We start from the raw sequence: 221,989 nt of genomic DNA on the forward strand, positions 1-221,989 counted from the left end.
ACGAACCGTTTCTCAACGTCGCGATTTCTGCCGAGACAGACATGGGCCGATACATCAAGGAACTGCTGCTGGCGCTGTATCTGATTCGGGGGTACGACTATTACGTCGACCGCCTGGCGACGTTGGGCCTGGGTTTGGCGACGATCCTCTTCGGTGCGATGTTCGTGGCGCTGGTGGTCGCGCTGTGGATGACCGCCCACATTCGCCATGCCTTCATCCGGCATCTGTTTGCGCTGGCGATGTTTGCCTCGGCGGTATTCTTCGAGGTCTACACCCGGGTCACCGATAGCTACCTCACCTACGCACAGTTCGTGTCGCTGGTGTATTCCGGTGGCTTTATCCAGGAGGCCGCCTGGCAGTATCGAGAAGTGATCGTCAGGGCGATGGCGGCCGGTTTGTTGCTGTTGTTGGGAATCGGGCTCAAGCCGCGTCGCCGGGTGCCGTTGCCGGGTTATCTGCCCATCGCCGCGCCCATGCTCGGGGTGCTGTTGCTCAGTGCCGTGCTGTTCCTGCGGGCCGGTGAGGGCGCGCGCGGTTTGCCGGTGATGTACACCCCGCTGGCGTACCTGAACCTGTTTGCCTATGAGAGCCTGCACAACACCGTTGGCCCCCGGGAGCCGATCCGCCTGGCGCGGCGAACGTCAGCGATCGGGCATGACCTCGTGCTGATCATCGACGAAAGCATCGCCGGCAACTACCTCGATATCAACACGCCGTACGGGGTGCACAGCGGGCTCAAGGCGCCGGTGCCGGGCGTGGACATATTCAATTATGGTTTCGCCGCCTCTATCGCCAACTGCAGCGCCGATACCAATGTCACGCTGCGCTATGGCGGCACCCGGGCCGATTACATGCGCATCAACAGCACCCAGCCGTCGATCTGGCAGTACGCCAGGGCCGCCGGGTTGCGCACCGTCTACATCGACGCCCAGCGCACCGGAGGCAATCTGCAGAACCTGATGACCGAGCTGGAAAAACAGGACATCGACGAGTTCGTCCAATTCGACCAGACCCGCGTGCGCGACCGGGACATGGCGGTGGCGGACAGGCTCATCGCATTGCTGGGCAACGACCGCGCCGAACTGGTGGTGGTCAACAAGATGGGCGCGCATTTTCCGGTCCATGACAAATACCCCGACGACTTCATGAGCTACCGTCCGGCCCTGCCGCGAGGGCACTTCCAGGAGGTCGCCGATACCGGAAGCCGCGATGGTTTCAACGGCCGACAGGAGGACTGGGTGTTGTACCGCAATGCATACCAGAACACCGTGCTGTGGAACGTCGGCGAATTCTTCCAGCGCCTGTTCCGCCAGGGCGACCTGAGCAACGCTGTGCTGATCTACACCTCCGATCACGGCCAGGACTTGCACGAGCGCGGCAACCCGGGACTCAACACGCATTGTGGTGGCGACCCGGTGGAGGAGGAAGGCCTGGTGCCGCTGGTGCTGATCCAGGGCAGCCAGTTGCAGACCCTCGATTGGCACGGAGCCCTGGCGCAGAACAAGGACCGCTCCAGCCACTACAACATCTTCCCGACGCTGTTGCAGTTGATGGGCTACGATCCGGCCGGTGTCGAGTCGGCTTATGGAAAATCCCTGAACCAACCGACCGAGGACGCGTTCACCTTCAACTATCGCTTCAACGCCCGCCTCGGCGCAAAACCGGCCTGGAAGCACATTGACCTGGACAGCATCGTGACACCTCCACCGGCACAGACTGAAATGGCGGCGGGGCATTGACGGCGACCGCGTCGGGCATCAACCTCGCATGGGGGTGGTCGCGGTATAGGGCGGTTCGTGGGTGCGATGGTCCACCTTGCGCTCAGTCCGCTATCCTGACGCTCACGATTATCCAGTGAGCCTCTTCATGCTCGAAGTCCGCGATGTCTTCAAAAGCTACGCCACGCCCCAGGGCCCCTTGCCGGTGCTGCAGGGTGTCGACCTGACGCTGCGTCCTGGCAGCAGCATGGCGTTGATGGGGGAGTCCGGAAGTGGCAAAAGTACCTTGCTGCACCTGGTCGCCGGGTTGGACAAGGTCGATGGCGGGAGCATTCGCAGCGGCGAATACCGGCTCGATGGCATGAGCGAAAGCCAGCTCGCCCATTGGCGACGCACGGAGATCGGCCTGGTGTTCCAGCAGTTCAACCTCATCAGCAGCTTGTCGGTGGAAGACAACCTGGCGTTCCAGGCGCGCCTGTGCGGTCGCCATGACCCGAGCTGGCACGCGCACCTGGTGCGGCGACTGGGGCTGGGGGAATTGTTGCAGCGCTATCCCGAACAGCTTTCCGGCGGGCAGCAGCAGCGGGTGGCGTTGGGGCGGGCGCTGGCTTCTCGGCCCCCCCTGTTGCTGGCCGACGAACCCACCGGCAGCCTCGACGAGGCGACCAGCGACGAGGTGTTGCGACTGTTGCTGGAACTGCTCGATGACAGTCCCACCAGCCTGCTGATGGTGACCCACAGTCCGCGGGTGGCGGCTCGCCTGGCCCACCGTGTGGTGCTGCAACGCGGGCGGCTGGCGCCGATGCGAGCGCAGTGATGATTTTGCGCCAGACCCTCAAGGCCTTGCTCAGCCACTGGCGCCAGCATCCGGTGCAGTTCTTCAGCGTGCTCACCGGCCTGTGGCTTGCCACCAGCCTGCTCACCGGTGTCCAGGCACTGAACAGCCAGGCTCGGGACAGCTACGCACGTGCCAGCCAGCTCATCGGCGGCGAACCCCAGGCCAGCCTTGATGCGCCCGGCGGTGGCACCTTTGCCCAACAATGGTTCATCGACCTGCGCCGCCAGGGGTGGCCGGTTTCGCCGGTGCTGCAGGCCAGGGTGACCCTGGAAGGGCACGAGGGCCAGCGCCTGCAATTGATGGGCATCGACCCGGTGTCGCTTCCGCCCGGTGGCGCATTGGCAGGGCAGGCGCGGGAGATGAGCGAGGTGGTGGCGTTCTTCACCGAGCCCGGTCGTACCTGGATTGCCCCGCCAACCCTGCAGGCCCTCGGGCTGCGAGAGGGCGACCGGCCCCGGACTGTCGAGGGGCAGACGCTGCCCCCCCTGCATACCCAGCCGGACATGGCGCCGGGCATCCTGCTGATGGACATCGGGTTCGCCCAACAGGTGTTGCGGTTGCCGGACCAGTTGTCGCGGCTGTCGCTGCCCGCCAGTTTCTCCGCCGCGCTACCGGAGGCCTTCAACGGTCGGCTGCAATTGAAGCACGCCAATGAAGAAAACAACCTGTCGCGCCTGACCGAAAGTTTTCATCTGAACCTGGATGCTCTCGGGTTCCTGTCCTTCGTGGTGGGACTGTTTATCGTCCACGCGGCCATCGGCCTGGCCCTGGAACAACGTCGTGGTCTGCTGCGAACCCTGCGTGCCTGCGGCGTCAGTGCCCGCTTGCTGATCGGCAGCCTGGCCCTGGAATTGGGGGCGCTGGCCCTGCTCGGCGGAGTCGCCGGGGTGCTCAGCGGCTATTGGCTGGCCAGTTTGCTGTTGCCCGATGTCGCGGCCAGTCTGCGAGGGCTTTACGGCGCCGAGGTGGCCGGGCACCTGAGCCTCAGCTCGTGGTGGTGGCTCAGTGGTGTGGGCCTGAGCCTGCTCGGCGCAGTGCTGGCCGGGGCTGACAGCCTGTTGCGCGCCGCGCGCCTGCCGTTGCTGGCCCTGGCCAATCCCCAGGCATGGCATCAGGCCCACGCACGTTGGCTGAAACGCCAGGGCTGGATTGCGGCCCTGGCGGCGCTGGTCGCGGTTTCAGCGCTGATGTGGGGCGATAGCCTGGCCAGCGGGTTTGTCCTGATGACGACGTTGCTGCTGGGGGCGGCCCTGGCCTTGCCGGTGTTGCTCAATAGCGCCTTGAACCTGCTGCGTCACCGCACCCACGCCGTGCTCGGCCAGTGGTTTCTCGCCGATTGCCGGCAGCAGTTGCCGACATTGAGCCTGGCGCTGATGGCCCTGCTGCTGGCGCTGGCGGCGAATATCGGGGCCGGCAGCATGACCTCCGGCTTCCGCCAGACGTTCAATGACTGGCTCGAACAACGGCTCTCCGCTGAGTTGTACGTCAGCCCGCAGAGCCCGGCCCAGGCCGGCGAGCTGCAGGCCTGGCTGAAGCAGCAACCGGCGGTCACCGCCATCTTGCCCAACTGGCAGGTGTCGATTCCGTTGCAGGGATGGCCGACGGATATCTTCGGCATCGTCGACCATCCCGGCTATCGCCAGCACTGGCCGTTGCTGGAAGCCGCCGGCGATAACCCGTGGGAGCAACTGGCTGGCGCCGACACGCTGATGCTCAGCGAGCAACTGGCCCGGCGCCTCAGGCTCGGCATCGGCGACCGGCTGAGCGTGCCGACGCCGCAGGGGCCGTGGGTTGCGCGCATCGTTGGCATCTATGCCGACTACGGCAACCCCAAGGGGCATGTACTGGTCAATGCCGAGCATTTGCTCAGGCATTGGCCAACGTTGACGCCGTATCGCTTCAACCTGCACATTGAAGCGTCGGCGATTGCCGCATTGGTGACGGACCTGCAAGCGCGATTTGCCCTGGATGACAGTCGTATCGTCGATCAGGCCCGGCTCAAGGGGTGGTCGACCCAGGTCTTCGAGCGCACCTTTGCCGCCACCGCTGCGCTCAACGGCCTGACCCTGGCCGTGGCCGGGGTGGCGCTGTTCATCAGTCTGCTGACCCAGAGCCAGAGTCGTCTTGGCCAGTTGGCGCCGCTGTGGGCGTTGGGGGTGACGCGCCGGCAGCTGATGTTGCTCAACCTGGGGCAGACCTGGCTGTTGGCGCTGTTGACGTTGGTGCTGGCCTTGCCGCTGGGGATCGCCCTGGCCTGGTGCCTGGATGCGGTGATCAACGTGCAGGCCTTTGGCTGGCGGCTGCCGCTACGGGTATTTCCACTGCAACTGGCGCAACTGCTGGCCCTGGCGATGTTCGCCACGCTATTGGCGTCGGCCTGGCCGCTGTACGCGTTGTATCGCACGCAGCCGGCCGATCTGCTGAGGCGCTTTTCCCAGGAAGACAGCCCATGAAGTTTCGAATTGGCTTGATGTTGCTGGCGCTGTGGCTGGGCGGCTGTGATGACGCCTCGTCACCCAAGGGCTTTGCCGGTCTTGGTGGCGAAGCCGTTGCGTTCACGCCGGTGGTGCCGGGGCGGGTGTTCGGTTTTCCCCGGGATCACGGAGCCCATGAGGGGTTTCGCATCGAATGGTGGTACGTCACCGCCAATCTCAAGGATGCCCAGGGCCGCGATTTCGGCGTGCAATGGACGCTGTTCCGCAGCGCCCTGAGCGCCGCCCCACAGGCCGAGGGCTGGCGCAACCAGACAATCTGGCTCGGCCACGCTGCCGTCACGTCCGCCACCGTCCACCACGCCGCCGAACGCTACGCCCGGGGCGGGATAGGGCAGGCCGGGGTCCAGGCGAGCCCTTTCGATGCCTGGATCGATGACTGGCGGTTCGCTACCCAGGCCTCGGGAAACGATCCCTTGGCAGACATGCAGTTGAAGGCTCACGACCCGCGTTTCAGCTATGAGCTGCGGCTCGTTTCAAGCCGGCCGCTGGTGTTGCAGGGAGAAGCCGGTTTCAGCCAGAAATCCGAACAGGGCCAGGCGTCGTATTACTACAGCCAGCCTTTTTTCCAGGCCAGCGGTCACCTCGATATCGACGGCCAGCGCTATCAGGTCAGTGGTCCGGCCTGGCTCGATCGCGAATGGAGCAGCCAGCCGCTGACCGCCAACCAGACCGGATGGGACTGGTTTTCCCTGCACCTGGACAGCGGTGAGCACGTGATGCTCTATCGCATGCGACACAGCAATGGCGAGCCCTACCTCACGGGCACCTGGATCGATGCCCGGGGCCAGGCGCAGACCCTGCATGCCGGGGAAATCAGCCTGGAGCCACTGGACAGGGCCAAGGTCGCCGGGCGAGCGATGCCGGTGCGCTGGTCCATCAAGATCCCCGGCAAGCAGCTGGACATCACCACCGTCGCCCTGAATCCCGACGCCTGGATGGACCTGCGCATTCCTTATTGGGAAGGGCCGGTGAAAATGAGTGGCAGCCATGGCGGCACCGGTTACCTGGAAATGACCGGCTATTGAGAATCCCGGAACTCCCCGCCGACGCCAGCCCTCATAGCTTATGAAGCACCTCATCAGGAGCCCGTCATGAGCGATGACCTCAAACCTCCGTCAGTGGCCGATTGGCAGCGGCTGTTCGACGACAAGGCCTACTGGCAGCAATCGCCCGATGCGCATTTCGCCGAATTGATGCGGGTGGCCAATGATCTGTTCGGCCAGGGGGCCGTCGATCTGGCGCAATGGCAGGACCTCAAGACCCGGGCCGAGCAGCTTCACCAGCGCTCGCCGGACGCCAACGTTGCCGAAGAAGTCGCCGACCCCGAAGCCTGAGCATCCCAGGAGATACCATGAAACCTACCACCCAGAACCCCGATGAGCCGGCGATGCCCGGCGAAGTGGAGCGCGATAACGACGCCCTGCGTCCCAATGATCCGGCCAAGCGCAAACAACAGCAGGGCGAGCCAGGCGCCGAAGACACCGATGCACAGAAAACCGGACGGCACCCTTCAGGTCATCGCCCGGTGTAGATCGGTCCCGGTAGTGACACTTGCAACTTGCCAGCCGGGGAGTGATAAGTTGTATTTGTACTACCCCGGCTTATTTGTATAACTGTTTGTATAACTCACTGGGATATCTGGAGAAATTGGCATCCAGATTAAATAATTATTTAACTGGGCGGCCGGACATCCTCCTGGAGTTGCTCTATTATTGCTTTCGTTCGCCCAGTGTCTGGCTCTTTACCAGTGCATGGAATGCCGAGGCCGTTGCACTGGGCGAACACCGTTCGAACTTCTCGCCCGTTCTTGTCGGGCCCGCCCATCCCGGCGCAGACAAACCCTAAACCTGAATGCTCAATGCCTCCCTGCATTGATCGATGGAGCGCTGTTGCGTCTCGGCATACAACCGCAGTTCATCGATCGTCGCCCGTCCCAGTGCCTCTTCGAAGGCCTGGCGGTTGGACTGCCCGGCATAATGGCTCTGGGCGTCGTCGCCGAGGTTCGACTGGAAGATCCCCGCGGCACTGACCGGCAGGAAATCCTCGTACACCAGAGGCTCGGCGCGCAGGTAACCCTGTTCCACCAGACGTTCCAGCTCAGTTGATTGCTCCAGTGTGCCCTTGGCGGCCAGGCCTTTTGGCGTGACGAAATAGCGGAAGTACGCCAGTGCCTGTCGACGCAATTCATCCTGGTCGTCAGGGAACTGCAGGAAGTGCTCGGCCATCAGTGTGTTGTAGCGCTGGGCATTGGCCTCGTTGGGAAATTCCCCGAGGGCGTCCCGGGCTGCGTTCAGCAACTGATCGTAGAGCGCGCGCCCCTTGGGCGTGAGGGCGGCGCCTCGTTGTTCGATTTCACCAAAGCGGGCGCTATGGCTGCCCTGGGTGCCGGCCGGGTCGGTGAACGCGACCGGTTCGTCCAGGGCTTTGAAACTGGTCTGGCGCAACAGGATCGGACACCGGCGGCGAGGTGGGCCTTCGACCACCGCTTTGGGTGTGATGCCGTGGACGGGCATCTGGGCCTGGACGATGTCGATGTCCAGGGTGCGTGGCGTCAGGTGGTTGATGTGCGGGCCCTTGAAGGCCACCACGTCAGCGATCAAGCGATGCTGGGCGCTGAGTTGACGGTACTGCTCGGCCGTGACGGTGGCGTGGCTGTGCCAGCGAAACGTCTCCAGGGCCTGCAGGACGAAGTCTTCGGCTTGTGGTTCGCTCAGGCCACCCTGGCGCTCGGCAAGGTCGATGAGCTGAAGGGCCAGGGGCGTGAAAATCTGCCGTTTATCCAGCACCGATTGGGCAAAGGCCCGAAGCTCGCTGTTCTCGATCAGTTCCAGGCGCAGCAACGAGGTGAATACCCGGAACGGACTGACCTGCAGTGCGCTTTCATGCACGGCGCGAAACGCGGTGGAGTGCACCGGCACCCCGGCCGGCGTCAGGTCGTAGTAACCCACCGGTTGCATGCCCATGACCGCGAACAGCCGGGCCAGGGTGGCCAGTTCCGTCGCGGTGCCGACGCGGATCGCCCCATGGCGCTCCATGTCCAGGCGTTGACGTTCGCCAGTGCTGTCCAGGTGCTCGGCCAATTGTGGATCGTTGAGCAACACCTGGGCATTGGTGTGCTCCACCAGGTTCATCAGTGCGCCGTACAACGGCACCTCGTCACGGTACATCTCGGACATCGCCTTGGAGAAGCGTTGGCGGATCAGGTCGGGACTGACGAAGCTCATGGCGGGGATTCCTGGTTCGGGCAATGGAAATCGGCGGGCAAGTACAACGAAAGATCGCAGCCTTCGTCAGCGGCGACAAACGAAGAATCTTCACGACTTCATTCTGTGAGGGACTGATCCACCAGTTCGATCCAGTGTCGCACGGGGGTGCGCCCGGCGCCGTCCAGGTGGTTCTGGCAACCGACGTTGGCGGTGACGATCAGTTCCGGATGGCCGCTTTCCAGGGCATTGAGGCGGTTGTCCCGCAGCTGTCGCGCCAGGGTCGGCTGGGTCAGGGAATAGGTGCCGGCCGAGCCGCAGCACAGATGGCCGTCGGGAACCGGGGTGAGGTTGAAGCCCAGCCGTGCCAGCAAGGCCTCGACGCTGCCGCCGAGTTTCTGTGCGTGCTGCAGGGTGCAAGGGCAGTGGACCGCGATGCGACGGTCTTTCGCTGCGCAGATCTGTTCCAGGGGTTCGCTGCCGAGCACTTGCACCAGGTCCAGGGCGCGCGCGCTCACCTGTTTCGCCTTGGCGGCATAGTCGGGATCGTGCGCCAGCAGATGGCCGTAGTCCTTGATGAAGGCACCACAACCGCTGGCGGTCTGGACAATGGCTTCGGCGCCATTGGCCAGGTGCGGCCACCAGGCATCGATGTTGCGTCGGGCGCGGTCCAGCCCGGTGGCCTGAGCGTCGAGGTGATAGTCCAGCGCACCGCAGCAGCCCGCTTCTTCACAGGCGACGACGCTGATGCCCAGGCGGTCCAGCACGCGTGCAGCCGCCGCATTGGTGTTGGGAGACAGGCCCGGTTGCACGCAACCTTCGAGCATCAGCACGGTGCGCGTATGGCGCGCCACCGGGCGCTCGGAGAGGCGCGCGTGCGTACGGGGCAGCTTGGCGCTCAACGTCGCAGGCAACAGCGGACGGAACACGCTGCCCAAAAGCAGCAGGGCCTTGAACCGCTCGGGGCTGGGGGCCAGGCCCCGCAAACCCAGGCGCAGCGCACGTTGGCCGGCGGGGCGCGGTACCGCGGCATCGACCACCGCCCGACCGATGTCCAGCAGGTTGTGGTAATCCACGCCCGACGGGCAGGTGGTCTCGCAGTTGCGACACGACAGGCAGCGGTCCAGATGCAGTTGAGTGCTGGTGGTGGCCGGTTGGCCTTCGAGCACTTGCTTGATCAGGTAGATGCGGCCTCGCGGACCGTCCAGTTCGTCCCCCAGCAATTGATAAGTCGGGCAGGTGGCGTTGCAGAAGCCGCAATGCACGCAGCTACGCAGGATCCGTTCGGCTTCTTCGGCGCGGGGCAGTTGTCGGGCTTCGTCGCTGAAACGGGTTTGCATCGCAAGGGACCTCCAGGCTCTGTCTGAAATATATCCGTACACGGCCATACCGCGTTGAAACCGGCCTCGCGCACACAGTCCGATCAGAATGCCCATGTGCTCCAGTACACTGCGTTTACTCGCCGTTTTTTGCCTTGCCTGACCGTCATCTCAAGGCTTTTCAAACAGAGCCTAGAACTGCGGATACATCCGTCCCGGGTTGAACAAACCCAGGGGATCGAGCTGGGCCTTGAGGCTGCGGTGGTAGCGCAGCAGCGCCGGGGCCAACGGTTGAAACGGCGTGTCGGTGGCGCCATGACTGTAGCAGGTGGCATGGCCGCCCACTTCCCGGGCCAGGGCCTGCACCGTATCGGCGTCGGTTTTCAGCCAGCGTTGCGCGCCGGCCCAATCGAGCAGCTGCGGGCCTGGCAGGTCCAGCGGGCCGACGTGGTTGGGCACTGACAGGCGCCACAGGGGAAGTCCTTCATCGAAGAAAACCAGGCGATGTTCATTCAGGTCCGACCAGTACCGGCTGTCGATCACTTCGCCGCCGAACCGCTGGTGAGCCGCGCTGACCGAGCCTTCGCCACCTTCCAGGCGCAGGTGCAGGCAGTCGCCGTCATGGCTGGCGGCACTGATGGGCAAGGGCTGCCGGCCCCATTCGGCGAGGTTCTCCAGCGCTTCGGCGCTGCCCATTTCCAGGCGGATGCTCAGGCTGTGGCGGGGCTTGGGCAGGACCTTCAAGGACACTTCGATGATCACCCCAAGGCAACCCAGGCTGCCTGCCAGCAGGCGTGACAGGTCATAACCGGCAACGTTCTTCATGACCTCGCCGCCAAAGCGCAGCAACGTGCCGTGGCCGCTGATCAGGCGGGTCCCCAGGACGAAGTCGCGTACCGATCCGGCCCAAGGGCGGCGTGGCCCCGACAGCCCGGTGGCGACCATGCCACCCACGGTGGCGTGCTCGCCGAACGCCGGTGGTTCGCACGGCAATTGCTGGCCGGCGTTGTCCAGGGCCGCGAGCAGTTCGCGCAGCGGGGTGCCGGCGCGGACGGTAACGACCAGCTCGGTGGGGTCGTAGTGGACGATGCCCCGATGGACCCGGGTGTCCAGCACCTCGCCGGCCACCTCCCGTCCCAGGAAGGCCTTGCTGTTCGAACCCTGGATGCGCAACGGCGTCGTGTTGGCCCGGGCACGGTTGACCTGTTCGAGCAACAGGTCGCTGGCGTCGCGGTCGACTTCGCCGCTCATCAGAAACGCTCCAGTTCGGGGAAAGGCAGTTGCCCGCCATGGATATGCATCGCTCCGAATTCGGCGCAGCGGTGCAGGGTAGGGATGTTCTTGCCGGGATTGAGCAGGCCGGCAGGATCGAACGCCGCTTTTACGGCATGGAACAGGTTCAGTTCGTCGCTGTTGAACTGGGTGCACATCTGGTTGATCTTTTCCCGTCCCACGCCATGTTCACCCGTGATGCTGCCGCCCACCTGGACACAGAGCTCGAGGATCTTGCCGCCCAGGGTTTCGGCGCGCTCCAGTTCGCCGGGCTGATTGGCATCGAACAGGATCAGCGGATGCATGTTGCCGTCGCCGGCATGAAACACGTTGGCGACCCGCAGCCCGTGTTCGGCGCCGAGGCTGGCGATGCGCTGCAATACTTCGGGCAGGGCGCGCCGGGGAATGGTGCCGTCCATGCAGTAGTAGTCCGGCGCCAGTCGGCCCACCGCCGGGAAGGCGTTCTTGCGTCCGGCCCAGAACCGCAGGCGCTCAGCCTCGTCCCTGGCCTGGCGCACCTCGGTGGCGCCGGCCTGGTGCAATACCTGGCGGACCCGTTCGCAGTCGTCATGGACATCGGCCTCGACCCCGTCCAGTTCGCACAGCAGGATGGCTTCGGCATCCACCGGATAACCGGCGTGGATGAAATCCTCGGCGGCGCGGATCGCCAGGTTGTCCATCATTTCCAGGCCGCCAGGAATGATGCCGGCGGCGATGATATCGGCCACCGCCCGGCCGGCCTTGTCCACCGAGTCGAAACTGGCCAGCAGCACCCTGGCGACCTGGGGACGTGGCAACAGTTTGACCGTGACTTCGGTGATCACTCCCAGCAAGCCTTCTGAGCCGGTGAACAGTGCCAGCAGGTCCAGGCCGGGGGAGTCCAGGGCCTCGCTGCCCAGGGTCAGGTGTTCGCCTTCGATGGTGAGCATTTCCAGCTTCAACAGGTTGTGCACCGTCAGCCCGTACTTCAGGCAATGCACGCCCCCGGCATTTTCAGCGACGTTGCCGCCGATGGAGCAAGCGATCTGGGAGGAGGGGTCCGGTGCGTAATACAGCCCGAAAGGCGCCGCCGCCTGGGAGATCGCCAGGTTGCGCACGCCGGGTTGCAGGCGTGCGGTGCGAGCGTCGGGGTCGATGTGCAGAATCTGGTTGAAGCGGGCCATGACCAGCAGCACGCCGCTTGCCAGGGGCAGGGCGCCGCCGGACAAGCCGGTCCCCGCGCCCCGGGCTACCACCGGAACGTTGCGCTCATGGCACAGCTTGAGTAACGCCTGGACCTGTTCGACTCGCCGCGGCAACACCACCAGCAGGGGGGTAGTGCGATAGGCCGAGAGGCCGTCGCATTCGTAGGGCTTGAGGTCTTCCTGGCGATGCAGGACTTCCAGGTCCGGAACCTGGGTCTGCAAGGCCTGAAGAAGGGCCTGTCTGTCCACCTTTGGCAGAGTGCCGTCGAGGTGTTCGTCATAGAGAATGTTCATCGCGCGTGTTCCCGTTCAGCGACCGGCCCCGGCATTGGATGACTGTCGTGGCGGGCCAGGCAGTCGGGGAGAAGTCCTCCTGCCAGAGCAAGTCGCAAGAGCCTTGAACCATCGTAGGTCATTGCCTTAGTCCCTTGAGAAAATCCCGATACAACGCCGCAGTCCTTGCTGGTTTTTCCATGGGCGGCAAGTGGCCGAGGCCGTCCCAGATTTCCACTCGCAAATCCGCGATGCCCTTGCTCCATACAGGGACGCAGCTGACGTCGATCATCCGGTCTTGCCGACCCCAGACAAGCAACGACGGCGCACGGATATCACCCAGGCGCGGTTCCATCGGCGGGCTGGCGGTAAAGTCCGCGTAGATCTCCGCCAACTCTTCCCGGCGCTGGACATACTGCTCGGCCACCGCCGCCAGTACCACTTTCGGCACCCAGGGCGGCGAGGCCATGGTCAAGGCGTAGAACGGTGGGAAATCATCCCGCGAACCCATGAGGGACGGGTTTCGGCCGGCGGCCACCAGGCGATCCATGTCGCTGGGTTGCGGGGACGTGACGCCGGCTGGATTGAGCAGCGCCAGGGTCAGTACGCGCTCCGGCGAAGTGGCTGCCAGCCATGCGGCGAGATAGCCGCCCATGGAGTTGCCGATCACGTGGACCTTGTCCAGGCCACAAGCGTCGAGCAGTTCGATCACCCGCCTGGCCTGGGTCGGGATGTCGTAGCCACCACCAGCCTTGAAGCCGGTTTCGCCATGGCCGGCCAGGTCGGGAATCACCACCCGGTAGTCATTGACAAAGGACCTGGCCATGCGCAGCCAGAGGTTCTTGTCGGCACTGTAGCCGTGCAGCATCAGTATGCTGGCGGACGCTTCGTAAGGTCCGCCTTGCAGCGTCGATACCGTCATCTCGCTGATCGGCACCGTGATCTTGCGCAACCGGGAGAGGCGCGTTTCCAGTGCCATGCTCAAGTCGAACAGTACCTGGCCAATACCCGGATAGGTCAGCCAGCACCAGGCGACAAACACGGCGAGGAGTACCCACAACACCAGCATGTATGACCTCCATGAGTCACGACAGAATTCGATTGCCCAGCCTTGGGCTACCTGTATAGCAGTAGTAAGTGAAGCTCAAAGGCGGGCACACCGCGACGGCAGGGTTGCTTTTGCTTGGGTGGAAGTTGTGAAAGCCATGGCATTCCTGATGGTGCGTTGCTTCTTGTTGTGAGTCATCTGGCGTGGCGCGGCTTCTGGTAGCTGTCGAGCGGGACGTGAGGAGGCGAGAGCAAGGGATGTCCCCGGCTTGTACCGGGGGTATGTCGCTTCTTTAATTGGAGGAGTGGTCACCAGTGACAGTGATGGATCAAGGCATATCTGAGGTCAAATCTAGTTTGATTCCTTTCAATTCTCCGTTTGTTTTGTAATATGCGGTGTTTCTGTATTTGTAGATCGTATCCAGGGTCGTAAGTTTTACTCTTCCTGGCAGAACTGTTCGGACAGCATTGGGGCTTTTGGTTACAAGAAATGGATGGGATGATTTTTATCAAGTGCCTCAACGGGGTCGTTAATTTTTTCCATAAGGAAATATCGATAGATGAAAGGGACGGTCGCTCCGCCTGAATTGTAAAGTACTTCGTAAATAGCGCCTGTTGAGTCAACAGGGGTTACTGAAATTATTTCTGACGGTTCCGGTGTAGCGGGGGACTCCATGTAAATGTATATCGCCTGCATAATGCAGACTGCTGACAGAATCAGGCAGGTTCGTTTAGATGTCCTTGCTTTGAGCATACCTTACCCCTGCTTTTATCCAGATTTGGTCCACTTCGTCATCGCCGTAAGGCGATTCTGCCCACCACTTTCCAAACTATTCCTCTGACGTCCCTGCTATGGATTGAGCCGCTCCTGCCGCTCTTAGTAGGATCTGTTCTGAAATTCCTGCTACTGTGCCGGTAGCGCCATAATTGAAATTTCCAAATTCCTCATATTCCCTGCCGCGCTGTTCGGCCTGGACTCTTTTCTCCAGGCTGGCCTTGTCCAGTTGATATCGATTGATAATGGCATTTATTTCCTGGTTGTATCGGTTGGTCCAAACGGCTATATGTTGTTTCTCTTAGCTCCTGTGGTTGCGATGGTTGAGGCGAGTTGCTTGGATTTTTCCGAAAGAATTTTTATTTTTGCGGCAAACATCCTGGCCGTGTACGTAGCGGTGATGGAGGTAAGCCATCTGTTGTAGGTTGTTAGTGAAGGCTCTCTGCTTGTGTGAAAAATATTTACAAAGTCAACGGCGTTTTGTTTGAAGTCTTTATCGAAAGGGCTTCTTCCATAAAAAGTCTTCGCTGTCGCAGTGATTTTTTGCAGTTCGCTGTTCTTGATCTTAAGAAGTTCATCGACGATAGATTTTTCATGTTTGTATTGCTTTAGTGCACTTGGTTACCAGGGGCTGGTTTTTTGGCAATTTCCTCGTCAAGCTCGGACCTGAAAAACGGAGCGTGTGAATTATAGGTTTTTTCTATTCTGTTTAGTTGAGTGGCAATGGTAGCGAAGATGATTGTCGATTGATCGGGATGCTTGATGTTTTTCTTGCTGAAGAGCGTGTTTATTTCAGGTTGTTCAACAACTATTCCGCTCCAAGGGAGCGGTTTGGCGGTGTACCCAGGGGGATTTTCGGCGAACTGAGCAGTGGCGACGGTTGTGGTGGCTCGGGCGTAACAACTATGGGTGGCAGATTTATTGTTTTAGGTGGTCTGTTTGATTTTTCAAAATGCCTCCCTGGCAATGAGTTTGTAGAGCGTTCGCTAATAACTACGCTAAACGTCCGCCTTCCGAGCGGCAACCTGAAAGGTGCGTCGGAAAGTTCTGGGGAGTTTGTCGTATCGCCCTGCATTTCTTTATTTTGCTTCCCTCGTTCCTACGACTGTTGTCGGTAGAGGACTCGTCCGCGAGGGCTTGTTGATTGTACGGCTAGAGCCTTGCGTCATTGTCGGGTAGGGTGCCAAGGCACTCACTCGATACGGAACAAGGATGAAACCATGACGATTACCTCGCTTCGCTCCCGTCTGGCCGTCAGTCTCGGCTTGAGCCTGGCCCTCGGTGCCTTCGCCCCCGTTGCCTTCGCGCAGCCTCATCAACCGGTATTGACTCAAGCTGAACAGTACAAGGGCGAGGCCCTGAAATTGCTCGAACGGTTGGTGAACATCGATTCCGGTTCCGGCTATGTACCGGGGTTGACTCAGGTCGGTGAGATCGCCATCGATGAGCTGAAGAAGCTCGGCTTCAGCTTCGAAAAGGTGCCGAATTCGGATGGCACTCAGCATGTCCTGGCAACCCTCAAGGGCACCGGCAAGGCGAAGATCCTGCTGATGGCTCACATGGACACGGTGTTCAAGGAAGGCTCGGCCGCCGAGCGGCCTTTTCACATCAAGGACGGGCGCGCCTATGGGCCGGGGGTGATGGATGACAAGGGCGGCATCGTCGCCGGGATTTATGCGCTGAAAGTGCTGAAGAATCTCGACTTCAAGAACTACGCGCAGATCACTTTCCTGCTTGATGCCAGCGAAGAGACCGGCTCGGACGCCGCCACCGACCTGATCAAGAAAACCGCCAAGGCCCACGACGTGACGCTGAACCTTGAACCGGGGCGCCCGGCCGATGGCCTGGTGGTATGGCGCAAGGGCAGTGCCACGGCGCTGGTGGAGGTCAAGGGCAAGGCCTCCCATGCCGGTGTCGCGCCGGAACTGGGTCGCAATGCGGCGATGGAAGCGGCACACCAGATCCTGCAACTGGGCAAGCTCGGCGATGCGGAGAAGAAAACCACCATCAACTTCACGGTGCTCAACGCGGGTGACCGGACCAACGTGATTCCCGACCAGGCCAGCGCCAAGGCCGATGTGCGGGCGGCGGTGCCGGAAGAGTTCGACCGCATCGAAAAGGACCTGGCCCGTGTGTCGAAAGACAAGCTGATCCCCGACACCGAGGTCACCACCAGCCTCAAGCGTGGCTTGCCACCCATGCCGCAGACGGCCGAGTCGGATCGCCTGATGGCCATGGCCCAGGGCATCTATGGCGAGCTGGGGCGCAAACTGACCGAAGAAGGCAGCGGCGGGGCGGCGGATGCCAGCCTGTCCGCCGGCGTCGGTACGCCGACGCTGGATGGTTTCGGCATCGTCGGCGGCAACATTCATACGCCGCAAGAGTACGCGGAAGTTGAGAGCGTGGTACCGCGGATTTACCTGTTGTCGCGGATGATCATGGAGTTGGCTGATCGATAGCCGTCAGCCTGCACAACCTGCCTGCGACAACCCCCTGTGGCGAGGGGATTTATCCCCGTTGGGCTGCGCAGCAGCCCCACACCGGACGCCACGGAGAACAGATGAACCGCGTCGGCTGGTTGACGACTGCTGCGCAGCCGAGCGGGGATAAATCCCCTCGCCACAAAGCTGGTTTCCAGCGATGATAAATCCCTCGCCACAAGAGTGGCGTCTGTCTTGATATCGCTAGTAGACCCAAACCTCCACTCGTCGATTCCTGATCCTTCCTTCATCTTCGTTGTTGGCCGCCACCGGCATCAGCGCGCCGAAGCCGCGGACTTCCCGCAGTGTCACGCCGTACTTGACCAGTTCACGCCGCACCGCCATGGCCCGCAACCTGGACAGCAGGTCTGCCCGCGCCGGGTCGTCCTTGGCGTCGCCGAAACCCACCAGCGTCACTCGGCGCTCGGTCTTGCCGTGCCTCTGGATATAGTCGAGCACCCGGCCCAGGTCCTGATGAGCCTTGCTGTCCAGGCTGGCGCTGCCTTCCTCGAAGCGGAAATTCACGCTCAGGCGCTGGGCGTGGCGGCTCAGGGCCTGGTAGCCCTCGGGCATCAGTGCATTGGGGGTAACGGCCATGGCCTGGACTGTCTGGGCAATGAACCCGTTGGCCGCGACGATGGCCTGGCCCTGGTCGCTCTGGGCGAACTCCACCAGCGCCTCGGCCCAGGGGTTGTTCGGCGATGCAGGCAGATAGAAGAACAGGCGCCGGGACAAAGGATAGTCTTCGGTGGCAATCAGGCTGTTGAGTGGCAGCATGGGCTGGGAGTCGCCATCGACGATCGCCACTGCCTTGGCCTGGCGGACATAGGGCAGGCCGATGAACCCGATTCCTTGCGGATCCTGGCTGACGGCGTCAGAGAGCTGTTCGCTGGATTCGTAACGTCGGGCTGTAGGATCCAGCCGTTTACCTTGCCGGCTCAGGACCAGTTCCTTGAAGGTATCGTAGGTGCCGGACTGTTCGTCCCTGGCATACAGATGTATGGCGCCGCCAACGCCGCCCAAGGCTTCCCAGGTTTTTGCCTCGCCGCTGAATATTCGGGCGAGCTGCAAGGTATCAAGCTGACGCAACGGGTTTTGGGGATGAAGAATGATCGCCAGGCCATCGATGGCGATGACTTGCTCGGCGCCGGGACTTTTCAAGTCGCCGAGGGACTTCAGTTCCTGCAGCTCGCTGTCCTTGATCGGTCGGGAAGAGGCCGCCAGATCGGCGCTGGCCTGCTTCAGGGCGGCGAAGCCGGTGCTGGATCCGTGGGCCGCAATGTCGATTTCCACGCGCCGGCCTGCGGCGGTCTGGCCGACGATTCGTTGTTCGTTTTCACGTCCGGTGATTTCGCTGCTGACTTCGAGCAGTCCGCGCTCGATCATCAGGCCCCTGACCAGGGCCGGTCCCAGCGCCGCGCCAATGGTATTCGAACCCTGGATGCGCAGCGCCGGCCCGTGCTCGGGGATTGGCAATGCGCTGGCGCAGGCCGCAAGGGGCAGCCAGAGGCCCACGAGAAAACCAATCCACAGCCGCATGCCGGTACCTTCGGAACCTGGGAAGTGATGGAAGATTAAGTCAATCAGGTTGCTGAAATATGACGGGCGTGCGACGCGGCGCGAATGACAGAGGCGATCCAGTGGGAGCGAGCAGGTTCGCTCCCACTGGACGGGGTGCGGCCGGTGTCAGCTCAATTCCAGCCAGATCGGCGCGTGGTCCGAAGGTTTCTCCATGCCCCGCAGTTCATAATCCACACCGGCATCCTTGACTCGCGGCAACAGGCCGTGGGAGGCGAGGATCAGGTCGATGCGCAGGCCGCGCTTGGGCTCGTCCTCGAAGCCGCGGCTGCGGTAGTCGAACCAGCTGAAGCGGTCGGCGACGTCCGGGTTCAAATGGCGAAAACTGTCCACCAGGCCCCAGTTCTTCAAGCGGGCCATCCATTCGCGTTCTTCCGGCAGGAAGCTGCATTTGCCGGTCTTCAACCAGCGTTTCATGTTGTCCGGGCCGATGCCGATGTCGCAGTCTTCCGGGGAAATGTTCACGTCGCCCATGACCACCAGCGGCTGTTCGTTGCTGAAGCGGCTTTCCAGCAATTGCTGCAGGTCGCTGTAGAAACGCTCCTTGGCCGGGAATTTGGTCGGGTGATCGCGGCTTTCACCTTGTGGGAAGTAACCGTTCATGATGGTCACCGGCACGCCGTTGGCATCGGCGAAGGTGCCCCAGATAAAGCGCCGCTGGGCGTCTTCATCGTCGCCTTCGAAGCCTTTGTACAGGCTCAATGGCGCCTGGCGGGAGAGCAGGGCGACACCGTAGTGGCCTTTTTGCCCGTGGTAGTGAACGTGGTAGCCCAGCGCTTGCACTTCGGCCACTGGAAACTGCTCGTCGTGGACCTTGGTTTCCTGCAGGCCGATCACGTCCGGCTGGTGCTTCTCGATCAGCGCCGCCAGCTGATGGGGGCGGGCGCGTAGCCCATTGATGTTGAAGGAGACGATCTTCATGGTCGGCTGTCCTGGCAAAACTGCGATGCTAGCTGACATGTCGGAACGGGGATAGTGGCCTGTGAGGCGAGCCACCGCGTGGCAGTGGGACAAATGCGCTGCTAATGTCCTTGGCGTGTAGGAACGATCGTAACCTTATCGGGTTCGTACTCAATAAGAGCAGGGCCTCACCGAGCCCCGCCCAGGAGATCCAACGCCATGCCTGAGACCGCCACCGCAGATGTCCATATGCTCGACAGCGGCTACTCCCGCGAAGCACGTTCCCTGCTGTACCAGGCCTACCGCCATGAGCCGACCTTCAGCTACCTGTTCGAATCCGAGCGCCCCGGTTATGAGCAGCGGGTACGGGCGACGGTGCGGGAACTGGTCAAGCAGCATTTTCTCCAGGAACTGCCGGCCATCGGCCTGCTGGTCAACGACAGGCTGGTGGGCATTGCCCTGATCGCCCCGCCGCAGCGGCGCCTGGGCATCACCGAAAGCTGGGCCTGGCGCTTGCGCATGGTCCTGAGCACCGGGTTCCGCTGCACCCGGCGCTATCTGGACTATCATGCGGCGGTGCTGGCGTGCCTGCCCTCGGATGCCGTCCATGTACTGCCGTTGCTGGGCGTTCACCCACAGTTCCAGGGCAAGCATCTGGGCGAGCAGTTGCTGGAGGCCGTGCACAATTGGTGCGCGGTGGACCCGAATTCCCAGGGAGTGGTGCTGGATACAGGCAACCCGCGTTACCTGGAGTTCTATAAACGTCAGGGCTACGAGGAAATTGGCGAAATTGCTGTAGGACCGATCCGCGAGCATGTGTTTTTCCACGCCAGTCCTCAGGTCGTGCAAAGCGCCACGGGTTGAGTCGGCGAACTTTTGAGACATGTCCGGCTCTATCAGGCTCCCAACCCCGTGATAGCATCCGCGCCATGAAACTCCCAGGAAGAATGACCAGCGGCGCGCTCCTGCTGTCCCTCAGCTGCGCGGCGCTGGCACAAAGTGAATTGGATGTACGGATCAAACCCTCCAATGACGCGCTCAAGGCCAACGTAGAAGGTTATATCGGTGGGTTGGGCGATCGTGACGAGGAGGCATTGCTGCGCTTCAGTCGCGGTGCCGAGGAACAGGCCCGCAAGGCCGCCCAGGCGCTGGGTTACTACCAGCCGCAAATCGACAGTGAGGTCAAGGGCGGCGAGCGCCCGCGCCTGATCCTGACCATCGACCCCGGCGAGCCGGTGCACCTGCGCAATGTCACGGTGCGCATCAATGGGCCAGCGGCTTCCCTCAAGGCTTTCCGTGTACCGGACAACGATGCCCTCAAGCCCGGCGCGGTGCTCGATCATGGGCGCTATGAAGACGCCAAGCGCATGATTCAGAACCAGGCGTCGCGCTATGGTTTCTTCAGCGGGCATTTCGCCAGCCAGCGATTGCTGGTGGACCCCCAGGCCGGCGTCGCCGATATCGAGTTGATCTACGACAGCGGTCCGCGCTATGCCCTGGGGCCGGTGAGTTTCGAAGGCGACACACCGTTCGACGAAGACCTGTTGCGACGCATGGTACCGTTCAAGGCGGGCACGCCCTACGACTCAGAGTTGATCGCCGAGTTGAACCAGGCATTGCAATCGAGCGGCTATTTCGAGGGGGTTCGTGTGGACGCGGCTCCCGCCGCAGCCACCGACAATGTGATCCCGGTGGCGGTCCGCCTCGACACCCGCAAGCCACGCACCATGGGCCTCGGCCTGGGGTTCTCCACCGATGTCGGGCCACGGGCCAAGGCTAACTGGACGCGCCATTGGGTCAACCCCCAGGGCCACAGTTACGGCTGGGAGGCGGAAGTGTCGGCGCCCCGGCAGAACGTCGGCCTGTGGTATGACGTGCCGCTGGATCCGCCGTTGACCGACAAGCTGCGCTACGCCGGGGGGTACCAGTACGAAGAGCTGGCCGGCACCGACAGCCTCAGCAAGCTGCTGACCGTGGGACCTGAGTGGCACAGCAAGTTGCCCAGCGGCTGGCAGCGGGTGGTGTCGCTCAAATGGCAGCGCGAGGAATATCGCCTCGGCGACGATGCGGGCCTGAGTACCTTGCTGATGCCCGGCGTCAGTTATTCCTACCTGCGCAGCGACAACCGCATCGACCCGCGCAACGGCTACAGCTTGCAGTTCGACACCAAGGTCGCCAAGGAAGGGTTGGGATCGGACAACAACCTGTTATACGGCACCGCGATGGTCAAGGGCCTGACCACCGTGTTCGACAAGCATCGCCTGCTGGCCCGGGCCCAGATCGGCGGCAGCGCCACCAATGGCTACAAATCCATACCGCCGTCCTTGCGCTTTTTTGCCGGCGGCGACCAGAGCGTGCGTGGCTACGACTACCAGAGCCTGTCGCCGGAAAACTCCGAGGGCGATCGCATCGGTGGCCGCTACATGGTGGCCGGCAGCCTCGAGTATCAATATTCCATCGCCGAAAAATGGCGGGTGGCGACGTTCGTCGACCAAGGCAATTCCTTCAACAGCCTTGAGCTGCCGAGCCTCAAGACCGGGGTCGGGGTCGGCGTGCGCTGGGTATCGCCGGTAGGCCCGATCCGCCTCGACCTGGCCCATGCCATGGACGACGATGGTGGCATTCGATTGCATTTTTCCATGGGGCCCGAGCTGTGAATCGTGGTTTGAAAATAACGCTGCTGGCGCTCGCTGCGTTGCTGGCGGTGTTGACGCTGGCGCTGGGTGTCATCCTCGGTACGCAATCGGGTAGCCGCTGGGCGCTGGCGCGGGTGCCGGGGCTGGCGACGGAAAATTTCCAGGGGCGCCTGGGCGGCCAATGGAGCGCCGATCATGTGTCGTGGCAACAGGACGGCAGCCGGCTCGAAGTCGATGGAGTGCTGTTGGCCTGGTCGCCCCTGTGCCTGATGCGCATGACCCTGTGTATCGAACGACTCAAGGCCGACAGGATCAGCCTGCAATTGCCGGCCTCCACCGATGCGCCAGAAAGCGGCCCGATCACCTTGCCCGACCTGGGCCTGCCGGTGGCCATCGAGCTGGGCGATGTGCAGGTCGGCAGCCTGCTGTTCAACGGCAGCGAACAGCTCAAGGGGTTGCAACTGACCGCCCATTGGACCGCCCAGGGTATGCGGATCGAGTCGCTGCGGTTGCAGCGCGACGAACTGAGCCTGCAACTGTCCGGCCTGCTGCAACCGGGGGGCGACTGGCCCCTTCAGGCCCAGGGCCGATTGATCCTGCCGGCGCCGGGCACTACGCCCTGGGCGCTGGATTTGCACGTCGACGGCGACCTGCTCAAGACCCTGCGACTCAACGCCGACAGCAGTGGCTACCTGCAAGGCCGACTGACTGGCGAGCTACAACCGCTGGCGGACAATCTGCCGGCCAAGGTGCGCATGACCGCCGACGGTTTCAGGGCCAGCGCCGATCTGCCGGACACGCTGTTGCTCAACCAGGTGGAGCTGACCGGCGAGGGAGATCTGGAGCATGGTTATCAATTGCTGGGCAGCGCCAAGTTGCCTGCCGAGCAGGGGCCCGTGGCGCTGCGGCTGCAAGGCAAGGTGGACGCCGACGGCGCGCAGATCGCCGGCCTGGACCTGAACGCCAGCGACCAGCAGCACCTGAAGCTGACCGGACAGGTGGATTGGCGCGAAGGCCTGAGCGCCGAAGCGAAGATCGCCTGGCTGGATTTCCCCTGGCATCGCCTCTACCCGTTGGTCGAAGAGCCGCAGGTGGCATTGCGCAGCTTCAATGGCGAAATCTCCTACACAGATGGCCAATACCTGGGCAACTTCCAGGCTGCGCTGGACGGACCCGCCGGGGCTTTCAGCCTGGACAGCCCGTTCAGCGGCAACCTGACACAAATCCACTTGCCGCAGCTCAAGCTCGTCGCGGGGCAGGGCAAGGCCGAAGGGCACCTGAACCTGCAATTCGCCGACGGCATCGCCTGGGATACCGCACTGCAATTGTCGGCCATCGACCCGGCTTACTGGCTTGCCGAGCTGCCCGGCACCCTGGCCGGGTCGTTGCACAGTCAAGGGGCGATGAAAAACGACAGCCTCGACCTCGACGCGAAGCTCGACCTCAAGGGCAGATTGCGTGGCCAGCCTGCGTTGCTCCAGGCCACGGCCCGCGGTGCCGGCGAGCATTGGGATCTCGGTGCACTGGACATGCGACTGGGGGATAACCGCATCAACGGCAGCGCCAGTCTGCAACAGCAGCTCACCGGGCGGATCGACGTCAAGCTTTCCCGCCTGGCCCAGCTCTGGCCGCAGCTGCGCGGCCAGGTCACGGGCCGAGTCGATGTCAACGGGACGCTCAAGGCGCCCCAAGGCAAGCTTGGCCTGCAGGGCACACAGCTGGCGTTTGAGGGCAATCACCTGCAAAGCCTGAACCTGGATGCGACCCTCGACAACGCGCAACGGGGCAAGATCGACCTCAAGGCCAGCGGCATCCGGGCAGGAGAGACTTCGCTGGGCGTCCTGACGGTGAGTGGGCAGGGGGATGTCAGACAGCAGAAACTGAACCTGGATTTGCAAGGCCCTCAGCTGGACACGACCCTGGCATTCGATGGCGCGCTCGACCAGGGCAACTGGCGCGGGCGCCTGGCCAGCGGCGTTGTCCAGGCCGGCGGCCAGGGCTGGCGCCTGCAGGCGCCGGCGAAGCTGGAACGCCTGGCCAACGGCACGCTCAATGTCGGCGCCCATTGCTGGCGTTCCGGGCAGGCCAGCCTGTGCGGCGAAGACCAGCGCCTGATGCCGGAGCCCAAGCTGCGTTATCACCTCAAGCAGTTCCCCATCGAAAGCCTGGCCCAGTGGATGCCCAAGGATTTCGCCTGGCAGGGCCGGCTCAATGCCGACCTGCAACTGGACCTGCCGGCCAGCGGCCCGAACGGTCGCATCCAGGTGGATGCCAGCGCAGGCACCCTGCGTATTCGCGACAAGGCCCGCGATACGGCGCCATGGCTGGACTTCCCCTATCAGACCTTGACCCTCGACAGTCGCCTGACGCCCAAGCGCATCGACACCCAGCTGAATTTCGTCGGTACAAGGCTGGGTGAGCTGATGCTCCAGGCCCAGATCAATCCCTTGCCCGCCAGCAAGCCCCTCAGCGGCTCGTTCCGCCTGACCGGCCTGGACCTGTCGGTCGCCCGGCCGTTCGTGCCGATGGTGGAAACCCTCACCGGGCACCTGAACGGCAGCGGCACGTTGGCAGGTAGCCTGTTGGCGCCCCAGGTCAACGGCAGCCTCGTGCTCAGCGACGGCCAGGTATCGGGCCCGGAGTTGCCGGTCAGCCTCGAAGCCTTGCAGATGCGGGCCATGATCGCAGGCGATACGGTGCGCCTGGACGGCGACTGGAAGAGCGGCAAGAACGGTCGGGGCAGCCTGGTGGGAAGCCTCGGCTGGGGCGAGGCCCTGAGCATGAACCTGGCCCTCAAGGGCTCGCAGTTGCCGGTGACCGTCGAGCCTTATGCACAACTGGACGTGGCTCCGGACCTGGACATCACCCTGCAGGGGGAGCGCCTGTCCATCGCCGGCAAGGTCCTGGTGCCCAAGGGCGACATCACCATCCGCGAATTGCCACCTTCCACCGTCAAGGTGTCGGATGACACGGTGATCGTCGGCCACCAGACCGAAGAGGGCAAGGTGCCCATCGCCATGGCGATGGACATCGATGTCATCGTCGGTCAGGAAAAACTGGCGTTCTCCGGGTTTGGGTTGACCGCCAACGTGCAGGGCCAGGTCCACATCGGCGACAACATGGATACCCGTGGCGAGCTCTGGCTCAACGATGGCCGCTACCGGGCCTATGGGCAGCGGCTGACGGTGCGTCGGGCGCGGTTGCTGTTCGCCGGGCCCATCGACCAGCCTTACCTGGACATCGAAGCAATCCGCCAGACCGATGACGTGATCGCCGGTATCCGCCTGAGCGGCAGCGCCGAGCAGCCGACCACGCAAATCTTTTCCGAGCCGGCCATGAGCCAGGAGCAGGCACTGTCCTACCTGGTGCTGGGGCGACCGCTCAGCACCACCGGCGAGGACAACAACATGCTCGCCCAGGCGGCATTGGGCCTGGGCCTGATGGGCAGTTCGGGGGTGACCACCAGCCTGGCCAATAACCTGGGCATCGACGACTTCCAGCTCGACACCCAGGGCAGCGGCAATACCACCAGCGTGGTGGCCAGCGGCAACCTGTCGGAAAAACTCAGCCTGCGCTACGGCGTCGGTGTGTTCGAGCCGGCCAACACCATCGCCCTGCGCTACAAGCTCAGCAAGAAGGTCTACCTCGAAGCCGCCAGCGGCGTCGCCAGTTCCCTGGACATCTTCTACAAGCGCGATTTCTAGCCTTTCTCCCAAACCCGTGTAGAGCCAATCCCTGTGGGAGCGAGCAAGCTCGCCCCCACAGGGATGTCTGCGTTTCGTCTGCTAGTTATTAGCTAGCTATCTATTTGTTTGACATTTGCTGCCTAAGCAGTAATATCTCGACATACATTCACTGCCTAGGCAGCAAACGGTGCCCAGATGAAGCATTTCACTCCAGATGAATTCCACAATTGCCACCTCGGCATGCTGCTCGGACGTGCCGCGCTGCTCAAGGATCGGATCATCGACACCCACATGGAACCCGTCGGCATCACCGCCGCACAGTTCAAGGTGCTGATCATCATGGCCCAGCATGGCATCGACACGCCGGCCGAGCTGTGCCGATACCTGTCCCTGGACAGCGGCTCGATGACACGCATGCTCGATCGCCTGGAACAGAAGGGGTTCCTGGTTCGCCATCGTTCGGCGCAGGACCGCCGCCAGGTGCAGCTGGTCCTGACCGACGCGGGCCAGGCCCTCGCCGATCGCTTGCCGTACATCGGCGCCGACGCCATGAACCAGCTGGCCGGTGCCATCAGCCGCGAGGAGCTGCAAACCCTCGAACAGATCCTCAAGAAAATTCTGCTCGCCGCCGGTGATCCCATCACGGTGCTGCGATTGGGGGACAAATGAAGCGTAGAACCTTGCGTACCCGTTTGAGCCTGGTGCTGCTGGCCATGAGCCTGGCCGGTTGCGCCAGTTACAGCGGCCTTGAAACCCAAGGCGTCAGCCTTGAAGCCCAGAGCCTGAAGGCAGGGCAATCCTTGAATGGCGTCACGCTGTCGCCGGCCTCATGGCCCAAGCGCGACTGGTGGAGCAGCCTCGGCGATCCGCAGCTCGATGGCCTGATCCGTGAAGCCTTGCGCGACAGTCCGGACATGCAGGTCGCCAGTGCCCGCGTCCATCAGGCCAGCGCCGCGGCGTATGCCGCCAATGCGGCGCGCATGCCCACCCTCGATGCCAGTGGCAGCGTCAGCCGTTCTCGGCTGGCCCGGGACCAGGACCCGGCGGGGCAGGGCGGGGCGTACAGCACGCTGCGTTCGCTGAGCGTCGACTTCAATTACAACTTCGACCTCTGGGGCGGCCAGCGTGCCGCCTGGGAAGCTGCTCTGGGCCAGGCCCGCGCGGCCGAGATCGACCGCCAGGCCGCACAGTTGACCCTGGCCGCCGACGTGGCCCGGGCCTATAGCGACCTGGGTCAGGCCCACATCATTTATGACCTGGCTGACGAAGACCTCAAGCGCACCCGACAGATGCTTGACCTGAGCAAGCGCCGCCTCAGCGCCGGGATTGACAGCGAGTACCAGTTCCAGCAGACCGAAAGCCTGGAAGCCAGTGCCGATGCCTCTCGCATCGACGCGGAAAAACGCCTGCAAAGTGCCCGGATCGCCCTGGCGGTGCTGTTGGGCAAGGGCCCGGACCGTGGCAATGAAATCGCTCGGCCCAACGTGCTGAAAGCCAGCGCGGTCGCCTTGCCATCGAACCTGCCGGCTGAGCTGCTGGGCCGTCGTCCGGACCTGGTGGCGGCGCGCTGGCGGGTCGAGGCGGCGGGCAAGAACATCGAGGCCGGCAAGACCAACTTCTATCCCAACCTCAACCTGAGCGCGGCGGCGGGAGTGCAGTCGCTGTTGGGTGATGCGATGTTCGGCTCGCCCAGCCGCTTCTTCAACGTTGCGCCCACCGTATCGCTGCCGATTTTCGACGGCGGGCGGCTGCGGGCGGACCTGGATGCCCGCGACGCCGATTACGACCTGGCGGTGGCGCAATACAACCAGAGCCTGGTCAGGGCCCTTGGGGATGTCAGCGACACCATCAACCAACTGCGCGACATCGCACGGCAGATCGGTGCCCAACAGCATGCGACCGATATCGCGCAGAGCTCCTACGACACCGTGGTCCAGCGTTACGGCTCCGGTATCGGGAATTACCTGGACGTGCTGAGCGTCGAGCAGCAACTGCTCCAGGCCCAGCGCCAACTGGCGACCCTCAATGCCGAGCAGATCGATTTGTCGATCCAACTGATGCAGGCCCTGGGCGGTGGTTTCGAGACCGACACACTGGCCTCGGCCACGCCGGTCTCCACCACGCCGAATAACTGATTCGAGGTATATGTCATGGCGACTGCCGAAACGACCCAATCCGAAAATGTCCAGGACAACAATCCTCGCAAGCGCAAGGTGATGTTGCTGGCCCTGGCGCTGGTGGTGATCCTGGGCGGCCTGGGTGTCTGGGCCTGGCACGAATTGTACGGGCGCTGGAACGAAAGCACCGACGATGCTTATGTGAACGGCAACGTGGTGGAAATCACACCGCAGGTCAGCGGCACCGTAGTGAGCATTGGCGCCGATGATGGCGACCTGGTTCGCGAGGGCCAGGTGCTGGTGCAATTCGACCCGAACGACGCCGAAGTGGGGCTGCAAAGTGCCCAGGCCAACCTGGCGCGTACAGTGCGCCAGGTGCGGGGGCTGTACAGCAACGTCGACGGCATGCGAGCGCAGGTCAATGCGCAGGAAGCCGAAGTGCAGAAGGCCCAGGAAAACTACAACCGCCGCAAGAACCTGGCGGCGGGCGGCGCGATCTCCCAGGAAGAGCTGTCCCATGCCCGGGACGACCTGACCTCGGCCCAGAACGCCCTCGCCAATGCCCGGCAACAACTCAAGACCACCAGCGCCCTGGTGGACGATACGGTGGTGTCGTCCCATCCCGACGTGCAGTCCGCCGCTGCGCAACTGCGCCAGGCTTACCTGGCCAATGCCCGCAGCACCCTGATCGCGCCGGTCACAGGTTACGTCGCCAAGCGCACCGTGCAACTGGGGCAGCGGGTGCAGCCGGGCACCGCACTGATGGCGGTGATTCCCCTGGACCAGTTGTGGATCGACGCCAACTTCAAGGAAACCCAGTTGCGTGACATGCGCATCGGCCAGCCGGTGGAGATCGAAACCGACCTCTATGGCAGCGATGTGAAGTACAGCGGCACGGTCGACAGCCTCGGTGCGGGAACCGGCAGCGCGTTCGCCCTGCTGCCGGCACAGAACGCCACCGGCAACTGGATCAAGATCGTCCAGCGGGTGCCGGTGCGGATCCATGTCAACGCCGAGGAACTGGCCAGGCATCCGTTGCGGGTCGGCCTGTCCACCGAAGTCAACGTCAACCTGAGGGACCAGAGCGGCCCTGTGCTGGCCCAGCAGCCCCCGCAGAAGGCCACGTTCAGCACCCAGGTCTACGAACGGCAACTGGCTGACGCCGACGCGATGATCACCCGCCTGATCCATGACAACAGTGCGGCTGCCAGCAAGACGGTGCAACGCTGACGAATCTGTGGCGAGGGATTTATCCCCTATGGGCTGCGAAGCAGTCCCATCTGATTGAAGCGTTGACCCTGACACTCCGAGCCGCAGGTTCAGGGGCGGCTTCGCAGCCCAGCGGGGATAAATCCCCTCGCCACAGAGGTTGACCATGTTCCTGGGTCCAAACAGGGCTGAGTCCGGCCCACTTTGCCCGCGATTTCGCCACCTTCGCTTCATAGGATTTCGTAATGAGCAATAACGCGTCCTTCACGCCGCCCAGCCTGTTGCTCAGCACCATCGGGCTGTCGCTGGCGACGTTCATGCAGGTGCTCGATACCACCATCGCCAACGTCGCCCTGCCGACGATATCCGGCAACCTGGGGGTAAGCTCCGAGCAGGGCACCTGGGTCATCACTTCGTTCGCCGTGAGCAATGCCATCGCCTTGCCGTTGACCGGCTGGCTCAGTCGTCGGTTTGGCGAGGTCAAGCTGTTCTTGTGGGCGACGATGCTGTTCGTGCTCGCTTCATTCTTGTGTGGCGTTTCCACTTCGATGCCGGAGCTGATCGGCTTCCGTGTGCTTCAAGGGCTGGTGGCAGGGCCGTTGTACCCGATGACCCAGACCTTGCTGATCGCGGTGTATCCGCCCGCCAGGCGGGGGATGGCCCTGGCATTGCTGGCGATGGTCACCGTGGTGGCGCCGATTGCCGGGCCGATCCTGGGGGGCTGGATCACCGACAGCTACAGCTGGCCGTGGATCTTCTTCATCAACGTGCCCATCGGGATTTTCGCGGTGATGGTGGTGCGCCAGCAGCTCAAGGCGCGACCGGTGGTCACCAGTCGCCAACCGATGGATTACGTCGGGTTGATCACGTTGGTCATCGGTGTCGGCGCGCTCCAGGTGATTCTCGACAAGGGCAACGACCTGGACTGGTTCGAATCGAATTTCATCATCATCGGCGCCCTGGTCTCGGTGATCGCCCTGGCGGTGTTCGTGATCTGGGAAATGACTGACCGGCATCCGGTGGTCAATCTGCGGTTGTTCGCCTATCGCAACTTTCGCATCGGCACCATCGTGCTGGTGGGCGGTTATGCCGGTTTCTTCGGCATCAACCTGATCCTGCCGCAATGGCTGCAGACGCAGATGGGCTATACCGCCACCTGGGCCGGGCTGGCCGTGGCGCCCATTGGTATCCTGCCGGTGCTGATGTCGCCCTTCGTCGGCAAATACGCTCACAAGTTCGACCTGCGCCTGTTGGCCGGGCTGGCGTTCCTGGCCATCGGCCTGAGCTGCTTCATGCGCGCCGGGTTCACCAATGAGGTGGATTTCCAGCACATCGCCCTGGTGCAGTTGTTCATGGGCATCGGCGTGGCGCTGTTCTTCATGCCGACGCTGAGCATCCTGATGTCCGACCTGCCGCCCCAGCAGATCGCCGACGGCGCGGGCCTGGCGACATTCCTGCGGACCCTGGGCGGCAGCTTCGCCGCGTCCCTGACCACCTGGATCTGGATCCGTCGGGCCGACCAGCACCATGCCTACCTGAGCGAAAGTATCAGCACGTTCGACCCCGCCACCCGCGAGGCACTCAACCAGCTCGGCGGCGCCAGCACACCGGCCTATGCCCAGCTCGACCAGATTCTCAACAGCCAGGCGTACATGCTCTCCACCGTGGATTACTTCACGCTGCTGGGCTGGGCATTCATGGGGTTGATCATGCTGGTATGGCTGGCCAGGCCGCCGTTCGCGGCGAAGGCGGGGCCGGCGTCGGCGGGGCATTGATCCAACGATTCAATAATCCAGTGTGGGAGCGAGCTTGCTCGCGATGGCGGCATGACAGTCAACTTTTATGCTGACTGAAAACACCGCTATCGCGAGCAAGCCCGCCCCCACAGGGGAATTCAGGTTTGGCTGGGAGGTGTCTCGGGTGCGGATAGCAGCGGCGGTGGGGCGAACCCAAACGAGGCCAGCGCGAAACCCTGTTCATCCACCTGCAATGCCCAGCCTTGCTTGTCCCAGTCCCCTAGCACGATGCGCCGGGCGGCCTGTTCGCCCAGTTGCAGCTTGTGGATGGCGGGGCGGTGGGTATGGCCGTGGACCAGGGTTTTCACGCCGTATTGCTGCATGACCCGCGGGACTTCCTCGGGCGTGACGTCGATGATGTCGTTGGCTTTCATCCGGGTCTGCGTGCGGCTTTCGCTGCGCAGCTTGCGCGCCAGTTTCCGGCGGCTGCCCAGGGGCAGGTGGCGCAGGATGAACAGCGTGAGCGGATTGCGCAGCCAGCGTCGCAACTTCATATAGCCTTCGTCGCGGGTGCAGAGACTGTCGCCGTGCATCAGCAGCACCGGCTCGCCGTTGAGCTGCACGACAGTCGGGTCCTTGATCAGGGTGCAGCCGGCCGCTTTGCAGAAGGCCTGTCCCAGCATGAAGTCGCGATTGCCGTGCATCAGGAAAATGGCCGTGCCGCTGTCGCTCAAGGTGCGCAGGGCCTGGCAGATGGAGCGCTGGAAGGGTGTCATGGCATCGTCGCCGATCCAGGCTTCGAAGAAGTCCCCCAGAATGTAAAGCGCTTGCGCCGAACGGGCGCGTGTGGCGAGTAAATCCAGAAACGCCCGGGTAATGTCCGGGCGCTCCTCTTCCAGATGCAGATCTGAAATCAGCAGTATCACTCAATGATCTCGGCTTTCTCGATGATCACGTCGTCTGCCGGGACGTCCTGGTGGCCGGCCTTGGACGTGGTGGAGACGCCTTTGATGCTGTCGACCACATCGGTGCCCTCGATCACTTCACCGAACACGGCGTAGCCCCAGCCCTGGACGGTCTTGGCGCTGTGGTTCAGGAAGCTGTTGTCGGCCACGTTGATGAAGAACTGCGCGGAGGCCGAATGCGGCTCCATGGTACGGGCCATGGCGACGCTGTACTTCTTGTTCGGCAGACCGTTGTCGGCTTCGTTCTGGATGCTTGGGCGCTTGTCTTTCTTTTCTTTCATGCCCGGTTCGAAACCGCCGCCCTGGATCATGAAGTTGCCGATGACGCGGTGGAAAATGGTGTTGGTGTAGTGACCGGCCTTCACATACTCGAGGAAGTTGGCGACGGTCACGGGGGCTTTTTCGGCGTTCAGTTGCAGAACGATGTCGCCGTGGTTGGTGGTCAGTTTGACTTTGCTCATGATGACTACTCTTTCATGGAATTCGTGGGTTCTTGGGCGCGAACGCCGGCAACCGATCTGGCTTCAATCGGCCAGGCTGGGCAGTTTAGCGTGCCAGGCACGAATTTCGAGGCTGTTTTTCGTCTGGCAGCCGAATAAATTCAATCGTTTGCCGGGCCTGGCGCTGTCAGCGGCTTGACAGCATCGGCTATGATACGGGTTTTGATTTATCAGGCCGCACCCGGCCGCGCACTTGTCTGTTCAAGGATCCTATGAGCAAGCCCACTGTCGACCCTACCTCGAATTCCAAGACCGGCCCGGCCGTTCCGGTCAATTTCCTGCGCCCGATCATCCAGGCGGACCTGGATTCGGGTAAGCACACGCAGATCGTCACCCGTTTTCCGCCTGAGCCCAACGGCTACCTGCACATCGGCCACGCCAAGTCGATCTGCGTGAACTTCGGCCTGGCCCAGGAGTTCGGTGGCGTCACGCACCTGCGTTTCGACGACACCAACCCGGCCAAGGAAGACCAGGAATACATCGACGCGATCGAAAGCGACGTCAAGTGGCTGGGTTTCGAATGGTCCGGTGAGGTGCGCTATGCCTCGCAATATTTCGACCAATTGCACGACTGGGCGGTGGAACTGATCAAGGCCGGCAAGGCCTATGTGTGCGACCTGACCCCGGAGCAGGCCCGGGAATATCGCGGCAGCCTGACCGAGCCCGGCCGCAACAGCCCGTTCCGCGAGCGCAGCGTCGAGGAGAACCTGGACCTGTTCGCCCGCATGCGCGCCGGTGAGTTCCCGGATGGTGCGCGGGTGCTGCGGGCCAAGATCGACATGGCCTCGCCGAACATGAACCTGCGTGACCCGATCATGTACCGCATCCGTCACGCCCATCACCACCAGACCGGCGACAAATGGTGCATCTACCCCAACTATGACTTCACCCACGGTCAGTCGGACGCCATCGAAGGCATCACCCATTCGATCTGCACCCTGGAGTTCGAAAGCCACCGTCCGTTGTACGAGTGGTTCCTCGAGCACCTGCCCGTGCCGGCCAAGCCGCGCCAGTACGAGTTCAGCCGCCTGAACCTGAACTACACCATCACCAGCAAGCGCAAGCTCAAGCAGTTGGTGGACGAGCAACACGTCAACGGCTGGGACGACCCGCGCATGTCGACGCTGTCGGGCTTTCGTCGGCGTGGCTATACGCCGAAATCGATCCGCAACTTCTGCGAGATGGTCGGCACCAACCGTTCCGACGGCGTGGTGGACTTCGGCATGCTGGAATTCAGCATCCGCGAGGACCTGGACCAGAGCGCCCCGCGTGCCATGTGCGTGCTGCGCCCGCTGAAAGTCGTGATCACCAACTACCCGGAAGGCCAGGTCGAGAACCTCGAGCTGCCTTGCCATCCGAAGGAAGACATGGGCGTGCGCGTCCTGCCGTTCGCCCGGGAAATCTACATCGACCGTGAAGACTTCATGGAAGAGCCGCCCAAGGGCTACAAGCGCCTGGAGCCGGCCGGTGAAGTACGGCTGCGCGGCAGTTATGTGATCCGCGCCGACGAAGCCATCAAGGATGCCGACGGCAACATCATCGAGTTGCGTTGCTCCTACGACCCCGACACCCTCGGCAAGAACCCTGAAGGGCGCAAGGTCAAGGGCGTGATCCACTGGGTGCCGGCGGCCGCCAGCGTCGAGTGCGAAGTGCGCCTGTACGATCGCCTGTTCCGTTCGCCGAACCCGGAGAAGGCCGAAGACAGCGCCAGCTTCCTGGACAACATCAACCCTGACTCCCTGCATGTACTCACTGGTTGTCGTGCCGAACCTTCGCTGGGCAACGCACAGCCGGAGGACCGCTTTCAGTTCGAGCGCGAAGGTTACTTCTGCGCGGATATCAAGGACTCGAAACCCGGTGCCCCGGTGTTCAACCGTACCGTGACCTTGCGCGATTCCTGGGGTCAGTGATCAAGTCTTAAGGGAAACCCTGTGCTTACGATCTACAACACGCTCACCAAGAGCAAAGAAGTCTTCAAGCCGCTGGATGGCAACAAGGTCCGCATGTATGTCTGCGGCATGACCGTGTACGACTACTGCCACCTGGGCCACGGTCGCAGCATGGTTGCCTTCGACCTGGTGACCCGCTGGTTGCGTTTCAGCGGCTATGACCTGACTTACGTGCGCAACATCACCGACATCGACGACAAGATCATCAACCGCGCCAACGAGAGCGGCGAGTCGTTCGAGGCGCTGACCGAACGCATGATCGCGGCGATGCACGAGGACGAGGCACGTCTCAACATCCTCAAGCCGGACATGGAGCCGCGGGCCACCGACCATATTCCCGGCATGCACGCGATGATCCAGACGCTGATCGACAAGGGCTACGCCTACGCACCGGGCAATGGCGACGTGTACTACCGCGTCGGCAAGTTCATGGGCTATGGCAAGCTGTCGCGCAAGAAGATCGAAGACCTGCGCATCGGCGCGCGTATCGAAGTGGGCGAGTCGAAGCAGGACCCGTTGGACTTCGTGCTGTGGAAAGCCGCCAAGCCGGGCGAGCCGAGCTGGGATTCGCCGTGGGGCAAGGGGCGTCCAGGCTGGCACATCGAGTGCTCGGTGATGTCCACCTGCTGCCTGGGCGAGACCTTCGACATCCATGGCGGCGGCAGCGACCTGGAGTTCCCGCACCACGAGAACGAAATCGCCCAGAGCGAAGCGGCCACCGGCAAGACCTACGCCAATGCGTGGATGCATTGCGGCATGATCCGGATCAACGGCGAGAAGATGTCCAAGTCCTTGAACAACTTCTTCACCATCCGCGACGTGCTCGACAAATACCATCCCGAGGTGGTGCGTTATCTGCTGGTGTCGAGCCACTACCGCAGCGCCATCAACTATTCGGAAGACAACCTCAAGGACGCCAAGGGCGCCCTGGAGCGGTTCTACCATGCGTTGAAGGGCTTGCCCGCCGTGCCGGCCGCCGGTGGCGAAGCGTTCGTGGCGCGATTCACCGAGGTCATGAACGATGACTTCGGCACGCCGGAAGCCTGCGCGGTGCTGTTCGAGATGGTGCGTGAGATCAACCGCCTGCGTGAGAGCGACATCAACGCCGCGGCAGGTTTGGCCGCGCGCCTGAAGGAGCTGGCCAGCGTACTGGGGGTGTTGCAGCTCGAGGCTGACGACTTCCTCCAGGCCGGTGCCGAAGGTCGCGTGGACGCCGCCGAGGTCGAAGCGCTGATCCAGGCGCGGCTGACGGCGCGGGCCAACAAGGACTGGGCCGAATCAGACCGTATCCGTGACCAGCTCACCGCCATGGGCGTGGTGCTGGAGGACGGCAAGGGCGGCACGACCTGGCGCCTGGCGGACTAAGATCTTCTAAAGCTCGCCGTACCCCTGTGGGAGCGAGCTTGCTCGCGATAGCGGAATGTCAGGCAACATTGTTGTCGATTGATACACCGCCATCGCGAGCAAGCTCGCCCCCACTTTTTTTGTGTCCGGCCTGGCAATCATTTTCTTATGAGCTAGTACTGTCAGGTCGATTCGACGTTCCCTGACAGGATTTTTCCATGTGGGCTCATTGGTCTCTGGCGGCAATTCATCTTCTGGCCTTCGCCCTCGGGCTCTGGGCAGTGCTCACGCGCGGTACGGCCCTGCGGCGCCTGGCCGGTGGCGTGGATGCGGTACGCAATGTGCTGGTGGCCGATAGCGTGTGGGGAGTGTCGGCACTGGTCCTGCTGGTGACCGGTGGGATGCGTGCTTTCGGCGGATTCGAAAAAGGCTCGGACTATTACCTGCACCAGCCTCTTTTCCATCTGAAGATGACCCTGCTTCTGCTGATCCTGCTGCTTGAACTCGTTCCCATGATCACATTGATCAAATGGCGGATGGCCCTGGGCAAGGGGGGGGGCATCGATGCATCCAGGGCAGGCCGACTGGCCCGGATCAGTCATGCCGAAGCGTTGCTGATGATGCTGATGGTGGTCGCTGCCACAGGCATGGCCCGTGGCGTGAGCTTGAGCTGACCGGCACTGATACCCGCTTCGTCGCCATTAAAACGAAATGTCCGACAGCCACGCCAGGGTCATGGCACTAATATCGGTTTCGAGGGTGTGGCGGAAAATCAGAAGCCGGATGGAGCAGGGATGGCGTGGGTGCGCCTGAATCTTTAGCCAGCCATTGCGGCGATGCAAACGGGCTGGCTGCGGACTGCTGCAGGGCTCAGGGAGTTTGCGGCTTGTCGGGGGCGGTAAGGCCGGCCTGAATGCGCTGATAAATCTCTTCGCGATGCACCGCAACGTTTTTCGGGGCATTGATGCCGATCCGGACCTGCTGGCCGCTAACGCCCAGAATGGTGATCGTGATGTCGTCACCAATGTTTATGCTTTCACCGACTTTGCGGGTGAGTATCAGCATGGTGTTCTCCTTGATTGCTTTATAGGGCACCTGATTCAGACAGTGCAGATGTCGGTACTGCTTATAGATTAGTGCTAAGCGTCACAATGTGGGTGCCTCTTTGTGACGCGCAGACGTAGCATTAATTCCCAGGGTGCGACTATACAGAGACGTCGTGCAGGATTCTCGTGTTTTGAGCATTGTTTGCGGGGTTCTTGGTGGGCGCGGGTGCTAAAATCGCCTCCTCATGTCTTCCAGAGGAAATGTTGTGCGCACATTGGCTTGGGTAATCGCGGTATTGATGCTGGCAGGATGTGGCGAGGGACGTGAGGTGGAAGCACCGAAACCGAAGCCATCCGTGGCTTCCACTCCGGCAGCCGCTGCCGCGCCGCAGTGGGGTGTCGAGGTTCGGGGCGAAACACCTCAAGCGGTCAGTGACCTGACCGGATGGCTCATCGAACACAGCTTCATGTCGACCGTGGTCAAGGAGGACGGCAAGGACCGGGTCCTGGTAGGACCGTTCAACTCCCGGCCCGAAGCCGAAGCCGGGCAGGAGAAAATCAACGCCGCCCTGGTTCGGGCGAAAAAGCGCAACATCGAGACATTGGTGGTGGATTTTCCGGTCACCCGATAACCGGACGCATACCAAAAGGCCCCGGACGCTGGACGTCCGGGGCCTTTTCATTCTCATCAGCCGCAGGCTTTCAGATCCACCGGGCCGACAAACTCGTTCCCGCGACCCATGACACACGCCACGCTCTGGTTTCGTTGGCGCTCCCAGCTTTCCACCGGGTAGGTCTTGTCCCAGGCTTCGTACAGGCGTCGGTCCTGTTTCGAAAGACGCAAGCCGTACTGTTTGCTCATGTAGAAATAGGTCCGGGCGATCATGCCGCGAATGGACGGACGAGGCATGACCTTCTTGGCCTTGAAGTCCACCTGGGTCAGGCAGGAACCATACTGGCCTTTCTGCACCGGCAACCAGCCGAAGCTGAAATTGCTGCGATCACCATTCACTTCCCCGATGCTTGGCACCAGATTGTGAAGGTCGGCTTCGGCCCGCTGGTAGACCGGGTCGTAGCGCGTGCAATTCTTGCGGCCGCCTTGCTGCCAGCACTGACGCTGATGACCGATTTGCCACGCCGGGACGATATGTTCCCACTCGATGCGGGCGGCACGGCTGGCGTTCTTGCGCGGTACGTAGCCGCAAGCCGCCAGGTTCACGCGATTGCCGGTGTACTTGCAACCGCAATAGAACTCGGTGGATTGAGGTGCGTAGAGTTTCCAGGCGATTTTCTTGGCTTCGTTGAAAGTCCGGGGCGCCGCGGCCTGGGCGCCCGTGGCGATGAATACGAGCAATAACGCAAAACAGCGAACGATCATCAGGTTCAATCTTCCTTCGGCACTACCCAGAAAACCTGTACGCCACCGTCATCGCGATAGGCGAGGGTGACGTTGTCGTTCTCATCGATCTCTTCCAGCAGGCGTTCCCATTCCTCCACTGGCTCGTCGGGAAGCCGGAAGATCAGCGCGGCCTTGGCTTTCTGGGCGATGGGAGAGTTGATGATTTTCGAGACCCGCAGGCCGATTCGTGTATAGGCGTCCAAGGGGGTCGCTGCAGTGGAGGGCGTGGCCACAGGATTATCCTTATTTAGGCTGTACGTGCATACAGTATTTAACCGTAGGCATTTACGCAACTGCTTAAAATTCAAGAAAATCGTCTGACAGCGCTTTTTTGGTTTTGATGTAGGAAGTGGGATCTTTTTTTGCCAGTCAGGCAACCAGGCGAGATACTCGATGACCTCGAGCGTTGACAAATGACCGAAGCGTTACCATAGTTCACTTCACGCAAACGTTTGCGCGGCATCCGCACGATGCTTTTGCCCACAATAATCATAAGATCGGAGTGAACCCATGAAGCTGCCATTCGCTGGACGCCTTCTCGCCGTCGCCATGCTCGCGACCGCATCCGCCACGCTGCCTTTCTCCTCGGCATTCGCCCAGACCACTGAAAAACCCAAGGTTGCCCTGGTCATGAAATCCCTGGCCAATGAATTCTTCCTGACCATGGAAGACGGCGCCAAGGCCTATCAGAAGGAACACTCCGCCGATTTCGACCTGATCTCCAACGGGATCAAGGATGAAACCGACACCGCCAACCAGATTCGTATCGTCGAGCAGATGATCGTGTCCAAGGTCGATGCCCTCATCATCGCGCCCGCCGACTCCAAGGCGATGGTGCCGGTAATCAAGAAAGCCGTCGACGCCGGCATCACGGTGGTCAACATCGACAACCAGCTCGACCCGGACGTGGTCAAGAGCAAGAACATCACCGTGCCGTTCGTAGGTCCCGACAACCGCAAGGGCGCGCGCCTGGTGGGCGAGTACCTGGCCAAGCAACTCAAGGCCGGCGACGAGGTGGGGATCATCGAGGGCGTGTCCACCACCACCAATGCCCAGGCACGTACCGCAGGCTTCAAGGATGCAATGGAGGCGGCGCAGATCAAGGTCGTGTCCCTGCAGTCCGGTGACTGGGAAATCAACAAGGGCAACCAGGTCGCGGCGTCGATGCTCAGCGAATACCCGAACATCAAGGCGCTGCTGGCCGGTAACGACAGCATGGCGGTCGGCGCAGTGTCGGCGGTGCGTGCAGCGGGCAAGGCGGGCAAGGTGCAGGTGGTCGGCTACGACAACATCAATGCCATCAAGCCCATGCTCAAGGACGGTCGTGTCCTGGCCACGGCTGATCAATTCGCAGCCCGGCAAGCGGTATTCGGTATCGAGACCGCGCTGAAAATCCTCAAGAAAGAAAAAGTCGAAAGCGGCGCCAACGGCGTTATCGAAACTCCAGTCGAGCTGGTTACCAAGTAGCTGTCCTGGCGACATAACGGCGCTCGCTCATCCGGGCGGGCGCATGGAGAGTCTTTTTATGTCCGTTTGCGATCCGAACGCTGTCCTGACCGTCAGCGGTATCGGCAAGACCTATGCCCAACCGGTGTTGACCGACATCGACCTGGCGTTGATGCGCGGCGAGGTGCTGGCGCTGACCGGCGAGAATGGTGCCGGTAAAAGCACCCTGTCCAAGATCATCGGCGGGCTGGTGACGCCCACTACCGGGCAGATGCAGTTCCAGGGGCAGGCCTATCGTCCCGGCAGTCGTAGCCAGGCTGAGGAACTGGGCGTGCGCATGGTCATGCAGGAACTCAACCTGCTGCCCACCCTTTCGGTGGCGGAAAACCTGTTTCTCGACAATCTGCCCAATAGTGGCGGCTGGATCAGCCGCAAGCAGTTGCGCAAGGCAGCGATCAAGGCGATGGCCCAGGTCGGGCTCGATGCGATTGACCCCGATACCCTCGTGGGCGAGCTGGGTATCGGCCACCAGCAGATGGTCGAGATCGCGCGCAACCTGATCGGCGATTGCCACGTGCTGATTCTCGACGAACCGACCGCGATGCTGACGGCCCGGGAAGTCGAGATGCTTTTCGAACAGATCACCCGCCTGCAGGCCCGGGGCGTGTCGATCATCTACATTTCCCATCGTCTCGAAGAACTGGCGCGGGTGGCCCAGCGCATCGCAGTGCTGCGCGACGGAAACCTGGTCTGCGTCGAACCGATGGCCAACTACAACAGCGAGCAACTGGTGACGCTGATGGTGGGCCGCGAGTTGGGCGAGCACATCGACCTGGGGCCGCGCAAGATCGGCGCGCCAGCCTTGACGGTGACTGGCCTGACCCGCTCCGACAAGGTTCGCGACGTTTCCTTCGAAGTGCGCAGCGGCGAGATATTCGGCATCTCCGGACTGATCGGGGCAGGGCGCACCGAGTTGATGCGCTTGATCTTCGGTGCCGATGCGGCCGACAGCGGTACCGTGGCACTGGGTTCACCGGCCCGGGTCGTCGATATCCGGTCCCCGGCCGATGCGGTGGCCCATGGCATCGCATTGATCACCGAAGATCGCAAGGGCGAAGGGCTGCTGCTGACCCAGTCGATCGCCGCCAACATCGCCCTGGGCAACATGCCGGAAATCTCCAGCGCCGGCATCGTCAATGGCGGCGAGGAACTCTCCTTGGCTCGGCGGCAGATCGACGCCATGCGCATCCGCAGTTCCAGCCCGACACAGTTGGTGTCCGAACTCTCGGGTGGCAATCAACAGAAAGTCGTGATCGGCCGCTGGCTGGAGCGCGACTGCTCGGTGCTGCTGTTCGACGAGCCGACCCGGGGCATCGACGTCGGCGCCAAATTCGATATCTACGCCTTGCTCGGCGAACTGACCCGCCAGGGCAAGGCGCTGGTGGTGGTTTCCAGCGACCTGCGCGAGCTGATGCTGATCTGTGACCGGATCGGTGTGTTGTCCGCCGGGCGCCTGATCGACACCTTCGAGCGCGACAGCTGGACCCAGGATGACTTGCTTGCCGCCGCATTCGCCGGCTATCAGAAACGTGATGCGTTGCTCAACGAAGCAGCGCCTAGGGAAATTTCATGAAAACCGCATCTGCCGTCGGTAAACCGAGTGGTAACTTCTATGGCCTCGGCACCTACCTGGGGCTGGCCGGCGCTCTGTTGGCCATGGTTGCGCTGTTCTCGGTCCTGAGCAGCCATTTCCTGTCCTACGACACCTTCAGCACGCTGGCCAACCAGATCCCGGACCTCATGGTGCTGGCGGTGGGCATGACGTTCATCCTGATCATCGGCGGCATCGACCTGTCGGTAGGGTCGGTGCTGGCGCTGGCGGCATCCACAGTGAGCGTGGCGGTGCTGGGCTGGGGCTGGAGCGTCTGGCCTTCGGCGCTGCTGGGCATGGCCGTGGCTGCGCTGGCGGGGACCGTCACCGGTTCGATCACCGTGGCGTGGCGGATTCCCTCGTTCATCGTGTCCCTGGGTGTGCTGGAGATGGCCCGCGGCCTGGCGTACCAGATGACCGGCTCCCGGACCGCCTATATCGGCGACTCCTTCGCCTGGCTGTCCAATCCCATCGCATTCGGTATCTCGCCGTCATTCATCATTGCCCTGCTGGTGATTTTCATCGCCCAGGCGGTGTTGACCCGTACCGTGTTCGGCCGCTACCTGATCGGCATCGGCACCAATGAAGAGGCGGTGCGCCTGGCCGGTATCAACCCAAAGCCGTACAAGATCCTGGTATTCAGCCTGATGGGGCTGTTGGCCGGTGTCGCGGCGCTGTTCCAGATTTCGCGCCTGGAAGCGGCGGACCCGAACGCCGGTTCGGGCCTCGAATTGCAGGTCATCGCCGCAGTGGTGATCGGCGGCACCAGCCTGATGGGCGGGCGTGGTTCGGTTATCAGCACGTTCTTCGGCGTACTGATCATTTCCGTGTTGGCGGCGGGCCTGGCGCAGATCGGTGCCACCGAACCCACCAAGCGCATCATTACCGGTGCGGTGATCGTGATCGCGGTGGTGCTCGACACCTATCGCAGCCAACGCGCCAATCGGCGGGCCTGAGCCATGGCGACGATCAAGGATGTAGCGGCGCTCGCGGGGATTTCCTATACCACGGTGTCCCATGTGGTGAACAAGACGCGACCGGTCAGCAAGGAAGTACGGCTCAAGGTCGAGGAGGCCATCGCGCGCCTCGACTACGTGCCCAGTGCGGTAGCCCGTTCGCTCAAGGCCAAGACCACGGCCACCATCGGCCTGCTGGTGCCCAACAGCCTGAACCCATACTTCGCTGAACTGGCCCGGGGCATCGAGGATTATTGCGAGCGAAACGGTTACTGCGTGATCCTGTGCAATTCCGACGACAACCCGGACAAACAGCGCAGTTACCTGCGAGTGCTTCTGGAGAAACGCATCGATGGCCTGATCGTCGCTTCCGCTGGCGGCGATGTCGGCCTGGCCGAGGGACTGGCCAGCGTGCGTACGCCCATGGTCATCGTCGACCGTGGCCTGGACGGCCTCGAGGCGGACCTGGTGCGCATCGACCACGAGTATGGCGCTTACCTGGCCACCCGGCACTTGCTGGAGTTGGGCCACCGTGACATCGCCTTCATCGGTGGCCCGGCGGACACCAGCGTGGCTCAGATGCGCCAGGCCGGATACTGCCGGGCCCTGGAGGAGGCGGGGATCGAGCTGGCGACCGGGCGCATGCTCGATAGCGATTTCACCAGCACCGGCGGCTATCGCGCGGCGGCCAGCCTGCTCGAACACCAGCCGCCCAGTGCGATCTTCGCGGCCAACGACATGATCGGCATCGGTGTGCTGCGGGCCGCCGCCGAACGCAATGTGCGGGTGCCCAGCGAACTGTCGGTCATCGGGTTCGATGACATCCAGATGAGCCGGTATGTCTATCCGGCATTGACCACGGTAGGGCAGTCGATCCTGCAGTTGGGCGAGATGGCGGCCGAGGTGCTGCTGCGGCGTATCGCTACGCCCGCGCTCGCCACCGAGCAACGGATCGTCACGCCCAGCATTGTCTTGCGAGAGTCGACCGCGCCGTTGTCCGGTGCGTTCGCCCAATACCGCTGAACCGAATTGATGAGTGATGATGTATGCCAGCAAAAGTAGTGGTGATAGGCAGCCTGAACATGGACCTGGTGACCCGGGCGCCGCGTCTGCCCCGGGGAGGGGAGACGCTGATCGGTGAATCGTTTTCCACCATTGCAGGCGGCAAGGGTGCGAACCAGGCCGTGGCCGCAGCGCGCCTGGGGGCGCAGGTCGCCATGGTCGGTTGCGTGGGCGGCGACGCCTATGGCCAGCAGTTGCGCGGCGCGTTGGTGAACGAAGGCATCGATTGCCAGGCGGTCAGCGTCGTGGAAGGTTCCAGTGGCGTGGCGCTGATCGTGGTCGATGACAACAGCCAGAATGCGATCGTGATCGTCGCCGGAGCCAACGGTGCGCTCACTCCAGCGGTCCTGGGCGGTTTCGACGAGGTGCTGCAAAGCGCCGACGTCATCGTCTGCCAGCTGGAAGTCCCGGATGCCACCGTCGCCCATGCGCTCAAGCGCGGCCGTGAGCTGGGCAAGATCGTCATCCTCAACCCGGCACCGGCCTCCCACGCATTGCCGGCCGACTGGTACGCCTGTGTCGACTACCTGATTCCCAACGAAAGCGAAGCCGCCATGCTGAGCGGTTTGGCGGTGGACTCCCTGGAAACCGCCGAAGCCGCCGCGGCGCAATTGATCGGTGCCGGCGCGGGCAAGGTGATCGTGACGCTGGGCGGCCAAGGGTTGATGTTCGCCAACGGTTCGAGTTTCGAGCACTTCCCGGCGCCGCGGGTCAAGGCCGTGGACACCACGGCGGCGGGGGATACCTTTGTCGGCGGGTTCGCTGCCGCCCTGGCCAATGGGAAAAGCGAGGTGGAGGCCATTCGTCTCGGTCAGGTGGCCGCCGCGCTGTCGGTCACTCGCATCGGGGCACAGCCCTCCATTCCCACGTTGCAGGAAGTACAGGCTTTCGAATCATGAAAAAGACTCCGTTATTGAATGTGGCCCTCTCTCGGTTGATCGCTTCCCTCGGTCATGGCGACAAAGTGGTCATTGGTGATGCCGGCCTGCCCGTACCGCCGCAGGTCGAGTTGATCGACCTGGCCCTGACACCTGGAATTCCCGATTTCATCAGCACGCTGAAGGTGGTGCTCAGCGAAATGCAGGTGCAAAGCCATGTGCTGGCCGAGGAGATCTACGATAAGCAGCCGTCGGCCCTGGCGGCGCTCGAGACGCTTCATGCCCAGAATGCGCTGGGGACGCGGGAATTGGTCAGCCATGAGCAATTCAAAGCCCTTAGCCGACAAGCTCGGGCGATCATTCGCACAGGAGAATGCTCTCCGTACTGCAACATCGTGCTGATCGCCGGAGTAACGTTCTAACTGCCGAGTTCTGTCAAACCCTGCACAAGGAGTGCGCCATGCACCGCTATGCTCAGAAAATGCGCCAACTGTTTCGGAGTCTGCTGCTGTTGTCACTGATCACTGCTACAAGCGCCCAGGCGGCGGAAAAGATCGATCTGATCATCGACACCGATCCCGGTGCCGACGATGTGGTTGCCCTGCTGTTCGCCCTGGCCTCTCCCGAAGAGCTGCATATCCGTGCCCTGACCACCGTTGCGGGCAACGTGCGCCTGGACAAGACCTCCCGCAATGCTCGCCTGGCCCGGGAGTGGGCTGGCCGCGAAGACGTTCCGGTCTATGCCGGCGCGCCCAAGCCGATGATGCGTACCCCCATCTATGCGGAAAACATCCACGGCAAGGAAGGCCTGTCGGGAGTCACCGTGCATGAGCCCAGGAAAGGGCTGGCCAAGGGCAATGCGGTCAACTACCTGATCGATACCCTCAAGGCGGCCAAGCCCCACAGCATCACCATCGCCATGCTCGGGCCGCAGACCAACCTGGCCCTGGCGTTGATCCAGGAGCCAGACATCGTTCAGGGCATCAAGGAAGTCGTGATCATGGGGGGTGCCCATTTCAACGGCGGCAACATCACGCCGGTGGCTGAATTCAACCTGTTCGCCGACCCGCAGGCGGCCGAAGTGGTAGCCAAAAGCGGGGTGAAACTGACCTACCTGCCACTGGACGTTACCCACAAGATCCTCACCAGCGAAGCGCGCCTGAAACAGATCGCCGCAGTGAACAACAATGCCAGCAAACTCGTAGGCGATATTCTCAATGAGTACGTCAAGGGCGACATGGAGCACTACGGCATGAGCGGTGGCCCGGTGCATGACGCCACGGTGATTGCCTACCTGCTCAAGCCTGGGCTGTTTACCGGCCGTGCGGTCCATGTGGTGGTGGACAGTCGCGAAGGCCCGACATTCGGGCAGACCATCGTCGACTGGTACGACGGCCTGAAGGCACCCAAGAACGCATTCTGGGTGGAAAACGGCGATGCCCAGGGTTTCTTTGACCTGTTGACCGAGCGTCTGGCGCGCCTCAAGTAAAGCGTCCTGGCCTACCCGCAGGCTTGTCCCGCGGGAAAGGCCTGCGTCTCAGTCCGTGGCCAGGCTGGCGTCGATGAGAGTCGGGTAGCGTTCGAATGCCTGTTGGATGAAATTTCGCGCGACCTCCGTCCCCAGTTCCCTCACCAGCAGCTCGATGCCGATAATCGCCAGCTCCTCGGGACTGCCCGGGCTGTAGGAACTATGGCCCTCCAACCATTTGGCGTTGATGGTGGCTTCGATGCTGACGATGCTCATGATGGCGGCCCGTGACGTGGGAGGTGTGTAGGCTGAGTTAACCATTTTTGCCCCAGCTTTTGCACTGCGACTTAGGCATCAGGATGGGGCTGTGCGACACTTTTTTTTTGATTGCTCAAGGACCTTTTCCGTGCAGATCGATTTGAACGCACCTGACGGGCTGACCCTCGAGGCGGTTCGTCGGTTGCTGGCGTCGGCCAGCGACGACGAGCACACCCAGTTGCGCGTGACCAAGGCCGGGATTGCCTATCTGTCCTCGGGCGTGGTGGGTGGCACCGACATCGACGGCTTGCTGTTTCGGCTCGAGACGTGGGCGAAAGGCTCGGGATACGTCGGGCGGGTCGCGGCCAGTGATGAGGTCTGGGTCATGCAAATCTACAATGCCCTGAAGGAAAACTGGCCGAGTCCGCCCTTCGACTATATCGATGTCTACTGACGCTATTCATATTCAGTCACGATTCATCCCTGAACAGCGGCCCCGGCTCAGGCAAACTGCCGTTCTCCGATGAAGGCATGCTGATGGCTCCGGTGTGAAACCAAGTTTCGTTTGGGTTGTCGCACGCTCTCTCTAACATCAAGAAAAGGAGGCTTCATGCCTTGGAAGCTCGCGTCATTGAGCACTGTACTGGCTGCCGTCGTGTTGAGCGGTTGCAGCAGCACCGCTGAAACCACCGCTGACCCTGTGGCAGGTGAGGCGGGGAGTGGGCGCTGCGAAGCGAAGGCTGCCGAGTTCGCCATCGGTAAACAGGCTTCGCCGCAGTTGCTGGAGCAGGCCCGCAGCCGTTCCGGCGCGCAGGTAGCCCGGATTCTCAAGCCCAACGACATGATCACGCTCGAGTACCGCTCCGATCGGCTGAATCTCAATACCGATGCCAAGCTGGTAGTCAATCGGGTGAACTGCGGCTGAGCCACAGGTTTCGACCGCCCATAAAAAACCCCGTCACATGGACGGGGTTTTTTAGCGCGCCGAGAAATTACTCTGGGCGAACCTGTGCAGCTTGCATACCCTTTTGGCCTTTCTCAGCCACGAAGGAAACGGTCTGGCCTTCTTTCAGGCTTTTGAAACCGTCAGCTTCGATAGCTTTGAAGTGTACGAACAGGTCGTCACCGCCACCTTGAGGAGTGATGAAGCCGAAGCCTTTTTCATCGTTGAACCATTTAACGGTGCCGGTTTGGCGATTAGACATGGTGTATCTCCAAGAAACATATATTTTCAGTAGTGCTGTGCTGCTCAGGCCAACTGGGCACACCGGAGTATCATAGTCGAAATGTTCGATTTGGGAGCCCCCCGGACGTGCGGTTTGCCAATCAGTCGTGTTTTCCCTATCCCCTTGATTGGCTGGAGGCCCCGGTTTTAAAGGCTTTCAGTGGAATGTAAAGAGGATAAAAAAAGCTGTAAAAACAGCGAAAAAAGTACGGAAAAGCGATTTTTCGACGGGTTTTATCGCTCCCCATTCGCTGAAATAACCCAGCATTCAATTATTTTTTGGTGTTGCTGCCGGCCTTGCAGGAAGCGATCTGGCCCAGTGCCTTTTGCTGCAGGTCTTTGCTGGCCTTGTTGTCCATCAGCGCCTGGATATCCTTGGCCGGGTAGGATTTGATTGCATCGGCGCCACAGGCGCAGTGGGATTTCGCGGCGGCGGCTCCGATCTGTGGCGCGGCGGCTTCAATGCACTGGGCCATGTATTTTTCACGTTCGCCCTTGGGCCATTCGGCGTGGGCGGCCAGCGGGAGCAGCAGGGCGAGGGGGGCGACTACTGTCAATAGGGTATTCAGACGCATGCTGGGATGCTCCTTTTACGGTCAATGTCTTGTTATCTGAGGCGTCATGGGCGTTTCAGTTCAGCACTCTGGCATAAAATCCGGCACGAGGCTGCGAATAACCCTCGCATCAATCGGACGCGGCGATGACCGTTCATCTGTGCTAGCATGCCGGGCTCGGGTATTTTCAGGCGCCGGACTCCGACAGGTCTCGGTGGCGACAAATGTTCGAAACAACCCTGATTTGAATCCCAGTCACTCTGGTTTGGTTTCCCGGTTGGCCGAAAGGCTCCTGCCGCTGTAAGGCAGGCGTTCATCATTGAATGGCCTGGACTGGATCTTGTACTGGCTCATCCCAACCCACGTGACCTTTGGTAGGGGTCACCACTAGGAGAGGAGGCGCCATGCCAACTATTACTCTTCCCGACGGCAGTCAACGCTCATTCGATCATCCGGTCTCCGTTGCCGAGGTCGCCGCATCCATCGGCGCAGGCCTGGCGAAGGCCACCCTGGCCGGCAAGGTCAACGGCAAGCTCGTCGACGCCAGCGATGTCATCGACAGCGACGCCACGCTGCAAATCATCACGCCCAAGGACGAAGAGGGGCTGGAGATCATTCGCCACTCTTGCGCGCACCTGGTCGGTCACGCCGTCAAGCAGCTATACCCGACCGCGAAAATGGTTATCGGGCCGGTCATCGACGAAGGCTTCTATTACGACATCGCCTTCGAGCGTCCTTTCACGCCGGACGACATGGCGGCCATCGAACAGCGCATGCAACAGCTGATCGACAAGGATTACGACGTCATCAAGAAAGTCACCCCGCGTGCCGAAGTCATCGAAGTCTTCAAGTCCCGTGGCGAGGACTACAAGCTGCGTCTGGTGGAAGATATGCCGGACGAGCAGGCCATGGGCCTGTACTACCACGAAGAATATGTCGACATGTGCCGTGGTCCGCACGTGCCCAACACCCGTTTCCTGAAATCCTTCAAACTGACCAAGCTGTCCGGCGCCTACTGGCGTGGCGACGCGAAGAACGAGCAGTTGCAACGCGTCTATGGCACCGCCTGGGCCGACAAGAAGCAACTGGCGGCCTACATCCAGCGCATCGAGGAAGCCGAGAAGCGCGATCACCGCAAGATCGGCAAGCGCCTGGGCCTGTTCCACACCCAGGAAGAGTCGCCGGGCATGGTGTTCTGGCACCCGAACGGTTGGACGATGTACCAGGTGCTCGAGCAGTACATGCGTCAGGTCCAGCGTGAAAACGGCTACCTGGAAATCAAGACGCCGCAAGTAGTGGACCGCAGCCTGTGGGAGAAATCCGGGCACTGGGCCAACTACGCCGACAACATGTTCACCACCCAGTCGGAAAACCGCGACTACGCCATCAAGCCAATGAACTGCCCATGCCATGTGCAGGTGTTCAACCAGGGCTTGAAGAGCTACCGCGAACTGCCGATGCGTCTGGCCGAGTTCGGTGCCTGCCACCGGAACGAGCCGTCGGGTGCGCTGCACGGCATCATGCGGGTGCGTGCGTTCACCCAGGACGACGCGCACATTTTCTGCACCGAAGAGCAGATGCAGGCCGAATCCGCCGCCTTCATCAAGCTGACCATGGATGTCTACCGTGATTTCGGCTTCACCGAAGTCGAGATGAAGCTGTCCACTCGTCCGGAAAAGCGTGTCGGTTCCGATGAGCTGTGGGATCGCGCCGAAGCGGCACTGGCGGCTGCCCTCGACAGCGCGGGCCTGGCGTACGAAGTGCAGCCGGGCGAAGGGGCGTTCTACGGTCCGAAGATCGAATTCTCGCTTAAAGATTGTCTCGGTCGGGTCTGGCAGTGTGGTACCTTGCAGCTCGATTTCAACCTGCCGATCCGTCTGGGCGCCGAATACGTGTCCGAAGACAACAGCCGCAAGCACCCGGTCATGCTTCATCGCGCGATCCTGGGTTCCTTCGAGCGCTTCGTCGGGATTCTGATCGAACACTACGAGGGTGCGTTCCCCGCGTGGCTGGCGCCGACCCAGGCAGTGATCATGAATATCACTGATAAACAGGCAGATTTTGCCGCCGAGGTCGAAAAAACTCTCAACCAAAGCGGATTTCGTGCCAAGTCTGACTTGAGAAATGAAAAGATCGGCTTTAAAATCCGCGAGCATACCTTGCTCAAGGTTCCCTTTCTTCTGGTTATTGGAGATCGGGAAGTCGAGATGCAGACTGTCGCTGTGCGTACTCGCGAAGGTGCTGACCTGGGCTCTATGCCCGTCGCCGAATTCGCCGAGTTCCTCGCGCAAGCGGTTTCCCGGCGTGGTCGCCCAGATTCGGAGTAATTATTATTAAGCGTGAAATGAGACAAGATAAACGAGCTGCACCGAAAGCCCCGATCAACGAGAATATCTCGGCACGCGAGGTTCGGTTAATTGGCGCTGACGGCGAGCAGATTGGCATCGTCTCGATTGATGAAGCGCTTCGTATTGCTGAAGAAGCCAAGCTTGATCTGGTAGAAATTTCCGCCGATGCAGTCCCACCGGTTTGCCGGGTCATGGACTACGGCAAGTCGATCTTCGAGAAGAAGAAGCAGATTGCCGCGGCGAAGAAGAACCAGAAGCAGATTCAGGTAAAAGAAATCAAGTTTCGTCCAGGGACGGAGGAAGGGGATTACCAGGTAAAACTGCGCAACCTGGTACGTTTCCTGAGTGACGGGGACAGGGCCAAGGTATCGTTGCGATTCCGCGGCCGTGAGATGGCCCACCAGGAGCTGGGGATGGAACTCCTCAAGCGGGTCGAACAAGACCTGCTCGAGTACGGTTCGGTCGAACAGCATCCTAAGATGGAAGGACGCCAGCTGATCATGGTCATCGCCCCGAAAAAGAAGAAGTAATCACCAGGGCACGGCAGGCCTTGCGATTATGTTTATCAACTGAATGCGGAGTATCCGAACATGCCAAAGATGAAAACCAAAAGTGGTGCTGCCAAGCGGTTTCTGAAAACTGCTAACGGCATCAAGCACAAGCACGCTTTCAAGAGCCACATCCTGACCAAAATGTCGACCAAGCGTAAGCGTCAACTGCGCGGTAGCAGCTTGCTGCATCCGTCTGACGTGGCAAAAGTCGAGCGCATGCTGCGCCTTCGTTAATTTTTGGATCAAGAATAGAGGAAGTAACTCATGGCTCGTGTAAAGCGTGGCGTCATTGCCCGTAAGCGTCACAAGAAAATTATGAAACTTGCTAAAGGCTACTACGGTGCGCGTTCCCGCGTATTCCGTGTTGCCAAGCAAGCCGTAATCAAGGCAGGCCAATACGCCTACCGTGACCGTCGTCAGAAAAAACGTCAGTTCCGCGCTCTGTGGATCGCTCGTATCAACGCTGGTGCGCGTATCAACGGTCTGTCCTACAGCCGCCTGATCGCTGGCCTGAAAAAAGCGTCGATCGAAATCGACCGCAAGGTTCTGGCTGATCTGGCAGTGAACGAAAAAGCGGCGTTTGCTGCGATTGTCGAGAAAGCTAAAGCCATCCTGGCTTAAGTACCCCCGACAGTCACCGAGGCCCACCTCTGTGGGCCCAGGTGTCAAACGTCTTAAATAGGGGAAGAGCCTTAAAGCTCTTCCCCTATTTTGTATCTGGAGTCTGTACATGGAAAACCTGGATGCGCTGGTCTCTCAAGCACTAGAGGCTGTGCAAAGCGCTGAAGATATCAATGCCCTGGAGCAAATCCGGGTTCACTACCTTGGCAAGAAGGGCGAGTTGACCCAGGTGATGAAGACCCTGGGGAACCTGCCGGCTGAAGAGCGTCCGCAGGTCGGTGCGCTGATCAACGTTGCCAAGGAGCGTGTCACAGAGGTCCTCAATGCGCGCAAGGCGTTGTTCGAGGAGGCGGATCTGGCCGCCAAGCTCGCCGCCGAGTCCATTGACGTGACCCTGCCTGGCCGTGGCCAGACTTCCGGAGGCTTGCATCCGGTGACCCGGACCCTGGAACGCATCGAGCAGTTCTTCACTCGCATCGGCTACGGCATCGCCGAGGGGCCCGAGGTCGAAGACGATTATCACAACTTCGAAGCGCTCAACATCCCGGGCCATCACCCGGCCCGTTCGATGCACGATACCTTCTATTTCAATGCCAACATGCTGTTGCGCACCCATACCTCGCCGGTACAGGTCCGCACCATGGAGTCCAAGCGTCCGCCGATCCGCATCGTCTGCCCGGGGCGTGTGTACCGTAGCGACTCGGATATCACCCATTCGCCGATGTTCCACCAGGTCGAAGGCCTGCTGGTGGATCGCGATATCAATTTCGCCGACCTGAAAGGCACCATCGAAGAGTTTCTGCGGGTGTTCTTCGAAAAAGAGCTGGCCGTGCGTTTCCGCCCTTCGTACTTCCCGTTCACCGAGCCATCCGCTGAAGTCGACATGGAATGCGTGATGTGCAGCGGCAAGGGTTGCCGGGTGTGCAAGCAGACCGGCTGGCTGGAAGTCATGGGCTGCGGCATGGTTCATCCCAATGTGCTGCGCATGTCCGGGATCGATCCGGAAGAGTTCTCGGGCTTTGCCTTCGGTATGGGGGTCGAGCGCCTGGCCATGCTGCGTTACGGTGTGAATGACTTGCGCCTGTTCTTCGACAACGACTTGCGGTTCCTCGCGCAATTTCGCTAGGGCTTGTACGAAAAGTCGCCGAGCGGCGATCAGGCAAGGCGAAAACAGGCGAGGAGGATGAGTTTACTGGTTGTAAATGAGCATCCGAGCCTGTTTTAAACGCAGCATGGTCGTCGCGCAGACACTTTACGTACATCGCCTAGGTCGCGGTAACGAATCTATTAGGAGAACAGGATGAAATTCAGTGAACAATGGCTGCGTGGCTGGGTTAGCCCGCAGGTAAGCCGGGACGAGCTGGTCGCTCGTCTGTCGATGGCCGGCCTTGAGGTCGATAGCGTGACGCCGGCCGCCGGCGAATTCAGCGGTGTGGTGGTGGGTGAGGTGTTGAGCACCGAACAGCACCCGGACGCCGACAAATTGCGGGTTTGCCAGGTCAGCAATGGCGTGGAGACCTTCCAGGTGGTCTGCGGCGCGCCAAACGTGCGTCCAGGTCTGAAGATTCCGTTTGCGATGATCGGTGCCGAGCTGCCGGGCGACTTCAAGATCAAGAAGGCCAAGCTGCGTGGCGTCGAGTCCAACGGTATGTTGTGCTCTCAGGCCGAGCTGCAGATCGGCGAAGGGAATGATGGCCTGATGGAGCTGCCGGCCGATGCGCCGGTGGGCCAGGACATCCGCGAATACCTGGACCTGGACGATGCCAGCATCGAGGTCGACCTGACTCCGAACCGTGGTGACTGCCTGTCCCTGGCCGGCCTGGCCCGCGAGGTCGGTGCCCTGTATGACGCCCCGGTGACCCGTCCCGTGGTCGCCTCGGTCCCGGCCGTGCACGATGAAGTGCGTTCGGTCGAAGTACTGGCGCCAGCGGCCTGCCCACGTTACCTGGGTCGAGTGATCCGTAACGTCGACCTGTCGAAGCCGACGCCACTCTGGATGGTGGAGCGTCTGCGTCGCGCCGACGTGCGCAGCATCGATGCCGCGGTCGATATCACCAACTACGTGATGCTGGAGTTGGGGCAGCCACTGCACGCCTTCGATCTTGCCGAAATCAACGGCGGCATTCGCGTGCGCATGGCCGAAGAGGGTGAGAAGCTGGTCCTGCTGGACGGTCAGGAAGTCACCCTGCGTAGCGATACCCTGGTGATCGCCGATCATACCCGCGCGTTGGCGATTGCCGGCGTGATGGGCGGCGAACACAGCGGCGTTGGCGAATCGACTCGCGATGTGTTCCTTGAAAGTGCCTTCTTCGACCAGATCGCCGTGGCGGGCAAGGCCCGTTCGTACGGCCTGCATACCGATGCGTCGCACCGCTACGAGCGTGGCGTGGACTGGCAACTGGCCCGTGAAGCCATGGAGCGCGCCACTGGCCTGCTGCTGGATATCACGGGTGGCGAAGCCGGCCCGATCATCGAAACCGTCAGCGAACAGCATCTGCCTCGGATTGCGCCGGTCACCCTGCGCGCCCAGCGCATCTCCCAGATGCTCGGCATGGACATGGATTCGGCCGAAGTCGAGCGCCTGCTGGGAGCCCTGGGCCTGAACATCAGCGCCGACGGGGCAGGGCAATGGCGCGTCGAGGTGCCAAGTCATCGCTTCGATATCAGTCTGGAAGTCGACCTGATCGAAGAGCTGGCCCGCCTGTACGGCTACAACCGCCTGCCGGTTCGTTACCCCCAGGCTCGCCTGGCTCCCCAAGCCAAGGCCGAGGCCCGTAGCGACCTGCCGGAGCTGCGTCGCCTGCTGGTGGCGCGCGGTTATCAGGAAGCGATCACCTACAGCTTCATCGATCCGCGCCAGTTCGAACTGTTCAACCCGGGCGTCGAGCCGCTGCTGTTGGCCAATCCGATCTCCAACGACATGGCGGCCATGCGCTCGTCCCTGTGGCCTGGCCTGGTCAAGGTGCTTCAGCATAACCTGAACCGCCAGCAGGATCGCGTGCGTCTGTTCGAAAGCGGCCTGCGCTTCGTCGGTCAGCTGGAAGGCTTGAAGCAGGAGCCGATGCTGGCCGGCGTCGTTTGTGGCAGTCGCCTGCCGGAAGGTTGGGCCCAAGGTCGCGATGGCGTGGACTTCTTCGACGTCAAGGCTGACGTTGAGGCCGTGCTGGGCTTCGCTGGCGCCCTCGACGCCTTTACTTTCGTACCTGGCAAGCATCCGGCGCTGCACCCTGGACAGACCGCGCGCATCGAGCGGGAAGGGCGCGAAGTCGGTCATATCGGTGCCATTCACCCGGAACTGTCGAAAGCGTTGGGGCTGGATCGCCCTGTCTTTGTCTTCGAACTGGTCCTGAGCGAAGTGGCCCTGGGTAAAATGCCTGAATTCCAGGAGTTATCGCGCTTTCCTGAAGTGCGTCGTGACCTTGCCTTGCTGGCTGATCGCGAGGTTGCCGCCAGTGCCGTACTGGACGTAATCCGTGAAAATGCAGGTGAATGGCTGACGGACCTCAGGCTATTTGACGTGTATCAGGGTAAAGGCATTGATCCGCATAGAAAAAGCCTTGCAGTCGGCTTGACCTGGCAGCATCCATCGCGCACTCTTAACGACGATGAGGTGAATACCGCAACGCAGAACATCCTCACCTCGCTCGAACAAAGGTTGAACGCCACGTTAAGGAAGTGACGTATGGGGGCTCTGACGAAAGCTGAGATGGCGGAACGTCTGTATGAGGAGCTGGGCTTGAACAAACGGGAGGCCAAAGAACTGGTCGAACTGTTTTTCGAGGAAATCCGGCACGCTCTCGAAGACAACGAGCAGGTCAAATTGTCCGGTTTCGGCAATTTCGACCTTCGGGACAAACGCCAGCGGCCTGGCCGCAATCCGAAAACGGGTGAAGAAATCCCGATCACCGCTCGCCGTGTGGTCACCTTTCGTCCAGGGCAGAAGTTGAAGGCCCGAGTTGAGGCTTATGCTGGAACCAAGTCATAACGACGAGCTACCCGTCATCCCGGGCAAACGCTACTTCACCATCGGTGAAGTCAGCGAGCTGTGTGCGGTAAAACCGCACGTGCTGCGCTATTGGGAGCAGGAGTTTCCTCAACTCAACCCGGTCAAGCGCCGCGGAAATCGCCGGTATTATCAGCGCCAGGATGTGCTGATGATCCGGCAGATCCGCGCGCTGCTGTATGACCAGGGTTTCACCATCGGCGGCGCACGCCTGCGTCTCTCCGGTGATGAGGCCAAAGACGATACAACCCAGTACAAACAGATGATCCGCCAGATGATCGCTGAGCTCGAAGATGTGCTTGTGGTGCTCAAGAAATAAAATTCTGCTTTAAATACTTCCAGTTTTCAAAAGCTTGCGTTATATTCCTGAGCGTTCCGCTGAGAAGCGAAACAAGATTCACGCCTAGTCGGGGCGTAGCGCAGTCCGGTAGCGCACTAGCATGGGGTGCTAGGGGTCGAGTGTTCGAATCACTCCGTCCCGACCATATTTTTCAATGACTTAGCCCAACTCTAGCCAGTTGGGCTTTTTCATTGGTGGGGAGTTTTTCGGGACTTCATCCTGTTTTCCTCTTCAAGATTGTCAGCACCGGTCCCCTCGAGTCGGTTGCTGATACCATATTCGCAGCTTCGATCAGATGCCCGAGCTCGGCGCCCGAGTAGTGACTGGTGATGCTGCCGTTCTTGTGTCCCAGCAAAGCCTTCCGGTCTTCCTGTGTGACACCTGCCGCCCGAAGGCGACGGCCAAACGTGTGTTTCAAGTCGTGCACCCTGATGGATGCATACCCAGGGTGAGCGGGGCGAAGGTTTTCCTCCTGCCAGAGTTTCGCCGCTCTCACCCGTGCTTTCTTCCAGGCCGAGTCGTTCATGCGGTGCATCGCGGTACCGTTGTAGGGGAAAACCCACTCCTTGCTCAGGCCGCGCTGCTTATCAATGATCGACTTCGCCACGTTGTTGAGCACAACCAACCGCTCGTCGCCATTCTTCACACCTGACCGCTCGTTTCTCCCGCCGAAGTCGGACGGTATCAGGAACACGCTGGTGCCAAGCTCCGGCACCGGTATTTCCCAGTCCCACCTCAACTTGCAAACCTCCTGCTCGCGGCAACCGGTGTTCACCTTGAACAGGGCCATCGTTTGCAGGTGTGCCGGCAACTCCCCGAAAAGGATCGACTGCTCTTCCCATGTCATGGGGTAGGGCTCGCGAACCTTTTTCTTCAGGTCCAACCTGGTCAGCATCGGAACCGAGTCCAGCCAGGGCCTGCGCTCCTCATCCCTCCATTTCCTCACGCAAAGCGAAAGAACCCGTATAACCCGTTCGATTGATATGTTGATCGTCCTGGGCGCTGCCGGCTTCAGTTGCTTGCCACACGGCAGGACCATCCCCTTCAAGCGATCCCTCACGAACGGCTCAAGCGCCTGGTCATCGATGTGCGTCAATGGCAGATCCTTGAGGTAGGGGTGCAATTGCTTCAGGTGATGCGCGGTCAACTTGATCGACGGCTGGTCCTTGTTGTCGATCAGGAACTTCGTTGCCGCCTCATCCCAGGTGCGCATCCGGCGCACGCCATATACCTTTTGCTGCCGAAGCTGCTCCAGGCGGTGAATCAGGTACTGCTCGGCTTCTTGCCGGTCACTAGTGCCAGTGCTTTCTCGAAGTCGCTCACCTCGGAAAACTTTGTCGATTTGCCAGATTCCACCTTTCTGATAGAGGCCGGAGATCGCTTTTCTCGCCATGGTTTACCTCCTGTTGGTTCGCCACGGCGCTCGCTGCGGGGGCGATTGTTGTCCTGATTCGCTGCCTTTTCAATCGACTTGCGCTCGACGTAGGCGTCGGCCCACTCGTCAAGCTCGATCCGGTCGAAGGCCACGCCCTGTTTCCCGATCGGGAACTCACGCACGTTTGGCCGGACCGTTTTGTTGAATTCGTCCCGGCACATGCCGAGATAGCCGGGGGCATCCATGAACCGGATGAACCGCGGTGGGATGCTCGTTGCCTTTGCTGCTGTGGCATTCGCCATGGGTATGCTCCATGCCGCGCGTGGCGGCAGAAGGTGGTTAAAGATTCCGGAGTTCTTTTCGCTGCTCGGGGGATTGAGCGGGGTAGCCGAAGTGAAAGCGCCGCTTGCCCGTGTAGCCACACTCGCTGCATCCGGACGATGGGCCGCAACCGCAACCACCTTCACATCCGCAACTGCACCCGCTACAGGACAGGGTCACAACGCCTTGCTCCTCGACTTCGCCTTCCTCGGTGATCCAGTACTTGCGTCGGCGATCAAGCCGGAATCCTGCAAGCTCTTCCGCTTGCTCGTATGTCGCGGGCTCTATGCGAAAGCCATGTTCCGCACCTGGGTCTGCGACAGACCGCATAACTTTTGGCATACGAATTCCTCGCCCGCCGTTCACCGGCAGGCTGTAGGGGGATTGGGGTTATGGGAGGGCTTTGGCGATTTCTGCGGCGGCGCGTACGATTGCTCGGCGGGTACCAACGTCATCCATAGCTTCGATAATCATCACGCCATGTAGCGAGTGTTCGGCAGCGACTGAGTCGTGATCTTCAATGAACACGATGCAGACGCCGGTCTTTATCGCCAGTCGCAGCGCATCGCCGTCATCATCCAACGGCCTCCAAAGGCGATAGCTGCCTCGATCACCGATCCGAAGGCAATTTCGCGCTGACTCGAAACAGAGAACAGGGCCAATGCCCGCCGCCTTTGCGGCCAATTCAAGAAGTTGCTGGTCAGTCATGGCCTTGGCCCTCGATACACCAGCCAGGCCATGTAGAGCAGAGGGAGGATCATGGCTTTGACTCCTTCATCGCTGCCGCTGCAATCGCTTCGATCTGATCGCAGTAGCCATAGATGTCCTGGATGTTGTTTTGGCCGTTCACGCAGTCGCGGACGGTGGGGCGGATGTTGCCTTCGACTTGGGCGGTGATGGACTGGAGGGCTTGGATCAGCCGCTCGTTCTCGGCAATCAGGGCGCCCAGCGACCCGTAGCAATCGGCAAGCAGGTTGTTGGCGTCGTTCAGATTGGAAGCCCCGCGCTGGCACTTCTTCATGAGTTCGGTGTAGTCGGTCATGGCGCCACCTTCACGCCGGCGGCTTCGATGGCTTCTCGGGCTTCGTCGTGCATATCGTTCCAGCCACCCTCGTAGCAGGCGTATGGCTTGGCATCGACGCGGGACGGCAGCTCCACCACCAGGGCGGCGCGGGAGGCCTGCCAGGCTTCCCATGCAAGCTGACAATCTGTGTCTAGATATTCGTCTGGCTGATGTTGGTCGCGCTCAAAGCTGCGCTCACAGAGCTGGTAATGATCGGCAGCAAATTTTTCAAAATATTCACGCATCTTTTCGCTCATGACATCGCCCTTGCAGCAAAGAGGATTATCGGTACCCACAGGATTGCGCTGAGGGCCAGGGCTTTGGGGATCATGGCGTAACCCTCTTGAACTCGACGACCCAGACCCAGGGGTTGGCGTCCCAAGCATCAGGGCCATTCACTTTGTTCCAGAGGTTGCCGAAGGCGTGCCGCGCTGAGCCCAGGCATTGCTCATGGCTGGTCGTCTTGTCCCACATCCAGCCTTCGCGCTGCTGATGGCCGGCGACCGCCGGGCAATCGCCGACGTCTTTCCATCCGTGCCCACCGTGAAAGCACTGTTTGCCGTAGTCGGTGAAGAAGCAGCCCTCGGCCTGCGCCTGCTCATCGCTGATGTCCTTCAGGCGCTCGACGCGCACGTCGATGATCTCCAGCAGTATGCGGCTGGCCCAGCGCGGCATGTGGATGCTGGGCCTGGATTGGCGAGGATAATCCCAGTGGGCCCAGGTTCCGTTGTATTCCGGGTCCTCGCAGCCCGAGTAAAGCACCGGCGCATGGTCAGCTACGTAACGAGAAAGAATCGCGCATTCGGCTGTGTCCTCGTCCGCCTCCGTGGTTTCCCGCACCCACAGTCGGTCGCCGGGCCGTCCGTAGGGGCACTCTGGATTTCTCTTCGTTACATCAGGGTGGCGGATGAACGGCTGGCCCAGGCCATAGCTGCCGATGTCGGCTTTCGAACGGGGCTGAATCTTTACCGCTCGCCGCGTGACCGTCTTCCGGCCCTCCAGAATGGCGCGCACCATCGGCGCCGAGAACAGGATCGGCCGTTCCTTTATTTGAGTCATGAGTCGTCCTTGCCGCTATAGCGGCTGACTTTGAAGGGGAGGGGTTACAGGTTTTGCGGGGGGAGTACGGATGTACTCCTATCGAGATTTGACCCAGCGCCGAACATACAGCTCGCAGCCGCTCGTCAAGCACACGCCGTTAGCCATGCCGAGATGCGTTTTCGGCGTGCCGCAACCGCAGTGGCATTTCTTTTTCCGGCCGGGGCGCTTCGGGCGCACCTCCCTGTATCGGATCTGTTCGGGTAGGCCGCCGATCTGGCCCCAGGCAGCAGTGCCGCCACGCATTGCAGCAGAGCGGGCCGAAGGGGATAGGCCGTTGAGGTCAATCATGGCCTTTCTTCTCCAGGCTCTGCACCGCCGGGTGCGCGGCGTTCCACTGCTCGAAGGCTTCCTGGGTGGTGGCCGCCGTGATCTTCTCGTCGCAGGTGTAGCAGTGCGCCACGCCGCCAGCGGCACCGATGTCGCGGTGGCCTTGCTTGCAGGGGTTCATTTGCCAGTCGTCATCCTTCGCGGCTGGTGCGGATTGGTGGGCGAGGTAAACCCGCGCCTCACGCATGAGGTTGGACGAAAAGCCGGATGTCTGAGAGCCAGCATTCGCTAGTTTCAGCACCAACTCCCGCACCTTAGTCAGTTCGGCTTGCAGCATAGCCAGCTCCCCTTCATGCTTGGCTGTCTGGCCGTCCTTGTACTGTGAGGCGATGTCCTGGCGACGCAGCTTGTCGTTGGCGGTGCTCAGGCACTCCAGCGCCTTGGTCAGCACGGCTTGCAGGTCAGTCAGTTCATCGGCTTGATGCCGGATCACATCAGCTGCGCACATTGCCGCATAGCCAAGTTCATTGCTTGCTGAAATGGCTTCATCGTAGGCGGAGCCTATTTGCGACAACCGCTCCACCTCAGCCTCTGCTGCACAACGTTTATCCATGTAAGCCGCATACTCGTCACCAAGCTTTATCTCAGCATCTTTGGTCATGAATTCAAGTTGAAGACTCTCAACCTCGGCCTGTAGCCGGGATCGATCAGCAAGCAGCTGATCATTTTTCTTGTCCATCTCATGTAGTTCCGCCTGTAGCCGGGTGACGTGGGCGCGGTCTACCAGTTCAACTACCTTGAAAGCTGGTTCCCATCCATCCAAGACCTTGGACAGCAAAGGGCGGTCAAGGCGTACGTTTCCTGTCGGCGTGGTCCGTGTCACCTGATACCCCAGCACTTCCACCTCCCCGCCAGCAGGCGGCACAGGGTCAGCCAGGGCGGCGCGCAGCTCCAAGAGCAAGACCGCTTCGTTGTTCCGTGGCATCGTTTCGCCCGGGTAGGACGGGTCGAAATTAGCGCGAAGGTCAAGATGCGATTCGATTTTGTCTGTCAGCTCCCGCGACAGGGTTACGGTTTTATTCGTCATGGTCAGCCCTCAATCATCGAGTGTGCCAGGCCGATAAGTCGGCTGTTTTCGGCGCGAATTTTGTCGACCTCTCTACGGATCGAATCGCGCTCTTTCTCGGCCTTGTTCGCACGGTGCCAATAGTGCGCGGCCAGCTGGCGGCATTCTGCGTCGGTCTTTTCCTTGAGAAACGCGGTCTTACTCATGGCTTGCTGCCTCGGCGGTGGGGTTGAGGGCGGCACGAATATCCTTCGCGAGCCGTTTAGTAGGATTGACCGCCGAGAGTGCCTGGCCGAGCAGCTTGCGAAGGTGTTGGCTATCCGCTGACAGTTCCGCAATGCGGGTTTTAAATTGGGCCCGGTCTGCGTCGTAGTTGTAATCGCCCTGAGAAACCATCAGATCAAGTCGCTTAACCTCAGCCGCCAGCTCCTCAACCCGCCGCTCTGCCGCCTGGCACGCCTGCTGCTCTGCATGGCGACGCTGTTCCAGGTCGTGGAGCGCTTCGTCGCGCTGGTTGAGCAGTTCCTGGAGGGCTCCGTTCTCTGCCTGGACGCGGTCGAAGTCTGCGGCGTAGACGTACTCACCAGCGGCGCCTTTGAAGGTGTATCGCTGCGTTTTCTTTTCTGCGGGCATGGCTATGTCCTTTGCCGGGGCAGGCCCGGGCGGTGGAGTGGGAATTGGAAAAAGCCCAAGAGGAAAGGGAGTAAGTCGAACCCGCACAGTAGGAGGAGGCAGCGCAGTGCTGCCACCACACTGGACCTACTTGAGGCGTGTTGCCATGAGAAGAATTTTTGAAGACCTGATGTGCCAGATCCTTGTGGACCTGATTTTTAGGCTGATCAGCTGGATATGTGATTGGCTGCTGGTTATGCCATCGGCGTGAGCTATGCTGCGGCTGCCTGCCGCTCAGCCACGCGCCATGGGTCGTTTGCCCGGGCCAGAGCTGCCATCGGCGGTGGACTGACGCTGTTGCCGCACATGTGGACCTGCTGGGTCTTGGTGAAGGGCTTGCCCTCGGCTCCGTGGCTGATGATGTAGTCGGCCGGGAAGCCCTGGGCCTTGTACAGCTCGGACGGCTTCAGCATTCGCAGGCAGATGTCGACGATCACATACGGCGTGCCCTTAACCATCACGGTGACCATGGCCAGACGGTCCTTGGTAGTGATCGTCGGCGCCGGGGCATCGCAGGCGCTGATGTTCTCGGTGCCGTAGTAGCTGATCAGAAACGCCGCGACTCGCAGGGCACCGGCTTCGTGCTCAGGCGAGAGTGTCAGCGACACCAGAGAGCTTTTCCCGCCACCGCCGGCAGTGATGGTGGGGGCGGGCCCCTCCAGGCCCTGGCCCACGCTGGCGCCGAATGCACGCTCCATGAATGCGCTCACCAACCCGTGGTGCTGGCCGCCGGCGCTGACGGTGTGCAGCGGATCGTTGACGTCCCGTACATCGCAGTTGCCACGCAGGTGCACCAGGTTGGCCGATACAAGTTGCTGCTGGCTGCCGGTATTGGTCACCGTCGTCATCGGTTCGTCGATGCTCTTGGCATCGGTGGTGTTGAAGCCTCCGTTCATCTGAGCCATGAACACCGTGGATATGCCCATTGCGTGAGCGGCCCCGGCCGGGCGCTGATAGTTGCCGCCGCTGGTGATGGTTGGCAGTGGTTCGTCGACCGCTTTGCCGGCGTCATTGAAGCGGAACTTCACCAGGTGCGCCGCTGCAATTGAGTGCCCGCCGCTGGCGGTGACGGTGCCCAATGGGTCAGCAGAGGATTTGCAGCCATCGCCCCAGCGCTGAACGCCTCCAGGCTTCCCTTCGCCATGCGCGGCGGTAACCATCACCGGGCTGATCAGCGTCAACTCACCGCGGTTCGCGCATGTCACCGTGGGTAGCGGCTCCATCGGGTCGTTCACCCGCACGCTGCCCTGATGAGTAGCTGGGGCGACCACCGGGCTTGCCATGGCAAATGATCCGCCGCGGGGCCAACTGGTGATGGTACGCAGCGGCTCATCAGCAGACTGGACGGCTTCACCTGACCAGTTGGCGATCGGCACAATGAAAGGTGATGGATTGTCGATGACGAATTTCTTCATGCCCTTGGCGACCCGGCGAAGCGTGGCCGGGGCCAAGTCCTTCTTGCGGCCGAAGATGCTTTTGCCCAGGTCGCTGAAGTCGATGCAGTCGGCGGCGGTCTTCCATTTCTGTTGGCCTTTAACTGGGTTTTTCGCGTGGGTCGGCTCCGGCCACACGATCGGCTGGCCGTCGCACCGGGCGATCATGAACAGTCGTTCCCGGCTGGTTGGTGCGCCGAAGTCACAGGCCTTGATGACTCGCCATTCCACCGCATAGCCCATACCTTCGAGCAGTTGTACGAAGCGGCGCCAGGTTCTGCCGCGGTGCTTCGGGTCTGGCACCAGGAACTGCTGGCCCACAGGCACCACTTCGCCCGGTGCCGCCACCTCGCCGCCGAGCTTCACGACTCGACCTGTAGCCTTGTCCCGCTTGGCGATCAGGCGCCCCCATTGGAGGATCTGCTTCACGTTCTCCAGGCTGATAACCCGGGGCCGTTTCATGCCTGCCCACTTCAGGCCAATCCACGAAAGGTTGCGGATCTCGCGCTTGCGCGGCTGACCACCAGCGGCCTGGCTATGGTGGGTACAATCCGGCGACATATGGAACCAGCCAACGGGCCGGCCGCCGCACTCGGTATCGGGATCACCCTCGAACACATCGGTAGTGAAGTGCCGGGCGGCGGGGTGGTTGACGGTGTGCATGCTGATAGCAGCGGGGCTGTGGTTCTTCGCCACGGCCACCGCCCGGCCCAAACCCATCTCCAGGCCGGTACCGGCACCGCCGCCACCGCAGAAAAAATCGACCACGATCTCGTCATCCTGAGGGTTGAAGCCGAGTCCGTATTGGGTTTTGAAATCGAAGGGGTGCTTCTTCTTGTGTGCGGACATAGAAGATCCTCGCCGGTTGGCGTGATTCGAGTTTGTGGGCTATTGGTTGATGGCCCGGCATGGGGCCGGGTTAGTGGAGAATTGTTATGCGTGAGTTCGACGATGACGACGGCTACACCGACTTCCTTATCGAGCTGCTGGATGGCGGTTATATCGACGGGGATGCCGCGGGGATAACCCGCCAAGTAATCGACAAGGGCGATGAGTCGCTTTCTGAAAAACAGTTATTTGTATTCAAGCGTGATGTGTTATCGCTTGATCCCGGGGCATGTGTTCGGGGCTGCGACATTCCGTGGAGCGAAAAATACGAAGCGATGCATAACGGCGGCCTTTGCGGTTGGTGCGCGAAGATGAAGGAGAGCGCTGACAGGGACGACTGAGTCTTACCAAGTCAGGCTGCTGGCGCGGAGTCGTGAAACACGTCCATCTGAGCTGCACCGTCCAGCCAGGCCGCCGCGATCCGGCGTTCGGCCATGGACGCATATTCCGGGTTCAGCTCGCATAGGATCGACCTCCGCCCCTCCTGCATAGCGACCACCGCAGTGGTACCGGCACCGCCGAACGGGTCAAGCACTACACCGCCGCGCGGTGCCCCGGCCAGAATGCATGGGCGAATCAGCTCAGGCGGGAAGGTCGCGAAGTGGGCGCCCTTGAATCCCTGTGTCGGCACGGTCCAAACGCTGCGCTTGTTGCGTGTATCCAGAGGATATTCGCTCTCTTGACGGTCGGGCCGATGAGTGCCGGCAGTTTGCCCGGGTATCGCCTGCTCCCGCTTTGAATCCTCCCGCTTGAAGCTGTCTCGCTTGCTTCGTACCGCGTTCATTGGACCATTTGCCTTTCCAGGCACGCGATCGCTACCCAGCTGTTGCTCGAGATCCTGAGCCAGTCGCGTGATCGAGCTAAGGGCTACCGGCTCCCTGATCGCGTCCTGGTCGTAGTAATAGCGAGGAGATTTGCTCAACAGGAACAGGTACTCGTGTGACTTGGTGCAGCGGTCCCTGGTCGACTCGGGCATTGGGTTCGGCTTGTGCCAGATAATGTCCTGACGCAGATACCAGCCATCGTCCTGGAGAGCGAAGGCCAGACGCCACGGGATGCCCATCAGATCCTTCTGTTTAAGGCCAGTCGGCGGAGACCGCCGCTTACCGCGTAACACAGCCCCCCGCGTGGACTGGGAAACCATGTCGTGCTTGCCTGCCGATCCGCCTGGAGCATACCCGCCGGCGATAGAGGCGTACGTGTCGCCCATGTTGACCCAGGCCGTACCGTCATCGCGCAGCACCCGGCGCACCTCCCGGAAAACCATCACCAGGCGAGCTACAAATTCGGCCGGCGTCTCCTCCAGGCCGATCTGTTCGGCCATGCCGTAATCCCGCAACCCGAAGTAGGGCGGGCTGGTTACGCAGCACTGCACTGACTGGTCCGGCAACGTCCGCATCATGTCGATGCAGTCGCCGACCAGTATCTGGTGGGAAGGGGTCATGTTTGATTTCCAGTCAGGCGCCGCCCTCCGTGACCGGTGGTGGCAATTTGGTTTGGGTTGGGGTATTACGGGTGATCGGCATGGTGCCGGATCAGGGAGATGACTATGTTTGATCTGAAGACAGCACTTACAGAACTTTCGCGTTACAAATCTTACATCTCCGACATCATGAGAGAAGTTCAGCTATACGAACAACTGTACTGTTTTTTGGGTTCGGCGGAGATTCTGAATAAAAATATTACTTCGGTATTTAGCATCATTCAGAAGTCCATGTTCATTAGTATACTGACTCGCGTGTCTGCAGTTTTCGATTCGAAGGCGATGGGCTCTAACGAAAACTTGTCTCTCGATTTTTTAGAACACAAGTACCGTGCGTATGCTAGTGACGCGTTGCTTTTAGAATTCAGCGAGCTCAAGAATCGTTACGAGGCGCTGAATATTAAGGCATTCAGAAACAAGCTGATCGCACACAATGATTTAGCCACAGTTCTTGGGGCTGCGTCCGTATCTCACACAATCAAAGATGGCGATATTATGAATCTACTCCAAGATGCTCATAAGTTCTGTGTTCATCTTTGCGAAGGCCTTCCTGGTGGAATCGATGCCGTCTTGCGCGTAGAGCCTTGGCAGTTGAGGGCGGGTGATGATGGGTTCGAGTTGCTTCGTCGCTTAGAGGCTGGAAAGTGATATAGGTCAGGCTTCAACTCCGGTCCGTGCGAATCGTTGGAGCTGCCGCGACTGTTTTTCAGTAATAACGATTTCAGGTCGCGACATGTTGGCGAAACGGGCGGAGTCTTCGATCGGCGCCTCGGCCAGGTTGATCAGGAAAGTCGACACCGTTTCCTGCCATTCCTCGAAGCCGTGGCGTTCGCCCAGAACCAGTAGAGCGTCATCGAGCGCTTTCGAAACAATCAGCGTGCGCTTCTCGGCGCCGATCCGCTTGAGCAACGCCTTCTCCTTGGCGCGTTTGTCCTTCTGTAATTCCGCGTTGCTCTTGGCCATGGCCTACCTCTTCAATTCCGCTGGCCGGCAGTGCCAGCCAGGTCTGTCGTTTGCGTTGTTGGACCCGTGCTATGCGACGCATGAAGTACATCCGCGACGCGCTTTCGGGTAGTCGATTCCGTGCTCTTCCAGGATGCGTTCTAGGGTTTTGTTGGCGATCCCCAGCTTCCCGCATACCTGGCGACGGGCGATGCCCAGTTCGAGGAAAGCCCTGATCCGCTCGGCGAATTTCGCGTCCCGGGCTTCCATGTGCTCTTGCCGGTGCGCATCGTTAGCGCCACCCCGGGCGGGCCGCTTGAACTTCAGGCCGTATTCCTGGGCGATGTTGTAGAGTTTGCGTCGGCTGATGCCCAGCTTCTCGACGACTTCGGACTGAGTGTGCGTCGCTGCCATGGATCGGATTGTTTCGACCTGCCTCATTCTTTCCATGTGCCGGGTGTCCGCCACTGAGACGGGAGCGGGCTCCGGTTTTGGTTTTCGACGCACAAACGGCTTTGGCGCCGGTGGCATCTGATTGCTGTAGGTGATCGGTCTGGGCTTGTACCCGAAGGGCTCGGCTACTTCGATCCGTCCGCCCGCGGCCAGGAACTGGGCGACCTGATCGGAAAGGGCGTCCGCCTGAGGCCGGTTGTGCTCGACCAGGCTTAGGTGGTTGCTGATCATGGTGACCTCACTTGATGCGAATGGAACTGTCGCCGCGCTCGAGGTGCGCCCAAGTCGGCTCCGGCAGAAGTTCATGCTCAGCGTCTTCGCCGGCGGCAATGCGCTTGCGGACTGCCTCGTTGTGCTCGCGGATCTCCTTGAGCTTGGCGGCAATGGCTTTTTTGTCGGGCGAGATGCTCGATTTCACAGACGTCAGTTCGTCTGGCACCGCATCTTCGTTGTCAACGATCACACGCTCGCTACCCATCGCCAGAGTGATGGTGAACAGCGGCCGTTTGATCGACTTGATGTTGGCGGCTTCCATGTTGCGGCGCAGGTAGTCGCTGATCTGCGACACGCTGTTGGACTTGATCCGCTTGAGCTCGGTCAGACGCTCGATTTCGTTGTCGATCGCTGCCACGTCGCTTTCGATGTTTCGACGCAGCATGACGATGTTGTCGGCCTTCTCGTTGAAGTCGCCGGCGATCTCGTCCATGGCGTGCTGTATGGCCTCTTTTAGGCCCTCATCATCGGTGTCGGCCATGGCCTGCAGTTCTGCCAGTTTTCCGGTGAGCGCGTAGAGCTGAGTCATGCTGTTGCTTCCTGGGTGAATTTAGGGGAGAGGTCGCGCAGCTCTTTGGCGATGCGCTTGATGGCGTTCTCGTCGTTGCGGGCGGTCAGTCGGCGCACGGCGTGGTCGTGCAGCTTCTTGAGCTCCTGCAGCGACTGGGCGCCTTGCATGGTTTCGACGACTGACTTGATGTAGTCCAGGCGCTCCTGTTTCTGCCGCTCCTCCTCGGCAACCCTGTCTTCAGCTTTGGAAATGGCGACCTCGTCGCGTACGGCATCGACGTAGGCGGCATCGTCGAACAGCCCCATATGGATGTCTGCCGAGAACCCGAGCGGTTGCAGACACTTGCCGATGGCGTCTGTAAGCGACTTTTTCGAAACCTCCCAGTCGGTGAGGATTTTCCCTTGCTGGAGGTAAATGAACGGTGTGTGTCCGTACTGCTCGACGGTGCATTTCTGCCCATCCTTGCCCAGGTACCACAGCTGAATTTTCAGAGTGTGCAACTTAGCGTTTATGCGTGGAGCATCCGGCCATTCCTTGGTTGGCGCCTGAAGCGGAGCTCCTTCATCAAAGCGTTCTTCAAGTACCGCCCAGCCCCAACCTTCACCGCACGGCCCGAACAGTTCGGTCGCCTTGCGCATCAGGTAGGTTGGTTTGATGGCGGTCCCTTTGAATCCGCCCATGCCAGTGAAGTTTTTCGTTGCGCTTGGATCGGTTACGTCGACCTGGTCCCAAATCCGGGTATTGGACATGGCTGTTCTCCGCGCCACCGGAGAGGGGCGCTGTGAAGTAGGTTATTGGGTGGCTTTGGCGATGGTCGCTTCGAAGCGGGTTGCAAGTCCTGCGTTCACCTCGGCTTTTTCCAGACTCTCCGCGGTGCCCTTTACCCGGTGCAGAGCCTCGTAACGGCGCAGTGTTCCGGCCGCAACAATCAGATCAGCAAGAAGATCCGGGGAGGCGGCAATAAGCTTGGCGTCCGCCGCCTCATAAACGAAGTCCACGACCTGCTCCTGGTCTTCGTTGAAGTCGATTGCCCAACCGCGCTGCCCCGGCCATCCTTGACCAGCAGTCTTGCGAGCGATCCAAGGCCCGGGCGTGTGCTTTTGTTCAGTCATAACGATTCCCTGCCGCGACGCGCGCAGCGCTTGAAGGGTTGGTTTATTGAGTGATGTGACCAGCGTAGGCGCTCGCAAGCATCCAGGCGGTGCACAACAGAAGGACAATGGCTGAGCCGCGCCAGGCGTAAATCCTGCGCAGTTGCTGGCGGGTCATGCCTTCACCTCGTAAGCAACAGTCCATTCACCGCAAAGGCAGGCCCGGCCACACCAGGCATGGACGTTGGGAATGCCGGCGTCATGAGCCAGCGACAGGGCGCCCAGCCACTTTTCGTGGGTGAAGGCCAGGATCATGCGGTCGGCTGGCAGCTCTTCGATCTGCTCGTCGATCAGGGATTTAACCGGTGCAGTGCTCATTACGACTCCTTGCGCCTGGCTACGATCTTGTTGAGGCGCTGGCAGTAGTGGTTGAACTCGTCGATGCTGATCAACTCGCCAGTCATCATGTTGTTGATCATGTTTTGAACGACGGCTTGGGCGCCTGGCTCGCTGTCGGGGTGCTCCAGGCTTTCCAACGCTTGGTCGATGAGGATGTGAGGACTCACAGCACGTCGTCCTCGGCCTGGGCGATCAGGGCGTCGTCGGCCAAGGGCTCAAGCAGGGCCTGTGCGATTTCGCCTCGCTTTCCGAATGGGTGGTCGCTTGGCCCCAGAATCTCTGCGACGGCGTTCTGGTCTGGCCGGCTGTCTATGGTCATCAGCAGCCAGCCGAGCGCCGGGGTGACCACATCGCCGTCGGCAAGCCTGCCATTCGCATACTCATCGATTGCTAGGGCCAGCTCAGCGACCGTGACGCCTTGCGGCTTGCGCATGCGGCGCTGGAACATTACGTCGGTCTTGAACCGGACCAACTGCTCCACCGCGTTGTACAGCCACTCAGCCCGTGCTACCTCTTCCCGCGTCTCACTGACCGGAGGAGGCAACTTCGCGTCGTGCATGGCCTGACAGATATTCAGTGCTGCGTTCATGGTTGCCTCCAAGTGGCGTTATCGGTGGGCGCGCTTGATTTCAGCGTCCCGGTCGATGCTGCTCAGGCGGGCCCAGCGGTCGTGCTGATGGTTGTGATCGTCCAGCGCCGCCTGATTGCCGTTGCAACACTGCTCGCAATATCCTTCGTGCAGCGTTTCTGTAGGGTCGCCGCACTGTGGGCAATGGAACTGTTCATCGCACATGGCGACCTCCAGTGTTTGGGGTTAGGCGGCGTCGGCTTTCGGCTCGTCCTTGTCGTACTTCTCGCCGCAGAACATGCAGTAGCTGCCGAGCATCGACATGTCCTGCTTCTTGCGCTGGAACCCGTCGCCTTTCTTCTTGGGCACTTCGTACTCGATGTGCAGGTTCAGCTTGTTCTTCATGCTCACGGTGCCGCCCAGGAGCCAGGCGAACCCTTGCAGCTCGACGGAGAAGTCGCGGGAGCCTTCTGGCAACTTGGCGCGAATCTTTTCCTTGGCTGCCGCTTCAACTTCGGTAGCGCAATTGCACATGCTGGTTTCCTCAGTGGTTGATCCAACAAAACTCGCAATGCACTCGTCCGCTCCGCTGGTTGCCGTTAGGCGCGGAGGGGAGTGCATTCGGGTGTTGTCGGGGAAGGGGATGCCGGTTACGTCTCCGGCGCGGGCTCTCACCGCCGTATTACCTCGTCGTCTGGATCACGCACCAGATCATCGAAGTGTCCAGGCTTATCCGCAGGGGCGGCACCCAACCACCCGGGTCAACTGGCCGGTGCTGTAACCATGCAATGGAAACCGTAACGCTCCAGATGCTTCCGTTATAAACCCACGGTTTGCTTGGGTGATGCAGGTGGGCGGTTATAGGCCGCAGTTTCGTCCGCATCGGAAGTCACACATAGCCGGGGTCATGCCTTACTCGTGCGGCGGATCACTCTGTGAGCTGATCGCCCCCTTTCTCCCAGGTGCCGGCTAGCGCTTTCGCGGTGCCGTGTGACTTCCGATACGGCCTGGGCATGCCTTCCGGCGCCAGGGGATCGGGCAGTTAACGACAGGCTGTCGTGGCGCTGGTTGTTCAGTAGTGCAAAGTGCCCCGGCCAAAAGGCTTGAAGCAGCATGCGCAGACGGCGATACTTGTCTCCTGCTCAATTTCGATACTACGAGCGGCTCGCCGAGCTGCATCGCCGGAAACACCAGCACGTTCCGCCTCCTCAGCAACTTTCAACCACTGTGCAATTGCCGGGTGTGGCGCTGCCTTTCCGGCCAGGTCAATTTCGATTTGCATCGTCCTACCCTCGGTTGTTTTCCCAATGCCCACCACTCTGGATGGGCATCAGTGAAAAGGTCCGGCTATGAAGTTTTATGAGTCAGTCAGCTCATAACCGGCTCATAGCTACTTCAAGGCTTCCGCGATTCGTTCTTGCAGCCGAGGCTCATAGCAGTCGAGAGCAACGCCGAAGGCCTTGGACATCTGCTCTACACGGCGTATGTCACGATCTCCACCAGTGCCGGACTGAAGATCCTTGGTGAAGTGCATGTCGCCAAACTTGAGGATGATCGCGTCGTAGTTGCGCAGTGCGCTCTGCATGCTCTTGATCTGGATTCCAGTGATTTCCATCGTCTTGCCTCCTCTGATTTCCAATGCCGCCTCATAGAAGCGGCATCAGTAAATCTGTGGGTGTTGCTTCTCCACCACGCGCATCGCCGGAGTCCTCTCGCTGCCCGCTGCCGCATCTGGCGTCACATCGGGTGGCTTGCGTGGTTTCGCGTACTCACATGTGGGAGCACGGCCAGTCCCAGAGCTGGCATGGCATCGACTATTTGTTGCTCGCACTTACCGGATGAAACCCGGGGTAGTCGATGGCGAGGATCCTGAGCTGTTAAAGAGCGGCGGGTCTGTTTAGGCCCTGGCGCCTCGGTGTTCTGTGGCGCTGAGGTGAAATTTAGCCTCAAGCTAAAGTGACGTCAATAGCGTTGAGCTAAATTATTTTCGCCGGGCGATAAACAGCTTGCTGAAGCGCCTTGCCAGTGGCCGCGGCTTTTCGCTTCGTTTAGCACTGAGCTATGATCTCGATAAGGCTGTACGCATATACAGTATTGGAGATAACAAATGGCAGCAGTACTAGAAGACAACTTAATGACCGCGTCCCCCGAATTGACCGGACTGGAGCGCCTGGGCCTGCGCGTATCAGCGATGATCAACTCACCGATAGCGCAGTTGGGGAGGAGGGTGCTGATTCACCGCCTGGACTCCGACAGCGATCAGGATTGGGAGCGGATCATGGAGTTGCTTTCGGAAACCGACGGCCTGGACATGACGTTCTGTGATGACGGGTCGGTGATCCTGCAGTGGGGGGCTGCTACGGATGACGATCGGGTGATTGAGAGGGAGGTGGACCTGGATCTTGTCCGACACGAGAGGGGGTGCCTTTTTAGCTGTGATGGGCCTTTAGCTGACCCACCACCTGAGCCAATCTAAGCTTCCGTCGGTTCGGCTACAGTGCTACGAGTGGTGAGGCCTGCCAATAGCTCATCTTTAGTGACTGATGAAAGGTCAGCTCGCTGAGTTTTCAGATTTTCTAATAAGTAATCATTAGTAAGTTCAAATTCATCAAAAATTCTGGGCCAGGTTTTGATATAGGTCTTGATCTTGGAAGTAGAGGTTACCAAGCCTGGCTCACCATGAACCTTAGAGGTATCTAGGCGATTTTGGATTCCAAACGCTTCACTTGAAATGCTACGGCCAATGAGAAGTAACTCGAACCGAGTTAAATCACTGTTAAAAGCAGGGTATCTACTCAAAATTGAAGCATACGTGTCCAGTTGTTGTAGGTGTTTGTCATTCAAGGCCACGCCGGGGCGCTTGATTTCTACTATGACGCAACGGAAATATTTTCTGCCGCTTGGGTCGATCTGAGGCTGTCTTCGGACAAGCAGCAAGTCTACCTGCTTTTTCGCTCCTTCAATTTCTACCCCCTCAGCGAGGTCGCCCACATCTACCCTCTCAATCTCTTTAATGGTTGCGCGAAGATTTCGAGTGGTTTCCGTAAAGCTCGCCTCTTCAGCCCCTAGGATTTCGTACGAGGCTCCAAATAACCATGTGTTACTTTCGATTACGGCCTGAAGGTCAGGGGTCTCGCGAACTGTGGCATAATGAGTGTTCATGATTTCCTTAATCTGGGAAATCGCCAACTCTCGATTTTGCAGGATTTCAATGGTGTTTATGATGTTGTCGAGCTTTGTTTTTTTGAGCTGGTCGGCAAGTTTTGTCATGGCGGCGGCATCTAAATTTAGAATGCTTTCTAAGATTTCAAATATGCCGCTATTTTCGTTCGAAACGGAAAGTCTGTCTAATAATCTTATGATTAGTCGGCGCTGTTTTTTATTATTTCCTACTAGTAAGCTTGGTTCGCGAATTAATACGGCCTTAACGATGTCTTTTACATGTGACAAGCGCCATTTTGATTCTTGAGGATCCAGATTGGGATATTCTGGGAAGTCGCCGTCCTCTTCAAACTGGGATACGTGCTTTTCAGCTTGTTTGATAAGGAATTCAGCATACATGCGCTTCGCAAATACGCCAATTTCACTCTCTAGGTCCTTGAACTGACTGCTTACAAGGAATGCCCCAATTGGTTCGTGAATAGATTCGCTATCGTCGCTGTATCGGTCGAATAGCGCGGACCTCACATAGATTGATGAGTAATACCCTCGTTTACGATTGAGGCTACTGTGGAATTTATAAAGAATTTTACTATTGGTGTTGATTAGGTGAATAAATGACTTTTCAGAGCCAGGTTTCTCTTTCCAGTGAAGGAGCTTCACCTCAAATAAATCGCCCTTAGAATTCACCTTGACTTCATATAAGTCATGGTCTTGCGGTATTACAATGGCGCCATTCACGCGCAAAGACTTATGTGGCATCAAAGCAAGTTGTGCGCCAAAAATCCGCCTAAATTCAGAAATAATAAAATCTTGATTGGGGAAATTGTTTTTGAAGTCAGAAAGGACGACGCATGTGCCGGAATCGATCCCGTCGAGAAAGGAGTGTTGGTCAGCAGTTGGAATAGTGCGGCCTTCTATATCGCTAAGATTGCTGCTTGAAACTCTAATAATGGCGTTGTCGCCCTCGTACCTTGTAAACCATGTTGCTGTATTGCAAATTTTATGAAATGCAAGTCGGCCGCGCCCATGGGAGCCATGCGTGTCATAAGAGTCTTTTTTTAATGAGTCGTTAAAGCGTCGAAAGTTATCTTGTGGTGATTTAAAATTAATACCTTTGCCGTTGTCTAGGATGGTTAACAGCTCGGTTCCGTCTATGTCATTGCTTTCAATTGAAATATTGACAAATGAAGCGCCTGCGTCGAACCCATTCCATACGAGCTCGGCTAATGCTTGTACTGGTTCTACTGTTTTGAAGTGCTTTAAAATACCGCTGTGTGTAATCGTGTTGGAGCCAGAGAAGTCCTGGGAAATAAAGTTGGCTGACAAAGAAGATCTCCCTATAAAATTTGTCGAGTTAAACCTTTCTAGCATTCCACACGAGCAGTACTTTGGCGTGTATTGCTACGTCATCGAAGCGGGCGGGCTGCCTGTCATAGATCTTGTTATCTGAAATTAACCAGACATGGTCCTCGTCTTTCCGCTGCAGGCGTTTGATCAGTAGATCACCATGCCAGGTGAGCACGTACACCCCCTCACCCTGGTAGTCGTTTACGCCTCGGTCAACGATCACCGGATCTTTGTCGTTGATCGTCCCCTCCATGCTCTGACCCCATCCAGTAATCATCGCCAGGGCCTGGGCAGTGGTATAGGTCACGCCTTTCTCTCTCAGAACTTCTTCGCGAATCACAACATTGCGGATGACTTCGCTGTACTCGGCGGGCACCTGGCCGTGGCCCATGGCAGCTCTTACGTCGTACTGAGGGATAGAAATATCGCCATCAGCTGGGACGGCGATTTGATTGCTGGAAGAGGTGGCAGGCTGAACTTCCTCGGCTGCAGCCAACAACCGCTGCCGCGTCTCCTCTGGGATTCCCTTGCCGCTCTTCGCCAGCATCTGCTTGACCAGGTCGGCTGCTGACGCCGGACCGGGGTCGACCTCTTTCGCATCGTCCGGCAGTGAGTCGAACCAGCCACGCGGCAGGCCCTCTAGCACTTCAATGCGCCGAGCAACGTCATCGCCCAAGTTCTTGGCCGTCTTGTCGGAAAGAATCTGGCTCAAATGCGCAGCCGACATTTCCCAGCGCTCGGCACAGGCCCCTTTTCTCTGGCTGCCAATCAGCTTTACCAGGTTGTGCTTGCGAATCTCATAGATATCCATGCGGCGAAGAATGCCAGTGTTTAGCTGCCTGCTAAATGTGCGCAAAGCTAAATTTTCCTTGCTTGAACATTAGCCATAAGCTAAATTTCGCCATAAGTGTAAGGAGAACCCTCATGAATGATCACCTCCGTGATTGGTTGGGCAGGGCCACGAATGAGCGTCGGCAGCAGGTCGCAGCCGACGCCAAGACCACTGTGGGCCATCTGTGGCAGCTCGCAGGTGGTCACCGGAAGGCCTCTACCGAGCTTGCCGAGCGACTTCAGGACGCCAGTGCCGGTGAGATCACTATCGCCGGTCTGCGTCCCGACCTCATCTCATTCGCCCGCAAGGCGCTGAAAGGCGCCGCGTAACCACCTTCAACAGCCAGGAGCATCGAAGCATGTACATGGACCCCAATCAAAAGCGTGCCATTCCGGTGAAGGTTCGATTTGAACCGGTGCTTGATCGGATTCTGCGTAGAGCCGCCACGAAGACCCGCATGCAGCACGCGACGTACCTGTACGAAATCATCGAATGGGCCGTAGCCAACGGCGTGATCGAGGAACTGATGCAGGACAAACAAGAAGATATCGCGGGCTGAAGCCCCTTTGGAGGGCCGAATGACCGTAGAGCTTGAAAGGCTGCCTCCGCAGACGCGAAAGCGAGTGGAGGAACTGATGCGCGTGAACGGCTGGTGCTTCAGCCGTGCCATCAACGAAATGACAGAAACCGCCATTGCCTGTGGCGCGCTTTCCGAGGTTGGAAGGAGGAAGGCCCATGTCCTTCAGCTGGTGCCCCCAATGAGGGCCTCTGGCAGGGACTCTTCGGGGTAACCCAGAGGGCCTCTGCCAAATTCGAGACGAAAAAAAGCCGGGATTGCGGCCCGGCTCTCTTAAACACGTTGTGGAGCAAATCATGCACCAAACAAACCAAACGATCAATACCCCGGCCAATGTCGCGACACGTTTCGCCGGATCTAAAAACGTGTCGCGGATAAAACCCGTTACGCCATTTGATTTCCATGGCTTCCCCGTTCGCGTAATCGACGAGGGAAACGGCGAGCCATGGTTCATTGCCAAAGACATCGCTGAAGCCCTGGGTTATGCCAACACTTCGAAGGCGATCAACGTCCACTGCAAAGCGGTGAACACCTGCCATACCGAAATGGGAGGTCAGGTACGAGCGGTCCAGATCATTCCGGAGCGCGACCTTTATCGACTGGTGATGAAATCGAAGCTGCCAGCCGCCGAGCAGTTTGAGGAATGGGTGGTTGCCCAGGTCCTGCCGAGCATCCGTAAGACAGGTGGATTTTCTGTTCAGCCAACCAACAACGCCAAGATCGTGGGCGAACTGGCGATCCTTGAGTGCTTCGACCGCCTGTTGAAGCCGGCACCGTCGAGCAAAATGATGATGCTCGCCAAGATCGCCGCCAATAACGGTCTCGATGCCAAGTTTCTCCCTGGCTACGCCGTCGATGGTGCGCCCGATGCCGCCGGCGGATCCTCCATGCCCACCAAATCGGCCACGGCCTTGCTGAAGGACAACGGTATTCGCTGCTCGCCGTCGGGCTTCAATCGCTCCCTGGCTGCTCGTGGCTTTCTCCAGCAGCTCAAACGCAAGAATTCCAAGGGCGAAATGGTCGACTTCTGGTCCGTGACTGAAAAGGGCCTCCAGTACGGCAAGAACCTCACCAGCCCTCAATGCCCATGCGAGACGCAGCCTCACTGGTACGTCGATCGCTTCCTTGAATTGGTCGCTTTGGTCGGGAAGTCTTGAAATGAGCATGGGCCTCATGGTCGCCGCGATGAAAATTCGCGTCGGCAATCCATTGCGCAAGCTGGTGCTGATCAAACTGGCAGACAACGCCAGCGACATGGGCGAATGCTGGCCGTCCTATCAGCACATCGCCGACCAGTGCGAAATCAGCAAGCGTTCCGTCATGAACCACATCAATGCCCTGGAGCAGGCTGGCCTGCTGCGCAAGGAAATCCGCAAGGGCGGCCCCAAGGGTAACTCCTCCAACGTTTACTTCCTGACACTGGATGGTGGTGCACCTCCTGCACCAGGAGTAGCGCAGAAGATTCACCAGGGTAGTGCAGCAGGTTCACCCCCTAGTGAATCTCCTGCACCAGGGGGTAGTGCAGCAGCTGCACCCAGAACCAGTCACTCTTCTGAATCAGTCAATGAACCGGTCATTGAACCAGTTGCAACCCCGGCTCACGCCGAGGTCGCGCCGGCTCAATCTCGCAACCTGGTGCTGGTGGTTGATCGCATTGAGGCGCCCCGGGTCGAGATCCCTGCAGATATGCCTGGCCCCAAGGACCAGACCTGCAAAACCTTCAAGGTCTGGGCGAACTACGCCATGGCCTACCGCAAGCGCTACAGCACCTGGCCGGTTTGGAACGCGAAGGTCGGTGGGCAACTGGGCCAACTGGTGGACCGCCTCGGCGCCGATGTGGCTCACCACGTCGCTGCGCACTTCCTGAAAACCAGCGATGCCGCCGTGCTGCGCAAGTGCCACAGCCTCAACGAACTCCTGGCAAACGCAGAGAGCTACCACACCCAGTGGGTGACCGGGCAGCGCGTCAACGGAACAACTGCCCGCCAGATGGAGCGCACCGAGGCGAACGTCTCCGCGGCGGAGCAGGCCGCCAAATTGGTTCTGGCAAAACGCCAAGCAGGTGACCGCAATGAATACCTTTGAAATGAACGACCAGCAGGTCGCCGGGCTGGCTTCGGCCATCTGCGCGACTGCCGAAGCCATGGGGCAGGAAATGAACCCGGGCACGGCGGCGATGATGGCTGAGGACCTTTGCGTTTACCCGGTGCCTGTCGTCAAGGCTGCGCTGAAGGCCTGCCGCTTCGAGGTGAAGGGCAAGCTGTCCATGGCTGACATCCTCCAGCGCGTTCAGTCATCCGATGGCCGCCCAGGAAAGGACGAGGCCTGGGCCATCGCTATGACCACGAACGACGAGTTCGAAACCGTGGTGCTGACCGACGAAATCCAGCTCGCCCTGGCCGCCGCGAAGCCCGTACTCGATGCCGGGGACAAGATCGGAGCACGGATGGCGTTCATCAGCGCCTACGAGCGCTTCGTGGGCCAGGCCCGGGAAGACGCCAAGCCGGTCAACTGGCACGTTTCCGTGGGGTTCGACGCCAACCGGCGCATCCAAGCTGTCACCAAGGCCATGGAGCTGAAGCGAATCCCTCACGAGCATGGGCAGAAGTACCTGGCTGACCTCAGTGTGACACCGGTCACCGAGGATGGCCGCGCCATCGTTGGGCTGCTTACCGGCACGGTAACTCGCCCAGCTCCAGGACTCCGGGAAAAGCTCGAAGGTGTGAAGAGCTCGATGATGGAAATGCGTCAGGCCAGCGAGAAGAAAAAAACGGAGATGCGGATTGAAGCGGCCACCGAGTTGGCTGATCGCCGGGCGCTGCTGATTCGGCAGGCCCAGAAATTGGAAGTGGAGAGGGCGCCGCAATGACCATGGATAAACAAAAGCTTCAAAAACTGCTGTGGGCCGAGGCCGCCTCATTCCGCGCTGACTGCGCCGACTGGCAGCGCAACACCGAGGCCCTGCATGAGTTCCTGGGCGAGAAGACGCTCGAGGAAGTGGCGCTGGAGCTGCTGGAAGAGAACGAAGCCTTGCGCAAAGAGCGCGACAAGCTGGCCGAGGACAAGCAAGGGCTGCTTGAAGACTTTGCGGGGTGCCTATGACCGACAAGATCAGCGTCAACTGCCAGGCCAAGCTCTCCGAAGCCATCACCAGCCTGACCGCCATGTACAAGGCCAAGAAGTTCGTGGTGGTCTCGCTGCGCCCAGGGAAGGACCGGACACTCGACCAGAACGCCCTGTGGTTCGCGATGTACAAGCGGATCTCCGAAATGACCCAGATCGGCGACCCGGCGGACGCCCGGCGGTACTGCAAGCTCCACTTCGGCGTGCAGATCCTGCTGAACGAGGACGCGGGATTCCAAGCGGCCTGGTACCGGGTAATGCGCCACCTGCCGTACGAGGAAAAGCTTGCCCTGATGGGTGAGCACAAGCTATTCGGCCCGGATGGCTTCCCGGTGACCAGCCTGTTCAATCGTGCCCAGGGCATCCAGTACACCGACCGGATGGCGACGTACTTCACGACCAAGGGCGTGGTATTCGCCGATCTGCTGAATGAGGTTGCGGCATGAGCCTCCTCGCTAAGCAGCCCCGCCCAAAGAAATGCGCCGTCCAGACCTGCAGGGCCTCTTTCGTCCCTCGGGCCAGCTTCCAAACCTGGTGCTCGCCTGACTGTGGCGTCGCTATCGCTCGGGCCAAGGCGGAGAAGAAGCGCAAGGCGCTGGCCCAGGTCGAGCGCCGGGAGATCAAGGTGCGCAAGGAGAAGCTGAAGTCGCGCGGCGACCACATGCGCGAAGCCCAGCAGGCGTTCAACGCATACATCCGCGCCCGGGACCAGGCCGCCGGCCACCTGTGCATTTCCAGTGGCAAGCCATTGGACTGGAGCGGCAACGCCGTAGATGCCGGCCACTACCGCAGCGTCGGTTCCGCGCCGCACCTGCGCTTCGATGAGCGCAACTGCCACGCACAAAGCAAGCAGGACAACCGATTCCTCTCCGGAAATGCCGTGGATTACCGGATTGGCCTGATCGAGCGCATCGGCTTGGAAGCTGTCCAGGCACTGGAGGCTGACCAGAGCGTGCGCAAGTACACCATCGACGACCTGAAAGCCATCAAGGCCGAATACCGGGCTAAGACCAGAGAACTCAAGAGGGCTGCAGCATGATCTATCCAAGCGTTCTGAACGCAGTTGTTTCGGCCCTCGCCGCCGAAGCTATCGACAATACCAGCAAGCAGGCATGGCAGAAGCTCTACAATTCTGCCGATGAGGAAGAGGGCGGTGATATGGCAACTTTGGTACGCTCTCGCGGCGCCGATACCATCGACCGCACTCAGGTGGACTGCTGGGTCTCTGCCCGCCTCCACAGTGCGCTCGAGCAGAGGCATTGGGATGCCCTGGTCGCGAAGTACAGCACCCACAAGGGGCGAAAGGTGCAGGCCATCGCTGCCTTGCAGGCCCTCATCAGCACCCCGGCACCGAAGCTGTTCCTGTTCAAGGCGACAACCGCCTGGGCGATCCCCCAACTGAAGGGGGCTCGGCAAAAGGTCATCACATCTGTGTCGGTTGAGATCCCGCTGGACGCACCGGCATGGCGGCGCGAGTCGATGGTGAAGGCGGCGGTAGCGGCCGGCCAGGCCAAGGCGAAGAAGGATGAGTCTCGTTCTGCCGACATGATCGTTCTGAAGGACAGCTTCTACGACATGAACACATGGGACAATGACGGGACACCAGAGTCAACTCGACGCCGGTGGCGCCAGGACATCGGCAAGGCTGCCGATGGATTGGTGAACGAGGCGCTGGCACATGCCGAAGAGATCCTGGGTGCGGAGGGATTGCTGATTGATCGAGCTGCGTGATCGCCTATTGACATCGGTGAGCGGATGAGCGAAATTATCCCCATCCTGTCATTCCTGCGTGTGTAGGACTGACGAACAAGAACCCGGCCACCGCGCCGGGTTTTTTATTGACTCAAATTCACCTGTAGCCAGGACAGCCTTCGGGAAGGCCTGGACGCCGATAGCCGGTAGTGCGGCGTGCTTAAACAACACCGGCAGCCCGCGCGCCCTGACACCCATCTGACGCAAGGTGGCGCGAGACCTGAGCGGCGAGATCGATGCATAGGGGCGTCGACGCCGTGAAGGTCTTTGGCTGACAGCAGGAAAGACTGCGCACCTATTCAGGCTGCCTTGACCGAAACCGAAAGTCGTTTCCCGAGCGCGGCCAGTGCATTCTCCAGGGCCTCCATCTTCGATGTGTGAAGGAAGTCCACCAGGCGATCGCCTTGGGTCTGAGCAATACCCAGCAGCCGGCACAGGTCGGCCTTGCGCATATCCCGCGCGATGAGTTCGTTCCAAAGAGCGATCTTCGCCACCGTCACTGCGGGTAGGTGAACGACGTGCTCGCCTTTCTGGGGAGCGGATGCGGCTGGAATCGCCCGGCGCTGATCGACATACAGCGACAGAGTGGTCTCGATAGCGTCCATCGCCTCACGAATCGCGTGCTCGATGTCATCGCCGAAGCTGTTCAGCTCTGGCAGATCCCGGCAGAAGACAGCCACACCGGTGGCGTCCTGTTCAAATCGAATTGCAAAGTCGTACATGGTCACTCCTCGGAGGTGATCGTTCAGTTTCCAGAATGGCGAAGGGGGCCCTTAGAGCCCCAGTTGTTTAATGATCGCCTTGCGGGTCGGTTCCGGCATTTCCTTGGATCCGTGGTCCGCGAAGGTTGTTTTGTTGCCGTTTGGGGCGGTGACTTTGAAGTGGCTTCCTTTGCCTGCTTCGAAGGTCACCCCGTGGGCCTTCAACCATCGTCTGAACTCGCTGAACTTCATCACCTCGCCTCGTTGTTTGGGTGAGTCCAGTATACAACAGTTTTGTGGTAATACAACATATTTGTTGTACTTAAGAGGCCCTTTTCAGGGCTTCCGCTATAGGGTTTCAAGTCTTCAGCCCCGCAACACCCTTTGCACAGAGCTGGGATTGCTGCTGGGGAGTACCTATTCGCCGCTGCTCCACAGCGTTTGGCCGCTCACACCGGCCCTTTTCTTCAATCATGCACAGCCGGAGTCGAGCGCATGGAGTACCTACAGCGCCTGCTCGACAAGATCGACAGGTTCGAATTGTTTATTGCGGGCCTCATTGGTGCCGTTGTCGCGAGCTGGTGGCACAAGGACGACTTGTCAGACTGGCGCGCCTGGATGGTCTTCCTCATCACAGGGGTTGCCTGCTCGCTGTACCTGACGAGCATGGTGAGCGCATACCTGAATGTCACCGAGCCAAAGATCGTTGCCGGTATCGGCTTCCTGCTGGGCACCTTCGGCGGTTCACTGTTGGCCGCCATCAACCGAGCAATCAAAGCCGCTGACCTCTGGGCACTTATCCGCCAGCGGTTCGGGGGAGGCAATCCACCATGAATCTTGAACTGATCAACTCCATCGCCTGCGGCCTGATTGCGTTGTGGGCGACCTGGTGTGTCCTCAGTGGTCGGGTGCGAGACGGCATCCTCGGCAAGCTGATCTATTCGGCGGTCGCCATCAGCGGGTTTGTCGTGATGACCCGCAGCCAGAACATTTTCTTCGGCCCTACCACCGCGGGCCTGACACTGCATATGTCCCTGGCCCTGGCCGGCCTGCGCCATATTTTCATGGTGATCTGGTGGGCGAGGGTGAGAGCCTGGCTCTGCCGACACCTGAACTGTGAGCACTGCATGGACTGCGATAAGAAGCGGTAGTCGAGACACGTTTCGCGGATCAGCACATTGCCTCGGTACCTAATGAAGGTTATGAGAGGCGCCGTCCGCCTATTTGAATACTCGACTCAGCGGATGGCGCCAGATGATGGCAAAGCTTCAGCTACCGTCGATTTCGTATTGGTGAAGAAGATTGCTTAGCAGGACTTTGAACTCGTCCGGCGATAGCTTCGTCTTCAATGCTGCCATTGTTTCCGAGGCGCTGCTAACGGCTATTGCTTCATCTCTTCCAGTTCGGATTGCCCACTCTCTAGCTGCACGCAATATGGACTGTTCATCAAGTTTCCCATCCATCGCGGCGTCCTCATCGAGTGTAACCAGCGGCATTCAAATCAGAATTTGAAAACCACGTTCGCACTTACCAGAAGCTGGCCGTTGATAGTGACCTTACAAGCTCGACCTGTTTCAGTTTTGTTATCACGCGCAAAGACTGGGTCGCACTGGAGGAGGACCTTTTTGCCTTTGTAGTCCCGTTGTACTCCTTCTGTCGTTGCGCTGACAGGCTCTCTCATGAATTTCCGGTTCCACGGACCAAAATAGATCTCGGGCTCACCGCCTCCGAAGAAGCCTGATTCAGGTGTCGCACAGATCGTGCCTTCCATCCGCTCTCCATCGATAATATTGGCATCGGTATAGCAGGAAATTAGTCCTTTCCCGGTGACAATTTCTGCCGGTCCTCTATTCAACCAGGTGGGGGCGGTCACGCATCCAACCAGAGAGGCAGAAGCGAGTGTCATGGCTGCGAGGGAAAGGCAACGGGCCTTGTTCATTAGTTAGCATCCTTACTTTATGAATTAGCCGGACACCAATACCGGCAATTTTCAACTCTTTCAAGCTCAAGGTGACTATGGATAGGCCATACCCTCCGGCGTCACTACTTCAGCTATCCGATCTCAGTTGCTCCGGTATACGCCTGACGCCGGCGCCCGAGGTATGGGAATGGCTCCGAGCCGAGATCCTGGCCGACACCGGCAGTATCCACAACGAAGATCATGCTCACCTGATAGACGCCGACGTGCGGGTCATGTGGGCATCGTCAGCATTCGAGAAGCAGGGACGCACCGTCCTGGGCCAGGCCGAGCAGGTAGCGTTCCGCGCCGGTGGCTGGCAGAAGGCTCGGATGGAACAGCAGATGCGTGATTGGTTCGGCGATGTGCCGGCCTACATCATCACCCTGGCTGCTGACTACTGCTCCCAGTGCAGCGACCTGGAGTTCTGTGCCCTGGTCGAGCACGAGCTTTATCACCTGGCCCATGCCACGGATAAGTGCGGTCAACCAGCCTTCACCCAGGATGGCGCCCCGAAGATCAAGCTCCAGGCGCACGACGTCGAAGAGTTCGTCGGGGTGGTCCGCCGCTACGGTGCGAGCCCAGACGTTCAAGCGTTGGTGGATGCTGCAAACAGTCCTGCTGAGGTGGGGAAATTGAACATTGCGAGGGCCTGCGGAACCTGTCTGCTCAAGTCGGCCTGAACTTCTGACAGGTTTTGACGGATGACAACCATATGGCAGCACTACGAAGCGAGGTCAAAGCCTTCATCGTTCAGGCTCTAGCCTGCTTTGATACGCCATCCCAGGTAGTCGAGTCGGTCAAGAAAGAGTTCGGCATCGAGCTCAGTCGGCAGCAGTGCGAATCCCACGACCCAACAAAGTTCGCTGGCCGAGGGCTTGGGGCGAAGTGGGTCGAGTTGTTCCACGCAGCCCGCAAGAGATTCCGCGAAGAGACCACAGACATTCCGATCGCTAACCGTGCGTATCGACTTCGCACCTTGGGACGCATGGCCGAGAAAGCCGAGAACATGAAGAACATGGCGCTGACTGCCCAGTTGTTGGAGCAGGCAGCCAAAGAAGTGGGCGACGTTTACGTGAATCGTCGCCTCGAACCTGAAAAACCTCTGGGCTCCCAAGCGGACCAGCAGCACGCCGTTGCTGAGTACACCCTGGAGCCTGATGAGAATGTCCCCGTTACCCCGTACCTTTGATCAGCCGGTAAAGCTGACGCCCAAGCAGGCGAACATCTACGTCTGGGGTTATCAGCGCAACGCACGCTTCCGAGATGCGGTTTGCGGCCGCCGGTTTGGCAAGACCTTCCTCGGCAAGGCAGAGATGCGCCGCGCGGCTAGGCTGGCTGCTGAGTGGGGCGTTAGCGTTGAGGATGAGATTTGGTACGCCGCTCCGACGCAGAAACAGGCCCGCCGGGTTTTCTGGCGCCGCTTGAAGCAAGCGATCCCCCGCGAGTGGAGAGAGTGCAAGCCGAACGAGTCGGACATGCTGATTACGCTCAAGAGCGGTCACCTGATCCGCTGCGTCGGCTTGGAGAACTACGACGACCTGCGCGGCTCCGGCCTGTTCTTTGTCCTGGTGGACGAATGGGCGGACTGCAAGTGGGCTGCGTGGGAGGAAGTCCTGCGGCCGATGCTGTCAACGTGTGAGTACGTCGTTCCAGGCGTTGGCAATTGCAAGGGCGGCCATGCGTTGCGTATTGGCACCCCAAAGGGCTTCAACCACTGCTTCGACACCTACCGCGATGGGCAGCCGGGCGGCGAACCTGATCACAAGAGTTGGCTCTACACCTCGCTACAGGGTGGCAACGTTCCGGCTGAAGAGCTTGATGCGGCGCGCCGCAAGATGGACCCGCGAACGTTCCGGCAGGAGTATGAGGCCAGCTTCGAGAACTACGCCGGCGTCGTCTACTACACCTTCAGTCGAAGCGAAAGCCGGACCAGCGAACGCATAAAGCCTGGAGAGGCGCTGCATATCGGCATGGACTTCAACGTCATGAAGATGGCCGCGGTTGTCTACGTGGTGCGCGAAGGGCTGCCGCTTGCTCTGGATGAGTTCCATTCAGTGCGCGATACGCCAGAGATGATCGAGAAGATCCAGGCGCGGTTCCCAGGTCATGGCATAGCGGTATATCCCGACGCCAGCGGCCAGAACACCAGCAGCAAGAATGCCAGCGAATCCGATCTGTCCCTGCTGCGTAAGGCTGGGTTCACTGTGATCGTGGACAGCCAGAACCCGGGCGTCAAAGACCGCGTCAACTCGCTCAACGCCATGCTGATGAATGCATATGGCGAGCGCAGGCTGAAGGTGAATATAGACCAATGCCCGCAACTGACTTTGTGCCTGGAGCGGCAGACCTATGACAAACATGGCGATCCCGACAAGGACCCAAAAAAGGGTCATGACCACATGAACGACGCCGCCGGCTACTTCATTGCCAAGCGCTACCCGATCAACGCCGACATGACAGCCACCCAGCCTCTGAGAATGTAACCATGAGCAATAACCCAAGCGACACGCTCCCGGCCGTTGACGCCATGCGCAAGTACTGGGACGTGATTACTCCGCTCATGGGTGGAACGATGGCGATGCGTGCGGCAGGCAAGAGCCTTCTGCCCCAGTATCCCGCCGAGGCTGACGATTCGTACCAGGAGCGCCTGAAGCTGTCCACGCTGTTGCCGGCCTACTCGGAGACGGTCGGCAACATGACCTCCAGGGTGTTTGCTGAGCCTTTGCAGGTCGGTGACGATGTGCCAGAGCAACTCGTAGAGATGACCGCTGACATCGACCACTCCGGCAACGACCTCAACTCATGGGCTGTTGAGTTCTTCCGCGAAGGGTTGAGCCACGGCCTGTGTCATGCGCTCATTGATCACTCTCGCACTGAGGGAGTGCGCACCCAGGCGGAAGAGATTGCCGCCGGAGTGAGGCCCTATGCCGTTCTGGTGAAGCCTGAGCAGGTGCTGGGCTGGAGGGTAAAGGGCGGACAGCTCACGATGTTCCGCTATATCGAGATCGTCGAGGAGGAGGATGGTGAGTTTGGCGCGAAATGCGTCGAGCAGATCCGTGTTCTTGAGCCTGGAGCATGGCGGACGTACCGCAAGGCGGACAAAGGCGGATGGGGATTGCACGACGAGGGAGCCAACAGCCTGGCATACATCCCTCTGGTGACCTTTTACACCGGACGGACCGGCTTCATGACGGCCAAGCCGCCGCTCTTGGAACTGGCCCACCTCAACGTCAAGCACTGGCAGAGCCAGAGCGACCAGGACAACATCCTTCACGTCATCCGTGTGCCGATCCTGGTGCGCATCGGCGTGCAAGCCACATTCGACAATCAGGGCAAGCCAGTCCCGCCAGAATTCAAGGTGGGCACTGGTTCACTGACCGACTTGCCAAAGGATGGCGACCTCAAGTACGTCGAGCACACCGGGGCGGCGGTCAAGGCGGGAAGGGAAGCACTGCAAGACTTGCTCGACGAGATGCGCATGGCTGGGGCGAAGCTGCTCACGCCAGAAAAGAGCGCAACCAAGACCGCAACCCAGGCGGACGAGGAGGCAGCGCAGGAGCTGTCGCCATTGGCGCGGATGGCAAGCCACTTCGCTGACTGTCTGGCACAGCTTCTCCAGTTCATGGCCGATTACCGTGGCCTGGGTGATGGCGGCACGGTTGAGATGCGCGGCAACTTCGATGTCGACTACATGCCCGAAGTGTCGCTGCCGACACTCGTTGCGATGGCGAATGCCGGGATGCTCTCCAAGGAAACCCTTTTCGCCGAGATGCAGCGCCGCGGTGTTATCAGCGATGAATACGAATGGCCCACGGAACTGGCGAAGATCGAAGCCCAAGGCCCCGCACTCGGTACCCTGTGATGAAGACCGCCAACGAGGAGCTACTCGACAAGCTGATCGGGCATGAGGTCGACCTGCAGCACCTGAGCAACGCCCAGGTCGTGGCGATCATCAAGATCCTCAACAGCAAGGACGCAGAGCTGCGTGCTGCGCTGATCGAGGCAATCGACAACCTCGGCCCCAACCTGTCGGCCGCCTCAGTGGATGCTGCTCTGTCCGCCGTCCTGCGCCTGAATCAGTCGACTTTCGTGGATATCCGCCAGGCGCTGGACCAGGCCACCGACGGCTTGATCAGCTATGAGATCGCGTTCCAGCAGGGCGCGCTCCAGGCGGTGATTCCCGCCGTCGTGCAGGAAGCCTTCCCGATTGCGGACGCTAAGTTCAGTCAGGTCAAGGCCATTGCCCAGGCCAGGCCGTTCCAGGGGCGACTGCTCAGGGAGTGGATGAGTGGCATCGAGGCCTCTCGCGCCGCGTCGGTTCGCGATGCTGTGCGCGCTGGCGTGGTCGAGGGGCGAACAACGGCCGAAATCGTCCGCAGCATCATGGGTACCCGGGCGGAGAAGTACGCCGACGGCATCCTGCAGAAGTCACGTAGGGAGATCGAGGCCGTTGTCCGCTCTGCGGTATCGAGCACGGCTGAGGCTGCCAGCGACAAGGCCTACGAGGCGAACAGCGAAATCATCAGCCACGTTGAGTGGATCAGCACGCTGGATACACGAACCTCCACCACCTGCCGCATCAGGGACCGACTGCCCTATACGCTAGGCACCTACTTGCCAATCGGGCACAAGATTCCCTGGCTGGCTGGCCCTGGGCGGATCCACTGGTGCTGCCGCTCGACCAAGCTGCCGATCCTCAAGAGCGCATCGAAGCTTGGCTTCAGCAATGGCGCCACACGGGCCTCCATGGACGGTCAGGTGCCGCAGTCTACGACCTACGCCCGATGGCTGGGCCAGCAGTCAGCGGCACGCCAGGACGAGATCCTGGGCCCCGAGCGCGGTAAGTTGCTGAGGCAAGAGAAGCTCAAGCTCGACGACTTCTACAACGACAAAGGCAAGTTCCTGACACTTGATGAGCTTCGCGACAGGCTGCCCAGGTAGCTACAATGCGACCCCCTTCGCATCGGAAGCAGCCTTATGAAATGGTTTTTCGGGATTTGCATTGTTCTGGCAACCAACATTATGTCGGCATTACTAGGTCTGACCGCCGGGATAAATCAAAATCCTCAATCGACTGTTAAGTTTGTACCTGAGTGGGGCAGTGTGGGCGACTGGGTGTCAGGGGTTGGCGCTCTTGGGGCCGTCGTCGTGAGCTTGTACATGGTTAAGCGGAGTGAGAGGTTCCAGCTGGCGAGGGATAGTGAACAGCTTATGCTGGCTCAGGAGACAGGTTTCGCCTATTTGACGTTAAGAATCGGCTGCAGCGGTCTGAGAACATGCGCAGTCAGAGATGTCAGGATTTGTCACGGACTAAAACGCAGGTCGCTAAAACGCGACCTTTCCGCCGAGAGCGAGGGCGCTTTTCCTTGCAAGCTCGAACCGGGCGAGTCAATTGAATTGGATTGGAGCGGTTTGGAGATCAAGCCGATCTTGAGCAGTATCAAGAACCTCGAGCCCAAAAGCCTTGAAGGGCTCTACTTTGAGGTTGTAACTGGAATAGACGTACACAGATTCGACGTAGAAAGGCAGGTTATTGATCTGCTGAAAGAGGCTGAGGACGCGTTCGAAGTGCATCTTCTGGCAGATGCCAAGCCTCTATTATGAACATTTCCTACCAAACCACCCCGGCATTCGCTGGGGTTTTTTTTTGCCTGCGGTTCGGACGGACGGGGCGACAGGGCCGGATGGCTCACCAACTGGCCGGATGGCCCAGAGAGACGAGATGAAACTGAAGACTGTTGAAGTGGATGGCAAGCAATACGCTGAGATCCAGGATGGCAAGCCTGTGTATGTCGAGGACGACGGCAAAGAAGTCGCCTTTGATGCGGTGGGCACTCGCAGCACCATCACCCGCCTGAACGCTGAGGCCAAATCTCACCGTGAGCGCGCTGATGGATTCGAGAAGGTCGCCAAGGCCTTCGAGGGTATCGACGATGCCGCTGCCGCCAAGAAAGCCCTGGAAACAGTCGCCAACCTCGACGCCAAGAAGCTGGTGGATGCCGGTGAGATCGAGAAGGTGAAGGGCGAGATCAGCAAGGCCTTCCAGGCTCAACTGGATGAAGCCAACGGCAAGGCGCAGACACTCGAACAGCAACTGTACTCCGAGAAGATCGGCGGCAGCTTCGCTCGCTCGCAGTTCATCGCCGAGAAGATGGCTATTCCGGCAGACATGGTTCAGGCAGCGTTCGGCAGCAACTTCAAGATCGAAGAAGGCAAGGTTGTCGCTTACGACGGCCAGGGCCAGAAGGTATTCAGTCGTGCGCGCCCGGGCGAATTGGCCGACTTCAACGAAGCGCTTGAAACCCTCGTTTCGCAGTACCCCCATCGTGACCACATCCTCAAGAGCTCCGGCGCCAATGGCGGTGGCGCTCCCAATGGTGGTGGCCTGAACAAACCCATGAAGGGCAGCTTCGGCGGCTCCAAGGCTGAACGCCTGGAAGCCATCAAAGGCCTGACCGCAAGCGAATAAGGAGGCCCAATGGCCCTTTCGAACATGAAGGTATTCAACGAATACCTCAAGCGCACCACCATCGAGACCCTGGCGCAGGACGTTGAAAAATTCAACGCCGCTTCGGCAGGTTCCATCCGCCTGACCACTCAGGGCATTGACGGCGACTTCTTGCAAGAGTCGTTCTGGGCTGGCCTGCATGGCGCTCAGCGTCGTGTTGATCGGTATGCTGCCAACGGAAACCAGGCCGCAACCCCTCTGGCCCAAAAGCAGTATGACTCCGTGAAAATCGCGGGCGGCTTCGGCCCCATTCTGTGGGAGCCGGCTCAGTTGTCGTGGGTGCAGAAGAACCCGGAGGAAGCGCTGGAAGTAATCAGCCGCAACCTGTCCGAAGCCATCATGTCGGACCAGTTGAACACAGCCATTGCCGCCCTGGTGGCTGCGATTGGTAACCAGCCGTCCGCCACCAACGATGTTTCGGCTTCCGCTGGCGTGAGTTACATCGCCATCAACAACGCACACGCGCTGTTCGGTGATGCATCGCAACGCCTGGTAGCCCAGGTCATGACCGGCGCCATGTACCACAAGCTGCTGGGTCAGAACCTCGCCAACGCCGAAAAGCTGTTCACCTTCAGCGGTGTTCAGGTGGTCGACATCCTGGGCAAGGCCGTGATCATCACTGATGCCGCAGCTCTGTATGAGGCGGGCACGCCGAACAAGCAGAAGGTGCTGAGCCTGGCCGACGGCGCGGCGGTCGTGATGGATGGATCCGACCTGATCACCAACATCGAGACATCCAACGGCAAGGAGCGTATCGAAACCACCATGCAGGCCGACTACACCTTCGGTCTGGGTCTCAAGGGCTACACCTGGGACACCGCCAACGGCGGCAAGTCGCCAACCAGCGCCGAACTTGCTACCGGCACCAACTGGGACCTGGTTGCGAACAGCATCAAGGCATCGGCTGGCGTTCTCACCATCGGCGACGCCGCTCAGTAATCAAACAGCGCCCTTCGGGGCGCATTCCCAGGAGAAGGGTAATGTCCGAGAAAATCGTTTACGAGAAACACCCGGTAACCGCTGAGCGCAAAGCGGAACTGCGCCAGAAGGGCTACAAGATCATCGACGCCAAGTTCGCGCCGGATGACTACAAGCACCCGGAGCCGATGAAGAAGGGGGCTTCGGGAGGTGACAAGCCTTCCAAGGGCCTGCGGATCGAAGAAATCAAGGCGAAGCTGACCGAAAAAGGCATCCCGTTCGACGATACTGCCGAACGCCCAGCCCTCGCCGAACTGCTCGATAAATCGGTTCAGGAGTAAACCCAGTGACCATCTACATCAGTGTCGCGCAGGTGGATGCCTTGCTGGGTGCCAACTGGACCACCGAAGACAAGAAGCCGCGCGCGGTGCTGATGGCGAACACCTGGCTTACTAATCTCGGTCTGCCAGAGTTCGACCCAGTGCCGGACGATGTTGTTCAGGCGGGCGCCGAGGTTGCCATGGAGGCGGCGGCCGGCAGGATCTACGGCTCGAAGGAAACAGGCGTGACGGAGAAGTCCGTGAGTGCCGACGGCGTGTCGAGCAGCAAGTCGTTCTCCGAATCATCCCGGACCATCAGTGCCGGCGAATCGTTCGCCCTGGCGCTGCTGACCCATTACCTTGGCTCGGGCCAGGTCAAAGTCGTGAGGGGCTGATATGGGACTGCGCGAAGATCTACAGCGGGATCTGGCGGAAGCCTTTGATACCGACCTGGCCGATGCTGTGAGCCCTGTTGTTGGCATGCGCAAGGTTCAGGGTGAGTACGACCCGGACTCAGGCACGACGCCGGAAGTCATCACGACCTACGCCGGGCGCGGCGTGCTTGGCAGATACCTCGCCAAAGAGATCGATGGATCACTGATCCAGACCTCTGACGAAAAACTCACTGCCCTACAGAACGAGCTTTTCATCACGCTGCTGGGTGAGCCCACCGAAACCCAGGCCATCCCTGAAATCGGCGACGTCATCGGCGGTAAGCGCGCAATTAACGTCAGCCAGGACCCGGCCAAAGCTACCTGGACAGTTCAATTGAGGAGATAGCCATGCCGCGCGGATCGCACATGACGGGGCGCTACGGCGGCAGGAGTGGAAGTTTCGAGCTGCAACTGGCTGAGTTCGCTGCGCAGGCGAAAGGCGCTATCGACGCGAGTCTGCGAGAAATCATCATTGAGCTTGGCGGGTCACTGATCCGGATGTCACCCGTTGATACGGGGCGATTCCGTGGAAATTGGCAGTTCAGCATCGCACCACCTGCCGGCGGCACGCTTGATGTGATAGACCCCACCGGGGCAGAGGCAACGGCGCGACTTGTTGGCGAATCAATAGAGTTTCGCGCCGGAGCCACGGCTTTCATCGTCAACAACCTTCCGTATGCAATTCCGCTCGAGTACGGTCACTCCGATCAAGCGCCTGGCGGGATGGTGCGCATCACCCAGGCCCGCTTCCAGCAAATCGTGCTGGAGGCCATCAGGAACAACCAGGTATGAGTCACAAGATCATCCGCTCCCTGCTGGAGTCGCGCCTGAAGGCCTGGGCGGCGGCCCGAACGCCTGCGCTGCGCATCGCCTACCAGAATGTGCCATTCACGCCAAACAACGGCGAGACCTACCTTCGAGCGTTCCTGTTGCCGGCCGGCACCGATAGCAACGACTTGGCCGGTGCGCACCGGCTCTACACCGGACTGTTTCAAATCACCATTGTGACGCCGACCGGCAATGGGCCTGCCGGCGCAGAGACGATCGCCGATGAGCTTGCCGCGCTGTACCCACTGAATGATCGTCTGACCCGAAACGGTTTTACTGCTTTGGTGATGACTTCGGTTGAGCCAGGCCCTGAGCAGACCGAAGACACCTCCTTCACCCTGCCGATGTCCTTCCAGTACCGAGCCGACACCACAACCTAATCCGCCCGTTGGGCAAACCCAGAACCCGCTATTGAGCGGGTTTTGTCATTTCTGCAAAGAGGAAAAACACATGGGCTTTCGACTCCCCAACGGCGCGACCCTGCAAATCGCTTCGACCTACGGTACGGCGATCCCGGTCACCGCGCTGAGCAATGCCAACCCAGCGGTAGCCACTGCTGCGGCCCACGGCCTGACTGATGGCGACATTATCGCCGTGACTTCGGGTTGGACTCGCCTGAATGACCGGGCCGCACGCGTCTCCGACAGCGATACCGGAACCTTCGCGTTGGAAAATATCAACACCACCAACCTCCAGCCATACCCAGCTGGCTCGGGCATTGGCTCGGTGCGCGAAGTAACCGGTTTCGTCGAGATCTCGCAGATCACCGATGTGGCCACCAGCGGCGGCGACCAGCAGTTCCTGACCTTCGGCTTCCTGGCTGACGACGATGATCGCCAGATCCCGACCACCAAGAACCCGATCAGCATGTCGGTAACGGTTGCTGATGATCCAGCTCTGCCGTATGTGGCCGTGGTTGAAGCTGCCGATGAGGACAAGGTGGCCCGCGTGCTGCGCCTGAACCTGCCGAACGGCGACAGCATCCTCTACAACGCGTACGTGACCATCACCTCGACTCCGGCGCTGTCCCGGAACAACCTGATGACCCGTGTTATCAGCCTGTCGCTGGCAGGCCGCCCAACCCGTTACTCGGCGGTGGTGTAACCCATGGCGAAGATCAAGATTTCCCAGAACCCGACCTTCAAGGCGAAGGTTGCCATTCCGCGTGTTGGCGGCAAGCCAGAAGACGTGGAGTTCGAATTCAAGTACCTGGACCGCCTGGCCCTGGCCGCGCACTTCGACAAATGGAACGCCGCGCGCGAAGAGCACCAGCGGCATGTCCAGGAGGATGGTCTGTCCTGGCAGGAAGCCACGGTGGCCGAGATCGCGATTCAGGTTGGCCAGCTCAGGGACATCGTCGCGGGCTGGGCCTTTGACGACAAGCTTTCGGACGAGTCGCTGACGGCCCTGGTGACGACTTGCGTCGGCGCACCTCAGGCTGTGCTCGAGGCCTACCAGGCAGCATATCAACCGGCCCGCCTGGGAAACTGACCGGCGCCGCCCGCGTCCTGTATGAGCAGGGGCCGTCCGAATCGGATTTGGCGGCCTTCGGCATGACCCTGGCAGACATCCCGCCTGTTGAGTACGACGTCTGGCCGGACAACTGGTCGGCGTTCCTGATCTTCGAAGCGATGTCGACCCAGTGGCGTACCGGCATGGGAGGGGCCTCGGGCCTGGATTACAGCGCGCTCCCACCGGTCGCCAGTATGCTGGGCATGAAGCGGCGCGAACTTACCCAAGCCTTCCACGACGTCCGCGTCATGGAAGCAGAAGCCATGCTCGTGATGAGCGAATCGAAATAACGGAGCCCGCATGACTTCTATTGCTGAACTCGGCATCAAGGTCGATTCGACCGATGCTGCGCAGGCGAGCTCCGACCTCGACAAGCTCACCGCGGCGGGTGGCCGGGCCGAGAAAGCAGCCGAGGGAGTTTCCCGGAGCGCTGACAAGGCTTCGGTATCGATCAAGAAGCAGAAGGACGAGCTTTCCGACCTGCTCGGCGAGATTGACCCGACCGTCAAGGCCTTGGGTCGCCTGGACGAGCTCGAAAGCAAGCTCGCCAAGCAGAAGAAGCTCGGCGCGCTCGATGCTTCGACCTTCAGCGAATACCAGGCCAAGATCGATCAGTCCAGGACGAACCTTGGCCGCTTCGATGACTCCCTGACCCGTACCGGCAACACCGCCAAGCAGACAGCCAATGCGCTGCGCGGAGTGCCCGCGCAGTTCACTGACATCGCCGTATCGCTGCAGGGCGGCCAGAACCCACTGACTGTTCTGCTTCAGCAGGGCGGCCAGCTCAAGGATATGTTCGGCGGCATCGGGCCGGCGGCCAAAGCCCTGGGCGGCTATGTGCTCGGCCTTGTGAATCCGTTCACCGTGGCCGCAGCAGCCATAGCCGGCCTCACGTACGCCTACTATTCCGGCAGCGAGGAAGCCGTTGGATACCGCGAAGAGCTTATAAAGACCGGTAATGCTGCTGGCACGTCGGCAGACGCTCTGACTCAAATGGCGCGGCAAGTCAGCGCAACCGTGGGCACCACTGGTGCCGCCGCGGAGGTCCTAACGAAGCTGGCTGGGGCTGGGAAGATCGTCAGTGGCAGTTTTGAAGGGATCACGATCGCCGCGCTGGATTGGGAAAAGGCCACTGGGCGAGCGGTCGAGGAAACGATTGCTGAGTTCGTGAAGATCGGCAAGGACCCGGTTGCAGCGGCCAAGGAGCTGAACGACCAGTACAACTTCCTCACGGCCAGCACCTACGCACAGATCGTCGCGCTGAAATCCCAGGGCGACACGATCGGCGCGGCCAAGCTGCTGACCGACACCTACGTCGACACCATCAAGAATCGCAGCAGCGAGGTGATGGAAAACCTCTCGGTGTGGGAGCGGGGATGGAAGAGCCTGAAGGGCGAGATCTCTGCCACCGCGGACGCGGTGAAGGATATCGGGCGGGAGCAGGCCCTGGCGAGTCGAATTACTGAAGCCCAGCAACGCGTGGCCGCCGCCCAGAGCATGGTGAACGGCGACCCAAGCGATACCGATGCTCAGGAAAAACTGAAGAATTCCAGGCTCGAACTTGAATTCCTGACTCAGCAGAAGAACACCCAGGACGCCATAGCCAAGGCTCAGGGCCTGAACGCACAGATCCAGCGCGACGGCATCGACGCGAGCATGCGCCTGAAGGCGATCAGCGACTCCAACCTCACCAACGAAGAGAAGCGCAACAAGCTGATCAAAGAGTACAAGCGGGATGTTGAGGCGCTGCGCAAGGCCAACGCCAACGATCCACTGGTACAGCCGGACGTCGTCGAGAAGACGATCCAGAACATCCACGAGAAGAACAAGGACCCGAAGGCACCGACATCGGCCCTCAACCTGTCCGGGTTCAACGACTCGAAGAATCAACTGTCGGCGATCCTTGGCGAGTACAAAAACGCCCAGAAGGAACTGGAAGCGGCGCAGAAGGCCGGACTGGTCACCCAGGAAGACTACCTGCTCAAGCGCCAGGCGCTGATCGGCAACGAGCGCGACGAGGTCACGGCTGCCTATGAGGCCGAGATTGCAGCGCTTGAGGCATCCAAGGGCAAGGCCAGCACATCGGCGGCCCAGCGCATTCAACTGGACCAGAAAATCGCCGACGCCCGAGCCAACATGGTCAAGGCGCAGAAGGAGGCGGACAGCGAACTCGAAGTCATCGCCACCAACGAGCAGGGACGGCTCGCCAAGCAGGCCCTGGCAATCAAGACCTACACCGATGCCCTCGACCAGCAGAACGTCGCCCTGCGGCGTGCTGGGAGCCGTGCGGCGGATGGTGTCGGCCGGGGTGACCGTGAGAACGCCATCAACGGCGAACTTAACGAAATTGCTGACCGAGCCAACCAGCAACGCCTGGACCTGGCCCGCGACAAGGCCGACCAGGCGCGCAACATGAGTGCCGAGGAATACCAGGCCAAGCTGGACGCCATCAACAAAAGCGAGAAGGACCTGAGCGAAACAGTGCTCAGCAACTACGAGCAGATGTCTGAGGCGCAAAGCGACTGGCGCAAGGGTGCCACTTCGGCCTTCAGCAACTACCTGGAAAGCGCGCGCAACATTGCCGGGCAGACGCGAGACCTGTTCTCCAACGCATTCAGCTCCATGGAGGACTCGGTCGTTAACTTCGCCATCACCGGGAAGGGCTCGTTCGGGGATTTCACGAAATCCGTGCTGGCCGATATGGCGAGAATCGCGACGAGGACTGCGGCGTCTGAAGGGTTGAGCGCTCTTTTCGGGCTGGCTGCATCTGCTGCTGGCTCCTACTTTGGCGGAGCGTCCTCCGCTGGATCGACCCAGGCCGGGTACTCCGGTGACCTCTCTGGCTTCACCCCGGGCAGCATCCAGGCCAAGGGCGGCGCCTGGTCGGGCGGCGTGCAGATGTTCGCCAACGGCGCCGCCTTTGCCAATTCTATCGTCAGCAAGCCGACAGCGTTCGGCATGGCTGGCGGTGGGATCGGGGTTATGGGTGAGGCAGGGGAAGAGGCGATCATGCCGCTGACCCGCACGGCCGGCGGCCAATTGGGCGTGCGGGCTCTGACCGGTGGCGGATCTGGCACCGCGATCAGCATCAACGCGCCTGTGACCGTTGTCACCCAAGACCGCAGCTCAGAAGGGATGCAAATTGACCAGCAGGCCCTGTCGAAGAGCCTTCAGTCGCAAATGCAGGCGGTGGCGGAAAAGGCTGTCGCTGATTCCTGGCGAGCAGGCGGCACCAGCTTTCGCAACGCCAATGGGAGGGCGTGATGGCTATCGAGACATTTACCTGGCCCACCCAGCACGGCGACTCTCCGGAGATCACCTACAGGGTAAGGACGGCTCAGTTCGGCGACGGCTACAAGCAAATCGCCGCCGACGGGCCCAATAACAAGGAAGACTCCTACCCGATCACCTTCAGCGGTTCGAAGGCTCGAATTCTGGAGATCATGGCGTTCATCGACCGGCACGCCGGCGCGAAAGCCTTCCTCTGGACAACCCCGCTCGGCGAGCTGGGCCTGTTCACCTGCGTCGACCCCGTCCCAACCCCAGTGGGGGGCGGAGTGTTCAAAATCACGGCCACATTCGAACGGGCCTTCCAACCATAAGGGGCAACCATGCCGCTGATCAGTGACATCCAGGTCCTCGAGCCTGGCAGCGAAGTGCTGCTCTTCGAATTGGACGGATCGGACTATGGTGCGGACGTTTTGCGCTTCCACGGGCACGCGATTCCGCACACGGCTGCGGAGTTGATTGCCGCCGGAGCGGCCGCCGATGAGTTGCCGGCCAAGTCCATTTGGTGGCAGGGGAACGAATACGGCGCCTGGCCTATGCAGATAGACGGCATTGAGTCCAACGGCGATGGCACGGCGGTCCGCCCGACGCTCTCGGTGGGCAACGTCAACGGGCGAATCACGGCGCTGTGCTTGGCCTTCGACGACCTGTTGGAGTTCAAGTTGACCATGCGCCACACGCTGGGCACGTACCTGGACGCCCAGAACTTCCCCGGCGGCAACCCACAGGCAGATCCAACCCAGGAGACGATCGAAGTCTGGTACATCGATCAGAAGACGAACGAGGACGGGGAGACGGTTACCTGGGAGCTTGCCAGCCCGGGCGACGTGGGCGGCGAGTCCATTGGCCGCCAGGCTACGACGCTTTGCCACTGGTGCCTCACTGGCGGTTACCGCGGGCCCAACTGCGGCTACACCGGGCCCTACGTGACCAAGGATGGTGTGGTCACGGACAACCCTGAGCTTGATGAGTGTGACGCCACGCTGGGCCGGGGCTGTATCCCACGCTTCGGCGAGGGTAACCCGCTGCCATTCGGCGGATTCCCTGCCGTTTCCCTGATCGCCCGGAGCTGACCATGCGCAAACACATTTTTAGCGCGATCCAGGCGCATGCGGCGGCCGAGTACCCGAAAGAGTGTTGCGGGCTCCTTCTGGCCATTGGCCGAAAGCAGCAGTACATCCCGTGCAGGAACACCGCGACCGAGCCGCACGAGGAATTCCGCATCGATCCCGAGGAATACGCCGCGGCGGAAGACCTGGGCGAGGTGATCGGCATCGTTCACTCCCATCCGGACGCCACCAGCCGGCCGTCGCCGCGAGACCTGGCGATGTGCGAAGCGACTGAGCTGCCCTGGCACATTTTGAGCTGGCCGGAGGGTGACTTGCGGACGGTGGTGCCCACGGGCGAGACGCCATTGCTCAAGCGACCATTCGTCCATGGCGCCTGGGACTGCTGGCAGGTTTGCGCCGACTGGTACAAGCGCGAGTGGGGGCTGGAGTTCGAGGCCTTCAAGCGTGCCGATGGCTGGTGGGAGAGCAAGGACAACGCCAGCCTCTACGAGGCGAACTATGAGGCTGCCGGCTTCTACCGGGTTGACCAGCCACAGCGCGGCGACATGGTCGTCATGGAGGTAGGCCGGACGGTTCACCCGAACCACGCCGGGATATTCCTCGGCAGCGATCCGACGCTGCCTGGCGAGGATGCCGGCACGTTCGGCCCAGGGCCGTTCCTACTGCACCACCTATACGGCAGACCGTCAGAGGTCATCGTTTTTGGTGGTCCGTGGCTCGACCGAACTCGCCTGATCCTGAGGCACAAAGACGCACAATCTTCCACATAACGCGGCTTTGCCGCAGGAGAGGCAATGAGTCAAACCAAAGATCCTTTCCCGGGCCACTGTGACGCCGGGAAAGTAATTGATTGGATCAGTCGGCAGATTTCTTCGACGGTTCTGGGAAAAGCCCTGCAATCAGAGCCTGCAGCGGAAGGTGATGCTCAGATGAGCCGTCTGATAAGCCCTTGTCTTCAGGCAAAGCCCTAATAATTTTCTCTGCGGCATCCTTGATGTGTTGTCGCTTTGATGGGCTCAAGACCGCTAAAGATGTGCCTACGAGTGTTAAAGCTGCGAGGACACCTGTTTGAAAAGGGGAGATATGTGGTTTTTCGCTCATTTCACTTTCCTTGAGTAATCCGCGCCGACATTGGCGCAATCCCAGTCCTTGGGCTTGCAGGCAAAGGACTAGGAAATCCGTTGCATGGAGGCAAGAGGCTACTACTGGCGCGAGGCGGCGCGCTACTGGGGATTTTTACAGGATGGCCCTCTGTCGCTTCGATGGTAGATTGCCTTGGCATCGAAAACAAATGGAGCGGCATATGTACGATTTCGAAGATGAAGATGAGCGAACGGACTGGGAAAAAGCGAGAGACGATGCCGCCAAGGAGCATCTTGACAAGGTTGCTCCTGGAGTACCGTATGAGGATATTCCTGATGATTTGTGGGAAGAAGCAGATAGGGTTGCCCAAGACGTAGTTGGTCCAAACCCGGATGCACCTCGAGACGAAACAGGCGAAGAGGAATAGTAGCAAGCCCAGCCATCCCGCTGGGCTTTTTCATTTCTGATATCTTGCCGCCATCTTCCACAGGAGTGACCCCATGAGATTGTTCGTAGGCGCGGTAGCTGTTGCTTTGCTGGCGGGGTGTGCAACTTCGCCGACGCCGTCCAGCCAAGCCAAGCAAGCCCCGGCCAGTCAGTTGTCGGCTTACCAGAGCAAGCCATCGGGCGCCTATGGCACTCTTCAGGTGATTCGCGACTCTGGGCACACCGGCAGTCTTTGCTCAATGGCGATATTCATAGACGGTAAGCAGGCTGCCAAACTTGATCCAGGCCAAAAGGCCTCGTTCTACCTTCCGCCGGAGTCCGTGCTGGTGGGGGCTGCGTACACCGGCTCCGGCGTATGCTCGATGGGCGCGGACCGCGTTGAGCGTGAGGCCGTAATGAAAGATGGCGTATTGAAGAAATACCGTGTGTTTACTGGCGGCGATGGGCAGATCGACATTCTCCCCACCATGCTCTAAATCAACCGCCTTCGGGCGGTTTTTTATTGCCCGGAGATCGGCATGCATTCAGCAGTTACCTATACCCCGATGACGACAGTGAAGCTCTCTGGCTCTCTGGCGAAAAAGTTTTTCCGCAGCCAGCCTTTCCTGCTTGATGGCGGCTCAACGGCAGAAGTGTTTCGTGCCCTAAACGCTGCTGTTGAGGGTTTCGCGGAAGAAATACGCCGCCTTGATCGGATGGGCCTGACGTTCGCTGTCTTCCGTAACCGCAAGAATGTTGGGTTGGAAGGCTTTGATCTTGGCGGCACTAGGGAGATTCGGATTGTGCCGGTCATTGCGGGGAGCAAACGGGCCGGAGGCTTACAGACGATCATTGGTTCGGTACTGATCGCTGCGGCGTATGTGCTGTCCTTCACTCCGCTCGCTGCTGCCTCGCCGTTTCTGTATGCCGCAGGTGCATCCATGGCTATCGGCGGTGTCATTCAAATGCTCAGCCCCCAGGCATCAGGCCTCAAGCAGAGCGCCGGGCCAGAGAACGCCCCGTCCTACGCCTTCGGCAGCGCCAAGAACACCACGGCCAGCGGCAACCCTGTACCGATCTGCATCGGTGAGCGCCGGTGGGGCGGGATGATCATTTCCGCATCGATCTACGCGGAAGACAAAACTTGAATTTTTAAACTCGATTAAAGGATTTCGGTGCCGGTGACGGATAAAACCCCTCACTAGAAACCGGGATGACAAATAGTCGGGAAACCGACACCCAGGCTCGAGGAGGATCGACGGATCGCCGGGCCAGAAAAGCAAAACCCCCGGACGCTCGCAACGTGCCGGGGGTTTTTGTTTCAACCCCTTGTCAGGACCAAGGAGAAGAACATTGATCAATTATAGGCCCAAACACAGGGTCAAGGTAGATGGAAACATGAGTGAAGAAGGTGCGGATCGTGCGGGTAACAAGCTCGCAAATGCAGCTTTGATTTTTGCCACCTCTGTTGGTTTGGCTTGTGTCATCAGCGCAATTGCGTTTCTGTTGAAGTAAAGCCATCAGCTTCTTAAGCAACGAACTCGCGACCGCCGATGGCGGTTTTTTTTCGCCTGGAGGAAAGCATGGGCGCAGCACAGACGATCGACATCCGCGGCGCAAAGGGCGGAAGCAAAAAGCCGAAGACGCCGATTGAGGCAAGCGACAACCTCCGCTCAACGAACATCGCCAAGCTGCTGATCGCGGTAGGTGAGGGTGAGTTTGAGGGCGTGCCGACGGATGCCGACATCTACCTGGACAACACACCGATCAAAGATGCGAGCGGCAACGTCAACTTCCCGAACGTCAAATGGGAATGGCGCTCGGGCTCGGTGGATCAGACCTATATCCCCGGCATCCCCTCGGTCGAGAACGAAACATCGCTGAACATCGAGCTGCGAAGCGATGCGGCATGGGTCCGCTCCGTCACGAACATCCAGCTTTCTGCCGTGCGCATTCGGTTCGCCTGGCCGGCGCTCCAGCGCCAGGACGATCAGGGCAACGTCGGCGGGTACAGGATTGAGTACGCCATCGATGTGGCGACTGATGGCGGTGCCTATCAGCAGGTGCTGAGCGAGGCCGTGGATGGCAAGACCACAACTCGCTACGAGCGGTCCCGGCGAATCGACCTTCCTGAGGCCACCATCGGCTGGCAGATCCGCGTGCGCCGTATCACGCCGAACCAGAACAGCAACCGAATCGCAGACACCATGCTGATCGCCGGCTTCACCGAAGTCATCGACGCGAAGCTGCGTTACCCGAACACCGCGCTTCTCTACATCGAATTCGACGCCGAGCAGTTCACCAACATTCCGGCCGTCACCGTGAAGTGCAAGGCCCGAAAATGGCAGGTTCCGAGCAACTACGACCCGATCAGTCGGACCTACACGGGCACTTGGGACGGTAGCATGAAGCTGGCCTGGACCAACAATCCGGCTTGGATCACTTACGGAATCTGCACCGAGGACCGTTTCGGCCTGGGCAAGCGCATCAAGTCGTTCATGGTCGACAAGTGGGAGCTGTATCGGATTGCGCAGTATTGCGACCAACTGGTGCCGGACGGCCTGGGCGGGACCGAGCCGCGCTTCCTGTGCGACATGAATCTGCAGGGCAAGGCTGATGCCTGGACGCTGTTGCGGGACATCTCCGGCATCTACCGCGGGATGACTTACTGGGCTCAGGGCCAGTTGATCATGCAGGCCGACATGCCGCGCGCCCAGGACTTCGACTATGTGTTCACCCGGGCGAACGTCATCGACGGGAAATTCTCCTACGGCAGCGCCTCGGCAAAGACTCGCTACACCCGGGCCCTGGTCAGCTACGACAATCCGGCGAACAACTACGACACCGACGTCATTCCGTTCTCCGATCTGCCACTCCAGCGCCGCTATGGCGACCGGCCAACCGAGCTGAGCGCCATCGGTTGCACCCGGGCATCTGAGGCCCAGCGCCGCGGCAAGTGGGCGATCCTCAGCAACAACCTGGACCGGACTGTCACGTTCAAAACCGGCATGGAGGGCGTGATTCCGCTGCCGGGCCACATCATCCCAGTGGCTGACTCGCTGCTGGCTGGCCGAGAGATCGGCGGGCGTATTTCTGCCGCTGCTGGCCGGGTTGTGACCCTGGACCGCGATACCCAGGCCAAGGCCGGCGATCGCCTGATCATCAACCTGCCAGGCGGGCGTGCGGAAGGCCGAACCGTCCAGAGCGTAGCCGGTCGTGCTGTCACCGTGACCGTCGCCTACAGCGAAGCGCCTCGGGCGCAGCTTCAGTGGGCGCTCGATGCGGATGACCTGGCGATCCCGCTGTATCGCGTGCTCCGGACCAAGCGCACCACCGAAGGCGACTTCGAAATCAGTGCTTTGCAGTACGAACCGAGCAAGTTCGCGCACATCGACACCGGCGCGCGCTTGGAAGACCGGCCGATCAGCGCGATCCCTATCACCGTGGTTCCAGCGCCGGCAAGCGTCACCGCCGCGTCGACGTCCTCCGTGGTTCAAGGATTGGCCGTGGCCACCATGACCATCAGCTGGCCCGCCGTGGAAGGGGCTGTTGCCTACGACGTGGAGTGGCGCAAGGACAGTGGGAACTGGATAAAGGTGCAGCGCACCGGCTCGACCAATGTGGATGTGGTCGGCATTTATGCCGGTGCCTACGTGGCGCGCGTCCGCGCGGTGAGCGCTTTCGATATCTCGTCGATTTGGCGTAGTTCCGCGTTGACCGAACTGAGTGGTAAGGAAGGTCTCCCGCCGGCGGTCTCCTTTCTCACGGCTACACCCTTGCTGTTTGGCATCGGCTTGAAGTGGGGCTTCCCTGCTGGTGCGGAGGATACCCAGCGCACCGAGATTTGGTATGGACCTGCGAATGAACTGGAGGCCGCTACCAAACTGGCCGACTTGGCTTATCCCCAAAGCGATTACAGCATGCAGAGCCTTCTGGCCGGCGCTTCGTTCTTCTTCTGGGCTCGTCTGGTGGACCGAATCGGGAATATAGGCCCATGGTACCCGGTCGGCGGCGGTGTCCTGGGCCAGGCCAGTTCTGAGGCCGGCCCGATTCTTGACCTGATCGCCGGCCAGATTGGGGAAACAGAACTCAGCGAAGAACTGAGAGGAGAAATCGAGAAAATTCCAGGCCTCCAGGCTCAAATTGACGCCCTTGAAGGTTTGGCTGCCTACAACCCTGACGAGACGTATGTCGAAGGTGACCTGGTCGTTTTCGGCAAACGCATCTATCAGGCAATCGGACCTGTCCCCGTGGATACGCCACCGCCCAATCTTGCCTATTGGCTCGACGTCGGCCAGACGATCGAGACGGTGGATGGTCTAGCCCAACAGGTTGCAATCAATACCGTCAACATCACCGAACTCGAAGCCACGGCCACTTCCTTCGAAGCGCTGCGAGCTTCTTGGCGCGATGACGATGGGGAGGGCGATCTTGCCGACGCCATTAAAGGATGGACCAGCACGACGGCTATTGCGTCAGAAAGCGGTGTTCGCGCCTCAGAAAATGAGGCAATAGCACGCAGGGTGACTACTTTCGACGCTCAGATCGGCGAGAACGCGGCGAATTTGACCACGCTCGAGCAGGTTGTGGCCACGAACGAGTCTGCTACGGCGACGAAGATCGATCAGCTGAACGCGGCGGTAGGTAACAACACCGCGGCTATCCAGCAGACAGCCACGGCCTACGCCGATACCAGCGGCAAGCTGAGCACGATGTGGTCGGTGAAGATGCAGCTCAACGCAAATGGGCAGTACGTTGCAACTGGTATCGGCCTGGGCATAGAGAATGTCGGGGGCACGCTGCAGAGCCAATTCTTGGTAAGCGCAGATCGGTTTGCCATCGTAAACACCATCGCCGGCGGAGCCATCTCCGTTCCGTTCGCTGTTCAAGGTGGGCAGGTGTTCATGAACTCCGCCTTCATCCAGGACGGCAGCATCACGATGCTTAAGATCGGCCAGGCCCTGCAATCGGACAACTACGTCGCAGGAGTACAGGGTTGGCGCCTGGATAAGGCCGGCAACCTGGAGTTCAACGGCCCGGCCCCGGGTGGTGGCCGCCTGACGATGACGAACCGCGCCATCAAGGTCTACGACGAAAACGGTATCAAGCGGGTCCAGCTCGGAGATCTATCGGCATGAGTTATGGGCTGAAGATATGGGATGAAAGCGGCAACGTCACTCTGGACGAAACATCGTTCACGATGCGAGTTGTATACAGCGGCATTGTGACTGGTTCGCATGCAGCTACCTTTCAAACGATATCGGTACCAGGACTTACCCCATCTAACGGAGCTGCTTTCGTGGTGCCGGTAGGGAACTATAGCGTCAATAACGACATGCAGCTAGAAACGGAGGTGATAGCAAACGCCGTCAGGGTGTATAGCTTCATTCGGGGTAGGGCCGAATATAGCAATACAACCAGCTCGACTATGCGCTTAATTGTGATCAGGTACTTATGATGTCCTTTGGATTAGAATTTACAAACAATAATAATGTTGTGACGGTTGATTCCGAGTTCACTCGACTAGTCGTGTTGGCGAAAGGAGTGTATGTCCCCAATCAGGAGTCAGGGCTCGGCTCAATAACCAACTTCCCTCGAACTATAACTAGCCAAGAGCCGCCCCTGGTGTTCATCAGGCCTTCAGGAAGCAGCGGCATTGCGGGCTTATGTTTGATGCGTGTGGTTGGTACTCCAGGTGCCTGGACGGGTTTTTATGTGAGGGCTTATGACGTCAATACGTTGCAACCGAATGGGTCTTACTTTGCGTGCGGGTTCGCCGCCACCCCGCTTGCTGATTACGGGATGAGGCTTTGGGACGGGAACTCAAAGTTGCTATTCGATAGCGGAACTCCGTATGCACGATTTACCCGGTCGTTCCAGAACTGGACGTATTTGAAGTCTGATCATACCCCACAGGGGCTGCCAAGGAACTATTATCGAGTCAATTTTACATTCCCTGTTGGGGAATTTATGTTGATTAATACCTTCGGTATGCCAATGCTTGATGATGGTGTGCAGAGCAGGATGCTTTATTGTTGGTGGGACTTTTCCGGGAATAACCTTTACGCCATAACAGTCGGATCCTCCAACCCGTTTGCTTTTTTTCTACCCGCCGTATTCGCAAAACTTTAAAGGAAATGTCCTATGCCCTGGTACAAAACGGGGACGGTTTCCGTCACCCTGAATTCCAATGCCGTAACTGGAACTGGCTCGGCTTTCATAGTCAACTGCAGGGTTGGCGATGCGTTCCGTGGACCGGATGGCCGCTGGTATGAGGTCACCAACGTGGCGAGCAATACCGCGATTGCTATTGATCCGCCATACTTGGGGACAACGACCTCAAGCGGCAGCTATGCACTGGCCCCCATGCAGGGGTACGTAAAGGATTCGGCTGATGCTCTGCGCGCAATCGTTACGACCTACGGTGCCCAGCTGGCGGCGCTTAAGACTACTGGCAACTACGACATTTTACCGCCATCTAAGGGTGGGACCGGGATTACGGATCTTTCCGTGTTCATTCAAGTAATGCTGAATGATCCCGATGCCGCCGCGGCACGGTTAACCTTGGCAGCGGCGAAGACTGGGGCCAACTCTGACATAACCTCCCTAACCGGTTTGACCACCGCGTTGAGCATGGCGCAAGGCGGTACTGGCGCAAATAACCAAGCGGCAGCAAGAACAAACCTAGGCCTGAAATCTGCTGCGGTGGCAGATCTCGTAGGCACAGTTTCCCAAAGCGGCGGCACCCCAACGGGCGCGATTATAGAAAGCGGCTCCAACAGCAATGGCCAATATACCAAGTACGCTGACGGGACCATGATCTGTAGTCACGTCGTGCGAATGGACACAGTTTTAACAGCTGATATCCTCGGCGGGACGTGGACCTTCCCCATGCCTTTTGCAAGTTCTACTGTCCATATCTCCCATTCCCCTATGCAAGGTTCTTCAGCGGATTGCGCTCCAGCGCTGACTGATAGGTTCGGCCCTGTTCTAACTGCGCCGAGCGGAACAGCAGCTAGCCTGCGGAGCATCAAGCGAACCGGAGGGGCAGGCTTCGTCGCTGGCAATTTCATCGATACCCACGTGATTGCGAAAGGGCGGTGGTTCTAATGAAGATAATCCTGAGTCCCCAGCGGCGCAGCGATGAGCTAATTGTCAGGAAGTCCGGCGACAAACTGCTCGTCAACCACACATCTTTCGATTTCGAGCCGATTGGTGAAGGCGACACCTTGCCTTACGGAGCAGTGGATTCGATTTGGTTTCCTGGCGACATCTCGCGCATGAACGGGGAGTTAGTGCTGACTTTGCTGTTCCCCATTCCAGAGAACTACAGCCAGGAGCAAGCTTTCCCGGTGCCCTTGCTGACCGTTCCTGATGGGGTGGTTGTCTTCCCTGGTCCTGATCAAGTGAATTTCGTTCCGCCTCAACCGGACCCATCGGCGCCGGTCACGGAGGGTGTGATCGACTGGACCAAACTGATTACCCAGGAAATGAAGGATGCGGCCGTCCTGGCCGCTCAGCTAGCTACGAGGAAGTCGGAGCTTGCGGAACGCAACGCACGAGCCGCAACGCAAATTGCGCGCATTCAGGATCGCATCGACACTCTGGGGTACGGCATCGAAATTGGGGAGGTGACTCCAGAGGAGGAAGCTGAGCAGGCCGCCCTGGCCGCGCCGCTGAAAGCCTGGAAGACTTACAAATACGCCTTGGGCAAGGTCACTACGCAACCTGGATGGTTTGAATCTCCAGTCTGGCCGGTGGAGCCGCCGGTTCCTGAAATCGTCGCATCGCCAATGTTGCTGAACGCCGAAACGATTTGACCTGAAACGAATAATGCAACCCGCCATCGAGCGGGATTTTTTTTGCCTGGAGAAAAGTTATGACCGCTTCCGAAAAGGACCGTGACATTTTGGCCCGTACCCTCTGGGGTGAGGCCCGCGGTGAAGGACTGGCAGGCCAGATTGCGGTGGCCTGGACCATTCGCAATCGCGTGTTCGATGGCAAGGACCGTTCGTGGTGGGGCGAAGGATACACCGGCGTCTGCCTGAAACCCTGGCAGTTCAGTTGCTGGAACAAGAACGACCCGAACTATCCGTACCTGAGCGGCGCCAAGCCGATCCCGCCGAAGCAGTTTGCCCAGGCACAGCGGGCGGCCGACCTGGTGATCTCTGGTGCTGAGCCTGACCTCACCAAGGGCGCCACCCACTATTACGCAACCACGATGCCGAAGCCTCCGGCTTGGGCTGCTAAGGCCACGCAGACCCTGCGCCTGGGTAACCACATCTTCTTCAAGGACGTGCCATGAATCCAGCCACGCTGAAGCTGATGATCGCCGGAATCGCCGTGGCGTTGATCTTGGCAATGAGCACGACATGGAAGATCCAGGACTGGCGGTACGGGAAGCGCCTGGCGGAGCAAGCCGGCCAGTACCAGTCCGATCTGGACAAAATCAGCAGCGCGGCCGCGGCCCAGGTGCAGGCGGAGCAGGACAAGCGCCTGGCCATGGAGCGGCGGCTGTCGGCCAGCGAACAAACCCACTACAAGGAGCTGAGCGATGCCCAGCGTAATCAGGATCGCCTGCGCGATCGTCTTGCCACTGCTGATGTTCGGCTGTCAGTCCTCCTCGAGGATTCAGCCAGTTGCAGCCCAGTGTCTACCACCCCCGGCGCCGGCGGCGTGGTTCATGGAGCCCGTCGAGCCCAACTTGACCCAGCGCATGCTCAACGAATTATCGCCATCACCGACGCCGGCGACAGGGGGTTGATTGCGCTGCGAGCGTGCCAGGCGTATGTCAGAGAACTAATCCCGGAGGAGGACTAGGGATTCGTCCTATCATCGGCCAACGGTCATGGATCCAGGCGTATTCAGCGGGCGGGGAAGTGGTGACCACGTAAACGCGTCGGTTCTCGTCCTCGCCTAGGACCAAGCATTCCAGCCCGTAACCCTCATTCATGTCGAACCAGTGTGATACCCGGTCTTCGTCCTTCTCCATGTAGCGCTGCACGAGCCCTATCGCGCGTCGCGGGTGATACTTCTGCCATCCACCACGCTCCACCGTCTCCAGCTTCGCCCACCCACCTGATGGCCCTGTCCCGGTTTCTTCTTTGCGCCGGCCCCATCGCACCCACCCGAGATCAGTTCCGTCCTCGAGTAGCACGGGAATCGCAGCTTTTGGGTTGGGGAAATACACCTTCACCCGTTCATACGCTCTGTTTTTGTCCGCCGCTTCAACTCCGCCGCACATGTTCTTCCCCAGGGTCATTTTGCTTGTTCGGTTGACCTTGGCATTCCACGGGAAGTTTGCCCGGGCATCGCGATTTTTCGACGAACCCCAATCCGTTACAGTGGGCGCAGTCCTCGCGCACACCGAACCGGTCCATGCAATCTGAGCATTGGATGAATTTCGCCAGCTCCAGAAATGGCCTGATCCTATTCACGACTTCGATGTCGTGGTTTTCGGTAGCGACCTGGACAACATCAACCATCCATCGATAGACGTCCGGGTCATCAATCGCCTCGTAAATCATTCCCTGAACCATTCGCGCCTTCTCGACCAAGTCGAACTGACGGCCATCGTGCAAGGTAAGAACGAGCCCTTCCACACGCCCCCGGAGGCTGTGATAGGTCTGGTTCAATCTCAGCCCATCCTTGTCGCGGTATAGTTTTCCATCGTAGGCACGCAAAGGGCCGCCTCCGTTATCGTCCAGTCTCAGTACGGAATGAAACAACGTTCCAAACCGTGGGCCACCGTCGCGCGGCATCACATCGTATTGATAAGAAGATCGGTAAAGGACTGGGTTCGATTGCAGCTCTTCCAGAGCAAGCCAGTAGGCGGCGTTCGCCATTTCGTCCATGTCGAATTGATCGAGCCTGTCAATCAGACCTTCTTCTGCCAGCCTGGCGCTGACATCAAGAAGGCAGGAACGGTAAGCCTCCGGGTTCTCCAATCGTTGGCAATTATTGTCGAGCATGTCTCTCCATTCCTGGATCCTCAGCGCCTTGGCTTGTTCGAAATTCATGGGGGATCGCTTGTCTTTTACTGTTTGGATATACAGTAATTGAGGTGGTCGTGCTCCAGCGAGAGGAAGCCGACGAACCGCAACGCTGGCGACTAAAGGAGATGACGACAGACGGAATGCATAGCACCTATTTATAAATTAGGATATGTATAGGTTTTTGAAAGGAATGTTAGAGATGACACCCCTTGAAAAGCTGCTCTCCTGGCATGAGAAATGGGCTCTGAAAAATCAAACCGTGATCTGCAAACGATGTGGAGTAGAGCAGTCGGAGATGGACAGACATCTCAAATTCAACCATGCGCCGGATTGTCACAATGCCCGCTTGGGCGCCGAACCATGGAAGGCTTTAGACGAAGTAAGGGATTCATACTGGACCCCTACAGCGTCACCATTCGATCAAGGCGCTAATCTGTCGATGACAGAACAGCCAGGGCCATCTTCACAAATTCCTCATTCCGATCGAGCGTCATCAGAGCACCCCTGACGTTCGCTGCGACAACGCTTGATCCGTTGAGCTCTACCCAATTGGTGAGCTCCATGATGGCAGCTTCCAAAGCGAGCTGGTTTTCGTTGATCTTGGATAGCAGGGATGGAAGCAGATCGAGATTTTGCATGGGCGACTCCTACCTCGTAGAAATCAGCGTAGCAGTGTTGGGATAGATTGTTCGGTCGGCAGAACGCCGGAGATGTCCCAAAAGGGCTTGGGGACTTTTTCGGGGGTTCGCTGTTTTCCGTATGGCTCCGTTGGGCACCGTTTGCAGCGAGCGCCGGTAGAAGATCCAATAAATACTGGGCTTTTGACCCATTTTCAAGCATGGGGTGCTAGGGGTCGAGTGTTCGAATCACTCCGTCCCGACCATATTTTTCAATGACTTAGCCCAATCTGAAAAGGTTGGGCTTTTTCATGCCCGCAAGAAAGCGCTGCCGTTGAAGGGGCCCCAAGGGGATCAATGCAGTGCCCAGGACCTCGGCACCGGAACATGATCAAACTTCGAAATAGTCTTGATCCAGTAACGGCGATAGTCGGTCTGATCGGGTGCCAGCGGTTTTTGGGTTGACCATAGATGCCCAGACTTCAGGCTGGCGCGATAGGCTTCCCATTCTTTCTGCTCGGCGACTTCCTTGGCTTTGTGTCGGTCGTCGAACCAGCCGAGGACGTAGGGTTCGCTTTGGTCTGTGCTGTGTGCTATCAGCAAATAAATTTCTGTCATGACTGCCCGCCTCAATGCTGTAGTCCAATCGCTGCTCTTGTCATGGTATCGGCAGGTGGTTTGAGTTTTTGAGATCAAGATCCTCAATCGTCTGGTCAGGGGCGGATTGCTGGAGCAGAGCCAACGCGATTCAATTTCAGTCCATTCGTTATTCGGCCACCAACAACAATGACTGCGGCACCGCACTTTGCGGATGTTGCGGTTCCTGCAGGCTCGCCAGGCGAAAGCCTGCCATGTCCAGGGCATTGATCCAGCTGGACAGGGTACGCAGATACCACGGCATGGGTTGCCACTGCCCTTTGAATCCCGCGAAGGTTTCCTGGCGCCAGCCATCCTGGTAGTCGCCCGCGGCGGCGACCCAGGGGTGCAAGGTCTGGATCACCAGGGCGCCGCCCGGGACAAGCAATGCTTTCATGGCCGCCAGCAGGGGGATGATGTCCTGGTGCAGCAGGGCGAAGTTGGCGCAGATCAGGTCGTAATCACAGCCGATGTCCACCTTCGCCTGTGCCAGAGTGTCATAGCTGGCCAGATGTACGGGCGACGAACCGGCCGTCCGTGCGGCTTCCACCAGCGTTGCATCGCCATCCACGCCGACGGCTTCGATGGCCCGTTTGGCCAGGGCCCGCAACAGCCAGCCTTCACCGCAACCCAGGTCGAGCACTCGCTCGGGTTGACGGCTGAGCACTGCTAGCAGGATGGCCTGGTCGGTGACCTCGCGACGGCTTTCGATGGCGCCGGTGCGGACGGCTTCGATCCAGGCTTGGGCGTTGTGGTGCCAGCTGTGCAGAAGCGTGGATTCGGAGGCAGGCATGTCGGTCTCCAGAGGGGGCTGAAGACAAGCATAGGACAAGTCGCCGGCTATCCTGGCTTGTGCCACGGTTAGGGGGGAAGTACGGCGATACACGGTGGGAATGGTGACGACTTGCGTCGAGAGTCGGATGTATCGACGCCTTCGCAGGCAAGCCCGCCCCTGTGGAGGGGAGGGGGAATGCCGCTGCTTGCTGTGGCGAGCCGTCCCTGGCCCTTGGGGAAGTGCTTAGAACTTGAAGCGTCCCACCAGGTTCTTGAGCTGGCTGGAGATGTCCGTCAGGCGGCCCGAGCCGGTCTGTGCGGTGTGGGCGAATTCCTCGACCAGTTGCGCATCGGCATGGATCTGCGCGATGTGCCGGTTGATGTCCTCGGCGACCTGGTGCTGTTGTTCGGCCGCAGTGGCGATCTGGGTGTTCTGGTCGCGGATGGAGTCCACCGAGTTGCGGATCTTGTCGAAGCTGTCCCGGGCCTGCTGGATGCGCTCGACGCTGGTTTGCGACACTTGCAGGCTGCTCTGCATCTGCTGGGTCACTTCCTGGGTGCGCCGGGCGAGGTTGCCGAGCAGGCTGTCGATCTCGCCAGTGGAGTCGGCGGTGCGTCGGGCAAGTGCTCGCACCTCGTCGGCCACCACGGCGAACCCGCGACCCTGGTCGCCGGCGCGCGCGGCTTCGATGGCGGCGTTGAGGGCCAACAGGTTGGTCTGCTCGGCAATGGAGCGGATGGTGTCGAGAATCGTGTTGATGTTCTTGCTGTCCTGCTCGAGGGCCTGCATGGTCTGGGTCGACTGTTGCAGGTCTTCGCTCAGTTTCATCACGCTGCCGGTGGCCTCGCCGATGTGGTGCTGGCCATCATGCACGTCCCGGTAGCCGGTGTCCGCGCTGGAGGCGGCCTGGCTGCAGGAACGGGCCACTTCGTTGGCGGTCGCGACCATTTCGTTGAAGGCGGTGCTGACCAGCTCCACGGCCTGGCGCTGGCGCCCGGCGGCTTCGTTCATGTTCGAGGCGACTTCGCTGGTGTCGGCGGCGGCGCTCTGCAGATCGGACGATGCGCTGCCGATGCGCTGGACCAGTTGCGCGATCATGCCCAGGAACTGGTTGAACCAGCTCGCCAGGGTGGCTGTTTCGTCCTTGCCTTGCACCTTCAACTGACGGGTGAGGTCGCCTTCGCCTTCGGCGATTTCCTGCAGGCCATCGGCGACGCCGCGAATCGGCCGCACGATCATGCGGGCGAAGCTGGCACCGACGAGGGCGAAGACCCCGGCCAGCACGGCGGCTATAAGCGCGATCAACCAGGTCAGGCTCGAAGCCTGGGCCATCACTTCATCACGCTTGATCAGGCCGATGAAGCGCCAGCCCAGGCTCTTGGATGTGATCATGTTGACCATGTACGGCACGCCATCGATTTCGATCTGTGCCGAGCCATCGCTGCTCTTGGCCAGCGCGGCATAGTTGGGGCCCAGGTCAGCCAGGGGCTTGAAGTTGTGCTTGGCGTCGCTGGCATCCACCAGGACGTTGCCATTGGCCTCTACCAGCATCAGGTAGCCGCTGTCCCCCAGCTTGATGTTCTTGACCAGTTCGGTCAGTTGCTTGAGCGATACGTCGAGACCGATCACGCCGATCACATTGCCGGTGGCATCGGCCACGGTGTGAACGGTGCCGATCAACGACACATCGTCCGGCGCCCAGTAATAGGCGTCCGTACGCACGGTGGTCCCGGGCGCGGCCAGCGCCGCCTTGTACCAAGGGCGGGCCCGTGGGTCGTAATTCGAGATTTTCGGATCGTCAGGCCAACTGGCATAACCGCCATCGGCCATTCCCAGGGAGAGGTAGGCAGTGCTGGGGTGGGTCTTGGCGAATCCGTCGAAAATCTCCAGAAGCCTTTTATTGTCTTCGGTCAGAGGGATTTGGGCGGCATCGGCACCGGAGTAGTTCTTGAGACCCTTGGAGGCGACGATTCGTGGATCCTTGGCAATGTATTCGACGTTCTGGCTGATGCCGTCGAAGAAAGTCTTCATGCCATTGTCGATCTGCCGGATTTCACGGCTGCTGCTTTCCAGGAAGTTGATTTGCGCCGCGTCGCGCAGGTTCAGCACCACCAGCACCGCTACCAGGATGACCGGGAGGCAGGCAATGGTCGCGAACGCCCATGTCAGCTTCTGTTTGATGTTCATGAGTTCTCCCGCGGGTGTTATAGGTTTTTGAACGGCAGAGACAGTGGCGACGCGCGTTGGTGAGTCTTTATAGATAAAGCGCCCATGCCTACCTACAGCGTATCGACCAAAGTCGTAGGCACTTTAGATGCGCTGCTTTTTTCGAGGGGCCGGGTTTGTCCCGTATTCTGGGGATATGTCGCGGGGAGCATCGGAAATGACGCACCCGGATTACCGGGTGATGCATTTTTGCGCATCATCGCGTGAACGTGGCGAGATGATTGCCGCCGGTGTCCCTGATCCGGAAGATAGCGGCGATCGTTTCGCCTGCCTTGCACTCGCCCAGGGCGCAAGAAAAAAGCCCAGCCAGATCGTCTTTCCTTAACGAGGCCCTATGCCAAGCGCATTCGAGAGCGTACTGAAAAACAAGAACATGGCTTATCGGCCTCTCGGTTCGCCGAGTGCCGATCAGGCGCCGATACGTGTCGCGTTCGTGCTGATGGACAATTTCTCGATGATGTCTTTCACCGGCGCGGTGGATGCCCTGGTGACAGCCAACCTGATGAGCGACAGGCCCCTCTACGAGGTACTGACAGTCGGTGTGTCGGGCGCTCAGGTGACCAGCGACCTGGGGATCGTCATTTCCACCGACATCGAACTGGCGCAACTGCCGGAGGACCAGGATATCCTGATCGTCGCCGGAGGCTTTCGCGTCAAACTGCAAGGCGTGCCCTTGTTACGGCGCAAGTTGCGCGCCAATGCCGCGTCCGGGGCGATCATGGGCGGGCTGTGGAATGGCGTTTTCTTCGTCGCCGACGCCAACCTGCTGGACGGTTTCGAGTGCGCGGTCCATCCGGAAAGCCGCGCCATGATGCTGGAGGTCTTTCCCCATGTGAAAGTCTCCAGCCGGGCGTACGTGGTCGATCGGGAGCGCGTCAGTTGTGCAGGCGCGAACAGTTCCCTGCGCATGATGCTTCAGTTGATTCGCCTGACGGGTGGGCAAGCGTTGGTGGGGGCTATCGAGGAGATCCTGCGCTGCGATGAGTCGGGCGATGAAACCGATTTGCCGCCGGTCTTCGTCGAAACGGATCCGACCCTGCCGGAAAGCCTCAAGCTGGCGCTGGAGCTGATGTGGCAGAACATCGAGGAGCCGTTGACCATCGATGAGCTGGCGGCCTGCGTGAAGATCTCCAAGCGCCAGCTCGAACGACGTTTCTGTCGTTTTCTCGGGGCGACCCCGACGCGTTACTACCTGGAGCTGCGCCTGACCCGCGCGCGCCAGTTGATCCAGCAGACCAACCGATCCGTGACGGAAATCGCCGTTGCCACGGGCTTCGTCAGCTCTCCGCATTTCCAGCGGCGTTTTCGGGATTTCTTTGGCGTCCCGCCCGGCAGTTATCGTTCAACCTTCGAGCGGAAACAGGCGATGCGTTAAGCCCTGGGGGCCTGCGTATCTTCATTCGGTCGGGGCACCGGCCTTGCGGCCGGATGATCCCCTGGGCGTTCAGGCCTTGCGAGTCTTCTGAACGAGATACAGGGCAATGCAACCTGTGGCGCACATCCAGATGATCGAACCCGTTGCAGCCACGATCAATGAAGTATCGGAATCATATTCGATCATCCCCGGGACCGCGTAACCGAACCAAAGCAATGAAACAAGAATGTAAGCCAACAGCGCCATCAGGATTTCAAAAATCTTTCTTGCATGCATGAGTGTTCCCCGCCCGTCCAGACAAGGACAGGCAATTCAGGTGTCTGGTTGGGTCTTTTTCCTGTCTGCGCAGGAATAAAGGGTCTTTCAGCAGGGGCGAGTTGCCGCAAGGCCTCGCCGTCTGCTTTCAGACATCCATGTCAGGGAGCTTCGCTCTGTATCGACCTTGCAATGGATGCAAGGGCTGGCGCCGCAAGCTAGCGGCGTTGGGATCAGGTCTTGTCGTCCGGTTGCTCGTCAGCGGGCAGTTCGTCCGTTTGCGAGGCTGTCAGGGTTGCGTCTTTACAGAGCACTTGACCCACCTCATCGGCGATCGAACCATCGATGACCCGACCTTGCATCTGATCGAACTGAGCTTTCTCCAGCTCCTCAATGCTGTTGTACATCCCCATGTGACGGACATGACGCTCGGCACAATCGAGTTCCAGTTTTGTGTAGCTGGTGAAGTAGACACCCTGCCTCTGGACGATGGCCTGGATGGCGGAACCACTCCTGGCAAACGAGACAATGGCGTATCGGGCATCCGAATCATCGTAGTTGTAGGTGATCTGCTGCATATCCGCTGTCGCGTGGCACGCTACGGACAGGGTAACGAGGGACATAACCGTCTTCATGTTTCTTCCATGAAAAGAACAAGGTGATGGCCAAGTGGAATCATTCTGCTTGGCTTGCGACACTGAGTCAACATTACAGAATGATGTCACATTTGACCGTTGGTCGGACATAGTCAATTAGTAGGAACTTTTACGGATGTGTGCCTGCCTGGCGAAGCATCCGCAATACCCTTTCCCACAAGCGCCACAACGCATCGCTACAGGGAGGTCCTGGAACGATGCGCCATGTCTCATTTCAGCAAAGCTCGATTTCTACCGGGTGCCTGACTTTTTTTAGATATTTTCCTCCACACAGAGGCCAAGGCTTATGCCCTGCGGCTTATGGCATCTGCGGCAGTTCCCTCGGTTGCAGGTCGAACACCAGCACTTCGGCATCTTCGCCGTTGTTGAACGTCAGCACCTGCTCTTCACGAACCCGAACGCCATCGCCTTCCTGCAGTTGCACGCCGTTCAGCTCGACCTTGCCACGAGCCACGTGCACGTAGGCGTAGCGATCGGGCGCCAGTGTCAGGGTGGCGCTTTGCTTGCCATCGAACAGCCCGGCGTACACCCGCGCATCCTGGCGAATCTGCAGCGAGCCGTCGGTTCCTTCCGGTGAAATGATCAATTGGAGCCGGCCGCGTTTCTGCTCGGGGCTGAAATGTTGTTGCTGATAACGCGGCGTGGCGCCAGCGACGTTGGGCACGATCCAGATCTGCAGAAAATGCACCGGCTCGCTATCGCTGTGGTTGAACTCGCTGTGGGCCACGCCACTGCCCGCACTCATCAGTTGCACATCGCCTGGGCGAATGACCGAGCCCGTACCCAGGGTGTCCTTGTGCTCCAGCGCACCTTCGAGCACGTAGGAAAAGATTTCCATGTCCCGGTGTGGATGCTGGCCAAAGCCTTTGGCCGCGGCTACGCGATCGTCATTGATGACAAGCAGGTCAGAGAAGCCCTGTTCGTCGAGGTTGCGGTAGTTGGCGAAGGAAAAGGTGTGGAACGAGTTCAGCCAGCCGTGACGGGCGATACCGCGGTCCGAAGCTTTGCGAAGGGTCAGCATGGTGGTTCTCCTGATTCAGTGGGCGGGGCGGTCGTGGCCGTTCGCCGGGTTCAGGGAAAGATTAATGGTTAGTCGGTGATTCAATAAGTAGATGAAAAACGAAAGACTGTCGCCTTGGAGTGGACAATTGTTCAGGCTCGCCAACGGGCGCTTCGCTTGGCCATAATGCGCAGGGTCTGTTGTTCCTGCTACTGCTGCCGGACGATGGAACCTATTGTTTCTTTTGATTTTTTTGGCGTCTTTCTGATGAAAACCGTTGCAATGGTGCTGTTCCCGGACTTTCTGCTGCTCGATATGGCCGGGCCGCTTGAAGTGTTTTCCATCGCCAACCGTTATCTTGAACCAGACCAGCGTTACCAATTGCTCACCCTGGGAACCGAGCGCGGTGCGCTGCGGGCGTCAAACGGGGTGACAGTTCAGGCCGATATCCACATCGACCAGGCCTGGGCGGCGTATGACGTGTTGCTGGTACCCGGTGGGCCGGGCGCCTACAACCAGCAGCATCCGGGGTTGCAGACCTGGTTGAAAGCCGCGGCGCAACGGGCCACCCGCTATGGCTCCATTTGCACCGGGGCCTTTGTGCTGGGCGAGGCGGGATTGCTCGACGGCTATCGCGTCACCACCCACTGGCACTACACTGAGCGCCTGGTCCAGCGTTTCCCCAAGGCCCTGGTGGAAACCGACAGGATTTTCCTGCAGGACCGGCGCTTGATGACGTCCGGTGGGGTCACCGCGGGTATCGACCTGGCGTTGTTCATCGTCGCCCAGGACTACGGGCGCAAAGTGGCGCTGGATGTGGCCAAGGTGTTGCTGGTGGTGATGAAGCGACAGGGCGGGCAAGCGCAGTTCAGCCCGTTGGTGGCGGCAGTGGCGACACAGGAGTCGGCCATTACCCGGGTGCAGAACCATGTGATCGAGCACCTGGACGAGCCTTTTACCGTTGAGCGCATGGCCGAGCTGGCCGCCATGAGTCCCCGGCATTTCGCCCGGGTGTTTGCCCGGGACGTGAAGATGACCCCCATGGAGTTCCTGCAGGGCGCGCGCATCGACCGGGCGCGCCAGTTGCTGGAAACCAGCGACTTGCCCCTCAAGACCGTGGCTTTTCGCAGCGGTTTCGGCAGTGTGCGACACATGCGCTCCCAGTTCAGCGAAAAGCTCGGCCTGACCCCGGTGCAGTATCGCCAGCAATTCAGTTGAGCCTGCGGTGTCCGTCCAGGGCATCGTGATGTCCGTGATGCGTCCTGTGCCAGCATTGTCCTGTCGCCCACGGCTGCCAAGATAACCGGCGAACCCTTGGTAAAGGATGCGCTTGAGCCGGGGCAGACGTGTTGTCGAGTCGTAACGCCTGCCTGCACCGGTTGTCTGGCGCTGGATCGCCCATGAACAACTTCGTCAAACCGGATACCGAACCGACGGTGAGCTTCGGCCCGTTCACCTTCCACCCGCAGCAGCGACTGGTCACCTGCGAGGGCAGGTCCCTGGCGCTGGGGGGGCGAGCCTTGGACATCCTCCAGGTCCTGGTGGAGCATGCCGGCACCTATGTCGACAAACAGACCCTCATTGCACGGGTCTGGCCAGACAGTGTCGTGGAAGACATCAACCTGCGGGTGCATATCGCGGCGCTGCGCCGGGCCTTTCGCGATGGGACGGGCGCGTGTCGGTACATCCGCAACGATCCCGGGCAAGGCTATTGCTTTGCTCCCTCGCCGGTTTCAGCGTCACGGATAGAACGGCACAACCTGCCTGCGCGCCTGAGCCCGGTGCTCGGTCGAGACAGGGTGCTGGGGCAGTTGTTGGCCGAAATACCACGCCACGGCCTGACCACCGTGACCGGGCCGGGCGGCGTCGGCAAGACCACCGTGGCATTGCGGGTGGCAGAGCTGTTGCTGGGGCATCTCCATGACGGCGTCTGGTTCGTGGACCTGGACGCGCTTACGGATCCAGGCCAGGTACGAGGGTGTGTCGCCCGAACCCTGGGCCTGGCGCCCGAATCCCTTGAATGGCAATTGAAGCCCTGTCGGATGCTGTTGGTGCTCGACGGCTGCGATCGATTGCTCGATGGCTGCCGGGAACTGGTCTTGGAACTGCGCGCGGTTGCCCCCGATGTGTCGGTGCTGGTGAGCAGTCGCGAATGCCTGGACCTCGCCGATGAACATGTCGTGCAGCTGTCGGGCCTGGCGGTGACCGATGACCGCGAGGTCGAACAGGCGCTATTGGCCTGTCCGGCGGTGCAATTGCTGGTTGACCGGATTGGCGCCCGCCTGCAAGGGTTCAGGCCGAATGACCGGGAACGGAGGAGCCTCGCACGGATAGGCCAACGTCTCGATGGCTTGCCCCTGGCCCTGGAGTTGGCTGCGGCCCAGGTGGGCGTATTGGGCGTAGCGGGGGTGCTGGAACAACTGGACGACGGGCTGGCGCTGCTGAGCCATGGCCGGCGCACCGCGCTGGCTCGCCACCGCAGCCTGGAAGCCTCGCTGGATTGGAGTTTTGAGCGCCTGGGAGCGGCTGGGCAGGCAGTGCTTCTGCGCTTGGCGGTGTTCGAAGGCCCCTTCACCCTGGAGGCGGCGCTGGCGGTGATCAGTTGTCCGGAGCTGGAGGCGGCGCAAGTGGTATCACTGTTGTCGCAGTTGGTGAAACAGTCCCTGGTGATGCGCGATCGGTGTGGCGAAGAGGGTCGTTTCTTCCTGCTTCACACCACCCGCGCCTATGCCCTGGAAAAACTGCAGCGCGGCGGGCAGTGGCATCACTACCACCGGCGGTACGTGTTGCAGGAGGCCTGGGCCCCCCATTCAAGGCCCATGCCGCCGAGACATGGCTTTGAGCAACGCATCGGCCTGCACTAGATCCGGTGTCTCGAAACCCTCGCTGAAACGGCGATAAACCGGTTCGAGCAGGTTGCGCGCCGCCTGCTCCTGACCCTGGCGCAGCCATAGCCGGGCCAGGGACATGGCGCTGCGCAGCTCCCAGGCCAGGGCATGCTGCTCGCGAGCCACCTTCAAAGCTGCTTGCAGTTGTACTTCGGCCCGTTTTTCCATCGCAGGGTCCTCCTGCGCCAGCAAGGCCTGCGCGCCGGCCCGCAGGATTTCCGCCGTGCACCAGCCCGCGGTACCGTCATGGGCCCGTTCGACCTGGTCCGGGCATACCTGGTCGGCCCGCAGGGTGACGACGATATCCTGGATCAGACCGGTCGCGGCCAGGCCCGCCTGTACGGGAACACCCTCGAAGGCGTCGGCGTAGCGGTCCGCCCAGCCGTGAAACAGCATCACCGAATGCTTCTTGGCCTGGTGCCGCAACATCTGGAGCCGCTCCCGGGCGCTTGCCGGATCGCCGTTGTAGTGCTCGATCACGCAACCGGCCAGGGCCAGGGTGTAGCAGATCGAGGTGCCATGGTTGATCTGCAAGGCGATTTGCAACGCGAGGCTGGCGGTGCGCCGGGCTTTCTCGGCGAAACCTTGCAACCAGAGAATCCGCGCAAGCATGGTCAACGCGGCGACGCTCTGGTCGTATTGCACGCCGAAGCCGTGGGTGAAGCGGCTGAGGTGGCCGCTCTGGGCCAGGCGCTGGAGCACCTGCTCGGCGTCGTGCCGGGCGGCATCCTGGTTTCCGTCGAAATGCAGCGCCAGCACCCGCAGGCGCTGGGTGCTCAGGGACAGGATAGGGTCATGCATGCCCAGCCGGTCGAAATCCTCGCTCTGCTCCAGGGCTTGCCGATAGTGACCACAGCTGAGGTTGACGGCCATGTGGCCCGACACCGCCCGCAGCTCGCTGGTCAGGTCCTGGCACTGCTGTGCCAGCTGTCGGGCGGTGATGAATGCGTCGATGGTCGCGGGTGTGCCGCCTTCGGTGTGATAGCTGAAACTGCCGCGGGCCAGTTCCAGGGCGAGGGTGAGCCTTGGGCAGGGCATTGGGCTCGCCCGGAGCAATGCCAAGGCCTTGTTGACGTAAAGGCCATGTTCCTTGAGCAGCGACAATTCCTGCCAGAGAGGCAGCGTCCGGGCGGTCAGGCGAATGGCGACCGCGTGTGCGCCCTGGGGGGCCAGGCCACGGTCAAGCGCGGCGCGGATGTCGTCGCGATAGTCGGCGTAGCGGGCGATCCAGAGGCGGGTGGGGGTGTTTTCCCAATCCTTCTCGGCCTGCTCCATCAACGCCAGGCAGCGCTCCGCATGGCGAGCCTGGCTGGCGGAGAGCTCCGCGGCCTCGGCCAGTTTTTCCAAGGCATAACTGCGGGTCGTGTCCAACAGGCGATAGCGCACTTCTTCGTCGCCAAGCTCGACGTTGAGCAGCGACTTGGCGACCAACTGGCTGATGGACACCAGCACCTGATCCGGCGCGACATGGGGGCCAATGATCACGGCGGCAGCCGACGCCAGGTTGAAACTGCCCATGAACACCGCCAGCCGTCGCAGGCAGGTCTGCTCGCAGGGCGTCAGCAGTGCGAAGCTCCAGTCCAGCGTGGCGCGCAGGGTCTGCTGGCGGGGGGCGCCGCTCTCGCGGTCCTGATGGAGGAGGGCGACACTGTCATGGAGTTGCCTGTGCAGGGCGTCGAGCCCGAAGCGGCCGATCTGGGCGGCGGCCAGCTCGATGGCCAGGGGAATGCCGTCCAGTCGCTGGCAGATATCGACGACGAGGGGAACCTCCCGGTCGGTCAGCTCGAAACTCTCCAGGCTGGCCATCGCTCGCTCGGCGAACAGTTGCAACGCCGGGTATTGCAAGGCGGGGTAGCCCTCGATGGGCATCTCCCGGGGCGGGAAGGCCAGGGCGTCCAGGCGTTGCACATATTCACCTTCGGCACGCAGGTCTTCGCGACTGGTGGCCAGGATATGCAGGTGCGGCGCACCGCGCAGCAGGGTTTCGCAGAACTGCGCGACGGCGTCGATCAGGTGCTCGCAATTGTCGATCACCAGCAGCAGGTGCCGCTCCTTGAACTGGCGCACGATGACATCCAGCGCCTCCCCCCCGTAAGGCGGTAGCTCCAGCAGTGCGCACAGGTTCGGCGCGATCATGGCCGGGTCGTTGAGGGACGCCAGGTCGAGCAGGTACGTGCCGTCGCGGTAGTGACCGATCAACCGTTCGGCGACGCGCAGGGCGACGGTGGTCTTGCCGATGCCCCCCGTGCCCACCAGGGTGATGAAGCGTTTGCGCGGCAGTTGGGCCACCAGGTTTTCCAGGATCGCCTGGCGTCCGATCATCCGGTTGCGCGGCAGTGGCAGGTTATGGGTCGATGACGGATGGGGAATGGGCGCCTGGCGCTCGAACGGTTCGAAGGAGATCGGTGCCACGAAACTGTAGCCACGTTGCGCCACGGTGACGATGTAGCGCTGGCCGGCCTGGCCGTCGCCCAGGGCCTTGCGCAATGCCGCGACGTGCACCCGCAGGTTGGTGTCTTCCACCACGCTCCTGGGCCAGACACGGGCGATCAGCTGTTGTTTGCTGACCACTTGGCCGGCGTGTTCGAGCAACACCAGCAGGATCTCCACCGCCCGCCGCCCCAGGCGCAGCGGCTGGCCAGCCTCCAGCACCAGGCGCTGGCGGGGATGGACGTGGTAGGGGCCGAAATGCACGGTCTGTTCGACGGGCAGGTCGAGGTCGTGGCTCATGTTGCGCTCAATAGGTGTCTCGGTGCATGGATTTACCCGAGCATATTCCTCAGGTTTGGTTGCAAGTGCAACGGCCAAGAGGCTCTGGCTCCAGCTTTCCAACAGCGGGACCCTTGGCGCGAGAGCGCTCTGGGCGCACCACCAGGCATCGCCATTCGGGCTTTCAACACGCCGTCTTCGGAAAAATTAACAACGTTTAACTCACGCCCATGACGCCGATGGCTGGACCATCTGTCCATCTACCCACCTCAAGGAAGCATGTCATGAGCACCTTCATCACCCGCGATGGCACCGAGATCTACTACAAGGATTGGGGCAGTGGGCAGCCGGTAGTCTTCAGCCACGGCTGGCCGTTGAACTCCGACAGTTGGGAGGCGCAGATGATGTTCCTGGCGTCCAACGGCTATCGGGTGATTGCCCATGACCGCCGTGGACACGGACGCTCCAGCCAGCCCTGGGACGGCAACGACATGGACACCTATGCCGACGACCTGGCCGAGCTGATCGAGCGTCTGGACCTCAAGCAAGCCGTGCTGCTCGGTTTCTCCACGGGCGGTGGCGAAGTGGCGCGCTACATCGGCCGTCATGGCGCCGCCCGCGTTGCCAAGGCCGGGCTGATCTCGGCCGTGCCGCCGTTGATGCTCCGTACCCCGGCCAACCCGGGTGGCTTGCCTGTCGAGGTGTTCGACGGTTTCCGCCAGGCCTCCCTGGCCGACCGTTCTCAGCTATACAAGGATGTGGCCAGCGCATTCTTCGGCGCCAACCGGCCGGGTGCCAAGGTATCCCAGGGCATGATCGACTGGTTCTGGATGCAGGGCATGCTCGCCGGGCACAAGAATGCCTATGACTGCATCAAGGCCTTCTCCGAGACGGATTTCACCGAGGACCTGCTCAAGATCGATGTACCGACGCTGGTGGTCCATGGCGATGACGACCAGGTGGTGCCGATCGAAACTGCCGGTATCGCGGCCGCGAAACTGCTCGCCAACGCCCAACTGCTGGTCTACCCCGGCGCGCCCCACGGCCTGACCGATACCCACAAGGACCGACTGAACGCGGACTTGCTGGCGTTCATCCAGGGCTGATCAAGCCACACACCTGTGGGAGCGAGCTTGCTCCGGGCGGCGTTCCGACGATGGCGGCGCAACAGTCAACATCGCCGCCGACTGACATTCGCCTATCGCGAGCAGGATCGCTCTCACAGGATCGGTATTCGACAGGACTGATACCCATGAACCGCAACGATTTACGCCGCCTCGACATGAACCTGTTGGTGATCTTCGAGGCGTTGATGTTCGAGAAGAACCTGACCCGCGTCGCCGAAAAGCTGTTCATGGGCCAGCCGGCGGTGAGTGCGGCGCTTGGGCGGCTGCGGGATCTGTTCGACGATCCGCTGTTGATCCGCAACGGTCGCGGCATGGAGCCGACACCCCGGGCCCTGGCCATCCTCAAGGAACTGCAACCGGCCATGGACACCATTTCCGGCGCGGTCAGCCGGGCCAAGGCCTTCGATCCTTCCACCAGTTGCGACGTGTTCCGTATCGGTTTGTCGGACGACGCCGAGTTCGGCCTGTTTCCGCCGCTGCTCAGCCAGCTCCGGGAGGAGGCGCCGGGCATCATCGTGGTGGTCCGGCGCGCCAATTTCCTGTTGATGTCGTCGCTGCTGGCCAGCGGTGAAATCAGCGTCGGTGTCAGCTACACCACCGACCTGCCGGCCAATGCCAAGCGCAAGAAACTGCGGGACATTCCCTGCAAGGTCTTGCGCGGTGACAAGCGCCCCGGGCCGCTGACCCTGGACGAATACTGCTCGCGGCCCCACGCGATGGTGTCGTTCTCGGGGGACCTGAGCGGCAACATCGACCTGGACCTGGCCCGCATCGGCCGGACGCGCAAGGTCGTGCTGGCTGTGCCGCAGTTCAGCGGTCTGCGGGCGTTGCTGGCCGGCACCGAACTGATCGCCACCGTGCCCGACTACGCGGCCTGCGCCTTGGTGGAAGGCTGCGGGCTGCGGGCCGAGGATCCGCCGTTCCAGATCAATGCCGCCGAGCTGTCCATGGTCTGGAGCGGCGTGCATGACAACGATCCGGCCGAGCGCTGGCTGCGCTCGCGCATCGCCACGCACATGTCCCAGTCGCTGCCGGTGGATGCGCCGGCGACCGCACAAGGAACCCAGCGATGAACCTGGCCGACGAACGCTCGCTGCAGGACTGGGGATTGCTGTTCCTGCGCCTGAGCGGGGCGCTGTTCCTGCTGTGGGTCCATGGGCTGCCGAAGCTGCTGCACTACAGCGCCGAGTTGACCCGCATCGAAGACCCGTTCCACCTGGGCGCGGCGCCGACCCTGGTGTTGGCGATCCTGGCCGAAGTGCTGTGTCCGCTGCTGATCGCCATCGGCGTGCTGGTGCGCCTGGCCTGTCTGCCGATCCTGTTTTTGCTGGCTGTTGCGCTGCTGTTGGTGCATCCCCAATGGAGCCTCGAAGAAGGGCAATTCGGCTGGCTCCTGCTGATCATCTTTACCAGCGTGTTCATTGCCGGGCCTGGGCGCCTGGCGCTGAACGCGCGCTTTGCCGGAGTGTTTCGTCATGTCTGAATCCCAAACCGTCGAACCCGTCGCCAGCCACGCCCGGCCCGGCTTCGATGAAATCGTGACCCTGGTGGTCAAGCACCGGATCAAGGCCGGCCAGGAGGCTGCCTATGAGACCTGGCTCAGGCGCATCGTGCGGGTGGCCGGTGGATGGCCGGGGCACCTGGGCGTCGATGTGGTCCGGGGCCGGCAGGGCGGGTTGTCGCTGTTCACCTGCGTGCTGCGTTTCTGCTCCACCGAGGCCATGCAGCGCTGGCTGGAATCGTCCGAGCGCAGTGAGCTGGTGGCGCAAGCCAAGCCCTTGCTGGCCGACGGTGACCAGACCGAAGTGGCGCCTCACAAGGAGTTCTGGTTCGCCCCGTTGGCGGATGCCGCCGCGCCACCGCCCCGTTGGAAACAGGCCGTGGTGACGCTGCTGGTCATCCTGCCGCACACCTTGCTGGTGCCGCTGCTGTGGGGGCCGCTGCTGCAACTCCATGCATTGCTCTCCAACTATGTCGTCGCCACGTTCCTGATCACCCTGACCATCGTGCTCTCGGTGGTGTACGTATGCATGCCTATGGCGACCCGGTTGTTCGCGCCCTGGCTGGAGGCGTCCAACCTCGAACACCTGGAGCCCGACGATGGCCAATAACGACGATCCACAAGATCCACGCGATCCACTGCGCCGCCAGTTGCTGGCCGCCGGATCCCTGCTCAGCGCCGCGGCGGCTTTCTGGCCGGGCCTGTCCTTCGCTTCTTCACATTCAAAAGGAAATCCGATGAGTGCCGATCTGATTCTGTTCAATGGCCAGTTCCATACCGTCGACCGTGAAAAGCCCCGCGCCAGTGCGGTCGCCATCAGCCAGGGCAAATTCGTCGCGGTGGGCACCGACGCCGAGGCCATGGCCCTGCGCGGCAGCGCTACCCAGGTCATCGACCTCAAGGGACGCACGGTCATTCCCGGGCTCAATGACTCGCACCTGCACCTGATCCGCGGTGGCCTGAACTACAACCTGGAACTGCGCTGGGAAGGCGTGCCGTCCCTGGCCGATGCCCTGCGCATGCTCAAGGACCAGGCCGACCGCACACCGACGCCGCAATGGGTGCGGGTCGTGGGGGGCTGGAACGAGTTCCAGTTCGCCGAAAAGCGCATGCCCACCCTGGAAGAGCTCAACCAGGCTGCGCCCGACACCCCGGTGTTCGTCCTGCACCTGTACGATCGTGCCTTGCTCAACCGCGCTGCGCTGCGGGTAGCCGGCTATACCCGTGACACGCCGAACCCCCCGGGCGGCGAGATCGTCCGCGACAGCAAGGGCGAACCCACCGGCATGCTGGTGGCGCGCCCCAACGCGATGATCCTCTATTCGACCCTGGCCAAGGGTCCGAAGCTGCCCCTGGAGTACCAGGTCAACTCCACCCGCCAGTTCATGCGTGAACTCAATCGCCTGGGGCTGACCAGTGCCATCGACGCCGGCGGTGGCTTCCAGAACTACCCGGACGATTACGCGGTCATCGAACAGCTGGCCCGTGAGCAGCAGTTGACGGTGCGCATCGCCTACAACCTGTTCACCCAGAAACCCAAGGAAGAACTCACCGACTTCAAGAACTGGACCGGCAGCGTCAAGCTGCACCAGGGTGATGACTTCCTGCGGCATAACGGCGCCGGCGAAATGCTGGTGTTCTCGGCGGCGGACTTCGAAGACTTCCTGGAGCCGCGCCCGGACCTGCCGCCCGGCATGGAGCAGGACCTGGAACCGGTGGTGCGCCATCTGGTGGAGCAACGCTGGCCGTTCCGCCTGCATGCCACCTATGACGAATCCATCAGCCGCATGCTCGATGTGTTCGAGAAGGTCAACCGCGACATCCCGTTCAACGGCCTGCCGTGGTTCTTCGACCATGCCGAGACCATCACGCCGAAGAACATCGAGCGGGTCCGGGCGCTGGGTGGTGGCATTGCGATCCAGGACCGCATGGCGTTCCAGGGTGAATATTTCGTCGACCGCTACGGTGCCAAGGCCGCCGAAGCCACGCCGCCGATCAAGCGCATGCTGGCCGAAGGCGTGCCGGTAGGCGCAGGCACCGACGCCACGCGCGTCTCCAGCTACAACCCCTGGACCTCGCTGTACTGGATGGTCAGCGGTCGCACGGTGGGCGGCCTGGCCTTGCACGAGCAAGGGCTGCCGCGCCTGACCGCGCTGGAGCTGTTCACCCATGGCAGCGCCTGGTTCTCATCGGAGCAAGGCAAGAAAGGCCAGATCAAGGTCGGCCAACTGGCGGACCTGGCGGCATTGAGCGCGGACTTCTTCAGCGTCGAGGAAGAGGCCATCAAGTGGATCGAGTCGGTGTTGACGGTGGTCGACGGCAAGGTGGTGTATGCCGCCGGCGATTTCGAAAAACTCGGCCCTGCCAGCGTCCCGGTGCTGCCGGACTGGTCGCCGGTGGTCAAGGTGCCCGGCCACTGGCGGCCGACCTCGCCGCTGCAGGCGCAGGTCCACCAGTGCAGTGGCCCTTGCGCGGTGCATTCCCACAGCCATGAACGCGCGCGGCTGTCGAACGTCCCGGTCAGCGATTTCCAAGGCTTCTGGGGCGCGTTCGGCTGCTCCTGCTTCGCCTTTTGACTAACAACCACTTTCCCTGTGAGAGCGAGCCTGCTCGCGAAGACGTCGGATCCTCCGGCATCGCCGCAAGCTGATACACCGCTTTGGCGAGCAGGCTCGCTCCCACAGGTTTTCGTCATCATCCATCCAAAGGAGTCATCCCATGAGCAACGCCCCTGTCTACAACCGCCTGAACAAAGATGATGCAGTCGTCCTGCTGGTCGATCACCAGACCGGCCTGATTTCCCTGGTCCAGGACTTCTCGCCCAACGAGTTCAAGAACAACGTCCTGGCCCTGGGCGACCTGGCGAAGTTCTTCGGCCTGCCGACCATCCTGACCACCAGTTTCGAACAGGGCCCCAACGGTCCGCTGGTGCCGGAACTCAAGGAAATGTTCCCGGATGCGCCGTACATCCCGCGTCCAGGCCAGATCAATGCCTGGGACAACGAAGACTTCGTCAAGGCGATCAAGGCCACCGGTCGCAAGCAGTTGATCATTGCCGGCGTGGTGACCGACGTCTGCGTGGCGTTCCCGACACTGTCGGCCCTGGCCGAAGGCTTCGACGTGTTCGTCGTGACCGATGCTTCGGGCACCTTCAACGAAACCGTGCAGCAAGCCTCCTGGGCCCGCATGAGCGCCGCCGGTGCGCAGTTGATGAACTGGTTCTCGGTCGCCTGTGAGCTGCACCGCGACTGGCGCAACGACATCGAAGGCCTGGGCAACCTGCTGTCCCAGCGCATTCCGAACTACCGTAACCTGATGAACAGCTACGCGGCGCAGACCGCCAGGTAAGTCGTTTCCAGGCTGAACAGGTGCCCGCCAATGTGCGGGCATCTTTTTGTCTGGCTATCTGGCCTATATTGCCTGTGGCCAGGGGATTGATCCCGGTGGGGGTGCGCAGCCGCCCCAAAAGTCGGCCAACCGGTTGTGTCAGAATGTTCCTTGAACCAAATGCGGGGTCTGCTGCGCAGCCCAGCGGGGATAAATTCCCTCGCCACAGTTCGTGTTCGGCAAAAATCTTCCGTCTACTTGGAGAGCAATGAATCCTTTCGAAGAAATGCGCATCTTTGCCCAGGTCATGGAGTCAGGCAGTTTCACGGCAGCGGCGGACAAGCTGGGGCTATCCAAGCAGTTCGTCAGCCGCAAGCTCATGGCCCTGGAACAGCGGCTCGGTGTCAGGCTGCTCAATCGCTCGACGCGGCGCCTGGATGTCACGCCCCTGGGCCAGCGTTATTACGAAGCGGCTCTGCGCCTGCTCGGTGAAATCGAACAGGTGGAGCAGGGCATCAGCGGCCAGACCAGCGAGCCTCGCGGCACCCTGCGCCTGAGCGCGCCGCTGTCGTTCGCCGTGGCGCACCTGGGCAGCCTGCTGCCGCTGTTTCTGCAGCGTTACGGGGAAGTCAGCGTGGAGGTGGACCTGAGCGATCGTTCCGTGGACCTGTTAGGGGAGGGCTATGACCTCGCGCTGCGGATCGGAGAGCTGGAAGACTCGACCCTGATCGCGCGCCGCATCGCCACCATCGAACGGGTCTATTGCGCCAGCCCGGCGTACCTGGCCCGGCGCGGCACACCCACGCGACCCGAAGACCTGCGCGGGCATGACTGCCTGCCATATGGCCACAGCCGGCAGGTCCAGTGGCGATTCGCGGCGGGCGGCAAGCCGCAGGTGCTGGAGGTGGCTGGGCGCATGCGGGCCAATAACGGCGATCTGCTCAGGGACGCCGCTATCGCCGGCATGGGTATCACCTACCTGCCGACGTTCATTCTGGGGGATGCGCTGAAGGATGGACGATTGGTCCAGGTTCTCGAAGGCTTCGAGACCGCGCCCCTGGCGCTGTCGGCGGTGTATCCGCAACACCGGCAGAGCTCGCGCCCGGTGCAGGCGCTGGTGGACTTCCTGCGCGAATACATGCAGTGATCGAGCGAACGCGTTCAGCCGTCCAGGCGACGGCTGAAGCATTCGTGGCCGGTCAGGCAGCGAGGTTGGCGCTGCTCATTTCTTTCTTGTATTGCGCTTTCAGGGTTTCCATCTGCTCACCCAAGGCATCCAGCTTGGCTTTGCCCAGCAGTTTCTTGGCCTGAGGGAACATTTCCTTCTCTTCTTCTTCGATGTGGTGTTCAAGCAGTTCCTTGACCACTTTCACCCGTCCCGCGAATTCCGGCTTGGAAGGATCGGTGGCTTTCAGGTCCGGCAACACCAGGGAGTCGACGGTGCGGTGTTCCTCCTTGGCCTCGTAGTACATCTCCACCTCTTCCTTGCCCCCGGCCTGTTTGTAAGCGGGATACAGGATTTCTTCTTCCAGCCGGGTGTGGATGGTGATTTCCATCTCCAGCTTCGCCAACAGGTCGGTGCGCTTCTTGACGCCGCGTTCGGTGGACTCGCTCAGTTGGGCAAGAATGCCCTTGACGCGCTCATGGTCGGCTTTCAACAGATCGATGGCGTTCATATACAGCTCCTCGGCAATTCACGGTTGCGGGCCGACTTCAAGCGTCGACGCCGCGTTACAGGAGGATTGCATGGGGCGTGCCAGTCGTTGATCTCTTGAAAAGCCTTTAAAAACAGTGGGTTGGATTTCATCTGGATTTCAGCGTCGTGCAGCCTGCATGAAGCGGGGAAAAGCACCTTGCACTTTGCGCTGTCCGCCAATCGCTCCCTGCCTGATCGGGTGGGTGGCCCGATTCGCTAAGGCGTTTCGAGCAGGTGCCGAACCTTGGCGGCAATGGCCAGGCAGGAAGTCAGCCCTGGCGATTCGATACCGAACAGGTTGATCAGGCCCGGTACCCCGTGCTCGGCCTCGCTGCTGATGAGGAAGTCCCGGGCAGGTTCGCCGGGAGCGGAAATTTTCGGGCGGATACCGCTATAGGCCGGTTGCAGGCTCTGGTCCGGCAGGCCTGGCCAGTAATCGCGAATCGCCGGATAAAAAACCTCGGCCCGGACCGGATCGACCCGGTAGTCCTCGTGGTCGACCCATTCCACGTCAGGGCCGAAGCGGGCCTGGCCCGCCATGTCCAGGGTCATGTGGGTACCCAGGCCGGCGGCTTGCGGAGCCGGGTAGATCAAGTGGCGGAACGGCGCGCGCCCGGCAAGGCTGAAGTAGTTGCCCTTGCACAGGTAGTCATCGGGCACCGTCTGCGCTGGCAGGCCTTCCATGCGCCGGGCAAGGGCAGGCGCGTGCAAGCCGGTGGCATTGATCAGCAGGCGACAGGACAGGCTCATCTGTGCCGAGCCGCCCACCTCCAGGGTGAAATGCCCGGCTTCGATGCGAACCCCAAGTAGCGGTGAATGGAACGCAACGTCCGCCCCGGCCGCTTGGGCATCGCCCTGCAACGCCAGCATCAGGCCATGGGAATCCACGATGCCGGTGGAGGGCGAGTACAGCGCGGCGACACAGGCCAGCGCCGGTTCCAGGGCCAGTGCCTGCGTCCGGTCAAGCAGGCGCAAGTCGTCCACCCCATTGGCCAGCCCGCGTTCGAGCAGTGCCTGGAGGCCGGCCAATTGCGCCTGGTCTCTGGCGACGATCAATTTGCCGAGGCGTCGGGTGGCCACGCCATGGCTTTCACAATAAGCGTACAGCCGGTGTCGACCTTCGACACACAACTGCGCCTTGAGGCTGCCCGGCGGGTAGTAGATGCCGGCATGAATGACCTCGGAGTTTCGCGAGCTGATGCCCATGCCGACGGCGGCACCGGATTCGATCACCAGCACTTCATGGCCGGCGCGGGCCATCTCCCGCGCCACGGCCAGGCCGACGACCCCTGCGCCTGCCACTACGCATTGGATATCCACACGCAACCTCGATTCTCCTTCAATAGGGAAAGACCTGAGCGCGTTCAGGGTAGCCTCGCCCGGGGAAGGGGTGAAGCGTGGAGGTGACGAAAACATGGATGTGATTAAACTGGCCGGACTCAACGAGGCGTACGGGCTGCGCATTTGGGCCGCGCGTTCCCTACGTTGCCCGTACGTACCCTAGGCGATCGACTTGCCGATCGGGCCTTTTGTCTGACCTTGTCCACGGAGAATCCCCGATGCCTCGTTTTGCAGCCAACCTCAGCATGCTGTACCCGCAACATGATTTCCTGGAGCGTTTCGCGGCTGCGGCGGCCGATGGTTTTTCGGCTGTCGAGTACCTGTTCCCCTATGACCACACCCCTCAGGTGCTCAAGCAGAGGCTCGATGACAACGGCCTTGTCCAGGTGCTGTTCAACGCGCCACCCGGGGATTGGGCTGCGGGGGAGCGGGGGATCGTGTCGTTGCCGGGACGTGAGCAGGAATTTCGCGAGGGTTTCGAGCGTGCCCTGGATTATGCCGCGGTACTGGGCAACTCCAGGATTCATGTCATGGCCGGCGTGCTCCCGTCCGAAGCCGAGCGGGCGCGATATCACGCGGTGTATCTGGAGAACCTCGCCCATGCCACGGCCCAGGCCGCGAAAGCCGGGATCACTGTGCTGCTCGAACCGATCAATACCCGGGACATGCCTGGCTTTTTCCTGAATCGCCAGGACCAGGCCCAGGCCATCTGCCGGGAAGTGGGGGCCGACAACCTCAAGGTCCAGTTCGACTGCTACCACTGCCAGATTGTCGAAGGTGACCTGGCGAGCAAATTGCGGCGCGACTTCAACCGCATCGGCCATGTCCAGATTGCCGGCGTGCCGGACCGCCACGAGCCGGACCTTGGGGAAGTCAATTATCCCTTTGTGTTCGAGCTGCTGGATGAGTTGGGCTATGACGGCTGGGTCGGATGCGAATATCGGCCGCGCGGCGATACTTCAGTGGGTCTGCGGTGGCTGCGGGACTGGAAGGCACGCTGACGCTTGTGGAGCGTGCCTGCTCGCCATGGCGGACTGATGACCGATCACTGCGCCAGATCACACCTGGAGCAACCTTGGCGGTGGCAGCGGTCTGTGCCCGGTGACTGGAAGGGCAGGGCCGTGGTAGTGGTGCACTTGGCCGCGAAACCGCGGTAGGCGGACGAGGCGTAAAGCCGAACGACGCTTTTCTCGGGCATAAAAAAACCGTATCTCGCGATACGGTTTTTCTTCAAGCGAACAGCATTCGCGATCAGCCCGTCAGGCCCGCCTGCTGAACCAGGGTCAGCAATGGCTGTGGGTAGACGCCGAGGAAGAACGCCAATACGGCGATGGCCAGCAGCATCACGCCGCCTGCCTTCTGTTCCCAGTGCAACTCGGCATCGTGACGACGCAGGTTCGGTTCCATCAGGTACAGGGTGACCATGACGCGCAGGTAGTAGAACACGCCGATGGCACTGCCCAGCACCAGGGAGCCGACCAGCCACCATTGGTGAGCCTCGACGCCGGTGGCGATGATGTAGAACTTGCCGATGAAGCCGGCGGTCAGCGGGATACCGGCCAGGGACAGCATCATCACGGTGAGCACGGCGGTCAGGTACGGACGGCGCCAGAACAGGCCGCGGTATTCGTACAGGGCGTCGGCGTCGCGGCCGTTGTACGGCGAGGACATCAGGGTGATCACGCCGAACGCGCCAAGGCTGGTGATCACGTAGGTGACCAGGTACACGCCAATGGCTTCCACGGCCAGGCCCTTGCTGGCGATCAGGGCGATCAGCAGGTAGCCGAAGTGGGCGATGGACGAGTAACCCAGCAGACGCTTGAGGTTGCTCTGGGTCAGGGCCAGCAGGTTACCGAACAGGATCGAGGCGATGGCAATGATGGTCAGCACGTTGCTCATGACGCCACTGCTGGCCACCGGAGAGATCTGGAACAGACGCACCATCACGGCGAACACCGCCACCTTGGAAGCTGTGGCCAGAAACGCCGCCACCGGGGCCGGGGCGCCTTCGTAGACGTCCGGGGTCCAGAGGTGGAAGGGCACCAGCGACAGCTTGAACGCCAGGCCGATCAGCATCATGCCCAGGCCCAGTTGCGCGACCGGGCTGGGCAGGCCGGTGGCCGCCAGGGCCTGGCCGATACCGACGAAGCTCAAGGTGCCGGCTTCGGCGTAGAGCAGGGCCATGCCGAACAACAGGAACGCAGAGCCGGCCGCCGACAGCACCATGTACTTGATGCCGGCTTCCAGAGAGCGCTTGTTGAAGAAGGCATAGGCCACCAGGCCGTACACAGGCACCGACAGCAGCTCCAGGCCGATGAACAGGCTGGCCAGGTGCTGGGCGCTGACCAGGACCAGGCCACCGGCGGCGGCCATGAGGATCAGCAGGTACAGCTCTTCGCGATTGCCCGGGTAGCCCGAACCGCCATCGCCCAGGTAGGCGTGGGCGAGGGTGACACAGGCCAGGGTGGCGACCAGGATCAGCGCCATGTACAGGCAGGCGAAGCTGTCGATCTGCAACAGCGGGGTGACCGTCAGCGGGGCGACTTTCAGGGCCGGCAGGATCGACAGCAAGGCCAGGTTCAGCCCCGCCACCGACAGCAGGAAGGTCTGGGAGTGATTGCGGCGCCAGGCGATCGCCAGCATCACCACGAGGATCGTGGCGCTGGTGATCAACAGCGGCGCAAGCGCGATAAAGTGTTGAATCGTGAATTCCATAGCGCTCTTACCGGGCCGAAGCGAGTTGAGAGAAGGCGGTGCCGAGCCACTGCTGCACGCCATGCATCGTGGCGGCAGAGGTGTCGAGGAACGGTTGCGGGTAGACGCCGAGGTAAATCAGCAACACCGCAAGGCCAAGCACCATGATCAGTTCGCGACCGTCCATGCCGCGCAGCACTTCGTCCGACCTGGACGGGCCGAAGTAGGCGCGGTGGATCATGATCAGCGAGTAGACCGAACCGAACACCAGGCCGGAGGTGGCGATGGCGATGATCCACGGCGAACTGACGAAGGTGCCGATCAGGATCAGGAACTCGCCGACGAAGTTGCCGGTACCCGGCAGGCCCAGGGAAGCGGCCGCGAAGAACAGGCTGATGGCCGGCAGGTAGGCGATGCGCGACCACAGGCCACCCATTTCACGCATATCCCGGGTGTGCAGGCGCTCGTACAACTGGCCGCTGAGGATAAACAGCGCCGCCGCGGACAGGCCGTGGGCCAGCATCTGGATCACCGCGCCCTGCAGGGCCAGCTGGCTGCCGGAATAGATACCGATCAGCACGAAGCCCATGTGCGAGACGCTGGAGAAGGCGATCAGGCGCTTGATGTCGGTCTGGGCGAAGGCCAGGAACGCACCGTAGAAGATCCCGATCAGGCCGAGGGTCATCGCGATCGGCGCGAACTCGGCCGAGGCGTTGGGGAACATCGGCAACGCGAAGCGCAGCAGACCATAGGCCGCCGTCTTGAGCAGGATACCCGCCAGGTCCACGGAACCTGCGGTCGGTGCCTGGGCGTGGGCATCCGGCAGCCAGGAGTGCAACGGTACCACCGGCAGCTTCACCGCGAAGGCGATGAAGAAGCCCAGCATCAGCACGTACTCGGTGGTGCGCGACATCTGCACTTTCAACAGGTCGGCGTAGTTGAAGGTGATCACGCCGGTGTTGTTGAAGTTGACCAGCACCAGACCGAGGATCGCCACCAGCATGATCAGGCCGGAAGCCTGGGTGAAGATGAAGAACTTGGTCGCCGCGTAGATCCGGGTTTTCTTGCCGTCCGCCGAGCTATGACCCCAGAGCGCGATGAGGAAGTACATCGGCACCAGCATCATTTCCCAGAAGAAGAAGAACATGAACAGGTCCAGCGCGAGGAACACGCCGACGACGCCGCCCAGGATCCACATCAGGTTCAGGTGGAAGAAGCCCACATGGCGCTGGATCTCTTTCCAGGAGCAGAGCACCGAGAGGATACCCAGCAGGCCGGTCAGCAGGATCATCAGCAGCGACAGGCCGTCGAGGGCCAGGTGCACGCTGATGCCGAAGCGCTCGATCCACAGGTGCTTGAATTCAAGCGCCCAGGTCGGATCGGCGCCGGGGGCCGGAGCGAATGAATAGTCGCCGGTCGCCCACAGCCAGAGGCCGAGCGCGAGTTCCAGGGACATGGTCAGCAGCGCGATCCAGCGCGGGAGGGTGGAGCTGGAACGCTCCGCCATCCAGCACAGCAGGCCGCCGATAAAAGGGATCAGGATTAGCCAGGGCAGAATCATGACGGGCTCGTTTCCTTTCGCAAGTTCGCAAGGTTCATATCAGACCGCTACCAGCACGATGGCGCCGATAACCAGCACGGCGCCAGCCGCCATGGAAGCCGCATACCAACGCAGTTGACCGGTCTCGGTACGGCTCAGGGCAGTGTGGCCGCCCTTGGCCATGCGCGGGATCAGGCCAATGGTCTGGTCGAGCGGGTCTTTGCGCAGAATGTGGCTGATCGCAAGGTATGGCTTGACGAACAGTTTGTCGTAGATCCAGTCGAAGCCCCAGGCAGCGAACCACCAGGCCGAAAGGACACGGCCGAGGCCGCTGTTGGCGATCGCGGTCACGAAGCGACGCTTGCCCAGGAACAAGAGGGCGGACAGCAGGATACCCGCCAGGGCGATGGCGCCCGAGGCGATTTCCAGGCTGTGCTTGGCTTCGCCGCCTGCATGGCCGACGCTTTGTGGCAGCACGCCGGCAAGCGGTGGGGTGATCAGGGCGCCGACGAAAGTCGACAGCACGATCAGTACCGACAGCGGCAGCCAGTGGGCGATGCCGTGGCCGGCGTGGGCTTCGGTCTTGGCTTCACCATGGAACGCGATGAAGATCAGGCGGAAGGTGTACAGCGAGGTCATGAACGCACCCACCAGGCCTGCGTAGAGCAGCCCCTGGTTGCCGCTGGCGAACGCTTCCCAGAGGATTTCGTCCTTGGAGTAGAAGCCGGCGGTCACCAGTGGCAGGGCCGCCAGGGCCGCGCCACCGACGATGAAGCTGGCGTAAGCCAGTGGCAGTTTTTTCCACAGGCCGCCCATCTTGAAGATGTTCTGCTCGTGGTGGCAGGCAACGATTACCGCACCGGAGGCCAGGAACAGCAGGGCCTTGAAGAACGCGTGGGTCATCAGGTGGAAGATCGCGCCTTCCCAGGCACCGACACCCAGGGCCAGGAACATGTAGCCGATCTGGCTCATGGTGGAGTAGGCGAGGATCCGCTTGATGTCGGTCTGCACCAGGGCGGCGAAACCGGCCAGCACCAGGGTCACGCCGCCGACGATGCCCACCAGGTGCAGGATGTCCGGCGCCAGGGCGAACAGGCCGTGGGTACGGGCGATCAGGTACACGCCCGCGGTCACCATGGTTGCCGCGTGGATCAGGGCCGAGACCGGGGTAGGGCCGGCCATCGCGTCCGCCAGCCAGGTCTGCAGCGGCAGCTGTGCGGATTTGCCGACGGCACCACCGAGCAGCATCAGGGTCGCCAGGACGATCCAGAAGTCGCCGGCCTTGAAGTGCTCGGGAGCACGGACCAGCAGTTCCTGGATGTTCAGCGTGCCCAGCTGCTGGAACAGGATGAACAGGCCGATGGCCATGAACACGTCGCCGATCCGGGTCACGATGAATGCCTTCAGCGCCGCGTTGCCGTTGTTGCGGTTGCTGTAGTAGAAACCGATCAACAGGTACGAGCACAGGCCCACGCCTTCCCAGCCGAAGTACACGAACAGCAGGTTATCGCCGAGCACCAGGAACAGCATGCTGGCGATGAACAGGTTGGTGTAGGCGAAGAAACGCGAGTAACCGGCTTCACCGCGCATGTACCAGGAAGCGAACAGGTGGATCAGGAAACCCACGCCGACCACCACGCCGAGCATGGTCACCGACAGGCCGTCCAGATACAGGGTGAAGCTCGGCGTGAAGCCTTCCACCGCCATCCACTGCCACAGCACCTGCGCGTACGCGCCACCTTGCGGCGGGGCGACGTTGAACTGCCAGATCACGTAGGCCGTGACGATGGCGGACAGGCCGATGGAACCGACGCCGATCAATGCCGAGAGGTTTTCCGAGAAGCGGCCCCGCGAGAACGACAGCAGCAGGAAGCCGATGAGGGGGAATACGAAAGTCAGGAAGAGTAGGTTCATCCGCGCATCTCGCTGGCAGCGTCGATATCGAGAGTGTGGAAGCGGCGATGCAGCTGCAGCAGAATCGCCAGGCCGATACTGGCCTCGGCGGCTGCCAGGCTGATCACCAGGATGAACATGACTTGTCCATCCGGTTGCGCCCAGCGAGCGCCCGCGACGATGAAGGCCAGGGCGGAGGCATTCATCATGACCTCCAGGCTCATCAGCACGAACAGAATGTTGCGGCGGACCATCAGGCCGACCAGACCGAGACAGAACAGGATGCCGGCAACCGCCAGACCATGCTCGAGAGGGATAGCAGGCATGTGATTACTCCTTCGCCTCGTTACGGCCCAAATGGAACGCCGTGACGGCTGCGGCGAGCAGCAGCATCGAGGCGAGTTCGACCACCAGCAGGTACGGGCCGAACAGGCTGATGCCCACGGCCTTGGCGTCCACGGTGGTTTGGCCGATGGCCTGGCCGCTCTGGTGAGCGAACAGCACATACAGCAGTTCACCCAGCAGCAGGGCGGCGAGGATCACCGGCCCGGCCCAGATGCCCGGCTTGAGCCAGGAGCGCTCCTGCTGGACCGAGGCAGGGCCCAGGTTCAGCATCATCACCACGAACACGAAAAGCACCATGATGGCGCCGGCGTAGGCGATCACTTCCAGGGCACCGGCGAACGGTGCGCCGAGGCTGAAGAACGTCATGGCCACGGCGATGAGCGAAATGATCAGGTAGAGCAGGGCGTGCACGGGGTTGGTGTTGGTGACCACTCGAAGCGTGGACACCACCGCGATACCCGATGCGAAATAGAAAGCGAATTCCATCTTTCTTCCTTAAGGCAGCAAGCTCTTCACGTTGATCGGCTCGGCTTCGTTCTGCGCGGCACCTTTCGGCTTACCGGCAATGGCCATACCTGCAACACGATAGAAGTTGTAATCAGGGTTTTTACCGGGACCGGAAATCAGCAGGTCTTCTTTCTCGTACACCAGGTCCTGACGTTTGAAGTCGGCCATTTCGAAATCCGGCGTGAGCTGGATCGCGGTGGTCGGGCAGGCTTCTTCGCAAAGGCCGCAGAAGATGCAACGCGAGAAGTTGATGCGGAAGAAGTCCGGGTACCAGCGACCGTCTTCGGTCTCGGCTTTCTGCAGCGAGATGCAGCCTACCGGGCAAGCCACGGCGCACAGGTTGCAGGCCACGCAGCGTTCCTCGCCGTCGGGGTCGCGGGTCAGGACGATGCGGCCACGGTAGCGAGGTGCCAGGTAGACCGCTTCTTCGGGGTATTGCAGGGTGTCGCGCTTGCGGAAGCCATGGCCGAAGATCATGACCAGGCTCCGCAGTTGGGTACCGGTACCCTTAACGATGTCGCCAATATATTTGAACATGGGTCAAATCCTCACTGAACCGCGGCCGCAGGCGTGTTCAACAACACGATCGCAGCGGTCACCAGCAAATTGATCAGGGTCAGTGGCAGGCAGAATTTCCAGCTGAAGTCCATCACCTGGTCGTAGCGTGGGCGCGGGATCGAGGCGCGCAGCAGGACGAACAGCATGATGAAGAACGCGGTCTTCAGGGCGAACCACACGAAGGACAGTTGCGGCAGGATGCCGAACGGACCATGCCAGCCGCCGAAGAACAGCGTGACCAGCAGTGCCGAGATCAGGACGATGCCGATGTATTCACCGACGAAGAACATGCCCCATTTCATGCCGGCGTATTCGATGTGGTAACCATCGGCCAGTTCCTGTTCCGCTTCCGGCTGGTCGAAGGGGTGACGGTGAGTCACGGCCACGCCAGCGACGAAGAACGTACAGAAGCCGAAGAACTGCGGAATGATGAACCACAGGTTCTGCGCCTGGTACTCGACGATGTCGCGCATGTTGAACGAACCGGCCTGGACCACGACGCCCATCAGCGCCAGGCCCATGAACACTTCGTAGGACACGGTCTGGGCCGAAGCACGCAGGCTGCCCAGCAGGGCGAACTTGTTGTTGCTCGACCAACCGGCGAACAGCACCGCATACACCGAAAGGCCGGCCATGGCGAAGAAGAACAGCAGGCCGATGTTCAGGTCCGCCACGCCCCAGGTCGGGGTGATCGGGATGATCGCGAAGGCGATCAGCAAGGCGCTCATGGCCACCACCGGTGCCAGGGTGAAGATCACCTTGTCGGCGAACGGTGGCGTCCAGTCTTCCTTGAAGAACATTTTGACCATGTCGGCGGCGATCTGGAACATGCCGAACGGGCCGACGCGGTTCGGACCGTAGCGGTCCTGCCACCAGCCCAGCAGGCGACGTTCGACGAAGCTCAGCAGTGCCCCGCAGACCACCACGGCCAGCAGGATCACGATGGCCTTGAGGACTGTCAGGATCACTTCGATCACTTCAGGGGTGAACCAGCTCATTGCGCTGCCTCCTGCAGACCATCGACGGTCTTGCCGAACACCGCCGGTGGGATACCCGCCAGGCCGGCCGGCAGGGCCACCAGGCCGGCGCCCAGTTGCTCATTGATACGCAGCGGCAGGCGCAAGGTCTGGCCCGCGACGTTCAGGCTCAGCAGGGCGCCGTCGTTGACGCCCAGGCGATCGGCCTCCGATTTGGCCAGAGACACGTAGGCGGCCGGGATGCGTTCCTGTACCGGAGCGGCCTTGGAAGAGTTCTCTTCGCTGCCGAACAGGTGATGGAACGGTACGACCTGCCAGGTGCCCGGGGCCGGATTGAAAGCGCGCGGTACATTGGCGAACCAGCCCAGGCCATCGCCCTGGCTTTCGATCAGGCGAGTGCCCGGATCGCCGGCACGCAGGTGACCACCGACCTCGTCCTGGAACTTGTTCCAGGCCTGGGGCGAGTTCCAGCCCGGCGACCAGGCGAACGGCACTTGCGAGCGCGGTTCGGCCGAGCCCGAGTAACCTTCCATCGAGAAGGCGAACGCGGTGTCCTTGTCCTGCGGGGTGCGCGGTTCGTGGACGCTGATGTTGGCGCGCATCGCGGTGCGGCCGGAATAACGCAGCGGTTCACGGGCCAGCTTCAAGCCCTTGATGCGGAACGAGGCGGACGGTGCGGCGTCGACGATGCCGGCCAGTTGAGCGGAGCTCGATGCGACTGCAGCCGTGACGTGGTCCAGTTGGGTCCAGTCGATCGGCTGGTTCAGCAGGGTGGCGCGCAGGGCATGCAGCCAGCGCCAGCCCTCGTGGACCAGGATGCTGGCGTCCAGGTATTGCGGGTCGAAGACCTGGAAGAAACGCTGGGCGCGACCTTCCTGGCTGACCAGCGTCCCGTCGCCTTCGGCGAAGCTCGCCGCCGGCAGCACCAGGTGGGCGCGGTCGGTGGTGGCGGTTTTCTGATGGTCGGCGACGATCACCACTTTCGCGGCATTCAACGCGGCGTCCACCTTGGCCTTGTCGGTGCGGGTGAACAGGTCGTTCTCCAGCACCACGATGGCATCGGCGCTGCCGTCGATCACGGCTTGCAGCGCCGCGTCCACCGACTCGCCGCCGAGCATGGCCAGGCCGAGGCTGTTGGCTTCGGGCACCACCAGGCTGATGGAGCCGTTCTTTTCCCGCAGCTTGAGGGCCTTGGCGATGTTGGCGGCCGCTTCGATCAGGGCCTTGGAGCCCAGGGAGGTACCGGCGATGACCAGCGGACGCTTGGCCGCCAGCAGGGCGTCGGCGATGCGCTGTACCAATGCGCCTGCTTCGCTGTCCAGGCCTTCGACGGCCGGGGCGCTGGCGTCCAGGGCGTGGGCCACGGCGAAACCGATGCGCGCCAGGTCGTCCGGAGCTGCATGGACGCATTCCTCGGCCACGTCATCGAGCTTGGTTTCGGCGAGGCTGGCGATGAACAGCGGGTTCAGCTCATGCTGGCCGATGTTCTTCACGGCAGCGTCGAGCCATGGCTGGACACGCATGGCGTCGGCCATCTCCTCGGCCTTGCCCTTGACCGACTGACGCAAGGCCAGGGCCATGCGGGCCGCGGTCTGGGTCAGGTCTTCACCGAGGACGAACACTGCGTCGTGGTCTTCGATGTCACGCATCGTCGGCACGGGCAGCGGGCTGTCCTTGAGCACTTGCAGCACCAGGCGGATGCGTTCCAGCTCGCCGGCTTCGATACCGCTGTAGAAGTGTTCGGTACCGACCAGCTCACGCAGCGCGTAGTTGCTTTCCAGGCTGGCCCGTGGCGAGCCGATGCCGACGATGTTGCGGCCGCGCAGCAGGTCGGCGGCCTTGTCCAGGGCTTCGTCCAGGCTCAGCTTGGTGCCGTCGGCCAGCAGCGGCTGGCGAGGGCGGTCCTTGCGGTTGACGTAGCCGTAGCCGAAACGGCCGCGGTCGCACAGGAAGTACTGGTTCACCGAACCGTTGTAGCGGTTTTCGATGCGACGCAGTTCGCCGTAGCGTTCGCCCGGGCTGATGTTGCAACCGCTGGAGCAGCCGTGGCAGATGCTTGGCGCGAACTGCATGTCCCACTTGCGGTTGTAGCGCTCGGAGTGGGTCTTGTCGGTGAACACACCGGTCGGGCAGACCTCGGTGAGGTTGCCGGAGAATTCGCTTTCCAGGGTGCCGTCTTCGACGCGACCGAAGTACACGTTGTCGTGGGCGCCGAACACGCCCAGGTCGGTGCCGCCGGCGTAGTCCTTGTAGAAGCGCACGCAGCGGTAGCAGGCGATGCAACGGTTCATCTCATGGGAAATGAACGGGCCCAGCTGCTGGTTCTGGTGGGTGCGCTTCTTGAAGCGATAACGGCGCTCGTTGTGACCGGTCATCACGGTCATGTCCTGCAAGTGGCAGTGACCACCTTCCTCGCAGACCGGGCAGTCGTGCGGGTGGTTGGTCATCAGCCATTCGACGACACTGGCGCGGAACGCCTTGGATTCCTCATCGTCGATGGAGATCCAGGTGTTGTCGGTGGCAGGGGTCATGCAGGACATGACGATGCGACCACGGGTGTCGTTCTCGTCGGTGTACTGCTTGACTGCGCACTGGCGGCAGGCCCCGACGCTACCAAGCGCGGGGTGCCAGCAGAAATAAGGGATGTCGAGGCCTAGCGACAGACATGCCTGTAACAGGTTGTCTGCCCCATCGACTTCGAGCGCTTTGCCGTCTACGTGGATAGTGGCCATGGTTCAAAGTTCTTCGTTGGCCCGGTGTCAGCGGGCGTGGCTAATGGAATCTTGTCGTTCGTCCGAGTCCAAACAGCCCAGGAGGCGTCATCGGACGAAAAGGCGAAGGGCACGGACCCTTCGCCTTCTTAAGCGTTGTTACGCGCCGACCATGGTCGGCGTGACCACCTGATTGAGATCGCCGGCGCGGGTTGGCGCGATGCCGGCCTCGAATTCAGGGCGGAAGTACTTGATCGCGCTGCCCAGCGGTTCCACGGCACCCGGTGCGTGGGCACAGAAGGTCTTGCCCGGGCCGAGGAAACCCACCAGGCCCAGCAGGGTCTCGATGTCGCCGGCCTGGCCTTCGCCATTCTCGATGGCCCGCAACAACTTGACGCTCCATGGCAGGCCATCGCGGCAAGGGGTGCAGAAGCCGCACGACTCACGAGCGAAGAACTCTTCCATGTTGCGCAGCAGCGAAACCATGCTGACGCTGTCGTCCACCGCCATGGCCAGGCCGGTACCCATGCGGGTCCCGACCTTGGCGATGCCGCCGGCATACATCTGCGCGTCCAGGTGTTCGGGCAGCAGGAAGCCGGTACCGGCACCGCCGGGCTGCCAGCACTTGAGCTTGTAGCCGTCGCGCATGCCGCCGGCGTAGTCCTCGAACAGCTCGCGGCCGGTGATGCCGAAGGGCAGCTCCCACAGGCCGGGGTTCTTGACCTTGCCGGAGAAGCCCATGAGCTTGGTGCCCATGTCTTCGCTGCCGTCGCGGGCCAGGGATTTGTACCAGTCCACGCCGTCGGCGATGATCGCCGGCACGTTGCACAGGGTCTCGACGTTGTTCACGCAGGTCGGCTTGCCCCACACGCCCACGGCGGCAGGGAAGGGCGGCTTGGAGCGCGGGTTGGCGCGGCGTCCTTCCAGGGAGTTGATCAGTGCGGTTTCTTCACCGCAGATATAACGCCCGGCGCCCGTGTGGACGAACAGCTCGAAATCGAAGCCGCTGCCCAGGATGTTCTTGCCCAGCAGGCCCGCGGCCTTGGCTTCTTCCACGGCACGGTTCAGGTGCCTGGCGGCGGTGGTGTATTCGCCGCGCAGGAAGATATAGCCGCGGTAGGTCTTCAGCGCCCGGGCGCTGATGAGCATGCCTTCGATCAGCAGATGGGGCAGTTGCTCCATCAGCATGCGGTCCTTCCAGGTGTTGGGCTCCATCTCATCCGCGTTGCACAGCAGGTAGCGGATATTGATGGATTCGTCCTTGGGCATCAGTCCCCACTTCACGCCGGTAGGGAAGCCCGCGCCGCCGCGGCCCTTGAGGCCCGAGTCCTTCACGGTCTGGACGATGTCGTCCTGGCCCATGTCGGTGAAGGCCTTGCGCGCGGCGGCATAGCCGTTCTTGGCCTGGTATTCGTCCAGCCAGACCGGCTCGCCGTCGTCACGCAGGCGCCAGGTCAGGGGGTGGGTTTCGGCCGAACGCTGGATGCGGTTGGCGGGCCCGAAGGAAGTCAGGGTCATACGTAGCCCTCCAGCAGTTTGGCAACGCCGGCTGGCGTAACGTCACCGAAGGTGTCGTCGTCGATCATCAGTGCCGGGGCCTTGTCGCAGTTGCCCAGGCAGCACACCGGCAGCAGGGTGAAGCGGCCGTCGGCAGTGGTCTGGCCCAGGCCGATGCCCAGTTTGCTCTGCAGCTCGCCGACCACCGACTCGTGGCCGCCGATGTAGCAGACCATGCTGTCGCAGACGCGAATGATGTGGCGGCCCACCGGCTGGCGGAAGATCTGGCTGTAGAAGGTGGCGACGCCTTCGACGTCGCTGGCCGGAATGCCGAGGATCTCGCCGATGGCGTAGAGCGCGCCATCGGGTACCCAGCCACGTTCCTTCTGGACGATCTTGAGGGCTTCGATAGACGCCGCGCGCGGGTCTTCGTAGTGATGCAGCTCGTGCTCGATGGCCGAGCGCTCGGTTTCGCTCAGGGCGAAACGGTCTGTCTGGATAAGCGTGCTGTTCATGCTTAGCGGTCCACGTCGGCCATAACGAAGTCGATACTACCCAGGTACGCGATCAAGTCCGCGACCATGCTGCCTTTGATCACCGAAGGGATCTGCTGCAGGTGCGGATAGCTTGGAGTGCGGATCCGGGTGCGGTAGCTCATGGTGCCGCCATCGCTCGTCAGGTAATAACTGTTGATACCCTTGGTCGCTTCGATCATCTGGAAGGATTCGTTGGCCGGCATGACCGGGCCCCACGAAACCTGCAGGAAGTGCGTGATCAGGGTCTCGATGTGTTGCAGCGTGCGCTCCTTTGGCGGCGGCGTGGTCAGCGGGTGATCCGCCTTGTACGGGCCTTCCGGCATGTTGCGCATGCACTGGTCGATGATCTTGATGCTCTGGCGCATCTCCTCGACGCGAACCATGCAGCGGTCATAGGCATCGCCGTTGACGGCCAGTGGTACTTCGAATTCGAAGTTCTCGTAGCCGGAATAGGGGCGAGCCTTGCGCAGGTCGAAATCGCAGCCGGTGGAACGCAGGCCGGCACCGGTGACGCCCCATTCCAGGGCCTCTTTGGTGTTGTAGGCAGCGACCCCGATGGTACGACCCTTGAGAATGCTGTTCTGCAGGGCGGCCTTGGTGTATTCGTCCAGGCGCTTGGGCATCCACTCGACGAAATCCTTGACCAGCTTTTCCCAGCCCCGGGGCAGGTCGTGGGCGACGCCGCCGATGCGGTACCAGGCCGGGTGCAGGCGGAAGCCGGTGATGGCTTCGATCACCGTGTAGGCCCGCTGGCGGTCGGTGAACGTGAAGAACACCGGAGTCATGGCGCCGACGTCCTGGATATAGGTACCGAGGAACAGCAGGTGGCTGGTGATACGGAAGAACTCGGCCATCATGATGCGAATCACGTTGACCCGGTCCGGTACCGTGATACCGGCCAGTTTCTCGACCGAGAGCACGTACGGCAGGTTGTTCATCACGCCGCCGAGGTAGTCGATGCGGTCGGTGTACGGGATGTAGCTGTGCCAGGACTGGCGCTCGCCCATCTTCTCGGCGCCACGGTGGTGATAGCCGATGTCCGGGACGCAGTCGACGATCTCTTCGCCGTCCAGTTGCAGGATGATGCGGAACGCACCGTGGGCCGAAGGGTGGTTCGGGCCGAGGTTGAGGAACATGTAGTCCTCGTTCGCCCCGGAGCGCTTCATGCCCCAGTCTTCGGGTTTGAAGCGCGCGGCTTCTTCCTCCAGCTGCTGCTTGGCCAGGGACAGGCTGAACGGGTCGAACTCGGTGGCGCGGGCCGGGAAGTCCTTGCGCAGCGGGTGACCTTCCCAGGTCGGCGGCATCATGATGCGTGTCAGGTGCGGGTGACCGCGGAAGTCGATGCCGAACATGTCCCAGACTTCGCGCTCGTACCAGTTGGCGTTCGGCCAGATACCGGTCACGGAGGGCACGCTGAGGTCGTTTTCGGACAAGGCGACCTTGATCATTACGTCACTATTACGTTCCACCGACAGCAGGTGGTAGAACACGGTGAAGTCGACACCGCTCGGCAGCCCTTGGCGCTTGGTACGCAGGCGCTCGTCCACGCCGTGCAGGTCATAGAGCATGACGTAGGGCTTGGGCAGGTTGCGCAGGAAAGTCAGGACTTCGACGAGCTTCTCGCGGGCAACCCACAGCACCGGCATGCCGGTGCGGGTTGCCTGGGCGGTGAACGCCTCGGGGCCAAAACGGTTGTTCAGTTCGACGACCACATCCTGGTCGTCTGCCTTGTAAGGCGGGATGTACAGAGCACTGCCTGTAGTCATGGTTATTTATCGCTTTCGGTCAACGTAAAGAATGAAGCCAGTTTCTCGTTTCTTGTACGGAACAGAGCTGGATCAGACTTCGTCGGGGCTGCGCAGGTTGGTGACTGCGATTCGCTGTTCGCGGCGCTCGGCCTTTTGCGACGGCATGTCGGCGCGGTAGACGCCTTGATCGCCGACGACCCAGGAAAGCGGGCGACGTTCCTGTCCGATGGATTCCTGCAGCAGCATCAGGCCTTGCAGGAACGCTTCGGGACGAGGCGGGCAGCCGGGCACGTAGACATCCACCGGGAGGAACTTGTCGACTCCCTGAACCACGGAATAGATGTCATACATGCCACCGGAGTTGGCACAGGCGCCCATGGAAATGACCCACTTGGGTTCCAGCATCTGCTCATACAGGCGCTGGATGATGGGGGCCATCTTCAGGAACGGCGTACCGGCGATAACCATGAAGTCCGCCTGGCGCGGCGATGCCCGGATTACCTCGGCGCCGAAGCGCGCGATGTCGTGGGGCGCCGTGAAGGCGGTGGTCATTTCCACGTAGCAGCACGAAAGGCCGAAGTTGTACGGCCACAGGGAGTTCTTGCGACCCCAGTTGACCGTGCTGTTCAGCACGTCTTCGAGCTTGCCCATGAAGATATTCTTGTGGACTTGATCTTCTAACGGATCGGCGACGGTTTCCCGCTTGCCGATCGGATACTGCTCGTTAGGAGCATCGGGGTCGATCCTGGTGAGATTGTATTGCATTGCCAAAGCCTCATTGTTTCAGCTTCGCTTGCCGCTTGCGCCGAGCTTCCGGAGCCCAATCAAGTGCCCCCACCCGGTAAAGGTAGACAAGACCTGCCAACAGAATTGCTATGAAAACGAGAGCTTCGACGAATCCGGTCCAGCCGCTTTCGCGGACGGACACAGACCAGGCAAAGAGAAAGAGGGCTTCGATATCGAAGATCACGAAGAGCATCGCGACCAGATAGAATTTGGCTGAGAGCCGCAAGCGGGCGCCACCGGTAGGCAGCATGCCGGACTCGAACGGTTCATTTTTGCTGCGTCCCCAGGCTTTTGACCCGAGGAGGCTGGAGACGCCGAGCATGAAGGCGCACAGGCCGACGACACCCAGAAGGAAAATGGCAAAGCCCCAGTTGTGGGCCATGAGTCCTGTCGCTTCGGGCATGCTGGAAATCCTTAACAGAGAGCAAAGGTCTCTGAGCTTGAAAAGAAATAACGCAGTGACGATATGTCGCAGCAATCAATCGCGGTGATTTTATGGCTAAACACCGGGCAAGTAAAATTCAGATCACGAAATTATTTATTGGAATAAGGACATGGCGCACCTCCAGGGCCGCGCGGCCCCGGCCCGACGGGCATTGGCCGGCTATTGAACAATAATATTTCGTGCGGAATGCAACAATGATAACGACTTCCAAATGATAATTATTGTTATCTGTATTGCGCCCTCCATGTGCACTTAAAGTCGTGTCGAGGGGAGCTGTCTTAATCGTCGCTACTGCAATTGTCAGCGTCGGACGTTTTACTCCTTTTCCGACCGCCCAATACTGCGTTCGATCAATTTTTCTATCGTTGCGCTGAAGTTTCTGCTGAGGTTTCCGTAAAGGAGGGCCGCTGGCGCTCAAGGCTGCATGGGGCACTGCTCCTGTGGAGGCCAGGCTTGGCCGCGATGCCAGCAAATGAGTCCCGAGGCAGACTGTCTTGCGTCCAGCGCGGCCAAGCCTGGCTCCACAGGGGCAGGCTTGTTCCTAAGCGTAGGCCGCTTCCAGGAAAACGAGTGAAAAAAAGGAGCGACGGATCGATGTCCGGCAATCCAGTCCATCCTGGAGCCTGTGACCCGGGGAGGATGCGCATGAGCGATGCCGCTGCTCGAAAAAATCGGCAGGGGTCGGAGACGGAAGTCTTGAAGGAGTGATATCAAATGGCTATCTTTGCGGTTCATTCATCTAATCATCTATATCAATGCTGGTTAGACATGCCTCTTCATAGATAGCTGCGTCAGTTTTCATCGTTCGCGGCTGGGATTACTCAAGGAATGTCATGAAGTCTCCGATCGCGAATATGAGCGTTATGCTCAAGCTGGCTTTGGGTTTTGCCGTTGTGCTGTTTCTGACCGCCATCCTCGCCGCGACCGGCTGGTTCAGCTTGGGCAAGATGATCGAGCGTGCGGACCGGATGTCGAGCATTGCCGAGTTCGGCGACCGTCTGGACCATCTGCGCAGGGCTCGATTCCAATATCAGTTGGACAAGGGCGATGAGCAGAAAGGGGCATTGATCCAGGCGTCGCTGGAGCAGCTTGTCGCCAAGGAGAAAAGCCTGGCAAAAGAGCTGAGAAAACCGGAAAACCTGAAGAAGCTCGCCTTGATCGAGCAGGCCAGCGCGCAGTATCAGCGGGCACTGGATACCATGCGCGAGGCCTATCGCAATGACGCCGCCATGCGCAAGGAGATGGGGACCAACGCGGTCAAAGGCGCCGCGCTGATTGCCAAGGTCATCAGTGATGTGGAAGCCATGCCCGTCTCGGACGAGCGCCGCTTCGACCTGTACAGGGTGATCCTCAAGGTCAAGGAGGACGTGGCCCTGGTGCGTTATGAAGTGCGTGGCTATACCGGCAATCCCAACAGCGCCACCGAACAGGCCGCCACCCGCCAGCTTGAAAATGCGTTCAAGAGCATCGACACCCTCAACAGCGCTTTCGGCCCCGCCTATGCCGATACCATCAAGCAACTGGAAACCGCGCTGATCGCTTACCGCCAATCGGTGCAGAACTTCACCGCCAGCAACCAGGCCATTGGCAAGGCTGTGCAGGAAACCGTCGACCTGGGTGAAACCATCACCCGCCTGACGGATGAAATGTATGCCAGCCAGTTGGCCTACCTGGATGAAGAAAGCACCCGTTCGCGGATCCTGCAGTTGAGCTGTACTGCATTGGCGATACTGTTGGGGATTCTTGCGGCCGTGATCATCACGCGCCAGATTACCCGGCCGTTGCAGGACACGCTGGCAGTGGTTGATCGCATCGCGGCAGGTGACCTCACCCAAGACATGGTCGTGACCCGTGGTGATGAGCTGGGTGCCTTGCAGCAAGGTATCCAGCGCATGGGCGTTACGTTGCGCGACCTGATCGGCGGCATCCGGGATGGCGTCACCCAGATCGCCAGCGCCGCCGAAGAGCTGTCGGCTGTCACCGAGCAGACCAGTGCCGGGGTCAATAGCCAGAAGACCGAGACTGACCAGGTGGCCACTGCCATGCACGAAATGTCGGCGACGGTGCATGAAGTCGCGCGCAATGCCGAACAGGCTTGCGCAGCCGCGTCGGAGGCCGACGCACAGGCCCGTATCGGCGACGAGGTGGTCGCGCAAGCCATCGTCCAGATCGAGCGTTTGGCCGGCGAAGTCGGGCGCTCCGTCGAAGCCATGAACGAGTTGGAGCAGGAAAGCGGGCGCATCGGCAAGATCATGGACGTGATCAGGGCGGTGGCCGAGCAGACCAACCTGCTGGCCCTCAATGCGGCCATCGAGGCCGCTCGCGCCGGTGACGCCGGGCGTGGCTTTGCCGTGGTCGCCGACGAAGTGCGCGGGCTGGCCCAGCGTACCCAGCAGTCCACCGAAGAGATTGAAAGCCTGGTGGCGGGCATGCAGAACGGCACGCGCCAGGTCTCGAATATCATGCGAAACAGCCGTGAACTGACTGACAGCAGCGTGGAATTGGCCGGTAAGGCTGGCACCTCCCTGGGCAATATCACCCAGGCTGTTTCCGGCATCCAGGCCATGAACCAGCAGATTGCCGCCGCCGCGGTGCAACAGAGTTCGGTGGCCGAGGACATCAGTCGCAGTATCTTGAGCGTGCGCGATGTCTCCGAGCAGACCGCCTCGGCCAGCGAGGAAACCGCAGCCTCCAGCATCGAACTGGCGCGCCTGGGGAACCAGTTGCAGCAACTGGTGAGCCATTTCAAAGTGTGAAAACAGCGCAAAGCCGGCGAAAAAAAGCCCCGAACCAGTCGGGGCTTCAGATTGGCGGCCTTGCGGTTAGCTTTGACTCGGTCCGCAAGGGCCGTTTAACGATGGATCAGTGGAACTGTTCTTCTTCGGTGGAGCCGGTCAGTGCGGTTACCGACGAGGTGCCGCCCTGGATCACGGTGGTCATGTCGTCGAAGTAACCGGTGCCCACTTCCTGCTGGTGCGCCACGAAGGTGTAGCCCTTGGCGGCGTCGGCGAACTCCTGCTCCTGCAGTTTCACGTAGGCGGTCATGTCGTTGCGGGCGTAGTCGTGCGCCAGGTTGAACATGCTGTGCCACATGTTGTGGATGCCGGCCAGGGTGATGAACTGGTGCTTGTAGCCCATGGCGGACAGTTCGCGCTGGAACTTGGCGATGGTCGCGTCGTCCAGGTTTTTCTTCCAGTTGAAGGAAGGCGAGCAGTTGTACGACAGGATCTGGTCCGGGTATTCCTTCTTGATCGCTTCGGCGAAGCGACGCGCTTCTTCCAGGTCCGGCTTGGCGGTTTCACACCAGATCAGGTCGGCGTACGGCGCGTAGGCCAGGCCGCGGGCGATTGCCTGGTCCAGGCCGGCGCGGACTTTGTAGAAGCCTTCCTGGGTGCGGGTGCCGGTCACGAACGGCTGGTCGTACGGGTCGCAGTCGGAAGTCAGCAGGTCAGCGGCGTTGGCGTCGGTACGGGCCAGGATGATGGTCGGTACGCCAGCGACGTCGGCGGCCAGGCGGGCAGCGGTCAGCTTCTGTACGGCTTCCTGGGTCGGCACCAGTACCTTGCCGCCCATGTGGCCGCATTTCTTCACCGAGGCCAGCTGGTCTTCGAAGTGAACGCCGGCGGCGCCTGCTTCGATCATGCTCTTCATCAGCTCGTAGGCATTCAGTACGCCGCCGAAACCGGCTTCGGCGTCAGCCACGATTGGCGCGAAGTAGTCGATGTAGCCTTCGTCGCCTGGGTTCTTGCCGGCTTTCCACTGGATCTGGTCGGCGCGACGGAACGAGTTGTTGATGCGCTTGACCACGGTGGGAACCGAATCCACCGGGTACAGCGATTGGTCGGGGTACATCGATTCGGCGGAGTTGTTGTCGGCAGCCACTTGCCAGCCCGACAGGTAGATCGCCTGGATGCCGGCCTTGACTTGCTGTACGGCCTGGCCGCCGGTCAGGGCGCCCATGCAGTTGACGAAATCTTTCTCGGGACGGAAGGATGGCTTGGCGCCCTGGGTCACCAGGTTCCAGAGCTTCTCGGCGCCCATTTTCGCAAAGGTGTGCTCAGGTTGAACCGAGCCACGCAGACGGACGACGTCAGCAGCGGAATAATTGCGCTTCACGCCTTTCCAGCGTGGGTTCTCAGCCCAGTCTTTTTCAAGGGCTGCAATTTGCTGTTCGCGTGTCAGTGCCATGGAAATAAACCTCGTCGCATCGTCGGGTGTGGAAGATTCCTGCTCCTGCCGGTTTCACCAAACATTGGCGAAGAAGGCTGCTCGCTGGCCAGGGGGCCGGGCATACAAGTCGGTTCAGGCGAGGAGGCGACGGGATGAACGATGGGCTCGAGGGGAAAGTGAGCAGGTAGAGGCGAACTGCGGGCGCATTCGGGCGTCGTGGGCCTTCATGTGAACTCAGAGTGATGCCGGGTTACCTAGTTACGCTTCCGTCCCTCGGGACAACTTCGTTCCAGTCGCAACCTCGTCAAACACACCTTGTGGGCGGTACAGACACGAATCGGCTCGCGGGGTAGGTGCAAGCGACGACCCGAAGGCCCTTGCCAGGGCCCCTGATTAGCGGGAGCGAGGCCATCATGCCTTCGGTTTTTTTGCTCGTCAAACGTTTTGTAGTGCTTTTTTTCAGCCACTACATCTTTGGTCTAATACGACTCATCAGTCAGTTTTTGATGCTTCAGTTCAGGGTGTCGACCTTGACCCGCAGAATCATGTCGTCGCGACCTTGTGTCGAGTAGCTGCGGGTCAGGCCTTGTTTGTCGGCTTGTGTCTGGCGATTCACGCCCGCCAGGGTGATCCATTCCCCCAGGCGACCGCTGACTGTTGTGTCGGTACTCTGGACGTTCACTACATCGGGACGTTCCTGGCTCATACGGTCACGGTTGGTACTGATGCTCAGATGAACGGTCTCGCCGGTAACGCTGGCGGTGACATAGAAACCCTGGGTGACATTGCGGTATTCGGTCTGGCTCTGCATGCGGCCATAGGTGTCGGTCTGGGTGCTGGTGAAGGGCACGCTTTGTCCGACCTGGATCAGCGCCGGTTGGCCTTCGCTTGCCTGTACCTGCTGCACCCCACCGTCACGGCTGGCTGTGCTGCGGTTGATGATGCGGGTCTGGCTGGGGGCTGCCCCGTTGATGGAGTAGCCTTGGTCGCCTTGCAGGTTGTTCTCGTTGGTGTCCACGGTGATCAGCAGGCGTTTGGGGGCGGTATCCAACTGGGCGAGGAATTGCCGGAGTTCTTCGATCTTGCCAGGTTCGGCGTTGACGATCAGTTGGTTGCCGTAGGCGCTGACCTGGCCGTCCTTGCCGATGAAGTTCTGCGCCACCGGCAGCAGGTCGGCGCTGGTGCGGTAGTTCAGCGGCACGATTTGTGTGTCGGCCATGGCCGACAGGCTGCAGCCGAGCAGCAGGGTGACCAGGAGGGTGCGTAGAGGCATGTCCATTTCTCCGCGAGACAAAGGCTTGATATTGCCAGTTTGTCGGCCCCGAGTGGGGCAAGTTGAATGGTAGACGGCAAAACGCCCCGGCATCGTGGGATGGCGGGGCGTTTTTCGGTAAGGCTTGAGGGCTTCATCGCGAGCAAGCTCGCGATGGCCGCGCTGCGGATTCAGGCCGAGTGCCGCACCATGTCCACATGAGGGATCCCGGCTTCCAGGAACTCCTCGCTGACCACGGCAAAGCCCAGGCGCTCATAGAACGGCGTGGCATGGACCTGGGCGCTGAGCATCTGCTGCTTGAGCCCGCGTCTCTCGGCTTCGGCGATCACGGCTTGCATCAGCGCATCGCCGACTTTCAGGCCGCGCCAGTCCTTGAGGACCGAGACGCGGCCGATATGACCCTCGGTCAGCAGGCGAGCGGTGCCAATGGGGAAATCGCCTTCGAAGGCCAGGAAATGCACTGCATCCTGGTCATCGCAATCCCATTCCAGCTCGGGTGGAACGGACTGTTCGGCAATGAACACGGTCTCACGAATGCGCCGGATCTCGGCGTTGTCCTTTTGCCAGTCTGCGACACGAACGTGAATTCTATTCATCGGCGAACCCCAGGCTGCCTTGCTTGACCAACTCGCAGAGCAGGCCGCGACCATCTTCGTCGGCCAGCCATGGGCCGAGGTTTTCGATATGCAGCGCATCCGCGGCGCAGATCATCTTCAGCAGCTCACGCAACTTGCCCGGCAGGTAGCGGCTCTGGCCGCTGGCGAACAGTAGCAGGTCGTCGTCGACTTCCGACCAGGCCAGGCGTGCGCTCGGGTTGCGAATGATCACCGCGCCTTGCTCCAGGCCGGCCAGCAGGTCGTCCTCTTCCAGCTCGGGCCCGACCACCAGTTCCGGGTAGCGTGGCTCGGTCATGAACTGGCCGAACCAGGTCAGCAGCAGGCGTTCGTCGCTCATGTGTTCGGCCAGCAGGCCCTTGAGGCGATCGAGGGCGTCGTGCTGGATCTGATGCGGGTCGCTCACCGGGCGCGCATCGGCGTCGGTGTAGCGTTCTTCGTCCGGCAGGAACTGGCTGAGGAAATCGGTGAAATGAGTCAGCACCTCGGCGGCGCTCGGCGCGCGGAAACCCACCGAATACGTCATGCAGTCATCCACGGCCACGCCGCAGTGGGCCAGGCGGGGCGGCAGGTAGAGCATGTCACCCGGTTCCAGGGTCCACTCGTCGTTCGCCTCGAAGTCGGCGAGGATGCGCAGGTCGGCGTGCTGCAGCAAGGGACTCTCGGAGTCGCACATCTGGCCGATCTTCCAGTTGCGCTTGCCATGCCCTTGCAGCAGGAATACGTCGTAGTTGTCGAAATGCGGGCCAACGCTGCCACCGGGGGCGGCGAAGCTGATCATCACATCGTCGATGCGCCAGCTGGGCAGGAAGCGGAAGTGCTCCAGCAATTCGGCGACTTCCGGTACGAATTGATCGACCGCCTGTACCAGCAGTGTCCATTCGCGCTCTGGCAGTTTACTGAATTCGTCTTCGGCGAACGGGCCGCGACGCAATTCCCAGGGACGCTCGCCGTGCTCGATCACCAGGCGCGACTCGACTTCTTCTTCCAGGGCCAGGCCGGCCAGTTCGTCGGCGTCGATCGGGCTTTCGAAGTCAGGGATGGCCTGGCGGATCAGCAGCGGTTTCTTCTGCCAGTAGTCGCGCAGGAACTCCCGTGCCGTGATGCCGCCCAGGAGTTGCAGAGGAATATCAGGATTCATGTGTAACCTATTGAAAAAAATTACTTTTCAGACGCGAATAAAAACGCCCGGCGCGGCCGGGCGTCTCAGGGCAAGGCAATGGGTCAGATACGCTTGGCTTGTGCCGCCGCATTGCCGATGTAGCGGGCCGGCGTGAGCTTTTTCAGCTCGGTGCGCGCTTCGGCGGGCATGTCCAGGCCGTCGATGAAAGTCTGCAACGCTTCAGGGCTGATGCCCTTGCCACGGGTCAGTTCTTTCAGCTTCTCATAGGGGTTTTCGATGTTGTAGCGGCGCATCACGGTCTGGATCGGCTCGGCCAGGACTTCCCAGCAGGCGTCGAGGTCGGCGGCGATCTTCTGCTCGTTCAGCTCCAGCTTGCCGATGCCCTTGAGGCTGGCTTCGTAGGCAATGACGCTATGGGCGAAACCCACGCCCAGGTTGCGCAGTACCGTGGAGTCGGTCAGGTCGCGCTGCCAGCGGGAAATCGGCAGCTTGCTCGCCAGGTGCTGGAACAGTGCATTGGCGATGCCCAGGTTGCCTTCGGAGTTCTCGAAGTCGATCGGGTTGACCTTGTGCGGCATGGTCGAGGAACCGATTTCGCCGGCGATGGTGCGCTGCTTGAAATAGCCCAGGGAGATGTAGCCCCAGATGTCGCGGTCGAAGTCGATCAGGATGGTGTTGAAGCGTGCGATCGCGTCGAACAGCTCGGCGATGTAGTCGTGCGGTTCGATCTGGGTGGTGTACGGGTTGAAGCTCAGGCCCAGCTCGTCTTCGATGAAGGCACGGGCATTGGCTTCCCAGTCGATGTCCGGGTAGGCCGACAGGTGCGCGTTGTAGTTGCCCACGGCGCCGTTGATCTTGCCCAGCAGGGGCACGGCGGCGACTTGAGCGATCTGGCGCTCCAGGCGGTAAACGACGTTCGCCAGTTCCTTGCCCAGGGTGGTCGGCGAAGCCGGCTGGCCGTGGGTGCGCGACAGCATCGGTACGTCGGCGAAACGGATCGCCAGTTCGCGAATGGCCTGGGCGATCTGGCGCATCAGCGGCAGCATCACGTCATCGCGGCCTTCGCGCAGCATCAGGGCGTGGGACAGGTTGTTGATGTCCTCGCTGGTGCAGGCAAAGTGGATGAATTCGCTGACCTTGGCCAGTTCCGGCAGCTGGGCCGCCTGCTCCTTGAGCAGGTATTCGATGGCCTTGACGTCGTGGTTGGTGGTGCGCTCGATCTCTTTGACGCGCTCGGCGTGCTCCAGGGCGAAGTTCTCGGCCAGGGCGTTCAGCACCGCATTGGCTTCGGCGGAGAACGCCGGGACTTCGCCGATGGCGGGGTGGGCGGCCAGGCGCTGGAGCCAGCGCACTTCAACCAGGACGCGGGCACGGATCAGGCCGTACTCGCTGAAAATCGGGCGCAGGGCCTGGGTTTTGCCGGCGTAGCGGCCGTCAACAGGGGAAACCGCAGTGAGCGAAGAGAGCTGCATGGGGTGTTCTCGGACAGTCGGGCAACGAAATGGGGCGCGTATCATACATGAAAACCATCGCCGGTCCGTCGCCAACTGACCGGCGTGTTACGCGTGACAAGGTACAAAAGTGGGTCGAGGCGACTTATTCGTTGCGCATCAACGGGTAAAGCTCTTTAAGCAATTTGCGTCGGCTGATCACCAGCTGCCAGCGGTGGCCTCCCAACTGCCGCCACAGCCGCGCCGAGCGAATGCCGGCCAACAGCAGGGCACGGATCTTCGAGGCGTTGCTCGGCTGCTGCAGGTTGCGCATGTCGCCATGCACCTGGATGCGCTGGCGCAAGGTACTCAGGGTGTCCTGGTAGAGCGCACCGCAGGCGGCGATCACGTTTTCGTGGGACGGACCGAAGTGTTCGACCTGGGACTGGATCTGCGGCAGGCGATTGCCGATGGTCTCCAACAGGTCGTCGCGCTTGGCCAACTGGCGCTCAAGGCCCAGCATCGACAGGGCATAGCGCAACGGCTCGCGTTGCAGGGCGCTGGGCTCGCGCTCCAGGGCGCCGATCAGGGCACGATAACCCTCGCGCAGGTTCAGGTCGTCGCCGCCGTAGACTTCGAGGGTGTCCTTGGGGTCGCGAACCAGCAGGCTGCCGAGCATGCAGCTCAGGCCGGCTTCGCTGGCCTGGCCGGTCTTGGCGATCCTGTCCACCAGTACGGCGGCGAGGAACACCCCGCCCAATGCCGTCAGTTGTTCCTGGATCGGGCTCATGCCTTGCTACTCCACGGCTCTGCAACTTCGATCACGCCGCCGCCCAGGCAGACTTCACCGTCGTAGAACACCACGGACTGGCCGGGAGTCACCGCCCGCTGCGGATCATCGAAGGTGGCGCGATAGCCGGTGGCGGTTTTTTCCAGGGTGCAGGGCTGGTCGCTCTGGCGGTAGCGCACCTTGGCCGTCAGGCGACGAGGTTCGCTCAGGTCGATGGGATTGACCCAGTAGATGTCCGAGGCGAGCAGGGCGCGGGAGAACAGCCACGGATGGTCGTTGCCCTGGCCGACGATCAGTTCGTTGTGCTCCAGGTCCTTGACCAGCACGTACCACGGCTCTTCACCGGCGTCCTTCAGGCCGCCGATGCCCAGGCCCTGGCGCTGGCCGATGGTGTGGTACATCAGGCCATGGTGGCGGCCGATGACTTCGCCTTCGGTGGTCTTGATCTCGCCTGGCTGGGCCGGCAGGTATTGCTTGAGGAAGTCGCTGAAGCGCCGCTCGCCGATGAAGCAGATACCGGTGGAGTCCTTCTTCTTGGCGGTCGCCAGGGCATGCTTCTCGGCGATTGCGCGGACTTCGGGCTTCTCCAGCTCGCCTACCGGGAACAGGGTCTTGGCGATCTGCTCGCCACCCACGGCGTGCAGGAAATAGCTCTGGTCCTTGTTCGGGTCCAGGCCCTTGAGCAGTTCGGTGCGACCGTCGATGTCGCGGCGGCGCACATAGTGGCCGGTGGCGATCAGGTCGGCACCCAGCATCATGGCGTAGTCCAGGAACGCCTTGAACTTGATCTCGCGGTTGCAGAGGATGTCGGGGTTCGGCGTGCGGCCGGCCTTGTATTCGGCCAGGAAGTGCTCGAACACGTTGTCCCAGTACTCGGCGGCGAAGTTGGCAGTGTGCAGCTTGATGCCGATCTTGTCGCACACGGCCTGGGCGTCCGCCAGGTCGTCCATGGCGGTGCAGTATTCGGTTCCGTCGTCTTCTTCCCAGTTCTTCATGAACAGGCCTTCCACTTCATAGCCCTGCTCGATCAGCAGGAGAGCGGAAACGGAAGAGTCCACGCCGCCGGACATGCCGACAATGACGCGCTTCTTGGTGGTGTCAGAAGGAGCTGGATCACGCATAGGAATTCAATGAGTGTCTTGAAAAAGGACGCGATTCTATCAGGCCCGGGCGCGCAAGGCTAAAGGGAAGGGCGTATCAGTGCCAGGCTGTGGCGATGACCGGCCAGGTAATCGTCGATGCAGCGGATGATCAGCTCGCTGCGCCAGTGGTCGCGCTGTTCGAGCAGTTCGTCGCGGCTTAGCCATTTAGCGCCGAGGATGCCGTCATCCAGTGGAGAGTCGGGGTTATGGTTCAAGGCCCTGGCGGCGAAACAGACGCGCTGGTAAGTCACGCCGTTGCTGGGCGCGGTGTACAGGTAAATGCCCACCACGTCGGTGGGTTCGACGTCCCAGCCGGTTTCTTCCAGGGTTTCGCGTACAGCGGCTTCGATCAGTGTTTCGTTGGGGTCCAGGTGGCCGGCCGGCTGGTTGAGCACCGCGCGTCCACCCTTGGACTCTTCCACCATCAGGAAACGGCCATTGTCTTCGACGATGGTGGCGACGGTGATGTGGGGTTGCCAGTTCATGGACACTCCTCTGGTTCTCGGATTGGAATGCAGGCCACTGTGGGGGCGAGCTTGCTCGCGATAGCGGTGGTGCAGTCAATATCAATGTTGAATGTTATATCGCTATCGCGAGCAAGCTCGCTCCCACAGGGAATATATCTTCAGGGGGAAATGTGTTGAGGTCGCAAACACAAACCCCGGCACAAGGCCGGGGTTCGTGATGTTCCCTTACAACCTTACACCAGCGCAGCGATCGCCGCGTTGAAGGTGGCGCTCGGGCGCATGGCCTTGCTGGTCAGTTCCGGGTTGGCGAAGTAATAGCCGCCAATGTCCACTGGCTTGCCTTGGACGGCGTTGAGCTCGGCAACGATCTTCTCTTCGTTGTCGGTCAGGGTCTTGGCCAGGGTCGCAAACTGGGCCTTGAGGGCTGCGTCGTCGTCCTGGGCGGCCAGTGCCTGGGCCCAGAACAGGGTCAGGTAGAAATGGCTGCCGCGGTTGTCGATGCCGCCGACCTTGCGCGAAGGCGACTTGTTGCGGTCCAGGAACTCACCGGTGGCCTGGTCCAGGGTCTTGGCCAGCACCAGCGCTTTCGGGTTGTTGTAGGTCACGCCCAGGTGTTCCAGGGAAGCGGCCAGGGCCAGGAACTCACCCAGGGAATCCCAGCGCAGGAAGTTCTCTTCCAGCAGCTGTTGAACGTGCTTGGGTGCCGAACCGCCGGCGCCGGTTTCGAACAGGCCGCCGCCATTCATCAGCGGCACGATGGACAGCATCTTGGCGCTGGTGCCCAGCTCCATGATCGGGAACAGGTCGGTGAGGTAGTCACGCAGCACGTTGCCGGTCACCGAAATGGTGTCCTTGCCTTCGCGGGTGCGGGCCAGGGTGAACTTCATCGCATCGACCGGCGACATGATGCGGATATCCAGGCCCGCGGTGTCGTGATCCTTCAGGTAGGCCTGGACTTTCTCGATCACCACGCCGTCGTGGGCGCGCATCGGGTCCAGCCAGAAGATGGCCGGGGTATTGCTGGCGCGGGCACGGTTGACCGCCAGCTTGACCCAGTCCTGGATCGGTGCGTCCTTGGTCTGGCACATGCGGAAGATGTCGCCGGCTTCCACGTTCTGTTCCAGCAGGGTGCGACCGTTGCTGTCGCTGACGCGGACCAAGCCGTCGACCTTGATCTGGAAGGTCTTGTCGTGGGAGCCGTACTCTTCGGCTTTCTTGGCCATCAGGCCGACGTTCGGCACGCTGCCCATTGTGGTCGGGTCGAAGGCGCCGTGCTGCTTGCAGTCTTCGATCACTGCCTGGTAGATGGTGGCGTAGCAACGATCCGGGATCACGGCCTTGGTGTCGTGCAGCTGGCCGTCGGTGCCCCACATCTTGCCGGAGTCACGGATCATGGCTGGCATCGAGGCGTCGACGATGACGTCGCTCGGCACGTGCAGGTTGGTGATGCCCTTGTCGGAGTTGACCATCGCCAGGGATGGGCGCGCCGCGTAGACCGCCTGGATGTCGGCTTCGATCTGGGCCTGCTGCTCGGCCGGCAGGGCCTTGATACGAGCGTACAGATCGCCGATGCCGTTGTTCAGGTTGAAGCCGATCTGTTCCAGTACGTCGGCGTGCTTGGCCAGGGCGTCCTTGTAGAACTCGGCCACGATCTGGCCGAACATGATCGGGTCGGAGACCTTCATCATGGTGGCCTTGAGGTGCACCGACAACAGGACGCCTTTGTGCTTGGCGTCTTCGATTTCGGCGGCGATGAAGTCGCGCAGGGCCTTTTTGCTCATGACGGCGCAGTCGAGGATCTCACCGGCTTGTACGGTGGTCTTTTCCTTCAGGACGGTGGCGGTGCCATCCTGGGCGATCAGCTCGATTTTCACACTGCCGGCGGCGTCGATCAGGGCGGCTTTTTCGCTGCCGTAGAAATCGCCGTTGCTCATGTGGGCCACGTGGGACTTGGAGTCGGCGGTCCAGGCACCCATCTTGTGCGGGTGCTTGCGAGCGTAGTTCTTGACCGACAGCGGCGCGCGGCGGTCGGAGTTGCCTTCGCGCAGGACCGGGTTCACGGCGCTGCCCTTGACCTTGTCGTAACGGGCGCGAGCATCTTTCTCGGCCTCGGTGGTCACGGTTTCCGGGTAGTCCGGCAGTGCGTAGCCCTGGGCCTGCAATTCCTTGATCGCGGCCTGCAGTTGCGGCACCGAGGCGCTGATGTTCGGCAGCTTGATGATGTTGGCTTCAGGCGTGACGGCCAGTTCGCCCAGTTCGGCGAGGTGGTCGGCTACGGCTTTGTCACCCAGTTGCTCGGGGAAGCTGGCCAGGATACGCCCTGCGAGGGAGATATCGCGGGTTTCCACAGCGATATCGGCCGAAGCGGTGAAGGCTTCGACGATCGGCAGCAGCGAATAGGTGGCGAGGGCGGGGGCTTCGTCGGTGAAGGTATAGATGATCTTCGAGCGGGTGGGCATATTCGGATTAACTCTCTTCTTTGCTAAAGCATGCGCAGAAACTCGAGGGCGCCGGGTAAGCGCGTTCGTTCAAAGTCATCCGTGAGCCGAATGTCGAGGTTTCTTCGCGGTGATGTTGGGTGCATCAGTCGAGCGTCAAGCGGTCGGGCCGCGGTAACGGACCGGCTTTTAACGGGCGGAAAGTCCTGTCGCAGAGCAGTCAGCCGTCGTGACCCTGTGGTCAGCGGCGGCATTATACATAGGTAGCTGGCGATCTGCCGATGGTTCATAGACCTTCGTACTCGTCCATTGGTCTAAACGTCGCAGGGACGTGAAGGCGTCTATGCTCATGTTTGGCGCTTTTCCCTTGGTTTTCAGGGTTGTACGCGGCGAACTGTATCTCTTTGGTCTTGGTAGGGTTTGCGCGCCGATTCAACTGGGGTACGCTCGAACGCAGCCAGATGTTCAATCCAAGCAATGGAGTTCAGCATGGGGTATCAAAAGATTCAGGTTCCGGCCGTCGGTGACAAAATTACCGTCAATGCAGACCATTCTCTTAATGTTCCTGACAATCCGATCATCCCCTTCATTGAAGGTGACGGCATTGGCGTCGACATCAGCCCGGTCATGATCAAGGTCGTGGACGCCGCGGTGCAGAAGGCCTACGGCGGCAAGCGCAAGATTTCCTGGATGGAAGTCTATGCCGGTGAGAAAGCGACCCAGGTCTACGACCAGGACACCTGGCTGCCCCAGGAAACCCTGGATGCGGTCAAGGACTACGTGGTTTCCATCAAGGGCCCCCTGACCACGCCGGTCGGTGGCGGTATCCGCTCGCTGAACGTGGCCCTGCGTCAACAGCTGGACCTGTACGTCTGCCTGCGTCCGGTGCGCTGGTTCGAAGGCGTGCCGAGCCCGGTCAAGAAGCCTGGCGACGTGGACATGACGATTTTCCGTGAGAACTCCGAAGACATCTATGCCGGTATCGAGTGGAAAGCCGGGTCGGCCGAAGCCACCAAGGTGATCAAGTTCCTCAAGGAAGAAATGGGCGTGACCAAGATCCGTTTCGACGAGGACTGCGGTATCGGCGTCAAGCCGGTGTCCAAGCAGGGGACCAAGCGTCTGGCGCGCAAGGCTTTGCAATACGTGGTCGACAACGACCGCGATTCGCTGACCATCGTGCACAAAGGCAACATCATGAAGTTCACCGAAGGTGCCTTCAAGGAGTGGGCCTACGAAGTGGCCGCCGAGGAGTTCGGCGCGACCCTGCTCGATGGCGGCCCTTGGATGCAGTTCAAGAACCCCAAGACTGGCAAGAACGTCGTGGTCAAGGACGCCATCGCCGATGCCATGCTCCAGCAGATCCTGCTGCGTCCGGCCGAATATGACGTGATCGCCACCCTGAACCTCAACGGCGATTATCTCTCCGACGCCCTGGCGGCGGAAGTGGGGGGGATCGGTATCGCGCCGGGGGCCAACCTGTCCGACACCGTGGCCATGTTCGAAGCCACCCACGGCACCGCACCCAAGTATGCGGGCAAGGACCAGGTCAACCCGGGTTCTTTGATCCTGTCGGCGGAAATGATGCTGCGCCACATGGGTTGGACCGAAGCGGCCGACCTGATCATCAAGGGTACCAACGGTGCGATTTCGGCCAAGACCGTGACCTATGACTTCGAGCGCCTGATGGAGGGCGCCAAGCTGGTGTCCTCCTCGGGCTTCGGTGATGCACTGATCTCCCACATGTAAGAAATTGTCATAAAAAAGCCCGGCTCGATCTCTCGAGCCGGGCTTTTTCGTGCCCGGAAGCTACTGCAGGTCAATGGGTCTCGGTGACCTTGGCTTTGGCGGGAGTGGGGGCGTTTTCGATTTCCTGCAGCGTGATATTGACTGCGTGCAACCCCTTGGGGCCCTGGATGACATTAAATGTAACATCTTGCCCCGCTTTCAAGGTCTTGTAGCCATCCATATTGATTGCCGAGTAGTGCGCGAAAAGGTCTTCTTCCCTGCCAGCCGCGAGAATGAATCCGTAGCCTTTGGCATTGTTGAACCATTTCACCTTGCCACTCATCTTAACGACCGACATAAACCATATCCCTCTGCAACGCACTCCATCACTGGAGTATCATCCGGTTCATCCGCAGTCTAATCTTGTTGTCAGGATCAATGCCGCGGACCTTTTTAACCCGCGATGGGCTCTATTGGTTGTAACACCGTTTTGCCGATAGTCAAGGTGACCCGGCGGTGGCGGTTGAAAACGCCAGCGGGTGCCCCCATTACTGTAAATGCCAACTAAACGAACCTTTCTTTCCATGCATGCAATCAGCCAGATTCGACTAACATTCAATCAGGATCGCCCGGATCTCCACGACGACGATTCCGCAGGCATTGCTGTCCAGGAAGCGAAGCCCGCGTTACAGGCGCCACCGATGTACAAGGTGGTTTTGTTCAACGATGACTACACACCGATGGATTTCGTCGTCGAAGTGCTCGAGGTGTTTTTCAACCTTAATCGCGAGCTGGCGACAAAGGTCATGCTGGCCGTTCATACAGAGGGACGGGCAGTATGCGGAGTGTTTACCCGCGACATCGCCGAGACAAAGGCCATGCAGGTCAACCAGTACGCCCGGGAAAGCCAGCATCCGCTACTCTGTGAAATCGAGAAGGACGGTTAACGCCGACCACTTGGGTATGAGGTGAAGCCATGTTAAACCGCGAGCTCGAAGTCACCCTCAATCTTGCCTTCAAGGAGGCTCGTTCGAAGCGTCATGAATTCATGACCGTCGAGCACCTGCTGTTGGCCCTATTGGATAACGAGGCTGCCGCCACCGTTTTGCGTGCCTGCGGCGCAAACCTCGATAAACTCAAGCATGATCTGCAGGAGTTCATCGACTCCACCACGCCATTGATCCCCGTCCACGACGAGGATCGCGAAACCCAGCCAACCCTGGGCTTCCAGCGTGTCCTGCAGCGTGCTGTCTTTCATGTACAGAGCTCGGGCAAGCGTGAAGTCACCGGCGCCAACGTGCTGGTTGCCATCTTCAGTGAGCAGGAAAGCCAGGCGGTTTTCCTGCTCAAGCAGCAGAGCGTTGCGCGTATCGATGTCGTCAACTACATCGCCCATGGCATTTCCAAGGTGCCGGGGCATGGCGATCATTCCGAAGGTGAGCAGGATATGCAGGACGACGAGGGCGGTGAGTCTTCTTCCTCGGGCAATCCGCTGGATGCCTATGCCAGCAACCTGAACGAACTGGCGCGCCAGGGGCGGATCGATCCGCTGGTGGGGCGCGAGGCCGAAGTCGAGCGCGTCGCCCAGATCCTGGCCCGGCGCCGCAAGAACAACCCATTGTTGGTGGGCGAGGCGGGCGTGGGCAAGACCGCCATCGCCGAAGGCCTGGCCAAGCGCATCGTCGACAGCCAGGTGCCGGACCTGCTGGCCAACAGCGTGGTCTATTCCCTCGACCTGGGTGCCTTGCTGGCCGGCACCAAGTACCGCGGTGATTTCGAGAAGCGCTTCAAGGCTTTGCTGGGCGAGCTGAAAAAACGTCCCCAGGCGATCCTGTTCATCGATGAGATCCACACCATCATCGGTGCCGGGGCTGCCTCCGGTGGCGTCATGGACGCTTCGAACCTGCTCAAGCCGCTGCTCTCGTCGGGCGACATCCGCTGCATCGGCTCGACCACCTTCCAGGAGTTCCGCGGGATCTTCGAGAAGGATCGTGCCCTGGCGCGGCGTTTCCAGAAGGTCGACGTGTCGGAACCCTCGGTGGAAGACACCATCGGTATCCTGCGCGGCCTGAAAGGGCGTTTCGAGCTGCACCACAGCATCGAATACAGCGATGATGCCTTGCGCGCCGCCGCCGAACTGGCTTCGCGCTACATCAATGACCGGCACATGCCGGACAAGGCCATCGACGTCATCGACGAGGCCGGTGCCTATCAGCGCCTGCAGCCTGCCGAGAGCCGCGTCAAGCGTATCGAGGTGCCACAGGTCGAGGATATCGTGGCGAAGATCGCACGCATTCCGCCCAAGCACGTCACCAGTTCCGACAAGGAGCTGCTGCGCAATCTGGAGCGTGACCTGAAGCTGACAGTGTTCGGCCAGGATGCAGCCATCGATTCGCTGTCCACGGCTATCAAACTGTCCCGTGCCGGGCTGAAGTCGCCGGACAAGCCGGTAGGTTCGTTCCTGTTCGCCGGGCCGACCGGCGTGGGCAAGACCGAGGCGGCGCGGCAACTGGCCAAGGCGCTGGGGATCGAGCTGGTTCGCTTCGACATGTCCGAATACATGGAGCGTCATACCGTCTCGCGGCTGATCGGTGCGCCTCCGGGGTATGTCGGTTTCGACCAGGGTGGCTTGCTGACCGAAGCCATTACCAAGCAGCCTCACTGCGTGTTGCTGCTCGATGAGATCGAGAAGGCGCATCCGGAAGTCTTCAACCTGCTGCTGCAGGTGATGGACCACGGTACGCTGACCGACAACAACGGGCGCAAGGCGGATTTCCGCAACGTGATCATCATCATGACCACGAACGCTGGTGCCGAGACCGCGGCTCGCGCTTCGATCGGTTTCACCCATCAGGACCATTCGTCCGATGCGATGGAAGTGATCAAGAAGAGCTTCACGCCTGAGTTCCGCAACCGCCTGGACACCATCATCCAGTTTGGTCGCCTCAGTCATGAAGTCATCAAGAGCGTGGTGGATAAGTTCCTTACCGAACTTCAGGCGCAGCTCGAAGACAAGCGTGTACTGCTGGAAGTCACCGATGCGGCTCGCAGCTGGCTGGCGGAGGGTGGTTACGATGTGACGATGGGGGCCCGGCCGATGGCTCGCCTGATCCAGGACAAGATCAAGCGTCCGCTGGCGGAGGAGATTCTCTTTGGCGAACTGGCCGAGCATGGCGGTGTGGTTCACATCGACATCAAGGACGGCGAGCTGACCTTCGACTTCGAAACCACGGCCGAAATGGCATGATCGCCACCCGTAACAAGCAAAAAGGCGCCGAAAGGCGCCTTTTTGCTGGCTTCAGGAATACGCCGACCTCCTGTGGGAGCGAGCTTGCTCGCGATGGCGGCGGCACGCCCGGCATCCATGCAAGCTGATCCTCTGCTATCGCGAGCAAGCTCGCTCCCACAAGGGGGTATCTAATCCCAGGCAAACAAAAACGCCCGGCATCTAGCCGGGCGTCCTGTATTGACTTGTTAGCGAGCGCGGTAAGTGATGCGCCCTTTGCTCAAGTCATAGGGCGTCAGCTCGACGCGCACTTTGTCACCGGTCAGAATACGAATGTAGTTCTTGCGCATCTTGCCGGAGATATGCGCGGTAACGACGTGCCCATTTTCCAACTCCACGCGAAACATGGTGTTGGGCAGGGTGTCGACGACAGTGCCTTCCATTTCGAAGCTGTCTTCTTTCGACATGCAGTAAAGCCCTCGGTATCCAGTGAATGGCCCGGTGCAACTGCGCCAGGCAAAAGCGGCGTGCATTGTGCCCGAAAAAGGGGGGGCAAGCCAAGGGGTTCTTGGGGGCGTTCTCTGTTGGTTCTTTATCGCGGTAGGGAAGCCCATCGAGAGCGTCCTCTAGTTGAGAACCACCCAACGCTGGTTGATCAGCAATTCGATAGGCCGATATTGGGTCTTGTAGTTCATTTTTTTGCAGTTCTTGATCCAGTAGCCCAGGTATACCGCTTCCAGGCCCAGGCGCCGGGCTTCGGCGATCTGCCAGAGAATGGCAAACCGTCCCAGGCTACGCCGCTCCTCGTTGGGCTCGTAGAAGGTGTACACGGCGGAAAGGCCGTTGGGCAGCAGGTCCGTCACGGCAATGGCCACCAGTCGTCCTTCGAGGCGGAACTCATAAAAACGGGAGAAGGGCAGGTCGCGAACCAGGAAGGTGGAGAACTGATCGCGGCTGGGCGGGTACATGTCGCCGTCGGCATGGCGCTGCTCTATATAGCGTTGGTACAGGTCGAAATATTCTTCGCTGAACTGTGGTTTGGCCGGCCGCACCTGGATGTCGGCGTTGCGTTTGAAGATGCGCTTCTGCTGGCGATTGGGCGTGAACCGCGCTACGGGTATGCGGGCGGGCACACAGGCGTTGCAATGCTGGCAATGAGGCCTGTAGAGGTGGTCGCCGCTGCGACGGAAACCCATTTCCGACAGGTCAGCGTAGACATGCACGTCCATGGGCTGGCTAGGGTCGAGGAACAGCGTCGTGGCCTGCTCCTCCGGCAGATAACTGCAAGAGTGGGGCTGAGTGGCATAGAACTTCAAACGCGCCAACTCGGTCATGATCAACCCTCGGGCATAAGACGAAAACAAACTCTGGTTAAGTGTAAGCCACCAGCGCCAATGTCGCTCAGCAAACCCAGGTCGCCTGGTTGGGGCGGTCCAGATGGGCCTTGAGATAGCTGGCGAACGCGGTGCGTGGGATCGATCGGGCGCCCAGGCTGTGCAGGTGCTCGGTAGGCATCTGGCAGTCTATCAGCACGAAACCGGCCGTCTTGAGGTGCTGGACCAGGGTCGCGAAGCCGAATTTAGAGGCATTGTCGGCCCGGCTGAACATGGACTCGCCAAAAAACAGCTGCCCCATGGCCAGGCCGTACAGGCCGCCCACCAGCTGGCCCTGGTCCCAGACTTCCACCGAATGGGCGAAGCCGCGTCGATGCAGTTCCAGATAGGCGGTTTGCATGGCCTCGGTGATCCAGGTCCCGTCGGCATAGGCGCGGGGCTCGGCGCAGGCCTTGATTACAGCAGCGAAGTCCTTGTCGAACGTCACTTCATAGCGTTGCTTGCGCAGAAGCTTGCCCAGGCTGCGCGAGACATGCAGTTCGTCGGGAAACAGAACGGTGCGTGGATCGGGTGACCACCACAGGATTGGCTGACCCTCGGAAAACCACGGGAAGCAGCCATGGCGGTAGGCCTGGATCAGCCGGTCGGCGGACAGGTCGCCACCAGCGGCCAGCAGCCCGTTGGGGTCGCGCATGGCTTTTTCCAGTGGTGGAAAATCGAGGGTGTTGCGTTGTAACCAAGTCAGCATGGGTGTCCGGGCTTGCAGAAGGGGAGGGGGCGGGCGCGTTCACATTCTGTTCGGATCGGCGCCCGCCCAAAGGTTAACCGTCAAACGGCAGGAATGTCATCGAGATACTTCTCGGCGTCGAGGGCGGCCATGCAGCCGGCACCGGCCGAGGTAATGGCCTGGCGATACACGTGGTCGGCCACGTCGCCGGCTGCGAACACGCCTTCGATATCGGTGGCGGTGGCATTGCCCTCGCTGCCACCGCGCACCAACAGATAGCCGTCCCGCATGTTCAACTGGCCCTGGAACAGGTCGGTATTGGGTTTGTGGCCGATGGCGATGAACACACCGGCCAGTTGCAAGGTGCTGGTTTCGCCGCTCTGGCTGTTGCGCAGGCGAGCGCCGGTCACGCCGCTGGCGTCGCCCAGCACTTCGTCCAGGTTCTCGTTCCAGTGCAGGCGGATATTGCCGTTGGCGGCCTTTTCGAAGAGTTTGTCCTGGAGTATTTTTTCCGCGCGCAGCTTGTCCCGGCGGTGGATCAGGTGCACCTCCCTGGCGATATTGGACAGATACAGGGCTTCCTCCACGGCGGTGTTGCCGCCGCCGACGACGGCCACCACCTGGTTGCGGTAGAAGAATCCGTCGCAGGTGGCACAGGCGGAAACGCCCTTGCCGGCGAACGTTTCCTCCGAGGGCAGGCCCAGGTACTGGGCCGAGGCGCCAGTGGCGATAATCAGCGCGTCGCAGGTATAAGTGCCGCTGTCGCCGATGAGTTCGAACGGACGCTGCTGCAACTTGGCGGTGTGGATATGGTCGTAGACGATCTGCGTGTCGAAGCGCTCGGCGTGTCGTTGCATGCGCTCCATCAGCACCGGTCCGGTCAGGCCTTCGACATCGCCGGGCCAGTTGTCGACCTCCACCGTGGTGGTGAGCTGGCCACCGGCCTGCAGGCCGGTGATGACAACGGGTTTGAGGTTGGCGCGGGCGGCATAGACAGCAGCGCTGTAGCCGGCGGGGCCAGATCCGAGAATGATCAGGCGCGAATGCTTCACTTCGTTCATAAAAACACCTCATAAGCCTTTGTCACAAAAGAGAATGCGTGCTCAAATTGGCGCTGTTGCCACTTTTTCTGGCTATGCTCCAACCACGCGGGCGGGCAATGCCTCCGGGCTGCTAAACCCGTACAATGCTTGTGTTTTGAACGCCGGACGGGCAAAAGGTCAAATCTTGGGCAACACCTGCGGTTTTCCGGATGCACGTCTCAGTGGTAAAAGTAGTACCGGTTGAGCACTTTCACTTTTTTACCGGCTCCTGCGGGCCGTTTTTTACACGTTCAGTCATTCAACAGAGGAACGCGCCGTCGGCGCAGGAAAAGAAGCGTTTTGAAGAAATCCACCGCAGCACCCAAGACAGTCGTTCCGCTCTGGCGCCAGCAATTGCACTACCGGCTCAAGGAAGGTGCATTGATCGCCATCGGGGCCTTGTGCCTGTTCCTGATGATGGCCTTGCTGACCTACGGCACGGATGATCCGGGCTGGAGCCACAACAGCAAGATCGACGACGTGCAGAACTTTGGCGGTCCGGCCGGCTCCTACAGCGCCGACATCCTGTTCATGGTGCTGGGCTATTTCGCCTATATTTTCCCGCTGCTGCTGGCGATCAAGGCCTACCAGATCTTTCGCCAGCGCCACGAGCCGTGGCAGTGGAGCGGCTGGTTGTTCTCCTGGCGGCTGATCGGCCTGGTGTTCCTGGTGCTGTCGGGCGCCGCGCTGGCCCATATCCATTTTCATGCGCCCACCGGCCTGCCGGCCGGAGCCGGCGGTGCGCTGGGGGAAAGCCTTGGCGACCTGGCCAGGAATGCCCTGAACATCCAGGGCAGCACATTGCTGTTCATTGCCCTGTTTCTCTTTGGCCTGACCGTATTCACCGATCTTTCCTGGTTCAAGGTCATGGACATCACCGGCAAGATCACCCTCGACCTGATCGAGCTGATCCAGGGGGCGGTGAATCGCTGGTGGGCGGCGCGCACCGAGCGCAAGCAACTGGTGGCGCAACTGCGTGAGGTCGACGACCGCGTCCACGACGTGGTGGCGCCGACCGTCCCCGACAAGCGCGAGCAGGCCAAGGTCAAGGAGCGCCTGATCGAGCGTGAGCAGGCCTTGAGCAAGCACATGTCCGAGCGCGAGAAACAGGTGCCGCCGGTCATCACCATGGCCCCGGCCAAGGCGCCGGAGCCGAGCAAGCGCGTGCAGAAGGAAAAACAGGTGCCCCTGTTCGTCGACAGCGCGGTGGAAGGCACCTTGCCGCCGATTTCAATCCTCGATCCGGCCGAGAAGAAACAGCTCAACTATTCCCCCGAGTCCCTGGCGGCCGTCGGTCATCTGCTGGAGATCAAGCTCAAGGAGTTCGGGGTCGAGGTTTCGGTGGATTCGATCCACCCGGGGCCGGTCATCACCCGTTACGAAATCCAGCCGGCCGCCGGCGTGAAGGTCAGCCGCATCGCCAACCTCGCGAAGGACCTGGCGCGTTCGCTGGCCGTCACCAGCGTACGGGTGGTGGAAGTGATTCCGGGCAAGACCACCGTGGGTATCGAGATTCCCAACGAAGATCGCCAGATCGTGCGTTTCTCCGAGGTGCTCTCGACTCCCGAGTACGACAACCACAAGTCGCCGGTCACCCTGGCCCTGGGCCACGACATCGGCGGCAAGCCGGTCATCACCGACCTGGCGAAGATGCCCCACCTGCTGGTGGCCGGTACCACCGGTTCGGGTAAGTCGGTGGGTGTGAACGCGATGATCCTGTCGATCCTGTTCAAGTCCGGCCCGGAAGACGCCAAGCTGATCATGATCGACCCGAAGATGCTCGAACTGTCGATCTACGAAGGCATTCCGCACCTGCTGTGCCCGGTGGTGACCGACATGAAGGACGCCGCCAACGCCCTGCGCTGGAGCGTTGCCGAGATGGAGCGTCGCTACAAGCTGATGGCCAAGCTGGGCGTGCGCAACCTGTCGGGCTTCAACGCCAAGGTCAAGGAGGCCGAGGAGGCGGGCACGCCGTTGACCGACCCGCTGTACCACCGCGAAAGCATCCACGACGAGGCGCCGCTGCTGCACAAGCTGCCGACCATCGTGGTGGTGGTGGACGAATTCGCCGACATGATGATGATCGTCGGCAAGAAGGTCGAAGAACTGATCGCCCGGATCGCCCAGAAGGCCCGTGCGGCCGGTATCCACCTGATCCTCGCTACCCAGCGACCATCCGTGGACGTGATCACCGGCCTGATCAAGGCCAACATCCCGACTCGCATGGCGTTCCAGGTGTCGAGCAAGATCGACTCGCGCACCATCATCGACCAGGGGGGCGCCGAACAACTGCTGGGCCATGGTGACATGTTGTACATGCCACCGGGGACCAGCCTGCCAATCCGGGTGCACGGTGCGTTCGTTTCCGACGACGAAGTGCACCGGGTGGTGGAGGCGTGGAAACTGCGCGGCGCCCCCGAATACAACGACGACATCCTCAACGGCGTCGAAGAGGCTGGCAGCGGCTTCGAAGGCGGTGGTGGCGGTGGCGACGAAGACGCGGAAACCGATGCGCTCTATGACGAAGCGGTGCAGTTCGTCCTGGAAAGCCGTCGGGCGTCGATTTCCGCCGTCCAGCGCAAGCTCAAGATCGGCTATAACCGCGCCGCCCGCATGATCGAGGCCATGGAAATGGCCGGGGTCGTGACGGCCATGAACACCAACGGCTCGCGTGAAGTGCTGGCGCCGGGCCCGATGCGCGACTGACAACGACCTGGGCGGCCTGTCGGTGACACGCCGCCCATCCCCCACGAATTCATGAGGACTCCCATGCGCCTGATTCGCATGTTGCTGTTACCCGTACTGGCCCTGACCACGTTGTCGGCCCATGCCGATGAAAAGGACGTGGCGCGCCTGACCCAGTTGCTGGAGCGCTCCCAGACCCTGACCGCACGCTTTTCCCAGCTGACCCTCGATGGCAGCGGCACCCAACTGCAGGAAACCGCCGGTGAAATGGCCCTGCAGCGTCCTGGCCTGTTCTACTGGCACACCGATGCGCCGGCCGAACAGCTGATGGTGTCCGATGGCAAGAAAGTCTCCCTGTGGGACCCGGACCTGGAGCAGGTCACTATCAAGACCCTCGACCAGCGCCTGACCCAGACCCCGGCCTTGCTACTGTCCGGCGATATCTCCAAGATCAGCCAGAGCTTCGACATCAGTGCGAAGGAAGCCGGTGGCGTGATCGACTTCACCCTCAAGCCCAAGACCAAGGACAGCCTGTTCGATAGCCTGCGCCTGTCGTTCCGCAATGGCCTGGTCAATGACATGCAACTGATCGACAGCGTCGGCCAGCGCACCAACATCCTGTTCACCGGTGTGAAGGCCAACGAGCCGATCGCCGTGTCCAAGTTCAAGTTCGACATCCCCAAGGGTGCCGATGTGATCCAGGAGTAACCCCGTAGCCGCTGTGGGAGCGAGCTTGCTCGCGATAGCGTCGGATCAGTGGGAGTTGCGGTGACTGGCACACCGCTATCGTCGGATCGCCGCCCGGAGCAAGCTCGCTCGCGCAATCGATTGTGGTGTTCAATTGTTTAACTGATCGGCAACAGGACCCGGCGGAGGTTTTGTAAATAATCATGGACCTGTTTCGAAGTGCCCCGATCGCCCAGCCACTGGCTGCCCGCCTGCGTGCGACCAACCTGGACGAGTACGTCGGCCAGGAGCATGTGCTCGCTCGCGGCAAGCCTTTGCGCGAAGCCCTGGAGCAGGGTGCGTTGCACTCGATGATTTTCTGGGGGCCGCCGGGGGTGGGCAAGACCACCCTGGCGCGGCTGCTGGCGGAAGTCTCGGACGCGCATTTCGAAACGGTCTCGGCGGTGCTGGCCGGGGTCAAGGAGATCCGCCAGGCGGTGGAAGTGGCCAAGCAGCAGGCTGGCCAGTACGGCAAGCGCACCATCCTGTTCGTGGACGAAGTGCACCGCTTCAACAAGTCGCAGCAGGATGCGTTCCTGCCCTACGTCGAGGACGGCACGCTGATCTTCATCGGCGCGACCACCGAAAACCCCTCGTTCGAACTCAACAACGCCTTGCTGTCCCGGGCGCGGGTCTATGTGCTCAAGAGCCTCGACGAGGCCGCGATGCGCAAGCTGGTGCAACGCGCATTGACCGAAGAACGAGGCCTGGGCAAGCGCAGGCTGAGCCTCAGCGATGAAGGTTTCCAGATGCTGGTGTCCGCCGCCGATGGCGATGGTCGCCGCCTGCTCAATCTGTTGGAGAACGCGTCGGACCTGGCCGAGGATGACAGCGAGATCGGCGTCGAGCTGCTGCAAAGCCTGCTGGGCGATACCCGGCGGCGTTTCGACAAGGGCGGCGAGGCGTTCTATGACCAGATCTCGGCGCTGCACAAATCCATCCGCGGTTCCAATCCCGATGCGGCCTTGTACTGGTTCGCGCGGATGATCGATGGCGGCTGCGATCCGCTGTACCTGGCGCGGCGGGTGGTACGCATGGCCAGCGAAGACATCGGCAATGCCGACCCGCGGGCCCTGAGCCTGTGCCTGGCGGCCTGGGACGTTCAGGAACGCCTCGGCAGCCCCGAAGGCGAGCTCGCCGTGGCCCAGGCCATTACCTACCTGGCCTGCGCGCCGAAAAGCAACGCGGTGTACATGGGCTTCAAGGCAGCGATGCGCAGCGCCACCGAGCACGGTTCCCTCGAAGTGCCACTGCACCTGCGCAACGCACCGACAAAGCTCATGAAGCAATTGGGCTATGGCGAAGAATACCGTTACGCCCACGATGAGCCGGATGCCTATGCCGCCGGCGAAGACTATTTTCCCGAAGAGCTCGAACCCCAGTCGTTCTATCAGCCGGTGCCCCGTGGCCTCGAGTTGAAGATCGGTGAGAAGCTCAATCACCTGGCGCAACTGGACCGCTCGAGTCCACGGCAGCGGAGAAAACCTTGATTCCCCTGATCCTCGCAGTCTCCGCCGGCGGCATTGTCGGCACCTTGTTGCGTTTCGCCACGGGCAACTGGATCAATGCAAATTGGCCCCGACACTTCTATACCGCGACGCTGGCCGTTAATATCGTGGGCTGTCTGCTGATCGGCGTTCTATACGGTCTGTTTTTGATTCGCCCGGAAGTGCCCATCGAGGTGCGTGCGGGGCTGATGGTCGGCTTTCTTGGCGGCCTGACGACTTTTTCATCCTTTTCACTGGATACGGTGCGCCTGCTGGAAAGCGGGCAGGTGCCGCTGGCCCTGGGCTATGCGGCCATCAGCGTATTCGGCGGGCTGCTCGCCACCTGGGCCGGCCTGTCCCTGACCAAACTTTGATAACGAGAGACCGACATGCTCGATTCCAAACTGTTACGTAGCAACCTTCAGGACGTAGCGGATCGCCTGGCCTCCCGCGGCTTCGTCCTGGATGTCGCGCGCATCGAAACGCTGGAAGAACAGCGCAAGAGCGTCCAGACCCAGACCGAAAAACTGCAGGCCGAGCGTAACGCCATCTCCAAGAGTATTGGCCAGGCCAAGCAGCGCGGCGAAGATATCGCGCCGTTGATGGCGAACGTCGAGAGCATGGGAACCGAGCTCGCCAACGGCAAGATCGCCCTGGACAAGATCCAGACCGAGCTGGATTCGATCCTGCTGGGCATCCCGAACCTGCCCCACGAGTCGGTACCGATCGGCGAAGACGAAGAGGGCAATGTCGAGGTGCGTCGCTGGGGCACGCCAAAGAACTTCGATTTCCCGGTGCAGGACCACGTGGCCCTGGGCGAGAAATTCGGCTGGCTGGATTTCGAGACCGCCGCCAAGCTGTCCGGCGCCCGTTTTGCCCTGTTGCGCGGGCCGATCGCCCGTCTGCACCGGGCCCTGGCACAGTTCATGATCAACCTGCACGTCACCGAGCACGGTTACGAGGAAGCCTACACCCCGTACCTGGTCCAGGCGCCGGCCCTGCAAGGCACCGGCCAACTGCCCAAGTTCGAGGAAGACCTGTTCAAGATCGGTCGTGAAGGCGAAGCCGATCTGTACCTGATCCCCACCGCCGAAGTGTCGCTGACCAACATCGTCGCCGGCGAAATCGTCGATGCCAAGCAACTGCCGATCAAATTCGTGGCCCATACGCCATGCTTCCGCAGCGAAGCCGGCGCATCGGGTCGCGATACCCGTGGCATGATCCGCCAGCATCAGTTCGACAAGGTGGAGATGGTGCAGATCGTCGAGCCTTCGAAATCCATGGACGCGCTGGAGAGCCTCACTGCCAACGCCGAGAAGGTCCTGCAGTTGCTGGAGCTGCCGTATCGCACCCTGGCCCTGTGCACGGGTGACATGGGCTTCAGCGCGGTCAAGACCTACGACCTGGAAGTGTGGATCCCGAGCCAGGACAAGTACCGCGAGATTTCCTCGTGCTCCAACTGCGGCGACTTCCAGGCCCGTCGCATGCAGGCCCGTTACCGCAACCCTGAAACCGGCAAGCCGGAACTGGTCCACACCCTCAATGGCTCGGGCCTGGCGGTGGGCCGTACCCTGGTGGCCGTACTGGAGAACTACCAGCAGGCCGACGGTTCGATCCGCGTGCCTGAGGTGTTGAAGCCCTACATGGGCGGCATCGAGGTCATCGGTTAAATGGATTATCTGCCACTGTTCCATAACCTGCGCGGTAACCGCGTGCTGGTGGTGGGCGGCGGGGAAATTGCCTTGCGCAAATCCCGGCTGCTGGCCGATGCCGGCGCGTTGCTGCGGGTAGTCGCACCCGACATCGAACCGCAGTTGCGGGAACTGGTCAGTGGCAGCGGCGGCGAGTGTGTCCAGCGCGGTTACCTGGAGTCGGATCTGGACGGTTGCGGGCTGATCATTGCCGCCACCGACGACGAACCACTCAATGCCCAGGTCTCGGCCGACGCCCACAAGCGTTGCGTTCCGGTCAACGTGGTGGACGCGCCGGCCCTGTGCAGCGTGATCTTCCCGGCGATCGTCGACCGCTCGCCCTTGGTGATCGCGGTGTCCAGTGGCGGCGACGCGCCAGTGCTGGCGCGGCTGATCCGGGCCAAGCTGGAAACCTGGATTCCCTCGACCTATGGGCAGTTGGCCGGGCTGGCGGCGCGTTTTCGCAATCAGGTCAAGCAACTGTTTCCCGATGTCCAGCAGCGCCGGGCGTTCTGGGAAGAGGTGTTCCAAGGCCCTATCGCCGACCGTCAACTGGCCGGACAAGGCGGCGAAGCCGAGCGCTTGCTGCGGGAAAAGATCGACGGCCAGGCGCCGAACGCGCCGGGCGAAGTCTATCTGGTGGGTGCCGGGCCGGGTGATCCGGACCTGTTGACCTTCCGCGCCTTGCGCTTGATGCAGCAGGCGGACGTGGTGCTGTACGACCGCCTGGTGGCGCCGGCAATCCTCGAACTGTGCCGGCGCGACGCCGAGCGCATCTACGTTGGCAAGCGCCGCGCCGAACACGCCGTGCCTCAGGATCAGATCAACCAGCAATTGGTCGACCTGGCCCGTCAGGGCAAGCGCGTGGTGCGGTTGAAGGGCGGCGATCCGTTCATCTTCGGCCGTGGTGGCGAGGAGATCGAAGAGCTGGCGGCCCATGGCATCCCGTTCCAGGTCGTCCCCGGCATCACCGCCGCCAGTGGTTGCGCGGCCTACGCCGGGATCCCGCTGACCCATCGCGACTACGCCCAATCGGTGCGTTTCATCACGGGCCATCTCAAGGACGGCACTAGCGACCTGCCATGGGCCGACCTGGTTTCACCGGCCCAGACCCTGGTGTTCTACATGGGCTTGGTCGGCCTGCCGATGATCTGCAACGAGCTGATCAAGCACGGTCGCGCGGCGGATACGCCGGCGGCGTTGATCCAGCAAGGCACCACGTCCAACCAGCGGGTCTTTACCGGCACTTTGGCGGACTTGCCACGGCTGGTGGCCGAGCACGAAGTGCATGCGCCGACCCTGGTGATCGTCGGGGAAGTGGTGCAACTGCGCGAGAAGCTGGCCTGGTTCGAAGGGGCTCAGGGGCAGGTCTAGAAGGGCCGAGCTGCCTGCAATCGCGAGCCTGCTCGCGATTGGCCTTCAGAGGCAATAAAAATCTGGATCAATCCTCAGTCCCACGCCAAATCCCTTTCCCACTCAACCTTCCCCGATCATGGGCAACCCTGAAATCCTGCTGCGGCCCCTTGGGTACGATCCCGTTGGGGTTGATGGTCTTGTGGCTGCCATAGTAATGACGCTGGATGTGGGTGAAGTCCACGGTGTCGGCGATGCCCGGCCACTGGTACAGCTCCCGCAGCCAGTTCGACAGGTTCGGGTAGTCGGCAATGCGGCGCAGGTTGCATTTGAAATGGCCGAAATACACCGCGTCGAAACGGATCATGGTGGTAAACAGGCGGATATCCGCTTCGGTGAGGTATTCGCCGGTCAAGTAGCGTTGCAGGCCCAACAGCGCCTCCAGTCGGTCCAGTTCGGCGAACAGCTGGTCGAATGCCTGCTCATAGGCTTGCTGGGTGGTGGCGAAGCCGGCGCGATAGACCCCGTTGTTTACCGCCGGATAGATGCGCTCGTTCAGCGCGTCGATATCGTTGCGCAAGTGTTCGGGGTAGAGGTCCAGGGTATTGCCGGTCAAGCCATCGAACGCACTGTTGAACATGCGGATGATCTCCGCCGATTCGTTGCTGACGATACGTTGCCGTTGTTTGTCCCACAGCGCTGGAACGGTGACGCGGCCGGTATAGTCCGGCGTATCGGCGGTATAGCGCTGGTGCAGGAAACTCAGGTTGTCGAGTTTGTCGCCAGTCGAGCCGTGGGCCTTGTCGAAGGTCCAGCCGTTCTCCAGCATCAGGTAGCTGACCACCGAGACGTCGATCAGCTCTTGCAGGCCCTTGAGCTTGCGCAAGATCAGCGTGCGATGAGCCCAGGGACAGGCCAGGGACACATACAGATGGTAGCGCCCCGGTTCGGCGGCAAATCCACTATCACCCGTGGGACCGGCGCTGCCGTCGGCGGTGATCCAGTGACGGCGTTGCGCCTGTTCGCGCTGGAACGTGCCGTCCTTGCTTTCATACCACTGATCCTGCCAGCGGCCTTCGACTAACAAACCCATCTCGATCTCCTCGGCCAATACACATTGGAGACGAGTCTATTCCGATAGGTTCGAACAAAAAGCGCAAAGGTTGGGCGTTGATGATCGATTAAATCGATCGATCTCGCGCTTCCCAATAGTGCCGGGCCTTCTCGAACGCTTCTTCGCGAGCCTGGCCCAGGCCGCGCAAGGCCAGGGCCATGGTGGCGATCAACGCGAGTCGGGGGTAGCTGTCTTCCACTTCGCCGCGCCAGACCGCCTTGAGGTGTTCGGGGTCGAGGCTTTCAGGCTTGACGTGGCGCTGCTCGGACAGCCGTGGCCATTCCTCATCCCAGCTCGTGCCGCCAGTGGTGCCATACAGATGATTGTCGGCGTCCGGGTTGATCTCGATCTCGCCGCCGTCGCCCTTGATGACGATGGCCGTGTCTCCCAGCAGGCCACTGGCCTGGCGATGCACCGCCTGGTAACCGGGATGGAAGATGCTCTGCAGCCCGCAACGGGCGCCCAGCGGGTTGAGAAGGCGGGCCAGGGAATGGATCGGCGAGCGCAGGCCCAGGGTATTGCGCAGGTCGATCATATGCTGCATCCGGGGTGCCCAGTCCACCAACGGCATGAAGGCCAGGCCACCGTTGTCCAGCGCGGCACCGACCTGTGGCCAGTCGCGGCACAGTGGAATCTGCAGCGATTGCAGCAACTGTTCGGTGTAAAGCCGGCCCGCCGTATGGGCGCCGCCGCCATGCATGAAGATCCGCACCCCGTTCTGTCCCAGGCATTTGGCCGCCAGCAGGTACCACGGCAGGTGACGTTTCTTGCCGGCGTAGGTCGGCCAGTCCAGGTCCACGGCCAGGGCCGGTACCGCCAGGCGCTCGCGCAAGGCTTCGGTGAAGCCGGCCAGTTCCTCGGCGCTTTCTTCCTTGTGTCGCAACAGCATCAGGAAGGCGCCCAGCTGGGTATCCTCGACCGTTTCGTCCAGCACCATGCCCATGGCTTCCCGGGCTTCTTCGCGGGTCAGGTTGCGGGCACCGCGCTTGCCTTTGCCGAGGATGCGCACGAACTGGGCGAATGGGTGTTCGGCCGGGGTCTGGAGGGTCAGCGATGGGAAGTCGGTCATAGGCAGTTCGTCGGTTTGGGCAGGCCCGCCAGCCTGGCGGCGAGTTTGGCGGGCGTGCCTTTGAACAAGCGGTTCAGGTGCAGGCTGTTGCCTTTTTCCGTCCCCAATTTCAGCGCGGTGTACTTGATCAGCGGCCGGGTGGCGGGAGAGAGCTGGAACTCATCGTAGAAGCTGCGCAACAGCTCGAGGATTTCCCAGTGTTCGGGGCCCAGCTCCATGCCTTCGGCAGCCGCCAGGGCAGCGGCCACGTCGGCCGACCAATCGTTGCGGTCGGCCAGGTAGCCGTCCTTGTCCAGCGCGATGGCGCGATCGCCCACGTTCAGCACATTCATAGCCAGGTATTGACCTTGTCATGCCGGACCGACAGTTCGACGAAGGCCGGGTAATCGATGGCCACGATCCAGTCCGCAATCGCCAGGCCACGCGCCTGGGCATCTTCCAGAAGCACGAAGCGCTGCTGATGGAGGGCTTGCAGGGCCTGGAACGGCTGGGTGCCGGGCTGCAACGCATAAGTCGCGTCGCCACACAGCAGCAGCGCATCCTGGCTCCCCAGGATCCGCAGGCAACTGCCGAAGCGCTCGTCGCCGAAAGGCGAATGGGATAACACATGCAAAGTCGACATCAGAGCGTGATCACCTGGTCGTAACGGTCAATGAGAGCGGTGATGTCTTGGGCGGTCAGCACCTTCATGTCGTCCAGCGCCAGGGCCGCGGTGTCGATACCGCGCCGGGCGGCACTGTCGGCGCAGACGAAGAGCGCTTCCACGCCGAACATCGGCAAAGCCTGCAGGTTCGCGCTGAGGTCTTTCTGCTGGACGGCCCTGGCATCCTGGCCGGCGAGCAGCTGGAGCACACCGTCATCGAGAAAGAGCAGGCCAATGGGCAGGTCGAACGCACCACCGGCCAGCACGATATCCAGGGCTTCCCGGGCACCGGGACCCGACCACGGGGACTGGCGGCTGATGAGCAGCAGGGACTTGGCCATCACGCGCCTCCAAAGCAGATCAAACGGTCGGCATCCTGGATCGCATCGTGCAACTGGCCCAACCCGGACAAGGCCCAAGGCGCCTCGACGCTGACCGCCGAACGCTGGTAGCGCCGGGCTTCGTCTTCGTCCAGCACGCCACGGCGCAATGCCGCGGCGATGCACACCACGCCGTCGAGTCGGTTATCGCTGACGAAGGCGCGCCATTGCCGGGGCAAGTCCTGTTCGTCCTGTGGCGTGACCACGCCGCTGTCGGCGTTATGGACGCCGTCCTGATAGAAAAACAGCCGCACGATCTCGTGCCCGCCGGCCAGCGCGGCCTGGGCGAACAGCAAGGCGCGGCGCGAGGAGGGGGCGTGGGCGGCGGAAAACAGCGCGATGGCGAACTTCATGACAGACCCGATGAGCAAAACTGCGGCCATGATAAAGCTTTATGGGCGCAGCGGCGATTGCCAGGCGATTCAACACAAGGGACGTGGTTTGAAGGCTGTGTGGCGAGGGAGTTTAGCGAAACGTCGCGCCACCCCGCGCCAGAGATGATACCCAGTCCATTCGGGCTACTGCTCGAGGCCATGCAGCTCGCAATATTCTTCCCAGTCCATTCCTGCCATTTCCGCCACTTCCTTATGCACTTCCAGGCGCTGCACCTGGTAGTCCTGGGGTGAGGCGGCGGTCAGTTGCAGGGTCAGTTCCCAAGCGAACAGGCCCAGGCGCTCGGCCTCGGCTTCGAACGCTTCATGCAGCCGCTCGGCACGGTACTGCGCCGGTGTCTCGCCCTTGGCCTGGGCCAGCAGCGGGTTGAGGTTATCCAGTTCCACACGCAGTTCGGGACGCTCATCGAGGAATCTGTCCAAGGCCCGTTCATGTTGCTCTTCGCTTGCCGCCATGGTCACTCCTTTGGGATTGCGAGAAGTCTCACAGGTTGCGCGAATCGTTGCCCTCTGTCCCGTATAAATTTGAGTAAAGCAGCACGAAGGCGAGTGTCGCAGTGCTACAGTCCGCTTTTTTTCGATGAGTGAACGCAATGCGAATGTTGACGGTGGCCCTGGCCGCGACCCTGCTGGCCGGCTGCGCAGGCTCGGCGATGAACCAGGCCAGGACGCAAGCCCCTTACAAGACCATGACGTCCGACAAGCCGGAACAGGTCGTGGCCCAGTGCGTGCAGTTTTCCTGGCAGGATGAAGCGGTGTTCGGCGAGGACGCCGGCGCCTACCTGCAACCGGGCAAGAAAGGTGGCTCGACGGTGTATACCCGTTCCGCCGAATCCTTTGTCGACCTGCAGACCGACGCCACCGGCACGACATTGAACTATTACGCCCGGCACGACGATTTCGTGGCCAAGCGCCGGTTGGCGGCGCTGGCGACCTGCTTGTAGAGCGCTCGCACCAACGCTGCGGACTCTGCGCAGAGCCCTCAAACGCTGGCCCGTTTCAGCGAATGATCCGAGTCCTGTCATCGCCAGGGCTCAGGATCATTGGCTCGAACAAAAGCAATGCCCGCTCCGCAGCCCGCTTCCATCCGCATCGCGTATCAATCGGCGGGAAGCAGGCGTTTCTGGAAAAAGAAACGCGTGTGACCCGGTGGGTAGTCGTCGATCTGTCCGCAGGCGGTGAAACCGAGCTTGCGATAGAACGTCGGCGCCTGGAAATCGAAGGTGTCCAGCCAGATACCGATGCAATCCTGCTCCCTCGCCAGGGTTTCGGCCAACTGCATCAGTTCACTGCCCAGGCCTTGTCCCCGAGCCTCTTGCGGCACCGACAACAATTCGATGAACAGCCAGCGATAGAACAGGCGCCCGTAGAGGCCGCCCAGGATCTCATCGCTTTGCTCGTCCCGCACCAGCCATGCCACCAGTTGCGATGCGCCGTCGCCGGCCTGGGAGACGTTGTAGCTGCGCAGCGGCGCCAGGATGGCCTCGCGTTCTTCAGCGGTGGGGGTGTCCGTACGTTCGATTCGCAGCGTCATCGGCGATGTCCTTGGGCATGGGGTGGCAAGCCGTACGAGCCTATCCCAAAGGCTTGCGTGACGTCACCCGGTCGACGGCGCACGGGCGGATTTCGTAAACCGGGCCATACTGCCTGATGCCCTTGATGCGATCCTGACCCTTAAAACAAGAAGAGACCGACTCATGAAGTTCCAATCCTTTGCCCGGATCCTTGTCGCCACCTCCCTGACTTTGAGCGGCTTGCCTGCGCAATCCGCGTCCCAGGCCCCCGTCGCCGCCGAAAATGGCATGGTGGTCACCGCCCAGCACCTGGCGACCCATGTCGGCGTCGATGTGCTCAAGAAAGGTGGCAATGCCGTGGATGCGGCGGTGGCGGTGGGGTATGCCCTGGCGGTGGTGTATCCGGCGGCCGGTAACCTGGGCGGCGGTGGGTTCATGACCCTGCAACTGGCCGATGGGCGCAAGACGTTCCTGGATTTTCGCGAGAAAGCCCCGTTGGCCGCCACCGCCGACATGTACCTGGACAAGGACGGTAACGTCATCCCCGAACTCAGCACCCGCGGGCACCTGGCGGTGGGTGTGCCCGGCACGGTTTCCGGCATGGAACTGGCCCTGCAGAAATACGGCAGCATGTCTCGGGCGGAGCTGATGGCGCCGGCCATCCGTCTGGCCGATGAAGGTTTCACCCTGGAGCAGGGCGATGTGGAACTGCTGGAGACCGCCACCGATCTGTTCAGGAAGGACATGCGCGACTCCGGCGCGATCTTCCTGCATAACGGCGAGCCGATGCAGGTCGGCCAGAAGCTGGTGCAAAAGGACCTCGCCAGGACCCTGCGGGAAATCTCGGCCAAGGGCGCCGACGGCTTCTATAAAGGCTGGGTCGCCGACGCCCTCGTGACGTCCAGCCAGGCCAACAAAGGCATCATCACCCAGGCCGACCTGGACAAGTACAAGACCCGAGAACTGGCCCCGGTGGAGTGTGACTATCGCGGCTACCACATCATCTCGGCGCCACCGCCCAGTTCCGGCGGCGTGGTGCTGTGCCAGATCATGAACATCCTCGATGGCTATCCCATGAAGGAGCTGGGCTTCCATTCGGCCCAGGGCATGCATTACCAGATCGAAGCCATGCGTCACGCCTACGTGGACCGCAACAGCTACCTGGGCGACCCGGACTTCGTGCAGAACCCCATCGACCATCTGCTGGACAAGAACTACGCCGCCAAGCTGCGGGCCGCCATCGAACCGCAGAAGGCCGGTGACTCACAGAAGATCAAGCCCGGCGTGGCGCCCCACGAAGGCAGTAACACCACCCACTATTCGATCGTCGATCGGTGGGGCAACGCGGTTTCGGTCACCTATACCCTCAACGACTGGTTCGGTGCCGGAGTCATGGCGAGCAAGACCGGGGTGATCCTCAACGATGAGATGGATGACTTCACCGCCAAGGTCGGGGTACCCAACATGTACGGCCTGGTGCAGGGAGAAGCCAACGCCATCGCACCGGGCAAGGCTCCGCTGTCGTCCATGAGCCCGACCATCGTCACCAAGGACGGCAAGACTGTCATGGTGGTGGGCACGCCCGGTGGCAGCCGTATCATCACCGCGACCTTGCTGACGATCCTCAATGTCATCGACTACGGCATGAATCTGCAGGAAGCGGTGGATGCGCCGCGCTTCCATCAACAGTGGATGCCGGAAGAAACCAACCTGGAAACCTTCGCCGCCAGCCCCGACACGCAGAAGATCCTCGAAAGCTGGGGGCACAAGTTCGCAGGGCCCCAGGACCCGAACCATATCGCCGCGATCCTGGTGGGCGCCCCGTCGCTGGGAGGCAAGCCGGTGGGCAAGAATCGTTTCTACGGCGCCAACGATCCACGCCGCAATACAGGGCTGTCCCTGGGCTATTGACCATTGGAAGAGCAAGACATGAACACGGCATTGCTGATCATCGACGTCCAGAGCGGGTTGTGTGCCGGCCAAGAAGAGTGCTTCGGCAGTGAACGCCTGGTCCGGACCATCAACGAGCTCAGTGCCAGGGCCCGGGCCCTCGGCTTGCCGGTGATCCTGGTCCAGCATGAAGAACTGGACGGCTCACTGACCTACGGCAGTGCCGCCTGGCAACTGGCCGATGGGCTGGTCACCGGCGCGGACGACCTGCGGGTGCGCAAGACCGCTGCGGATGCGTTCTACCAGACCGATCTGCTGGCCCTGTTGCAGGCCCGGGGCATCGATCGCGTGGTGATTTGCGGGCTGCAGACCGACTACTGCATCAATGCCACGGTGCGCCAGGCGCATGCCCTGGGATACGAGGTGGTCCTGGCCGCCGACGCCCATTCGACGGTGGATAACGGCAGCATGGCGGCCGAACAGATCATCGCCGATCACAACCATCGGCTGGGGCGGCTAAGCAGCGCGGTATCGCGGATCGACGTAGTACCGGTCGCTGAGGTGCGCCTGTAGCAGGCCGTCAGGGCGCGCCGAAGACCATGGTCCAGTAGACCCCCGCATCGCTGCGCGAGTTGCTGGCGGAGGCCGCGCCGACCTGGGTGAACATCGGGTTCATCAAGTTGGCGCAATGCCCGGGGCTGGCGAGCCAGTCGCGCATGGCCTGGCTCGGCGTGCGTTGGCCGGCGGCGATGTTCTCGCCGAGTTTGCGCCCACGAAAGCCGGCGCTCTTGGCCCGGTCGGAGGTGGAGCGGCCATCGGGGTCGCGGTGGGAGAAGTAGTTGCCACGCGCCATGGCCCGGCTGTGACCTTCGGCAGCGGTGCCCAGCGCGGCATTCCAGCTCAACGGTCGAGCCGCCGCGAAGCGCTGGCGACCACACATCCGGGGCTTGGCCCTGGCGGCATTGACCTGGGCCAGCAGTGATTTGTCCGCCGGCGCCTCGTCACTCATGCGCGCACCGCCCAAGGGCTGCGCCAATACCACGCGCCATTCATCCCCGATCCGATTGATGCCAATGTCCGCGTACTGGCTGTCCAGTAGCGCCGAGCAATGTTCTTCCGCCAGTATCTCGAACGCTTCGTCGGCATCCCGTGCGTCGGTCAGGCGGATGCTGCGCACGGTCCGGGCCTGGTAGCCTTCGTCCATCAGGGTTTCGCGCAGACCGCCCCGAAAGCCGATCGGCAAGGCCAGCTTGGCACGCAACACCAGGGGCGGGGCGGCGCGCATCGTTCGCCATTCGCATCGATGGGACTGGCTGCGGTAGTCATTGATGGCGTTCACCAGTTGCCCTTCACCCCGGGCATGGGCCGGGCTGGCGGACAGAGGAAGCAGGAACGGGAGACACAGCGAGGCAAAACGGCGAGAGAGAACCGAGTGGCGCATGAATGAACAGCTCTGGAGGACGGGATTGCTGGAACGCCGCGGAGGGCGCCGATCAGCCCGCAAACCTGTGGTTCCGGGCTGGGGTAGGACTGTGGATTTTCAAACTGGTTTCAGAAGGGGCGAGGATTAAATGCATGACGCCTGAATGCCGCCCTGTCGCAAGGGCGCCCAGGGGGGGCGATGCGGGAGCGGGGGACGGGAGAGAATGGCATTCACTTCGCTGCTTCGGCCATCGGCGCCTTGATCCGCTCGGCCTTGCGCCAGGTCAGCAACACGATGCCTGTCACCACGATCGCGCCGCCGAGCACCTGGCCGGGATTGAGCATCTGGTCCAGCACCAGCCAGCCGATGAGCAGGGTCGCCAGCGGTTCGATGTTCATCACCGGCGCATTGCGCGGCATGTCCAGGCGCGGCACGCACATGAACAGCACGATGAACCCTGTGCCATAGAGCACCACCAGCGTGGCCAGGGCCAACCAGCCCACATGGGTCGCGGGCAGGTCGAGGCCGCCGGGCAGGGCGCCCGTCAGGCCGGCCAGGTTGACGCTGCTGAACACGATGAAAATCGTCAGCAGGCTGCGCACCGAGCCGCGCACCTGGGACAGCTTGTGATCGGTGATCCACAACGCACACGCGAAGACGCACGCGGCGCAGAATGCCAGGCCGACGCCCAGCAGCCATTGCGGGCCGACATCCGCCTGGGACGACAATCGCGACGGCACCTCCAGCACGAACACCAGGCCGACCAGGATCATGCCCATCAAGGCCGCCGTCCGGGCGGTGGGGCGGGGGCCGCCAAGGGCCCAGGTCAACAGGGCCAGCAGGATCGGAAACAGGTTGCCCACCAACAGCGCCAGCGCCACCGGCACTCGCGCCACGGCTGAATACAGGCAAAGGCTCTGGGCAGCGATCAACAGGCCGAGGACCAGTTGCCAGCGCCATGCGCCGACCGGCAGGCGCAAGCTCTGCCGTTGCCACAGAACGATGGTTGCCAGTACCAACAGCGTCCCGCCCGAGCGCAGCAGGATCGCCAGCAACACCCCGGCACCGTCATCGAAAGCCGCCCGCGCCGCGACATGGTTGCCGGCGAAGGCGCAGCCCATGCACAACAGGATCAGCACCGCGAGGTGACGGGGAAACGGGGTGGGGGTGTCGGCAGAGGAGCGGGTCATGGCAGATATCTCAAAGGCGGGACGCCGAGGCGGATAGGCTTCGGACAATTTTTAGTTATAGGTTGTCGTACGACTTGGTCTTGTACCGAAACAGACGCAAAGAGACAAGTCTCGAATCCCGAGGGCGTGCACCGTCAACCTCGAGCCGTGGACACCCCGCGTCGTGGGGCAAGGGGTGCAGAGGGCCTGACTTTCCGCGGATACCGACGCGTCCATCGGCGATTTGCTGTACAACAACTGACCGCTGCGTTGTTTTCCGCTCCGGTCCATCTGACCTTCTCACGGAGCGACCCATGCGCCTGGCCGATTTCATCGAGCACAATATCGAACCGATCCTCCAGGCTTGGGAAGATTTCGCCAGGACCATAACGCCGGCTTCGATCGGCATGGATTCGGTGGCACTGCGCGACCATGCCGAGCAAATGTTGCGGGCCATCGCCATTGACTTGCGCACCGCCCAGACCACCGAGGAGCAGATCGCCAAATCCCACGGCGACGCCCCGGCGACGGATGTCGAAACCGCGGCCGAAACCCACGCCGTCATTCGCCAGTCCTCCGGTTTCACCGTGGAACAGATGGTCTCGGAATACCGTGCGCTACGCACCAGTGTGTTGATGCTGTGGATGCCGCAGGCCCCGTTGCAGCAAGAGCAGGCGATGTCCGATGTGATTCGCTTCAACGAGGCCGTGGACCAGGCCTTGGCGGAGTCCGTCGTGAGCTACTCGGGGGCGGTGGATGCGGCGCGCAATATGTTTCTCGGGATCCTCGGGCATGATCTGCGCAGCCCGTTGGGTGCCATCCTGCTGGGCTCTGAAGTGCTCCTGCGCGCGGGCGACCTGCCTGCCAAGGCCACCAAGATTTCTTCGCGCATCTACACCAGTGTCAAGCGTGCCAACAAGATCGTCGGCGATCTGCTGGATTTCACCCGCACCCAGCTGGGGGCCGGCATACCGGTGCAGCGCTTCAGGGGAGACCTGGTCGCGGCGTGCGAAGGCATGGTGGAGGAGGCGCGCGCCTACCATCCGGAAAGCACCATCCTCTTCGAACCGCGTGGTGCCCTCGACGGGATGTTCGACCCGGCGCGAATGGAGCAGGTGTTCTCCAACCTGATCGGCAATGCCGTGCAGCATGGGACAGAAGGCGCACCGATCACGGTTTCCCTGAGCCGGGAAGGGGATGAAGGGGTCATTGCGATCAATAACCAAGGCAAGATCATTGAAAAAGATGCCCTTGCCAGCATTTTCAATCCCCTGGTCCGTCAACTGCGCAGCGGTGACATGCAATACGGACCCACGGCTGGCCTGGGGCTGGGACTTCACATCGCCTCGGCGATCGTATCGGCCCACCAGGGCACTATCGAGGTACATTCCCAAGCGCGGGCCGGCACTACGTTCACTGTACGCATCCCGCTCAGCCAGGCTTGAGGCGTATGGCGGGACGCAGGATATTAACTTGTACGATGTCTTATCACGCGGTAAAACTGGCGTCCCCGTCCAATAATAATTAACGGAGACGTACGATGGATCCTTCACAACCTTCAATCACCGATCAGCAGCGCCGGCTCTTCCTGAAAAAATCCCTGGTGGTCTCGGCCGCCGCCGCCACCCTGGGGAACCTGCCCGGGCTCACCCAGGCCGAGCCGTTGAGCCAACGGTATCCGGACCCCCTGGTGAATGTCCTGGACCCCAGCTTCATGGACCTGCGCATTTTCAACGCCAGTGTGGAAAAGCTCGCCACCGGCCTGCGCTGGGCGGAAGGGCCGGTATGGATCGGCGATGGTCGCTACCTGCTGGTCAGCGACATCCCCAACAATCGCATCATGCGCTGGGATGAGGTTACGGGCAGCCTGTCGGTGTATCGCGAGAACGCCAACTTCTCCAATGGCATGTGTCGCGATCGCCAGGGACGGCTGCTGGTGTGCGAAGGGTCCACTACATCCAGCGAAGGCCGGCGCGTCACCCGTACCGAGCACAACGGTACGATCACCGTGCTGGCGGACAGTTTCGACGGCAAGCCTTTCAACTCGCCCAACGACATCGTCTGCAAACGCGATGGCTCGGTTTGGTTCACCGACCCACCGTTCCAGACCGGCAATAACTATGAAGGGCACAAGGTCACTCCCGTCCAGCCTCATGCGGTCTATCGCATCGATGGCGAGACCGGCAAGGTCAGCCGGGTGATCGATGACTTGGCGGGCCCCAACGGCCTGTGCTTTTCCCCGGACGAAAAAATCCTCTACGTGGTCGAAGGCCGGGCCAAGCCCAACCGCCTGGTCTGGGCGATCACGGTCAAGGACGATGGCACCCTGGGGGAGCGCCGCAAGCATATCGAAGGCCTGGATTACGCGGCCATCGACGGACTCAAGTGCGACGAGAGCGGCAACCTCTGGTGCGGTTGGGGCGGTAACGGCGACCCCAGGGCCGACCTGGAGAAACTCGACGGCGTGCGGGTGTTCGATCCGCAAGGCAAGGCCATCGGGCATATTTCCCTGCCGGAGCGCTGCCCCAATGTGTGCTTCGGCGGACGTGAGGGCAACCGGCTGTTCATGGCTGGCAGCCACTCGCTGTACTCGCTGTTCGTGAACACCCGGGGTGCGACGTTCGCCTGAAGTCCAGGCATCGCGGATCGGTTGTCGCAGGCGCCACTTGCCGAGCCCGACGGCGACCTCTCGTTCATCGATCGGTCGCCGACTGGAGCGCGCAGCTCCATAGTTCCACAGCCGGTCGAGCCTGGCTAGCCGGTCCCAGCCAATGGCTCATCGGCTGGCAGTGTCCGGCATGACACAGCTGGTAGTCACCGGCTTGGGGCGTGCGCCCCAGCGTCAGCGGTTGCAGCGGTGGCAGTTGGCGATGGAAGCGCCAACTGCCATTTGCCAGCCGGGCACCTTCGGGAATTTCCATGCCGGCCCCATTGCCCTTGACCCTGGCCTCGCCCAGGACCAGGCCTTCTTCGGTGATGTGATAGTCCTCTTCCCAGCGGATCTTTTCGATGGTGTGATCCCAGGCCAGCGTGAAGTCGCGCAGCTCCAGTTGCGCCCAGACTGCGCCGGAGAGTCCCAGGCATAGGCCAATCAAGCCAAGGCCCGCCCGACACGGCGGGCACGCCAGAGGTGTTGGCCGATCAACAGCGCACCCAGGACAAAGCCGATTTCATCGGTCAGCGGCAGCGCCACCACCAGCAGTGCGCCGGCGGCAAAACATGCCAGCCGTTCCAGGAGGGGCATCTTCTGTTGCAGGAAACCGGTGGATGCCATTCCCCACAGGCCGACGGCGAGCAGTGTCTTGACCAGCATGTAGGCGGTCATCCACAAGTTGTCGCCCTGAAGCATCAGCGCCGGGTTGTAGACCGTCATGAACGGTATGACGAAACCGGCGAGGGCGATACGTACGGCCCAGAAGCTGATCTTCAGGCCGCTTTCCCTGGCAATGGGCGCGGCGGCGAAGCAGGCCAGGGCCACCGGCGGTGTCAGGTCGGCGAGAATGCCGAAGTAGAATACGAACATGTGTGACACGATCAGCGGCACCCCCAGCTCCAGCAAGGCGGGCGCGGCGATCGAGCTGGTGATGATGTAGTTGGGAATGGTCGGGATGCCCATGCCCAGCACCAGGCAGGTGAGCATGGTCAGGATCAGTGACAGCAGGAGGTTGTCCTTGCCGATGGCGAGGATGTAACCCGCAAAAGTGGACGCGACGCCGGTCAGGGAAACCACGGCGATGATGCTGCCGACCAGGGCGCAGGCGATTCCTACCGGCACGGCGTGGCGGGCACCGTCGACCAGGGCATGCAAGCAGATGACCAGGGTTTCCCGGGTGCCTTGCATGAACCAGCAGGCCATCACCAATACAGCGATGACTGCAAAGACGATACCGATCCCCAACTGGAAAAAACCGACGCAGAAAATACCCAGCGCGACCCAGAACGCACAGCGCAGGGCATAGTTCGAGACTTTCAGGATGATCGCCGAGCCGAGGATCACGATAGCCGTCAATGCCAACCCCACCATGCCGGAAAACAGTGGTGTGCGTCCGGAAAAGAGCAGGTAGACCAGCACCGCGAGCGGGATCAGCAGATACCAGTTCTCCTTGACCGCGCTCCAGGCGCTCGGGCATTGGTCCTTGGGCAGGCCTTTGAGATCGGAGCGTTTGGCCTCCAGGTGCACCATCCAGAATACCGAGCCGAAATACAGGCATGCCGGTATCAAGGCCGCCTTGGCAATTTCCACGAAGGGCACGTTGATGGTCTCGGCCATGATGAACGCCACGGCGCCCATCACCGGTGGCATGATCTGGCTGCCCATGCTGGCCGTCGCTTCCACGCCACCGGCGAACGCAGCCTTGTAGCCGAAGCGCTTCATCAACGGGATGGTGAACTGCCCGGTGGTCACCACGTTGGCGATGCCCGAACCGGTGATGGTGCCCATCAATGCCGATGACACCACCGACACCTTCGCCGGGCCGCCCAGCTTGTGGCCGAACAGGCCCATGGAAAAGTCGGTGAACAGTTTGATCATGCCGGCCTTTTCCAGGAAGGCGCCGAACAGGATGAAGAGGAAGATATAGGTGGCCGATACATAGGTCGGCGTGCCGTAGAGCCCTTCGGTACCAAACGCCAACTGGTTGATGATCTGGTCCAGGCCATAACCGCGATGGGCCAGGTCGCCCGGCAGGTATTCGCCGAACAGGCCATAGGCCAGGAACAGGCCGCAGATGATCGGCAGGGCGATGCCCATCACGCGCCGTGCGGCTTCGAACACCAGGATGATCAGGAGACTGCCGATGACCATGTCGGTCGTGGTCAGGTCGCCGGAGCGCTGGATCAGGTCGGCTTCGAATATCCATTGGTATAGAGCCGTCGCCACGCCCGCCAGGCTCAAGGCCCAGGCCAGTGGCTGCCACGGTCGTTGTTTTCCGTAGGCCGGGTAGCTGAGAAATACCACCCACAATAGAAAACCAACATGCACAGCCCGTAATACGATGCTGGACACTGGGGAAAAGGCCGCCGTGATGATCTGGAATACGGAAAACAGCAGTGCCACGCAAAACAGGGCCTTGGGCCAATCCCGAGGATCTGCGGGGATGCCGTGCTGGTCTTCACTCATAGGTACCTGCCTGTTGTCTGCAGCGGGTGCGGAACGCAATGCTGCAACGGCGCGGTGCCATTGCAGCCCGGGAAACTACAGTGCGCCCACTTCCTTGTAGTAGCGCTCGGCACCGGGGTGCAGGGCGATCGGCAGGTTCTTCGCGGCGTTTTCGAGGGAAATGTCCTTGGCTGCCGAATGGGAGGTGCCCAGGCGATTGAGGTTGTCGAACAGCAGCTTGGTCATTTGATAAGCCACTTCGTCCGGCACGTCCTCGCGAGTCACCAGGATGTTGGTGATGGCAACAGTGGGCACTGCGTCGGCCTGTCCGTCGTAGGTATTGGCGGGGATCTGGGCACTCTGGTAAGCCGGGTTGCCTATTTTTCCTATCACATCGGCCGGAATCGACACGTAGTTCAGCGCCATTGTTGACGCCAGGTCGCGAATGGCCGCCATGCCCAGGCCGGAGGACTGCAGCGTGGCATCCAACTGGCGGTTCTTGATCAGGTCCACCGACTCGGCGAAGGGCAGGTACTGCACCTTCATATCGTCGTACGTCAGGCCCGCAGCCTTGAAGATCGCCCGGGCATTGAGCTCGGTGCCGGATTTCGCCGCGCCGACCGAAACGGTCTTGCCCTTGAGATCGGCCAAGGTCTTGATGCCCGACTCCTGGCTGGCGACGATCTGGATGTAGTTGGGGTAGGCTCCGGCGATGGCCCGCAACTTGGTCAAGGGGGCCTTGAAGCCAGCGTCTTCCACGCCATTGCTGGCGTCCGCCACCGAATCGCCCAGGGCAAAGGCCAATTCCCCGCGTCCGGCTTGGAGCAGGTTCAGGTTCTCCACCGAAGCCTTGGTAGCCTGGACCGAAGTCTTGGAATCCTTGATGCCGCTGCTGTAGATCTGGGAGAGCCCGACCCCGATCGGGTAATAGACACCGCTGGTGCCCCCGGTCAGTATGTTGATGTACACCGGGGCTGCGTAGGCCGTGCTGGCCACCATCAAGGCTGCGGCGGTGGCCAGGGAGATGAAGTGCTTGTTGATTTGCATGGGGAGACTCTCCGTCTTGTTATGGCTTTATGCAGAGTCTTTCCACTGTAGTTGAAACGGGCCTGATGGCGAGTCGATAAAGCCCATGTGCCTGGTCAGGTCATACCGGAACCTGGCGCCGCACTGCTGCCGCGCACCGTCAACTCGAACGGCAGCAGCACATGCCGCTGTGGGATGGGCTTGTTCTCGATCAGGGCGATCAGCATGTCCACGGCCATCTGGCCGAAGGTTTCGGCCGGTTGGGAAATGGTGGTCAGGGGCGGATCGCAATACGCCGCGAAAGGGATGTCGTCGAACCCCACCAGGGAAATGTCGTCGGGCACCCGCAGGCCCGTCTGCTTGATGCGCTTGAGGGCGCCGATGGCCATCTCGTCGTTTTCGCAGAACAGCGCACTGGGGCGCTCGGCCAGTGCGAGCATCGCGCCGGCACCCTCGAATCCGGCCTTGAGGGTGAAGTCGCCATGGCAGATCAGCTCGGGGTCGATGGCGATGCCGGCGTCGTGCAAGGCGTCCTGATAACCGGCCACGCGGTCGAGGGTCAACGGACTGCTGCGCGGCCCCTTGATGATGCCGATGCGGCGGTGGCCGAGCCCGAGCAAGTATTCGGTCATGGCCCGGGCGGCGCTGCGGTTGTCCAGGCTGATGGTGGGGTAGGAAGCGCCCTTGACCACTTCGCAGGCGTTGACCAGGGGCAGCGGGTCGGTGCCGGGGGGCAGTGATACGAAAGGGTCGCAGGCGCGCAGTTGTATGACCCCATCGGCCTGATGGGCGTAGACCAGCGCGGCAAAGGTCTGCTCGATGTCTTCCCGGCCCTGGGTGTCGCACAGCAGCAATCGGTAACCCGCCGCCTGCGCCGCCTGTTGGGCGCCGCTGATGACCCGGGCGAAAAAGGTATTGGCAATGGTCGGGACCAGGATCACCAGGTTACCGGTTCGCCGGGACCGAAACTGCACGGCCATCAGGTTCGGTCGATAGCCGGCCTGTTCCACCGCCGCGTTCACCTTGTCCCGCGTCTGGGGCAGCACCCGCTCCGGGGATTTCAGCGCTCTGGACACCGTGGCCACGGAAACGCCAGCCAGCCGGGCCACTTCACGAATATTGGACAAACGCACCTCGACGCAGCGCCAGGAAATAGGGGCACGGCTGCGCAGCTTACCGCAGGTTGGACGGCGCACAAACGTCCGGGGGGCGTCCCTCCTGGATTTGACACGGCACGAAACCGGGCCTAGATTCGGCCATGATGTAACCGGTTACATTCCATATCAATCCTGCATGAGAGCGTCGTGATGAACCCTGTGGCACCCAAAATAAGAATGGGCTTCGTGGGCGGTGGAGAGGGCGCTTTCATCGGCCAGGCCCATCGCCAGGCCGCCGGCCTGGACGGCGGCTTCGAACTGGTGTGCGGTGCGTTCAGCCGCGACCCCCATAACAACCGGCAGACCGGCGCGTCCCTGGGGCTGCCCGCCTCCCGTTGCTATCACGACTGGCAGCAAATGCTCGATGCCGAAGCGGTGCTGCCTCTGGATCAGCGCATGGAACTGCTGGTGATCGTCACCCCCAATCACCTCCATGCCCCCATTGCCAGCCAGGCACTGAAGGCCGGTTTCCATGTGTTCAGCGAAAAACCCGCCGGGCTGGACCTCAAGCAATTGCTGGCGCTCAAGGACGATCTGCGAGGCAGCCGCTGCCTCTACGGTCTGGCCCACACCTACCTGGGCTATCCCATGGTCTGGCAGGCCCGGGAAATGGTGCGCTCGGGTGTCATCGGCAGGGTGCGCAAAGTGTTCGTCGAGTATCCCCAGGGCTGGCTCAGCCAGGACCTCGCCGGGCAAGGCAACAAGCAGGCCGAGTGGCGCGACGACCCGGCCCGGTCCGGGCTGGGCGGTTGCATCGGGGACATAGGCACCCATGCGTTTTCCCTGGCGGAGTTCGTCGCGGACCAGCCGATCCAACATCTGTGCGCCGCGTTGGGCACCCATGTCCCAGGTCGGCAACTCGATGACGATGTCGCCATGTTGTTCCGGATGGAAGGCGGCGCCAGTGGCGTGTTGCTGGCCAGCCAGGTCTGCAGCGGTGAAGAGAATCCGCTGAAGATCCGCGTCTATGGCGACAAGGGCGCCCTGGAATGGCGCCAGGAAGAACCTTCGAGCCTGATTCATCGTGCCGTCGACCAACCCTTGCGCATCCTGCGCAGTGGTGTCGGCCAGCCTTGGCTGAGCGAAGCGGCGACGCGACGCATGCGTTTGCCGGCCGGGCACCCCGAGGGCTACCTGGAAGCCATGGCGAACCTCTATGGCGATTTCGCCCGGGCCATTCGCGAGCGGGTCGAAGGCCCCGACGTGCCTGGCGTACCCGGCATCGAGACCGGCCTGCGCACCATGGCATTCATCGAGGCCGCCATCATCAATCATCGCGGCGAGGCGAAGTGGACCGCGCTGGAAACCGGAGAATCGCTGTTGTGAAAACCACCGAAGAAACACCGATGGGCCTGCGCGGGCCGGCTATTTTCCTGGCCCAGTTCATGTCCGACGAGACACCGTTCGACTCGTTGGCGAACATCGCCCGGTGGGCCGCCTCGCAAGGCTACAAGGCCATCCAGTTGCCGACCCTGGGCACGCGCTACATCGACCTGGCCCGGGCCGCCGAGAGCCAGGATTATTGCGATGAGCTCAAGGCCACCTGCGCCCAGGCCGGGGTCGAAATCAGTGAGTTGTCGACGCACCTGCAGGGGCAACTGGTGGCGGTGCACCCGGCGTTCGACGCGCTGTTCGATGACTTCGCCCCGGCCCACCTGCGCGGCCTGCCCCAGGCGCGGACCGAGTGGGCCATCGAGCAACTGAAGCTGGCCGCCCGGGCCAGCCGGCGCCTGGGACTCAAGGCCCACGCGACCTTTTCCGGTGCGCTGCTGTGGCCCTATATGTACCCGTGGCCACAGCGCCCGTCCGGGCTGGTGGAACAAGGGTTCGCCGAGCTGGCCCGGCGCTGGTTGCCGATCCTCGATCGCTTCGACGAGGCCGGCGTGGACCTGTGCTACGAAATCCATCCCGGCGAAGACCTGCACGATGGCGCCTCCTTCGAACGCTTCCTGGAAGCGGTGGACCATCATCCTCGGGCAGCCATCCTCTACGACCCCAGCCACCTGTTGCTGCAGCAGATGGACTACCTGGGCTTCATCGACCGCTATCACGAACGCATCCGCATGTTCCACGTCAAGGACGCCGAGTTCCGCCCCGACGCTCGTTCCGGTGTCTACGGCGGCTATCAGGGCTGGGTCGATCGTCCCGGCCGATTCCGCTCCCTGGGCGACGGACAGATCGACTTCGGATCGATCTTCAGCAAGTTGACCCAATACGATTTCAACGGCTGGGCGGTGCTGGAGTGGGAGTGCTGCCTGAAGGATTCGCAGCAGGGCGCCGCCGAAGGCGCGGCGTTCATCCAGCGGCACATGATCAGCAAGACCCGCAAGGCGTTCGACGATTTTGCCGGCGTTACGGCGGACGAAGAATCCAATCGGCGGCTGCTGGGCCTATTGAAATAGACCTGCACCCGTGTGGTGAGGGCGCTCACGCCCGCTGGAGCGCGAAGCGGTCCCAGGCCTGACACTTCGGCGTGTCAGGCTCATGGAGTCCATGGCCTCGGGCCCGCTTCGCAGCGCAGCGGGGATAGATCCCCTCGCCATCGGGAGCTTGCCTGGCTCCAGAGGGTTTATGAACTGGATAAACCCATGGCCTGGTTGCTTAACGGTCCTTTTACAAAAACAACAATCAGAACGGTGACGGTCATGACCACGATGAATGCACGCCTGAGCGTGATGATGTTTTTTCAGTTCTTTATCTGGGGAGGCTGGTTCGTCACCCTGGGGACCTTTCTCTCCAACACCCTCGGCGCCAGCGGCGGGCAGGTCGGCATGGCGTTCTCCACCCAGTCCTGGGGGGCGATCATCGCGCCGCTGGTGATCGGCCTGATCGCCGACCGTTATTTCAACGCCGAACGCATCCTCGCGGTGCTGCACCTGATCGGCGCGGTGCTGCTGTACCAGCTGTATGGCGCGGCGCAATTCGGCGAGTTCTATCCGTATGTGCTGGCGTACATGGTGGTCTACATGCCGACGCTGGCCCTGGTCAATTCCGTGGCGTTTCGCCAGATGCGCGACCCGGCGCTGGAGTTCTCGCGCATCCGGGTCTGGGGCACCCTGGGCTGGATCGTCGCGGGGGTGGTGATCAGCTTCGTGTTCGCCTGGGACTCGCGTGAGTCCATCGCCGCGGGCGGACTGCGCAATACTTTCCTGATGGCGGCCATTGCCTCGCTGGTCCTTGGGCTCTACAGCTTCACCCTACCGGCCACGGCGCCGCTGGAGGAGCAGGCCGGCGGTGGCGGCATCAAGCAACTGCTGGGACTGGACGCGCTGGGACTGTTGAAGGACCGCAGCTACCTGGTGTTCTTCATGGCCTCGATCCTGATCTGCATCCCCTTGGCGTTCTACTACCAGAACGCCAACCCGTTCCTGGCCGAAACCGGCATGGCCAACCCCACGGCGAAGATGGCCATCGGGCAGGTGTCCGAAGTGCTGTTCATGCTGCTGCTGCCACTGTTCATCCAGCGCTTCGGCATCAAGCTGGCGCTGTTGGTGGGGATGCTGGCGTGGGCGTTGCGCTATGTGTTGTTCGCCTACGGCAACAACGGGGACCTGGCATTCATGCTGTTCACCGGCATTGCGCTGCACGGCATCTGCTATGACTTCTTTTTCGTCTCGGGGCAGATCTACACCGACGCCAAGGCGCCCAAGCACCTGCGCAGTTCGGCCCAGGGGTTGATCACCCTTGCGACCTATGGGGTGGGGATGCTGATCGGCTTCTGGGTGGCGGGGCAGGTGACCGATCGCTTCGTCGTGGATGCAGGCCACGATTGGAACAGCATCTGGCTGTTCCCGGCCGGTTTCGCGTTGGTGGTGCTGGTGTTCTTCCTGCTGACCTTCAGTGGCCGGCAAGCGCTGGCGGCGACCTCGAAGGCATGAGGCCGGGCGGGACGTCGGTCATTTATGGCTGACGTCCAGCTTGGTGTAGGTCACTTTCCCGCCTTCGCTGGCGTTGCCGACGTTGTCCAGGGTGTAGACACCGGCCTTGAAGTAGAAGTTATAGGGATGCCAGGACGAGTCCAGCTTCACCTGCTTGCCGACGTTGTTGACCAGTACGGTGAGCTTGCCTTGCTTGTCCATCTGCAGCGAGTAGTTGAAGACTTTGTTCAGGGCCACGTTGGGTACGCTGAAGAGCACGGGGCTCTTCTTGTCCTTGGGTTTGACCCGGTACTCCACATCCACATTGCCCTTGCCCTTGGCGTAGCGGTACACCAGTTTCAAGAGCGGCGTAGGGGCATCCTTGGCGTGGATCTGCGCCACCACCACGCGACCTTCGGAAGGCACCTGGTTCACCGCCAGCGTGCCCTTGAGGGTATTGATGCCGCTGTTGTAGCGCCAGTTGCGCAGCTTGCCGTCCTTGCCGGTTTCCCGCAGCTCGGAGCGCGGGAATTCGCTCTTGCCGGTATGGGAACCGGTCACCGGTGCCCAGAACACGATGCGTTCGCCGCTGCGGTTGAAGTACTTGTTCTGCAGGCTCGGCATGGCCTTGGTGTGCACCACTTGCGCCGGGGTCTGCACGGGAAGGGTGATGTTCCAGACAGTCAGGTCAATCATGATCGGGTACTCCCATGGAGTCGGCCGTGGTCTCGGCCGTAATGGCAAATTTGCCTTCCATGGCACAGTGTCCATGTTATCGACCCAGGCCTGTTTCGCTGGAGAGGCACCTGACGGATGGCTCTGCACCGAGCCTTGCCGGCGTTTTTGCGGGTTGGCGTGACTGATGTCAAATTGAAGTCGATGGGGTAGAGTACGCGCCGCCCGAGAGATGGATCCCGGGCGTTATCCCATGGAGTAGTTGATGAAGCATTTCAGCAAAGTTGTCGCCGGCGCATTGTTGGGCCTGGTCCTGGCGGGTTGCACCGGTACCGCGATGAAGACCCAGCAGTACGACAGCAGCCAGTACACCGTTGTCGGTCACAGTGAAGCCAAGGCCACTGGCCTGCTGTTGTTCGGTTTCATCCCGATTCGCCAGAACAACCGCTTCGTGCGTGCCCAGGATGCGGCGATCAAGGCCAAGGGCGGCGACGCCATGATCAACACCCAAGTGCAGGAAAACTGGTTCTGGGCCTGGGTCCTGACCGGCTACACCACTTCGGTGTCCGGCGACGTGGTCAAGCTGAAGAACGTTCAGTAAAGACCCACGCTCGCAAGGTCAGAGCCCTGACCCGTGGCGAGGGAGCCAGCTCTCGCTCTCCCTCGCCACAAAGCGGATTACCTTCCTCCCACCACCATGTGACTGAAAGGCTCCACATACGCCTGCAGCGTCACCAGCCCGCCCACCAGGATCGCCAGCACCACCGAGTGGAAAAACACATACCGCAGGATTTCCCCTTCGTGGCCGTACCAGCGTGTGGCGGTTGAAGCGACCACGATCGACTGGGCGTCCACCATCTTGCCCATGACCCCGCCGGAACTGTTGGCAGCGGCCATCAGCACCGGGCTGATCCCCAGCTGTTCCGCCGTCACCCGCTGCAAGCCCCCGAACAGCACGTTGGACGCCGTGTCCGAACCGGTCAGCGCCACGCCGAGCCAGCCCAGCAAGGTGCCGAACATCGGATAGAAAATGCCCGTGGCCGCAAAGGCCAGGCCCATGGTGGCGTCCAGCCCGGAATAACGGGTGAGGAATCCCAACGCCAGCATCGCCACGATGGTAATCAGCGAATAGCGCACCACCCACAGCGTTCGCAGGTATTGGCGCACCAGTTGCGGGATGGAATAGCCCATCAGCAGGCCGCCGAGAATGGCCGCCAGGAAGATGCCGCTGCCGGTGGCGGTGAACCAGTTGAACTTGTAGACCGCTTCTTCGGTTTTTGGCTGGGGCACCACCGGCGGGACTTTTTCGATCTGCTGGTGGATGGTGCCGAAGGTCAGCAGGGGCGAGAAGACCGGATTGGCTTCGCGCATCGGCTTGCCCTGGGGGTCGAGCCGGACCGACTGGGTCTGCGGATCGATGGCCGGGCGGGTATCGAACAGGTTCTTGAAACCCTGGGTGCCCCAGGCGAACACGAAGACCGTGAGGATGATCCATGGCATCCAGGCTCGCAGCACGGCGGGGCGGGTGTCGCTGGCGAAAGCGCCGCTGGCCGCCGGTTGCTGTTGCTCGCTGGCGTCGATCTTCGAGTCATCGTGCCGGCCCGACAGCGCCGCCGAGGTGTGCACCGTGGCCGGTTTCCAGACCTTGAGGAAACCGGTCAGGCACGCCATGGAAATCAACGCGGCAATCACATCCACCAGCATCGGCCCATGGTAGTTGGAGACCAGGAACTGCGGGATGGCGAAGCTGACGCCGGCCACCAGGATCGCCGGCCACACCTCAAGCATCTTGCGCCACCCGGCGAACGCCCAGATCAGCCAGAACGGCACGATCACCGAGAAAAACGGCAACTGCCGACCGACCATCATCGACAGCTCCATTTCATCCAGCCCGGTAACCTTGGCAAGGGTGATGATGGGCGTGCCCAGGGCGCCGAACGCCACCGGCGCGGTGTTGGCGATCAAGGCCAGCCCGGAGGCGGCCAATGGCGAAAAACCCAGCCCGATCAGGATCGCACCGGTCACCGCCACCGGCGTGCCGAAGCCCGCCGCGCCCTCGAAGAACGCCCCGAAACAGAAGGCGATCAGCAGCAGTTGCAGGCGTCGGTCATCGGTGATGCGGGCCAGGGAGTCCTGCAGCACCTTGAACGAGCCGTTTTCGGTAGTCAGTCGGTGCAGGAAGATGATGTTGAGCACGATCCAGCCGATGGGCAGCAGGCCGTTGGCGGCACCATAGAGCGCCGCTGAGCCGGCCATGTCGGCCGGCATGCCGAAGGCGAAGATCGCGATGAGCAGCGCCGAGGCCAGGGCATACAATGCCGCCAGGTGCGCCTTGATATGAAAGAACGCCAGAGACGCCAGCATCACCACCACCGGAACCGCCGCCAGGATCGTCGACAGCACCGCATTACCGAAGGGATCGTAGACTTGTTGCCAAACCATGTTCCACCTCTGCTTTTTATTGTTGGAAGTGCAGGCCCCGGGAGGGATTGGCACAAGAGTATAGGCGGGTATTGGCGGGGGGATTGGCGCGCGGGCGAGGGGCAGGCTCCAAGGGGAGGCCAGCGCCCTTGCCGCAAGTGGTGTGCTGGCCAGCGCAGGTCAGCGCTCACCTTCCTCCTGGCGAAGTCCGAGACTCAAGCCGTCGCAGCTTTGCGACCAGGCGACCAGCCAGTCGGGCATGGCCGGCGACTGTTCGGCCAGGCCCAGCTCGCGGACGAATTCAGTCGGCGCCAGGGTGCCTTTGGCCGAGCGGAACAGGCCTCGCATGATCACCACCCCGACCACACGTCCCCGGCTGATGAAACGGTGCTCCATGAAGGTCCATTTTTCGTCCCAGCCGAGCATGCGCGTGTGTACCTCGAACGCTTCGAACAACTTCAATTCCCGCCTGAATTTGCCCCACACATCCCCGACGATCGGCACCGCCCGGTTGCGCAACGCCACCCTGTAGGCGCCGCTGCGCAGCACGTAATCCATGCGTCCCACATCGGCCAGGGTGAAATAACGCCCGTTGGTGACGTGGCGATTGAGGTCCAGGTCCAGCGGCCACACGCGCATGCGCACCACCGTAGTACCCAAGGGCGCCGCGGGCTTGCGCCACGGGCGGCGGAACAGCATCAGCAACAGTCGGAACCAGAGATTCATAAGTACGCCGTGAACAAGGAAAACGGCGCACTTTAGCCTCCGCGCAGGGGGCGGGCTAGGTGCGTAACTGACGAATTGCGTGGGAAACGCGCATTTGAGATATGTTCGGGATATTTGCGGCGAGAGGGCGATGTTTCGCTCAATCCCCTCGCCACAAAGCGTTTTGCAGGTCCACGAACGTTCTTTGCCGCTCAGCCCTTGGCCGCCATCGCCGTCACTTCCACCCGCATTCCCTCGACCGCCAGCGAAGCCACGCCCACTGCCGCCCGGACCGGCCATGGCTTGGTGAAGAAGCGTTTGTAGACTTCGTTGAAAGCCGCGCGATCGGCCATGTCGGTGAGGTAGATGGTCAGGTGCAGCACGCGGTCCATGGAGCTGCCGGCACGCTCCAGCGCGGACTTGAGGGCCTGCAGCGTGCATTCGCTCTGCAGCGTGATGTCCCCCAGTTCAAGGCTGCCGTCGGCGCGGGTCGGGATCTGGGTGGACACCAGCAGGCCGCCGGAGCCGGCGACGTCGGACGAAATGGAATCCGCATCCGGGTCGGGAGTGAACGTGATGTCTGGGTGGGTCATGCGGCGCCTCATGAGTTAGGAAAAGACGCCGCAGTTTACCGCCCAATGCCGCCTCGTTCCCGGATTCCTTTATCCCGAGGACCAACCGTTCTGCCTGGGTCAAAGATTGCCCTGGACTTGGGCGGACATCGCCGGTTCAAGGTGCGGTTCCACGCCGTTCAGGCGCTCGGCCAATTGTTGCGCCTGCTCCCAGCCGAACTCCGGGTCCAACCAATCGAGCGCGTCTTCGGTGCCCAAGGCCAGTACGCACTGCTGTTGGCTGGCGATATCGCCATAGGTCACCAGGCTCAGGCCGTCACAGCCCAAGGGGGTTTCGCTGGCCTGGGCCAGGGCCGCAAGGAAAATCGGGGCCGAATGCCGGGACGTCGTGTACGTGAGGCGTTGTGCCTGGCTTGAGGAGGGGACCTGCGTCTCGTACCAGCCTTCCACGGGAACCAGTACGCGGCCTTCGCGCTTGATCGCGTCGAAGACCTTGGAACGCATCACCAGATGCAGCGGCAGATGCGTCAGGGGCGGCATCGTTCCCACTGACCAGATGGGTGACCAGCCCCAGCGAACCTTGATGGACTCCAAGTGCCCGCCGCGACGACGAATGGCGCTGACCTGCATGTTCGGCTTGATCAGGCTGTGCCGCTCCGGTGGCCTGACGGGTGTCGTCCGAAACAGGTCCATGCGTGTCAGGTGCGTATCGATACGTTCGCCGGGAGTGTCTCGCTGGGCAAAATACGCCAGGGAGTCCTTTGAGCAAACGTGCTGAACAAAACCGTCACACATAGTGAAAACTCCCTGGAGTGAAGCGCAAAGGACCCTCGATGCGCCTGACGAGTCCCGATTGTCCAAGCGCGCCGTCATTGCTTTCAGTGGGGCCATGTAAGTCCGAGCCGTGGGCCGATGCTTGGTTCGAAAATCCTCGTGACGGGGAGACGAGCGGCGGTCCGTGCCTCCTGGGCCTGCCGCCGTCTCGGTGCGTAACGGCTTGCCCTGGCACGGGCAATGGAAAAATACTGGCAGGTCTCTGCCAACCACCGGGCTGCTCATGACTGACACACCAATTGAAATTTCCCAGCAAATCACCCGTGCTCTCCAGGTGCTGGCGGCTCATCTCGGCGATGGACTGCAAGCCGTCTACCTGTTCGGTTCCGCGGTGGACGGCGGGTTGCAGCCCGGCAGCGACATCGACCTGCTGGTGATCGTCCACCAGCCACTGCCGCAATCGCTGCGGCACGGGTTGATGAGTGATCTGCTATCGGTATCGGCCTGGCCGCCGACCGAGTCATTGCGGCCGCTGGAGGTGACGGTGGTCGCCCAAGCGGCGCTGGTGCCGTGGCGCTATCCGCCGGTGCGCGAGTTGCAGTTCGGCGAATGGCTGCGCGAGGACTTGCAGGCCGGGTATTTCGAACCGCCCATGGCCGATCACGACCTGGCGATCCTGCTGACCAAGGCCAGGCAGCACAGCGTCTGTCTGCTCGGGCCCGCGGCCACCGCGATCATCCAGCCGATACCCGAGGCCGACTTGCTGCGGGCGCTCTATGACACCACCACGCAATGGAATGAAGACGCCGATTGGCAGGATGAACAATGCAATGTGGTGCTGGCCCTGGCTCGCATCTGGCTGACCCTCGCCACGGGCCACATCGTTCCCAAGGACGGGGCAGCGACATGGCTGCTCGAGCGTTTGCCCTTGGCCCATCGGCCTGTACTTGAAACGGCCCGGGCGGTCTACCGGGGGCAGGCCCGGGATGACCTGGCCAGCCGACCCCGGCAGGTTGCGGCGTTCGTGTGTCACGCCCGGTCGGAGATCGACCGGCTCTATTCGCGGTCGCTCAGCGGCCCCGGTTCTGATTGATGAAATCCACGAACGCCCGCAACGGCGAGGGCAGGTAGCGGCGGCCGGGGTAGTAGAGAAACGGTCCGGTAAAGCCCTGCCACCAGGGTTCGAGCACCGGCTCCAGGGCGCCGCTGTCCAGGTAGGGGCGGAGCCAGTCTTCGAACAGATAAACGATGCCCAGCCCGTCCACCGCGGCCTGCACCGACAGGTCCACCGCACCGCCAATGCGAGTGATCAACGGGCCGCTCGGATCGACGCTGACGGTTTCGCCGTCACGCTCGTACTCCCACAACGGCATGGCGCCGCTGGGGAACTTGCCCCGCAGGCAGGCGTGTTCCAGCAAATCCCTTGGGTGCTCGGGACGCCCCCTGGCATCGAGGTATGCCGGCGAGGCGGCGGTCGCGAAGCGCTGCAAGCGTGGGCCAATGGGCAGGGCGATCATGTCCTGCTCCAGGCGCTCGTCGTAGCGAATGCCCGCATCACACCCGGCCGCCAGCATGTCGACGAAGCTTTCTTCGGTGATCACTTCCAGGCGAATGTCAGGGTAGCTCTTCAGAAACGGTGTGATGATGGACGGCAGCACCAGGCGTGCGGCACTGACCGGTACGTTCAGCCTGAGGGTGCCGGAAGGGCGGTCGCGAAAATCGTTGACCACATCCAGGGCGGACTCGACCTCGCCCAAGGCCGGCACGATGCGTTCCATCAAGCGGGCGCCGGCCTCGGTCGGCACCACGCTGCGGGTGGTGCGGTTGAGCAGGCGGACACCGAGCCGGCTTTCCATCCGGCGTACGGCATCGCTGAGGCTGGAAGCGGACTTGCCGCTGGCCCGCGAGCCTTCTCGAAATCCCCCTGCATTGACCACGGCCACGAAGGCCAGCAGGTCCTGAATATCCGTCGCCATTGTTCTCTCCACCGTACAGCCCGTGCGGATTGCACCTGATTATCAGTGGAGTGGTCAACGCCTATAGTCGGCTTCAGGCAATCAATCCAAGGGGTACGAGATGAGCAAGGCAGACAAGGCAGGTCATTTTTCGTTGGGAGACCGTACGGTCAACCGCATGGGCTACGGTGCCATGCAACTGGCGGGGCCTCACGTGTTCGGGCCGCCGAAGGATCCGGCGGCGGCCATCGCCGTGCTGCGCGAGGCGCTCGCATCAGGGGTCAACCATATCGATACCGCTGACTTCTATGGGCCCCACGTCACCAACCGGCTGATCCGTGAGGCGCTGCACCCTTACGCCGAGGACCTGGTGATCGTCACCAAGGTGGGTGCCGTTCGTGGCGCCGACGCTTCCTGGAATCCCGCCGCGAGCCCGGCCGAGTTGACCCAGGCCGTCCACGATAATCTGCGCAACCTGGGTGTGGACGTATTGGACGTGGTCAACCTGCGGGCCTGGGGCGACATGCAGTCGCCCACGGAGGCGTCCATCGAAGAGTCGTTCACCGCACTGGCCGAACTGCAGCGCCAAGGCCTGATCCGTCACCTGGGGTTGAGCAACGTCACGGCAGCGCAGGTCAAGCAGGCCCAGGGCATTGCCAGGGTGGTCTGCGTGCAGAACCACTACAACCTGACCCATCGCGGTGACGAGTCACTCATTGCCGACCTGGGCCGGCAGGGTATCGCCTACGTGCCGTTCTTCCCGTTGGGCGGTTTCACACCGCTGCAATCGGGCACCCTTTCGGCCGTAGCGGCGCGCCTGGACGCGTCACCGCTGTGCGTGGCGCTGGCGTGGCTGCTGCAACGTGCGCCGAACATCCTGCTGATTCCCGGTACGTCGTCGGTGGCGCACCTGCAGGAGAACCTCTCGGCGAGCGAGCTGCAGATCCCGGCGCCATTGCTGGCCGAGCTGGATGCCCTGGGCGAGGGCTCGAATTGACCGTACAGAGCCTAGGCAGGCTGGAACTCCAGCGTCTGGCCATCTTCCGGCACATACAGTCGCGCTCCGAGCCCGGCTGTCATGGCGGCGTCGCGCAGTGCCTTTCGCGTGGTGGGGCAGTGGCTGATCGCTTCGAGGTGATTGGCGAGCACGGCTGCACCCGATAAACGGGTGAACTCGATGGCTTCCTCGATTCCCATGATGATATCGCCGCCCAAATCGAAGCGTGCGCCGCCGGCCGGAATCACACTGACCTGCGGTTGATGGCGCAGGACGAACTCGCGCACGGTAGGGGTGAGCACGGTGTCGCCGGCGAGGTACACACTGGGTTCACCGGCAGCTCGATCAGGTAGCCGACGCCGTGTTCCATCAGTTTGCCCACCAGGCCACGGCCGTGGGTGCATCTGACGGAGCGAAGAGTGCCGTCCAGGAAGGACACGGGCCGCTCGTGGTCCTCGGCCAGCGGCTGGACATTCAAGCCCCGTTTGGCGAGGTAGCCGGCATCGTGGGGCGTGCAGATGACCGGGATCCGTTTTTCCCTCAGCCAGCGTTTCGCCGTGCGGTCCAGATGATCGAAATGGCCTTTCTGGCAATGCGTGATGAGGCAGTGAGTGACGCGCTCCAGGTCTTTTTCGGCAGAGGCTGGAAGCTCCACCAGCGGATTGCGCTGGGTGGCACCGAACAGGCGAAGCGGCGGCAGGGTGCCTTTGCCGGCCAGCATCGGGTCGACAAGCACGCGATACGGACCGGACTCCAGGATGATCGTGGCGTTGCGGATCTGTTGGATTTTCATGAAGGTTTCCTGTTCAAGGCGAGCGCTTCATGGTGCCGATCCGGGGGGGCGGGCATAATGGCCGAGTCTGACATCATTGATTCATTTCATGCCATGCCCCAGCCAATCCGTGTCGGTCTACTCCTGTTCCCCGGCTGCATGCCTGCCGGCCTGTTCGCATTTGCCGATCTGCTGCACGCGGCCAACCGTCGCAGGGGCCGGGATCTGTTCGAGGCGACGTACGTCGCTCTGCAGGCCGGTCCGGTGGACTGTGCCCATGGCGTCAGCCTCCAGGCGCAGGCGGCCCTGGGCGAGACCGATCTGGACGCGGTCCTGGTTCCCGGCTTCTGGGCCGAATCGGCCGAACAGGTGAATGCGCTCGTTGCCGCCCAGGCCCTGCTGGTGAAGGCGTTGTCCAAAGGTCCCCGGGACCGTCAGCTCTGGGCCTACTGCACCGGCGTCTGCCTGCTGGCTGCCTGTGGCCGTCTGGATGGGCAATGCGCGACGGTGACCTGGTGGCTGGCGCAGGCGATGCAAGCGCGGTATCGCAAGGTGCGTTGGCAAAGCGAACGCAACTGCGTGTTCAACGAGCGCAACGCCACTGCGTCGGGGGTGAACGGCTATTTGCCCTTGGCCGAAAACCTGATCGAGAAAAGTCTCAGCCGTGATGCGCTGCGCGACATCACCCGGCTGATGGTGTTGCCGCGCCCGGCCGTCCCCCACGCGGCATTCCAGGGCATCGCGCTGATCCAGCAGCCCGACGGGTTGCTGCGGCGGTTGCATGGATTGGTGGAGAGAATGCCGGCGGAGCAGATCACGGTCAAGGCGCTGGCGGATCGGCTGGCCATGTCCGAGCGTACCCTGGCTCGCAAGGTCGGCAGCGAAACGGGCCAGACCGTCGCCGCCTACGCCCGTTGCATCAAGTTGAACCAGGTCGGCGAGCGCCTGGTAATGACGTCATTGCCTCTGGCCAGCATCGGCGCCGAACTGGGTTTCAGCAGCAGTTCCAACCTGCAACGGATGTTCAAGGCGCTGACCGGGCTGACGCCGATGGCGTACCGGCGTCAGTTCGCACGTGTGTGAGGAGGGCGGTCTAGCTGCGCGCCTCCTCCGTTTCGTTGCGATGATGTTCAGGCCAGCTGTCGACGGGGTGGGCTCGGTCTTCGTTGAACATCTCGGTGAGCAGGGCATTGGCGCGCCGGTAGGCGTCGTGGCGGAACTTGAGGTCGTCTTCCGGCTGGGCGACGATTTCCTCCAGCATCTGCAGGTTCAGGCGACGGAACTGATCCGCTCGCTCCCGCGCCTCGTAGGCGCCGACACCCATCTGCACCAGCGCCCGGCGACCCAGCGACAATGCGCTCTCGAAGGTTTCCCGCTCGGCCACCTCGACCCCCATCTGGCGCAGGGTGATCAGGTGCCCCATGTCCCGGGCCCGCACGATCAGTTTCAGCGCGGGGAAGTGCTCCTGGACCAGGCGGGTCAGCGTCAGGTTGTCCTGCTGATCGTCAATCGCGTTGATCAGCACAGTGGCCTGGGCCGCGCCGGCGGCGTGCAGCAAGTCCAGGCGCGTGGCGTCGCCGTAGAACACTTTCACGCCGAACTTGCGCAGGGTCTCGATGTTGTCGGGGTCGTGGTCCAGGACCACCACTTCCACGCCGCAAGACATCAGCAGGCGGCCGGCGATCTGCCCGAAACGGCCGAACCCGGCGATGATGATCCGTGGGTTCTGCTGATCCACCAGGTCGGTTTCCTGGCGGCCCTTTTTGCTCGCCGATTCCAGTCGATCCAGCAGCAGGATCAGCAACGGCGTCACGCACATGGACAGGGCCACTGCCAGGGTCAGGCTCTTGCCCCACTGGTCGGTGAGGATACCCGCCAGCGTCGCGGCGCCGAACACCACGAAGGCAAACTCGCTGCCCTGGCCGAGCAAGACCGCCTGCCAGGAGCGTTGCCCGGCGGGGACATTCAGGAAGCGGCTGACAGCCTTGATCACCAGCAGCTTGATCAGGATGAAGCCCAGGGTCAAGGTGATGACTTTCAGCGGCGCGTCGATCAGCGTGCCGAAATCGATGGACATGCCCACGCCGATGAAAAACAGCCCCAGCAGCAGCCCCTTGAACGGTTCGATGTCGCTTTCCAGGGCATGGCGGTACTCGGAGCTGGCCAGCAACACCCCGGCGAGAAACGCCCCCATGGCCATGGACAGGCCGGCTTCCTCCAGGAGAAAGCCGAAGCCGAACACCAGGAACAGGGCCACGGCGCTGAAGATCTCCCGCAGGCCCGAGCGCGCGGCGAAGCGCAGCAACGGCCGCGTCACGTAGCGTCCCAGCAGGACAACGGCGCTGATGGCCGCGACGATCTTGACGATGGACAGCACCAGGGCGGTACCGGACGGTGTTTCGCCGTGGGCCGACAGCAAGGGGATCATGGCCACCAGCGGAATGGCCGCGATGTCCTGGAACAGCAGCACCGCGAAGCTGCTGCGCCCGACGGCGGTGGCGGTCAGGTTGCGTTCGCTCATCGCCTGCATGGCGATGGCCGTTGACGACAGGCTCAGGGTCAGCCCCACCAGCAGCGCCGCCGTCCAGCCCAGGCCCAGGGCTGTGCAGAACGCTGCAATGGCGGCACCGCAGGCCAGCATCTGCAAGGCGCCGCCACCGAACACCATCCGTCGCAGCGCCCAGAGACGCTTGGGATCGAGTTCAAGGCCGATGATGAACAGCATCAGCACGACGCCGATCTCGGCGAATTCCAGGATCGCCTTCACGTCAGTGATCAGCTTCAGCCCCCACGGGCCGATCGCGCACCCGGCCAGCAGGTAGCCCAGCACGGGCCCCAGGCCCAACCGGACGGCAATCGGCACGATCAACGCCGCCGAGCCGAGGTAGATGAGCATCTCAATCAGGCTGTGGGTCTCCATATCAATCTTCCTTCCAGGCGGCCAGGCGGGCGGCGTAATGTTCGATTTGTGCGTGTTGCGCAGCGGATTCAGCGGCATAGGCGCCGTGCACCACCACCGGTTCCAGCCAGCGCATGTGGCAATAGAGGGCCGTTGCGTGAAGGGGCTGGGCCAGCACGGAAAAACCCGGATGGGCGCCGATCTGGAAATGCGCCTGGTCGCCACCGGTGGTGACCGCCCACAGCAGGCTCTTGCCCTTGAGGGCCGTGGTGCCCCGGCCATAGGCCCAGCCGTGGGTGAACACCTTGTCGATCCACAGTTTCAGCAGGGGCGGCATGCTGTACCAATACATCGGATGCTGGAGGACGACCAGTTGCGCCTGCTCGACCACACGCTGCTCGGCCTCGACGTCGATGGCAAAGTCCGGGTAGAGATCGTAGAGGGACCGCACGACTATGTCCGGATGACCGGACACCCGCTCGAGCATCTGCTGGTTGACCCGCGATTGGTCGGGGTAGGGGTGGGCATAAACGATCAGGATCATCGGCAATTCCAGGGCGGGTCCAGGCAAAAGGCCGGACATCCTACCGAGGAAGGCGACAGTTGTTTAGGCTTTAGTTCGTCGACCATTGCGGGGATGGTCAGGTCAAGGGCAACGAGACCTTGACCTCCAGGCCGCCATCGGGGCGATTGCCGAGGGTCAGCGTCCCGCCGTGTTCGAGCACCGTGGCCCGCGCCGCCGACAGTCCGAGCCCGACACCGCCGGTGTGCTTGTTGCGCGAGCCTTCGATCCGGAAGAACGGGGTGAAGACCTGCTCGAGGTATTCGGGGGCAATGCCGGGGCCTTGGTCCAGGATGCGGATGTCCACGCGGTTGGCATCGGCCTCCAGCGTGATGGTCGCTTCGCCGCCATATTTGATGGCGTTGTCCATCAGGTTGACCAGGGCGCGCTTGATGCCGATGGGCCGGCCCAGATAGACGAGGCGATGGGAGCCCTGGAAAGACACCTCGGCGCCCGCATCCTTCAAGTCGTCGACGATGGTGTGGAGCAACTCCGCCAGGTCGAACGCGGTGGCGTGTTCGAGCCGCGCGTCGTCGCGGAAGAATTCCAGGGCCGAATTGACCATCGCCTGCATCTCGTCCACATCCCTGAACAGCCGGGATTGCTGCTCGGGGTCTTCGATGAACTCCCCCCGCAGGCGCATGCGGGTCAGGGGCGCCCGCAGGTCATGGGAAATGGCCGCGAGCATCTGCGTGCGATCCTGCAGGTAGTGCTTGAGCTGGGCCTGCATGGCGTTGAAGGCACTGATCGCCTGGCGGATTTCATAGGGGCCGACCGCGGGGATGGGCGGCGCCTGGTGATCCACGCCAAAGCGCCTGGCCCCTTCGGCGAAGCGCTCCAGCGGGGTTGCCAGGTGCCGCGTGGCCACCAGCGCGACGACGAAGGTCGACAGCAGGATCAAGCCGATGATGATCAGATTGCGCTCCCATTCGTCCAGCCCCCAACTGCGCGAGGGGGCAGACAGCACCAGCCACGTCTGGTCGGCCAGCCCGATGATCACCGCGTAGCGTGCGGCCGGGTCATCGTTCGGCCAGTCGCCGGGTTGGTAGGCTTCCACGGGGGCATCCGGCCGGCCCAACTGCTGGCGCAGGAAGTCCAGCCCCGCGCTGAATTCCGGATCGTCGATCACCGGCAGCCGGGCCTCCTCACGGCGTTGCAACCATTGCACGTTGAAGCCGGCGTCGCTGGCCGCCCTGGCGATGTCGGGCCGTTGTGCAACGGGTGCCGTGTCAATGATGCGGGCCACGGCGGCGACTTTTTCGATCAGGCCGGTCTCCATCAGCGGCGGCCGCGCCCAGGCACCGGCGAGCATGCTGAACAATTCATTCAAGGCCAGCAGGGTCAGCATGGCGAGCAGGGTGGTCAGGGCGATCCAGCGGGCCACCGTGTCCCGTGGCCGGCGGGGGGCCGTGGGTGAAGGTCTCATCGTTTCAGCACCTGGGGGCTGAAGTAGTAGCCGCTGTTGCGTACGGTGCGGATCATGGACGCGCCGCCGATGTCGGTCTCCAGCTTGCGACGCAAGCGGCTGACCTGCACATCGATGCTGCGGTCGAAGGCGTCGAAGGTTTCGCCCCGGGCCAGGTCCAGCAATTGCTGGCGGCTCAGCACCCGGCGCGGGTGTTCGGCGAACACCAGCAACAGTTCGAACTCCCCCGTGGACAGCGGGATCATGACCTTGTCTGGCGAACGTAACTCGCGCCGGGCGACGTCCAGCTGCCATTTCTCGAATTCCAGGACCGGGCGCGACGCGTCGCCCGGCACGCCCCTGGCTTCGCCGGTGCGCCGCAGCACGGCACGTACCCGGGCCAGTAGCTCCCGGGCGTCGAAGGGCTTGGTCAGGTAGTCGTCCGCCCCCATCTCCAGGCCGACGACGCGGTCACTCAACTCGCCCATGGCGGTGAGCATGATGATGCCGACCCGGTGCTCGGCCCGCAGGCGCTGGCACAGTACCAGGCCGTTGTCCCCCGGCAGCATGACGTCGAGGATGATCAGCGCCGGCATCCTGCGTTCCACCGCCTGCCACAGGGCGATACCGTCGGCGGCCACTTCCACGCTGTAGCCGTGTTGTTCGAGGAATTTGCGCAAGAGGGCGAGGACTTCGAGGTCATCGTCCACCAGTAGTAAATGGCTCACGGCGAGTACGCAGGGTGATGGATACAGGGGGCGATACTAGGGTCAATCCATGGCCTGCGTCATATATTTCAATCCGGAAATAAAGTTGCAGGCGGGCAATATTGCGGAAATCTCCAGGCAAGAAAACAGCGGCAGGATCGCGCCGTTGCCAGTCGATCAGCCAACCACGGGTTCGGTTCTGGGCGGGCGTTGGGCGACACCTCTCCATTCCTTGCCGAGATAGCCTCGTATGCCGAAGTTCAAACCCGCGCCGCTACGTGTTGGATCCTCCCTGGTCATTGCACTGGCGGCACTCGCCAGCGGCTGCACCAGTACACCCGCTGCAAAGCCCGGCAGTTGCGAAAGCGTTCCGTACACCGTCCACGATCCTGCGCAGCCCATCAACCGTGGGATCTTCGCTTTCAACCGCACGGTGGACGATTATGCGCTGGCCCCGGTGGCCCGCGGGTATCGCAAGCTGCCGGACGCGGTCCAGACAGGCGTGCACAACTTCGTGGCCAACTTCGGCGAGCCCAAGGTGTTCATCAACGACCTGCTGCAAGGCAATGCGCAACGTTCGGTCAATACCCTGGGACGTTTCGTCATCAACTCGACCGCAGGCATCGTCGGGCTGATCGATGTCTCGGGCAAGCTCGGGATCGAGCGCCACAAAGCCGATTTCGGCCAGACATTCGGGGTCTGGAACCTTGCCCCGGGGCCCATCGTCGAGCTGCCGTTGCTGGGCACCGCCAACCTGAGGGACGCCACGGGCAAGGTGGTGGGTTTCGTGGTCGATCCGTTCGCAGGCGACAGCGACACCCTGGACACCCTGGGTACGATCAACACCGCAGGCGGCATCGTCGATGGTCGTGCGCAGGCGCTCCCGCAAACCGACCAGTTACGCACCCAACCGGATTACTACGTGGCCCTGCGTGACGCGGTGGCGCAACAGCGCGCCGATTTTGTCGCACAAGGCAAGCTGGGGGCGGTCACCCCGCAATGCGCGCAGGAACAGGCCGATGACTAACCAGGCGCTGGTGTTGCGACGACACACCAAGACCCTCAGCCGGGGCGGGCTGCAGTGTCGTGAGGTGGAGCTGCGGCTGGCCGAGGATGGCCATCATGTGTTGCTCAGTCGTTACGTCGAGCGCTACCACCATGAGCAAGGCGGTGAGTGCATCGTCCAGCATCATCAGGTGTCGATGGCGACCCTGATTCGTTGGATGACCGAGCATGGAGAGCGGGTGAGGGCGTAGCCGCCAGCCTTGCCTGGCGGTGGGAACGCTTCGTGCACCGGCGCGGATTTGGCCGTCCGTGTCTAGAAACATTTTTACACACTTCGTCGATAATAAAGGTTGTACGACGTCGTATGTAGTGTGTTCGACTAGCTCCGTTTCTTACAAAAAAAATAAACGGAGACTCCATCTCATGACGAGCATTCCTACCGTCGAGGGTCAGGCCGCAGCGTCTACCCAAAGCCGCTTCGTCCGCATCCTGAAGCTTCTTGGTCCTGGAATCATCGCAGTATTGTCCTGGCTGGGCGCAGGCGACCTGATCACGTCTTCCGTGGCCGGGGCAAACTACGGCTACGCCATGATGTGGGTGTTGGCAGTGTCGCTGCTGTTGCGTTACCTGATCGTCAACATCATCGCGCGTTTCCAGCTCTGCAATAACCAGGGCATGACCATCCTGCAAGGCTATGCCCAGCTCAACCCGTTCTTCGCCTGGTTCCTGCTGGTGTACGCGCTGCTGATGGGGCATCTGATGAATGCCTACATGATCAAGGGCGCCGGCGAATCCCTGGCCATGCTGCTGAAGGTGGATTACCCCCTGGCTTGCTCGATGGCCGTGGTCCTGGCGGTGTGGCTGCTGGTCGGGCGCAATATCTATTCGATGATCGAAAGCGTCATGAAGGCGCTGCTGGCAATCATGACACTGGCCTTCATCGCCCTGGCTGTCATGTCCGGCCCGGATGTTGCCGGTATCGTGCGGGGCACCATCGGCTTCAGCATTCCACCCGATGAAGGCGTACACGGTGCGTTGCTGGTGGCCGTCTCGGTCATCGGTGCGGTCGCCGGCTCCATCGCCAACTTCGTGCACCCCTATGTCATGCGCCAGAAGGGCTGGACAGGTCCCGAGCACAAGCGCATCCAGCGCAACGACCTGCTGTTCGCGGTGTTCGTCGGGATCGTCATCAACCTGGCGATATGGATCGTCGGCGCGGAAATCCTGCGGCCCAACGGCATAGAGGTCAAAACCCTGGGCGACCTGGGCAAGGCCCTGGAACTGTTCTTCGGCCCGATCGGCTGGTATGTGTTCTTCGTCGGCGTGTTCGCCACGCTGTTCGCCAGTATTTCCGGCAAGACCACCGCTTTCCCGATGCTCATCACCGATGCCTTCCAGCACGTGCGGCCCGAGCGCCGGGAGCGGTATGGCAAGGAGTTCCACCGCGATCCGATGCACAAGTGGTTCATGCTGTTCATCCTGGTCACGCCGCTGATCTGGTCGTTCCCCGGCATGCCTGACTTCGTCACGCTGACCATCGGGGTCAGTGCCCTGAACATCATCGGCTTGCCGGTGATTTCCCTCGGACTGCTGATCATGTCCAACCAGAAATCGTTGCTGGGCAAGGAGTACCGCAACAACCTGTTCGAGAACATCGCCCTGGCCTTTGCCACCGGCCTGGCGCTGTGGGTCGCGTTCCAGCTGGGTGTCGACCTGTTCACTTGAGGCCGGGCCGCGCCCATCCGCTTGCCGCAGTGCCATGTCGCTGCGGCAGGCCGTTCATCACACCGACCATGGCGCAACGGGCGTACTGCTAGACTTTGCCGACCCGTGCCATTTCGGAGAATCCGGATGAACAAGAACAGAATCTGCCTGTGGTATGACGGTGCGGCGCTGGACGCCGCGCAGTTCTATGCCGCGACGTTTCCCGACAGCACGGTGGATGCCGTGCATCACGCTCCCGGTGATTATCCGGCCGGCAAGGAAGGCGACGTGCTGACCGTGGAGTTCACGGTGATGGGCATTCCTTGTCTCGGGCTCAACGGCGGCGCCCTGTTCCCCCACAGCGAGGCCTTCTCGTTCCAGGTCGCCACCGATGACCAGGCCGAAACGGACCGGCTGTGGAATGCGATTATCGACAACGGCGGCCAGGCCAGCGCCTGTGGCTGGTGCAAGGACAAGTGGGGGCTGTCGTGGCAGATCACGCCTCGGGTCCTGAGCAACGCGATCGCCAACCCCGATAGAGCCGCCGCCAAGCGCGCGTTCGAAGCCATGATGCAAATGAGCAAGATCGACATCGCGACGATCGAGGCGGCGGTCAAAGGCTGACACGATATCACCGGCGCCGCCGATTCCTTGCGCGAGCGAGCCTGCTCGCGATGGCGCCGCTGGCCTGCGCCGACCCACTTAGCCCCCAGCGGCGTCAGGCACTTTGGCGATCACCTTGATCTCGAACTCAAACCCATACAACCAGGTCACGCCCACCGCCGTCACCGTCGGATGCGGCGCGTTGCCCCAGAACTCAGGCACCACTTCCCATATCTTCTCGAAGGTGGACTGTGGATCGACCATGAAAACGGTCACGTCCACCACATCGTCAAAGGTGCAACCGGCGGCTGCCAGGATCGCGTTCAGGTTGTTGAAGGCGCGCCGGACCTGGGCTTGCAGGTCGGCTTCCGGCGAACCGTCTTCCAGGCTGCCCACTTGTCCCGATACGAACAGAAACCCATTGGAGCGCACGGCTGGAGAGTAGCGGTTGCGCTCGTAAAGCGCCTGGCGTCCAGGGGGGAAAACAACGTCACGCTGTGTCATAGATACCTCCATCAAAAAGGTCGGACCTGACCCGAAATCAACGATGAAGGCACTCTAGGGGCTTGTGCCGAGGCGATAAACGAGCAACCTTGGCGATCACTGTTTGTAAAATCCAAACAATCCGATGAGCCGGGGCAACCATGGACCGTTTCGATGCGATGCAGGCGTTCGTTCGCGTGGTGGAGGCGGGCAGCTTCACCAAGGCGGCTGAAACACTGCACATGAGCAAGACCACCGTGACCCAGCTGGTGCAGCAACTGGAGGCACGGTTGCGGGTCAGGCTGCTCAACCGCACCACGCGCAAAGTCAACGTGACCGCCGACGGCGCCGTCTACTACGAGCGGGTCATCCGCCTGCTGGCCGACATGGACGATGCCGAGACCAGCCTGTCCGGTGCCCAGGCCTTGCCCAGGGGCCGGCTGCGGGTGGACGTGCCGAGCCCGCTGGCCGCCCTGATCCTGGTGCCGGCATTGCCGGCGTTCTACGCGCGATACCCCGACATCCAGATCGACCTGGGGGTGAGCGATCGCATCGTCGACATGATCGACGAGAACGTCGATTGCGTGGTGCGCGGCGGCGAGCTGACGGACCAGTCATTGATCGCCCGCCGCATCGGCGATCTGGCCCTGGGGGTCTTCGCCTCGCCGGACTACCTGGCACGGGTGGGCACGCCTGTGCATCCGCGAGAGCTGGAAGAGGCGCCGCATCGCATCGTCGGCTTCCTGTGGGCGCGCACCGGCAAGGCCGTGCCGTATGCCATGCGCAATCACAGCGAGCAGCTGCATATCAAGGGACGCCATGCCCTGGCCGTCGACGACGGCAACGCCTACCTGGCCGCCGGCCTGGCGGGGCTGGGGGTGCTCTGGTTGCCGGAATACATGTCCAGGCGCCACGAGGCCCAGGGCGAGTTGGTGCGCCTGTTCCACGGCTGGCGCCTGGATCCGATGCCGCTTTACCTGGCCTACCCACCGAACCGGCACATCAGCGCCAAGCTGCGGGTGTTCATCGCCTGGGTGTCGGAGCTGATGGCGGAACATGCGCCTATCATTGAACGTCATCCGTTGTAAGTCGAATCCGATTGCAGAGGAGAACATGATGGAACGATTCACCGGCGGTTGCCTGTGCGGCGATGTGCGCATCGAGGCTTCGGGGCGCCCTTATCGAGTCGGCCTTTGTCACTGCCTGGACTGTCGCAAGCATCACGGCGCGCTGTTTTTCGCAGCGGCCGTGTTCCCCCAGGACGCGGTGACGATCCAGGGCCAGACACGGGAATATGCCGGGCGACATTTCTGCCCCCGCTGCGGTTCGTCGTTGTTCGCTCGCAGCACCGATGAAATCGAAGTGCACCTGGGCATCCTCGATGCTCCCGACCAACTGGCGCCTACCTACGAAAGCTGGACCGTGCGCCGCGAAGGCTGGCTGCCGCCGTTTCCGCTTGCACACCATTACTCACGGGACCGTGACGGCCAGGGGCGGTTCGAGGATTGATCGGCTTCATCGACCGGGCTAGCTAGCTGCGCGAACCTGACGGACGATAGAGCAAGACAGGCTCTGCTACGCCGGGCCCGCGCCGTCATTGCCCGTCTGGATCAGCGAACTCACCCGCTGGCCGAGCTCGTTCAAGCTGAACGGCTTGGTCAATATCCGGGTGTGCGCATCGGCCGTCACCAGCCTTTCGCCCTCGGCGAAACCGGTGATGAACAGCACCTTGAGCCGTGGATGCCTGGCTCTCATTTCCCGGGCCAGGGCGATGCCGTTCATGGCGCCGGGCAGGCCGATGTCGGTCAGTAGCAGATCCACAGGGCCGGTCTTTTCGGCCTGCTTCAAGGCCGAAACGCTGTCCAGCGATTCGATGACGCGGTAGCCGGTTTCAGCCAGGAATTCGGCCACCATCTGCCGGATGGCGGCTTCGTCGTCCACCAGCAGGATGGTTTCGTTGTTGCCCGGCTGCAACGACGTCGTCTCCTCCGAGCCGGGCTGTGGCGTGGTGGCGGACGGCTGGCTGACCACCGGGAAATACATCGTCACGGTGGTACCCACCCCGACGCTGCTCCGGATCCTGACCTGTCCGCCAGACTGCTGGACAAACCCGTAGATCATCGACAGGCCCAGGCCGGATCCTTCGCCAATGGGCTTGGTCGTGAAGAACGGATCGAACACCCGGGACAGGATGTCGGCGCTGATACCGGTGCCTGTGTCCACCACCGAGATGTCGACGTAGGGGCCCGGCGGCAGCATCTTCTCGTCGGCGGACTGTTCATCGATCAGGCAACTGTGCACGTTCAACTTCAGGGCGCCGCCCCCGGGCATGGCATCCCGGGCATTGATCGCCAGGTTCAGCAGGGCGTTTTCCAGCCCGTTGGGATCGCATCGGATCGGGTCGTTACCACTGAAAGAGCACTCGACCTGGATACTGGGCCCCACGGAGCGCCGGATCATTTCTTCCAGGCCCGCCACGACAATCCGTGGTTCGAAGACTTCGGGCTGGAGCGACTGCTGCCTTGAAAAGGTCAACAGGCGCTGGGTCAATGCCGCCGCGCGGGTGGCCGAGGTCAGGGCGACGGAGTTGTAACGTGACAGCTCGTCATACCGGCCCTGGTCGATGTGCCGTTGCATCAGTTCCAGGCTCGACGTGATGCCGGCCAGGAGATTGTTGAAGTCGTGGGCGATACCGCCAGTCAGTTGCCCGACCGCTTCCATTTTCTGGCTCTGGCGCAGCTTGGACTCGGCCAAGGTGCGTTCCCGCTGCTCGCGTTCGAGCTGCTCGGTGCGCTTGGCGATGCGTTCCTCGAGCCGGTCGTTCCAGTCCCTCAGCGCGTTTTCCAGCTGGACGCGTTCATGGATGTCTTCAACGGTGCCATACCACTGCTCGCACTCTCCGGCAGGGCCCAGGCTGCAGAGCGCCCGGATCCTGAACCAGCGGTATTCGCCGTTGCTCTTGCGCAAACGCAGCTGGGTGTCGAAGGGTTGCAAAGTGGTAAGTGACAGCGTCCAGAGCCGGGCAAAGGCCATTCGATCATCGGGGTGGGCGGCGTTCAGCCACTGGCGGCCCAGGGTTTGTGTCGGCGAGCGCCCGGTGTACTCGTACCAGCGCTGATCCAGGGTCAGCACCGCGCCGAGGCTGTCGGCGGTCCAGGGCCACAGGGGATTGAGCTCGGCGGCGATTCGATAGTGTCGCTCGCTTTCGCGCAGTTTTTCTTCAGAGCGGCGCATGGCCTGCAATGCGTTGACCCGCCGCTGTGCCGCGCCGAGCAGGTTGCCGTATCCGCGCAGAAAATCGATATCGCTTTCGCTGAACAGGCGGGGGCTGCGGCTGTCGACTTCGAAGATGCCGAACGGGTGCTTCTGCCCGGCGTCGTACACCAGCACGTTGACGAAGGCCCGGACCCCGTTGCGTATCTGGAAGTCGTGGTAGCGAAACCGGGTTTCGGTGGCGATGTCCGTGGAGATGACCGGGCTGCTGGTCTGCAGCGAATAGCGCTCCGGTGTCCCCGGCAACGCCTGTACGCGCACCTGGCCGACGACATCCGGTGTCCAGCCCACGCCGTTGCGCACCAGGAACGTCACGCCGTCTTCCTCCAGCCACATGAACTTGGCCAGGTGCGTGTCGAGCGCCTCGCTCACCAGGCGGCACGCCTGGTCAAGGATGTGCTCCAGGTCATCCGAGGCCAGGGCCAGCTCGCCGAACTCGGCCAGTACCTTGCGTTGGCGCAACAACGTGTCTTCGATTGCCATGGGGATCATCCGTGGTACGTCCTCAGTATCCGAGGGCCGGACGGCGGCGAGGTTCACAGCAATCGATGAGCGTTGCTCCGGGCGCTTCCGGCGAGGGTCTGGGTAACGCAAAAGCCCTTCCAGGGAAGGGCTTTTGCGAGGGGCAGGTGGGCGCGAGCCGGCTCGCGCCTACAGGGTTTATTCCTGGAGGAACTTCAGCAGATCCTGGTTGAGGCGATCCTTGTGGGTCTCGGTCAAACCATGGGGCGCACCTGCATAGACGATCAACCGGGCACCTTTGATCAGTGCGGCCGAAGCCCGGCCGGCGGCATCGATGGGCACGATCTGGTCGTCGTCGCCATGGATCACCAGCGTCGGCACGTCGAACTTCTTCAGGTCGGCGCGAAAATCCGTGGCCGAGAAGGCCGCGATCGAGTCATAGGTGTTCTTGCTGCCGCCCATCATGCCCTGCGCCCAGAAAGTCTGGATCAGACCTTGGGATGGCTTGGCGCCCTTGCGGTTGTAGCCGTAGAACGGGCCCGAAGCGATGTCCAGGTAGAGCTGCGAGCGATTTTCCAGGGACGCCTTGCGCAGGCCGTCGAACACCGTGATCGGCAGGCCGCCGGGGTTGGTGTCGGTCTTGAGCATCAGCGGTGGCACGGACGAGACCAGTACGGCTTTCTTCACTCGCGCGGTGCCGTGGCGACCGATGTAGCGCGCCACTTCACCACCGCCGGTGGAGAAGCCCACCAGGGTGACATCCTTCAGGTCCAGCGCTTCGATCACCGCTGCCAGGTCGTCGGCGTAGTGATCCATGTCGTTGCCTTCCCAGGGCTGGCTGGAACGGCCATGGCCGCGGCGGTCGTGGGCGATGACCCGATAGCCCTTCGAGGCGAGGAACATCATCTGCGCTTCCCAGCTGTCGGAGTCCAGCGGCCAGCCGTGGCTGAAGGTCACTACCTGGCCGTTGCGAGGGCCCCAGTCCTTGTAGTAGAGCTGCACGCCATCCCGGGTGGTGATGTAGCTGGCGGACTGGACGACGCTGCCGACGGCGGACACGGTCGTGCCGGCCTGGGCAGGCGTCGCGGCATGGGCGCTGAGGGTGGCGAGTGCGAGGGTGGCAATGGCCAGGGTGCGGTTGAAGGTGTTCATCGTTTCTCTCTCCATAAGGGGTGTGGTTCGATCTGCGGCGGTCGTCATCGATCGCGTTGGTGGGCAGATTAGAGAGAGTGGAGGGGGACGAGAACTGCATGCTATCGATAGCGACTATAAGGAAAACGGATAGCTGCGCTGCGCTTGGGTCGAGGGCTCCCCGAGCCCTCACGCATCGCGGCATGCAGACGCTCAATATCGATGGACGATGCCCAGCCGCCCCATGATTTCCAAGGCATCGACCAGGCCCAGGCCATTCATGGGCAGGCAGGCGAAGGCCTGGTATTCATCGAAATGCGTGCCGAGGGCCAGCAACTTCAGATCGTGGGCGTCGAGCCGGGCATTGAAATATTGCAGCACCGCCCGCTCCCAATCGCTGGCACGGTTGACGGCATCGACGGTGTCACGCTCAGGTGCGGGGATTTCGATACCCGACTGCCGTAGCGGGGCCAGGGCATTGACCGCATGGATCCCGCAGGACGACCACGCTTTCCATTCGAACTCGGCCAACTGGTTGGCCGCGGTGAGTGCTGAGGCCACCTGCGTCCACGCCCAGTCCCACTGCGCGGCAGGCGCCGGCAGGTTCTCGACGAGCGCTTGGGCGTGGACCTCGTCGAACAGGCAATGGAACAGGTCGGCCAGCGTATCGGCCACATCGAGCCCGGGGCCTTGCGCCTGGGTGTCCAGGTCGCGGCTCAAGCGCTGCCAGAGGCTGTCCAGCTCCTGCCAGTCCTCTTCGTCCATCTCATCGTCGATCACCTGGGCCTTGTGCCCGCGCTGGTAGTTATCCAGCCGCGTCTTGTGCACGCGAACCTCACCTTCGGCAAGATGGACGGCATAGCTGGTGTGGTCCAGGTAGTTGGTCTGCAAAACGATGCGGTCTGGAAACACATCATGGACGAGGCTTTCCTCGGCATCGAAATACGTCGCGCCCTCGAACGTGCCATGGGCCGTGGTGATACGTTGAAACGACAGCGGATCGATTGGATTCATAGGGCAAGCGCCTGGAGGAGGGCGGGAGCGGATGCGCCGGGGCAGGTGCACCGCTTTTTCAATGGCGCTGATCCTACACCAAGGTACCGGGGTTGCTGAATCCCGGGTTCTGCAAGGAAAAATCCGAAGGCTCGAACCGCTCGCCAGTGTCCATGCGCACGTTGCGCAGCCCCACGGTCTCCAGGTGCGAGGCGTATAACGTCTCGGCAAAATAGCTGATCAGAATGGAGCGCCGGCGCGTGCCCATGGAATTCAGGCTGCCGGCATGCACCAGGTCGACATCGAGCACCAGGATGTCACCGGCGCAGCCCGCCAGCTGCACGGAGCGTGACTCATCGGCGAAGTCGAAGGCCGGTTCCCCCGGCCCGGGGCGATGGCTGCCGGGAACGAGACGGGTCGCACCGTTGCCGGGGCCATAGTCATCGAAAAAAGCCAGGGCAATCGCAACGTCGCCGGGCCGTTTGGCTGACAGGTCCCGATGCAACGGCTGATGGCCGCCACCGGCAAGAGGTTCGCG

Annotated in this window: 232 protein-coding genes, 1 tRNA gene and 2 pseudogenes (1 of these 235 only partly in view); 120 read left to right on the forward strand and 115 right to left on the reverse strand. The window is 61.4% G+C overall.

The annotated features are described in order from the left end of the window. Positions 1 to 41 precede the first annotated feature (41 nt). The 6 genes from BW992_RS16370 to BW992_RS16395 all read left to right on the forward strand — a co-directional run bounded on the left by BW992_RS16370 (position 42) and on the right by BW992_RS16395 (position 6,582). The gene (locus BW992_RS16370) at positions 42 to 1,739 is read left to right on the forward strand and encodes a sulfatase-like hydrolase/transferase (protein ID WP_076406602.1); all 1,698 of its coding nucleotides are present in this window, start codon (positions 42 to 44) and stop codon (positions 1,737 to 1,739) included. A 127-nt stretch (positions 1,740 to 1,866) separates the two neighbouring features. Then, the gene (locus BW992_RS16375; protein WP_076406605.1) at positions 1,867 to 2,535 is read left to right on the forward strand and encodes an ABC transporter ATP-binding protein; all 669 of its coding nucleotides are present in this window, start codon (positions 1,867 to 1,869) and stop codon (positions 2,533 to 2,535) included. Next, the gene (locus BW992_RS16380; protein ID WP_372239198.1) at positions 2,535 to 5,009 is read left to right on the forward strand and encodes an ABC transporter permease; all 2,475 of its coding nucleotides are present in this window, start codon (positions 2,535 to 2,537) and stop codon (positions 5,007 to 5,009) included. Before BW992_RS16375 ends, BW992_RS16380 begins: the two co-directional genes overlap by 1 nt. Then, a complete protein-coding gene (locus BW992_RS16385; RefSeq protein WP_076406612.1) occupies positions 5,006 to 6,076 on the forward strand; it encodes a lipocalin-like domain-containing protein in 1,071 nt (356 codons plus the stop codon). The genes BW992_RS16380 and BW992_RS16385 overlap by 4 nt, the downstream gene beginning before the upstream one ends. 66 nt (positions 6,077 to 6,142) lie before the next feature. Beyond that, positions 6,143 to 6,385, forward strand: a complete 243-nt coding sequence (locus BW992_RS16390; protein ID WP_072392423.1) for a hypothetical protein — start codon at positions 6,143 to 6,145, stop codon at positions 6,383 to 6,385. 17 nt (positions 6,386 to 6,402) lie between these two features. Then, positions 6,403 to 6,582 (forward strand): hypothetical protein, encoded by a 180-nt coding sequence (locus BW992_RS16395; RefSeq protein WP_072458186.1) that lies wholly within the window; start codon positions 6,403 to 6,405, stop codon positions 6,580 to 6,582. Positions 6,583 to 6,892: 310 nt separating this feature from the next. Here BW992_RS16395 and hglS read toward each other — a convergent pair whose 3' ends face one another. The 6 genes from hglS to BW992_RS27220 form a co-directional block, all read right to left on the reverse strand. Next, positions 6,893 to 8,275 (reverse strand): 2-oxoadipate dioxygenase/decarboxylase HglS, encoded by a 1,383-nt coding sequence (gene hglS, locus BW992_RS16400; RefSeq protein WP_076406614.1) that lies wholly within the window; start codon positions 8,273 to 8,275, stop codon positions 6,893 to 6,895. A gap of 98 nt (positions 8,276 to 8,373) precedes the next feature. Continuing rightward, complete coding sequence (gene glcF / locus BW992_RS16405; RefSeq protein ID WP_072392432.1) at positions 8,374 to 9,594, reverse strand: glycolate oxidase subunit GlcF; 1,221 nt, start codon at positions 9,592 to 9,594, stop codon at positions 8,374 to 8,376. 171 nt (positions 9,595 to 9,765) lie between these two features. Next, entirely contained in the window at positions 9,766 to 10,824 is a 1,059-nt protein-coding gene (gene glcE, locus BW992_RS16410; RefSeq protein WP_072430664.1) for a glycolate oxidase subunit GlcE, read from the reverse strand. Next, on the reverse strand, positions 10,824 to 12,323 hold the full coding sequence (gene glcD / locus BW992_RS16415; RefSeq protein WP_076406617.1) for a glycolate oxidase subunit GlcD: 1,500 nt from the start codon (positions 12,321 to 12,323) through the stop codon (positions 10,824 to 10,826). The genes glcE and glcD overlap by 1 nt, the downstream gene beginning before the upstream one ends. A 118-nt stretch (positions 12,324 to 12,441) precedes the next feature. Then, positions 12,442 to 13,371 (reverse strand): alpha/beta fold hydrolase, encoded by a 930-nt coding sequence (locus BW992_RS16420; RefSeq protein ID WP_076406620.1) that lies wholly within the window; start codon positions 13,369 to 13,371, stop codon positions 12,442 to 12,444. 808 nt (positions 13,372 to 14,179) lie between these two features. After that, positions 14,180 to 14,413: a polymorphic toxin type 44 domain-containing protein gene (locus BW992_RS27220; protein ID WP_331717119.1), complete on the reverse strand. Its 234-nt coding sequence runs from the start codon at positions 14,411 to 14,413 to the stop codon at positions 14,180 to 14,182. Positions 14,414 to 15,344: 931 nt separating this feature from the next. Here BW992_RS27220 and BW992_RS16430 point away from each other — a divergent pair. Then, positions 15,345 to 16,583, forward strand: coding sequence for a M20/M25/M40 family metallo-hydrolase (locus tag BW992_RS16430; protein ID WP_072458192.1), 1,239 nt, complete (start codon positions 15,345 to 15,347; stop codon positions 16,581 to 16,583). Positions 16,584 to 16,808: 225 nt separating this feature from the next. On the opposite strand, the gene BW992_RS16435 is transcribed toward BW992_RS16430, so the two are convergent. After that, positions 16,809 to 18,143, reverse strand: a complete 1,335-nt coding sequence (locus BW992_RS16435; RefSeq protein ID WP_072458193.1) for a substrate-binding domain-containing protein — start codon at positions 18,141 to 18,143, stop codon at positions 16,809 to 16,811. Positions 18,144 to 18,290: 147 nt separating this feature from the next. Next, complete coding sequence (gene xthA / locus BW992_RS16440) at positions 18,291 to 19,103, reverse strand: exodeoxyribonuclease III (protein WP_072392470.1); 813 nt, start codon at positions 19,101 to 19,103, stop codon at positions 18,291 to 18,293. Positions 19,104 to 19,301: 198 nt separating this feature from the next. On the opposite strand from xthA, the gene BW992_RS16445 reads away from it, so the two are divergent. From BW992_RS16445 to BW992_RS16475, 7 genes are all read left to right on the forward strand, one after another. Then, on the forward strand, positions 19,302 to 19,946 hold the full coding sequence (locus BW992_RS16445; protein WP_072392473.1) for a GNAT family N-acetyltransferase: 645 nt from the start codon (positions 19,302 to 19,304) through the stop codon (positions 19,944 to 19,946). Positions 19,947 to 20,011: 65 nt separating this feature from the next. Beyond that, entirely contained in the window at positions 20,012 to 21,739 is a 1,728-nt protein-coding gene (locus tag BW992_RS16450) for an autotransporter assembly complex protein TamA (RefSeq protein ID WP_076406623.1), read from the forward strand. Continuing rightward, a complete protein-coding gene (locus tag BW992_RS16455) occupies positions 21,736 to 25,422 on the forward strand; it encodes a translocation/assembly module TamB domain-containing protein (RefSeq protein ID WP_072430662.1) in 3,687 nt (1,228 codons plus the stop codon). Before BW992_RS16450 ends, BW992_RS16455 begins: the two co-directional genes overlap by 4 nt. A gap of 177 nt (positions 25,423 to 25,599) precedes the next feature. Next, positions 25,600 to 26,073: a MarR family winged helix-turn-helix transcriptional regulator gene (locus BW992_RS16460; RefSeq protein ID WP_072392482.1), complete on the forward strand. Its 474-nt coding sequence runs from the start codon at positions 25,600 to 25,602 to the stop codon at positions 26,071 to 26,073. Then, positions 26,070 to 27,539: an efflux transporter outer membrane subunit gene (locus BW992_RS16465; protein WP_072392485.1), complete on the forward strand. Its 1,470-nt coding sequence runs from the start codon at positions 26,070 to 26,072 to the stop codon at positions 27,537 to 27,539. Before BW992_RS16460 ends, BW992_RS16465 begins: the two co-directional genes overlap by 4 nt. A gap of 15 nt (positions 27,540 to 27,554) precedes the next feature. Further along, a complete protein-coding gene (locus BW992_RS16470) occupies positions 27,555 to 28,751 on the forward strand; it encodes an efflux RND transporter periplasmic adaptor subunit (RefSeq protein WP_072392488.1) in 1,197 nt (398 codons plus the stop codon). 224 nt (positions 28,752 to 28,975) lie between these two features. Further along, complete coding sequence (locus BW992_RS16475) at positions 28,976 to 30,505, forward strand: DHA2 family efflux MFS transporter permease subunit (protein WP_072430659.1); 1,530 nt, start codon at positions 28,976 to 28,978, stop codon at positions 30,503 to 30,505. Positions 30,506 to 30,624: 119 nt separating this feature from the next. Here BW992_RS16475 and lpxH read toward each other — a convergent pair whose 3' ends face one another. Both lpxH and BW992_RS16485 read right to left on the reverse strand, forming a co-directional pair. Beyond that, the gene (lpxH, locus tag BW992_RS16480) at positions 30,625 to 31,392 is read right to left on the reverse strand and encodes a UDP-2,3-diacylglucosamine diphosphatase (RefSeq protein WP_072392494.1); all 768 of its coding nucleotides are present in this window, start codon (positions 31,390 to 31,392) and stop codon (positions 30,625 to 30,627) included. Then, on the reverse strand, positions 31,389 to 31,892 hold the full coding sequence (locus BW992_RS16485) for a peptidylprolyl isomerase (protein ID WP_072392497.1): 504 nt from the start codon (positions 31,890 to 31,892) through the stop codon (positions 31,389 to 31,391). Before BW992_RS16485 ends, lpxH begins: the two co-directional genes overlap by 4 nt. A 251-nt stretch (positions 31,893 to 32,143) precedes the next feature. Here BW992_RS16485 and BW992_RS16490 point away from each other — a divergent pair, with 251 nt between their 5' ends. From BW992_RS16490 to BW992_RS16500, 3 genes are all read left to right on the forward strand, one after another. Continuing rightward, the gene (locus BW992_RS16490) at positions 32,144 to 33,841 is read left to right on the forward strand and encodes a glutamine--tRNA ligase/YqeY domain fusion protein (RefSeq protein WP_072392500.1); all 1,698 of its coding nucleotides are present in this window, start codon (positions 32,144 to 32,146) and stop codon (positions 33,839 to 33,841) included. Between the two features lie 21 nt (positions 33,842 to 33,862). Continuing rightward, positions 33,863 to 35,245, forward strand: coding sequence for a cysteine--tRNA ligase (cysS, locus tag BW992_RS16495; protein ID WP_076406626.1), 1,383 nt, complete (start codon positions 33,863 to 33,865; stop codon positions 35,243 to 35,245). A gap of 197 nt (positions 35,246 to 35,442) precedes the next feature. Beyond that, complete coding sequence (locus tag BW992_RS16500) at positions 35,443 to 35,898, forward strand: DUF2214 family protein (RefSeq protein ID WP_076406628.1); 456 nt, start codon at positions 35,443 to 35,445, stop codon at positions 35,896 to 35,898. 196 nt (positions 35,899 to 36,094) lie between these two features. On the opposite strand, the gene csrA is transcribed toward BW992_RS16500, so the two are convergent. Next, positions 36,095 to 36,289: a carbon storage regulator CsrA gene (gene csrA / locus BW992_RS16505; RefSeq protein WP_003179932.1), complete on the reverse strand. Its 195-nt coding sequence runs from the start codon at positions 36,287 to 36,289 to the stop codon at positions 36,095 to 36,097. A 247-nt stretch (positions 36,290 to 36,536) separates the two neighbouring features. On the opposite strand from csrA, the gene BW992_RS16510 reads away from it, so the two are divergent. Continuing rightward, on the forward strand, positions 36,537 to 36,902 hold the full coding sequence (locus BW992_RS16510) for an SPOR domain-containing protein (RefSeq protein ID WP_072458202.1): 366 nt from the start codon (positions 36,537 to 36,539) through the stop codon (positions 36,900 to 36,902). 56 nt (positions 36,903 to 36,958) lie between these two features. Here the strand turns inward: BW992_RS16510 and BW992_RS16515 are convergent, their stop codons facing one another. Together BW992_RS16515 and BW992_RS16520 are read right to left on the reverse strand one after the other, a co-directional pair. Next, on the reverse strand, positions 36,959 to 37,648 hold the full coding sequence (locus tag BW992_RS16515) for an endonuclease (protein WP_072392513.1): 690 nt from the start codon (positions 37,646 to 37,648) through the stop codon (positions 36,959 to 36,961). A gap of 5 nt (positions 37,649 to 37,653) precedes the next feature. After that, on the reverse strand, positions 37,654 to 37,902 hold the full coding sequence (locus BW992_RS16520) for a DUF1654 domain-containing protein (protein WP_076406630.1): 249 nt from the start codon (positions 37,900 to 37,902) through the stop codon (positions 37,654 to 37,656). A 277-nt stretch (positions 37,903 to 38,179) separates the two neighbouring features. On the opposite strand from BW992_RS16520, the gene BW992_RS16525 reads away from it, so the two are divergent. The 7 genes from BW992_RS16525 to BW992_RS16555 are packed head-to-tail and all read left to right on the forward strand — an operon-like array spanning position 38,180 to position 45,151. Beyond that, on the forward strand, positions 38,180 to 39,136 hold the full coding sequence (locus tag BW992_RS16525) for a sugar ABC transporter substrate-binding protein (protein ID WP_072458205.1): 957 nt from the start codon (positions 38,180 to 38,182) through the stop codon (positions 39,134 to 39,136). A 58-nt stretch (positions 39,137 to 39,194) separates the two neighbouring features. After that, complete coding sequence (locus BW992_RS16530; protein WP_076406633.1) at positions 39,195 to 40,748, forward strand: sugar ABC transporter ATP-binding protein; 1,554 nt, start codon at positions 39,195 to 39,197, stop codon at positions 40,746 to 40,748. Then, positions 40,745 to 41,722, forward strand: coding sequence for an ABC transporter permease (locus BW992_RS16535; RefSeq protein ID WP_072392526.1), 978 nt, complete (start codon positions 40,745 to 40,747; stop codon positions 41,720 to 41,722). Before BW992_RS16530 ends, BW992_RS16535 begins: the two co-directional genes overlap by 4 nt. A 3-nt stretch (positions 41,723 to 41,725) precedes the next feature. Then, on the forward strand, positions 41,726 to 42,745 hold the full coding sequence (locus tag BW992_RS16540; RefSeq protein ID WP_072392529.1) for a LacI family DNA-binding transcriptional regulator: 1,020 nt from the start codon (positions 41,726 to 41,728) through the stop codon (positions 42,743 to 42,745). Positions 42,746 to 42,768: 23 nt separating this feature from the next. Beyond that, positions 42,769 to 43,683: a ribokinase gene (gene rbsK / locus BW992_RS16545; RefSeq protein WP_076406636.1), complete on the forward strand. Its 915-nt coding sequence runs from the start codon at positions 42,769 to 42,771 to the stop codon at positions 43,681 to 43,683. Next, positions 43,680 to 44,084, forward strand: coding sequence for a D-ribose pyranase (gene rbsD, locus BW992_RS16550; protein ID WP_072392535.1), 405 nt, complete (start codon positions 43,680 to 43,682; stop codon positions 44,082 to 44,084). Before rbsK ends, rbsD begins: the two co-directional genes overlap by 4 nt. A gap of 38 nt (positions 44,085 to 44,122) precedes the next feature. Beyond that, on the forward strand, positions 44,123 to 45,151 hold the full coding sequence (locus tag BW992_RS16555) for a nucleoside hydrolase (RefSeq protein WP_076406639.1): 1,029 nt from the start codon (positions 44,123 to 44,125) through the stop codon (positions 45,149 to 45,151). A gap of 48 nt (positions 45,152 to 45,199) precedes the next feature. Here the strand turns inward: BW992_RS16555 and BW992_RS16560 are convergent, their stop codons facing one another. Then, positions 45,200 to 45,406, reverse strand: coding sequence for a hypothetical protein (locus BW992_RS16560; protein WP_072392541.1), 207 nt, complete (start codon positions 45,404 to 45,406; stop codon positions 45,200 to 45,202). Positions 45,407 to 45,536: 130 nt separating this feature from the next. On the opposite strand from BW992_RS16560, the gene BW992_RS16565 reads away from it, so the two are divergent. Then, the gene (locus tag BW992_RS16565; RefSeq protein WP_072392544.1) at positions 45,537 to 45,842 is read left to right on the forward strand and encodes a hypothetical protein; all 306 of its coding nucleotides are present in this window, start codon (positions 45,537 to 45,539) and stop codon (positions 45,840 to 45,842) included. A 156-nt stretch (positions 45,843 to 45,998) separates the two neighbouring features. After that, positions 45,999 to 46,313 carry an I78 family peptidase inhibitor gene (locus tag BW992_RS16570; RefSeq protein ID WP_072392547.1) on the forward strand — a complete coding sequence of 105 codons (315 nt, stop codon included), beginning with the start codon at positions 45,999 to 46,001 and terminating at the stop codon, positions 46,311 to 46,313. A 67-nt stretch (positions 46,314 to 46,380) separates the two neighbouring features. On the opposite strand, the gene BW992_RS16575 is transcribed toward BW992_RS16570, so the two are convergent. Both BW992_RS16575 and BW992_RS16580 read right to left on the reverse strand, forming a co-directional pair. After that, the gene (locus tag BW992_RS16575) at positions 46,381 to 46,593 is read right to left on the reverse strand and encodes a cold-shock protein (protein ID WP_017904083.1); all 213 of its coding nucleotides are present in this window, start codon (positions 46,591 to 46,593) and stop codon (positions 46,381 to 46,383) included. A gap of 292 nt (positions 46,594 to 46,885) precedes the next feature. Further along, entirely contained in the window at positions 46,886 to 47,188 is a 303-nt protein-coding gene (locus BW992_RS16580; protein ID WP_072392549.1) for a hypothetical protein, read from the reverse strand. A 383-nt stretch (positions 47,189 to 47,571) separates the two neighbouring features. Here BW992_RS16580 and thrS point away from each other — a divergent pair, with 383 nt between their 5' ends. From thrS to BW992_RS16625, 9 genes are all read left to right on the forward strand, one after another. Beyond that, entirely contained in the window at positions 47,572 to 49,494 is a 1,923-nt protein-coding gene (thrS, locus tag BW992_RS16585; RefSeq protein ID WP_072392551.1) for a threonine--tRNA ligase, read from the forward strand. Further along, positions 49,494 to 50,045, forward strand: a complete 552-nt coding sequence (infC, locus tag BW992_RS16590) for a translation initiation factor IF-3 (protein WP_169432615.1) — start codon at positions 49,494 to 49,496, stop codon at positions 50,043 to 50,045. The genes thrS and infC overlap by 1 nt, the downstream gene beginning before the upstream one ends. Before the next feature lie 60 nt (positions 50,046 to 50,105). Further along, on the forward strand, positions 50,106 to 50,300 hold the full coding sequence (gene rpmI, locus BW992_RS16595) for a 50S ribosomal protein L35 (RefSeq protein ID WP_002553160.1): 195 nt from the start codon (positions 50,106 to 50,108) through the stop codon (positions 50,298 to 50,300). Positions 50,301 to 50,330: 30 nt separating this feature from the next. Continuing rightward, positions 50,331 to 50,687: a 50S ribosomal protein L20 gene (gene rplT, locus BW992_RS16600; RefSeq protein WP_072392553.1), complete on the forward strand. Its 357-nt coding sequence runs from the start codon at positions 50,331 to 50,333 to the stop codon at positions 50,685 to 50,687. Positions 50,688 to 50,796: 109 nt separating this feature from the next. Continuing rightward, positions 50,797 to 51,813 (forward strand): phenylalanine--tRNA ligase subunit alpha, encoded by a 1,017-nt coding sequence (gene pheS, locus BW992_RS16605; protein ID WP_072392557.1) that lies wholly within the window; start codon positions 50,797 to 50,799, stop codon positions 51,811 to 51,813. Between the two features lie 174 nt (positions 51,814 to 51,987). Then, the gene (pheT, locus tag BW992_RS16610) at positions 51,988 to 54,366 is read left to right on the forward strand and encodes a phenylalanine--tRNA ligase subunit beta (protein WP_072458211.1); all 2,379 of its coding nucleotides are present in this window, start codon (positions 51,988 to 51,990) and stop codon (positions 54,364 to 54,366) included. Between the two features lie 3 nt (positions 54,367 to 54,369). Further along, positions 54,370 to 54,672 carry an integration host factor subunit alpha gene (ihfA, locus tag BW992_RS16615; RefSeq protein ID WP_002553164.1) on the forward strand — a complete coding sequence of 101 codons (303 nt, stop codon included), beginning with the start codon at positions 54,370 to 54,372 and terminating at the stop codon, positions 54,670 to 54,672. Continuing rightward, positions 54,653 to 55,009 carry a MerR family transcriptional regulator gene (locus tag BW992_RS16620; RefSeq protein WP_003179985.1) on the forward strand — a complete coding sequence of 119 codons (357 nt, stop codon included), beginning with the start codon at positions 54,653 to 54,655 and terminating at the stop codon, positions 55,007 to 55,009. Before ihfA ends, BW992_RS16620 begins: the two co-directional genes overlap by 20 nt. A gap of 89 nt (positions 55,010 to 55,098) precedes the next feature. Beyond that, positions 55,099 to 55,175, forward strand: a tRNA-Pro gene (locus BW992_RS16625). Positions 55,176 to 55,244: 69 nt separating this feature from the next. On the opposite strand, the gene BW992_RS16630 is transcribed toward BW992_RS16625, so the two are convergent. The 10 genes from BW992_RS16630 to BW992_RS16675 form a co-directional block, all read right to left on the reverse strand. Beyond that, positions 55,245 to 56,408, reverse strand: coding sequence for a tyrosine-type recombinase/integrase (locus BW992_RS16630; protein ID WP_231991133.1), 1,164 nt, complete (start codon positions 56,406 to 56,408; stop codon positions 55,245 to 55,247). After that, positions 56,294 to 56,707: a hypothetical protein gene (locus BW992_RS27225; protein WP_231991058.1), complete on the reverse strand. Its 414-nt coding sequence runs from the start codon at positions 56,705 to 56,707 to the stop codon at positions 56,294 to 56,296. The genes BW992_RS16630 and BW992_RS27225 overlap by 115 nt, the downstream gene beginning before the upstream one ends. Positions 56,708 to 57,116: 409 nt before the next feature. Continuing rightward, on the reverse strand, positions 57,117 to 57,434 hold the full coding sequence (locus tag BW992_RS16635) for a hypothetical protein (protein ID WP_076406645.1): 318 nt from the start codon (positions 57,432 to 57,434) through the stop codon (positions 57,117 to 57,119). Positions 57,435 to 57,483: 49 nt separating this feature from the next. Further along, a complete protein-coding gene (locus tag BW992_RS16640; protein ID WP_076406650.1) occupies positions 57,484 to 57,768 on the reverse strand; it encodes a hypothetical protein in 285 nt (94 codons plus the stop codon). Beyond that, complete coding sequence (locus tag BW992_RS16645) at positions 57,765 to 58,046, reverse strand: hypothetical protein (RefSeq protein ID WP_148049158.1); 282 nt, start codon at positions 58,044 to 58,046, stop codon at positions 57,765 to 57,767. Before BW992_RS16645 ends, BW992_RS16640 begins: the two co-directional genes overlap by 4 nt. A 70-nt stretch (positions 58,047 to 58,116) precedes the next feature. Further along, on the reverse strand, positions 58,117 to 58,848 hold the full coding sequence (locus BW992_RS16650) for a hypothetical protein (protein WP_076406655.1): 732 nt from the start codon (positions 58,846 to 58,848) through the stop codon (positions 58,117 to 58,119). 322 nt (positions 58,849 to 59,170) lie between these two features. Continuing rightward, a complete protein-coding gene (locus BW992_RS16660; protein ID WP_076406661.1) occupies positions 59,171 to 60,244 on the reverse strand; it encodes a hypothetical protein in 1,074 nt (357 codons plus the stop codon). Between the two features lie 2 nt (positions 60,245 to 60,246). After that, the gene (locus BW992_RS16665; protein ID WP_076406663.1) at positions 60,247 to 60,429 is read right to left on the reverse strand and encodes a hypothetical protein; all 183 of its coding nucleotides are present in this window, start codon (positions 60,427 to 60,429) and stop codon (positions 60,247 to 60,249) included. Beyond that, positions 60,422 to 60,856 (reverse strand): hypothetical protein, encoded by a 435-nt coding sequence (locus BW992_RS16670; RefSeq protein ID WP_076406665.1) that lies wholly within the window; start codon positions 60,854 to 60,856, stop codon positions 60,422 to 60,424. The genes BW992_RS16665 and BW992_RS16670 overlap by 8 nt, the downstream gene beginning before the upstream one ends. 251 nt (positions 60,857 to 61,107) lie before the next feature. Beyond that, on the reverse strand, positions 61,108 to 63,177 hold the full coding sequence (locus BW992_RS16675; RefSeq protein WP_076406668.1) for a DNA cytosine methyltransferase: 2,070 nt from the start codon (positions 63,175 to 63,177) through the stop codon (positions 61,108 to 61,110). Between the two features lie 86 nt (positions 63,178 to 63,263). On the opposite strand from BW992_RS16675, the gene BW992_RS16680 reads away from it, so the two are divergent. Further along, a complete protein-coding gene (locus tag BW992_RS16680) occupies positions 63,264 to 63,557 on the forward strand; it encodes a hypothetical protein (protein WP_076406670.1) in 294 nt (97 codons plus the stop codon). Positions 63,558 to 63,568: 11 nt separating this feature from the next. On the opposite strand, the gene BW992_RS16685 is transcribed toward BW992_RS16680, so the two are convergent. Beyond that, complete coding sequence (locus BW992_RS16685; protein ID WP_076406672.1) at positions 63,569 to 64,660, reverse strand: DNA-methyltransferase; 1,092 nt, start codon at positions 64,658 to 64,660, stop codon at positions 63,569 to 63,571. 105 nt (positions 64,661 to 64,765) lie between these two features. Between BW992_RS16685 and BW992_RS16690 the strand changes: the two genes are divergently transcribed. Beyond that, on the forward strand, positions 64,766 to 65,347 hold the full coding sequence (locus tag BW992_RS16690; protein WP_123397836.1) for an AbiU2 domain-containing protein: 582 nt from the start codon (positions 64,766 to 64,768) through the stop codon (positions 65,345 to 65,347). A 6-nt stretch (positions 65,348 to 65,353) separates the two neighbouring features. On the opposite strand, the gene BW992_RS16695 is transcribed toward BW992_RS16690, so the two are convergent. From BW992_RS16695 to BW992_RS16745, 12 genes are all read right to left on the reverse strand, one after another. Beyond that, a complete protein-coding gene (locus tag BW992_RS16695; protein WP_076406677.1) occupies positions 65,354 to 65,662 on the reverse strand; it encodes a hypothetical protein in 309 nt (102 codons plus the stop codon). Between the two features lie 69 nt (positions 65,663 to 65,731). Beyond that, complete coding sequence (locus BW992_RS16700; RefSeq protein ID WP_076406679.1) at positions 65,732 to 66,325, reverse strand: hypothetical protein; 594 nt, start codon at positions 66,323 to 66,325, stop codon at positions 65,732 to 65,734. 7 nt (positions 66,326 to 66,332) lie between these two features. Further along, positions 66,333 to 66,896 carry a siphovirus Gp157 family protein gene (locus BW992_RS16705; protein ID WP_076406681.1) on the reverse strand — a complete coding sequence of 188 codons (564 nt, stop codon included), beginning with the start codon at positions 66,894 to 66,896 and terminating at the stop codon, positions 66,333 to 66,335. Further along, on the reverse strand, positions 66,893 to 67,627 hold the full coding sequence (locus tag BW992_RS16710) for a hypothetical protein (RefSeq protein WP_076406684.1): 735 nt from the start codon (positions 67,625 to 67,627) through the stop codon (positions 66,893 to 66,895). The genes BW992_RS16705 and BW992_RS16710 overlap by 4 nt, the downstream gene beginning before the upstream one ends. 42 nt (positions 67,628 to 67,669) lie before the next feature. After that, complete coding sequence (locus BW992_RS16715; protein WP_076406686.1) at positions 67,670 to 67,990, reverse strand: hypothetical protein; 321 nt, start codon at positions 67,988 to 67,990, stop codon at positions 67,670 to 67,672. 153 nt (positions 67,991 to 68,143) lie between these two features. Continuing rightward, on the reverse strand, positions 68,144 to 68,347 hold the full coding sequence (locus tag BW992_RS16720) for a hypothetical protein (RefSeq protein WP_076406688.1): 204 nt from the start codon (positions 68,345 to 68,347) through the stop codon (positions 68,144 to 68,146). Continuing rightward, complete coding sequence (locus BW992_RS16725) at positions 68,347 to 68,535, reverse strand: hypothetical protein (protein WP_076406690.1); 189 nt, start codon at positions 68,533 to 68,535, stop codon at positions 68,347 to 68,349. Before BW992_RS16725 ends, BW992_RS16720 begins: the two co-directional genes overlap by 1 nt. After that, positions 68,532 to 68,957 carry a hypothetical protein gene (locus tag BW992_RS16730; RefSeq protein WP_076406693.1) on the reverse strand — a complete coding sequence of 142 codons (426 nt, stop codon included), beginning with the start codon at positions 68,955 to 68,957 and terminating at the stop codon, positions 68,532 to 68,534. Before BW992_RS16730 ends, BW992_RS16725 begins: the two co-directional genes overlap by 4 nt. 18 nt (positions 68,958 to 68,975) lie before the next feature. After that, positions 68,976 to 69,161 (reverse strand): hypothetical protein, encoded by a 186-nt coding sequence (locus BW992_RS16735; RefSeq protein ID WP_076406695.1) that lies wholly within the window; start codon positions 69,159 to 69,161, stop codon positions 68,976 to 68,978. A 21-nt stretch (positions 69,162 to 69,182) separates the two neighbouring features. Further along, positions 69,183 to 69,470, reverse strand: coding sequence for a hypothetical protein (locus tag BW992_RS16740; RefSeq protein WP_076406697.1), 288 nt, complete (start codon positions 69,468 to 69,470; stop codon positions 69,183 to 69,185). 538 nt (positions 69,471 to 70,008) lie between these two features. Continuing rightward, positions 70,009 to 70,218, reverse strand: a complete 210-nt coding sequence (locus BW992_RS26945; protein ID WP_148049157.1) for a hypothetical protein — start codon at positions 70,216 to 70,218, stop codon at positions 70,009 to 70,011. Between the two features lie 108 nt (positions 70,219 to 70,326). After that, positions 70,327 to 70,551 (reverse strand): hypothetical protein, encoded by a 225-nt coding sequence (locus BW992_RS16745; protein ID WP_076406700.1) that lies wholly within the window; start codon positions 70,549 to 70,551, stop codon positions 70,327 to 70,329. A 492-nt stretch (positions 70,552 to 71,043) separates the two neighbouring features. Here BW992_RS16745 and BW992_RS16750 point away from each other — a divergent pair, with 492 nt between their 5' ends. After that, positions 71,044 to 71,412: a DUF1654 domain-containing protein gene (locus tag BW992_RS16750; protein WP_305955644.1), complete on the forward strand. Its 369-nt coding sequence runs from the start codon at positions 71,044 to 71,046 to the stop codon at positions 71,410 to 71,412. On the opposite strand, the gene BW992_RS16755 is transcribed toward BW992_RS16750, so the two are convergent. Then, entirely contained in the window at positions 71,409 to 73,424 is a 2,016-nt protein-coding gene (locus BW992_RS16755) for an ATP-binding protein (protein WP_076406702.1), read from the reverse strand. The genes BW992_RS16750 and BW992_RS16755 overlap by 4 nt on opposite strands. A gap of 28 nt (positions 73,425 to 73,452) precedes the next feature. Further along, complete coding sequence (locus tag BW992_RS16760; protein ID WP_076407345.1) at positions 73,453 to 74,256, reverse strand: S24 family peptidase; 804 nt, start codon at positions 74,254 to 74,256, stop codon at positions 73,453 to 73,455. 113 nt (positions 74,257 to 74,369) lie between these two features. Between BW992_RS16760 and BW992_RS16765 the strand changes: the two genes are divergently transcribed. The 9 genes from BW992_RS16765 (at position 74,370) to BW992_RS16810 (ending at position 79,708) form a co-directional block, all read left to right on the forward strand. Continuing rightward, on the forward strand, positions 74,370 to 74,606 hold the full coding sequence (locus tag BW992_RS16765) for a hypothetical protein (RefSeq protein WP_076406705.1): 237 nt from the start codon (positions 74,370 to 74,372) through the stop codon (positions 74,604 to 74,606). A 29-nt stretch (positions 74,607 to 74,635) separates the two neighbouring features. Continuing rightward, complete coding sequence (locus tag BW992_RS16770) at positions 74,636 to 74,836, forward strand: hypothetical protein (RefSeq protein ID WP_009048020.1); 201 nt, start codon at positions 74,636 to 74,638, stop codon at positions 74,834 to 74,836. A gap of 314 nt (positions 74,837 to 75,150) precedes the next feature. Continuing rightward, positions 75,151 to 76,011: a BRO-N domain-containing protein gene (locus BW992_RS16780; RefSeq protein WP_076406711.1), complete on the forward strand. Its 861-nt coding sequence runs from the start codon at positions 75,151 to 75,153 to the stop codon at positions 76,009 to 76,011. A 1-nt stretch (position 76,012) separates the two neighbouring features. Beyond that, positions 76,013 to 76,939 carry a helix-turn-helix domain-containing protein gene (locus tag BW992_RS16785; protein WP_076406713.1) on the forward strand — a complete coding sequence of 309 codons (927 nt, stop codon included), beginning with the start codon at positions 76,013 to 76,015 and terminating at the stop codon, positions 76,937 to 76,939. Further along, positions 76,926 to 77,723 (forward strand): hypothetical protein, encoded by a 798-nt coding sequence (locus tag BW992_RS16790; RefSeq protein WP_076406716.1) that lies wholly within the window; start codon positions 76,926 to 76,928, stop codon positions 77,721 to 77,723. Before BW992_RS16785 ends, BW992_RS16790 begins: the two co-directional genes overlap by 14 nt. Next, complete coding sequence (locus BW992_RS16795; protein WP_076406719.1) at positions 77,720 to 77,956, forward strand: hypothetical protein; 237 nt, start codon at positions 77,720 to 77,722, stop codon at positions 77,954 to 77,956. The genes BW992_RS16790 and BW992_RS16795 overlap by 4 nt, the downstream gene beginning before the upstream one ends. After that, entirely contained in the window at positions 77,953 to 78,423 is a 471-nt protein-coding gene (locus BW992_RS16800; protein WP_076406722.1) for a hypothetical protein, read from the forward strand. The genes BW992_RS16795 and BW992_RS16800 overlap by 4 nt, the downstream gene beginning before the upstream one ends. Further along, positions 78,420 to 79,016: a recombination protein NinG gene (locus BW992_RS16805; protein ID WP_076406724.1), complete on the forward strand. Its 597-nt coding sequence runs from the start codon at positions 78,420 to 78,422 to the stop codon at positions 79,014 to 79,016. Before BW992_RS16800 ends, BW992_RS16805 begins: the two co-directional genes overlap by 4 nt. Further along, a complete protein-coding gene (locus BW992_RS16810) occupies positions 79,013 to 79,708 on the forward strand; it encodes a hypothetical protein (protein ID WP_076406727.1) in 696 nt (231 codons plus the stop codon). Before BW992_RS16805 ends, BW992_RS16810 begins: the two co-directional genes overlap by 4 nt. A 320-nt stretch (positions 79,709 to 80,028) precedes the next feature. Here BW992_RS16810 and BW992_RS16815 read toward each other — a convergent pair whose 3' ends face one another. Both BW992_RS16815 and BW992_RS16820 read right to left on the reverse strand, forming a co-directional pair. Continuing rightward, positions 80,029 to 80,451 carry a type II toxin-antitoxin system HicB family antitoxin gene (locus tag BW992_RS16815; RefSeq protein WP_076406729.1) on the reverse strand — a complete coding sequence of 141 codons (423 nt, stop codon included), beginning with the start codon at positions 80,449 to 80,451 and terminating at the stop codon, positions 80,029 to 80,031. Between the two features lie 51 nt (positions 80,452 to 80,502). Beyond that, entirely contained in the window at positions 80,503 to 80,682 is a 180-nt protein-coding gene (locus BW992_RS16820; RefSeq protein WP_076406731.1) for a type II toxin-antitoxin system HicA family toxin, read from the reverse strand. Between the two features lie 243 nt (positions 80,683 to 80,925). Here BW992_RS16820 and BW992_RS16825 point away from each other — a divergent pair, with 243 nt between their 5' ends. Together BW992_RS16825 and BW992_RS16830 are read left to right on the forward strand one after the other, a co-directional pair. Beyond that, positions 80,926 to 81,264, forward strand: coding sequence for an MFS transporter (locus BW992_RS16825; RefSeq protein WP_076406733.1), 339 nt, complete (start codon positions 80,926 to 80,928; stop codon positions 81,262 to 81,264). Then, positions 81,261 to 81,581 carry a hypothetical protein gene (locus BW992_RS16830; protein ID WP_076406735.1) on the forward strand — a complete coding sequence of 107 codons (321 nt, stop codon included), beginning with the start codon at positions 81,261 to 81,263 and terminating at the stop codon, positions 81,579 to 81,581. The genes BW992_RS16825 and BW992_RS16830 overlap by 4 nt, the downstream gene beginning before the upstream one ends. 350 nt (positions 81,582 to 81,931) lie before the next feature. Here the strand turns inward: BW992_RS16830 and BW992_RS16840 are convergent, their stop codons facing one another. Then, positions 81,932 to 82,369: a hypothetical protein gene (locus tag BW992_RS16840; protein WP_076406740.1), complete on the reverse strand. Its 438-nt coding sequence runs from the start codon at positions 82,367 to 82,369 to the stop codon at positions 81,932 to 81,934. 77 nt (positions 82,370 to 82,446) lie between these two features. Between BW992_RS16840 and BW992_RS16845 the strand changes: the two genes are divergently transcribed. The 20 genes from BW992_RS16845 to BW992_RS16940 all read left to right on the forward strand — a co-directional run bounded on the left by BW992_RS16845 (position 82,447) and on the right by BW992_RS16940 (position 98,038). Further along, entirely contained in the window at positions 82,447 to 83,070 is a 624-nt protein-coding gene (locus BW992_RS16845) for a putative metallopeptidase (RefSeq protein WP_076406743.1), read from the forward strand. A 32-nt stretch (positions 83,071 to 83,102) separates the two neighbouring features. Next, positions 83,103 to 83,579, forward strand: a complete 477-nt coding sequence (locus BW992_RS16850) for a DUF2280 domain-containing protein (protein ID WP_076406746.1) — start codon at positions 83,103 to 83,105, stop codon at positions 83,577 to 83,579. After that, complete coding sequence (locus tag BW992_RS16855; protein ID WP_076406749.1) at positions 83,554 to 84,873, forward strand: phage terminase large subunit family protein; 1,320 nt, start codon at positions 83,554 to 83,556, stop codon at positions 84,871 to 84,873. Before BW992_RS16850 ends, BW992_RS16855 begins: the two co-directional genes overlap by 26 nt. Positions 84,874 to 84,875: 2 nt before the next feature. After that, positions 84,876 to 86,252 carry a DUF4055 domain-containing protein gene (locus tag BW992_RS16860; protein WP_076406752.1) on the forward strand — a complete coding sequence of 459 codons (1,377 nt, stop codon included), beginning with the start codon at positions 84,876 to 84,878 and terminating at the stop codon, positions 86,250 to 86,252. Continuing rightward, on the forward strand, positions 86,252 to 87,331 hold the full coding sequence (locus BW992_RS16865) for a hypothetical protein (protein WP_076406754.1): 1,080 nt from the start codon (positions 86,252 to 86,254) through the stop codon (positions 87,329 to 87,331). The genes BW992_RS16860 and BW992_RS16865 overlap by 1 nt, the downstream gene beginning before the upstream one ends. 36 nt (positions 87,332 to 87,367) lie before the next feature. Beyond that, the gene (locus BW992_RS16870) at positions 87,368 to 87,994 is read left to right on the forward strand and encodes a hypothetical protein (protein WP_076406757.1); all 627 of its coding nucleotides are present in this window, start codon (positions 87,368 to 87,370) and stop codon (positions 87,992 to 87,994) included. A 118-nt stretch (positions 87,995 to 88,112) separates the two neighbouring features. Then, complete coding sequence (locus tag BW992_RS16875) at positions 88,113 to 88,859, forward strand: DUF6651 domain-containing protein (protein ID WP_076406759.1); 747 nt, start codon at positions 88,113 to 88,115, stop codon at positions 88,857 to 88,859. A gap of 9 nt (positions 88,860 to 88,868) precedes the next feature. Then, the gene (locus BW992_RS16880; protein ID WP_076406762.1) at positions 88,869 to 89,837 is read left to right on the forward strand and encodes a major capsid protein; all 969 of its coding nucleotides are present in this window, start codon (positions 88,869 to 88,871) and stop codon (positions 89,835 to 89,837) included. Between the two features lie 41 nt (positions 89,838 to 89,878). Further along, entirely contained in the window at positions 89,879 to 90,157 is a 279-nt protein-coding gene (locus tag BW992_RS16885; protein ID WP_076406764.1) for a hypothetical protein, read from the forward strand. A gap of 5 nt (positions 90,158 to 90,162) precedes the next feature. Beyond that, entirely contained in the window at positions 90,163 to 90,531 is a 369-nt protein-coding gene (locus BW992_RS16890) for a hypothetical protein (RefSeq protein ID WP_076406767.1), read from the forward strand. 1 nt (position 90,532) lies between these two features. Further along, positions 90,533 to 90,916 carry a hypothetical protein gene (locus BW992_RS16895; RefSeq protein WP_076406769.1) on the forward strand — a complete coding sequence of 128 codons (384 nt, stop codon included), beginning with the start codon at positions 90,533 to 90,535 and terminating at the stop codon, positions 90,914 to 90,916. A gap of 2 nt (positions 90,917 to 90,918) precedes the next feature. Then, positions 90,919 to 91,362 (forward strand): HK97 gp10 family phage protein, encoded by a 444-nt coding sequence (locus BW992_RS16900; RefSeq protein ID WP_372239197.1) that lies wholly within the window; start codon positions 90,919 to 90,921, stop codon positions 91,360 to 91,362. Continuing rightward, a complete protein-coding gene (locus tag BW992_RS16905) occupies positions 91,359 to 91,778 on the forward strand; it encodes a DUF4128 domain-containing protein (RefSeq protein WP_076406772.1) in 420 nt (139 codons plus the stop codon). Before BW992_RS16900 ends, BW992_RS16905 begins: the two co-directional genes overlap by 4 nt. Positions 91,779 to 91,848: 70 nt before the next feature. Continuing rightward, a complete protein-coding gene (locus tag BW992_RS16910; protein ID WP_076406775.1) occupies positions 91,849 to 92,502 on the forward strand; it encodes a phage tail protein in 654 nt (217 codons plus the stop codon). Between the two features lie 3 nt (positions 92,503 to 92,505). Further along, complete coding sequence (locus BW992_RS16915; protein ID WP_076406778.1) at positions 92,506 to 92,889, forward strand: phage tail assembly chaperone; 384 nt, start codon at positions 92,506 to 92,508, stop codon at positions 92,887 to 92,889. Positions 92,890 to 92,951: 62 nt separating this feature from the next. Beyond that, positions 92,952 to 93,200 carry a DUF1799 domain-containing protein gene (locus BW992_RS16920; RefSeq protein ID WP_076407347.1) on the forward strand — a complete coding sequence of 83 codons (249 nt, stop codon included), beginning with the start codon at positions 92,952 to 92,954 and terminating at the stop codon, positions 93,198 to 93,200. A gap of 10 nt (positions 93,201 to 93,210) precedes the next feature. Further along, positions 93,211 to 96,174 (forward strand): phage tail tape measure protein, encoded by a 2,964-nt coding sequence (locus tag BW992_RS16925; RefSeq protein WP_076406780.1) that lies wholly within the window; start codon positions 93,211 to 93,213, stop codon positions 96,172 to 96,174. After that, the gene (locus BW992_RS16930; protein ID WP_076406782.1) at positions 96,174 to 96,512 is read left to right on the forward strand and encodes a phage tail protein; all 339 of its coding nucleotides are present in this window, start codon (positions 96,174 to 96,176) and stop codon (positions 96,510 to 96,512) included. Before BW992_RS16925 ends, BW992_RS16930 begins: the two co-directional genes overlap by 1 nt. A gap of 9 nt (positions 96,513 to 96,521) precedes the next feature. Further along, a complete protein-coding gene (locus tag BW992_RS16935; RefSeq protein ID WP_076406785.1) occupies positions 96,522 to 97,271 on the forward strand; it encodes a phage minor tail protein L in 750 nt (249 codons plus the stop codon). A 2-nt stretch (positions 97,272 to 97,273) separates the two neighbouring features. Further along, positions 97,274 to 98,038 carry a C40 family peptidase gene (locus BW992_RS16940; protein WP_076406788.1) on the forward strand — a complete coding sequence of 255 codons (765 nt, stop codon included), beginning with the start codon at positions 97,274 to 97,276 and terminating at the stop codon, positions 98,036 to 98,038. An 85-nt stretch (positions 98,039 to 98,123) separates the two neighbouring features. Here the strand turns inward: BW992_RS16940 and BW992_RS26950 are convergent, their stop codons facing one another. Continuing rightward, on the reverse strand, positions 98,124 to 98,369 hold the full coding sequence (locus BW992_RS26950) for a hypothetical protein (RefSeq protein WP_148049156.1): 246 nt from the start codon (positions 98,367 to 98,369) through the stop codon (positions 98,124 to 98,126). Between the two features lie 202 nt (positions 98,370 to 98,571). Between BW992_RS26950 and BW992_RS16945 the strand changes: the two genes are divergently transcribed. From BW992_RS16945 to BW992_RS16990, 9 genes are all read left to right on the forward strand, one after another. Next, entirely contained in the window at positions 98,572 to 98,778 is a 207-nt protein-coding gene (locus BW992_RS16945; RefSeq protein ID WP_148049155.1) for a hypothetical protein, read from the forward strand. Positions 98,779 to 98,851: 73 nt separating this feature from the next. Beyond that, positions 98,852 to 99,274: a hypothetical protein gene (locus tag BW992_RS16950; RefSeq protein ID WP_076406794.1), complete on the forward strand. Its 423-nt coding sequence runs from the start codon at positions 98,852 to 98,854 to the stop codon at positions 99,272 to 99,274. Positions 99,275 to 99,316: 42 nt separating this feature from the next. Continuing rightward, positions 99,317 to 99,925: a tail assembly protein gene (locus BW992_RS16955; protein WP_076406796.1), complete on the forward strand. Its 609-nt coding sequence runs from the start codon at positions 99,317 to 99,319 to the stop codon at positions 99,923 to 99,925. Positions 99,926 to 100,360: 435 nt separating this feature from the next. Next, positions 100,361 to 103,915, forward strand: a complete 3,555-nt coding sequence (locus tag BW992_RS16960; RefSeq protein ID WP_076407348.1) for a host specificity protein J — start codon at positions 100,361 to 100,363, stop codon at positions 103,913 to 103,915. 319 nt (positions 103,916 to 104,234) lie between these two features. After that, the gene (locus tag BW992_RS27230; RefSeq protein WP_076406802.1) at positions 104,235 to 104,909 is read left to right on the forward strand and encodes a hypothetical protein; all 675 of its coding nucleotides are present in this window, start codon (positions 104,235 to 104,237) and stop codon (positions 104,907 to 104,909) included. A 12-nt stretch (positions 104,910 to 104,921) separates the two neighbouring features. Continuing rightward, positions 104,922 to 105,887: a hypothetical protein gene (locus BW992_RS27235; RefSeq protein WP_083714567.1), complete on the forward strand. Its 966-nt coding sequence runs from the start codon at positions 104,922 to 104,924 to the stop codon at positions 105,885 to 105,887. 380 nt (positions 105,888 to 106,267) lie between these two features. Next, complete coding sequence (locus BW992_RS16980; RefSeq protein ID WP_076407349.1) at positions 106,268 to 106,597, forward strand: phage tail protein; 330 nt, start codon at positions 106,268 to 106,270, stop codon at positions 106,595 to 106,597. A 59-nt stretch (positions 106,598 to 106,656) separates the two neighbouring features. Beyond that, the gene (locus tag BW992_RS16985) at positions 106,657 to 107,082 is read left to right on the forward strand and encodes a cell wall hydrolase (RefSeq protein ID WP_076406803.1); all 426 of its coding nucleotides are present in this window, start codon (positions 106,657 to 106,659) and stop codon (positions 107,080 to 107,082) included. Further along, positions 107,079 to 107,597, forward strand: coding sequence for a lysis system i-spanin subunit Rz (locus BW992_RS16990; RefSeq protein ID WP_076406804.1), 519 nt, complete (start codon positions 107,079 to 107,081; stop codon positions 107,595 to 107,597). The genes BW992_RS16985 and BW992_RS16990 overlap by 4 nt, the downstream gene beginning before the upstream one ends. Before the next feature lie 407 nt (positions 107,598 to 108,004). On the opposite strand, the gene BW992_RS17000 is transcribed toward BW992_RS16990, so the two are convergent. The 6 genes and pseudogenes from BW992_RS17000 to BW992_RS27565 form a co-directional block, all read right to left on the reverse strand. Further along, positions 108,005 to 108,796, reverse strand: a complete 792-nt coding sequence (locus BW992_RS17000) for a hypothetical protein (RefSeq protein ID WP_076406805.1) — start codon at positions 108,794 to 108,796, stop codon at positions 108,005 to 108,007. Between the two features lie 404 nt (positions 108,797 to 109,200). Further along, positions 109,201 to 109,410: a hypothetical protein gene (locus BW992_RS17005; protein ID WP_076406806.1), complete on the reverse strand. Its 210-nt coding sequence runs from the start codon at positions 109,408 to 109,410 to the stop codon at positions 109,201 to 109,203. 333 nt (positions 109,411 to 109,743) lie between these two features. Continuing rightward, complete coding sequence (locus tag BW992_RS17010; RefSeq protein ID WP_072392739.1) at positions 109,744 to 110,007, reverse strand: hypothetical protein; 264 nt, start codon at positions 110,005 to 110,007, stop codon at positions 109,744 to 109,746. Between the two features lie 148 nt (positions 110,008 to 110,155). Continuing rightward, positions 110,156 to 110,818 (reverse strand): class I SAM-dependent methyltransferase, encoded by a 663-nt coding sequence (locus BW992_RS17015; RefSeq protein WP_076406807.1) that lies wholly within the window; start codon positions 110,816 to 110,818, stop codon positions 110,156 to 110,158. A gap of 225 nt (positions 110,819 to 111,043) precedes the next feature. Then, positions 111,044 to 111,898, reverse strand: coding sequence for a methyl-accepting chemotaxis protein (locus BW992_RS27560; RefSeq protein WP_371304251.1), 855 nt, complete (start codon positions 111,896 to 111,898; stop codon positions 111,044 to 111,046). 54 nt (positions 111,899 to 111,952) lie between these two features. Then, a pseudogene (locus BW992_RS27565) lies at positions 111,953 to 112,987 on the reverse strand (cache domain-containing protein); the annotation flags it as partial. Between the two features lie 196 nt (positions 112,988 to 113,183). Here BW992_RS27565 and BW992_RS26960 point away from each other — a divergent pair. Next, entirely contained in the window at positions 113,184 to 113,351 is a 168-nt protein-coding gene (locus BW992_RS26960; protein ID WP_156682193.1) for a hypothetical protein, read from the forward strand. A gap of 9 nt (positions 113,352 to 113,360) precedes the next feature. Next, the gene (locus BW992_RS17025) at positions 113,361 to 114,401 is read left to right on the forward strand and encodes a GlxA family transcriptional regulator (RefSeq protein WP_072392749.1); all 1,041 of its coding nucleotides are present in this window, start codon (positions 113,361 to 113,363) and stop codon (positions 114,399 to 114,401) included. A gap of 69 nt (positions 114,402 to 114,470) precedes the next feature. On the opposite strand, the gene BW992_RS17030 is transcribed toward BW992_RS17025, so the two are convergent. The 3 genes from BW992_RS17030 to BW992_RS17040 form a co-directional block, all read right to left on the reverse strand. Continuing rightward, on the reverse strand, positions 114,471 to 114,677 hold the full coding sequence (locus BW992_RS17030) for a hypothetical protein (protein ID WP_072458320.1): 207 nt from the start codon (positions 114,675 to 114,677) through the stop codon (positions 114,471 to 114,473). A 212-nt stretch (positions 114,678 to 114,889) separates the two neighbouring features. Then, positions 114,890 to 115,279 carry a hypothetical protein gene (locus BW992_RS17035; RefSeq protein WP_231991059.1) on the reverse strand — a complete coding sequence of 130 codons (390 nt, stop codon included), beginning with the start codon at positions 115,277 to 115,279 and terminating at the stop codon, positions 114,890 to 114,892. 331 nt (positions 115,280 to 115,610) lie between these two features. After that, a complete protein-coding gene (locus BW992_RS17040; protein WP_072392760.1) occupies positions 115,611 to 116,333 on the reverse strand; it encodes a pirin family protein in 723 nt (240 codons plus the stop codon). A gap of 246 nt (positions 116,334 to 116,579) precedes the next feature. On the opposite strand from BW992_RS17040, the gene BW992_RS17045 reads away from it, so the two are divergent. Both BW992_RS17045 and BW992_RS17050 read left to right on the forward strand, forming a co-directional pair. Continuing rightward, positions 116,580 to 117,530, forward strand: a complete 951-nt coding sequence (locus BW992_RS17045; protein WP_072392763.1) for a GlxA family transcriptional regulator — start codon at positions 116,580 to 116,582, stop codon at positions 117,528 to 117,530. A gap of 182 nt (positions 117,531 to 117,712) precedes the next feature. After that, on the forward strand, positions 117,713 to 119,176 hold the full coding sequence (locus BW992_RS17050) for an ATP-binding protein (RefSeq protein ID WP_076406808.1): 1,464 nt from the start codon (positions 117,713 to 117,715) through the stop codon (positions 119,174 to 119,176). Here BW992_RS17050 and BW992_RS17055 read toward each other — a convergent pair. Beyond that, a complete protein-coding gene (locus BW992_RS17055) occupies positions 119,123 to 121,930 on the reverse strand; it encodes an ATP-binding protein (RefSeq protein WP_072392768.1) in 2,808 nt (935 codons plus the stop codon). The genes BW992_RS17050 and BW992_RS17055 overlap by 54 nt on opposite strands. A gap of 263 nt (positions 121,931 to 122,193) precedes the next feature. Between BW992_RS17055 and BW992_RS17060 the strand changes: the two genes are divergently transcribed. The 7 genes from BW992_RS17060 to BW992_RS17090 all read left to right on the forward strand — a co-directional run bounded on the left by BW992_RS17060 (position 122,194) and on the right by BW992_RS17090 (position 129,011). Further along, a complete protein-coding gene (locus BW992_RS17060) occupies positions 122,194 to 123,015 on the forward strand; it encodes an alpha/beta fold hydrolase (protein WP_072392772.1) in 822 nt (273 codons plus the stop codon). Positions 123,016 to 123,161: 146 nt separating this feature from the next. Then, positions 123,162 to 124,109 carry a LysR family transcriptional regulator gene (locus BW992_RS17065; RefSeq protein WP_072392775.1) on the forward strand — a complete coding sequence of 316 codons (948 nt, stop codon included), beginning with the start codon at positions 123,162 to 123,164 and terminating at the stop codon, positions 124,107 to 124,109. Continuing rightward, complete coding sequence (locus BW992_RS17070) at positions 124,106 to 124,519, forward strand: DoxX family protein (RefSeq protein WP_072392778.1); 414 nt, start codon at positions 124,106 to 124,108, stop codon at positions 124,517 to 124,519. The genes BW992_RS17065 and BW992_RS17070 overlap by 4 nt, the downstream gene beginning before the upstream one ends. Continuing rightward, entirely contained in the window at positions 124,512 to 125,147 is a 636-nt protein-coding gene (locus BW992_RS17075) for an antibiotic biosynthesis monooxygenase (RefSeq protein WP_072392781.1), read from the forward strand. The genes BW992_RS17070 and BW992_RS17075 overlap by 8 nt, the downstream gene beginning before the upstream one ends. 127 nt (positions 125,148 to 125,274) lie before the next feature. Then, entirely contained in the window at positions 125,275 to 127,113 is a 1,839-nt protein-coding gene (locus tag BW992_RS17080) for an amidohydrolase (RefSeq protein ID WP_072393070.1), read from the forward strand. 142 nt (positions 127,114 to 127,255) lie between these two features. Further along, a complete protein-coding gene (ycaC, locus tag BW992_RS17085; RefSeq protein ID WP_072392785.1) occupies positions 127,256 to 127,885 on the forward strand; it encodes an isochorismate family cysteine hydrolase YcaC in 630 nt (209 codons plus the stop codon). 247 nt (positions 127,886 to 128,132) lie between these two features. Continuing rightward, entirely contained in the window at positions 128,133 to 129,011 is an 879-nt protein-coding gene (locus tag BW992_RS17090; protein WP_072392788.1) for a LysR family transcriptional regulator, read from the forward strand. A 52-nt stretch (positions 129,012 to 129,063) separates the two neighbouring features. Here the strand turns inward: BW992_RS17090 and BW992_RS17095 are convergent, their stop codons facing one another. Then, the gene (locus BW992_RS17095; RefSeq protein WP_072430643.1) at positions 129,064 to 129,540 is read right to left on the reverse strand and encodes a hemerythrin domain-containing protein; all 477 of its coding nucleotides are present in this window, start codon (positions 129,538 to 129,540) and stop codon (positions 129,064 to 129,066) included. Between the two features lie 236 nt (positions 129,541 to 129,776). Continuing rightward, positions 129,777 to 130,886: an NAD(P)/FAD-dependent oxidoreductase gene (locus BW992_RS17100; protein ID WP_076406809.1), complete on the reverse strand. Its 1,110-nt coding sequence runs from the start codon at positions 130,884 to 130,886 to the stop codon at positions 129,777 to 129,779. Positions 130,887 to 131,119: 233 nt separating this feature from the next. Between BW992_RS17100 and otnI the strand changes: the two genes are divergently transcribed. Further along, on the forward strand, positions 131,120 to 131,902 hold the full coding sequence (gene otnI / locus BW992_RS17105) for a 2-oxo-tetronate isomerase (protein ID WP_072392798.1): 783 nt from the start codon (positions 131,120 to 131,122) through the stop codon (positions 131,900 to 131,902). Positions 131,903 to 132,152: 250 nt separating this feature from the next. Here otnI and nuoN read toward each other — a convergent pair whose 3' ends face one another. The 13 genes from nuoN to BW992_RS17170 form a co-directional block, all read right to left on the reverse strand. Then, positions 132,153 to 133,616: an NADH-quinone oxidoreductase subunit NuoN gene (nuoN, locus tag BW992_RS17110; protein ID WP_072392801.1), complete on the reverse strand. Its 1,464-nt coding sequence runs from the start codon at positions 133,614 to 133,616 to the stop codon at positions 132,153 to 132,155. A gap of 7 nt (positions 133,617 to 133,623) precedes the next feature. After that, entirely contained in the window at positions 133,624 to 135,156 is a 1,533-nt protein-coding gene (gene nuoM, locus BW992_RS17115; protein ID WP_072392804.1) for an NADH-quinone oxidoreductase subunit M, read from the reverse strand. Between the two features lie 39 nt (positions 135,157 to 135,195). Continuing rightward, on the reverse strand, positions 135,196 to 137,049 hold the full coding sequence (gene nuoL, locus BW992_RS17120) for an NADH-quinone oxidoreductase subunit L (protein ID WP_072392807.1): 1,854 nt from the start codon (positions 137,047 to 137,049) through the stop codon (positions 135,196 to 135,198). After that, positions 137,046 to 137,354 carry an NADH-quinone oxidoreductase subunit NuoK gene (gene nuoK / locus BW992_RS17125; protein ID WP_072392810.1) on the reverse strand — a complete coding sequence of 103 codons (309 nt, stop codon included), beginning with the start codon at positions 137,352 to 137,354 and terminating at the stop codon, positions 137,046 to 137,048. Before nuoK ends, nuoL begins: the two co-directional genes overlap by 4 nt. Positions 137,355 to 137,358: 4 nt before the next feature. After that, a complete protein-coding gene (nuoJ, locus tag BW992_RS17130; protein WP_072392813.1) occupies positions 137,359 to 137,859 on the reverse strand; it encodes an NADH-quinone oxidoreductase subunit J in 501 nt (166 codons plus the stop codon). Between the two features lie 9 nt (positions 137,860 to 137,868). After that, on the reverse strand, positions 137,869 to 138,417 hold the full coding sequence (gene nuoI / locus BW992_RS17135) for an NADH-quinone oxidoreductase subunit NuoI (protein WP_072392816.1): 549 nt from the start codon (positions 138,415 to 138,417) through the stop codon (positions 137,869 to 137,871). A gap of 11 nt (positions 138,418 to 138,428) precedes the next feature. Further along, positions 138,429 to 139,436, reverse strand: a complete 1,008-nt coding sequence (nuoH, locus tag BW992_RS17140) for an NADH-quinone oxidoreductase subunit NuoH (protein ID WP_072392820.1) — start codon at positions 139,434 to 139,436, stop codon at positions 138,429 to 138,431. Then, positions 139,433 to 142,147 carry an NADH-quinone oxidoreductase subunit NuoG gene (gene nuoG / locus BW992_RS17145; protein WP_072430640.1) on the reverse strand — a complete coding sequence of 905 codons (2,715 nt, stop codon included), beginning with the start codon at positions 142,145 to 142,147 and terminating at the stop codon, positions 139,433 to 139,435. The genes nuoH and nuoG overlap by 4 nt, the downstream gene beginning before the upstream one ends. A 138-nt stretch (positions 142,148 to 142,285) precedes the next feature. Continuing rightward, complete coding sequence (nuoF, locus tag BW992_RS17150) at positions 142,286 to 143,644, reverse strand: NADH-quinone oxidoreductase subunit NuoF (protein ID WP_072392826.1); 1,359 nt, start codon at positions 143,642 to 143,644, stop codon at positions 142,286 to 142,288. After that, entirely contained in the window at positions 143,641 to 144,138 is a 498-nt protein-coding gene (nuoE, locus tag BW992_RS17155) for an NADH-quinone oxidoreductase subunit NuoE (protein WP_072392829.1), read from the reverse strand. The genes nuoF and nuoE overlap by 4 nt, the downstream gene beginning before the upstream one ends. 2 nt (positions 144,139 to 144,140) lie before the next feature. Continuing rightward, entirely contained in the window at positions 144,141 to 145,925 is a 1,785-nt protein-coding gene (gene nuoC, locus BW992_RS17160) for an NADH-quinone oxidoreductase subunit C/D (RefSeq protein ID WP_072392832.1), read from the reverse strand. 72 nt (positions 145,926 to 145,997) lie between these two features. Further along, positions 145,998 to 146,672 carry a NuoB/complex I 20 kDa subunit family protein gene (locus BW992_RS17165; RefSeq protein ID WP_072392835.1) on the reverse strand — a complete coding sequence of 225 codons (675 nt, stop codon included), beginning with the start codon at positions 146,670 to 146,672 and terminating at the stop codon, positions 145,998 to 146,000. Between the two features lie 10 nt (positions 146,673 to 146,682). Next, positions 146,683 to 147,096 (reverse strand): NADH-quinone oxidoreductase subunit A, encoded by a 414-nt coding sequence (locus BW992_RS17170; protein ID WP_030141323.1) that lies wholly within the window; start codon positions 147,094 to 147,096, stop codon positions 146,683 to 146,685. A 1,010-nt stretch (positions 147,097 to 148,106) separates the two neighbouring features. On the opposite strand from BW992_RS17170, the pseudogene BW992_RS27570 reads away from it, so the two are divergent. Both BW992_RS27570 and BW992_RS27575 read left to right on the forward strand, forming a co-directional pair. Next, positions 148,107 to 148,988 (forward strand): annotated as a pseudogene (locus tag BW992_RS27570) (methyl-accepting chemotaxis protein); the annotation flags it as partial. 201 nt (positions 148,989 to 149,189) lie between these two features. Next, a complete protein-coding gene (locus BW992_RS27575) occupies positions 149,190 to 149,894 on the forward strand; it encodes a methyl-accepting chemotaxis protein (RefSeq protein WP_440776421.1) in 705 nt (234 codons plus the stop codon). Between the two features lie 106 nt (positions 149,895 to 150,000). Here BW992_RS27575 and aceA read toward each other — a convergent pair whose 3' ends face one another. From aceA to BW992_RS17220, 9 genes are all read right to left on the reverse strand, one after another. After that, complete coding sequence (aceA, locus tag BW992_RS17180) at positions 150,001 to 151,326, reverse strand: isocitrate lyase (RefSeq protein ID WP_072392842.1); 1,326 nt, start codon at positions 151,324 to 151,326, stop codon at positions 150,001 to 150,003. A 493-nt stretch (positions 151,327 to 151,819) separates the two neighbouring features. Continuing rightward, complete coding sequence (locus tag BW992_RS17185) at positions 151,820 to 152,581, reverse strand: secretin N-terminal domain-containing protein (RefSeq protein WP_072392845.1); 762 nt, start codon at positions 152,579 to 152,581, stop codon at positions 151,820 to 151,822. Between the two features lie 170 nt (positions 152,582 to 152,751). Beyond that, on the reverse strand, positions 152,752 to 153,177 hold the full coding sequence (locus BW992_RS17190; RefSeq protein WP_072458331.1) for a GNAT family N-acetyltransferase: 426 nt from the start codon (positions 153,175 to 153,177) through the stop codon (positions 152,752 to 152,754). Then, on the reverse strand, positions 153,170 to 154,336 hold the full coding sequence (locus tag BW992_RS17195) for a ribosomal protein uL16 3-hydroxylase (protein WP_072392851.1): 1,167 nt from the start codon (positions 154,334 to 154,336) through the stop codon (positions 153,170 to 153,172). The genes BW992_RS17190 and BW992_RS17195 overlap by 8 nt, the downstream gene beginning before the upstream one ends. A gap of 83 nt (positions 154,337 to 154,419) precedes the next feature. After that, complete coding sequence (purB, locus tag BW992_RS17200; protein WP_072392854.1) at positions 154,420 to 155,790, reverse strand: adenylosuccinate lyase; 1,371 nt, start codon at positions 155,788 to 155,790, stop codon at positions 154,420 to 154,422. Positions 155,791 to 155,914: 124 nt separating this feature from the next. Continuing rightward, a complete protein-coding gene (gene hflD / locus BW992_RS17205; protein WP_072392857.1) occupies positions 155,915 to 156,538 on the reverse strand; it encodes a high frequency lysogenization protein HflD in 624 nt (207 codons plus the stop codon). Continuing rightward, complete coding sequence (gene mnmA, locus BW992_RS17210) at positions 156,535 to 157,659, reverse strand: tRNA 2-thiouridine(34) synthase MnmA (protein WP_072392860.1); 1,125 nt, start codon at positions 157,657 to 157,659, stop codon at positions 156,535 to 156,537. Before mnmA ends, hflD begins: the two co-directional genes overlap by 4 nt. Positions 157,660 to 157,718: 59 nt before the next feature. Next, entirely contained in the window at positions 157,719 to 158,165 is a 447-nt protein-coding gene (locus BW992_RS17215; protein WP_072392863.1) for an NUDIX hydrolase, read from the reverse strand. Between the two features lie 215 nt (positions 158,166 to 158,380). Beyond that, the gene (locus BW992_RS17220) at positions 158,381 to 160,606 is read right to left on the reverse strand and encodes an NADP-dependent isocitrate dehydrogenase (protein WP_076406810.1); all 2,226 of its coding nucleotides are present in this window, start codon (positions 160,604 to 160,606) and stop codon (positions 158,381 to 158,383) included. A 468-nt stretch (positions 160,607 to 161,074) separates the two neighbouring features. On the opposite strand from BW992_RS17220, the gene icd reads away from it, so the two are divergent. Continuing rightward, the gene (gene icd, locus BW992_RS17230) at positions 161,075 to 162,331 is read left to right on the forward strand and encodes an NADP-dependent isocitrate dehydrogenase (protein WP_024779303.1); all 1,257 of its coding nucleotides are present in this window, start codon (positions 161,075 to 161,077) and stop codon (positions 162,329 to 162,331) included. Between the two features lie 70 nt (positions 162,332 to 162,401). Here icd and cspD read toward each other — a convergent pair whose 3' ends face one another. Then, positions 162,402 to 162,668 (reverse strand): cold shock domain-containing protein CspD, encoded by a 267-nt coding sequence (gene cspD / locus BW992_RS17235; RefSeq protein ID WP_072392869.1) that lies wholly within the window; start codon positions 162,666 to 162,668, stop codon positions 162,402 to 162,404. A 226-nt stretch (positions 162,669 to 162,894) separates the two neighbouring features. Between cspD and clpS the strand changes: the two genes are divergently transcribed. Continuing rightward, complete coding sequence (gene clpS, locus BW992_RS17240; protein ID WP_015094394.1) at positions 162,895 to 163,257, forward strand: ATP-dependent Clp protease adapter ClpS; 363 nt, start codon at positions 162,895 to 162,897, stop codon at positions 163,255 to 163,257. Between the two features lie 29 nt (positions 163,258 to 163,286). After that, entirely contained in the window at positions 163,287 to 165,557 is a 2,271-nt protein-coding gene (gene clpA / locus BW992_RS17245; RefSeq protein ID WP_072392872.1) for an ATP-dependent Clp protease ATP-binding subunit ClpA, read from the forward strand. A 227-nt stretch (positions 165,558 to 165,784) separates the two neighbouring features. On the opposite strand, the gene infA is transcribed toward clpA, so the two are convergent. From infA to trxB, 4 genes are all read right to left on the reverse strand, one after another. Then, positions 165,785 to 166,003, reverse strand: coding sequence for a translation initiation factor IF-1 (gene infA / locus BW992_RS17250; RefSeq protein WP_002553999.1), 219 nt, complete (start codon positions 166,001 to 166,003; stop codon positions 165,785 to 165,787). A gap of 159 nt (positions 166,004 to 166,162) precedes the next feature. Further along, positions 166,163 to 166,870 (reverse strand): arginyltransferase, encoded by a 708-nt coding sequence (locus BW992_RS17255; protein WP_072392875.1) that lies wholly within the window; start codon positions 166,868 to 166,870, stop codon positions 166,163 to 166,165. 67 nt (positions 166,871 to 166,937) lie between these two features. Beyond that, the gene (aat, locus tag BW992_RS17260) at positions 166,938 to 167,618 is read right to left on the reverse strand and encodes a leucyl/phenylalanyl-tRNA--protein transferase (protein WP_076406811.1); all 681 of its coding nucleotides are present in this window, start codon (positions 167,616 to 167,618) and stop codon (positions 166,938 to 166,940) included. 80 nt (positions 167,619 to 167,698) lie between these two features. Next, complete coding sequence (gene trxB / locus BW992_RS17265) at positions 167,699 to 168,658, reverse strand: thioredoxin-disulfide reductase (RefSeq protein ID WP_072392881.1); 960 nt, start codon at positions 168,656 to 168,658, stop codon at positions 167,699 to 167,701. 321 nt (positions 168,659 to 168,979) lie between these two features. Here trxB and ftsK point away from each other — a divergent pair, with 321 nt between their 5' ends. From ftsK to cysG, 6 genes are all read left to right on the forward strand, one after another. Beyond that, positions 168,980 to 171,385, forward strand: coding sequence for a DNA translocase FtsK (gene ftsK, locus BW992_RS17270; RefSeq protein ID WP_076406812.1), 2,406 nt, complete (start codon positions 168,980 to 168,982; stop codon positions 171,383 to 171,385). A 63-nt stretch (positions 171,386 to 171,448) separates the two neighbouring features. Beyond that, positions 171,449 to 172,072, forward strand: coding sequence for an outer membrane lipoprotein chaperone LolA (gene lolA, locus BW992_RS17275; protein WP_076406813.1), 624 nt, complete (start codon positions 171,449 to 171,451; stop codon positions 172,070 to 172,072). A gap of 182 nt (positions 172,073 to 172,254) precedes the next feature. Beyond that, positions 172,255 to 173,580, forward strand: coding sequence for a replication-associated recombination protein A (locus BW992_RS17280; RefSeq protein WP_072392890.1), 1,326 nt, complete (start codon positions 172,255 to 172,257; stop codon positions 173,578 to 173,580). After that, complete coding sequence (gene crcB / locus BW992_RS17285; RefSeq protein WP_072392893.1) at positions 173,577 to 173,951, forward strand: fluoride efflux transporter CrcB; 375 nt, start codon at positions 173,577 to 173,579, stop codon at positions 173,949 to 173,951. The genes BW992_RS17280 and crcB overlap by 4 nt, the downstream gene beginning before the upstream one ends. A gap of 15 nt (positions 173,952 to 173,966) precedes the next feature. Next, positions 173,967 to 175,247, forward strand: a complete 1,281-nt coding sequence (serS, locus tag BW992_RS17290; RefSeq protein ID WP_072458335.1) for a serine--tRNA ligase — start codon at positions 173,967 to 173,969, stop codon at positions 175,245 to 175,247. Further along, positions 175,248 to 176,642, forward strand: coding sequence for a siroheme synthase CysG (gene cysG / locus BW992_RS17295; RefSeq protein ID WP_072430638.1), 1,395 nt, complete (start codon positions 175,248 to 175,250; stop codon positions 176,640 to 176,642). It begins immediately after the preceding gene. 67 nt (positions 176,643 to 176,709) lie between these two features. Here the strand turns inward: cysG and BW992_RS17300 are convergent, their stop codons facing one another. The 7 genes from BW992_RS17300 to BW992_RS17330 form a co-directional block, all read right to left on the reverse strand. Continuing rightward, positions 176,710 to 177,714 carry a glutathione S-transferase family protein gene (locus BW992_RS17300; protein ID WP_072458336.1) on the reverse strand — a complete coding sequence of 335 codons (1,005 nt, stop codon included), beginning with the start codon at positions 177,712 to 177,714 and terminating at the stop codon, positions 176,710 to 176,712. A gap of 88 nt (positions 177,715 to 177,802) precedes the next feature. Beyond that, on the reverse strand, positions 177,803 to 178,804 hold the full coding sequence (locus BW992_RS17305) for a glycosyl transferase family protein (RefSeq protein ID WP_072392905.1): 1,002 nt from the start codon (positions 178,802 to 178,804) through the stop codon (positions 177,803 to 177,805). Next, positions 178,801 to 179,136, reverse strand: a complete 336-nt coding sequence (locus tag BW992_RS17310) for a TusE/DsrC/DsvC family sulfur relay protein (protein WP_072392908.1) — start codon at positions 179,134 to 179,136, stop codon at positions 178,801 to 178,803. Before BW992_RS17310 ends, BW992_RS17305 begins: the two co-directional genes overlap by 4 nt. Beyond that, the gene (gene tusB, locus BW992_RS17315; protein ID WP_072458337.1) at positions 179,133 to 179,426 is read right to left on the reverse strand and encodes a sulfurtransferase complex subunit TusB; all 294 of its coding nucleotides are present in this window, start codon (positions 179,424 to 179,426) and stop codon (positions 179,133 to 179,135) included. The genes BW992_RS17310 and tusB overlap by 4 nt, the downstream gene beginning before the upstream one ends. Next, positions 179,426 to 179,788: a sulfurtransferase complex subunit TusC gene (tusC, locus tag BW992_RS17320; protein ID WP_076406814.1), complete on the reverse strand. Its 363-nt coding sequence runs from the start codon at positions 179,786 to 179,788 to the stop codon at positions 179,426 to 179,428. Before tusC ends, tusB begins: the two co-directional genes overlap by 1 nt. Then, complete coding sequence (tusD, locus tag BW992_RS17325) at positions 179,788 to 180,180, reverse strand: sulfurtransferase complex subunit TusD (protein ID WP_072393073.1); 393 nt, start codon at positions 180,178 to 180,180, stop codon at positions 179,788 to 179,790. Before tusD ends, tusC begins: the two co-directional genes overlap by 1 nt. 165 nt (positions 180,181 to 180,345) lie before the next feature. Continuing rightward, the gene (locus tag BW992_RS17330) at positions 180,346 to 180,675 is read right to left on the reverse strand and encodes a DUF6388 family protein (protein ID WP_076406815.1); all 330 of its coding nucleotides are present in this window, start codon (positions 180,673 to 180,675) and stop codon (positions 180,346 to 180,348) included. A 137-nt stretch (positions 180,676 to 180,812) separates the two neighbouring features. Here BW992_RS17330 and BW992_RS17340 point away from each other — a divergent pair, with 137 nt between their 5' ends. After that, on the forward strand, positions 180,813 to 181,163 hold the full coding sequence (locus BW992_RS17340) for a hypothetical protein (RefSeq protein ID WP_072458339.1): 351 nt from the start codon (positions 180,813 to 180,815) through the stop codon (positions 181,161 to 181,163). A 155-nt stretch (positions 181,164 to 181,318) separates the two neighbouring features. On the opposite strand, the gene BW992_RS17345 is transcribed toward BW992_RS17340, so the two are convergent. Then, a complete protein-coding gene (locus BW992_RS17345) occupies positions 181,319 to 181,753 on the reverse strand; it encodes a GNAT family N-acetyltransferase (RefSeq protein WP_072392923.1) in 435 nt (144 codons plus the stop codon). 163 nt (positions 181,754 to 181,916) lie between these two features. Between BW992_RS17345 and ggt the strand changes: the two genes are divergently transcribed. Next, the gene (ggt, locus tag BW992_RS17350; protein ID WP_076406816.1) at positions 181,917 to 183,644 is read left to right on the forward strand and encodes a gamma-glutamyltransferase; all 1,728 of its coding nucleotides are present in this window, start codon (positions 181,917 to 181,919) and stop codon (positions 183,642 to 183,644) included. 18 nt (positions 183,645 to 183,662) lie between these two features. Then, positions 183,663 to 184,196 carry a cysteine hydrolase family protein gene (locus BW992_RS17355; RefSeq protein ID WP_072392929.1) on the forward strand — a complete coding sequence of 178 codons (534 nt, stop codon included), beginning with the start codon at positions 183,663 to 183,665 and terminating at the stop codon, positions 184,194 to 184,196. A gap of 7 nt (positions 184,197 to 184,203) precedes the next feature. Here the strand turns inward: BW992_RS17355 and BW992_RS17360 are convergent, their stop codons facing one another. Next, positions 184,204 to 185,064: a CAP domain-containing protein gene (locus BW992_RS17360; protein ID WP_072392932.1), complete on the reverse strand. Its 861-nt coding sequence runs from the start codon at positions 185,062 to 185,064 to the stop codon at positions 184,204 to 184,206. A 212-nt stretch (positions 185,065 to 185,276) separates the two neighbouring features. Then, positions 185,277 to 186,167 carry an EamA family transporter gene (locus tag BW992_RS17365; protein ID WP_231991134.1) on the reverse strand — a complete coding sequence of 297 codons (891 nt, stop codon included), beginning with the start codon at positions 186,165 to 186,167 and terminating at the stop codon, positions 185,277 to 185,279. A gap of 362 nt (positions 186,168 to 186,529) precedes the next feature. On the opposite strand from BW992_RS17365, the gene BW992_RS17370 reads away from it, so the two are divergent. Both BW992_RS17370 and BW992_RS17375 read left to right on the forward strand, forming a co-directional pair. After that, positions 186,530 to 187,660 carry a sensor histidine kinase gene (locus BW992_RS17370; protein WP_072392938.1) on the forward strand — a complete coding sequence of 377 codons (1,131 nt, stop codon included), beginning with the start codon at positions 186,530 to 186,532 and terminating at the stop codon, positions 187,658 to 187,660. Positions 187,661 to 187,755: 95 nt separating this feature from the next. Next, the gene (locus BW992_RS17375; protein ID WP_076406817.1) at positions 187,756 to 188,844 is read left to right on the forward strand and encodes an SMP-30/gluconolactonase/LRE family protein; all 1,089 of its coding nucleotides are present in this window, start codon (positions 187,756 to 187,758) and stop codon (positions 188,842 to 188,844) included. A 64-nt stretch (positions 188,845 to 188,908) separates the two neighbouring features. On the opposite strand, the gene BW992_RS17380 is transcribed toward BW992_RS17375, so the two are convergent. From BW992_RS17380 to BW992_RS17395, 4 genes are all read right to left on the reverse strand, one after another. Beyond that, a complete protein-coding gene (locus BW992_RS17380; protein ID WP_072392944.1) occupies positions 188,909 to 189,310 on the reverse strand; it encodes a DUF1850 domain-containing protein in 402 nt (133 codons plus the stop codon). Further along, complete coding sequence (locus BW992_RS17385) at positions 189,307 to 191,334, reverse strand: TRAP transporter permease (RefSeq protein ID WP_072392947.1); 2,028 nt, start codon at positions 191,332 to 191,334, stop codon at positions 189,307 to 189,309. The genes BW992_RS17380 and BW992_RS17385 overlap by 4 nt, the downstream gene beginning before the upstream one ends. 75 nt (positions 191,335 to 191,409) lie before the next feature. Continuing rightward, positions 191,410 to 192,312, reverse strand: coding sequence for a TAXI family TRAP transporter solute-binding subunit (locus tag BW992_RS17390; protein ID WP_442961965.1), 903 nt, complete (start codon positions 192,310 to 192,312; stop codon positions 191,410 to 191,412). A 143-nt stretch (positions 192,313 to 192,455) separates the two neighbouring features. Further along, positions 192,456 to 193,466 (reverse strand): LacI family DNA-binding transcriptional regulator, encoded by a 1,011-nt coding sequence (locus BW992_RS17395; protein ID WP_076407351.1) that lies wholly within the window; start codon positions 193,464 to 193,466, stop codon positions 192,456 to 192,458. A 180-nt stretch (positions 193,467 to 193,646) separates the two neighbouring features. Here BW992_RS17395 and BW992_RS17400 point away from each other — a divergent pair, with 180 nt between their 5' ends. From BW992_RS17400 to BW992_RS17410, 3 genes are all read left to right on the forward strand, one after another. Then, complete coding sequence (locus BW992_RS17400; protein ID WP_072458341.1) at positions 193,647 to 194,822, forward strand: Gfo/Idh/MocA family protein; 1,176 nt, start codon at positions 193,647 to 193,649, stop codon at positions 194,820 to 194,822. A 20-nt stretch (positions 194,823 to 194,842) separates the two neighbouring features. Then, positions 194,843 to 195,898, forward strand: coding sequence for a sugar phosphate isomerase/epimerase family protein (locus BW992_RS17405; RefSeq protein ID WP_076407352.1), 1,056 nt, complete (start codon positions 194,843 to 194,845; stop codon positions 195,896 to 195,898). A gap of 243 nt (positions 195,899 to 196,141) precedes the next feature. Next, positions 196,142 to 197,374: a nucleoside permease gene (locus BW992_RS17410; RefSeq protein ID WP_072430627.1), complete on the forward strand. Its 1,233-nt coding sequence runs from the start codon at positions 196,142 to 196,144 to the stop codon at positions 197,372 to 197,374. An 18-nt stretch (positions 197,375 to 197,392) separates the two neighbouring features. On the opposite strand, the gene BW992_RS17415 is transcribed toward BW992_RS17410, so the two are convergent. Continuing rightward, positions 197,393 to 198,049 (reverse strand): polysaccharide lyase family 7 protein, encoded by a 657-nt coding sequence (locus BW992_RS17415; RefSeq protein WP_072392959.1) that lies wholly within the window; start codon positions 198,047 to 198,049, stop codon positions 197,393 to 197,395. 244 nt (positions 198,050 to 198,293) lie between these two features. Between BW992_RS17415 and BW992_RS17420 the strand changes: the two genes are divergently transcribed. Next, a complete protein-coding gene (locus BW992_RS17420) occupies positions 198,294 to 198,629 on the forward strand; it encodes a hypothetical protein (protein ID WP_072392963.1) in 336 nt (111 codons plus the stop codon). 77 nt (positions 198,630 to 198,706) lie between these two features. Here the strand turns inward: BW992_RS17420 and BW992_RS17425 are convergent, their stop codons facing one another. The 4 genes from BW992_RS17425 to BW992_RS17440 form a co-directional block, all read right to left on the reverse strand. Continuing rightward, positions 198,707 to 200,470, reverse strand: coding sequence for an L-lactate permease (locus BW992_RS17425; protein ID WP_072392966.1), 1,764 nt, complete (start codon positions 200,468 to 200,470; stop codon positions 198,707 to 198,709). 159 nt (positions 200,471 to 200,629) lie between these two features. After that, complete coding sequence (locus BW992_RS17430) at positions 200,630 to 201,175, reverse strand: thioesterase family protein (protein WP_072392969.1); 546 nt, start codon at positions 201,173 to 201,175, stop codon at positions 200,630 to 200,632. Between the two features lie 191 nt (positions 201,176 to 201,366). Then, complete coding sequence (locus BW992_RS17435) at positions 201,367 to 201,747, reverse strand: RidA family protein (protein WP_076406819.1); 381 nt, start codon at positions 201,745 to 201,747, stop codon at positions 201,367 to 201,369. Positions 201,748 to 201,846: 99 nt separating this feature from the next. Next, positions 201,847 to 202,521, reverse strand: a complete 675-nt coding sequence (locus tag BW992_RS17440) for an SOS response-associated peptidase family protein (RefSeq protein ID WP_072430624.1) — start codon at positions 202,519 to 202,521, stop codon at positions 201,847 to 201,849. 262 nt (positions 202,522 to 202,783) lie between these two features. On the opposite strand from BW992_RS17440, the gene BW992_RS17445 reads away from it, so the two are divergent. Then, positions 202,784 to 203,593, forward strand: coding sequence for an aminoglycoside adenylyltransferase family protein (locus BW992_RS17445; RefSeq protein ID WP_072392979.1), 810 nt, complete (start codon positions 202,784 to 202,786; stop codon positions 203,591 to 203,593). On the opposite strand, the gene BW992_RS17450 is transcribed toward BW992_RS17445, so the two are convergent. Further along, entirely contained in the window at positions 203,571 to 204,476 is a 906-nt protein-coding gene (locus BW992_RS17450; protein ID WP_072392982.1) for a LysR family transcriptional regulator, read from the reverse strand. The two genes, BW992_RS17445 and BW992_RS17450, sit on opposite strands and share 23 nt — an antisense overlap. Before the next feature lie 100 nt (positions 204,477 to 204,576). Between BW992_RS17450 and BW992_RS17455 the strand changes: the two genes are divergently transcribed. Further along, entirely contained in the window at positions 204,577 to 205,452 is an 876-nt protein-coding gene (locus tag BW992_RS17455; RefSeq protein WP_072430623.1) for an aldo/keto reductase family oxidoreductase, read from the forward strand. Positions 205,453 to 205,463: 11 nt separating this feature from the next. Here BW992_RS17455 and BW992_RS27240 read toward each other — a convergent pair whose 3' ends face one another. Together BW992_RS27240 and BW992_RS17460 are read right to left on the reverse strand one after the other, a co-directional pair. Continuing rightward, complete coding sequence (locus tag BW992_RS27240; protein WP_231991060.1) at positions 205,464 to 205,739, reverse strand: hypothetical protein; 276 nt, start codon at positions 205,737 to 205,739, stop codon at positions 205,464 to 205,466. Next, positions 205,697 to 206,245, reverse strand: a complete 549-nt coding sequence (locus BW992_RS17460; protein WP_231991061.1) for an MBL fold metallo-hydrolase — start codon at positions 206,243 to 206,245, stop codon at positions 205,697 to 205,699. Before BW992_RS17460 ends, BW992_RS27240 begins: the two co-directional genes overlap by 43 nt. A 93-nt stretch (positions 206,246 to 206,338) precedes the next feature. Between BW992_RS17460 and BW992_RS17465 the strand changes: the two genes are divergently transcribed. After that, the gene (locus BW992_RS17465; protein ID WP_083714634.1) at positions 206,339 to 207,307 is read left to right on the forward strand and encodes a GlxA family transcriptional regulator; all 969 of its coding nucleotides are present in this window, start codon (positions 206,339 to 206,341) and stop codon (positions 207,305 to 207,307) included. Between the two features lie 10 nt (positions 207,308 to 207,317). Here the strand turns inward: BW992_RS17465 and kefC are convergent, their stop codons facing one another. From kefC to BW992_RS17485, 4 genes are all read right to left on the reverse strand, one after another. Continuing rightward, complete coding sequence (gene kefC, locus BW992_RS17470) at positions 207,318 to 209,144, reverse strand: glutathione-regulated potassium-efflux system protein KefC (protein ID WP_072392990.1); 1,827 nt, start codon at positions 209,142 to 209,144, stop codon at positions 207,318 to 207,320. Position 209,145: 1 nt separating this feature from the next. After that, positions 209,146 to 209,667: a glutathione-regulated potassium-efflux system oxidoreductase KefF gene (kefF, locus tag BW992_RS17475; RefSeq protein ID WP_076406820.1), complete on the reverse strand. Its 522-nt coding sequence runs from the start codon at positions 209,665 to 209,667 to the stop codon at positions 209,146 to 209,148. Positions 209,668 to 209,764: 97 nt separating this feature from the next. After that, complete coding sequence (locus BW992_RS17480; protein ID WP_072392995.1) at positions 209,765 to 211,111, reverse strand: sensor histidine kinase; 1,347 nt, start codon at positions 211,109 to 211,111, stop codon at positions 209,765 to 209,767. Next, positions 211,108 to 211,818 (reverse strand): response regulator, encoded by a 711-nt coding sequence (locus BW992_RS17485; protein WP_076406821.1) that lies wholly within the window; start codon positions 211,816 to 211,818, stop codon positions 211,108 to 211,110. Before BW992_RS17485 ends, BW992_RS17480 begins: the two co-directional genes overlap by 4 nt. Before the next feature lie 229 nt (positions 211,819 to 212,047). On the opposite strand from BW992_RS17485, the gene BW992_RS17490 reads away from it, so the two are divergent. The 4 genes from BW992_RS17490 (at position 212,048) to BW992_RS17505 (ending at position 215,130) form a co-directional block, all read left to right on the forward strand. Continuing rightward, positions 212,048 to 212,824, forward strand: a complete 777-nt coding sequence (locus BW992_RS17490) for an MlaA family lipoprotein (RefSeq protein ID WP_072430620.1) — start codon at positions 212,048 to 212,050, stop codon at positions 212,822 to 212,824. Beyond that, on the forward strand, positions 212,817 to 213,053 hold the full coding sequence (locus tag BW992_RS17495) for a hypothetical protein (RefSeq protein ID WP_072393005.1): 237 nt from the start codon (positions 212,817 to 212,819) through the stop codon (positions 213,051 to 213,053). Before BW992_RS17490 ends, BW992_RS17495 begins: the two co-directional genes overlap by 8 nt. A gap of 172 nt (positions 213,054 to 213,225) precedes the next feature. Next, the gene (locus BW992_RS17500; protein WP_076406822.1) at positions 213,226 to 214,527 is read left to right on the forward strand and encodes an Nramp family divalent metal transporter; all 1,302 of its coding nucleotides are present in this window, start codon (positions 213,226 to 213,228) and stop codon (positions 214,525 to 214,527) included. Positions 214,528 to 214,653: 126 nt separating this feature from the next. Beyond that, the gene (locus tag BW992_RS17505) at positions 214,654 to 215,130 is read left to right on the forward strand and encodes a VOC family protein (protein WP_072393012.1); all 477 of its coding nucleotides are present in this window, start codon (positions 214,654 to 214,656) and stop codon (positions 215,128 to 215,130) included. Positions 215,131 to 215,208: 78 nt separating this feature from the next. On the opposite strand, the gene BW992_RS17510 is transcribed toward BW992_RS17505, so the two are convergent. Further along, a complete protein-coding gene (locus BW992_RS17510) occupies positions 215,209 to 215,613 on the reverse strand; it encodes a RidA family protein (RefSeq protein ID WP_076406823.1) in 405 nt (134 codons plus the stop codon). A 140-nt stretch (positions 215,614 to 215,753) separates the two neighbouring features. Between BW992_RS17510 and BW992_RS17515 the strand changes: the two genes are divergently transcribed. Next, positions 215,754 to 216,680: a LysR family transcriptional regulator gene (locus BW992_RS17515; RefSeq protein ID WP_072393018.1), complete on the forward strand. Its 927-nt coding sequence runs from the start codon at positions 215,754 to 215,756 to the stop codon at positions 216,678 to 216,680. 28 nt (positions 216,681 to 216,708) lie between these two features. Further along, positions 216,709 to 217,101: a GFA family protein gene (locus BW992_RS17520; RefSeq protein WP_072458351.1), complete on the forward strand. Its 393-nt coding sequence runs from the start codon at positions 216,709 to 216,711 to the stop codon at positions 217,099 to 217,101. Between the two features lie 66 nt (positions 217,102 to 217,167). Here BW992_RS17520 and BW992_RS17525 read toward each other — a convergent pair whose 3' ends face one another. From BW992_RS17525 to BW992_RS17540, 4 genes are all read right to left on the reverse strand, one after another. Continuing rightward, positions 217,168 to 219,348 (reverse strand): response regulator, encoded by a 2,181-nt coding sequence (locus tag BW992_RS17525; RefSeq protein WP_083714569.1) that lies wholly within the window; start codon positions 219,346 to 219,348, stop codon positions 217,168 to 217,170. A gap of 177 nt (positions 219,349 to 219,525) precedes the next feature. Further along, positions 219,526 to 220,479 carry an alpha/beta fold hydrolase gene (locus BW992_RS17530; protein WP_076406825.1) on the reverse strand — a complete coding sequence of 318 codons (954 nt, stop codon included), beginning with the start codon at positions 220,477 to 220,479 and terminating at the stop codon, positions 219,526 to 219,528. A gap of 192 nt (positions 220,480 to 220,671) precedes the next feature. After that, positions 220,672 to 221,472, reverse strand: coding sequence for a DUF6630 family protein (locus BW992_RS17535; protein ID WP_076406826.1), 801 nt, complete (start codon positions 221,470 to 221,472; stop codon positions 220,672 to 220,674). Positions 221,473 to 221,545: 73 nt separating this feature from the next. Continuing rightward, positions 221,546 to 221,989, reverse strand: the 3' portion of a protein-coding gene (locus BW992_RS17540) for a phytanoyl-CoA dioxygenase family protein (RefSeq protein WP_072393033.1). Its footprint extends 264 nt past the window's final position; 444 of the gene's 708 nt are visible here — the last part of the coding sequence; its start codon lies beyond the right edge, outside the window; it ends in the stop codon at positions 221,546 to 221,548.

The sequence above is a fragment of the Pseudomonas sp. 7SR1 genome (assembly GCF_900156465.1).
GTDB lineage: Bacteria > Pseudomonadota > Gammaproteobacteria > Pseudomonadales > Pseudomonadaceae > Aquipseudomonas.

Bases quoted from the DNA above. Each gene is read 5' to 3' on its own strand.
- BW992_RS16940 (WP_076406788.1), top strand. From the start codon at position 97,274: ATGCGCAAACACATTTTTAGCGCGATCCAGGCGCATGCGGCGGCCGAG.
- aceA (WP_072392842.1), bottom strand. From the start codon at position 151,326: ATGGCACTGACACGCGAACAGCAAATTGCAGCCCTTGAAAAAGACTGG.
- BW992_RS16740 (WP_076406697.1), bottom strand. From the start codon at position 69,470: ATGTGCAATTGCGCTACCGAAGTTGAAGCGGCAGCCAAGGAAAAGATT.
- nuoH (WP_072392820.1), bottom strand. From the start codon at position 139,436: ATGAGCTGGTTCACCCCTGAAGTGATCGAAGTGATCCTGACAGTCCTC.
- BW992_RS16720 (WP_076406688.1), bottom strand. From the start codon at position 68,347: ATGAGCACTGCACCGGTTAAATCCCTGATCGACGAGCAGATCGAAGAG.
- BW992_RS17525 (WP_083714569.1), bottom strand. From the start codon at position 219,348: ATGGCAATCGAAGACACGTTGTTGCGCCAACGCAAGGTACTGGCCGAG.
- glcD (WP_076406617.1), bottom strand. From the start codon at position 12,323: ATGAACATTCTCTATGACGAACACCTCGACGGCACTCTGCCAAAGGTG.
- BW992_RS17190 (WP_072458331.1), bottom strand. From the start codon at position 153,177: ATGAATAGAATTCACGTTCGTGTCGCAGACTGGCAAAAGGACAACGCC.
- BW992_RS16700 (WP_076406679.1), bottom strand. From the start codon at position 66,325: ATGATCAGCAACCACCTAAGCCTGGTCGAGCACAACCGGCCTCAGGCG.
- BW992_RS16935 (WP_076406785.1), top strand. From the start codon at position 96,522: ATGCCGCTGATCAGTGACATCCAGGTCCTCGAGCCTGGCAGCGAAGTG.
- BW992_RS17500 (WP_076406822.1), top strand. From the start codon at position 213,226: ATGACGAGCATTCCTACCGTCGAGGGTCAGGCCGCAGCGTCTACCCAA.
- BW992_RS17425 (WP_072392966.1), bottom strand. From the start codon at position 200,470: ATGGTTTGGCAACAAGTCTACGATCCCTTCGGTAATGCGGTGCTGTCG.
- BW992_RS17000 (WP_076406805.1), bottom strand. From the start codon at position 108,796: ATGAATTTCGAACAAGCCAAGGCGCTGAGGATCCAGGAATGGAGAGAC.
- BW992_RS16860 (WP_076406752.1), top strand. From the start codon at position 84,876: ATGAGCAATAACCCAAGCGACACGCTCCCGGCCGTTGACGCCATGCGC.
- BW992_RS16650 (WP_076406655.1), bottom strand. From the start codon at position 58,848: ATGACTCAAATAAAGGAACGGCCGATCCTGTTCTCGGCGCCGATGGTG.
- BW992_RS16420 (WP_076406620.1), bottom strand. From the start codon at position 13,371: ATGCTGGTGTTGTGGGTACTCCTCGCCGTGTTTGTCGCCTGGTGCTGG.
- nuoE (WP_072392829.1), bottom strand. From the start codon at position 144,138: ATGAACAGCACGCTTATCCAGACAGACCGTTTCGCCCTGAGCGAAACC.
- glcE (WP_072430664.1), bottom strand. From the start codon at position 10,824: ATGAGCGGCGAAGTCGACCGCGACGCCAGCGACCTGTTGCTCGAACAG.
- BW992_RS17455 (WP_072430623.1), top strand. From the start codon at position 204,577: ATGAGCAAGGCAGACAAGGCAGGTCATTTTTCGTTGGGAGACCGTACG.
- BW992_RS16640 (WP_076406650.1), bottom strand. From the start codon at position 57,768: ATGACCGACTACACCGAACTCATGAAGAAGTGCCAGCGCGGGGCTTCC.
- nuoG (WP_072430640.1), bottom strand. From the start codon at position 142,147: ATGGCCACTATCCACGTAGACGGCAAAGCGCTCGAAGTCGATGGGGCA.
- BW992_RS17505 (WP_072393012.1), top strand. From the start codon at position 214,654: ATGAACAAGAACAGAATCTGCCTGTGGTATGACGGTGCGGCGCTGGAC.
- BW992_RS17255 (WP_072392875.1), bottom strand. From the start codon at position 166,870: ATGACCGAGTTGGCGCGTTTGAAGTTCTATGCCACTCAGCCCCACTCT.
- tusB (WP_072458337.1), bottom strand. From the start codon at position 179,426: ATGTCGACTTTGCATGTGTTATCCCATTCGCCTTTCGGCGACGAGCGC.
- cysG (WP_072430638.1), top strand. From the start codon at position 175,248: ATGGATTATCTGCCACTGTTCCATAACCTGCGCGGTAACCGCGTGCTG.
- BW992_RS16845 (WP_076406743.1), top strand. From the start codon at position 82,447: ATGGATAGGCCATACCCTCCGGCGTCACTACTTCAGCTATCCGATCTC.
- BW992_RS17415 (WP_072392959.1), bottom strand. From the start codon at position 198,049: ATGATTGACCTGACTGTCTGGAACATCACCCTTCCCGTGCAGACCCCG.
- BW992_RS16855 (WP_076406749.1), top strand. From the start codon at position 83,554: ATGTCCCCGTTACCCCGTACCTTTGATCAGCCGGTAAAGCTGACGCCC.
- BW992_RS17435 (WP_076406819.1), bottom strand. From the start codon at position 201,747: ATGACCCACCCAGACATCACGTTCACTCCCGACCCGGATGCGGATTCC.
- nuoL (WP_072392807.1), bottom strand. From the start codon at position 137,049: ATGAACCTACTCTTCCTGACTTTCGTATTCCCCCTCATCGGCTTCCTG.
- infA (WP_002553999.1), bottom strand. From the start codon at position 166,003: ATGTCGAAAGAAGACAGCTTCGAAATGGAAGGCACTGTCGTCGACACC.
- BW992_RS16515 (WP_072392513.1), bottom strand. From the start codon at position 37,648: ATGATCGTTCGCTGTTTTGCGTTATTGCTCGTATTCATCGCCACGGGC.
- BW992_RS17405 (WP_076407352.1), top strand. From the start codon at position 194,843: ATGGGCCTGCGCGGGCCGGCTATTTTCCTGGCCCAGTTCATGTCCGAC.
- BW992_RS16705 (WP_076406681.1), bottom strand. From the start codon at position 66,896: ATGACTCAGCTCTACGCGCTCACCGGAAAACTGGCAGAACTGCAGGCC.
- BW992_RS17095 (WP_072430643.1), bottom strand. From the start codon at position 129,540: ATGAACGCCATCGATCTGTTGAAAGCCGACCATGAGCGCGTCAAGGGC.
- BW992_RS17370 (WP_072392938.1), top strand. From the start codon at position 186,530: ATGCGCCTGGCCGATTTCATCGAGCACAATATCGAACCGATCCTCCAG.
- kefC (WP_072392990.1), bottom strand. From the start codon at position 209,144: ATGGAGACCCACAGCCTGATTGAGATGCTCATCTACCTCGGCTCGGCG.
- BW992_RS17510 (WP_076406823.1), bottom strand. From the start codon at position 215,613: ATGACACAGCGTGACGTTGTTTTCCCCCCTGGACGCCAGGCGCTTTAC.
- rbsD (WP_072392535.1), top strand. From the start codon at position 43,680: ATGAAAAAGACTCCGTTATTGAATGTGGCCCTCTCTCGGTTGATCGCT.
- cspD (WP_072392869.1), bottom strand. From the start codon at position 162,668: ATGTCGGTCGTTAAGATGAGTGGCAAGGTGAAATGGTTCAACAATGCC.
- BW992_RS16840 (WP_076406740.1), bottom strand. From the start codon at position 82,369: ATGAACAAGGCCCGTTGCCTTTCCCTCGCAGCCATGACACTCGCTTCT.
- BW992_RS16680 (WP_076406670.1), top strand. From the start codon at position 63,264: ATGCGTGAGTTCGACGATGACGACGGCTACACCGACTTCCTTATCGAG.
- BW992_RS16695 (WP_076406677.1), bottom strand. From the start codon at position 65,662: ATGGCCAAGAGCAACGCGGAATTACAGAAGGACAAACGCGCCAAGGAG.
- BW992_RS17170 (WP_030141323.1), bottom strand. From the start codon at position 147,096: ATGCCCGAAGCGACAGGACTCATGGCCCACAACTGGGGCTTTGCCATT.
- BW992_RS16685 (WP_076406672.1), bottom strand. From the start codon at position 64,660: ATGACCCCTTCCCACCAGATACTGGTCGGCGACTGCATCGACATGATG.
- BW992_RS16910 (WP_076406775.1), top strand. From the start codon at position 91,849: ATGGGCTTTCGACTCCCCAACGGCGCGACCCTGCAAATCGCTTCGACC.
- BW992_RS16490 (WP_072392500.1), top strand. From the start codon at position 32,144: ATGAGCAAGCCCACTGTCGACCCTACCTCGAATTCCAAGACCGGCCCG.
- BW992_RS26945 (WP_148049157.1), bottom strand. From the start codon at position 70,218: ATGCAAATCGAAATTGACCTGGCCGGAAAGGCAGCGCCACACCCGGCA.
- nuoK (WP_072392810.1), bottom strand. From the start codon at position 137,354: ATGCCTGCTATCCCTCTCGAGCATGGTCTGGCGGTTGCCGGCATCCTG.
- BW992_RS16870 (WP_076406757.1), top strand. From the start codon at position 87,368: ATGAAATGGTTTTTCGGGATTTGCATTGTTCTGGCAACCAACATTATG.
- BW992_RS16925 (WP_076406780.1), top strand. From the start codon at position 93,211: ATGACTTCTATTGCTGAACTCGGCATCAAGGTCGATTCGACCGATGCT.
- BW992_RS16450 (WP_076406623.1), top strand. From the start codon at position 20,012: ATGAAACTCCCAGGAAGAATGACCAGCGGCGCGCTCCTGCTGTCCCTC.
- icd (WP_024779303.1), top strand. From the start codon at position 161,075: ATGGGGTATCAAAAGATTCAGGTTCCGGCCGTCGGTGACAAAATTACC.
- BW992_RS17535 (WP_076406826.1), bottom strand. From the start codon at position 221,472: ATGAATCCAATCGATCCGCTGTCGTTTCAACGTATCACCACGGCCCAT.
- BW992_RS17420 (WP_072392963.1), top strand. From the start codon at position 198,294: ATGAAGCATTTCAGCAAAGTTGTCGCCGGCGCATTGTTGGGCCTGGTC.
- BW992_RS17060 (WP_072392772.1), top strand. From the start codon at position 122,194: ATGAGCACCTTCATCACCCGCGATGGCACCGAGATCTACTACAAGGAT.
- BW992_RS16760 (WP_076407345.1), bottom strand. From the start codon at position 74,256: ATGGATATCTATGAGATTCGCAAGCACAACCTGGTAAAGCTGATTGGC.
- BW992_RS16875 (WP_076406759.1), top strand. From the start codon at position 88,113: ATGAAACTGAAGACTGTTGAAGTGGATGGCAAGCAATACGCTGAGATC.
- BW992_RS16670 (WP_076406665.1), bottom strand. From the start codon at position 60,856: ATGCCCGCAGAAAAGAAAACGCAGCGATACACCTTCAAAGGCGCCGCT.
- BW992_RS16955 (WP_076406796.1), top strand. From the start codon at position 99,317: ATGCATTCAGCAGTTACCTATACCCCGATGACGACAGTGAAGCTCTCT.
- BW992_RS17045 (WP_072392763.1), top strand. From the start codon at position 116,580: ATGAAAACCGTTGCAATGGTGCTGTTCCCGGACTTTCTGCTGCTCGAT.
- pheT (WP_072458211.1), top strand. From the start codon at position 51,988: ATGAAATTCAGTGAACAATGGCTGCGTGGCTGGGTTAGCCCGCAGGTA.
- BW992_RS16380 (WP_372239198.1), top strand. From the start codon at position 2,535: ATGATTTTGCGCCAGACCCTCAAGGCCTTGCTCAGCCACTGGCGCCAG.
- BW992_RS16800 (WP_076406722.1), top strand. From the start codon at position 77,953: ATGACCGACAAGATCAGCGTCAACTGCCAGGCCAAGCTCTCCGAAGCC.
- BW992_RS16795 (WP_076406719.1), top strand. From the start codon at position 77,720: ATGACCATGGATAAACAAAAGCTTCAAAAACTGCTGTGGGCCGAGGCC.
- BW992_RS16745 (WP_076406700.1), bottom strand. From the start codon at position 70,551: ATGGAAATCACTGGAATCCAGATCAAGAGCATGCAGAGCGCACTGCGC.
- BW992_RS16865 (WP_076406754.1), top strand. From the start codon at position 86,252: ATGAAGACCGCCAACGAGGAGCTACTCGACAAGCTGATCGGGCATGAG.
- BW992_RS16385 (WP_076406612.1), top strand. From the start codon at position 5,006: ATGAAGTTTCGAATTGGCTTGATGTTGCTGGCGCTGTGGCTGGGCGGC.
- BW992_RS27560 (WP_371304251.1), bottom strand. From the start codon at position 111,898: ATGATCGCGCAACTGGTCCAGCGCATCGGCAGCGCATCGTCCGATCTG.
- BW992_RS16570 (WP_072392547.1), top strand. From the start codon at position 45,999: ATGCCTTGGAAGCTCGCGTCATTGAGCACTGTACTGGCTGCCGTCGTG.
- BW992_RS16930 (WP_076406782.1), top strand. From the start codon at position 96,174: ATGGCTATCGAGACATTTACCTGGCCCACCCAGCACGGCGACTCTCCG.
- lolA (WP_076406813.1), top strand. From the start codon at position 171,449: ATGCGCCTGATTCGCATGTTGCTGTTACCCGTACTGGCCCTGACCACG.
- BW992_RS16445 (WP_072392473.1), top strand. From the start codon at position 19,302: ATGCCTGAGACCGCCACCGCAGATGTCCATATGCTCGACAGCGGCTAC.
- csrA (WP_003179932.1), bottom strand. From the start codon at position 36,289: ATGCTGATACTCACCCGCAAAGTCGGTGAAAGCATAAACATTGGTGAC.
- BW992_RS16750 (WP_305955644.1), top strand. From the start codon at position 71,044: ATGGCAGCAGTACTAGAAGACAACTTAATGACCGCGTCCCCCGAATTG.
- mnmA (WP_072392860.1), bottom strand. From the start codon at position 157,659: ATGCGTGATCCAGCTCCTTCTGACACCACCAAGAAGCGCGTCATTGTC.
- BW992_RS17450 (WP_072392982.1), bottom strand. From the start codon at position 204,476: ATGGCGACGGATATTCAGGACCTGCTGGCCTTCGTGGCCGTGGTCAAT.
- BW992_RS16580 (WP_072392549.1), bottom strand. From the start codon at position 47,188: ATGCGTCTGAATACCCTATTGACAGTAGTCGCCCCCCTCGCCCTGCTG.
- BW992_RS16465 (WP_072392485.1), top strand. From the start codon at position 26,070: ATGAAGCGTAGAACCTTGCGTACCCGTTTGAGCCTGGTGCTGCTGGCC.
- BW992_RS16945 (WP_148049155.1), top strand. From the start codon at position 98,572: ATGTACGATTTCGAAGATGAAGATGAGCGAACGGACTGGGAAAAAGCG.
- BW992_RS16535 (WP_072392526.1), top strand. From the start codon at position 40,745: ATGAAAACCGCATCTGCCGTCGGTAAACCGAGTGGTAACTTCTATGGC.
- BW992_RS16820 (WP_076406731.1), bottom strand. From the start codon at position 80,682: ATGAAGTTCAGCGAGTTCAGACGATGGTTGAAGGCCCACGGGGTGACC.
- BW992_RS17025 (WP_072392749.1), top strand. From the start codon at position 113,361: ATGCCAAGCGCATTCGAGAGCGTACTGAAAAACAAGAACATGGCTTAT.
- BW992_RS16710 (WP_076406684.1), bottom strand. From the start codon at position 67,627: ATGTCCAATACCCGGATTTGGGACCAGGTCGACGTAACCGATCCAAGC.
- aat (WP_076406811.1), bottom strand. From the start codon at position 167,618: ATGCTGACTTGGTTACAACGCAACACCCTCGATTTTCCACCACTGGAA.
- BW992_RS17520 (WP_072458351.1), top strand. From the start codon at position 216,709: ATGGAACGATTCACCGGCGGTTGCCTGTGCGGCGATGTGCGCATCGAG.
- BW992_RS16770 (WP_009048020.1), top strand. From the start codon at position 74,636: ATGTACATGGACCCCAATCAAAAGCGTGCCATTCCGGTGAAGGTTCGA.
- BW992_RS16960 (WP_076407348.1), top strand. From the start codon at position 100,361: ATGGGCGCAGCACAGACGATCGACATCCGCGGCGCAAAGGGCGGAAGC.
- BW992_RS26950 (WP_148049156.1), bottom strand. From the start codon at position 98,369: ATGAGCGAAAAACCACATATCTCCCCTTTTCAAACAGGTGTCCTCGCA.
- rbsK (WP_076406636.1), top strand. From the start codon at position 42,769: ATGCCAGCAAAAGTAGTGGTGATAGGCAGCCTGAACATGGACCTGGTG.
- BW992_RS17340 (WP_072458339.1), top strand. From the start codon at position 180,813: ATGCGAATGTTGACGGTGGCCCTGGCCGCGACCCTGCTGGCCGGCTGC.
- BW992_RS16660 (WP_076406661.1), bottom strand. From the start codon at position 60,244: ATGACGAATAAAACCGTAACCCTGTCGCGGGAGCTGACAGACAAAATC.
- glcF (WP_072392432.1), bottom strand. From the start codon at position 9,594: ATGCAAACCCGTTTCAGCGACGAAGCCCGACAACTGCCCCGCGCCGAA.
- clpA (WP_072392872.1), top strand. From the start codon at position 163,287: ATGTTAAACCGCGAGCTCGAAGTCACCCTCAATCTTGCCTTCAAGGAG.
- nuoN (WP_072392801.1), bottom strand. From the start codon at position 133,616: ATGGAATTCACGATTCAACACTTTATCGCGCTTGCGCCGCTGTTGATC.
- BW992_RS17165 (WP_072392835.1), bottom strand. From the start codon at position 146,672: ATGCAATACAATCTCACCAGGATCGACCCCGATGCTCCTAACGAGCAG.
- BW992_RS16900 (WP_372239197.1), top strand. From the start codon at position 90,919: ATGCCGCGCGGATCGCACATGACGGGGCGCTACGGCGGCAGGAGTGGA.
- BW992_RS16665 (WP_076406663.1), bottom strand. From the start codon at position 60,429: ATGAGTAAGACCGCGTTTCTCAAGGAAAAGACCGACGCAGAATGCCGC.
- BW992_RS17185 (WP_072392845.1), bottom strand. From the start codon at position 152,581: ATGCCTCTACGCACCCTCCTGGTCACCCTGCTGCTCGGCTGCAGCCTG.
- BW992_RS16375 (WP_076406605.1), top strand. From the start codon at position 1,867: ATGCTCGAAGTCCGCGATGTCTTCAAAAGCTACGCCACGCCCCAGGGC.
- BW992_RS17300 (WP_072458336.1), bottom strand. From the start codon at position 177,714: ATGGGTTTGTTAGTCGAAGGCCGCTGGCAGGATCAGTGGTATGAAAGC.
- BW992_RS17345 (WP_072392923.1), bottom strand. From the start codon at position 181,753: ATGACGCTGCGAATCGAACGTACGGACACCCCCACCGCTGAAGAACGC.
- BW992_RS17365 (WP_231991134.1), bottom strand. From the start codon at position 186,167: ATGGGCTGCGCCTTCGCCGGCAACCATGTCGCGGCGCGGGCGGCTTTC.
- BW992_RS16395 (WP_072458186.1), top strand. From the start codon at position 6,403: ATGAAACCTACCACCCAGAACCCCGATGAGCCGGCGATGCCCGGCGAA.
- BW992_RS17015 (WP_076406807.1), bottom strand. From the start codon at position 110,818: ATGCCTGCCTCCGAATCCACGCTTCTGCACAGCTGGCACCACAACGCC.
- nuoI (WP_072392816.1), bottom strand. From the start codon at position 138,417: ATGTTCAAATATATTGGCGACATCGTTAAGGGTACCGGTACCCAACTG.
- BW992_RS17490 (WP_072430620.1), top strand. From the start codon at position 212,048: ATGCCGAAGTTCAAACCCGCGCCGCTACGTGTTGGATCCTCCCTGGTC.
- ggt (WP_076406816.1), top strand. From the start codon at position 181,917: ATGAAGTTCCAATCCTTTGCCCGGATCCTTGTCGCCACCTCCCTGACT.
- BW992_RS16635 (WP_076406645.1), bottom strand. From the start codon at position 57,434: ATGACTGACCAGCAACTTCTTGAATTGGCCGCAAAGGCGGCGGGCATT.
- BW992_RS16485 (WP_072392497.1), bottom strand. From the start codon at position 31,892: ATGAGCAAAGTCAAACTGACCACCAACCACGGCGACATCGTTCTGCAA.
- BW992_RS27235 (WP_083714567.1), top strand. From the start codon at position 104,922: ATGCCCTGGTACAAAACGGGGACGGTTTCCGTCACCCTGAATTCCAAT.
- BW992_RS17040 (WP_072392760.1), bottom strand. From the start codon at position 116,333: ATGCTGACCCTTCGCAAAGCTTCGGACCGCGGTATCGCCCGTCACGGC.
- BW992_RS16735 (WP_076406695.1), bottom strand. From the start codon at position 69,161: ATGTGCGATGAACAGTTCCATTGCCCACAGTGCGGCGACCCTACAGAA.
- BW992_RS16880 (WP_076406762.1), top strand. From the start codon at position 88,869: ATGGCCCTTTCGAACATGAAGGTATTCAACGAATACCTCAAGCGCACC.
- BW992_RS16810 (WP_076406727.1), top strand. From the start codon at position 79,013: ATGATCTATCCAAGCGTTCTGAACGCAGTTGTTTCGGCCCTCGCCGCC.
- BW992_RS16575 (WP_017904083.1), bottom strand. From the start codon at position 46,593: ATGTCTAATCGCCAAACCGGCACCGTTAAATGGTTCAACGATGAAAAA.
- BW992_RS17480 (WP_072392995.1), bottom strand. From the start codon at position 211,111: ATGAGACCTTCACCCACGGCCCCCCGCCGGCCACGGGACACGGTGGCC.
- BW992_RS17310 (WP_072392908.1), bottom strand. From the start codon at position 179,136: ATGAATGTGCTGAACGTGGGCGATCGCGCCATCGCGCTGGACAAGGAC.
- serS (WP_072458335.1), top strand. From the start codon at position 173,967: ATGCTCGATTCCAAACTGTTACGTAGCAACCTTCAGGACGTAGCGGAT.
- BW992_RS16780 (WP_076406711.1), top strand. From the start codon at position 75,151: ATGCACCAAACAAACCAAACGATCAATACCCCGGCCAATGTCGCGACA.
- BW992_RS17090 (WP_072392788.1), top strand. From the start codon at position 128,133: ATGAATCCTTTCGAAGAAATGCGCATCTTTGCCCAGGTCATGGAGTCA.
- BW992_RS17195 (WP_072392851.1), bottom strand. From the start codon at position 154,336: ATGAATCCTGATATTCCTCTGCAACTCCTGGGCGGCATCACGGCACGG.
- BW992_RS16500 (WP_076406628.1), top strand. From the start codon at position 35,443: ATGTGGGCTCATTGGTCTCTGGCGGCAATTCATCTTCTGGCCTTCGCC.
- BW992_RS16915 (WP_076406778.1), top strand. From the start codon at position 92,506: ATGGCGAAGATCAAGATTTCCCAGAACCCGACCTTCAAGGCGAAGGTT.
- BW992_RS17445 (WP_072392979.1), top strand. From the start codon at position 202,784: ATGACTGACACACCAATTGAAATTTCCCAGCAAATCACCCGTGCTCTC.
- BW992_RS17030 (WP_072458320.1), bottom strand. From the start codon at position 114,677: ATGCATGCAAGAAAGATTTTTGAAATCCTGATGGCGCTGTTGGCTTAC.
- xthA (WP_072392470.1), bottom strand. From the start codon at position 19,103: ATGAAGATCGTCTCCTTCAACATCAATGGGCTACGCGCCCGCCCCCAT.
- BW992_RS16850 (WP_076406746.1), top strand. From the start codon at position 83,103: ATGGCAGCACTACGAAGCGAGGTCAAAGCCTTCATCGTTCAGGCTCTA.
- BW992_RS17215 (WP_072392863.1), bottom strand. From the start codon at position 158,165: ATGAACTGGCAACCCCACATCACCGTCGCCACCATCGTCGAAGACAAT.
- BW992_RS16620 (WP_003179985.1), top strand. From the start codon at position 54,653: ATGCTGGAACCAAGTCATAACGACGAGCTACCCGTCATCCCGGGCAAA.
- BW992_RS17070 (WP_072392778.1), top strand. From the start codon at position 124,106: ATGAACCTGGCCGACGAACGCTCGCTGCAGGACTGGGGATTGCTGTTC.
- BW992_RS17530 (WP_076406825.1), bottom strand. From the start codon at position 220,479: ATGAACACCTTCAACCGCACCCTGGCCATTGCCACCCTCGCACTCGCC.
- hflD (WP_072392857.1), bottom strand. From the start codon at position 156,538: ATGAGCCCGATCCAGGAACAACTGACGGCATTGGGCGGGGTGTTCCTC.
- nuoF (WP_072392826.1), bottom strand. From the start codon at position 143,644: ATGACCCTGACTTCCTTCGGGCCCGCCAACCGCATCCAGCGTTCGGCC.
- nuoJ (WP_072392813.1), bottom strand. From the start codon at position 137,859: ATGGAATTCGCTTTCTATTTCGCATCGGGTATCGCGGTGGTGTCCACG.
- BW992_RS16645 (WP_148049158.1), bottom strand. From the start codon at position 58,046: ATGAGCGAAAAGATGCGTGAATATTTTGAAAAATTTGCTGCCGATCAT.
- nuoM (WP_072392804.1), bottom strand. From the start codon at position 135,156: ATGATTCTGCCCTGGCTAATCCTGATCCCTTTTATCGGCGGCCTGCTG.
- BW992_RS16690 (WP_123397836.1), top strand. From the start codon at position 64,766: ATGTTTGATCTGAAGACAGCACTTACAGAACTTTCGCGTTACAAATCT.
- thrS (WP_072392551.1), top strand. From the start codon at position 47,572: ATGCCAACTATTACTCTTCCCGACGGCAGTCAACGCTCATTCGATCAT.
- BW992_RS16920 (WP_076407347.1), top strand. From the start codon at position 92,952: ATGACCCTGGCAGACATCCCGCCTGTTGAGTACGACGTCTGGCCGGAC.
- BW992_RS17390 (WP_442961965.1), bottom strand. From the start codon at position 192,312: ATGGTGGCCAGCACGGCCTACGCAGCCCCGGTGTACATCAACATACTG.
- BW992_RS16525 (WP_072458205.1), top strand. From the start codon at position 38,180: ATGAAGCTGCCATTCGCTGGACGCCTTCTCGCCGTCGCCATGCTCGCG.
- rplT (WP_072392553.1), top strand. From the start codon at position 50,331: ATGGCTCGTGTAAAGCGTGGCGTCATTGCCCGTAAGCGTCACAAGAAA.
- BW992_RS17385 (WP_072392947.1), bottom strand. From the start codon at position 191,334: ATGAGTGAAGACCAGCACGGCATCCCCGCAGATCCTCGGGATTGGCCC.
- BW992_RS16895 (WP_076406769.1), top strand. From the start codon at position 90,533: ATGGGACTGCGCGAAGATCTACAGCGGGATCTGGCGGAAGCCTTTGAT.
- pheS (WP_072392557.1), top strand. From the start codon at position 50,797: ATGGAAAACCTGGATGCGCTGGTCTCTCAAGCACTAGAGGCTGTGCAA.
- BW992_RS17010 (WP_072392739.1), bottom strand. From the start codon at position 110,007: ATGACAGAAATTTATTTGCTGATAGCACACAGCACAGACCAAAGCGAA.
- BW992_RS17430 (WP_072392969.1), bottom strand. From the start codon at position 201,175: ATGAATCTCTGGTTCCGACTGTTGCTGATGCTGTTCCGCCGCCCGTGG.
- BW992_RS17460 (WP_231991061.1), bottom strand. From the start codon at position 206,245: ATGAAAATCCAACAGATCCGCAACGCCACGATCATCCTGGAGTCCGGT.
- BW992_RS16980 (WP_076407349.1), top strand. From the start codon at position 106,268: ATGAAGGATGCGGCCGTCCTGGCCGCTCAGCTAGCTACGAGGAAGTCG.
- BW992_RS17440 (WP_072430624.1), bottom strand. From the start codon at position 202,521: ATGTGTGACGGTTTTGTTCAGCACGTTTGCTCAAAGGACTCCCTGGCG.
- BW992_RS17080 (WP_072393070.1), top strand. From the start codon at position 125,275: ATGAGTGCCGATCTGATTCTGTTCAATGGCCAGTTCCATACCGTCGAC.
- BW992_RS16905 (WP_076406772.1), top strand. From the start codon at position 91,359: ATGAGTCACAAGATCATCCGCTCCCTGCTGGAGTCGCGCCTGAAGGCC.
- BW992_RS17280 (WP_072392890.1), top strand. From the start codon at position 172,255: ATGGACCTGTTTCGAAGTGCCCCGATCGCCCAGCCACTGGCTGCCCGC.
- BW992_RS17375 (WP_076406817.1), top strand. From the start codon at position 187,756: ATGGATCCTTCACAACCTTCAATCACCGATCAGCAGCGCCGGCTCTTC.
- hglS (WP_076406614.1), bottom strand. From the start codon at position 8,275: ATGAGCTTCGTCAGTCCCGACCTGATCCGCCAACGCTTCTCCAAGGCG.
- BW992_RS17305 (WP_072392905.1), bottom strand. From the start codon at position 178,804: ATGACCGACTTCCCATCGCTGACCCTCCAGACCCCGGCCGAACACCCA.
- BW992_RS17055 (WP_072392768.1), bottom strand. From the start codon at position 121,930: ATGAGCCACGACCTCGACCTGCCCGTCGAACAGACCGTGCATTTCGGC.
- BW992_RS17465 (WP_083714634.1), top strand. From the start codon at position 206,339: ATGCCCCAGCCAATCCGTGTCGGTCTACTCCTGTTCCCCGGCTGCATG.
- BW992_RS16675 (WP_076406668.1), bottom strand. From the start codon at position 63,177: ATGTCCGCACACAAGAAGAAGCACCCCTTCGATTTCAAAACCCAATAC.
- clpS (WP_015094394.1), top strand. From the start codon at position 162,895: ATGCATGCAATCAGCCAGATTCGACTAACATTCAATCAGGATCGCCCG.
- tusD (WP_072393073.1), bottom strand. From the start codon at position 180,180: ATGAAGTTCGCCATCGCGCTGTTTTCCGCCGCCCACGCCCCCTCCTCG.
- tusC (WP_076406814.1), bottom strand. From the start codon at position 179,788: ATGGCCAAGTCCCTGCTGCTCATCAGCCGCCAGTCCCCGTGGTCGGGT.
- otnI (WP_072392798.1), top strand. From the start codon at position 131,120: ATGCCTCGTTTTGCAGCCAACCTCAGCATGCTGTACCCGCAACATGAT.
- BW992_RS26960 (WP_156682193.1), top strand. From the start codon at position 113,184: ATGACGCACCCGGATTACCGGGTGATGCATTTTTGCGCATCATCGCGT.
- BW992_RS16460 (WP_072392482.1), top strand. From the start codon at position 25,600: ATGAAGCATTTCACTCCAGATGAATTCCACAATTGCCACCTCGGCATG.
- BW992_RS17515 (WP_072393018.1), top strand. From the start codon at position 215,754: ATGGACCGTTTCGATGCGATGCAGGCGTTCGTTCGCGTGGTGGAGGCG.
- nuoC (WP_072392832.1), bottom strand. From the start codon at position 145,925: ATGACTACAGGCAGTGCTCTGTACATCCCGCCTTACAAGGCAGACGAC.
- BW992_RS17495 (WP_072393005.1), top strand. From the start codon at position 212,817: ATGACTAACCAGGCGCTGGTGTTGCGACGACACACCAAGACCCTCAGC.
- BW992_RS16805 (WP_076406724.1), top strand. From the start codon at position 78,420: ATGAGCCTCCTCGCTAAGCAGCCCCGCCCAAAGAAATGCGCCGTCCAG.
- BW992_RS27230 (WP_076406802.1), top strand. From the start codon at position 104,235: ATGTCCTTTGGATTAGAATTTACAAACAATAATAATGTTGTGACGGTT.
- BW992_RS16530 (WP_076406633.1), top strand. From the start codon at position 39,195: ATGTCCGTTTGCGATCCGAACGCTGTCCTGACCGTCAGCGGTATCGGC.
- BW992_RS16435 (WP_072458193.1), bottom strand. From the start codon at position 18,143: ATGCGGCTGTGGATTGGTTTTCTCGTGGGCCTCTGGCTGCCCCTTGCG.
- BW992_RS16785 (WP_076406713.1), top strand. From the start codon at position 76,013: ATGAGCATGGGCCTCATGGTCGCCGCGATGAAAATTCGCGTCGGCAAT.
- BW992_RS27575 (WP_440776421.1), top strand. From the start codon at position 149,190: ATGTCGGCGACGGTGCATGAAGTCGCGCGCAATGCCGAACAGGCTTGC.
- BW992_RS16715 (WP_076406686.1), bottom strand. From the start codon at position 67,990: ATGACTGAACAAAAGCACACGCCCGGGCCTTGGATCGCTCGCAAGACT.
- BW992_RS16885 (WP_076406764.1), top strand. From the start codon at position 89,879: ATGTCCGAGAAAATCGTTTACGAGAAACACCCGGTAACCGCTGAGCGC.
- BW992_RS16475 (WP_072430659.1), top strand. From the start codon at position 28,976: ATGAGCAATAACGCGTCCTTCACGCCGCCCAGCCTGTTGCTCAGCACC.
- BW992_RS16730 (WP_076406693.1), bottom strand. From the start codon at position 68,957: ATGAACGCAGCACTGAATATCTGTCAGGCCATGCACGACGCGAAGTTG.
- BW992_RS17400 (WP_072458341.1), top strand. From the start codon at position 193,647: ATGAACCCTGTGGCACCCAAAATAAGAATGGGCTTCGTGGGCGGTGGA.
- BW992_RS16540 (WP_072392529.1), top strand. From the start codon at position 41,726: ATGGCGACGATCAAGGATGTAGCGGCGCTCGCGGGGATTTCCTATACC.
- BW992_RS16815 (WP_076406729.1), bottom strand. From the start codon at position 80,451: ATGTACGACTTTGCAATTCGATTTGAACAGGACGCCACCGGTGTGGCT.
- BW992_RS16370 (WP_076406602.1), top strand. From the start codon at position 42: ATGGGCCGATACATCAAGGAACTGCTGCTGGCGCTGTATCTGATTCGG.
- trxB (WP_072392881.1), bottom strand. From the start codon at position 168,658: ATGAACGAAGTGAAGCATTCGCGCCTGATCATTCTCGGATCTGGCCCC.
- BW992_RS16950 (WP_076406794.1), top strand. From the start codon at position 98,852: ATGAGATTGTTCGTAGGCGCGGTAGCTGTTGCTTTGCTGGCGGGGTGT.
- BW992_RS16765 (WP_076406705.1), top strand. From the start codon at position 74,370: ATGAATGATCACCTCCGTGATTGGTTGGGCAGGGCCACGAATGAGCGT.
- BW992_RS16825 (WP_076406733.1), top strand. From the start codon at position 80,926: ATGGAGTACCTACAGCGCCTGCTCGACAAGATCGACAGGTTCGAATTG.
- rpmI (WP_002553160.1), top strand. From the start codon at position 50,106: ATGCCAAAGATGAAAACCAAAAGTGGTGCTGCCAAGCGGTTTCTGAAA.
- BW992_RS16390 (WP_072392423.1), top strand. From the start codon at position 6,143: ATGAGCGATGACCTCAAACCTCCGTCAGTGGCCGATTGGCAGCGGCTG.
- BW992_RS17075 (WP_072392781.1), top strand. From the start codon at position 124,512: ATGTCTGAATCCCAAACCGTCGAACCCGTCGCCAGCCACGCCCGGCCC.
- BW992_RS16555 (WP_076406639.1), top strand. From the start codon at position 44,123: ATGCACCGCTATGCTCAGAAAATGCGCCAACTGTTTCGGAGTCTGCTG.
- BW992_RS17330 (WP_076406815.1), bottom strand. From the start codon at position 180,675: ATGGCGGCAAGCGAAGAGCAACATGAACGGGCCTTGGACAGATTCCTC.
- BW992_RS17005 (WP_076406806.1), bottom strand. From the start codon at position 109,410: ATGCAAAATCTCGATCTGCTTCCATCCCTGCTATCCAAGATCAACGAA.
- BW992_RS16470 (WP_072392488.1), top strand. From the start codon at position 27,555: ATGGCGACTGCCGAAACGACCCAATCCGAAAATGTCCAGGACAACAAT.
- BW992_RS16790 (WP_076406716.1), top strand. From the start codon at position 76,926: ATGAATACCTTTGAAATGAACGACCAGCAGGTCGCCGGGCTGGCTTCG.
- BW992_RS16430 (WP_072458192.1), top strand. From the start codon at position 15,345: ATGACGATTACCTCGCTTCGCTCCCGTCTGGCCGTCAGTCTCGGCTTG.
- BW992_RS17065 (WP_072392775.1), top strand. From the start codon at position 123,162: ATGAACCGCAACGATTTACGCCGCCTCGACATGAACCTGTTGGTGATC.
- ycaC (WP_072392785.1), top strand. From the start codon at position 127,256: ATGAGCAACGCCCCTGTCTACAACCGCCTGAACAAAGATGATGCAGTC.
- BW992_RS17355 (WP_072392929.1), top strand. From the start codon at position 183,663: ATGAACACGGCATTGCTGATCATCGACGTCCAGAGCGGGTTGTGTGCC.
- BW992_RS16990 (WP_076406804.1), top strand. From the start codon at position 107,079: ATGAATCCAGCCACGCTGAAGCTGATGATCGCCGGAATCGCCGTGGCG.
- BW992_RS17050 (WP_076406808.1), top strand. From the start codon at position 117,713: ATGAACAACTTCGTCAAACCGGATACCGAACCGACGGTGAGCTTCGGC.
- BW992_RS17035 (WP_231991059.1), bottom strand. From the start codon at position 115,279: ATGTCCCTCGTTACCCTGTCCGTAGCGTGCCACGCGACAGCGGATATG.
- BW992_RS17410 (WP_072430627.1), top strand. From the start codon at position 196,142: ATGACCACGATGAATGCACGCCTGAGCGTGATGATGTTTTTTCAGTTC.
- BW992_RS16830 (WP_076406735.1), top strand. From the start codon at position 81,261: ATGAATCTTGAACTGATCAACTCCATCGCCTGCGGCCTGATTGCGTTG.
- BW992_RS17360 (WP_072392932.1), bottom strand. From the start codon at position 185,064: ATGCGCCACTCGGTTCTCTCTCGCCGTTTTGCCTCGCTGTGTCTCCCG.
- BW992_RS17220 (WP_076406810.1), bottom strand. From the start codon at position 160,606: ATGCCCACCCGCTCGAAGATCATCTATACCTTCACCGACGAAGCCCCC.
- purB (WP_072392854.1), bottom strand. From the start codon at position 155,790: ATGCAGCTCTCTTCGCTCACTGCGGTTTCCCCTGTTGACGGCCGCTAC.
- ihfA (WP_002553164.1), top strand. From the start codon at position 54,370: ATGGGGGCTCTGACGAAAGCTGAGATGGCGGAACGTCTGTATGAGGAG.
- BW992_RS27225 (WP_231991058.1), bottom strand. From the start codon at position 56,707: ATGGCGAATGCCACAGCAGCAAAGGCAACGAGCATCCCACCGCGGTTC.
- BW992_RS16560 (WP_072392541.1), bottom strand. From the start codon at position 45,406: ATGAGCATCGTCAGCATCGAAGCCACCATCAACGCCAAATGGTTGGAG.
- kefF (WP_076406820.1), bottom strand. From the start codon at position 209,667: ATGATCCTGATCGTTTATGCCCACCCCTACCCCGACCAATCGCGGGTC.
- BW992_RS16985 (WP_076406803.1), top strand. From the start codon at position 106,657: ATGACCGCTTCCGAAAAGGACCGTGACATTTTGGCCCGTACCCTCTGG.